189 protein-coding genes and 1 tRNA gene (2 of these 190 running past the window's edge) are annotated in these 230,686 nt (G+C 71.0%); 91 read left to right on the forward strand and 99 right to left on the reverse strand.

The genetic code is table 11. The features are described from left to right. Window positions 1-1,362 carry the 3' portion of a hypothetical protein gene (locus tag NR792_RS21230; protein ID WP_375754495.1) on the forward strand. Its footprint begins 1,284 nt before the window's first position, so 1,362 of the gene's 2,646 nt are visible here — the last part of the coding sequence; its start codon lies off the left edge, out of view; its stop codon occupies window positions 1,360-1,362. Window positions 1,363-1,375: 13 nt separating this feature from the next. Here the strand turns inward: NR792_RS21230 and NR792_RS21235 are convergent, their stop codons facing one another. After that, on the reverse strand, window positions 1,376-2,419 hold the full coding sequence (locus tag NR792_RS21235) for a hypothetical protein (RefSeq protein ID WP_375754496.1): 1,044 nt from the start codon (window positions 2,417-2,419) through the stop codon (window positions 1,376-1,378). 312 nt (window positions 2,420-2,731) lie between these two features. On the opposite strand from NR792_RS21235, the gene NR792_RS21240 reads away from it, so the two are divergent. Continuing rightward, on the forward strand, window positions 2,732-3,421 hold the full coding sequence (locus NR792_RS21240) for a TetR/AcrR family transcriptional regulator (protein WP_375754497.1): 690 nt from the start codon (window positions 2,732-2,734) through the stop codon (window positions 3,419-3,421). Between the two features lie 22 nt (window positions 3,422-3,443). On the opposite strand, the gene NR792_RS21245 is transcribed toward NR792_RS21240, so the two are convergent. After that, a complete protein-coding gene (locus NR792_RS21245) occupies window positions 3,444-3,992 on the reverse strand; it encodes a dihydrofolate reductase family protein (protein WP_375754498.1) in 549 nt (182 codons plus the stop codon). A gap of 96 nt (window positions 3,993-4,088) precedes the next feature. Between NR792_RS21245 and NR792_RS21250 the strand changes: the two genes are divergently transcribed. Both NR792_RS21250 and NR792_RS21255 read left to right on the forward strand, forming a co-directional pair. Next, a complete protein-coding gene (locus tag NR792_RS21250) occupies window positions 4,089-5,417 on the forward strand; it encodes a DUF418 domain-containing protein (RefSeq protein WP_375754499.1) in 1,329 nt (442 codons plus the stop codon). Between the two features lie 134 nt (window positions 5,418-5,551). Then, a complete protein-coding gene (locus tag NR792_RS21255; protein WP_375754501.1) occupies window positions 5,552-6,721 on the forward strand; it encodes a hypothetical protein in 1,170 nt (389 codons plus the stop codon). 174 nt (window positions 6,722-6,895) lie between these two features. Here the strand turns inward: NR792_RS21255 and NR792_RS21260 are convergent, their stop codons facing one another. Further along, window positions 6,896-8,305, reverse strand: a complete 1,410-nt coding sequence (locus NR792_RS21260; protein ID WP_375754502.1) for a sigma 54-interacting transcriptional regulator — start codon at window positions 8,303-8,305, stop codon at window positions 6,896-6,898. Between the two features lie 407 nt (window positions 8,306-8,712). On the opposite strand from NR792_RS21260, the gene NR792_RS21265 reads away from it, so the two are divergent. Beyond that, window positions 8,713-9,516, forward strand: coding sequence for a hypothetical protein (locus NR792_RS21265; protein WP_375754503.1), 804 nt, complete (start codon window positions 8,713-8,715; stop codon window positions 9,514-9,516). A gap of 147 nt (window positions 9,517-9,663) precedes the next feature. Further along, window positions 9,664-9,903 carry a hypothetical protein gene (locus tag NR792_RS21270; protein WP_375761658.1) on the forward strand — a complete coding sequence of 80 codons (240 nt, stop codon included), beginning with the start codon at window positions 9,664-9,666 and terminating at the stop codon, window positions 9,901-9,903. 181 nt (window positions 9,904-10,084) lie between these two features. On the opposite strand, the gene NR792_RS21275 is transcribed toward NR792_RS21270, so the two are convergent. The 4 genes from NR792_RS21275 to NR792_RS21290 form a co-directional block, all read right to left on the reverse strand. Beyond that, on the reverse strand, window positions 10,085-10,873 hold the full coding sequence (locus tag NR792_RS21275) for an amidohydrolase family protein (protein WP_375761659.1): 789 nt from the start codon (window positions 10,871-10,873) through the stop codon (window positions 10,085-10,087). Window positions 10,874-11,156: 283 nt separating this feature from the next. Further along, window positions 11,157-13,070: a hypothetical protein gene (locus NR792_RS21280; protein ID WP_375754505.1), complete on the reverse strand. Its 1,914-nt coding sequence runs from the start codon at window positions 13,068-13,070 to the stop codon at window positions 11,157-11,159. 13 nt (window positions 13,071-13,083) lie between these two features. Further along, window positions 13,084-14,433, reverse strand: coding sequence for a hypothetical protein (locus NR792_RS21285; RefSeq protein WP_375754506.1), 1,350 nt, complete (start codon window positions 14,431-14,433; stop codon window positions 13,084-13,086). A 4-nt stretch (window positions 14,434-14,437) separates the two neighbouring features. Further along, complete coding sequence (locus NR792_RS21290; protein ID WP_375754508.1) at window positions 14,438-15,157, reverse strand: hypothetical protein; 720 nt, start codon at window positions 15,155-15,157, stop codon at window positions 14,438-14,440. A gap of 402 nt (window positions 15,158-15,559) precedes the next feature. Between NR792_RS21290 and NR792_RS21295 the strand changes: the two genes are divergently transcribed. Continuing rightward, on the forward strand, window positions 15,560-16,234 hold the full coding sequence (locus NR792_RS21295) for a hypothetical protein (RefSeq protein WP_375754509.1): 675 nt from the start codon (window positions 15,560-15,562) through the stop codon (window positions 16,232-16,234). 128 nt (window positions 16,235-16,362) lie between these two features. On the opposite strand, the gene NR792_RS21300 is transcribed toward NR792_RS21295, so the two are convergent. Both NR792_RS21300 and NR792_RS21305 read right to left on the reverse strand, forming a co-directional pair. Beyond that, window positions 16,363-17,529: a hypothetical protein gene (locus NR792_RS21300; protein WP_375754510.1), complete on the reverse strand. Its 1,167-nt coding sequence runs from the start codon at window positions 17,527-17,529 to the stop codon at window positions 16,363-16,365. 169 nt (window positions 17,530-17,698) lie between these two features. Continuing rightward, window positions 17,699-18,496, reverse strand: a complete 798-nt coding sequence (locus NR792_RS21305) for a hypothetical protein (protein WP_375754511.1) — start codon at window positions 18,494-18,496, stop codon at window positions 17,699-17,701. A gap of 561 nt (window positions 18,497-19,057) precedes the next feature. Between NR792_RS21305 and NR792_RS21310 the strand changes: the two genes are divergently transcribed. From NR792_RS21310 to NR792_RS21320, 3 genes are all read left to right on the forward strand, one after another. Continuing rightward, window positions 19,058-20,014: a Circumsporozoite protein gene (locus tag NR792_RS21310; protein WP_375754512.1), complete on the forward strand. Its 957-nt coding sequence runs from the start codon at window positions 19,058-19,060 to the stop codon at window positions 20,012-20,014. A gap of 92 nt (window positions 20,015-20,106) precedes the next feature. Then, a complete protein-coding gene (locus NR792_RS21315; RefSeq protein WP_375754513.1) occupies window positions 20,107-21,240 on the forward strand; it encodes a tetratricopeptide repeat protein in 1,134 nt (377 codons plus the stop codon). Between the two features lie 132 nt (window positions 21,241-21,372). Then, the gene (locus NR792_RS21320; RefSeq protein ID WP_375754514.1) at window positions 21,373-21,561 is read left to right on the forward strand and encodes a hypothetical protein; all 189 of its coding nucleotides are present in this window, start codon (window positions 21,373-21,375) and stop codon (window positions 21,559-21,561) included. Between the two features lie 434 nt (window positions 21,562-21,995). Here NR792_RS21320 and NR792_RS21325 read toward each other — a convergent pair whose 3' ends face one another. After that, window positions 21,996-22,883: a LysR family transcriptional regulator gene (locus tag NR792_RS21325; protein ID WP_375754515.1), complete on the reverse strand. Its 888-nt coding sequence runs from the start codon at window positions 22,881-22,883 to the stop codon at window positions 21,996-21,998. Window positions 22,884-22,954: 71 nt separating this feature from the next. On the opposite strand from NR792_RS21325, the gene NR792_RS21330 reads away from it, so the two are divergent. Then, complete coding sequence (locus NR792_RS21330) at window positions 22,955-23,653, forward strand: DUF2306 domain-containing protein (RefSeq protein ID WP_375754516.1); 699 nt, start codon at window positions 22,955-22,957, stop codon at window positions 23,651-23,653. Between the two features lie 252 nt (window positions 23,654-23,905). Here NR792_RS21330 and NR792_RS21335 read toward each other — a convergent pair whose 3' ends face one another. Both NR792_RS21335 and NR792_RS21340 read right to left on the reverse strand, forming a co-directional pair. Continuing rightward, a complete protein-coding gene (locus NR792_RS21335) occupies window positions 23,906-24,661 on the reverse strand; it encodes a hypothetical protein (protein ID WP_375754517.1) in 756 nt (251 codons plus the stop codon). Between the two features lie 225 nt (window positions 24,662-24,886). Next, window positions 24,887-25,258, reverse strand: a complete 372-nt coding sequence (locus NR792_RS21340; RefSeq protein ID WP_375754518.1) for a hypothetical protein — start codon at window positions 25,256-25,258, stop codon at window positions 24,887-24,889. Between the two features lie 248 nt (window positions 25,259-25,506). Here NR792_RS21340 and NR792_RS21345 point away from each other — a divergent pair, with 248 nt between their 5' ends. From NR792_RS21345 to NR792_RS21365, 5 genes are all read left to right on the forward strand, one after another. After that, entirely contained in the window at window positions 25,507-27,837 is a 2,331-nt protein-coding gene (locus tag NR792_RS21345) for a hypothetical protein (protein WP_375754519.1), read from the forward strand. Window positions 27,838-27,976: 139 nt separating this feature from the next. Then, window positions 27,977-28,852, forward strand: a complete 876-nt coding sequence (locus tag NR792_RS21350; RefSeq protein WP_375754520.1) for a DUF5694 domain-containing protein — start codon at window positions 27,977-27,979, stop codon at window positions 28,850-28,852. A gap of 83 nt (window positions 28,853-28,935) precedes the next feature. After that, window positions 28,936-29,958, forward strand: a complete 1,023-nt coding sequence (locus tag NR792_RS21355) for a transposase (RefSeq protein ID WP_375754521.1) — start codon at window positions 28,936-28,938, stop codon at window positions 29,956-29,958. Window positions 29,959-30,061: 103 nt separating this feature from the next. Continuing rightward, entirely contained in the window at window positions 30,062-31,777 is a 1,716-nt protein-coding gene (locus NR792_RS21360; RefSeq protein ID WP_375754522.1) for a matrixin family metalloprotease, read from the forward strand. Window positions 31,778-31,895: 118 nt separating this feature from the next. Then, window positions 31,896-32,438 carry a peroxiredoxin family protein gene (locus NR792_RS21365; protein WP_375754523.1) on the forward strand — a complete coding sequence of 181 codons (543 nt, stop codon included), beginning with the start codon at window positions 31,896-31,898 and terminating at the stop codon, window positions 32,436-32,438. Between the two features lie 652 nt (window positions 32,439-33,090). On the opposite strand, the gene NR792_RS21370 is transcribed toward NR792_RS21365, so the two are convergent. Beyond that, window positions 33,091-33,167 (reverse strand) — tRNA-Pro (locus NR792_RS21370). A gap of 253 nt (window positions 33,168-33,420) precedes the next feature. On the opposite strand from NR792_RS21370, the gene NR792_RS21375 reads away from it, so the two are divergent. Next, window positions 33,421-33,819, forward strand: coding sequence for a two-component system response regulator (locus NR792_RS21375; RefSeq protein WP_120559001.1), 399 nt, complete (start codon window positions 33,421-33,423; stop codon window positions 33,817-33,819). 1 nt (window position 33,820) lies between these two features. Here the strand turns inward: NR792_RS21375 and rpe are convergent, their stop codons facing one another. After that, entirely contained in the window at window positions 33,821-34,477 is a 657-nt protein-coding gene (rpe, locus tag NR792_RS21380) for a ribulose-phosphate 3-epimerase (RefSeq protein ID WP_375754524.1), read from the reverse strand. Between the two features lie 173 nt (window positions 34,478-34,650). Between rpe and NR792_RS21385 the strand changes: the two genes are divergently transcribed. Further along, window positions 34,651-36,159: an HD domain-containing phosphohydrolase gene (locus tag NR792_RS21385; RefSeq protein WP_375754525.1), complete on the forward strand. Its 1,509-nt coding sequence runs from the start codon at window positions 34,651-34,653 to the stop codon at window positions 36,157-36,159. A 9-nt stretch (window positions 36,160-36,168) separates the two neighbouring features. Here NR792_RS21385 and pyk read toward each other — a convergent pair whose 3' ends face one another. From pyk to NR792_RS21405, 4 genes are all read right to left on the reverse strand, one after another. Then, a complete protein-coding gene (pyk, locus tag NR792_RS21390) occupies window positions 36,169-37,599 on the reverse strand; it encodes a pyruvate kinase (RefSeq protein ID WP_375754526.1) in 1,431 nt (476 codons plus the stop codon). Between the two features lie 99 nt (window positions 37,600-37,698). After that, complete coding sequence (locus NR792_RS21395; RefSeq protein WP_375761660.1) at window positions 37,699-38,514, reverse strand: hypothetical protein; 816 nt, start codon at window positions 38,512-38,514, stop codon at window positions 37,699-37,701. 152 nt (window positions 38,515-38,666) lie between these two features. Continuing rightward, window positions 38,667-40,124: an NFACT RNA binding domain-containing protein gene (locus tag NR792_RS21400; RefSeq protein WP_375754527.1), complete on the reverse strand. Its 1,458-nt coding sequence runs from the start codon at window positions 40,122-40,124 to the stop codon at window positions 38,667-38,669. 120 nt (window positions 40,125-40,244) lie between these two features. After that, the gene (locus NR792_RS21405; protein WP_120528607.1) at window positions 40,245-40,451 is read right to left on the reverse strand and encodes an excinuclease ABC subunit A; all 207 of its coding nucleotides are present in this window, start codon (window positions 40,449-40,451) and stop codon (window positions 40,245-40,247) included. A gap of 348 nt (window positions 40,452-40,799) precedes the next feature. Here NR792_RS21405 and NR792_RS21410 point away from each other — a divergent pair, with 348 nt between their 5' ends. Next, complete coding sequence (locus tag NR792_RS21410; protein ID WP_375754528.1) at window positions 40,800-42,128, forward strand: glycoside hydrolase family 1 protein; 1,329 nt, start codon at window positions 40,800-40,802, stop codon at window positions 42,126-42,128. Here the strand turns inward: NR792_RS21410 and dusB are convergent. Beyond that, window positions 42,107-43,120: a tRNA dihydrouridine synthase DusB gene (gene dusB / locus NR792_RS21415; protein WP_375754529.1), complete on the reverse strand. Its 1,014-nt coding sequence runs from the start codon at window positions 43,118-43,120 to the stop codon at window positions 42,107-42,109. The genes NR792_RS21410 and dusB overlap by 22 nt on opposite strands. Window positions 43,121-43,216: 96 nt before the next feature. Between dusB and NR792_RS21420 the strand changes: the two genes are divergently transcribed. From NR792_RS21420 to NR792_RS21430, 3 genes are all read left to right on the forward strand, one after another. Further along, window positions 43,217-44,644 carry a site-2 protease family protein gene (locus NR792_RS21420; RefSeq protein ID WP_375754530.1) on the forward strand — a complete coding sequence of 476 codons (1,428 nt, stop codon included), beginning with the start codon at window positions 43,217-43,219 and terminating at the stop codon, window positions 44,642-44,644. Window positions 44,645-44,830: 186 nt separating this feature from the next. Then, window positions 44,831-45,358: an RNA polymerase sigma factor gene (locus tag NR792_RS21425; RefSeq protein WP_375754531.1), complete on the forward strand. Its 528-nt coding sequence runs from the start codon at window positions 44,831-44,833 to the stop codon at window positions 45,356-45,358. Further along, complete coding sequence (locus NR792_RS21430) at window positions 45,355-46,137, forward strand: DUF1109 domain-containing protein (protein WP_375754532.1); 783 nt, start codon at window positions 45,355-45,357, stop codon at window positions 46,135-46,137. The genes NR792_RS21425 and NR792_RS21430 overlap by 4 nt, the downstream gene beginning before the upstream one ends. A 30-nt stretch (window positions 46,138-46,167) precedes the next feature. Here NR792_RS21430 and NR792_RS21435 read toward each other — a convergent pair whose 3' ends face one another. Beyond that, the gene (locus tag NR792_RS21435; protein ID WP_375754533.1) at window positions 46,168-46,608 is read right to left on the reverse strand and encodes a peroxiredoxin; all 441 of its coding nucleotides are present in this window, start codon (window positions 46,606-46,608) and stop codon (window positions 46,168-46,170) included. Window positions 46,609-46,784: 176 nt separating this feature from the next. Here NR792_RS21435 and NR792_RS21440 point away from each other — a divergent pair, with 176 nt between their 5' ends. Both NR792_RS21440 and NR792_RS21445 read left to right on the forward strand, forming a co-directional pair. Beyond that, window positions 46,785-48,896, forward strand: a complete 2,112-nt coding sequence (locus tag NR792_RS21440) for a chloride channel protein (protein ID WP_375754534.1) — start codon at window positions 46,785-46,787, stop codon at window positions 48,894-48,896. A 96-nt stretch (window positions 48,897-48,992) separates the two neighbouring features. After that, entirely contained in the window at window positions 48,993-52,556 is a 3,564-nt protein-coding gene (locus NR792_RS21445; protein ID WP_375754535.1) for a hypothetical protein, read from the forward strand. A gap of 123 nt (window positions 52,557-52,679) precedes the next feature. Here the strand turns inward: NR792_RS21445 and NR792_RS21450 are convergent, their stop codons facing one another. The 3 genes from NR792_RS21450 to NR792_RS21460 all read right to left on the reverse strand — a co-directional run bounded on the left by NR792_RS21450 (window position 52,680) and on the right by NR792_RS21460 (window position 55,860). Continuing rightward, window positions 52,680-53,741, reverse strand: a complete 1,062-nt coding sequence (locus tag NR792_RS21450) for a glycosyltransferase (protein WP_375754536.1) — start codon at window positions 53,739-53,741, stop codon at window positions 52,680-52,682. 225 nt (window positions 53,742-53,966) lie between these two features. Next, on the reverse strand, window positions 53,967-54,527 hold the full coding sequence (locus NR792_RS21455; RefSeq protein ID WP_375754537.1) for a peroxiredoxin: 561 nt from the start codon (window positions 54,525-54,527) through the stop codon (window positions 53,967-53,969). Between the two features lie 52 nt (window positions 54,528-54,579). Next, window positions 54,580-55,860 carry an amidohydrolase family protein gene (locus tag NR792_RS21460; protein ID WP_375761661.1) on the reverse strand — a complete coding sequence of 427 codons (1,281 nt, stop codon included), beginning with the start codon at window positions 55,858-55,860 and terminating at the stop codon, window positions 54,580-54,582. A 337-nt stretch (window positions 55,861-56,197) separates the two neighbouring features. Here NR792_RS21460 and NR792_RS21465 point away from each other — a divergent pair, with 337 nt between their 5' ends. The 3 genes from NR792_RS21465 to NR792_RS21475 are packed head-to-tail and all read left to right on the forward strand — an operon-like array spanning window position 56,198 to window position 60,219. Next, window positions 56,198-58,435, forward strand: a complete 2,238-nt coding sequence (locus NR792_RS21465; protein WP_375761662.1) for a protein kinase — start codon at window positions 56,198-56,200, stop codon at window positions 58,433-58,435. Between the two features lie 9 nt (window positions 58,436-58,444). After that, complete coding sequence (locus tag NR792_RS21470) at window positions 58,445-59,461, forward strand: alpha/beta hydrolase family esterase (RefSeq protein ID WP_375754538.1); 1,017 nt, start codon at window positions 58,445-58,447, stop codon at window positions 59,459-59,461. Next, a complete protein-coding gene (locus NR792_RS21475; protein WP_375754539.1) occupies window positions 59,428-60,219 on the forward strand; it encodes a carbohydrate deacetylase in 792 nt (263 codons plus the stop codon). The genes NR792_RS21470 and NR792_RS21475 overlap by 34 nt, the downstream gene beginning before the upstream one ends. On the opposite strand, the gene NR792_RS21480 is transcribed toward NR792_RS21475, so the two are convergent. Beyond that, entirely contained in the window at window positions 60,206-62,110 is a 1,905-nt protein-coding gene (locus NR792_RS21480) for an ATP-binding protein (RefSeq protein WP_375754540.1), read from the reverse strand. The two genes, NR792_RS21475 and NR792_RS21480, sit on opposite strands and share 14 nt — an antisense overlap. A gap of 205 nt (window positions 62,111-62,315) precedes the next feature. Here NR792_RS21480 and queF point away from each other — a divergent pair, with 205 nt between their 5' ends. Beyond that, window positions 62,316-62,681: a preQ(1) synthase gene (gene queF / locus NR792_RS21485; protein ID WP_120577584.1), complete on the forward strand. Its 366-nt coding sequence runs from the start codon at window positions 62,316-62,318 to the stop codon at window positions 62,679-62,681. 10 nt (window positions 62,682-62,691) lie between these two features. Here the strand turns inward: queF and NR792_RS21490 are convergent, their stop codons facing one another. Then, a complete protein-coding gene (locus NR792_RS21490; protein ID WP_375761663.1) occupies window positions 62,692-63,705 on the reverse strand; it encodes a serine/threonine-protein kinase in 1,014 nt (337 codons plus the stop codon). Window positions 63,706-63,938: 233 nt separating this feature from the next. Here NR792_RS21490 and NR792_RS21495 point away from each other — a divergent pair, with 233 nt between their 5' ends. The 5 genes from NR792_RS21495 to NR792_RS21515 all read left to right on the forward strand — a co-directional run bounded on the left by NR792_RS21495 (window position 63,939) and on the right by NR792_RS21515 (window position 69,333). Beyond that, entirely contained in the window at window positions 63,939-64,733 is a 795-nt protein-coding gene (locus tag NR792_RS21495) for a hypothetical protein (protein WP_375754541.1), read from the forward strand. After that, window positions 64,730-65,632 carry a DUF3396 domain-containing protein gene (locus NR792_RS21500; protein WP_375754543.1) on the forward strand — a complete coding sequence of 301 codons (903 nt, stop codon included), beginning with the start codon at window positions 64,730-64,732 and terminating at the stop codon, window positions 65,630-65,632. The genes NR792_RS21495 and NR792_RS21500 overlap by 4 nt, the downstream gene beginning before the upstream one ends. Before the next feature lie 87 nt (window positions 65,633-65,719). Beyond that, complete coding sequence (locus NR792_RS21505; protein WP_375754544.1) at window positions 65,720-66,304, forward strand: hypothetical protein; 585 nt, start codon at window positions 65,720-65,722, stop codon at window positions 66,302-66,304. 119 nt (window positions 66,305-66,423) lie between these two features. Next, on the forward strand, window positions 66,424-67,944 hold the full coding sequence (locus NR792_RS21510) for an HD domain-containing protein (RefSeq protein WP_375754545.1): 1,521 nt from the start codon (window positions 66,424-66,426) through the stop codon (window positions 67,942-67,944). 165 nt (window positions 67,945-68,109) lie between these two features. Beyond that, a complete protein-coding gene (locus NR792_RS21515) occupies window positions 68,110-69,333 on the forward strand; it encodes a zinc-dependent alcohol dehydrogenase (RefSeq protein WP_375754546.1) in 1,224 nt (407 codons plus the stop codon). A 6-nt stretch (window positions 69,334-69,339) separates the two neighbouring features. Here the strand turns inward: NR792_RS21515 and NR792_RS21520 are convergent, their stop codons facing one another. Beyond that, entirely contained in the window at window positions 69,340-70,362 is a 1,023-nt protein-coding gene (locus NR792_RS21520; protein WP_375754547.1) for an S-adenosylmethionine:tRNA ribosyltransferase-isomerase, read from the reverse strand. Then, complete coding sequence (locus tag NR792_RS21525) at window positions 70,359-71,081, reverse strand: SDR family NAD(P)-dependent oxidoreductase (protein WP_375754548.1); 723 nt, start codon at window positions 71,079-71,081, stop codon at window positions 70,359-70,361. Before NR792_RS21525 ends, NR792_RS21520 begins: the two co-directional genes overlap by 4 nt. An 86-nt stretch (window positions 71,082-71,167) precedes the next feature. On the opposite strand from NR792_RS21525, the gene NR792_RS21530 reads away from it, so the two are divergent. Then, a complete protein-coding gene (locus tag NR792_RS21530; RefSeq protein ID WP_120525222.1) occupies window positions 71,168-71,725 on the forward strand; it encodes a helix-turn-helix domain-containing protein in 558 nt (185 codons plus the stop codon). Window positions 71,726-71,729: 4 nt separating this feature from the next. Here the strand turns inward: NR792_RS21530 and NR792_RS21535 are convergent, their stop codons facing one another. Continuing rightward, window positions 71,730-72,194 carry an SMI1/KNR4 family protein gene (locus tag NR792_RS21535; RefSeq protein WP_375761664.1) on the reverse strand — a complete coding sequence of 155 codons (465 nt, stop codon included), beginning with the start codon at window positions 72,192-72,194 and terminating at the stop codon, window positions 71,730-71,732. Window positions 72,195-72,207: 13 nt separating this feature from the next. Next, window positions 72,208-72,414 carry a hypothetical protein gene (locus tag NR792_RS21540; protein WP_375754549.1) on the reverse strand — a complete coding sequence of 69 codons (207 nt, stop codon included), beginning with the start codon at window positions 72,412-72,414 and terminating at the stop codon, window positions 72,208-72,210. Between the two features lie 13 nt (window positions 72,415-72,427). Between NR792_RS21540 and NR792_RS21545 the strand changes: the two genes are divergently transcribed. After that, a complete protein-coding gene (locus NR792_RS21545; RefSeq protein ID WP_375754550.1) occupies window positions 72,428-72,790 on the forward strand; it encodes a DUF2019 domain-containing protein in 363 nt (120 codons plus the stop codon). A 310-nt stretch (window positions 72,791-73,100) separates the two neighbouring features. Beyond that, on the forward strand, window positions 73,101-74,273 hold the full coding sequence (locus NR792_RS21550) for a serine/threonine-protein kinase (protein ID WP_375754551.1): 1,173 nt from the start codon (window positions 73,101-73,103) through the stop codon (window positions 74,271-74,273). 5 nt (window positions 74,274-74,278) lie between these two features. Here the strand turns inward: NR792_RS21550 and NR792_RS21555 are convergent, their stop codons facing one another. Further along, a complete protein-coding gene (locus NR792_RS21555; RefSeq protein WP_375754552.1) occupies window positions 74,279-74,644 on the reverse strand; it encodes a helix-turn-helix domain-containing protein in 366 nt (121 codons plus the stop codon). 117 nt (window positions 74,645-74,761) lie between these two features. On the opposite strand from NR792_RS21555, the gene NR792_RS21560 reads away from it, so the two are divergent. The 4 genes from NR792_RS21560 (at window position 74,762) to NR792_RS21575 (ending at window position 79,512) form a co-directional block, all read left to right on the forward strand. Continuing rightward, the gene (locus NR792_RS21560) at window positions 74,762-76,570 is read left to right on the forward strand and encodes a protein kinase (protein WP_375754553.1); all 1,809 of its coding nucleotides are present in this window, start codon (window positions 74,762-74,764) and stop codon (window positions 76,568-76,570) included. Between the two features lie 26 nt (window positions 76,571-76,596). Further along, on the forward strand, window positions 76,597-77,508 hold the full coding sequence (locus NR792_RS21565; RefSeq protein WP_375761665.1) for a DUF2381 family protein: 912 nt from the start codon (window positions 76,597-76,599) through the stop codon (window positions 77,506-77,508). 100 nt (window positions 77,509-77,608) lie between these two features. After that, on the forward strand, window positions 77,609-79,159 hold the full coding sequence (locus NR792_RS21570) for a hypothetical protein (RefSeq protein ID WP_375754554.1): 1,551 nt from the start codon (window positions 77,609-77,611) through the stop codon (window positions 79,157-79,159). Further along, entirely contained in the window at window positions 79,153-79,512 is a 360-nt protein-coding gene (locus NR792_RS21575) for a DUF2019 domain-containing protein (RefSeq protein WP_375754555.1), read from the forward strand. Before NR792_RS21570 ends, NR792_RS21575 begins: the two co-directional genes overlap by 7 nt. 13 nt (window positions 79,513-79,525) lie before the next feature. Here the strand turns inward: NR792_RS21575 and NR792_RS21580 are convergent, their stop codons facing one another. Continuing rightward, on the reverse strand, window positions 79,526-80,272 hold the full coding sequence (locus NR792_RS21580) for a hypothetical protein (RefSeq protein WP_375754556.1): 747 nt from the start codon (window positions 80,270-80,272) through the stop codon (window positions 79,526-79,528). Between the two features lie 176 nt (window positions 80,273-80,448). Between NR792_RS21580 and NR792_RS21585 the strand changes: the two genes are divergently transcribed. Beyond that, window positions 80,449-81,969 carry a hypothetical protein gene (locus tag NR792_RS21585; protein ID WP_375754557.1) on the forward strand — a complete coding sequence of 507 codons (1,521 nt, stop codon included), beginning with the start codon at window positions 80,449-80,451 and terminating at the stop codon, window positions 81,967-81,969. A 78-nt stretch (window positions 81,970-82,047) separates the two neighbouring features. On the opposite strand, the gene NR792_RS21590 is transcribed toward NR792_RS21585, so the two are convergent. Next, window positions 82,048-82,752 carry a hypothetical protein gene (locus NR792_RS21590; protein ID WP_375754558.1) on the reverse strand — a complete coding sequence of 235 codons (705 nt, stop codon included), beginning with the start codon at window positions 82,750-82,752 and terminating at the stop codon, window positions 82,048-82,050. A gap of 255 nt (window positions 82,753-83,007) precedes the next feature. Here NR792_RS21590 and NR792_RS21595 point away from each other — a divergent pair, with 255 nt between their 5' ends. Further along, window positions 83,008-83,538, forward strand: a complete 531-nt coding sequence (locus NR792_RS21595; RefSeq protein WP_375754559.1) for a hypothetical protein — start codon at window positions 83,008-83,010, stop codon at window positions 83,536-83,538. Here NR792_RS21595 and NR792_RS21600 read toward each other — a convergent pair whose 3' ends face one another. After that, window positions 83,539-84,141 carry a 2OG-Fe(II) oxygenase gene (locus tag NR792_RS21600; protein WP_375754560.1) on the reverse strand — a complete coding sequence of 201 codons (603 nt, stop codon included), beginning with the start codon at window positions 84,139-84,141 and terminating at the stop codon, window positions 83,539-83,541. Window positions 84,142-84,237: 96 nt separating this feature from the next. Between NR792_RS21600 and NR792_RS21605 the strand changes: the two genes are divergently transcribed. Both NR792_RS21605 and NR792_RS21610 read left to right on the forward strand, forming a co-directional pair. Continuing rightward, window positions 84,238-84,855 (forward strand): DUF4230 domain-containing protein, encoded by a 618-nt coding sequence (locus NR792_RS21605; protein ID WP_375754561.1) that lies wholly within the window; start codon window positions 84,238-84,240, stop codon window positions 84,853-84,855. Beyond that, window positions 84,852-85,361, forward strand: a complete 510-nt coding sequence (locus NR792_RS21610) for an O-acetyl-ADP-ribose deacetylase (RefSeq protein ID WP_375754562.1) — start codon at window positions 84,852-84,854, stop codon at window positions 85,359-85,361. The genes NR792_RS21605 and NR792_RS21610 overlap by 4 nt, the downstream gene beginning before the upstream one ends. Here the strand turns inward: NR792_RS21610 and NR792_RS21615 are convergent, their stop codons facing one another. Together NR792_RS21615 and NR792_RS21620 are read right to left on the reverse strand one after the other, a co-directional pair. Then, on the reverse strand, window positions 85,362-86,618 hold the full coding sequence (locus tag NR792_RS21615) for a tetratricopeptide repeat protein (protein ID WP_375754563.1): 1,257 nt from the start codon (window positions 86,616-86,618) through the stop codon (window positions 85,362-85,364). A 537-nt stretch (window positions 86,619-87,155) separates the two neighbouring features. Continuing rightward, window positions 87,156-89,201 carry a response regulator gene (locus tag NR792_RS21620; RefSeq protein WP_375754564.1) on the reverse strand — a complete coding sequence of 682 codons (2,046 nt, stop codon included), beginning with the start codon at window positions 89,199-89,201 and terminating at the stop codon, window positions 87,156-87,158. Window positions 89,202-89,374: 173 nt separating this feature from the next. Between NR792_RS21620 and NR792_RS21625 the strand changes: the two genes are divergently transcribed. Next, entirely contained in the window at window positions 89,375-90,163 is a 789-nt protein-coding gene (locus tag NR792_RS21625; RefSeq protein WP_375754565.1) for a DUF2270 domain-containing protein, read from the forward strand. 173 nt (window positions 90,164-90,336) lie between these two features. Then, the gene (locus NR792_RS21630; RefSeq protein WP_375754566.1) at window positions 90,337-91,344 is read left to right on the forward strand and encodes an isocitrate/isopropylmalate dehydrogenase family protein; all 1,008 of its coding nucleotides are present in this window, start codon (window positions 90,337-90,339) and stop codon (window positions 91,342-91,344) included. Window positions 91,345-91,420: 76 nt separating this feature from the next. On the opposite strand, the gene NR792_RS21635 is transcribed toward NR792_RS21630, so the two are convergent. The 3 genes from NR792_RS21635 to NR792_RS21645 are packed head-to-tail and all read right to left on the reverse strand — an operon-like array spanning window position 91,421 to window position 93,551. Further along, window positions 91,421-91,798, reverse strand: a complete 378-nt coding sequence (locus NR792_RS21635; RefSeq protein WP_375754567.1) for a translation initiation factor — start codon at window positions 91,796-91,798, stop codon at window positions 91,421-91,423. A gap of 26 nt (window positions 91,799-91,824) precedes the next feature. Beyond that, window positions 91,825-93,228, reverse strand: coding sequence for a vitamin K epoxide reductase family protein (locus NR792_RS21640; RefSeq protein ID WP_375754568.1), 1,404 nt, complete (start codon window positions 93,226-93,228; stop codon window positions 91,825-91,827). Beyond that, window positions 93,225-93,551, reverse strand: coding sequence for a cupin domain-containing protein (locus NR792_RS21645; protein ID WP_014399741.1), 327 nt, complete (start codon window positions 93,549-93,551; stop codon window positions 93,225-93,227). Before NR792_RS21645 ends, NR792_RS21640 begins: the two co-directional genes overlap by 4 nt. A 38-nt stretch (window positions 93,552-93,589) precedes the next feature. Here NR792_RS21645 and NR792_RS21650 point away from each other — a divergent pair, with 38 nt between their 5' ends. Together NR792_RS21650 and NR792_RS21655 are read left to right on the forward strand one after the other, a co-directional pair. Beyond that, complete coding sequence (locus NR792_RS21650; RefSeq protein ID WP_375754569.1) at window positions 93,590-94,657, forward strand: YgfZ/GcvT domain-containing protein; 1,068 nt, start codon at window positions 93,590-93,592, stop codon at window positions 94,655-94,657. 116 nt (window positions 94,658-94,773) lie between these two features. Then, window positions 94,774-95,316: a hypothetical protein gene (locus NR792_RS21655; protein WP_375754570.1), complete on the forward strand. Its 543-nt coding sequence runs from the start codon at window positions 94,774-94,776 to the stop codon at window positions 95,314-95,316. 55 nt (window positions 95,317-95,371) lie between these two features. Here the strand turns inward: NR792_RS21655 and NR792_RS21660 are convergent, their stop codons facing one another. From NR792_RS21660 to NR792_RS21680, 5 genes are all read right to left on the reverse strand, one after another. Continuing rightward, entirely contained in the window at window positions 95,372-95,614 is a 243-nt protein-coding gene (locus NR792_RS21660) for a hypothetical protein (protein ID WP_375754571.1), read from the reverse strand. Then, window positions 95,611-95,904, reverse strand: a complete 294-nt coding sequence (locus NR792_RS21665; protein ID WP_375754572.1) for a hypothetical protein — start codon at window positions 95,902-95,904, stop codon at window positions 95,611-95,613. Before NR792_RS21665 ends, NR792_RS21660 begins: the two co-directional genes overlap by 4 nt. Window positions 95,905-96,005: 101 nt before the next feature. Continuing rightward, entirely contained in the window at window positions 96,006-97,169 is a 1,164-nt protein-coding gene (hppD, locus tag NR792_RS21670; protein ID WP_375754573.1) for a 4-hydroxyphenylpyruvate dioxygenase, read from the reverse strand. 37 nt (window positions 97,170-97,206) lie between these two features. After that, window positions 97,207-97,866, reverse strand: a complete 660-nt coding sequence (gene maiA, locus NR792_RS21675; protein WP_375754574.1) for a maleylacetoacetate isomerase — start codon at window positions 97,864-97,866, stop codon at window positions 97,207-97,209. After that, the gene (locus NR792_RS21680) at window positions 97,863-98,843 is read right to left on the reverse strand and encodes a fumarylacetoacetate hydrolase family protein (protein ID WP_375754575.1); all 981 of its coding nucleotides are present in this window, start codon (window positions 98,841-98,843) and stop codon (window positions 97,863-97,865) included. The genes maiA and NR792_RS21680 overlap by 4 nt, the downstream gene beginning before the upstream one ends. A gap of 484 nt (window positions 98,844-99,327) precedes the next feature. On the opposite strand from NR792_RS21680, the gene NR792_RS21685 reads away from it, so the two are divergent. Continuing rightward, window positions 99,328-104,289: an ATP-binding protein gene (locus NR792_RS21685; protein ID WP_375754576.1), complete on the forward strand. Its 4,962-nt coding sequence runs from the start codon at window positions 99,328-99,330 to the stop codon at window positions 104,287-104,289. An 18-nt stretch (window positions 104,290-104,307) separates the two neighbouring features. On the opposite strand, the gene NR792_RS21690 is transcribed toward NR792_RS21685, so the two are convergent. After that, on the reverse strand, window positions 104,308-105,339 hold the full coding sequence (locus tag NR792_RS21690; protein ID WP_375754577.1) for a class I SAM-dependent methyltransferase: 1,032 nt from the start codon (window positions 105,337-105,339) through the stop codon (window positions 104,308-104,310). Window positions 105,340-105,649: 310 nt separating this feature from the next. Between NR792_RS21690 and NR792_RS21695 the strand changes: the two genes are divergently transcribed. The 4 genes from NR792_RS21695 to serA all read left to right on the forward strand — a co-directional run bounded on the left by NR792_RS21695 (window position 105,650) and on the right by serA (window position 110,935). After that, complete coding sequence (locus tag NR792_RS21695) at window positions 105,650-106,027, forward strand: STAS/SEC14 domain-containing protein (protein ID WP_375754578.1); 378 nt, start codon at window positions 105,650-105,652, stop codon at window positions 106,025-106,027. A 124-nt stretch (window positions 106,028-106,151) separates the two neighbouring features. Further along, entirely contained in the window at window positions 106,152-107,810 is a 1,659-nt protein-coding gene (locus NR792_RS21700; RefSeq protein WP_375754579.1) for a trypsin-like peptidase domain-containing protein, read from the forward strand. Window positions 107,811-108,008: 198 nt separating this feature from the next. Continuing rightward, window positions 108,009-109,670 (forward strand): ATP-binding protein, encoded by a 1,662-nt coding sequence (locus tag NR792_RS21705; protein WP_375754580.1) that lies wholly within the window; start codon window positions 108,009-108,011, stop codon window positions 109,668-109,670. A gap of 11 nt (window positions 109,671-109,681) precedes the next feature. Further along, on the forward strand, window positions 109,682-110,935 hold the full coding sequence (gene serA / locus NR792_RS21710; RefSeq protein WP_375754581.1) for a phosphoglycerate dehydrogenase: 1,254 nt from the start codon (window positions 109,682-109,684) through the stop codon (window positions 110,933-110,935). A gap of 25 nt (window positions 110,936-110,960) precedes the next feature. Here serA and NR792_RS21715 read toward each other — a convergent pair whose 3' ends face one another. After that, window positions 110,961-112,364 (reverse strand): FAD-binding oxidoreductase, encoded by a 1,404-nt coding sequence (locus tag NR792_RS21715; RefSeq protein ID WP_375754582.1) that lies wholly within the window; start codon window positions 112,362-112,364, stop codon window positions 110,961-110,963. Window positions 112,365-112,578: 214 nt separating this feature from the next. Here NR792_RS21715 and NR792_RS21720 point away from each other — a divergent pair, with 214 nt between their 5' ends. Together NR792_RS21720 and NR792_RS21725 are read left to right on the forward strand one after the other, a co-directional pair. Next, complete coding sequence (locus NR792_RS21720; RefSeq protein ID WP_375754583.1) at window positions 112,579-112,938, forward strand: hypothetical protein; 360 nt, start codon at window positions 112,579-112,581, stop codon at window positions 112,936-112,938. A 33-nt stretch (window positions 112,939-112,971) separates the two neighbouring features. After that, entirely contained in the window at window positions 112,972-114,759 is a 1,788-nt protein-coding gene (locus NR792_RS21725) for a hypothetical protein (protein WP_375754584.1), read from the forward strand. A gap of 141 nt (window positions 114,760-114,900) precedes the next feature. On the opposite strand, the gene NR792_RS21730 is transcribed toward NR792_RS21725, so the two are convergent. The 7 genes from NR792_RS21730 to NR792_RS21760 form a co-directional block, all read right to left on the reverse strand. Continuing rightward, a complete protein-coding gene (locus NR792_RS21730) occupies window positions 114,901-115,311 on the reverse strand; it encodes an alpha/beta fold hydrolase (protein WP_375754585.1) in 411 nt (136 codons plus the stop codon). A gap of 203 nt (window positions 115,312-115,514) precedes the next feature. After that, complete coding sequence (locus NR792_RS21735) at window positions 115,515-116,270, reverse strand: siderophore-interacting protein (protein ID WP_375754586.1); 756 nt, start codon at window positions 116,268-116,270, stop codon at window positions 115,515-115,517. After that, window positions 116,267-116,854 carry a PadR family transcriptional regulator gene (locus NR792_RS21740; RefSeq protein WP_375754587.1) on the reverse strand — a complete coding sequence of 196 codons (588 nt, stop codon included), beginning with the start codon at window positions 116,852-116,854 and terminating at the stop codon, window positions 116,267-116,269. Before NR792_RS21740 ends, NR792_RS21735 begins: the two co-directional genes overlap by 4 nt. A 165-nt stretch (window positions 116,855-117,019) precedes the next feature. Continuing rightward, the gene (locus NR792_RS21745) at window positions 117,020-119,824 is read right to left on the reverse strand and encodes a hypothetical protein (protein WP_375754588.1); all 2,805 of its coding nucleotides are present in this window, start codon (window positions 119,822-119,824) and stop codon (window positions 117,020-117,022) included. A gap of 160 nt (window positions 119,825-119,984) precedes the next feature. After that, window positions 119,985-121,286 (reverse strand): hypothetical protein, encoded by a 1,302-nt coding sequence (locus NR792_RS21750; protein WP_375754589.1) that lies wholly within the window; start codon window positions 121,284-121,286, stop codon window positions 119,985-119,987. Between the two features lie 77 nt (window positions 121,287-121,363). Then, window positions 121,364-122,083, reverse strand: coding sequence for a hypothetical protein (locus NR792_RS21755; RefSeq protein ID WP_375754590.1), 720 nt, complete (start codon window positions 122,081-122,083; stop codon window positions 121,364-121,366). Window positions 122,084-122,085: 2 nt separating this feature from the next. Next, entirely contained in the window at window positions 122,086-122,763 is a 678-nt protein-coding gene (locus NR792_RS21760) for a carboxypeptidase-like regulatory domain-containing protein (protein ID WP_375754591.1), read from the reverse strand. Window positions 122,764-123,087: 324 nt separating this feature from the next. Here NR792_RS21760 and NR792_RS21765 point away from each other — a divergent pair, with 324 nt between their 5' ends. The 3 genes from NR792_RS21765 (at window position 123,088) to NR792_RS21775 (ending at window position 125,181) form a co-directional block, all read left to right on the forward strand. Then, window positions 123,088-123,690, forward strand: a complete 603-nt coding sequence (locus tag NR792_RS21765; protein WP_375754592.1) for a hypothetical protein — start codon at window positions 123,088-123,090, stop codon at window positions 123,688-123,690. Between the two features lie 18 nt (window positions 123,691-123,708). Next, on the forward strand, window positions 123,709-124,260 hold the full coding sequence (locus tag NR792_RS21770) for a hypothetical protein (RefSeq protein ID WP_375754593.1): 552 nt from the start codon (window positions 123,709-123,711) through the stop codon (window positions 124,258-124,260). A gap of 114 nt (window positions 124,261-124,374) precedes the next feature. Next, window positions 124,375-125,181: a lytic transglycosylase domain-containing protein gene (locus NR792_RS21775; RefSeq protein ID WP_375754594.1), complete on the forward strand. Its 807-nt coding sequence runs from the start codon at window positions 124,375-124,377 to the stop codon at window positions 125,179-125,181. A 337-nt stretch (window positions 125,182-125,518) separates the two neighbouring features. Here the strand turns inward: NR792_RS21775 and NR792_RS21780 are convergent, their stop codons facing one another. From NR792_RS21780 to NR792_RS21790, 3 genes are all read right to left on the reverse strand, one after another. Next, window positions 125,519-126,028, reverse strand: a complete 510-nt coding sequence (locus NR792_RS21780; RefSeq protein ID WP_375754595.1) for a DUF4334 domain-containing protein — start codon at window positions 126,026-126,028, stop codon at window positions 125,519-125,521. Beyond that, on the reverse strand, window positions 126,025-127,143 hold the full coding sequence (locus tag NR792_RS21785) for an NAD(P)-dependent alcohol dehydrogenase (RefSeq protein ID WP_375754596.1): 1,119 nt from the start codon (window positions 127,141-127,143) through the stop codon (window positions 126,025-126,027). The genes NR792_RS21780 and NR792_RS21785 overlap by 4 nt, the downstream gene beginning before the upstream one ends. Before the next feature lie 95 nt (window positions 127,144-127,238). Continuing rightward, a complete protein-coding gene (locus NR792_RS21790) occupies window positions 127,239-128,009 on the reverse strand; it encodes a glucosamine-6-phosphate deaminase (protein ID WP_375754597.1) in 771 nt (256 codons plus the stop codon). Between the two features lie 218 nt (window positions 128,010-128,227). On the opposite strand from NR792_RS21790, the gene NR792_RS21795 reads away from it, so the two are divergent. The 3 genes from NR792_RS21795 to NR792_RS21805 all read left to right on the forward strand — a co-directional run bounded on the left by NR792_RS21795 (window position 128,228) and on the right by NR792_RS21805 (window position 131,627). Beyond that, window positions 128,228-129,265 carry a 6-phosphofructokinase gene (locus tag NR792_RS21795; protein WP_375754598.1) on the forward strand — a complete coding sequence of 346 codons (1,038 nt, stop codon included), beginning with the start codon at window positions 128,228-128,230 and terminating at the stop codon, window positions 129,263-129,265. Between the two features lie 104 nt (window positions 129,266-129,369). After that, the gene (locus NR792_RS21800) at window positions 129,370-131,004 is read left to right on the forward strand and encodes a long-chain fatty acid--CoA ligase (RefSeq protein WP_375754599.1); all 1,635 of its coding nucleotides are present in this window, start codon (window positions 129,370-129,372) and stop codon (window positions 131,002-131,004) included. 86 nt (window positions 131,005-131,090) lie between these two features. After that, window positions 131,091-131,627, forward strand: coding sequence for an FHA domain-containing protein (locus NR792_RS21805; protein WP_375754600.1), 537 nt, complete (start codon window positions 131,091-131,093; stop codon window positions 131,625-131,627). On the opposite strand, the gene NR792_RS21810 is transcribed toward NR792_RS21805, so the two are convergent. Both NR792_RS21810 and NR792_RS21815 read right to left on the reverse strand, forming a co-directional pair. Next, a complete protein-coding gene (locus NR792_RS21810) occupies window positions 131,628-132,347 on the reverse strand; it encodes a double-CXXCG motif protein (protein WP_375754601.1) in 720 nt (239 codons plus the stop codon). A 3-nt stretch (window positions 132,348-132,350) separates the two neighbouring features. Continuing rightward, the gene (locus tag NR792_RS21815; protein WP_375754602.1) at window positions 132,351-133,043 is read right to left on the reverse strand and encodes a TIGR02269 family lipoprotein; all 693 of its coding nucleotides are present in this window, start codon (window positions 133,041-133,043) and stop codon (window positions 132,351-132,353) included. Between the two features lie 126 nt (window positions 133,044-133,169). On the opposite strand from NR792_RS21815, the gene NR792_RS21820 reads away from it, so the two are divergent. Further along, entirely contained in the window at window positions 133,170-134,342 is a 1,173-nt protein-coding gene (locus NR792_RS21820) for a metallophosphoesterase (RefSeq protein WP_375754603.1), read from the forward strand. A gap of 88 nt (window positions 134,343-134,430) precedes the next feature. Then, the gene (locus NR792_RS21825; protein ID WP_375754604.1) at window positions 134,431-135,348 is read left to right on the forward strand and encodes a hypothetical protein; all 918 of its coding nucleotides are present in this window, start codon (window positions 134,431-134,433) and stop codon (window positions 135,346-135,348) included. Here the strand turns inward: NR792_RS21825 and NR792_RS21830 are convergent. From NR792_RS21830 to NR792_RS21890, 13 genes are all read right to left on the reverse strand, one after another. Then, window positions 135,330-138,560, reverse strand: a complete 3,231-nt coding sequence (locus tag NR792_RS21830; RefSeq protein ID WP_375754605.1) for a tetratricopeptide repeat protein — start codon at window positions 138,558-138,560, stop codon at window positions 135,330-135,332. The genes NR792_RS21825 and NR792_RS21830 overlap by 19 nt on opposite strands. Window positions 138,561-138,665: 105 nt before the next feature. Beyond that, window positions 138,666-139,310 carry a class II aldolase/adducin family protein gene (locus tag NR792_RS21835; RefSeq protein ID WP_375754606.1) on the reverse strand — a complete coding sequence of 215 codons (645 nt, stop codon included), beginning with the start codon at window positions 139,308-139,310 and terminating at the stop codon, window positions 138,666-138,668. Then, complete coding sequence (mtnA, locus tag NR792_RS21840; RefSeq protein WP_375754607.1) at window positions 139,307-140,422, reverse strand: S-methyl-5-thioribose-1-phosphate isomerase; 1,116 nt, start codon at window positions 140,420-140,422, stop codon at window positions 139,307-139,309. The genes NR792_RS21835 and mtnA overlap by 4 nt, the downstream gene beginning before the upstream one ends. Window positions 140,423-140,447: 25 nt before the next feature. Next, a complete protein-coding gene (locus NR792_RS21845) occupies window positions 140,448-141,332 on the reverse strand; it encodes an S-methyl-5'-thioadenosine phosphorylase (protein WP_375754608.1) in 885 nt (294 codons plus the stop codon). A gap of 36 nt (window positions 141,333-141,368) precedes the next feature. Further along, the gene (mtnC, locus tag NR792_RS21850; RefSeq protein WP_375754609.1) at window positions 141,369-142,070 is read right to left on the reverse strand and encodes an acireductone synthase; all 702 of its coding nucleotides are present in this window, start codon (window positions 142,068-142,070) and stop codon (window positions 141,369-141,371) included. Next, a complete protein-coding gene (locus tag NR792_RS21855) occupies window positions 142,067-142,612 on the reverse strand; it encodes an acireductone dioxygenase (protein WP_375754610.1) in 546 nt (181 codons plus the stop codon). The genes mtnC and NR792_RS21855 overlap by 4 nt, the downstream gene beginning before the upstream one ends. Continuing rightward, window positions 142,609-143,238 carry a methylthioribulose 1-phosphate dehydratase gene (locus NR792_RS21860; RefSeq protein WP_375754611.1) on the reverse strand — a complete coding sequence of 210 codons (630 nt, stop codon included), beginning with the start codon at window positions 143,236-143,238 and terminating at the stop codon, window positions 142,609-142,611. Before NR792_RS21860 ends, NR792_RS21855 begins: the two co-directional genes overlap by 4 nt. A 124-nt stretch (window positions 143,239-143,362) precedes the next feature. After that, a complete protein-coding gene (locus NR792_RS21865) occupies window positions 143,363-144,175 on the reverse strand; it encodes an alpha/beta hydrolase (RefSeq protein WP_375754612.1) in 813 nt (270 codons plus the stop codon). A gap of 54 nt (window positions 144,176-144,229) precedes the next feature. Continuing rightward, window positions 144,230-145,465, reverse strand: coding sequence for a serine/threonine-protein kinase (locus tag NR792_RS21870; RefSeq protein ID WP_375754613.1), 1,236 nt, complete (start codon window positions 145,463-145,465; stop codon window positions 144,230-144,232). A 96-nt stretch (window positions 145,466-145,561) separates the two neighbouring features. Continuing rightward, complete coding sequence (gene ddpX, locus NR792_RS21875; protein WP_375754614.1) at window positions 145,562-146,188, reverse strand: D-alanyl-D-alanine dipeptidase; 627 nt, start codon at window positions 146,186-146,188, stop codon at window positions 145,562-145,564. Further along, window positions 146,188-146,883: a 7-cyano-7-deazaguanine synthase QueC gene (queC, locus tag NR792_RS21880; RefSeq protein WP_375754615.1), complete on the reverse strand. Its 696-nt coding sequence runs from the start codon at window positions 146,881-146,883 to the stop codon at window positions 146,188-146,190. Before queC ends, ddpX begins: the two co-directional genes overlap by 1 nt. Window positions 146,884-146,940: 57 nt before the next feature. Then, window positions 146,941-147,549: a hypothetical protein gene (locus NR792_RS21885; protein WP_375754616.1), complete on the reverse strand. Its 609-nt coding sequence runs from the start codon at window positions 147,547-147,549 to the stop codon at window positions 146,941-146,943. A 13-nt stretch (window positions 147,550-147,562) separates the two neighbouring features. Further along, entirely contained in the window at window positions 147,563-157,102 is a 9,540-nt protein-coding gene (locus NR792_RS21890) for a flagellar hook-length control protein FliK (RefSeq protein WP_375761666.1), read from the reverse strand. Between the two features lie 156 nt (window positions 157,103-157,258). On the opposite strand from NR792_RS21890, the gene NR792_RS21895 reads away from it, so the two are divergent. Both NR792_RS21895 and bla read left to right on the forward strand, forming a co-directional pair. Next, the gene (locus NR792_RS21895; RefSeq protein WP_375754617.1) at window positions 157,259-159,712 is read left to right on the forward strand and encodes a protein kinase; all 2,454 of its coding nucleotides are present in this window, start codon (window positions 157,259-157,261) and stop codon (window positions 159,710-159,712) included. Between the two features lie 185 nt (window positions 159,713-159,897). Then, window positions 159,898-160,656, forward strand: a complete 759-nt coding sequence (bla, locus tag NR792_RS21900) for a subclass B1 metallo-beta-lactamase (protein ID WP_375754619.1) — start codon at window positions 159,898-159,900, stop codon at window positions 160,654-160,656. A 13-nt stretch (window positions 160,657-160,669) separates the two neighbouring features. On the opposite strand, the gene NR792_RS21905 is transcribed toward bla, so the two are convergent. The 3 genes from NR792_RS21905 to NR792_RS21915 all read right to left on the reverse strand — a co-directional run bounded on the left by NR792_RS21905 (window position 160,670) and on the right by NR792_RS21915 (window position 167,844). Beyond that, the gene (locus tag NR792_RS21905; RefSeq protein WP_375754620.1) at window positions 160,670-161,089 is read right to left on the reverse strand and encodes a hypothetical protein; all 420 of its coding nucleotides are present in this window, start codon (window positions 161,087-161,089) and stop codon (window positions 160,670-160,672) included. A 77-nt stretch (window positions 161,090-161,166) separates the two neighbouring features. After that, window positions 161,167-162,090 (reverse strand): CHAP domain-containing protein, encoded by a 924-nt coding sequence (locus tag NR792_RS21910; RefSeq protein WP_375754621.1) that lies wholly within the window; start codon window positions 162,088-162,090, stop codon window positions 161,167-161,169. Window positions 162,091-162,123: 33 nt separating this feature from the next. Next, window positions 162,124-167,844, reverse strand: coding sequence for a hypothetical protein (locus NR792_RS21915; protein WP_375754622.1), 5,721 nt, complete (start codon window positions 167,842-167,844; stop codon window positions 162,124-162,126). A 166-nt stretch (window positions 167,845-168,010) separates the two neighbouring features. Between NR792_RS21915 and NR792_RS21920 the strand changes: the two genes are divergently transcribed. After that, complete coding sequence (locus NR792_RS21920) at window positions 168,011-168,511, forward strand: GNAT family N-acetyltransferase (RefSeq protein WP_375754623.1); 501 nt, start codon at window positions 168,011-168,013, stop codon at window positions 168,509-168,511. A 3-nt stretch (window positions 168,512-168,514) separates the two neighbouring features. Here NR792_RS21920 and NR792_RS21925 read toward each other — a convergent pair whose 3' ends face one another. After that, window positions 168,515-168,802: a hypothetical protein gene (locus NR792_RS21925; protein ID WP_375754624.1), complete on the reverse strand. Its 288-nt coding sequence runs from the start codon at window positions 168,800-168,802 to the stop codon at window positions 168,515-168,517. Between the two features lie 1,052 nt (window positions 168,803-169,854). Here NR792_RS21925 and nth point away from each other — a divergent pair. Then, window positions 169,855-170,625 (forward strand): endonuclease III domain-containing protein, encoded by a 771-nt coding sequence (gene nth, locus NR792_RS21930; protein ID WP_375754625.1) that lies wholly within the window; start codon window positions 169,855-169,857, stop codon window positions 170,623-170,625. 3 nt (window positions 170,626-170,628) lie between these two features. Here nth and NR792_RS21935 read toward each other — a convergent pair whose 3' ends face one another. Continuing rightward, window positions 170,629-171,897, reverse strand: coding sequence for a phosphatidylserine/phosphatidylglycerophosphate/cardiolipin synthase family protein (locus NR792_RS21935; RefSeq protein WP_375754626.1), 1,269 nt, complete (start codon window positions 171,895-171,897; stop codon window positions 170,629-170,631). 151 nt (window positions 171,898-172,048) lie between these two features. On the opposite strand from NR792_RS21935, the gene NR792_RS21940 reads away from it, so the two are divergent. The 5 genes from NR792_RS21940 to NR792_RS21960 all read left to right on the forward strand — a co-directional run bounded on the left by NR792_RS21940 (window position 172,049) and on the right by NR792_RS21960 (window position 179,354). Next, the gene (locus tag NR792_RS21940; RefSeq protein ID WP_375754627.1) at window positions 172,049-174,463 is read left to right on the forward strand and encodes an acyl-CoA dehydrogenase; all 2,415 of its coding nucleotides are present in this window, start codon (window positions 172,049-172,051) and stop codon (window positions 174,461-174,463) included. Continuing rightward, the gene (locus NR792_RS21945) at window positions 174,460-174,978 is read left to right on the forward strand and encodes an ester cyclase (protein WP_375754628.1); all 519 of its coding nucleotides are present in this window, start codon (window positions 174,460-174,462) and stop codon (window positions 174,976-174,978) included. Before NR792_RS21940 ends, NR792_RS21945 begins: the two co-directional genes overlap by 4 nt. 136 nt (window positions 174,979-175,114) lie before the next feature. Next, window positions 175,115-176,707, forward strand: a complete 1,593-nt coding sequence (locus NR792_RS21950) for an MBL fold metallo-hydrolase (protein WP_375754629.1) — start codon at window positions 175,115-175,117, stop codon at window positions 176,705-176,707. Further along, entirely contained in the window at window positions 176,700-177,146 is a 447-nt protein-coding gene (locus tag NR792_RS21955; RefSeq protein ID WP_375754630.1) for a DUF3293 domain-containing protein, read from the forward strand. The genes NR792_RS21950 and NR792_RS21955 overlap by 8 nt, the downstream gene beginning before the upstream one ends. A 303-nt stretch (window positions 177,147-177,449) precedes the next feature. Next, on the forward strand, window positions 177,450-179,354 hold the full coding sequence (locus NR792_RS21960; RefSeq protein WP_375754631.1) for a bifunctional metallophosphatase/5'-nucleotidase: 1,905 nt from the start codon (window positions 177,450-177,452) through the stop codon (window positions 179,352-179,354). Between the two features lie 3 nt (window positions 179,355-179,357). Here NR792_RS21960 and NR792_RS21965 read toward each other — a convergent pair whose 3' ends face one another. The 3 genes from NR792_RS21965 to fumC all read right to left on the reverse strand — a co-directional run bounded on the left by NR792_RS21965 (window position 179,358) and on the right by fumC (window position 181,983). Beyond that, entirely contained in the window at window positions 179,358-179,765 is a 408-nt protein-coding gene (locus tag NR792_RS21965) for a hypothetical protein (RefSeq protein ID WP_375754633.1), read from the reverse strand. A 127-nt stretch (window positions 179,766-179,892) separates the two neighbouring features. Beyond that, the gene (gene clpP / locus NR792_RS21970) at window positions 179,893-180,492 is read right to left on the reverse strand and encodes an ATP-dependent Clp endopeptidase proteolytic subunit ClpP (RefSeq protein WP_223744146.1); all 600 of its coding nucleotides are present in this window, start codon (window positions 180,490-180,492) and stop codon (window positions 179,893-179,895) included. A gap of 93 nt (window positions 180,493-180,585) precedes the next feature. Beyond that, window positions 180,586-181,983, reverse strand: coding sequence for a class II fumarate hydratase (gene fumC, locus NR792_RS21975; protein ID WP_375754634.1), 1,398 nt, complete (start codon window positions 181,981-181,983; stop codon window positions 180,586-180,588). Window positions 181,984-182,148: 165 nt separating this feature from the next. Here fumC and NR792_RS21980 point away from each other — a divergent pair, with 165 nt between their 5' ends. After that, on the forward strand, window positions 182,149-182,628 hold the full coding sequence (locus NR792_RS21980; RefSeq protein ID WP_375754635.1) for an MOSC domain-containing protein: 480 nt from the start codon (window positions 182,149-182,151) through the stop codon (window positions 182,626-182,628). On the opposite strand, the gene NR792_RS21985 is transcribed toward NR792_RS21980, so the two are convergent. Further along, complete coding sequence (locus NR792_RS21985) at window positions 182,629-183,207, reverse strand: Uma2 family endonuclease (RefSeq protein WP_375754637.1); 579 nt, start codon at window positions 183,205-183,207, stop codon at window positions 182,629-182,631. It abuts the gene before it with no gap. Between the two features lie 241 nt (window positions 183,208-183,448). Here NR792_RS21985 and NR792_RS21990 point away from each other — a divergent pair, with 241 nt between their 5' ends. Next, window positions 183,449-183,985 (forward strand): PDC sensor domain-containing protein, encoded by a 537-nt coding sequence (locus NR792_RS21990; protein WP_375761667.1) that lies wholly within the window; start codon window positions 183,449-183,451, stop codon window positions 183,983-183,985. A gap of 31 nt (window positions 183,986-184,016) precedes the next feature. Continuing rightward, a complete protein-coding gene (locus NR792_RS21995) occupies window positions 184,017-185,921 on the forward strand; it encodes a methyl-accepting chemotaxis protein (protein ID WP_375754639.1) in 1,905 nt (634 codons plus the stop codon). Between the two features lie 37 nt (window positions 185,922-185,958). Here the strand turns inward: NR792_RS21995 and NR792_RS22000 are convergent, their stop codons facing one another. Further along, window positions 185,959-186,318, reverse strand: a complete 360-nt coding sequence (locus tag NR792_RS22000) for a PspC domain-containing protein (RefSeq protein ID WP_375754640.1) — start codon at window positions 186,316-186,318, stop codon at window positions 185,959-185,961. 273 nt (window positions 186,319-186,591) lie between these two features. On the opposite strand from NR792_RS22000, the gene aceB reads away from it, so the two are divergent. From aceB to NR792_RS22015, 3 genes are all read left to right on the forward strand, one after another. Further along, window positions 186,592-188,214 carry a malate synthase A gene (aceB, locus tag NR792_RS22005; RefSeq protein ID WP_375754641.1) on the forward strand — a complete coding sequence of 541 codons (1,623 nt, stop codon included), beginning with the start codon at window positions 186,592-186,594 and terminating at the stop codon, window positions 188,212-188,214. A gap of 65 nt (window positions 188,215-188,279) precedes the next feature. Further along, window positions 188,280-189,566, forward strand: coding sequence for an isocitrate lyase (gene aceA, locus NR792_RS22010; protein ID WP_375754642.1), 1,287 nt, complete (start codon window positions 188,280-188,282; stop codon window positions 189,564-189,566). A 213-nt stretch (window positions 189,567-189,779) separates the two neighbouring features. Next, a complete protein-coding gene (locus NR792_RS22015; RefSeq protein WP_375754643.1) occupies window positions 189,780-190,187 on the forward strand; it encodes a hypothetical protein in 408 nt (135 codons plus the stop codon). 61 nt (window positions 190,188-190,248) lie between these two features. Here the strand turns inward: NR792_RS22015 and NR792_RS22020 are convergent, their stop codons facing one another. The 8 genes from NR792_RS22020 to NR792_RS22055 all read right to left on the reverse strand — a co-directional run bounded on the left by NR792_RS22020 (window position 190,249) and on the right by NR792_RS22055 (window position 196,914). Beyond that, window positions 190,249-190,494: a hypothetical protein gene (locus tag NR792_RS22020; protein ID WP_375754644.1), complete on the reverse strand. Its 246-nt coding sequence runs from the start codon at window positions 190,492-190,494 to the stop codon at window positions 190,249-190,251. 81 nt (window positions 190,495-190,575) lie between these two features. Next, on the reverse strand, window positions 190,576-190,917 hold the full coding sequence (locus NR792_RS22025; protein WP_375754645.1) for a hypothetical protein: 342 nt from the start codon (window positions 190,915-190,917) through the stop codon (window positions 190,576-190,578). Window positions 190,918-190,939: 22 nt separating this feature from the next. Then, complete coding sequence (locus NR792_RS22030; RefSeq protein WP_375754646.1) at window positions 190,940-192,226, reverse strand: TIGR04013 family B12-binding domain/radical SAM domain-containing protein; 1,287 nt, start codon at window positions 192,224-192,226, stop codon at window positions 190,940-190,942. Window positions 192,227-192,254: 28 nt separating this feature from the next. Continuing rightward, window positions 192,255-193,178: a type VI immunity family protein gene (locus tag NR792_RS22035; RefSeq protein WP_375754647.1), complete on the reverse strand. Its 924-nt coding sequence runs from the start codon at window positions 193,176-193,178 to the stop codon at window positions 192,255-192,257. Next, window positions 193,178-193,885, reverse strand: a complete 708-nt coding sequence (locus NR792_RS22040; protein WP_375754648.1) for a hypothetical protein — start codon at window positions 193,883-193,885, stop codon at window positions 193,178-193,180. Before NR792_RS22040 ends, NR792_RS22035 begins: the two co-directional genes overlap by 1 nt. Before the next feature lie 194 nt (window positions 193,886-194,079). Continuing rightward, entirely contained in the window at window positions 194,080-194,994 is a 915-nt protein-coding gene (locus NR792_RS22045; protein ID WP_375754649.1) for a type VI immunity family protein, read from the reverse strand. After that, window positions 194,991-195,623, reverse strand: a complete 633-nt coding sequence (locus NR792_RS22050) for a hypothetical protein (protein WP_375754650.1) — start codon at window positions 195,621-195,623, stop codon at window positions 194,991-194,993. Before NR792_RS22050 ends, NR792_RS22045 begins: the two co-directional genes overlap by 4 nt. Before the next feature lie 268 nt (window positions 195,624-195,891). Further along, entirely contained in the window at window positions 195,892-196,914 is a 1,023-nt protein-coding gene (locus tag NR792_RS22055; RefSeq protein ID WP_375754651.1) for a polysaccharide lyase, read from the reverse strand. 334 nt (window positions 196,915-197,248) lie between these two features. Here NR792_RS22055 and NR792_RS22060 point away from each other — a divergent pair, with 334 nt between their 5' ends. Then, window positions 197,249-198,274, forward strand: coding sequence for an arginine N-succinyltransferase (locus NR792_RS22060; protein ID WP_375754652.1), 1,026 nt, complete (start codon window positions 197,249-197,251; stop codon window positions 198,272-198,274). Here NR792_RS22060 and NR792_RS22065 read toward each other — a convergent pair. Beyond that, window positions 198,258-199,301, reverse strand: coding sequence for a transglutaminase domain-containing protein (locus NR792_RS22065; RefSeq protein WP_375754653.1), 1,044 nt, complete (start codon window positions 199,299-199,301; stop codon window positions 198,258-198,260). The genes NR792_RS22060 and NR792_RS22065 overlap by 17 nt on opposite strands. 66 nt (window positions 199,302-199,367) lie before the next feature. Between NR792_RS22065 and NR792_RS22070 the strand changes: the two genes are divergently transcribed. Beyond that, a complete protein-coding gene (locus NR792_RS22070) occupies window positions 199,368-202,517 on the forward strand; it encodes an ABC transporter substrate-binding protein (protein ID WP_375754654.1) in 3,150 nt (1,049 codons plus the stop codon). Window positions 202,518-202,736: 219 nt separating this feature from the next. Here the strand turns inward: NR792_RS22070 and NR792_RS22075 are convergent, their stop codons facing one another. The 7 genes from NR792_RS22075 to NR792_RS22105 form a co-directional block, all read right to left on the reverse strand. Beyond that, on the reverse strand, window positions 202,737-205,031 hold the full coding sequence (locus tag NR792_RS22075) for a hypothetical protein (RefSeq protein WP_375754655.1): 2,295 nt from the start codon (window positions 205,029-205,031) through the stop codon (window positions 202,737-202,739). Window positions 205,032-205,123: 92 nt separating this feature from the next. Further along, complete coding sequence (locus NR792_RS22080) at window positions 205,124-205,747, reverse strand: DedA family protein (RefSeq protein ID WP_375754656.1); 624 nt, start codon at window positions 205,745-205,747, stop codon at window positions 205,124-205,126. A gap of 145 nt (window positions 205,748-205,892) precedes the next feature. Continuing rightward, window positions 205,893-206,654, reverse strand: coding sequence for an SDR family oxidoreductase (locus NR792_RS22085; protein ID WP_375754657.1), 762 nt, complete (start codon window positions 206,652-206,654; stop codon window positions 205,893-205,895). Between the two features lie 176 nt (window positions 206,655-206,830). After that, window positions 206,831-207,901 carry a radical SAM protein gene (locus NR792_RS22090; protein ID WP_375754658.1) on the reverse strand — a complete coding sequence of 357 codons (1,071 nt, stop codon included), beginning with the start codon at window positions 207,899-207,901 and terminating at the stop codon, window positions 206,831-206,833. Next, window positions 207,898-208,137, reverse strand: a complete 240-nt coding sequence (locus NR792_RS22095) for an anti-sigma factor (protein ID WP_014399836.1) — start codon at window positions 208,135-208,137, stop codon at window positions 207,898-207,900. The genes NR792_RS22090 and NR792_RS22095 overlap by 4 nt, the downstream gene beginning before the upstream one ends. A 65-nt stretch (window positions 208,138-208,202) precedes the next feature. Further along, window positions 208,203-208,832 (reverse strand): RNA polymerase sigma factor, encoded by a 630-nt coding sequence (locus NR792_RS22100; RefSeq protein ID WP_120524966.1) that lies wholly within the window; start codon window positions 208,830-208,832, stop codon window positions 208,203-208,205. Window positions 208,833-208,867: 35 nt separating this feature from the next. Further along, on the reverse strand, window positions 208,868-209,452 hold the full coding sequence (locus NR792_RS22105) for a DNA-3-methyladenine glycosylase (RefSeq protein WP_375754659.1): 585 nt from the start codon (window positions 209,450-209,452) through the stop codon (window positions 208,868-208,870). A gap of 108 nt (window positions 209,453-209,560) precedes the next feature. On the opposite strand from NR792_RS22105, the gene NR792_RS22110 reads away from it, so the two are divergent. Then, window positions 209,561-210,184, forward strand: coding sequence for a hypothetical protein (locus NR792_RS22110; RefSeq protein WP_375754660.1), 624 nt, complete (start codon window positions 209,561-209,563; stop codon window positions 210,182-210,184). 202 nt (window positions 210,185-210,386) lie between these two features. Then, a complete protein-coding gene (locus tag NR792_RS22115) occupies window positions 210,387-211,940 on the forward strand; it encodes a 4-alpha-glucanotransferase (protein WP_375754661.1) in 1,554 nt (517 codons plus the stop codon). Between the two features lie 77 nt (window positions 211,941-212,017). On the opposite strand, the gene NR792_RS22120 is transcribed toward NR792_RS22115, so the two are convergent. Beyond that, the gene (locus tag NR792_RS22120; RefSeq protein WP_375754662.1) at window positions 212,018-212,329 is read right to left on the reverse strand and encodes a hypothetical protein; all 312 of its coding nucleotides are present in this window, start codon (window positions 212,327-212,329) and stop codon (window positions 212,018-212,020) included. A gap of 166 nt (window positions 212,330-212,495) precedes the next feature. On the opposite strand from NR792_RS22120, the gene NR792_RS22125 reads away from it, so the two are divergent. Both NR792_RS22125 and NR792_RS22130 read left to right on the forward strand, forming a co-directional pair. Further along, entirely contained in the window at window positions 212,496-214,673 is a 2,178-nt protein-coding gene (locus tag NR792_RS22125) for an outer membrane protein assembly factor (protein WP_375754663.1), read from the forward strand. Beyond that, complete coding sequence (locus NR792_RS22130) at window positions 214,670-219,415, forward strand: translocation/assembly module TamB domain-containing protein (protein WP_375754664.1); 4,746 nt, start codon at window positions 214,670-214,672, stop codon at window positions 219,413-219,415. The genes NR792_RS22125 and NR792_RS22130 overlap by 4 nt, the downstream gene beginning before the upstream one ends. Window positions 219,416-219,458: 43 nt before the next feature. Here the strand turns inward: NR792_RS22130 and NR792_RS22135 are convergent, their stop codons facing one another. After that, the gene (locus NR792_RS22135; RefSeq protein WP_375754665.1) at window positions 219,459-220,508 is read right to left on the reverse strand and encodes a hypothetical protein; all 1,050 of its coding nucleotides are present in this window, start codon (window positions 220,506-220,508) and stop codon (window positions 219,459-219,461) included. 134 nt (window positions 220,509-220,642) lie between these two features. On the opposite strand from NR792_RS22135, the gene NR792_RS22140 reads away from it, so the two are divergent. Beyond that, window positions 220,643-221,953, forward strand: a complete 1,311-nt coding sequence (locus NR792_RS22140; protein ID WP_375754666.1) for a hypothetical protein — start codon at window positions 220,643-220,645, stop codon at window positions 221,951-221,953. Window positions 221,954-222,022: 69 nt separating this feature from the next. On the opposite strand, the gene NR792_RS22145 is transcribed toward NR792_RS22140, so the two are convergent. Further along, on the reverse strand, window positions 222,023-222,823 hold the full coding sequence (locus NR792_RS22145; protein WP_375754667.1) for a DNA alkylation repair protein: 801 nt from the start codon (window positions 222,821-222,823) through the stop codon (window positions 222,023-222,025). A 113-nt stretch (window positions 222,824-222,936) separates the two neighbouring features. On the opposite strand from NR792_RS22145, the gene NR792_RS22150 reads away from it, so the two are divergent. The 6 genes from NR792_RS22150 to NR792_RS22175 form a co-directional block, all read left to right on the forward strand. Then, the gene (locus NR792_RS22150; protein WP_375754668.1) at window positions 222,937-224,121 is read left to right on the forward strand and encodes a hypothetical protein; all 1,185 of its coding nucleotides are present in this window, start codon (window positions 222,937-222,939) and stop codon (window positions 224,119-224,121) included. Window positions 224,122-224,259: 138 nt separating this feature from the next. Continuing rightward, complete coding sequence (locus tag NR792_RS22155; protein WP_375754669.1) at window positions 224,260-225,345, forward strand: hypothetical protein; 1,086 nt, start codon at window positions 224,260-224,262, stop codon at window positions 225,343-225,345. A gap of 34 nt (window positions 225,346-225,379) precedes the next feature. After that, the gene (locus tag NR792_RS22160; protein WP_375754670.1) at window positions 225,380-226,684 is read left to right on the forward strand and encodes a hypothetical protein; all 1,305 of its coding nucleotides are present in this window, start codon (window positions 225,380-225,382) and stop codon (window positions 226,682-226,684) included. Between the two features lie 21 nt (window positions 226,685-226,705). Continuing rightward, window positions 226,706-228,724 carry a hypothetical protein gene (locus NR792_RS22165; RefSeq protein ID WP_375754671.1) on the forward strand — a complete coding sequence of 673 codons (2,019 nt, stop codon included), beginning with the start codon at window positions 226,706-226,708 and terminating at the stop codon, window positions 228,722-228,724. A 59-nt stretch (window positions 228,725-228,783) separates the two neighbouring features. Continuing rightward, a complete protein-coding gene (locus NR792_RS22170; RefSeq protein ID WP_375754672.1) occupies window positions 228,784-229,881 on the forward strand; it encodes a hypothetical protein in 1,098 nt (365 codons plus the stop codon). A gap of 16 nt (window positions 229,882-229,897) precedes the next feature. Next, window positions 229,898-230,686 carry the 5' portion of a DUF4438 domain-containing protein gene (locus NR792_RS22175; protein WP_375754673.1) on the forward strand. The gene runs 192 nt beyond the window's last position, so the window shows 789 of its 981 coding nt (coding positions 1-789); the start codon lies at window positions 229,898-229,900; its stop codon lies beyond the right edge, outside the window.

A 230,686-nucleotide genomic window follows, 5' to 3' on the forward strand; every position in this document is an offset into this window, starting at 1 on the left:
GGGACCGAGGGGAAGGATGAGGAGACCCTGCGCGAGTTCGACCTGTTCCACGAGCTGCGCCGCCAGCCCGGAGGACTCCGAGCGCTCCGCGACCATGGCCCGGTGGAGGGCTTCGGCGGAGGTCCGCTCGTCCGGGAGCTGCCGACGCACTTGCGGCCGGCCGTCCTCCTCCTCGGGGCGTTCATGGTCAGCCTGATGCTGAGCCCCTGCCTCCTGCTGGGGAGCGACCGCTTCCATGACGATACCGCCTTCAAGGAGGCACAGAAGGACAGCAGTGGCCGCGCCCTCAATGCGTACGCCCTCGGTAACGGGCGCCACGCCGCCGAGGCGCGTCGGCTCGGCATGCAGCGCAGCCTCCAGGACTGCGAGACGCAGGACACCGAGCAGTGCTGGAAGTACGTCCTGTCGCTGCGTCCCGTGGAGCCCGGGATGGAAGAGGTCCGGGCGCGCATGCGCAGCGCCGCGTTCAAGGCCACCCCCCGCACCGTCGCCGGGTGGGAGGCCTTCCTCAAGCGCTACCCGGACTCGGCGGAGGCCCTGGAGGTGCGAGCGCGGCTGCTCCCCGAGGCGCAGCTCCGGGAGCTGCCCACCCACTCCGTCGTCGCGCTGCGCCGCTTCCGCAATGGGAACCCACCCCCCGGGGCGGACGCGCAAGCCCAGGCCCAGCTCCAGGAGTTGTTCGCCGCTGCCCGGGCCGGGTATCTGAACGAGGCTTCCCCCCAGAATCCCCAGGCAGTCCTCTTCATGAGCAGGCTGCTCACGCACCTGGAGTCCTCCGAGTCCTCCGTGGTGCCCGTCAGCTTCCGGCGCCAGCTCGCGCCCTCACTCAAGAGCGCCGACAGTCTGCTCTGGCAGGCGGCCCAGGACACGAGCGTCACTCCGGTCTCGGGTCACTTTGGCGCATCGAGCATCGAGTGGCTCGAAGGCCATACCGTCAAGGCGCTGGGAAATGCCTTCCGTCGGGTCCTCCCCGACGGCCTGCTCACGCTGGTGCACGGGGACCCGCTGCCCGCGCAGGCGAAGGACACCGGCGAGGCGCGCCCGAGGATCGACATCGACTACACGGTCAGCTGGACCGGGATGACCTACAAGCACGAGCACAGCGGGCGTCAGTTCGCGCGCATCCAGTTCGACTTCGCGGTGACCCTGCGCATGCCAGGGGAACAGCCCGTGCGCGTCAACCTTCAGGTCAAGCCGCCCAAGGACGTCCCGGTCCACGACCCGGACCGCGTCCCCAGCAGCTCAGCCGTCTACAACGTCATGGCCCAGCGCGCCTTCGAGGCGCTGCGCGAAAAGCTTGGCACGGCCTTCTTCCGTGCTGACAGCAAGACCTTCCAGGCCCTCGCGCAGCAGGCTCCCTGACGCAGGATTCACTTCAAGGGGACGCCTGGGGGTTCGTGAATCCGATGAGTTGATGTCCCGCGACGACGCGGACGGTGTTGTCCGGCGGCGTCGGGTTCTTCGTGAGCGCGGCGCCATTGCGCATGAACGCGGTGCGAATGCGCGTCATGGGGCTCGAGGCGTGGGCCTGGGCCAGCAGGGCAGACGCCTCCGCGGGGATGTCCACGAAGCCGAGTGCCCCCGGCGCGATGCACGTGAGGACGACCTGCTTCGCCTTCGCCGGAGGCAGCGCGAAGGGGACAAGGCCCGCCGTGGGCCCGTCCGTCGTCTGGAGCTGGATGATGGTGAACTCCGCCGAGCCGCACTCGCCCCCCTCTCCCGCGCATCCCAACCGGAAGGCGCGGCCGTCCAGGGGAACCTGGCCGAGCAGCCCCACCGTGGCCGTGTCGGCCGTGAAGGCGCTCCCGAGGGTGGCCACCGTCGTCTCCGGGAAATGGAAGGGCGAGCCGTCCCTGGGAGCGATGCGGACCCGGACCTGGTCGGAGTCCCGGAGCGGATCCCCAGGGGCTTCATCCTCGGGAGTTCCCGGCACCGGCCCCGCGCCAGCAAGCACCTGGTAGGTGCCCACGGTGGGCGCCGGATCCGCGCCCGGCGCCTTCGCCACCCGCACCTCCGTGGCCCCCGTCACGGAGACGATGGGGAAGCTTCCGCTCCCCGCCAGCGCGCCCCGGAGGCTCAGGTAGCGCCCCACGTCGTCCGGAACGAACGCCGCGCCCTGGATGGAGACCCGCGCGGTGTTGGGCGGTGCCCCCGCCCCCGCGACCGCGTGCTCCAGCACGAGTTCCCCCTCCCCCGCCGCGGTCGGACAGACGTATCCCGCGCCGTCCTGGAAGACACACGCCGGCCCCAGGCTCGCGCTCGTCCCATTGATGGTCAGCGTGCCCACGTCTCCGGCGGGCCGTGGCGGCGGGTCGGACGCCATGTCGTAGACCCAGACCTTGCAGCCCGTGATCTGCCCCGGCTCCTCGTCATAGTCGGGAGCCCGCGTCGCGGTGCTCATGTCCACGAGCACGGACACCCCGTGTCCAAGGTGCGGCGCCCCCAGGAGCCTGCGGTCCTGGATGGAAATCGTGCCTGCGTGGGTGGAGGCCACCGTCCCCGAATCGGGAGGCCCGCCGGGGTCCTCCATGGGACACCCACACAACGCCAGAAGGACCACGAGCCCGGGGATTCTTGATGCCGACATGGGAGCTCCTTGCCTGCGCTTTGAAGTAATCAGTGATTACATCCAACGGATAGAGCCGCGCCCGGGTCCGCGCAACAAAATAAGCACTGATTACATTGAGCCCGCGTTGCGGTGTGGGATGGGGCCCCCTATGCTCGCCGCACCATGTCCGAGCGCCGACGGCCCATCGCCAAGAAGTCCCCGTCCGCGTACCACCACGGTCACCTGCGCGAGGCGCTGATGGCCGCCGCGCTCCGGCTCATTGGAAGTGGAGAGGACGTCAACCTGCGCGAGGCGGCACGGCTCGTGGGCGTGTCACCTGGCGCTCCGTTCCGGCACTTCCGCGACAAGGCCGCGTTGCTGTCCGCCGTGGCCGAGGAGACGATGCGGCGCTTCCGCCGCGAGGTCGGCGGCGCGCTCGACGCGGCGCCAGCCACTCCGGCCGCGCGGATCCACGCGATGGCGATGGCGTATCTGCGGTTCGCGCTGGGAGAGTCCGCATACTTCCGGGCGTTTACGCGCGCGGGGGAGATTGGCTTCTTCGACAGCGACTTCTTCAAGAAGGAGAACCAGGAGACGCTGGACCTGCTCGACAAGTTGATTCTGGAAGGACAGCAGCGCGGCGAAGTCGCGTCAGGTGACCTGCGCATCGTGCACCTGGCGTCACGGGCCTTCGTCTATGGCCTGGGCCGCATGTACGTGGAGGGGCACTTCTCACGCATGGGGCTCGGCGAGGAGGACCCGCTCTCGGTGGCGCAACAGGCGCTCTCGGTCTTCGAGCAGGGGCTCTTGCGCGCCAGCCCCTCCCGCCCAAGAGGACCGTCCTCCCGCGCCTCCAAGGACACGCCTCCTTGACGCCCGTGGATGGGATTCGGGGCTACCTCTTCGGCACGTACCGCATCGCCACCGCCCCCGAGCCCAACTCCAACCGGTCCACCAGCTTCAAGTCGACAACCTTCGACAGCCCCGCGAACAACGTCGGTCCATGGCCCACGATCCTGGGGTGCACCACGAACTCGTACTCATCAATCAATCCCAGCTCCGCCAACGCCAGGGGGAGCTTCACGCCTCCCACGAACAGTCCCTTGCCCGGCTCCTGCTTGAGCTGCTGAACGGCCTTCCCCAGGTCCCCGCGCAGGAACTCCGCGTTCCAATCGACCTGCTTCAGCGTGGTCGACACGACGTACTTCCTTGCCGCGTCAATCGTCCGGGCGAAGAGGTCCATCTCCTCAGGCTTCACCCCCGTTCGATCCGACGGACGAAACGCTGCCTCCATCATCTCGTAGGTCACCCGCCCGAAGAGGAGGGCATCGGCCCGCTCGAGGTTCTCTTGCGCGTGACGATGCAACTCTTCGTCCGCGAAGCTCTCACGATGATCGCAGCACCCGTCCAATGTGACGTTGATGGAATACCGAAGAGGTCGCATGCCCCCAGGATACCGTCGACGGGGTGACTGACAACGAGGGGAACTCCGCGCGGAATATGGGCAGGCACGTTCATGTTGCCCACACTTTCTCCAAACATGACCCCAGCCCCTTCCGTGGTCTCGCCCTCCAGCGTCGAGGCCCGTCCCGTGGACTCCAGCGAGCGACTGGCGCTCCTCGACGCGCTGCGTGGTTTCGCCCTGTGCGGCGTGTTCATCTCCAACGTGATGGTGTGGTTCAGCGGGAGGGTGTTCCTGCCCCGAGAGCAGGTCCTCGCGGCGATGAACGACGCGTCGCTCGCCGACACCGTCGCCTGGCACGTGTACACGACGCTGGTGGCAGGAAAGTTCATCACCCTCTTCTCGTTCCTCTTCGGCCTCGGCTTCGCGGTGCAGATGGGCCGCGCCGAGGCGCGAGGGACCTCCATCACACCGCTCTATGTCCGGCGGCTGGGGGTGATGCTGGTGATGGGGCTCTCCCACCTGTTCCTCATCTGGTACGGCGACGTCCTGAGCTCGTACGCGGTGCTGGGGTTCGGCCTGCTCCTGTTCCGGGGGCGCTCGGACCGGACGCTGCTCATCAGCGCCTTGCTGTTGGCCCTGGGGTGGTCCGTCATCAGCGTGGCCATCCTCAAGCTCCCGCAGTTGATGGCGGACACACCGGAGGCTGGCGCGGCCATCGTCAAGGCGGCCAACGAGAAATCCGCGGCCATCCGGGCGGAGACGCTGGCGGCCTTCACCCAGGGAAGCTTGTTGGACGCGACAAAGGCGACCGGCTCCTTCTTCTTCCGCGACTACTTCCCGATGCTGCTGGCCATCCTGCTCCCTGTGTTTGGCCGGTTCCTGCTGGGCCTACTGGCGGGGCGCCGCCGCCTCTTCCACGACGCGCCCCAGCACCTGCGGCTGTTCCGCCGCATCCTCGGGTGGGGGCTCGTGGCCGGAGTGATTGGCAGTGGCAGCGGCCTGGTGCTTCAGCAGCTCATGCTGAAGAAGGTCTTCACCCCGGAGACGCTGCCGGGCTGGGTGCCCTTCGCCATGGCGCCGCTGCGGAACCTGGGCGAGCTGGGCTTCGCGGCCGTCTACGTGTCCGGCATCACCCTGCTCTTCCAGCGAGCCCTCTGGCAGCGGGCGTTGGGGCTACTCGCGCCGGTGGGGCGCATGGCGCTGACGAACTACCTGTCACAGTCGATCATCAGCTCGCTGTTCTTCTACGGGTACGGCCTGGGCTTCATCACGAAGCTGAGCCCCGCGGCGTGCGTGGCGTACTGCCTGGCCGTCTTCTGCGTCCAGGTGGTGTGGAGCCACCTGTGGCTGTCGAAGTTCCGCTTCGGCCCCGCGGAGTGGGTGTGGCGCTCGCTGACGTATGGAAAGGCCCAGCCGATGCGCCGTGACGACGCCGCTGGACAGCGCACGACGGCGCCGGCGTAGCGCTTCGACGAGGAGGGAATGCGCCCATTCCGCCTATGCTTGGGCGCGTGAACACCTCAAGACTGAAGCCGTGCGCATTCCTGGCGGTCTCCCTCTGGCTGGCCTGTACGGGCCAGCTCGGCCAGGACGTTTCCGTGGAAGGCCCTCCCGATTCGGGCGTGCGCCCCCTGGATGACGCCGGGACACAGCCAGACGCCGGGCCCGGTGACGCGGGCGTCCCGGATGCGGGCAGTCCCGATGCGGGCAGTCCCGATGCGGGCAGTCCCGATGCAGGAAGCCCGGACGCGGGGCTGCCCCCCATCACGAGCGCCCGGGTCTTCTTCTCCGGACACAGCCTGCTCGACAACCCCATGCCCGACCATTTCGACGACATCGCCACGAGTCGAGGCAAGGACTTCAACTGGAACCAGCAGAACGTGATTGGTTCACCCCTCCGGGTGCGGACCTGGGGCAACAACGGATGGGAGGGCTACCGCTCGGGCAAGAACCGCTCGGGTGACAGCATGAACGTGGTCCAGGAGCTGTTGTCACCCCGGACGCTGGGCCCGGGAGAGAAATACGACACCCTCCTCATCACCGAGCGGCATGACCTGCTGGGCACCATCGAGTGGGAGAACACCATCGGCTACCTGCGGCACTTCCATGACCGCTTGATCGCCGGGAACCCACAAGCCGTCACATACTTTTATCATACGTGGCTGGACCTCAACAAATCCGACCCGTCGCAGTGGATTGCCTATGAGAAGAACGCCCGGGCCGCCTGGGAATGTGTGTCTTCCAAGGTGAACCTCACGTTGCAGGCCGATGGACGGCCGGACCGCGTGGTGGCGCTCCCGGGGAGCACGGCGCTGGTCCACCTGGTGGAGCGCGTCATCGCGAACGAGGTGCCTGGCCTCAGCGGTTCGACGTCGCAGAAGCTCAACGTGCTCTTCAGCGACAACGTCCACCTGACGTCCCTGGGCGCCTACTACATGGCCGCGGTCCACCATGCCGCCGTGTTCCGGGAGTCGCCCGAAGGGGCCCGGGTGCCTTCGGGCGAGAACGCGGCGACCGTCCAGGCCCTCCAGCGCATCGCGTGGGACTTCGTGAGCGCCTATTACGCGCAGCCGGGCGCGGGCGAGCGGACGATGGAGGACTGCCGCACGCGAATCCCTCGGGACGTCTGCCCGGGCTTCTGGGCGATTCTCGGGAGCCCCCAGAACGTCGAGGGCTGCCAGCGCTTCTTCGGCAACGCGGCCCCGGGCTCGGGCGGAAACCCCTTCGTCTGGCCTGATCCGAACTGGCAGCCGCTACCCCCTCCGTAGCCACGGCGTGTGGCTCGTCGCGGAGACGAGCCCCGCCTCCGGAGGAACCGAGCGCGGTGCTTGAGGTTGCATCCAGGATGCTGGGGACGCGGGAGCACCGAGGTTGTCGCGCTGGAACGGAGCCGCTCGCTCAGAGTTCCACGTCGTAGGCGGCGGCCATCCGTTTGACGTCGACTACCCGAACGTGAGCGAGTCGCCGGGCATCAGCGAGGGGGAGTCAGCCGTCTGGTTTCCCCACTGGGCCTTGCGAAGCTGGAGCGCCCGGTCGGTGACGCCAAGCCGCCGGGCGGCGCGCTGGAGGCTGCCCTGCTCCTCCGCGAGGGTCAGCCGGATGGCCGTGTCCGAGGCGATGCGGCTGATGTCCTTGAGCCCCACGCCGCCCCTGAGCGCGCGGCGGATGGACTGGGTGAAGGACGTGTCCTGCCACCACGTCGCCGACTCATTGCCCACGGGCCGCTCGTCGGGCGGGATGTCTCCCACGGTGATGGGACCATCCCCCACGTGGCTCTTGCAAATTCGGCTGACGAGTTGGCGCAGGTCGCGCACGTTTCCCGGATAGTCGCGCGTGAGCAGGTACTCGCGCACGGGCTCTTCCAGTTCCAGGGGAGGCCTGCCCGGGCGCATCGTCTGGAGGAAGTGGTGTACCAGGGGCAGGAGATCCTCCATCCGCTTGCTCAAAGGGGGCAGGTGGCAGATCCAACTGGAGATCCGGTGGAAGAAGTCGCGCCGGAAGCCCCCCTGCTCGACCTCCTTGGCCAGGTCCCGGTTGGTGGCGCAGATCAGCCGGAACCGGGTGTGCTGCCAGGAATTACCGCCCACGCGCTTGTAGGTTTGCTCCTGCACCACGCGCAGGAGCTGCGCCTGAAGCTTCAGTGGCAGTTCGCCCACCTCGTCGAGGAACAGCGTCCCGCCGTCGGCCAGCGCGAATGCTCCGTCTCGCGAGTTGGCGGCGCCGGTGAAGGCTCCCCGCTCGTGGCCGAAGAACTCACTACCGGACAGCTCGGGGACCACCGTCGTGCAGTCGAGCGTCACCAGTTCCCGCTTGTCCGGGCGGGGATCCAGCGCGTGGATGAGGCGGGCCACCTCCTCCTTGCCGGTCCCGCTCTCGCCTAGCAGCAGGACCGAGGAGTCGGTGAAGGCGGCGGCTTCGACGATCTGCCGCAACAACCCGAGCCAGGCGGCGGAACGGCCCACGAGCCGCTCCTGCACCAGGGGCGAGGCGATGAGCCGATCCACTTCGAGCCAGCGCTCCAGCCGCGCGGCGATCTCCGCCGCCGGACTCGCGCAGCGGTCCCAGGCCAGGACATCGGAGAGGCCCGCATCGAGCAGCATCCAGCACGCGTCGTTGCCGAGCACCGCGCTGGAGGTGGCCACGCCCAGGACGCGCGCCTCCGGGCACTGTCGCAATTCGTTCGCGGCCTCCAGGGTCGCCGGGGCTACTTCATCGAAGACGAGCAACCCCGGGCCGGAGACCTCTCCCATCCTGACGGGCTTCACCTTCACACCCGCGGACTGCAAGGCCTGCTCCATGACGGGGAAGGTGCTACCGGAGCGCTCCACCAGCCGGATCCAGGCCTCGAACATGTGAAAGCACCTGCATGGTGTTGGGTGAGGCGCAATCTATCGGCAGGGCCGCAATGAATTGCAAGGGAGCACCCGCATGACCTTCCCACCATCAACAAGCCATCACCCCCAGGCCGCACTCATTTGCATCAATATGCAAGACGAGGAATACGAAATTATCAAGATATGGAGCAGACGGATGCGTCCGGGGCGCGGGACGCCCTCGGGCATCTGAACAATTCCTTCCAGCGGACATACGAAGCCGGCTTCGCCCACACAGAAGTGGACTTCGGCATCCCGGCTCGGGCGATGAACCGCCAGGCCCCTGTCCCGGCCGAAACACCCGAGCCGAAGCCCATCGACTGCTGGCACTAGGCCTGCAGAACCGGCCAGCCGGCGACAGACCACCGCAAGAGAGGAGCATTCGGATGCACGACACGAAGCGCGCGTACCCGGTGTTGGAGGGGGAGTTCGACGGACTGGCGGCGGAGAGGCTGGAGGTGGGTCCCCTGCGGTGGCCCTGGCTCTTGTACGGTTCTCCCGTCGAGGCCCGGTACGAGATTGAGCACAGCATGCCGTCGAGAACGGGGCCCGTCCGCCGCAGGGACCGAAAGAGAGCGCGCGCGGCACCATACACCAAACCCATCAAACCCAAGCAACAGAAAAAACAACCGAAGCGACACGAGCAAGAACAGGCAAATAATATAAAGCCAAACACACAATTAACAGAACGCTACATCCTCAGAGCCAGCACGAGACAAAAAGGAACAGCAACAAACAACCCCGCACGACAGCACGCAAAGACAGGGCAGGCGCCAGTAAAATTCACAGAAGAAATGACATACACAAACAAAAACGGCATAACAAAAACCGTCAGATTCATAGGCTACAACCCCATACCACAGAAGGGCGACATGCAAGCTGGCCACATCAAAGGAAAGCAGCACGGCGGCTCCGGAACGGATTTGTCCAACATCTTTCCTCAGAACCCGATCGCCAACATGCACCCCTATCCTGGCAGGGCGTTCACGGACATCCATTCGCATAGGCACAATTCAAAAAAGTGGATAACAAAAGAGGAGAACTGGAAGCGGAAACACCCAAGGGCGGTGGAGCCAAGAAAATGGCATAATGTTCCGATGTCTTGGCGAGAATGGGAGGATAAGAAGCGAAGAAAAATGAACCAATATCCTTCCCAGGATATCCCCGTCGTTTGGACGGGCATCTACTGATTCACGCCCCGGAAGAGTCCGTCGTGTCTGCCAGGTTGAAGGAGCATGAGAGGCTTGGCGCTGCGTGAGGAGCAACGGAGCAAGCAGGAGGAATGCTTCCTCACGATGGAGAACCAATGTCTGTGTGAGAGGTGAGCGGCGGTGTTGATGACGTCCCGAGGGCGAGTTCAGCAGCAAATTGCCGAAGCCCTGGGGACGACGCCACGCAACATCCGGCGATTCCTCACCCGCTATCTGGCGAGCGGCTTGAAAGGGTTGAGGATTCAGTGGGCACCGGGCTGCATGCCATTGAATCCCGAGGGGCTGGCACCCACGACGTTGGGCTGGGTCCAGCAGGGGCCCTTCGTGCGGATGCTTCACGCCAGCAGCAGGAGCAGCAGCAGTTGAACGAAATGAACGCCAGGCGCAAGCAGGTGACATCGCCCTCTTGAGTCAGGGCGAAACGAGATGACCGATTTACAATAGACGCAGGAAGGTCGCTGGCTTCGCGGCACGCGCTCTTTCGTCAACGTGCGTTCAGGATCTCCCAGCCCTCTGTCAGGTTGCTCAACGTTGCGGCACGGGTACCTCAAGGCAGCGTTTCACCGATTAATCCTGCCCTCACGAGCCGAGCCGCCCGAGACAGCCCAGCCCGGGGACGGCCCAGCAACCGCAACAGGTTGCCGCCCAATACCAGCTGTTCCGCTGGCGCGGGGAGCTGGAGTTCCCGCACCTTGGCCAGCTCCACCCCCGGGTGCAGCCAGGGTCCGTCACTGCCGAAGAGCAGTTTCTCGGGGCCCGCGCGCCGAACCGCCTCCACCAATAGATCGAAGCGGCGCACGCCCGAGGTGTCCGCATGGACATTGGGGTGTCGCACCAGCATGTCCAGCAGCGCCCGCTGTGCCGCCCAGTCATCCGAGAAGCTGCCCAGGTGCGGGATGATGAAGGGCACGCCGGGGTACTCGGTGGCCAGCAACTCGATGGGAGCGACCTGGCCCATCACGTCGTAGAGGATGGGTAGACGGAAGGCCCGAGCCGCCTCGCACACCTCGCGGGTGATGCGGGCGTCGCGGCGGTGCACCTTGAGGCCACGGAGGCCGAGCTCAACGGCCTCCGCCACCATCGCGAGGACCCGACCCCGGTCCCGTGCCGGGTGGACGAAGGCGAAGCCGTAGAAGCGCTCCGGATGGCGCGCGACGATGCGCGCCACCTCGCGGTTGGCCTCCGCGTAGTCGGAGTGGAAGGCCGGGAGGAGCACCGTCCGGTCGATGCCGGCCCGCAGCGCGCGGCGCCGGTAGAGGCCCAGCGGCGCCGCCGTGTCCCAAGGGCCCGTGAAACCATCCCCCTGGCCGGCGTGGCAATGACAGTCGATGACCATCACTCGTCATCCGGCTCGAGCGGCGGCACGTAGGCCGGCGCAATGACATACGGCCAGGATCTGAGATAGCGCAGCCACGGCCACCGGTGACGGGGCCCGCGCACGCGACCGGCCCCGAGCATCCACGGGTACCCCCGGCGGCGCAGGGCCCGGTACCGGAACCCGCCCACCCTCCGCCCCCCGCGGAGCTCGCCCTCCCCTTCCGTCTCCAACTCCTCGGACAACTCGTACCAAGGCCTCATGTCCTGGCCCTCCTTTCCGGGCACCACATCCCCCTGCCGTGTCAGCCGCGCGGATCCGGCTCACGGCGCCGCTGCTGCTGCAGCCGCTGGCGCAGGTGCACCGAGGGAGGCAGGTTGCGCTCCGCCAGCCGCTGCTGGTCCGTGGTGATGCCCGTCAGGTCCACCCCCGTCACCGCCCGGTACGCGTGGATGTAGCCCTGGATCTCCGGCCGCCAGTACCTGGCCCAGTTCGCCGCCCGATGCGGGTCATTCACCAGGCTCCAGTCCCCGAAGCGGATGGACAGCAGGAGCTGCTCACCGAAGACGGCCAGGTCGTGGAAGTGCACCGAGCTCACGTCCGTCCAGCCGTAGAACGTCTTCAACGCGTCCACCCGGTCCATCCACGGCTCGGGGTACGGCACCATCACCCGGCCGCCGAGGAACTCACGCATCTCCGGCCGCCCGAGAATCCACTGCTGCATCAGCATCTCCTGGCGGGCGGTGGACGGCAGGTCGCCGAACTGGTTGTGCGCGCCCTGGGCCAGCAGGTAGTGCGTCTGCTTGATGGAGTTGAGCACCGCGAAGCCATCCGCCACCACGGTGGTGTCATCATCCTGGCGGAAGAACTGCGCGCACTGGTTCAGCAGGTTGTTGAAGGACTCGAGGAACTTCGAGCGCCGCTCCACCCCGCGCGTCCGCGCCACCGCCTTGCCGTGCAGGCTGAAGCCATACTGGTGCTCGTACTCGAGCGACCTGCGGGCCACCGACAGCTGGTGCTGCTCGTCCTGCACGTACCCCCACAGCACGTTGTTCAGCGAGCGCAGCGGATCCAGCTCCAGGTTCTCCAGCGGATCATGCTCCCGGGGAGAGGAGAGGTTCTGGAAGCGCCGGCTGACGTGATTCATGCCCTGGACGAGCATTCCCTCTTCGTGCCAGTAGCTCCAGATGAACTCGAGGAAGCACGGGTACGCGAGCTTCTCCCGGATGATGCTCACGAAGCGGTCCGTGTTGCCGTCCCTCAGCTGCTTGTCGACGGCGGGCGACAGCGGCACGTCCGGCAGCTTGCGCCGGATGATGGCCAGGTAGGGAAGGACGAGCACGTCGTCACCCGGCTTGCTGTCCTCCGACAGCCGGGTGCGGTAGGCATTCCAGCGGTCGAGGAGCGCCTGGGGCATGGGCCCGGTCACGGGGTAGCCGAGGCGGCCCGCCTCCTCCTCCAGGTCGACGTCCTTCACGAACTTCTCGAAGTCGCGCAGCCCCTCGCAGTTGACCATCACGAAGGACTCGGTGGCCACCTTGAGCAGCAGGTACGCATCCACGCTGGGGTACGGCAGCCGCAGGTGCGAGGTCCGCGGGGACGGGCCTCCCGGCTCGGGCACGGCGGAGAAGTCCGAGCCTTCCGTGCGGAAGAGCACGCGGTCGACGAACTCCACGTAGCGGGAGTACGAGAGGCTGTTGGTGCCCTGGCGGATGAGGAGCCAGAGAATCTGGTCTCGCGTGGGGGGGTGGTTCGTGCGCTGCAACGTCACCGGCACCGAGCCAGGCACGCCCCGAGGCGCGGGCGGGGGCACATGCAGGAGCGGCCCCGGGCTCGAGCCGCCGTTCAGCGTCTCCAGCGTCTCGCGCACCACCTGTCTCACCGTGGTGCCGTGCATCCCGGGCGGATCCGCGGCCTCCGGCGTCCAGGCGGTGACCAGCACCTCGGTCTCACCGGTGCGCTCGTGCAGCAACTCCCCCCGCGCCCCGAACTCCTGGAGCGTGACGAACACCTTGTAGGTGCTCGGCAGCAGCCCCCCGGTGTGCCACTGCGCGGTGCCTGACTCGCTCTCCTGGGGCCGCACGACGCCCGCCGCCACCCTCCAGCGGTACGTGCACCGGCGGACCGTGGTGTCGAGCACCTCGGGAGACGCGGTCAGGTTGATGATGCCACCCGCGGTGATTGCCGCGGGCGAAGCATGGATATTGACGCCAGCCATCGTTCATCCTCCGTCAATTGAGAAGCGTGGACCTCTGGGGAAGCAGGGGCGGGCGCGCGGAAAGCACCGCGGGGGCCCGGGTTCGCGCGACCGAGGCGCAGATCTCCGAGGCGTCGACGGTGCTGCGCAGGGCCCAGTATTTGAGCAGGCTGGCCAGCGCCTCGCCCTCCTCCTCCGGAGTGAGGGTGCCGTCGGCCCTGGCCTGGCCAAGCACCGCGAACACCAGCGACGGGCGTGCCGACTGGAGCCGCGCGCGCCGCGTCCGGAACTCGGGGTAGAGCGCCGTCAGCCGCGCGGGCTGACGGGAGCGGATGTCGAGCGCCTCCGGGAGCGTCCGGCCCCGCAGAGCGGCGGGCCGGTGGCTCACCAGCAATTCCACCAGGGCGGGGATCGTCTCGCGCAGCACCGCCAGCTCCGCGCGGACCCCGGCATTCAGGCCGTCCAGGGGATAGAACTCCTCCCACAGCCCGGAGACCCGGGCCCACTGCCCATGTGGGAAGAGCGCCTGGCCCATGGCGCTGCTCAACAGCACGCGGATCCACGGCATGGGGTGGGGGTCGTGCTCGTTCCTCCGGAAGACGAACGCTCGCGGCAGGCTGACCACCGCCATCAGTCCCTGCGTGGAGGTGATGCCCACGCGGGCCACGGACCAGAAGTCCGCGACGATTTCGGAGATCCACCGCTCCCAGGAGTGCCACGCGCGCTCCTCGCTGACGCCGCGGCGCACCTCCCGGATGGCCCGGCGCAACGAAGGCACCAGGTCGAGCAGCGCCGCGCCCTGGTGCCCCACTTCGTGAAAGAGCGAGGAGGCGATGCCACTGCCAATCATCCGCTCGCGGGGCACGCGGATGATGGCCACGGGATTCTCACCCCCTCCCGGCAGCCGCGTGCGCGCACGCCGGATGGCCGCACCAGGCCCCCGGGCCAGATAACAGACGACCGGTGGAGCCTGGAGGTAGCCCGGCAGCGCGAGCGCGTCCTGGGAGACCACGTCCAGGCCGGCCAGCCAGACGCCATTGTCCGTCTCGCTGCGCTGGCAAAGGGCCTCGCTGAAGATGTCGAACTGGCCCAGGACCACGTTGAAGCGCAGACGCAGCAGGACGAAGCGCTTCTGCACCTCGGCCGGCGAGGCGCGCTGGCCCTGGGGGCCCTCCAGCCACTCCAGGAAGCGTTGAACGTGGGTGCGCAGCTCCCGGCGGCGTGAGACGAGGTAGCGCTCGATCGCCGACTGAGCCTCCACCGAGAGCGCCGCCGCGGGGACCATCGTCTCCTGCAGCGCGAAGGACTTGATGCGGTCGAGGCGGGTGAGGAGCGCCCGGGTCTCCTGGGAGATCATCCACGCGGCGAAGGAGCCGGGAGTCATCGCGTCAGGCCCCCAGGAGGATGATGCGGCTGCCCTTACGGACCCAGCGACCGCTGGTGGCGGCCCCCATGAGGGGCGCGGGCGACAGGCGCGTACCGGCCAGTCCCGGGGCAAACCGCTCCACGGCCTGGGCCACCGCGCCCTGGCTCACCTCGTCCTCGCGCTGCTCGTGCGGCGTGGAGAGCGCCGTCTGGGCCGCGTCGGCGGCGAGTTGGACGACCTGGCGGGCCATCTCGAGTTCCTGGTCCTCGTGGCTCAGCCCCTCCAGCTCCAGGCCGAACACCTCGCTCGAGACCGCGCCGGCTTCCTCCTCCGGCGGCGGGCGCCCCGGCCCCAGCCGCGTGAGGCGCTCCGAGCCGAACCGCGAGCGGCGCCCGCCCCCCGACTGCGGATAGGCCATGAAGGGTGGCATCTGGCGCAGCACGCGCTTGAGGTGGAGCCCCAGGCGACGGCCCATGGGCCCTCGCACCCGCGTCCCCATCGAGTGGGCCACCCGCTGGATGAGGCCGCCGAGGAACTGCTCAAGCTCGGCCTCGTTCCCGACCTCCAGCAGCTCCGAGGCCAGCTCGTCGAGCTGGGCCTCCGCCTCCGCCTCCAGCTCCATCCCGGACTCGCCCTCCGCCTCCAGCTCGCCTCCTTCGGCTTCTCCATCCGCCTCGGCGTCGAACTCATAGGAGAACGTCTCGCCCTCCAGCTCCGGGGTGGTGCGATCGAGATCGTGCACGTGCCTGCTCCTGGTTTGTCCGGCCACTGGCGGCCGCGTCCATGGGCCAGTGCAGGGCAGGTGCCAGGATGCGCGCGGCAGCGCTTCCGAGTGGAGGATGGCTTCAAGGGAGCGCGGCACGGAATGGCCCGGGCGAAGCCGGCTTCGGCGCGGGGCCTCCTGCCCGGGCGCGCCATGGCGGGTCCGTCCGAGGGGTGTCGAAGCCCGCTTCGGAGAAGGTGAAGCCCTCTTCGCCGGGTGCCGCATGCGCGGCTGTCGCCTGCGTGACGCCGGACCTCCAAGGGCGCTCTGCGTGATGGAGAGTCGCGGCCGAGGCCGGCGTGTTCGCCCTGCTGGTACACGCGCTGCAAGTGGCCGCGCTCCAACGGCCGCCAGGAAAGCGGCCCCACACAGGAGCGAGCCATGCAGGAGTCGAACATCGGAGAGGTGGCGGAAGCGGAGCTGGCACCGGAGCTGGAGCTGGCCAGTGAGCTGCTGGAGGTCCAGAACGATCAGGAGCTGGACCACTTCCTCCCGTTCCTCCTCCCAGCGCTCGCGTCCCTGGGGAGGGTGGCCATCGGCGCGGTGGGACGCGGGCTGGTGCGCAGGGCCGCCTCAAGCCTGGTGCGCCAGGGGGCCCAGGACTCCCGGCGCGGCAGGCGAGGGACCCGCGAGCTGGAAATGGAGATGGAGGGCGAGGATGCCGAGTTGGAGGCGATGCTGCCTGCCGTGTTCCAGGCGGTGCGGGGCGGCACGGGGGACCGGGTGCTCGATGCCACGTCGCGTTTCGTGCGGCTGGCGAGGGTGTCAGCGGCGCGTGTCGCGTCCATCCTCGCGGAGCGGCAGCGGCGGGGCCAGTCCGTGCCGCTCGAGGAGCTCCGGCAGCTTCTGGAGAGGACGCTGCTGTCCACGGCCCGCCAGCAGCGCTTCGGGCGCGTCCCGGGCGTCAGCGGGCGCGTGCCGGGAGCCATCCACCGGGCAGTGCTCCCATCCGCGGGGAGACCCGTCGTACCGGCGCCGCGGCCACGAGTGCCGCAGCCGGGCGCTGGAACGGCTCGCTGGGTGCGCCAGGGCAACAACCTGGTGATCTATCTCTGAGCAGTCCTCCGGCCACGGAGGCTCGCCTCAATCGGGATGCCTCCTGCCTCGCGGCGGGCACGGTCCTCATCCGGGTCCCACTTCGCACGCGGCAGCAGGTGCTGGAAGGCATGGGGGACGCAGCCGGCCTACAGCCCTACCTGGAACAGGAGGATGAGCCGCGAGAAGGAGTCCGAGCCCTCTCGCAGCGCCGGATAGTGGTCCCAGCTGAGCGCGGCCCCCAGCGGACCGAAGTGCAGGTCCGCGAGGAGCCGCAAGCCAGGCCTGACATCAGGGAGCACCTGCACCGGGATCCCCAGGCCGCCCCCGAAGCTCGGGATGATGACGACCTGGGGCGTCGCGTACTGCGTGAGGGGCGTGAGGACGACCTGCTCGCGAAAGTCCGTCTCCACCGAGAGCGAATGCAGGAAGGACTCGGGCGCGGCGAGCTGGTAGCCGAGCCGGGCCATGAAGCGCGAGTCGTCCCCGAGCCGCGCGCCCAGGCCCAGCTGTACACCGCCTGAAGTCCACCAGGGCTTGGGCTTCGTCAGCGTGACGTTGAGCCACTCGGGCGCGCTCGCCGCCGTGAGGGTCCGCTCCGCCACCACATGCTCGCCTTCGTGCCGAAGCCGCCAGCCCGTGGCCACCGGCAGCGAGCGCGCGGATGCATCCGGGCTGCTGCCCACCTCCCACGAGGAAGGGGCACGCACCGTGACGTGCAGCGTGGGGTTGCCCGCCCAGGTCCGGATGGGCCCCAGCAGATAGTCGATGTCCCAGTGCGTGGCCCGCGGCGGTCCGGGGGACAGCAATGCGTGACGCGCCTGGACCGCGGGCCACACGTACCCCGAGGGCAGGAAACGCTGCTCGAGCTGCATCAGGCCCCGCACCACCAGGTCCCCTTCCCGCCCGGGCGGAAGCGTGAGGGTGAAGCCGAAGCGCTCCACCGGGGACTGCGCAAGACTCCCGGATTCTGTCGCAGGGCCCATCGAGGCCACCTGCGCGTCTTTCACCGGCAGAGGCTCCTCGTCGAAGCGCACGCTGACCTCGCGCGTACGGGCACCCAGGAAGGCGGCATCGATGACCTCCGCCTCGGAGGTCCCATTGCGCAGCCGGTAGCGCGCCTCGAAGCGGCAGACCGCCTCCTGCTCCGCCTCCGTGCAATCGAAGTCCAGCTCCTCGCCGAGCACCTCCGTGCGCGTGAGCGCGGTCCCCGATGACAGGGTGAGAGTCGCCGGCGTCCGCGTGGAGGCGGCCACGTTGGCGGCGGCGGGAAATGCGGCGAGGAGACACAGGATGGACGCAAGGCGGACCGCCATGTCCGCCATTGTCGCTCAAGTCGAAGGTTCGGCAGCTGCGTGGAGCAGCCACTCGGATTCCTGCGCCAGTCAGAAGGCTGGAGCAGTTCGAATCCAGCCACGGCCACCATCGCGTCCGGTTCGCCCTGCGAGGTGACCTTCTCCTATTCGGTCCGGCGCGGAGAGGACCTCACGCGCTTCCGTCCAGCATCCGCAGGAGGGCGTCGCGCTCCACGACGAGCTTCTTCGAGTTGATGGCCTTGCGGATGATGCGCGCGGCCTCCGGACGAACCTCTGCGTCGGTCAACCTGGGGAGCCAGTGCGCACGGAGTTCCTCCAGCTGATGCCGCTGGGCAAGCTCCGTGGTCGCCAGCCACCGTTCAAGCTCGAGGATGACGCCCAACCGGGGAGGCGGGAGCTGCCCGGTATCAATGTCTCCGGGCTTCGGTGTGTAGCGGCGTGCGACCCAGTCTTCCGGGAGCGGGCCCCGCCTCTCCGCGAGGTTGCGCAGGCCCTGCTGGACGCCGACGAGAAAGTCCTCGTACCTCGGGGCGGAAGGCATGCCGTGGGCCTCCAGCCACTCGCGCACGGTCGCCTGCCCATGCATCTCGTCGTCAACGACGTCTGCCAGCTCGGCCTTTCCCCACACATCGAAGTGATGGTTGTGGTTCAGGGCCGCACTCTCGACGTAGGCGTCGCCGAAGACATAGGTGCCATGTGGCTCGTCCTGGCCGAACAACTGCCGGACGCGAAGCTCCCCGAGGACGATGAGGTAGCCCGCCGTATAGAGCGTCTGCGCCATGAGGTTGCCGCGGACGAAGACAAGCCCTCCTGGATTCTCCAGCCACCCATCGACGTACAGGTCGCCGTCAATGAACGTCGATCCCTTGTTGTTCGTGAGGCTGAGCGAGGGAACGCGGCCACCCGTGAAGAGCCCGGCGCCACCCTTGTTGAAGCCAGACGCAAGGACCTGGGGGTCGACGTCCATGCCCAGGCGGACACCGCGACGCTTGAAGGCCGTGTACGGACGCAGGTAGGCGGCGGCTTCTTCTGGGGACAACCAGCGCTGCAAGGGGAGCATCGTGTCGGGGCCCCTGGGGGACTGCGAGCAAGGCGCGCAGGGTTCGCGAGCCTACGTCGGGAGCGTGGGCGGAAGGACACGCCGCCACTGGGGATCCTGTAACCGGCCTTCGCCCCGCTGCGTATCCCTCCTTGCGACATCTGGAAGGGGCCGGAGGCACTCTCAACAGCCGAGAGCCGCCCGCCTCACACAACATTCCACCCATGAGGTTTGTCCCTTCAGGACGACGCCCGGGCGGAGCCACGTGCCGCGCTTCCCTCTGGATTTCGAGGCACCTCCCCCTCATTGGGACGCCCATCCGTGAACATTTCTCCCGGAATGCTCCAGCCCATCCCACTCCACCGGAATCCGGCCAGGAATTTCTTACAAAGCGATGGGGGCACGGAAACTTCCGGACGGGATTGGGGAGAATGGGAAAAAACGGTCGCCATTCCGGGCGCCGTTCCCATCGAACTCCGGAGTCCGCCCATGACCGCGCCCATCGGTTACCGCCCGCTTCCGCCGCCCCCGCCGCCCCCGAAGCCGAAGCCCGTGGCGCCGCCCCCGGCGAAGCCGACGACGCAGCAGCAGCAGCCCGGGACGCAGCCGAACGTCTCCACCCAGACGCAGGGCAACGTGCAGTCGCCGTCGCGCAACGTGCTGAGCGGTCAGTCCAGCTTCGAGGCGGGCGGCTCGCGCGCCGAGGTCAACGGCACCGGCCCCGGCGGAATCAACACCAACGCCTACGTCCAGGGCCCGACGTTCAGCGCGGACGCGTCCGTGGACGCGGACATCGGCCTGTCCGGCATCGACGTGAACGTGCAGGTGGACGTGTCCGCCAACCTGGTGGAAGCGGGCGCCAGCGCCACCAAGACGGTGGACTTCGAGATCGCCGGCGAGGAGTACTCCGTCGAGTTGGACCTGGCGGCGCTGGGCAAGATTGGCGCCGAGGGCTCCATCGACCTGGACCTGCACGTCGGCACCGACGGCAACGTGTCCCTCAACGCCGCCGCCTCCGGCTTCGCGGGCGCGCAGGCCAGCCTCACCGGCGGCATCGAGCTGAAGCACGAGGGTGACTCCCTGGCCTCCGCCAGCATCACCGCCAGCGCCAGCGCCGGCGTGAGCGGCGACGCCCACGCGGACATCGGCCTGGATGGCGGCAACCTGGAGTTCGACGTCGGCGTGGAGGCCACGGCCGGCCTGGGCCTGGGCGTCGAGGTGGAGGGCTCCGTCAACCCCGGCAACATCCTCAAGGCGGTCGGCGAGACGGCCGCCGCGGCCGGTGGCGAGGTGCTGGAGAACATCGCCGAAGGCGCCATCAACGCGGGCGGCGCGGTGGCGGACGCGGCCGGCGACGTGTTCAACGGCGCGGTGGATGTCCTGGGCGACGTGGCCGGCGGCATCGGCAACGCGGCCGAGGGTGCGTGGAACAGCGTCTTCGGGTGACACACCCGAGGTGACTGCCGGGCTCCTCGAGGGCTCGGCTATCCTCCCGCCCCATGGCCGTCTCCAAACAGGCAACCTCCGCGGCGCGTTTGATGAAGCAGGGCCTCCTCAAGGACGCCGCCATCGAATTCGAGCGCGCCCTCAAGCAGGACCCGAAGGACGCGGCCGCCCTGCTCGGGCTCGCGCGCCTGCGCCTCGCGCAGCATGACGCACCCGCCGCGCGCGAGGTGCTCCAGCGGCTCGTGGCCCAGCACCCCACCCACCCCGAGGCGCTGAGCCACCTGGCCCGGCTCGACGCGGAAGCGGGCGACGCGAGACAGCTCGCGGTGCTGGAGGCGCTCGCGGCCCAACCCAAGGCGGGCTTCTTCGAGGTCGTCAACCACGGCCGCGCGCTGCTGGCGCACCACCAGTACCCCGCCGCCATCGCCGCGCTGGAGAAGGCGCTCGCCCTGCAGCCGGGCAACGCCCAGACGCTGACGTACCTGGGCATGGCGCTCCAGGGTGACAAGCAGCTGGACCGCGCCCTCAAGCGCTATCTGGACGCGGCGGAGGCCAGCCGTACCGAGCACCTGCCGCTGCTCCTGGCCGCGCGGGTGCAGGTGCTCAAGGACCAGGTGGGCGCCGCGCTCCAGACGCTCCAGAAGGCCATCCTGCGAAGTCCTCGCGAAACGGCCCTCATCCGGGAGTTCGCCACCCTGTGCTTCGTGGCGGGCGCGCCCGAGCCGGCCATCAAGGCCGCCATCGACATCCGCCTCCAGCAGCCGGACAACGCGGACGCCATCTATCTGCACGGGCTGGCGTCCTTCGTGGCCGGAAAGGACGCGGACGCGGACCGCATCCTGCGCGAGGCCCTGGCCAAGGTGCCGGACAACGTCATGGTGCACATCGCCCTGGCCAAGGTGCGCCGGCGGATGGGCGATGACACGGAGGCCCAGAAGCTGCTGGAGGCCGCCCACACCAGCGACCCGACCGACGTGGGCGCGGCCAATGACCTGGCCGTGCTGCTGCTGTCGAAGCCCGGGGGCGCGGCCAACGCCCGCGCGGTGCTGGCCCCCGCGCTCAAGGCGCACCCGGACGACGCGGGGCTGCACCTCAACCAGGCCCTGGCCCTGGCGGACACCGACAAGGCCCAGGCCCGCACGCACGCGCAGAAGGCCCAGGCCAGCACCGACAAGCACGTCCGCGAGCAGGCGGACCGGCTCGCCGCCGCGCTGGCCGGCAAGTAGTTCGTTCCCCTCGCGCGGGCCGCGGCCCTCTCAAACCGGCGTCAGCAAACGCCTTCGTGGGCCGCGCAGTAGCTGAGGCAAATGGCAGCCGAGCCAGGGGAGCGGCATTCGCTGCCGTCACAGCAATAGACGGTGACCCAGGAGGCCTTCTTCGAGTCCTCGCTGGATGAGGCGCACTGGGTTTCGCACGTGGCAGCGGAACCGGAGCATGTGGTGCCGTCGGCGCACGACATGTACACCTCTCCGTCGGACGTGCCGCCACAGCCAGCCAGCATCCCTGCTGCCATCAGTCCCGCGATGATTGCCCTGCGCATGGAGTGATGTCTCCTGGATAGGGTACTGCGCGGGGAATGGTAGGCGAGAGCGCTCCACTCGGAAAAAATTTACAGGGCAGACATCTTTCTTTGGCTCAGACGTGAACTGCCTCTGACTCCGAGCCATTTGGAATCTTTGACAGTCATGACAAAGGACAGGCGGAGCGGGCACCTCCAATGGCAGCAGGTCCCAAGGGCGCGCTATTCTCGCAAGGCTTCACAACCCCGGAGAGCACATGCGCGGCATTCTTGGAGTGCTGATTGGTTGCCGAGTGCGATGTCCTTGAACTGTTGATCTGCTCCGGAAGGGGCAAGAAGCAAGCCTGCGTCTGGCCCACCACTGGGGTGCAGGTCTGGTGCACCTGTGACGGCGCGAGCTGGGTGTGTCCCCTCGAGTGAGCCCGGCTTGTCGCGGCTGTGTCCTGAGGAGCGCGCCGTCACTCACCTCCCGAGCTCGGTCGCGAGCAGGTCGAACACGAGTCGGATCCGCTTGCTGGTGTTCAGCTCGCGGTGGGTCGTCAGCCAGATGGGAAGGAACAACGGTGCGAGGCTGGGGAGGGCCCGCCGGACCCGCGGCTCGGCGTCTCCCACGCGCTCGGGAGCGACGCCCACGCCGAGGCCCTGCTTGACCATCTCCCAGTGCACGAGGTGGTTCCCCGTCAGCACCGGGAAGTTCCGTTGCGTCAGGCTCAAGCCCAGCCCGTTCAGCCCGTTGAGCATGACGTCCGTCCCGCCAAGCCCGATGAAGTCAGCGCGGCTCAGTGCCTTCGGCGTACGTGGGTTGCCGATGCGCGCAAGGTAGCGGGTCGCGGCATACAGCCGCATCGGGTCGTCCCGGACCTTGGTGGCGATGAGGTCGGGCTGGGTGGGGCGGAAGTTCCGAATGGCGATATCCGCCTCCCGCCGGCGCAGATCGACCGCGGTGTTGGTTGCGACGAGCTCGATTTCGATGCCTGGCGCCTCGCGCCGAAGTTGCTCCACGAGGGGCGGCAGCAGGAAGGCCGAGTAGATCTCGTTGGCCGAGATGCGGACCAGCCCGGTGACGCTCTGCGACTGTCCGCCGGCCGCGAGCGAGATACGCCCTGCGGCGTCGCCCATGGCTCGAACGTGGTCGAGCAGCTCTCGCCCGCTCGGCGTCAGCGCGAGGCTCCGCCCCACGCGCTCGAACAGCACCACGCCCAGCTCCTCCTCGAGCGCGCTCACCTGACGCCCGAGCGTCGGCTGCGCCATGCCGAGCGCACGCGCCGCCGCCGTGAGCGAGCCCTCTTCCGCGGTGACCAGAAAGGCCCGCGCCCGATTCCAATCGAAATTGACCGCCCGCCAATCCATGCATTTTCGCATATCAAGTGAAGGAACCCAGTCAATTCCGTTGGTGGTCGCGGAGGGCTATTTGTTCGACCATGACCTCCACCTCCAAGGCCGAGCGGCTCGTGCCCGCTGCGCTGGTCGCGCTCTCGCTCGTGCCCATCCTGGCCGGCGCCGCCCGTCTGGCCGAGCTGGCGGGCGGCGCCGAGCTCACGCCACGCAACGCGCGGTTCTTCGCATCGCCCCTACCGGTGGTGCTGCACCTCCTCAGCGCCAGCGTGTATTGCGTCCTGGGTGCCTTCCAATTCGCCCCGGACTTTCGCCGCCGGCGGCCCGGCTGGCACCGCGTCGCCGGGCGGCTCCTGGTCGCGTGCGGCCTCGTGGCAGGGCTCTCGGGCCTGTGGATGACGCTGTTCTATCCCCGCGCCGAAGGCGACGGCGCGCTCCTCGACGGCCTGCGGCTCCTGTTCGGCTCGGCGATGGTCCTGTCCCTCGTCCTGGGGATGGCCACGATCCTGCGGCGGGACGTGGGCGGCCACCGGGTCTGGATGATTCGAGGCTACGCCATCGGTCTGGGCGCGGGCACGCAGGTGCTGGTCTCCGTGCCCTGGTTCCTCATCGTCGGCGCGCCGAGCGAGCTCGCCAGAGCGCTGCTGTTGGGCGCCGGTTGGGTCATCAACGTCGCCGTGGCCGAGCGGGTCATTCGTCGACAGACCGCCTCGCCCGTTCGCGCCGCCGAGCTGCGCGAGGTACGCGCCAGCGTCGGAAACGCCTCACGCCCGACACAGGGATAGGCGTGTACCAGCGCCCTCAAGCGGAGCCGGGGCTGGAGGAGGAGAGCCCGGCCCAGGTTGGGACGGTGGAGTCGACGATGGAGCGCACACCTCGGGACGTTCGACCTGTTCGAGGTCTACGTGAAGAGCCTCTTCCGCCGGGAGGGCGCTCACCCTCAAGCGTTGGTGGGAGTTCGTTGCCTGGCGTCGACAATCGCTCCCTTCCCCTGTCAAGCGAGCGGGGCCGGTGCGCGGCCCCGTCGCGACGGGACGTCAGTCCTTGGTCCAGCGGAACGTCACGCGGTCGCCGCCGCTGAGCCGGTCCGCGAGGTTGTAGAGCCTGTACATCTCGGTGTGGACCGCGAAGATTCCCTTCGCCTTGCTGAAGACGAAGTACGAGCCAGGGTCGGTCACGATGCTCGTCCACTGCGAGTTGGTGTTGCAGTTGGCCGTCGAAGCCGAGGGCCAGTTGCACCAGGAGTTGCCGTTCTCGTTCCACACCTTCCAGTGGTCGCCGCCGCCGACGAGGCCCACCTGCTTCCACCACGTCACGGCCGAGCCGGACTCCAGCCGGAACTCCACCACATCCGGCGACGCGGCGTTGTGCTCGACGATGACGTTGATGAGGTCGCCGTCCGGCAGGTAGATGGGCTGGATGTCGGTGAGCCACACCTTGTCACAGGTGATGCACGAGTTGAAGGTGTCGTTCGGGCCGGTGCACGAGCTGTTCGAGTACTCCAGCTGGTAGTCGTTGTTGCTCGCGCAGAAGGCACACGAATGCGCGTATCTGGCGCTGATGCACGTGAGGGAGGTGGTGGTGTGGGCTCGGGTGAAGTCCTCCCAGGTGATGACCGTCGCGGCCATGGCGGAGACGGTGCGGCCCTCGTCCTCCTGCTGGGGCGCGGGCTGCTGGGGCTGGGTCGTCTCGGGGGCGGGAGTGGGGGCGGGCTGCTCTTGGGGGCCGCAGCCGGCGCCTCCCACGAGGGTGAGTCCGAGCACCGTCGACACGAGCCATTTCTGCATCTGCATGGTGAATGTACTTTCGTTGAGGAACGCCTGAGGACAGGCGCTTCGCGCGGCCGCGCCAGCGAAGAGGGGTCGAGTTGGGGAACGGCGGCCACCGGGCCTGGCCCGCGGCGACCCTTCATACGTAGGACCCTCGAAATGCTGGTTGTGCGGCCCCCTCCCGAAAGCAGCCCCGATGCGCCGTGCGGGAAGGCTTCTCCCCGCACGCCAACACGCATCCGTCCGCCGTCAGTTGCCGCGGTAGGTGGTGTTGAGGATTCCGATGCCCGCGCCTTCCACGTACAGGCTGACGGGCGTGCCCTGGGTGGCGGCCTGGGTGGCGCGCTCGAACAGGCCCAGGCGCTCGGCCTCGCTGTACTCGTAGCCGGCGGACGAGGCACCCGAGCCCAGGTAGTAGTAGTTCCCGACGAAGCTCCCAGTGCAGTTCGCCCCGGTGTTCACCTGCACGACCACGTAGCCCTGACCGTAGATGACGTTGGGTTGCCGGGTGTACGTCGCCGCGCAGACGTAACCATTCACGGTGATGGGGGCCGCCAGGGCCGTGCTGGCGAATCCGACCGACATCATCACCGCCGAAACAACGATGGACGCTCGCTTCATTGTGTTGTCCCCTCATGCCGTTGGCTGAGGCCTCCGCGCCCAGGATGAGCGTGGGGCTCCGGAAAGCGTTTCTGCATTTCCGCTCGAAGCAACGTGCTGGACGGCATCTTCCCCTCACCTCTTTTTCGCGTTCGAGATGGGCACGAGCACCGCGGCCAGGTCGCCCATCACATCTCAAAAAAGATTGGGTAATCCCGTGTAACCGTCACGGCGGGGCCGTCGTACCTCCTAGCAAAGGAACACGGACCATGATCGACGGGCTTCTCAGGCGACTCCTTCCCCCTCCTCCGCCACCCCCTCCCCCGAAGAAGGAGACCCCGGCGCCGCAGCCAGCCAAGACGCCGGCCGGGTTCACCGGGCAGAGCACGTTCGAGGCGCAGGTCCGGGCTCCCGTGGTGCTCACCCCTCCCGCCACTCCCAGGCCATTGGCACCGGCGGCCACCTCCGTCGCGGCCCGGCCGGAGGGGACGGCGACGCCAGCCCCGACCCCTACCGCCACCGGCGGCGCGTCCACCGTGCGCGAGGCATCGCGTGCAATCGAGGCGGCCTATACGTCAGGAGGGGCCAAGGCCGCCGCCGCCGAGCTCCGCTCCCAGACCGAGGCCCTGCCCCACCCGGCCCAGGTCGACAAGCTGATCGCCGCGGCGCAGCCCACCATCGACCGCATCTCCACGGACCTCGCCAACGGCGTGAAGAACGACAGCGTCGACCACGACACGAACCGGGATGTGCTCCGCGACCTCGACGCGACGGTCAGCCGCGCCGGCCAGGCCGGGCGGGACGCGGTGGCCACCTCGGTCGCGAAGAAGCTCTCCGAGGCGGTGCCCCAGGGCTCGGCACAGCTGGGGCGGTTCGATGACGCGCTGGTCGAGCTGGCCAAGGACGGTGTGGGAGGGAAGCTCTCCTCCGCGGTGTCGGAGAAGCTGATCAACGACCTCGGCCGCGTCGAGGCGGGCCATGCGGTGCGCGACACGTCGGTGGATGCCATCAAAGAGGTCCGCGCCGACTACGAAGCCAAGGCGGAAGAGCTGACCCAGGTGGAGACGCGGCTCAACAAGGAGCTCGCCCAGCTGGGGCCCGCGCTGACGCCGGAGGAGATCGAGGCGTACAAGGAAGCCTTCTGGGAGCGGGAGGACAACGCGGACATCCGCGACGCCGCGCGCGCCGCGGGAGACACGCTCTCGGAGACGCTCACCGCCAGCACCGCAGAACTCGAGGCGCTCGCGGCGCAGGGAGACCCGGGCGCGACGAAGGCGCTCTTCGATGGCTACAAGGCCCTGGCCGAAACGCCGAACCACGCGGATGAGGCCCTCCAGTTCGCCGGGCGCATCAACCAGGACGCCGGGCTCGCCAAGGCGCTGAGCAAGGAGTACGGCGGCGACTTCGAGCAGAAGCTGTCCGATGAAATCCTCGCGCCGGCGGTGCCGAACGCGCAGGCGGAAGCCATCGCCGAGGCAGGCGAGGGCGGCTTCGACGTGGCGATGAAGGAGTTCAGCTCCCTGGTCAAGGGGCTGAAGACGGGCCACGCGCTCGTGAACATCCCCGGCGACGTCCAGCAGATGCTGACGGACATCCGGGACATCCGCGCCGGCACCTTCACGCAGGACCAGGTGCAGGAGATGGTGGACGCCTGGGGCAACGAGTCGCCGCTGGGCAGGTCGCTGGCGGGCGCCACCCTTGGCCTCGGCCTCTATGACCTGCCCTCCCAGCTCGCGGACGGCGAGTACCTGGAGGCCATCAAGAACACCCTCACCTCGTCCGCCGACGGAATCGAGCTGACCTCCGGCGTCCTCAACACCCTGGGCAAGACGGGTGCAGCCACCGACGTGGCGAAGTTCGGCGCGAAGTTCGTCCCGCTGCTCGGGCTGGGCGCTGACGCCATCCAGGCGTACCAGGACGTCCAGGCGCTGCGGGACGGCGTCTCCGCGGGCGACGTGTTCAACCTCGCCGGCTCGGTGGTGTCGCTGGCGGGCGACATCGCCGGCTTCGTCCCGGTGGCGGGGACCGCGGTCGACGTGGTGGCCACGGTCGCGGGAGAGGCGCTCCGCACGGTGGGCAGCCTCCTGAACGGCGACCTGGGCCCCGATCTCGAGGACTTCTCCGTGGACGAGGCGACCGACATCCTCCAGGACACGCTCGGCCTCTCGGAAGCGGAGGTGCAGTTGCTCCTGGGGGGCACGAACAGCGGCTACGGGAAACGGATGCAGGCGCTGGGCCTGGATCCACTGCAGGTCCGCGAGGTGCTCACCCAGACGGAGCCGCCGCTGTTCGCCTTCTCCGACGGCCTCGGGAGCTATGAACCGATAGGCAACGCCCGGTTCCTCTTCGAGACGGTCGCCGCGTTTGGCCTGAGCGGGGACGCGGCGTTCGAGTTCATCCAGGAGCACGGCAACGCGCTGTCGGCGTTCGAGCAGGTCGACCAGTACGCCCTCCCGGAGTCGTCGCTGGGGGCCGCGACCTCCACTGGCGACTTCTCCGCCTTCCGCGAGGAGGCGCTGCGGCTGCTACCGGATGACATCGCCGAGGACCTGGAGCCCTACCTGGACGCGACGCCGAACACCGAATTCTTCGAGGCCTGAGGCTCGAAGGGGCGGCGCCGGATAAGGGCACGGACCCGAGGCGCAAGGGTCTTCACGCGCCTGGTGCCTCGGAGTGCAATCAAGCCGGGCGTGGCGCGTAGCGGGGACAGCCGTCATCCCCCCTACCCCAGAACCTCCCATGTCTCAGATTCCGAAGCGCCTGCTCTGGTTGTGCCTGCTGGGCCCGCTGCTCGCCTGTGCGTCCGCGCCGGTCCCGAAGCCCGAAGCCTCCGAGAAGAGCCCGCCTGACTTCTTCGGCGCGAAGGAGCCGAAGCCCCGGCTGATGATGCTGGGGACGTTCCACTTCAAGGACGCGGGGCTGGACGAGTACAAGCCCCAGCACCGGCTGGAGGTGCTCTCTCCGGAGCGGCAGCGCGAGGTCGAGGCCCTGGTGGAAGCGCTGGCGAAGTTCCAGCCGACGCGCATCGCCGTGGAGGTGAACGTCCCCCATCAGGACAAGCTGGATGCCCAGTACCAGGACTATGTGGCAGGCCGCGCCGAGTTGACGGCGAATGAGGTCGACCAGGTGGGCTTCCGGCTGGCGAAGAAGCTGGGGCACCCGAAGGTCTACGCCATCGACTCGGCCTCGCATCAGGTGCTCGACCAACTGTACTTCGCGGTGGATGAAAAGCAGGTCGCGGCGCTCGACCCGAAGTGGCAGGCGCGTTTCACCCAGCTCTACACGCATGACGACGCGCTGAAGACGCGTCAGTCGCTCATCGACCACCTGCGCTACGTGAACTCACCGGAGCGCATCCGCCAGGGGCACGGCGCGTACTCCATCGCCCACTTCAAGGTGGACGGAGAAGACGGCTACCTCGGAGTGGACCTGCGGACGGCCTGGTACAACCGCAACCTGCGCATCTTCCGCAACCTCCAGCGGCTCATGTCCGCACCCGAGGAGCGCGTCCTGCTCATCATCGGCGCGGGCCACCTGCCCATCCTCCAATTCGTCGCCGAGACCTCCCCCGAATACGAGTTCGTTGACGTGCGGGACTACCTACGCGCGCCCTGAGAGCCATTTGCTCTGTTGCGATCCTTGGTGGGCATGGCCAGGTGAAAAGGCATGCTCACCAAGTCCTGCAGAAGCCTGCTCGGGTGGCGCTGGCGGCGGCCGAGCAAGCACTCCCGCGCTATAGCTCCAAGTACAGTCGCCACGACTTCACCCTGCCTCAATTGACAGCGTGCCTGCTGGTTCAGCGCATCTACCGCTTGGACCTGCGAGGGGCGGAAGTGCTGCTCGTTGAGCATGAAGCCCTGCGTCAGGTGCTCGGTCTCAAGAGTGCTCCGGACCACACGACGCTCTGGCGAGCACAACGTCGGCTCCCACCGCCGCGGTTGGGGCGCCTGTTAGATGAAACCGTCCGCATGGCGGAGCGCACGGGCTTGATTCGTCCCCAGCGCAGTCCTGGCTCTACGCTGGCGCTGGACTCCACGAGTCTCGCGTCCGGATGGACCAGCCGGCACTCCTTCCGCTTCAAGACGCGCCCTTCCGCGTGCGCTCGCGGGGGCTGGCGGGGCTATCCCAAGTGGAGCATTGGGGTGGACACATGCAGTCACCTGCTTCTGGCCCAAGCGGCTGATGTGGGCCCGCGTCATGACACCTGCGAAGTGCAGCAACTGGTGCTCCAAGCCCAGCACCGCCACTCTTCGCGCATCCTCCTCGCCGATGCCGGATATGACTCCACCCGGACGCTTCGGCTCTGCCACACCCATCGGCTGCGTCCGATTATCCGAGTGAAGCCTCCGCCCAACTGCCCTCACCCTTCACGAGTGCAGGACCCTGAGCGGAGGCACTTGCTGCTGCACCTTCCCAAGCGCCTGTATGGCCAGCGATGGCAGGCCGAGAGCTTTTCCTCCAGCCACAAGCGGCGCTTCGGTGACGTGCTCGCAGGGCGCACCTGGCGGCGACGCGCCCGCGAAACACTTCTGCACGGGGTGCTGCACAACTGTGCACTCCTCAAGGCCGCCCGAGGATCGCAACAGAGCAAGCTGGGGTCACCGCACTCATCCGCGCAGCTCCGTCCCAAGGGAAGGGGCCGTGTCTTAGCCATAACAGACACATACCCTTTGGTAGCATACCCCAAGGAACGGAAAACAATCCCTCCCAGACCATGTTAATCGTGCGCTCGCGCATGTCTTTCTTGGCATTTCCCGACCTTGCGCCACCCATGGGGCGGAGACCATGTCCATACGCTCATTCACGTTCCCGGCTCAGGTTGGCATGCGCCGAGGCGCAACCGGAGCACCCGTCGTGGAGCTTCAGCAGTTCCTGCAGCGGTTCGGCTATCTGGAGCACTCTGGCACAGGCGCGACACGAGCCATGGCGACGAAGTCGCGCAAGCATGCATTACCGGCTGCCCAGGAGGGGGTTTTCGACGATGCGACGGTGACGGCGCTCACGCGGTACCAAGTGTTCCACCACCTCCCTGTCACAGGAATGCTCGACGTTGCGACCAGCGCGCACATGAGTCTGCCTCGCTGTGGGTTCAGGGACTCTCCTACCGGCATGGCGGCTTTCACGGCCCAGGGAAACCGGTGGACGACCACCCGGCTGACCTACCGATTCGAGAACTTCTCGCCGGACCTCTCCCAGGCAGAGATTCGGGCCGCCATCTCCGCCGCTCTCAACCTCTGGAGTCAGGTGACCCCCCTGACGTTCGTCGAGGTCACCGGCACGACCGCGGATATCCGCATCCGATTCGTCGCAGGTGACCATGGAGATGGCTCTCCTTTCGACGGTGTTGGGCATGTGCTCGCGCATGCCTTCTACCCGCCGCCCAACGGAGGGGACATTGCAGGGGATGCGCATTTCGACGAGGCGGAGACCTGGAGCGTGAACATCCCCGCGACAGGGTTTGACCTGATGTCGGTGGCTGCCCATGAATTCGGGCACTCCCTGGGGCTGGACCACAGCAGCATCGCGGGGGCCCTGATGGAGGCGGTGTACACGGGTCCCCACCGCTTCCTGCACGCCGACGACATCGCCGGGATCCAGTCCATCTACGGCCGCAGGCGGGTCGAGCAAGGCAACCTGTTGCACTTAGCAGGAGTCACGACGGAGGGACGCCTGTGGCACACCATCCGTTATCTTGACGGCGCATGGAACAGCTTCGGTGATGTGGAAGCGCAGACCGGAGACCGCGGTTTCATCACCGACATGGATCTGCAGAGCATCGGCAATGAGGTACACGTGTGCGCGGTCAGCTCCGACGGCCACCTGTGGCACACCATTCGGCGAGCAGATGGCACCTGGTACCCCTTCGGGGATGTCGAGGCGCAGACCGGAGACCGCGGCTCCTTCCGCACCGTGAGCGCGACTTCGGTCGCCAGCGAGCTCCATGTGTGTGGCACCACGGCCGATGGCCGGCTGTGGCATACCCTTCGACGAGCGAATGGCTCCTGGTATCCCTTCGGCGACATCGAGGGGCAGAGCGGCGACCGCGGCAGTCTCACCGATGTCGACTGTGCGAATGTCGGAGGAGAGGTCCACGTCTGTGCCGTTAACAGCGATGGGCAACTGTGGCACAGCGTGCGGCGAACAAACGGCACCTGGACGCCCTTTGGGGACGTCGAGGGACAAGCCGGCGACAGGGGTGCCCTCCGCCGGGTGGCCTGCGCAGGCAGTGGCTCGGAGCTACACGTCTGCGCCGTGAACAGCAATGGCCAACTCTGGCACAGCATGCGGCGGGCGGACGGCACCTGGACGCCTTTCGGGGACGTCGAGGCCCAAACCGGCAACGCGGGTACGTTCGTCCAGGTGTCCGTGGGCGAAGCGGGCGGGGAACTCCATGTCTCCGGCACTACGACAGATGGACGACTGTGGCACGCCATCCGGCGGGGCAACGGCACCTGGACGCCCTTTGGAGACGTCGAAGGCCAAGCCGGCGACCGTGGCAGATTCGTGAACGTCAGCGTCGACGGCCTCTACATTCCCTAAGGGCTCGGCCCCCGGCCCCCTCGCCATCCTGAATCTGAACTCGAGGGGTGCTCCATTGACGACGCGCGGCGAGCCTCCTCCGGATTCCGGATAGGCTGGGGGCGGAGGACGCGACGTGGTGACGACGGGTGCACGGAAGCTGAAGGAGCGCTGGGAGCGGGCGCGGGAGCGCTGGTGGGTGCGCTGGGGCGTGGACCTGCTGCTCTTCGCGCTCCTCTTCGCGGGCGTGACGGCGTGGCAGACGCGCAAGCTCCCCGGCGCGGGGACGCCGGCACCGGACTTCACCCTGCGGACCCTCTCGGGCGAGACGGTGCGGCTCGAGGACCTCCGCGGCAAGTCCGTGGCCCTCACCTTCTGGGCGCCGTGGTGCACGGTCTGCAAGGCGGAGTCCTCCACCCTCTCCACCCTGCGCGACACCGTGGGCGAGCGTGCCCACGTGCTGACCGTGGCCGTTGCCTACGACACCGTGGCGGACGTCCAGCGCTTCGTGCGCGAGCGCGGCGCTGACTACCCGGTGCTGCTAGGTGACGACGCGCTCCAGGAGGCGTACCGCGTGGACAGCTTTCCCACGACGATCTTCCTCTCGCCCGAGGGGCGCGTCACCCACGCCGCCGTGGGCTACACCACGCGGCTCGGGTTCCTGTGGCGACTCTGGCTGTAGTTCCCTCAAGGGGGGGCGGAGCCGGGGCTGGAGGAGGAGAGCCCGGCCCAAGCTGCGACGGTGGAGCGCACGCCGCGATTGGATTGGGCGGGACTGCTGCGTAGGACGTTCGCGCTGGACGTCTTCTGCAATCTGCTCCTGAGACATGGGAAGATTTCCCACATCTCTTCAATGGCGCATCTCGATGAGGAAAATCTCCTCACCATGATGGGATAAGGCTCGAGGAGAAGGCTTCGTCCCCGTATCTGTCACGGTATGGGCAAGGCGTCATCAGTCCGGCGGGAAGGGGGTGAACGCCATGCTGAGCGCCGTGAGGAAGCAGCTGGCCTCGACACTCACCCGAAAGATGATGGCGGCCGTTGTCTTCGTGCTGGCTCAGCATCTTCGAGAGCGGGTAAGGCACGACTTCACATGTGGCGTCATCCACGTCTGTCGCTCGGAGTGGGAGAGATACGTCACGCCACCCAAGGGCGGGCGGGCAGGCAGGTGAACACCCCCGCCCAGTTGGTGGACGCCCTCCGTAAGCAGCGGCACCTCGAGTCGAGCGCGGCCTTTGGCGGGCCAATGACCACGACGCTAGAGGGGCAACGAACCCGAAAGCCCCAAATGAAAACGGGCTGGAGACCTTGAGATCTCCAGCCCGCTTCACTGATGGTCGGGGAGACAGGATTTGAACCTGCGACCCCTTGGTCCCGAACCAAGTGCTCTACCAGGCTGAGCCACTCCCCGATATCCGGTGCTGCGCCAGGAACTGCCCTCGGGCCCGGCGAAGCGTGGGCGGATCTATCCGAGCCGCTTCCTTGAGTCAACGGACTCTTTCGCCCCTCCCTTCCCTCCCCTCCCCCACCCCTCCCGCTCCCTCGACTGTTGTCCTACCTACCCTTCAGGACGGGACAATGTTCACCCTCTTCACAACATCCGGGCCTTCCTGTACTTCCAAGGTGTTGCACGTTGATCCGCCCCTGTCCCCCCACAGAGGACCATGACTGCTCCCACTGTCCTCATCTCGGATGATGAGCCCCTCGTCGTGTCCGCACTCGCCCGGGAGGCCAAGCGCTCCGGCCTCGTCTGCGTGTCCGACACCACCTCCGAACATGTGCTGGAGCTGGCCCGCAAGCACCGGCCCGCGGTCATCATCCTGGACATCAACCAGCACCAGGACGGCCGGGACCTGCTCGCGCAGCTGAAGAAGGACCCCGTCACCCGCGACTCCAAGGTCATCATGCTCAGCGGCGTGGAGGACCAGTTCACCCGCCACGTGTGCTTCGAGCTGGGCGCCGACGACTACGAAGTGAAGCCGTGCGACCCCACCTTCATGGCCCGCATCGCCCGCATGGCCGCCGCCGCCGTGCGGCCCCCCGCTTCGCCCGAAGCCGCCTGACTCACTCCGGCCGCAGCGAACGGATGGCCGCCGCGCGGTCCTTCGCGCCAAACACGTAGCTGCCCGCCACCAGCACCGTCGCCCCCGCGTCCACCACGCGCTTCGCCGTCTGCGCGTTGATGCCGCCGTCCACCTCGATGTCCACGTCCAGCCCGCGCGCGTCCAACATCGCGCGCAGCCGGCGGACCTTGTCCACCGTGGACTCGATGAACGACTGCCCCCCGAACCCCGGGTTCACGCTCATCAAGAGCACCATGTCCACCTCCCCCAGCACCTCCTCAATCGCCACCAGCGGCGTGCCCGGGTTCAACACCACCGCCGGCTTCGCCCCCGCGTGACGGATGGCTTGCAGCGTGCGGTGCAGGTGGGGGCTCGCCTCCTGGTGCACCGTCAGCACGTCCGCGCCCGCCTTCACGAACGCGTCCACGTACTTCTCCGGCTCCACGATCATCAGGTGCACGTCCAGCGGCTTCGTCGCCACCCGCTTGATGGCCTCCACGATGGGCGGCCCCAACGTGAGGTTGGGGACGAACCTGCCATCCATGACATCCACGTGAATCCAGTCGGCTCCCGCGGCCTCGATGGCGCGGACCTCCTCGCCCAGGCGGCTGAAATCACAGGAGAGCAGCGACGGGGAGATGCGGACGGGGCGGGTCATGGCCGCGCTTCATAACCGCTTCTCGTTGGCCACGGTACCTCTGCCCGACCGGAGAGAGACCTGGCGGACAGAGGTGAACCCACCAGGTGGGGGGGCTGGGCGGCCGAGACACCGTGCGTGCTACAACCGGGTGCGCCCGCGGCCATCCGCCGCATCCCACGGAGCCCGCCCCGGTGCTTCCCCAGTCCGTGCCCGCCTCCCCCAACCTGTCCCGCCGGCTCGCGAAGCTGACGTCCATCCTGGACGTCGCCAAGGCGATGAGCGCCGAGCGGGACCTCGACCTGCTGCTGCCCCTCATCCTCTATGAGGCCACCAAGGTCGTGGAGTCGGACCGCTGCTCGCTCTTCATCCTGGACCGCGAGCGCGAGGAGCTTTGGAGCAAGGTGGCCCAGGGCTCCAAGAACGAAATCCGCCTCCCCATGGGCAGCGGCATCGCCGGCCAGGTCGCCCACACCGGCGCCGTCATCAACATCCCCGACGCCTACGCCGACCCCCGCTTCAACAGCAGCTTCGACGTCTCCAGCGGCTACCGCACCCACACCATCCTCTGCGTCCCCATGCGCGACGCGAATGGAGACGTGACGGGCGTCATCCAGGCCCTCAACAAGCGCGGCGGGCGCGTGTTCGACGCGGAGGACGAGGAGCTGCTGCTCGCCCTGGGCGCCCAGGCCGCCGGCGCGATTGAAAACGCCCTCCTCCACGAGGAAATCAACCGCCTCTTCGAGGGCTTCGTCTCCGCGTCCGTCGTCGCCATCGAGGCGCGCGACCCCACCACCGCGGGCCACTCCGGCCGCGTGGCGGACCTCACCGTGTCACTGGCCCGGGCGCTGGAGCACCACACCACCGGCCCGTATGCCCAGACGCGCTTCACCGCCGTGGAGCTGCAGGAGCTGCGGTACGCGTCGCTGTTGCACGACTTCGGCAAGGTGGGCGTGCGCGAGAACGTGCTCGTCAAGGCGGAGAAGCTCTACCCGCATGAGCTGGAGACGCTGCGCGCGCGCTTCCAGTTGGCTCGCAAGGACCTGCAGCTGCAGAGCTCCCGGCGGCGGCTGTCCGCCGTGGAGGCTCGCGGCCTGGCCGCCCTGCCCTCCATCCACCAGGAGGAGGACGCGCGGCTCGCCCAGGAGCTGGCGCAGCTGGACGAGGTGATGGGGTTCCTGCTCACCTGCAACAAGCCGACGGTGCTCGCGCAGGGCAACTTCGAGCGGCTGCTGGAGTTGGGCAAGCTCAGCTACACCGACGCGCACGACCATGGGCAGCCGCTGCTCCTGCCCCATGAAATCCAATCCCTCTCCATCACCCGCGGCACGCTGTCTCCGGAGGAGCGCCGCGAAATCGAGAGCCACGTCGAGCACACGTACCGCTTCCTGTCGCAGATTCCGTGGACTCGCGCGCTGCGCCGCGTGCCTGAGATTGCGTACGCGCACCACGAGAAGCTGGATGGCACGGGCTACCCTCGCGCCGTCCCGGAGATTCCCGTGCAGTCCCGGATGATGTCCATTTGCGACATCTACGACGCGCTCACCGCGAGCGACCGGCCCTACAAGAAGGCCGTGCCGCACGCGCTCGCGTTGGACATCCTCAAGAAGGAGGCGGGGTCCGGACAGCTGGACAAGGACCTCTTCACCATCTTCGTCGAGGCGGAGATTCCCCGCCGGGCCCTCAAGAAGGGCCCGGCGTAGGGCACTGCATCAGGCGCTGATGGTGTGCAGCCGGAGGCTGTTGATCTTGCCCGGCTGACCCACGGGCGCGCCGAACACCACCACCACGCGGTCGCCCCTGCGCGCGAGGCCTCGCGACACCAGCTCCTCCTCCACGCGGCGGAGCATGGTCTCCGTCTCCTGGATGGGCTCCAGCACGCGCGGCACCACGCCCCAGAGCAGCGACAGGCGGCGGCGCACCTCCTGGTTCGGGCTGAACGCGACGATGGGCACCGTGGGCCGGTAGTGCGCGAGCAGCCGCGCCGTCACGCCCGACAGCGTGAAGGCCGCGATGAGCGACGCGCCGCTGGCCTTGGCCGCCTCGCACGCCACGCGCGCGATGACGTCCGGGAAGTGCAGCGGCAGCCCCAGCGGGGCCTCGATCACGCGCGGCTGGTGCTGCGCGCGGGAGGAGGACTCGGCGGCCAGGATGATGCGCTCCATCATCTGCACGGAGTCCACGGGGAACTTGCCGCTCGCCGTCTCACCCGAGAGCATCAGCGCGTCCGCGCCGTCGTAGACGGCGTTGGCCACGTCGCTGGCCTCCGCGCGCGTGGGACGCGGGTTGTCGATCATCGAGTTGAGCATCTGCGTGGCCACGATGACGGGCAGGCCGCGCAGGTTGGAGCGCCGGATGATGTCCTTCTGGACGGCCGGCACCTCTTCCGGGGGAATCTCCACGCCCAGGTCGCCGCGGGCCACCATCACGCCGTCCGTCTTGTCGAGGATGGCGTCCAGGCGCGCGATGGCCTCCGGCTTCTCCAGCTTGGAGATGATGGGCACCGTGCGGCCCACCTCCGCCATGGCCTGGCGCGCGGAGTCCAGGTCCGACGGCTGGCGCACGAAGGACAGCGCGATGTAGTCCACGCCCGCCTTGAGGCCGAAGATGAGGTCCTCGCGGTCCTTGGGCGTGAGCGCGTCCGCGCGCACCGCCACGCCGGGCAGGTTGATGCCCTTGTTGTTCTTCAGCGTGCCGCCGTGGACGACTTCCGTCTTGATGAGCTGCTTCTTGTCCGTCTCCACGACGCGCAGCTCCAGGAGGCCGTCGTCCAGGAGGATGCGGTCGCCCGGGTTCACGTCCGCCGCCAGGTGCGGGTACGTGGTGGACACGATTTCATCCGTGCCCTTCACCGTCTCGTCGGTGGTGATGTGGAAGGTGCCGCCGTGCTTCAGCTCCGTGCTGCCGGTGATGAAGCGGCCGGTGCGGATCTTCGGACCCTGCAGGTCGCCCAGGATGCCCACCGCCTTGCGCACCTTCAGCGAGGCCGCGCGCAGCATGTCGATGTTCGCCTGATGCTGCTCGTGGCTACCGTGGGAGAAGTTGAGCCGGGCCACGTCCATGCCGGCCTCCAGCAGCGCTTCCAACATCTCCGGGGTCTGACTGGCCGGGCCGAGGGTGCAGACAATCTTTGCTCGTCGCATATGAGGCCGAACATCCGGCCCCAGCGCGTTTCGGTCAAGGAGTCACCGAAGGTGACCGAGCAGGTAAACCAGTAAATGTCCAGGCTGCTCGGCGTGCGCTCAACCGCGCAACAGCGTGCCCAGGTTCTCGCGCTCCCAACGCAGCGCGGCGGCGTAGTGCGGGTACGTGCGCTCGCGCTCGCGGAAGGCGCGCGGGTGGTGCACGCGGCGCCCGGTGCGATTGCTGCTGGGGAACAGCTGGTGGAGCATCTCGTGGAAGACGATGAACTCCACGAAGAAGGCGGGCACGTCCGGCTTGTCCAGCGCGGGGTGGATGCGGATTTCGCGCGTCTGGTGGTCGTAGACACCCAGGCGGATGGACTTGCGGCGGCGGCGCGGGGGCATGCGGCCCCAGCCGATGCGGGCCTGGATGGCGTTCTGGAAGTAGGCCTCGTTGACGCCGTTGTAGAGCGCCCGCAGGTCGAAGCAGCGGCCGAGCGGATTCAGCTCCGCGTCGGACTCCCGCCGCAGCTGGCGGATGAGCGGCTGCTGGCCCCGGATGTATTCGTCCAGCAGGGCGCCCGCGGCGCGGTGTCCCCGGCCCGCGTAGTCCGCCACCGCGCGCACGATGCCCTCGGGCGCGTCCAGGAACATGTGGTGCAGCCGCAGCTGGAGCACCTGCGAGCCGCGGCGGAAGGACACCATGGTGGAGCGGTTGTCCGTCACGGCCAGGCGCACCGGCATGCCCAGGTTCGCGCTCAGGCGCCACGCGAGCGACTCCGCGCGCGTCCACAGCTCCTCGCGCGACGCGGTGAGGACGCGCGGGGCTTCCTCCGCGACGCGGTTGCGCGGAGGCAGGGGCGCCTGTCCCTCCGGCACGCGCTGCGCGGAAGAGGCGGCGCGTTCCGCGGACGAGCCACGCGGGAACAGGGACATCTGGCGGAAGGCTTCGGGCGTCACGCGGGGGGCATCGTACCCGGCACTTCCCGAACCTCAAGGCCAGGGGCTGGACGCCCGTCCGCCTGTCGACCTGGCCCACACGCCGAGCGTGACACCCCGGGTTGAATCCGTCCCAGTGGCCCTGTCCTTCAGGGCAGGCCCGGGTCGCCATGGCGCGACTTGAGCAGCCGCTCCAGCCGCTCCGGCTCCATGCGCACCACGAAGGTCTTCTCCCGGGCATACGTCACCTGCCCGGGGGCAGCGCCCTTCAGCTTGCGCACGAACTTCACCGGCAGGTAGCTCACCTCCCCCCGCGGCTCGCCCTTCGCCCCCGAGTGGTGCAGCGCGAGGTGCGCCGCGTCCAGCAGCACCTCCTGGGACACCTCCGCGTTCTTCTCCAGCGGCACCACCACGTGGCTGCCCGGCAGGCCCCGCGCGTGCAGCCACAGGTGCCAGGGACGGGCCACCTTGAAGGTGAGCTGGTCATTGTCCTCCGAGCCGCGCCCCACCCAGATGCGAGCGCCGCCGTGGCCCACGTACTCCTTGAAGGGGAGCCCCCCCTTCGGGCCCTCCTCGCCCTGGACCACCTGGAGCACTTCGGCCTGCGCCATCAGCGCGGCGTCATCCATGGCCTCAATCTGCGTGAGCGCCGTCTGCGCGTGGGCGACCTCCCGCGCGAGCTCCGCCTCGCGGTGGCGGGCCTGCTCCACGCCGCGCAGGAGGCGCCGGTACTGGTGGAAGTGCCAGTCCGCCTCCTCCTTCGGGGTGCGCTTCGGGTCCAGCTTCACCTGGACCTCCTCCACGCCCGCCTCCGTATAGGCGGTGAGCGTCACCTGCGCCGCGCCGCGCTTGAGCCGGTGCAGGTTCTGCGCGAGCAATTCGCCCACCTCGCGGTGCTTCTCCGCCTCCGGGCCGCGCTGGGCCTCCGCGCGCACCTTCTCCAGCGTGCGGGAGGAGCGCTTCAGCCGCGCCCGGTACGGCTGCGCGAGCCGGCGGCGGATGGCGTCCGCGCGGCTGGTGCGGTCCTTCTGCCCGAGCACCCGCTCGGCGGCCTGGAGCTTGGGGAGCGTGTCCTCTTCGCGCGGCTCCAGGCGCGAGGGCTGCGCGCGCCCCTTCGCCAGCGCCTCCGCGGACACGGGCTCCGGCGGCGACCACTGCGCCCCGGGATAGAGGTTGCGCCGCGGGCCGAAGCCCTCCCCGGAGAGCATCAGGACGCGGTGGTTGTCGCTGAGGAGGAGCAGGCCCCCGGGCGCGCCCACCTCCAACACCAGCCGGCGGCGCACGTCTTCGCGCTCGAACTCCAGGAGGATGGCGCGGCTCTCCTCCAGGTAGCGCGCGGCCTGGAGCTTGAAGCCGGTGAGCTCCTGGCGCAGCCAGCGCTGGAAGGGGGCGGGCTCGCCCGGCGTGGGGAAGCGGTCTTGCGCGACGGACAGGCGCGACAGCTCACCTTCGGCGCACAGGCAGAGGACGACCGATCTGCCGGGGACGCGCAGCTCCAGGTAGGCCAGACGGGGCAGCGGGCACCACGCCTTCTGGGCCACCGCGCCCACCAGCCGGGCCGCGGCCTCCGCCACGACCTCACCGAACTCCACCGGACGCAGCGACATGGGCCCTCCCGGACGCGGGACGCGAGGAGGCAACCCCTGGCCCGCAAAAGAAAAACGGCCCGGCGGGTTTCGCCGAGCCGTTCACCGGACGTCAACCGACGTCCGTCATGACGCTGTACTTCAGGCTTCCGGCGTCGCCGGGGCCGCAGCGGCCTTGCTGGCGCTCTTGCGGGTGGTCTTGCGCGCGGACTTCTTCGCGGCGGCCTTCTTGGCCGGGGCCTTCTTGGCCGCACCGCGCTTGGCGGCAGGGGCCTTGCGGGCGGCGGTCTTCTTCGACGCGGTCTTCTTCGACGCGGCCTTCTTCGCGGTCTTCTTCTTCGCGGCCATCGGAATCCTCCGTTCAGTGTTGAGGCCCGCGAGGACGCGAGCCCTGCACCCACTTTGGACTGAACGTGAGTGCTTGAAATGAATGGTACGGGCGACATGCCAGTGTGTCAACGCATGGTGATGTATTGCAGTGCGCGGCGAGGCCGATTTTTGGCCTCCGGGCGCTTCGAACCGTTCTTGGGCGGTCATTCCGGGGGTCTGGCGCGTCGCGTGCGGGGCCGAATTTCCGGCTCCGGACGCATTTCGAGGGTCCGCGCTACAGGTCTGGATGTCCGCTGCCGTGCATCTGGCGCGCGCGCATCGCGTCGCTTCCCGTCCTGAAGGCGGCGACCTACGGTGCCCGCCCGCATGAGCTCCACCGCGCTGACCTTCCCCGCGTCCTTCACCTTCGGCGTCGCCACGTCCGCGTACCAGGTGGAGGGCGGCATCGAGAACGACTGGGCCCACTGGGAGCGGCAGGGGAAGTTGAAGGAGCCCCACGTGAGATGCGGCCGCGCGGTGGACCACTGGAACCGCTACGCGGAGGACTACGCCCTGGCGAAGGCGGTGGGGGCCACGGCGTTCCGGCTGTCGCTGGAGTGGGCGCGCATCGAGCCCGAGCGCGGCCGCTTCGACGCCAGGGCGTTGGAGGGCTACCGCGAGCGGCTGCTCCAGCTGCGTGCGCATGGCTTGCGGCCGGTGGTGACGCTCCATCACTTCACCCACCCCACGTGGTTCCACGCGTCCACGCCCTGGCACCTTCCGGAGAGCCTGGAGGCCTTCCGCCAGTACGTGCGCCAATGCGCGCCCCTGTTGGAGGGGCTGGACGCGCTCGTCATCTCCTTCAACGAACCGATGGTCCTCTTGTTGGGCGGCTACCTCCAGGGCCTGATGCCGCCGGGCATCACGGACGGGGCGAAGACGATGGCCGCGCTCGGGAACATGGTCCGCGCGCACGTCATCGCGCGCGAGGAGCTGGGTCAGCGTCTGGGCCGGGTGGAGCTGGGCATCTCCCAGAACATGCTCGCGTTCGCGCCGGACCGCTGGTGGCATCCCCTGGACCGCTCGCTGGTGCGGCTGGCGGCCCCCGCCTACAACCACGCGTTCCACGAGGCGCTGTCGTCCGGCCACCTGCGCGTGTTCATGCCGGGCGTGGCCTCCACGGACGTGCGGATTGAAGGGGCGCGCGACTCGGTGGAGTTCGTGGGCGTCAACTACTACACGCGCGCGCACCTGCGCTTCATGCCGCGCCCGCCCTTCATCGACTTCAAATACCGCGACCCGGAAGGGCGCGGGCTCACCGACATCGGGTGGGAGAAGCGGCCCGAGGGCTTCCTCCAGCTGCTCCAGGAGGTGAAGCGCTACGGCAAGCCGGTGTGGGTGACGGAGAACGGCATCGACGACCGGCAGGGAGCGGTGCGGCCGGAATACCTCCACACGCACCTGCGCCAGGTGCTGGCCGCGCGCGAGGCCGGCGTGGACGTGCAGGGCTACCTCTATTGGAGCCTGCTGGACAACTTCGAGTGGCTGGAGGGTTGGGGCCCGCGCTTCGGCCTCTACCACGTGGACTTCGACACGCTGGAGCGCCGCCCCACCCCGGCCTGCGACTACTTCCGCACCGTGGCCACCGGGCGCGTGCTGGTGCCTCCGTCAGCTCCGGGCACGGGCAGCGCGGCTCAGCCCAGCGCCGCGCGGTAGTCCACCTCGGGTTCCTCCAGAGGGGCCGTGGGGTCGGTGTCCGCGCCCGCGAAGAAGCGGCGCACGCTGTCCTCCACCGCCTCCGGCGAGTCCAGCCCGTTCACCTCCGAGCGGAAGTGCGCCGCGCCCTTGAGGCCGTGGGCGTACCAGGCCAGGTGCCGGCGGAAGGAGCGCACCGCGCTCAAGGGCTCCCCGACGAACTCCGCGTGGGCCCGGGCGTGCTCCAGCACCAGCTCGCAGCGCTCCTCCGGCGTGGCGGGCGGGCCGCCCACGAGCTCGCGGAAGAGCCACGGGTTGCCCAGGGCGCCCCGGCCAATCATCACGAAGTCGCAGCCGGTGCTGTCGAGCATGCGGTGCGCGTCCGCCACCGTCTTCACGTCCCCGTTGCCGATGATGGGCAGCTGGGGGAAGTGGCGCTTCAGGTCCGCGATGTGGGCCCAGTTCGCCTGGCCGGAGTAGCCCTGCTCGCGCGTGCGGGGGTGGAGGGCGAGCCCCGCGCACCCCGCCTCCTGGAGGGCCTCCGCCACCTGGAGGTAGTTGAGCGTGCGCGCATCCCAGCCCGAGCGGATTTTGCAGGTGACGGGCAGGCCGGTGGCGTCCCGGATGGCGCGGACGATGGCCGCGGCGCGGGGCACGTCGCACAACAGGCCACTGCCGGCGCCGTTGCGCACCACCTTCTTCACCGGGCAGCCCATGTTGATGTCGATGAGCTGCGCGCCCGCGGCCTTGCCCACCTGCGCGGCCTGGGCCATGGCCTCCGGTTCGCCGCCGAAAATCTGGAGCGAGTAGGGCTTCTCCACCCGGGGGTCGTAGCGCAGGTACTTGAGGGTGCGCTGGTTCTGCCGCATCAGCCCCTGGGCGCTGACCAGCTCCGTGGGGCAGAGGGCGGCGCCCAGCCGGAAGGCGATGACGCGGAAGGGGCGCTCGCTCACGCCGGCCATGGGCGCGAGGATGTAGGGGTTGGGGAGCGTGTAGGGACCCAGCTTCAGCATGCGAAAAAGACACCCTATACCCGGCGGGGAACAGAAGCGCGCGGGCCATGAGAACGGCCCTGCGCGAGTGGGGACCAACGGTTAAGGTCCCCCTCCATGTTCCGTTTTCGGCTCGGGAGCGTCCCCGTCCACGTCCACATGAGTCACCTGCTGTTCTCCGCGGTGCTCGCCTACAACTCCCTGCCGGTGCCGGGGAGGCACTCGGGGGCCGGGTGGCTGGGGGACCAGCTGGCCGACCCCTCGTCGCCCGGGCACATGGGCGCGGTGGCGACCTATGTGCTGTCGTGGATGTTCATCGTGTTCGTGTCCGTGCTCGTCCATGAGCTGGGGCACGCGGTGGCCTTCCGCTTCTTCGGCTACCAGCCGAGCGTGGACCTGGTCTTCATGGGCGGCGTCACCCGGCCCAACACGGACGCCCCCCTGCCCTGGCACAAGGACGTGGTGAGCAGCTTCGCGGGCCCGCTGGCGGGGCTGACGCTGGGCGTCCTGTGCTGGGCGGTGCTGCTGCAGGTGAAGGGCCGCTCGGAGGTGGCGGACTTCTTCCTGGGCAACTTCTTCTTCGCCAACATGGTGTGGGCGGTGCTGAACCTGCTGCCGGTGCCTCCCTTGGATGGCGGGCACATCAGCACGGCGCTGGCGACGCGGATGTTCGGGCGGCGGGGCTTCATCGTGTCGCACGTGCTGGCGCTGGGCCTGTGCGTGGGCGTGGTGCTGCTCAGCATCAAGAGCGGGGCCCTGTTCATGGGCGTCCTCTTCGCCATGTTCGGCTTCCAGGCGTTCCGCGTGCTGACGGACGTGATGCGCGCGCGCAACGAGGCGAAGGAGGAGGAAGGCCCCAAGGCCCAGGCCCTGCGCGAGGCGCAGCAGGCCCTGCGCGAGGACCGGCTGGACGACGCGTGGCGGCTGGGCAACCAGCTCCTGGAGACGGAAGGCATCTCCCCGGGACTCATCAGCCGCGCCCATTACCTGTTGGGCTGGGTGGCGCTGAAGCAGGGCCACGGGCGGCCCGCGCTGGACCACTTCTCCCAGGTGCAGGGCCAGCCGGTGGAGATGCACGCGGTGGCGGCGGCCTTCTCCCTGGTGGGGGATGACGCGCGGGCGGTGGGCTACTGGAAGCAGGCGTGGGGCGAGTCGCAGGACCGCACCGTGATGCACGAGTACGCGGGCGCGCTCATCCGCCTGGGCCAGGTGAACGAGGCGCTGCGGCTGCCCGGCGTGGACCCGGCGGCCGCGTTCCGGTGCGCGGAGCGGGCGCTGTTCATCCGGGGCGCCTATTCGGAGGCGGCGGCGGTGAGCGAGGCGGCGCTTCGCCACGTGCCGGACCCGGGCATCGCGTACGACGCGGCGTGTGCGTTCGCTCGCGCGGGCAATGTGGCCGAGGCGGTGCGGCTGCTCCAGCGGGCGGAGGCCCTGGGCTTCCGGGACGCGGCGTATGCCGCCTCCGACGAGGACCTGTCGCACCTGCACGGCCACCCCGCCTTCGAGGAGTGGCTGGCGCGGCTGCGGCCGGCTGCCTCGCCCTGAGCCGAGTGGCCACGCGGGAGGGCGACTTTCTCCCGCGAAGGGGCCGAGGGGCTTAGAGTCCCCGCCCGTCCCGTGAGCCCCTCGTCCCCTCCCGTGAAACCTTCCGCCGCGCCCGTGCGTACCGGGGACATGCCGGCATCCCCAGGGGCTCCCGGAGGAGCTTCCGGCGCCACGGACGAGGTGTTGATGGAGCGGTTCTGCCAGGGAGACGCGCAGGCGTTCGACGCGCTCTTCCAGCGCTATGCGCGCCCCGTCCAGGGCTACCTGGCGCGGCTGACCGGCAGCGCCGCCACCGCCGAGGACCTGGCCCAGCTCACCTTCCTGTCCCTGGTGCGCGCGCGCGGCCGCTATCAAGCGGGCGCCCGCGTCCGTCCCTGGCTGTACGCCATCGCCACCAACGCCGCGCGGGACCATGCGCGCCGTCACCGCCGTCCGGAGGACCTCACGCCGGAGGGCGAGCTGCCCCTCACCGCCGTGGCGGACACCCCGGAGCCGCGCGACGCGGGCCTGGAGCGCGCGGTGCAACACGCCCTGGCGCAGCTTCCGGAAGGCCAGCGGCTGCCCATCCTCATGCACCGCTTCGAGGGCATGGGCTTCGCCGAGATCGCCGAGGCCCTGGGCCTCACCGAGAGCGCGGTGAAGGTCCGCGCCCACCGGGGCTACGCGCGCCTGCGCGAGCTGCTCGCCCCCCTTCAGCAGGAGACCTCGCGATGACGCCCGAGTGCGAACGCGTCCTGGACTGCCTGGACGGCCCGTTGCCTCCGGAGCTGGCGTCGCACGCGGCCGGGTGTGAGGACTGCCGCGCGCTCCTGGACGGCTTCCAGGTCCTGGCGCCCCCCGCCGCCCGTCCGCCCCCCGTCCCCATCAATGAGGCGAAGCTCGAGCAGACGCGGCGCCAGTCCCTCACGGAGCTGGCCGCGCAGCCGCTGCCCACGCCGTGGTGGAAGGAGGTGGCGGTGCTGCTCGCCACCTATCTGGGCGTGGGGGTGGTGGGCCTGCTCGTGGTGGGCCGGAACGGGCTGCTGCTCAACTCCGCGTCGCCGCTGACGGTGGCGCTCGTGGCGCTGCTCATCGTCGTGGGCGTGGGCGGTGGAGCGATGGTGGCCCTGGCGCCGAGGCAGCGCACCTGGCCCTTCACGCTCGTGGCCGGAGGCGCGCTCCTGCTGGCGCTGGCGCAGCTGACCGGGCGCTCCGGCGTCCAGGTGCGGCCCTTCCTCGCCGGCACCCTGGGGTGCCTGGGCGCGGAGGTGGCGCTGTCGGTGGTGCCGCTGGCCCTGGCGCTCGTCCTGCTGTGCCGCTCCGCCTTCCAGCCCGTGCGCGCGCTGGCGGCGGGTCTGTCCGCCGCCGGGGTGAGCCTGCTGGTCCTGCACGTGCACTGCCCGGACGGCTCCGCGGGGCACCTGCTGCTGGGCCACGTGCTGCCGTGGTTCGCGTTGGCGGGCGTGGCGGTGCTCATCCGCTCGCGCCTGCCGTCCCGCTCGTACGCACCCTGAAGGCTCTGGAGCCGGCCGGGCGCTGGAGCCCTACTGGAGGCGCGACAGCGCTTCCTGGGGGAAGGCGCGCGCGTCCACCTTGGCGTGCCACTCCTTGATGCGGCCGTCCGGCCCGATGACGACGCCCACCCGGCGCGCGTTGGCGGCCGAGGCGTCATCCGCGGCCCCGTAGGCCAGCCCCACCTGGCGGTCCACGTCGCACAGCAGCGGGAAGTTGAAGCCGAACTTCTGGGAGAACGCCTGGTTCTCCGCCGGCGTGTCGAAGCTGATGCCCAGGATGACGGTGCCCTTCGCCTCGTACTGGGTCTTGTGGTCGCGGAAGGAGCAGCCCTCGGCGGTGCATCCGGGGGTGTCCGCCTTCGGGTAGAACCAGAGCACCACGTTCTTGCCCCGGTAGTCCGACAGCCGGTGCGTCTTCCCCGTCGAGTCCTGCACGGTGAACTCCGGCGCCACGTCTCCCTGCTTGAGCATGTGCGATGCCTCCTTCATGGGGTGGAAACGGGGGCGTCGTAGCACGCCCGGGGGGCGGGGAGCCGGGCACCGCTCGGGCGATGTGTGGAGTGGAGTGCAGGCGGACGGTGCCGGGGTGTGGGCAGCCTCAATTGGCTTGAAACCCACCGGCCGCCTCCGTTTAGTAGGTGCACCAAATGAACACCTCCGACGAACCTCCGCCTGCTCAGTCGCAGCGGACGGCCGCGCTCATGCTCTGGGCGCGCCAGAACCTTTCACGCCTCATCTACTTCCTGCTGGGCGCGTCCAACCGCATCCGGCTGCCGACTCCCTCGGTGCTGCCCATCGCGGGCGCGGTGGTGGGGCTCTACAGCGGCCTGGCCGCGGGCATCTTCTCCAACCTCATTGGCGTGATGAGCGGCATCACGTTCAGCGCCGCGGAGCTGGCGGCGGCCCTGAAGCCGCAGCGGCTGCGCACGTTGATGGAGGCGCTCTCCTCCGCGCGCTGGCACCTGGAGTACGCGCTCGTGGGCGTGCCGCTGGCGCTGGGCGCGCTCCTGCTGGCGCGGGTGATTGAGCCCGGCGGCCCTCGCGATGAGGTGAAGCGCCGCCTGCGCCTGCTCGCGCTGCTGACGCTGGGCGCGCTGTCGCTCTACTACCCGCTCGTGGGCCTGGCGGCCGTGAACGCCGTGTTCGGCCACGCGCACAACCTGCCCGCGGCGCTGCCGCACCTGCCCTGGTGGCTCATCCTGATCGCACCCACGGTGGGCGGGCTCGCCGTGGGGCGGCTCTTGCGCGACCGGCCGGAGACGCACGGCCATGGTCTTCCGGAGGTGGTGCGCGCGGTGAAGAGCGGCGCCAACGTGGTGCCGGCGGACCGCGGGTTGCTCAAGCTCATCGCGTCCGCCATCACCATTGGCAGCGGCGGCTCCGCGGGCCGCGAGGGCCCCATCGTCTATGGCGGCGCGGCGTTCGCGTCCAGCGTAGGGCGCGTGCTGGGCTTCAGCCGCAAGGAGCTGTCCATCCTGCTGGCGTGCGGCGCGGGCGCGGGCATCTCCGCGTCCTTCAACGCCCCCATCGCGGGCGCGGTGTTCGCCATGGAGATCATCCTGCGCGAGTTCGAGCTGCGGGTGTTCTCCCCCATCATCCTGGCGAGCGTGGCGGGCACGCTGGTGAGCCGGGGCGTGCTGGATGAGGCGCCGCTGCTCAACCGGGTCAACTACGAGCTGGTCAGCGGCTCGGAGGTGTTCGCCTACGCGGGGCTGGGCATCGGGTGCGGGCTGCTGGCGTTCGCGTTCGTGAAGCTGCTGCACGGCGTGGAGCACTTCTTCCACGGCGGCATGGGCGGGAAGCTGTCTCCGTGGCTGGGGAGGAAGCCCCTGCCGGTGCGCGCCGCGCTGGGTGGCCTCTGCACGGGCGTGCTCGTGTTCCTGAGCCCCACGGTGTGGGGCAGCGGGAACGACTACATCAACCTGGCGGCGGCCGGACAGCTGCCGTTCCTCTTCCTGGTGACGGCGTGCGTGCTGAAGCTCGTGGCCACGTCGCTCACCATCGGCTCGGGCGGCTCCGGCGGCACGTTCTTCCCGGCGGCGCTGATTGGCGCGATGGCAGGCGGCGCGTTCGGCACGCTGGTGCACTACTTCTTCCCGCATGCCACCGGGCCCAGCGGCGCGTACGCCATCGTGGGCATGGGCGGCGCGGTGGCGGCGCTCACGCGCGGCCCGCTCACCGGCATGATGATGCTGTACGAGCTGAGCGGCAGCCACGAAATCATCCTGCCGCTGATGGTGACGTGCACCATCGCGTCCGCGGTGTGTCACTTCCTCACGGAGCGCACGGCGCCCAAGGTGCAGAGCGACGAGGACCTGCTCGTGGCCACGCACGTGCGGGCCCTGATGACGGAGGTGCCGGCGGTGCCCGCGGGCACGCCGCTGCGCGCGCTGACGGACCAGCTGCTCACGTCCGAGGCGGGCACGCTGCCGGTGCTGGACACGCAGGGCAACCTCTACGGCACGGTGCAGGTGGAGCAGCTGCGCGAGGTGTGGCGGGACGAGTCCATGTACCCGCTGCTCGTGGCCAGCGACCTGGCGCGCAAGCTGCCGGCGTTGGCGCCGGACTCGGACCTGGCGCACGCGCTCCACGTGATGGACCACGAGGACGTGGACGCGCTGCCGGTGGCGCCCGTGCTGGGGCTGTCCCCGTGCGGACTCCTCACCCGCGCCGCCGTCCGGCGCTTCCTCTTCGCGCAGCACACCCGCGCGCACGCCACGGGCAACTATCCCGTCACGCCCTCCGAGGCGACGCACTGAGCGGTCGCCGAGGAGGTGTCCGGCCCGGGCGGCAGGGGGGCCGCGCGAAGGGCTGGGTCTGTCAGGAAACCCGGGGAGCAGGCATCCTTGGGCGCCATGTCCGAACCCGCCCTGTCCGCCCTGCGCGCCGAGCTGTCCTCCACCTTCCATGATGCCCGGGTGCGTCACATGGTGGCCCTGGGACGCAAGGCCCGGACGGACCCGGAGGCGCAGGCGCTGCTGGACGCGCTGGCCCGGGGGGACGCCTTCGAGAGGCGGCTGGCCCTGGCGGCCCAGTTCACCCGGCGCGACGGCGCGGCGGTGCTGAAGGCCACGGCGGACGAGTCCTTCCGCGTGCGGGCGCTGGCGTTCGAGCTGGTGTCCGTGGCCTGTGACGACGCCCAGGCGCTGGAGGCGCTGCGCATGGCGCACGGGATGCGCCGCGAGCAGGCCGTCATCCACCAGCTGCGCAAGCGCAAGCGGCACGCCGTCATCGACGCGTTCGTGGACGGGCTGGCGGAGCGCGGCGAGCACGCCACCTTCGCGGACACGGTGCCGCTGGCCTCTGAAGCAGTCCTGCGCCGGCACCTGGCGCGGGCGCTGGAGCGGCCCAGCTTCCGGTTCTGGGCGCGGCTGGCCCGGCACGCGCCGGTGGTGCTGGGCGAGGTGCTCCTGGAGCAGTTGCGCGCGGTGACGGGAGAGCCCGACCCCGTCACGCGGCAGAACATGGGGTGGGGCCTGACGTGGCTGGCGGAGCTGGCGCCCGACGTCGCGGAGACGCTGCTGGCGCTGCTGCTGGAGCGGGGCATCCCGCCGGACGAGCACGCCGTGCGGACCCTGGTGCGGCAGCGTCCCCTGCGCATGGTGGCGCTCCTGCGCCAGCATCCCCCGGCGTTCCTCCCCCACCTGCTGTTCGCGAAGGCCGTGGCGTCGCTGGACGCCGAGTCCCTGACCTGGGTCGTCCAGCGGGATCCGACGCTGCTGGGCCGCGCGGAGGACGTGCTGAAGGCGCTGCCGGAGGCGCTGCACCCGACGCTCACCGAGGCCTGGGCCGCGTCCGTGGAGCGCGCGCCCGCGTGGGGCACGCCGCTCCTCGCCCGCATCGTGGACCCGGCCGTGCGCGAGGGTGTCTACGCGCGGTGGACCGTGGGGGCGCGCAACCGCGACGGCGTCATCCCGCTGGAGTCCCTGCGGCACCTGCCGGTGGGCCTGCGGGAGCGTGAGGCGCGCCGTCACCTGAACGAGGTGGTGGCGCTGGGCACCCGCGCCGAAGCGCGAATCGCCTATGCGCGCTTCCTTCCCTGGGATGAGGCGCTGGGCTCGCTCCGGGGTGCGCTGGGGCATCCGGAGGCGGCCATGCGCGGCGAGGCACTGGGCGCCCTGCTGGCGCTGCCCGGCCTGCGCCCGGACGAGCCCGCGTGGGTGGCCCCCGCGCTGGCGGTGGTGCTGGCCCGGAAGAACGAACAGGACCCGGTGCGCGGGGTGATGCTGCAGGCGCTGGCCACGTGGCCCCGGCGGATGTGGCGCGCCGAGCACACCGAGGCCCTGGGCCGGATGCTGCGCGACGCGCTGGACGCCGCCGACCTGTCGATGGGCACGGCGCAGACGGCGGAGCGGCTGCTGGTGCGGGCCTTCGGCGCGGACCCGGCGTGGGGCGCGCAGTGGCTGGGCACCTTCCTCAAGGAGCGCGGGCGCATCCAGGACGCGGGGCTGGGCCACCGGTTGACGGACGACGAGGTGCGCCGGGCCGCGCCGTACCTGCTGAAGCTGGCGAAGGCCTGGGCGGAGCGCGAGCGCGGCGGTCCCCTGCTCCAGCTCGCGGCGAGCCTGGGCAAGCGCGCGGCGCTGGTGCCCGACCTGTCGGACTGGCTCGTCTCCGTGCGCGACGCCACACCTGACAACCGGCTGGCGCTGGCGCTGACCGCGTGGCTGGCGAAGGAGGGCCGGCCGCGCTTCGAGGCGACGCTCGCGGGCACCCTGCGGCGCTGGAGGGACCGCGGCTGGGACGACGAGGTGGTGGCGCTGGCGGTGGCCGAGAAGCGCGGGCTGCCCCTGCACCGGGAGCTGGTGGAGGAGCTCGAGCGCGTGGCGCTGCGGCTGGGCAAGCCGTCCGGGAACGCGCTGTGGGTGCTGCGCTACCGCGCGGTGAAGGACTTCGACCGGATGCTGCCCGCGCTGCTCAAGCGGGACGAGAGCGCCATCGCCATCCCGGTGGTGCGCGAGTACCTGCACCGGCGGCGGCAGGACCTGCTGGGGCCGTACCTCCACGCGCCGGTCATCACCGGTCAGTTCGCCACGGGGGCGACGCACTGGATCCTGCCGTTCGACTCGGGGTTCTTCCGGTGGAACGTGGAGCAGAACCGGGCGTACTCGCGCGCGCTCGCGCGGCTGTGCGAGGACCAGGAGCGGGACACGCCCACGCTGCTCGCGGCGGTGACGCGGATGGCGGTGCTCGACTGGGCGCCGATGGACGCGCTCCTCGCGCTGGCGGACGACAAGCGGCCCGCGGTGCAGGAGCGGGCCCTGCGGGTGATGGCACGGTGCGACCAGGGCCAGGGCGTGCCCACGCTGTTGGGGGCCCTGGAGGATTCGCGCGCGCGCATCGCCATCTACGGGCTGCGCCGCGCGTTCAACGGCATGCCCGTCACGCGGGTGCTGTCGCTGCTGGCGGAGGTGCCGCTTACCAGGGTCACGGTGGCCAAGGAGGTGGTGCGCCTCCTGGGCGAGCTGCGCTCGGACGCGGGCTACGCGCGGCTGCTGGAGCTGGACGCGCTGCCCCTGCACCGCGACGTGCGCATCGCGCTCCTGCGCGCGCTGTGGGACCACCTGGACCGCGAGCCCACGTGGGCGGTGTTCGAGCGCGCCGTCGCTGGCGAGGACGCCATCATGGCGTCGCGCGTGGGGGACATCCCGGCGGACCGGCTGACGGAGGCGCTGGATGCGCGGCTGTCCGCGCTGCTCGCGAAGGTGCTGGCGCGGCCGGAGCCGGATGCGCGCATCGACCTGCTGCGGCGCGCGGCGTGGCTGCAGGTGAAGGACCGGGAGCGGGTGTTCCTCTCCGCCTGCGGTGCTCGGCTGGCCTCGCCCTATGACGACGAGGTGCGCGCGGCGATGGGGGCGCTGGTGTACCGGGCCGACGAGCGCGACGTGGCCCTGATGGAGCGGATGCTGGAGGCGGTGGCACCGGACCGGCGCGCGCTGAGCGTGGCGATGGATGCACTGCTCCAGCCCCGGGAGCGGATGCGGCCCGTGCCTCTGCAGGCCGTATATGGACTGGTGACGGGGGGGCTGCTCACGAAGGACCCGTGCCTGGCGACGCTGCGCGTGCGCTGCGCGGCAGTGGCCCTGGATCCTCCGGCCTTCGCGCTCCACCTGGACGCGATGGGACAGGAGGGGTGGCTCCACGCGGACGCGCTGATGGCGGCCCAGGTGGCCGTGTCGAACCTGCCGGTGGACATGATGGAGGTGGTGGGCGGGCGCCTGGCGTGGAGCCCCAGCCCGGAGGCGCGGCGCGTGGCCCTGCACTGCCTGGTGCGCGACGCGGCGGACGGACGTGGCTGGACGGAGGAGCGGCTGGCGATGCTCGCCGAGTTCCAGCGAGACGCCTCACCGCTGGTAGCTGGGACCGCGCAGTTCGTGTTCCCGCCCCGGGAGATGGTGAAGGCGCCGCAAGGGACCTGAGTCCCCGGACATGGCGGTTGGCCAAACCTGTCCGACTGTCGGACAGGTTCGTGCGGGGCGCCGCCAGGGCTCAGGCATGGCCTGGATGTGACGCATCGCAGTGAGGCCGGGGGTCCCCTCCGTTCAGCGAGCGCACCGGGGCATCCGTGATGCACCCCGCTCCGCCTCGTTCGCGTATTGCTCCAGCTGCGCGGCGCGGTGGGCCACGGTGTGTTCGGCCAGGACCCTTGCCCGGGCTCGCATGCCCAGCTGGCGCCGGTCCGCTTCCGGCATCCCGAGCAGGTAGCGCAGCACGTCCCGCTCCGTGCGGGCGACCATCACCTCCTCGCCCAGCGCGAAGACGTCCTCCAGGCCTGGCCAGGGGTCGCAGATCAACGCCGCGCCACAAGCGGCGGCTTCGAACAAGCTCGCGCCCGGCGTGTGCTCCGCCTGGGAGAGCGCCAGCGTGAAGCGCTGCGCACCAAGGAAGCCTGCATGCTCGCGGGGCGACGGCGCGGGATGCCTCGCCACGTTGGCGGGCCAGGCGTCATCCACCGCGGACAACATCCCCGCGAGGACGAAGCGCCCCTCGGGCCAGCCTCGCGCGGCGCCGAGCAGCCATTGCTTCAAGAGCCCCCGCCGCTCCGCAGGCAATGGCCCCAGGTGGCCCAGGTCCCAGCGCGTCCTGCCGCTTCCGGGCGCGAAGTGCTCCGCGTCCACACCCGGGAGGAACACGCGCGCACGGGCCACGCCCCACTCGCGCTCCAGCTGACGCGGCACCGGGCCTCCGCTGGAACAGAGATGGAGCCGGTAGCCCGCTAACAGCTCCGGCGTCATGCCGCCGGGGTCCTCACGCAGGGCATGCCGTGCCAGCGTCCGGGGCGTGTCCCGGTCCCAGAAGACGGTGAGCCCGCCCGCCGTGTTCGTGGCCCAGTGGCTCACGTCCGCGACCCGCGGCACGTCCGCGTCCACCAGCACCAGGTCCGCGCGGCGCACCCTCGAATGGAAGCGCGCGTGGAGGTCCGCGAGGTCTTGATACGTCGCGACCGTGGGTGACGCTTCGGACCGCGTGCCTGGAGCCATGCGCTCCAGCAGGAGGACCGCGTGTCCGCGCCGCCGGAGCGCCTTGGCGAGCTGCCTCGGAGCCGTGCCCGCTTGCGCCTCGGTGCCAGGCCGGCACACCGGGCCCAGGAAGACCATGTCCATCCACTCGGGCCTCCTCACGCCCCCAGCCCGGCGGAGGGAGGAGCTCCCGCGCGCGGCAAGCCCCAGGGCTATCGCGCCCCGCATCAGGCGGACAAGCAGCCGTGCGCCGGGCCGCGTGAACTCCTCAACGGCATGGCCGGCGTCCAGCCCGCGCGTGCCACGAGGACGTCCGCGAGTGGACCGTGCCCCTGCCCTGGAAGCCAGGGGCCCATGGCGGTGTCGCGGCTACTTCGTCGCGGGCTCGGCCTTGATGGGAGGCGTGTTCCCCGCCGGGGCCGCCGCGGGCTTCGCGGCGCCATCCTTGCGCAAGGGACACGCGGCGATGGCACCTGAGACGTTGATGGCGTCCTTGCCCTCGTCCACCTTGAGCACCTTGCGGTCCTCGCCCACGACGAACGTGTAGCGCTTGGACACCGTCAACACCGGCATCTTCACGTCGTACGCGCCCACGACCTTGCCGTCCGGATCCGGGATGAACGCGAAGGGCGCCTTCAGCTCCGACTTGAAGCGCGTCAGCGTCTCCGCGTCGTCCGTGGAGAAGGCCAGCACCTGGCCCTGCACCTGCTCGATGTCCTTGTAGCGGTCGCGGTACGCGGTCAGCTCCTTCGTGCAGCCGCTGGTGAACGCCTTGGGGAAGAAGGCCACGATGACGGGCCCCTTCTTCACCATCTCCGACAGCGTGTAGGTCGTCCCCGCGGTGTCCTTCACCGTGAAGTCCGGGGCGGTTTCACCCACCTGGGGAATCGCTGCGCTGAGCCATCCGACGACGAGCAGGGAGTTGAGCATGCCCGGGACTTAACGGGCCCCGGACACCGCGACAAGCTCTACGCCCCGGGCTCTACGACGAGGCCATCCGCGCCCACACCGCGGCGGCGGCCTCGCGCGACTGCTCGGCCACCACCGTGGGGTTCACCGACAGCGGCCTGCGCGCCCAGACGCGCCACACGCCGTCCACCATCACCGCCTCCACGTGGCGGCTGCCCATCCCGTGCACCACGTGCCACGCCAGCGTCTCCGCCGTCAGCGGCGTGGGTGACAGGTAGTCCAGCACCAGCAGGTCCGCGAGCGCGCCCTCGCGCATGGGGCCGATGGCCGCCTCGAACACCTGCGACGCCAGCCGGTGGCCGTTGGCCAGGTAGCGCAGCACGTCGATGGGCTGCCCTGCCTCGCGCGAGCGCAGGTACGCCGCCTGCGCCTCCGCGAACAGGTCCGGCGACGTGCCGTCCGTGCCCAGCGACGCGCGCGCCCCGAACTTCAGCGCGGGCGCGTAGCCCACCTCCAGGCCCTGGTTGGAGCGCGGCGTGTGCAACAGCCACGTCCCCGTGGCCAGCACCTGCGCCAGGTCCGCCCACGCCAGGTGGCCCACGTGCGCCGCCATGGCGCGGGGCGACAGCAGGTTGCTCGTGAGCAGCCGCGTCACCGGCGGGTTGCCGTGGCGCTCGGTGGACAGCCGCTCGTCCAGCGGATCCTCGGCGAGTGGGAAGTGCAGCCCGGTGCCGGTGGTGTTGAGCGCCTCGCCCAGGCCCTGGAGCGCGTCGTCGCCGAGCGTGAAGCAGGGGCCCGCGCCCACCTGCCCGCGGAAGCGGCCCCGAGCCTTGCGCGCGAAGCTGACCGTCTCCTCCAGGCCCTCCTCGCGGCCCACCGCGCCCATGCGGTCCGTCACCGCGTAGGACAGCACGCCGCGCACCCCCACCTCATGGAGGCCGCGCGCCGCGCGCAGCAGCGAGCCCGTCACCGCCTTGGGCGAGGCGTGCAGGTCGAACAGGGTGGTGGTGCCGCACTGGATGGACTCCAGGCCGCCGGCCGTGGCGGCCACCTGCACCGCGTCCAGGTCCAGCGCGTTCTCGAAGGGCCAGCGCACCTGCTCCAGCAGGGCCTGGTAGGACGTCGGCGCCGGGTGGACCAGACCGCGCGACAGCACGCTCGCGAGCCGGTGGTGGGCGTTGACGAGCCCCGGGAAGACGAGCTTGCCGGACAGCGCGACCACCTCGTCGTCGGGGCCGGGCGCCAGGTCCTCGCCCCGGGCCACGATGCGCTCACCCTCGATGCGCAGGTCCACCCGCTCCACGGACGCGGGCTCCAGCTCGACGACGAAACCACCCTTGAGGACGGTGCCCAACATCTCTCCTTGCATCCGCGACGGGTCGCGAGGTTCGTGAAGGCGGCCCCCTCCCCTTAGGGGTCACGCTTGAGGCGGGGGAGGTTAGCACTCCCGCCCCGTCCTCCGTCATCGGGTCCACACATCCCTGCACCCACACCCGTCGTCCCGCTCCCCCCAATACGGTGGGCATGCCCGGAGCGTCCGGAGGGAAGGATGGGGACAGGCAGGCAGGCGGACCGTCAGGACGTTGGGCGCCGGGGGCTCGGGCCCGTAGACTGCCGCCACCTTGGTGTCGGAATCCGGCGTTTCGTGGGCAGGCCGCTACCGCTTGAGCGCGCGCATCGCGACGGGCGGCATGGCGGAGGTGTATCTGGCGCGCGCCATCACCCCGGATGGGCAGCGCGGCCCGGCCGTGGCGGTGAAGCGGCTGATGCCGCACCTGGTCGCGGACCGGCGCATCGTGCAGATGTTCCTCAATGAGGCGCGCATCACCGCGCAGGTGCGTCATCCGCACGTGGTGTCCATCCTGGAGCTGGGCATGGAGGGCGGAGAGCCCTTCATCGCCATGGAGCTCCTGGAGGGGCGCTCGTTCGCGGAGGTGCGGCAGGAGGCCGCCGAGCGCGGCCAGCGCGTCCCCCTGGGCATCACCCTGCGCGTGCTGGTGGACGCGTGCCGGGGGCTGGACGCCGCGCACCGCGCCGTGGACGAGGCGGGGCGGCCGCTGAGAATCGTCCACCGCGACTTCACGCCGGACAACATCCACGTCGGCGCGAACGGCGCGGTGAAGGTCATCGACTTCGGCATCGCGAAGGCGGACGCGCTGGGGTCCGGGACGGAGCCCGGGACGCTGAAGGGGAAGTTCTTCTACATGTCGCCGGAGATGATCGCCGGCCGCAGCGTGGACCACCGCGCGGACCTGTTCGCCGCGGGGGTGATGCTCTACGAGCAGCTGTGTGGCCGGCGGCCCTTCACCGGCATGTCCACCGAAGAGGTGCTCACGCGCATCTCGGAGGGACGGCCGAAGCCGCCCACCGCGTTCGACCCGTCGGTGCCGCAGGCGCTGGAGGCGGTGTGCCTCATGGCGCTGGCGAAGGATCCGGAGGCGCGCTTCGACAGCCTGCAGACGTTCATCGCCGCCATCGAGATGCTGGGCGGGCCCGCGGAGGTCGCCTCGCCGGCGCAGGTGGCCGCGTACCTGGACACGTTGTTCCCACCGGACAGCGACCCGAAGCGGCTGGCGCTGCGCAGCGCGAGGCTCGCGGATCCCTCCAATTCGGGCGCGGAGGGCGCGCAGGCCGTGGACGTGCTGCCGCCGTTCGGGGTGCAGGGCATTCCGTCCTGGCCCGTGCCGCCTCCGGCGGGCGCTGCTCCGGCGGCCTCCCGCCCCCTTCCGCCCGTGGGCCTGCAAACCGTGTCGCTGCGCGCCCGGCCCGCGACGGCTGGAGGCCCGGCCCCGGGTGGCGCGAACGGGCCCGTGGCATCCGGAGGCTCCAACGACGTGCCCGCGGGTGGCGAGACCTGGCCCGCGCCGCCGGAACTCCCTGCCGCGCCCCCGGGTGATGCCCACGGCGGAGCCCCCACCGGCCCTCAGGCCAAGGCTTCCCGTGGCGCCGTGGACGGCGGAGCCCCGGCGGGCGCCCAGGGCAAGGCGCCCCGGTCGCGCCGGGCCCTGGCCATCGTCGTGGGCGTGCTCGCGCTGGGGGGAGTGGGCGCGGGGGCCACGTGGTACCTGCGGCGCCCGGACGCGCCGCCTCCCGCGAGGATCGCCGCCGCCGAGGCCGCCACGACCGCGGAGGCGAAGGTGTCCGCGCTGGAGGGGCTGCACCAGGATGTCCGCGCCACGGCCGCGGAGCTGGCTCGCGCGGGCACGCTGCTGTTGAAGGCGGGCGCCCACTCGCAGGCCCTGACCCTGGCGGAAGCCTACACCTCGCGCTTCCCGAAGGAGGCGGAGGCGCACCTGCTCGCCGCGCGCGCCGCCACCGAGCTGCGCATGGGCAAGCGCGCGGAACGCGCCATCGACGAGGCCACCGCCCTCGCCCCCAAGGACGTCCGCGTGCCGCTGGCCCTGGCCGAGCTGCGCGCCCGCCAGGGCGACGTGCCGGGCGCGCTGACCGCCCTCGCGAAGGCGTACGCGCAGGCGCCCGGCTCCGCCCAGGTGGCCCCCCGCTACGGACAGCTCCTGTCGCAAGGAGGCCGGCTGGACGAGGCCGCCACCGTGCTGTCCGCCTGGACGCGCCAGCACGACGACGCCGAGTCCCTGGCGGAGCTGGGCTTCGTGCGCTTCCGCCAGGAGAAGCTGGACGACGCCGTCGCCCTGCTCAAGCGCGCACAGAGGAAGGCCCCCTCGCTCGCGGTGGCCCACTCCTACCTGGGGGCCGTCCTCTTCCGGCAAGGCGACCTTCGCGGCGCCGAGCGCGAGTACCGCGAGGCCGAGCGTCTGGCCCCGGATGACCCTCGCGCCCTCACCGCGCGTTGCCAACTCCACGTCCACGAGGGCGACGAAGCCGGGGTGGCCGAGGTGAAACGTACGCTGGCGGAAAGGTTCCCGGACCGGGCGCAGGCGCTCGCGGCGGAGTGCGGCACGGGGAACTAGCTTCCCCCCATGCGCCTTCGCTTCCTCGCCCTCGCCGCGTCCAGCCTGCTGCTGACCGCCACCGCGTGCGGCTCCACGGACGACATCGACACCCCGACCGACGCCGGGACGGTGCTCCCGGACCCGCCCTCCGGTGACGTGGCTCCCGCGGACCGCACGGCCTGCTCCGGCCTGACGGTCACGCCTGGCACCTACGACTGGACCGTCGAGCACGACGGACGCACCCGCGCCTTCCGCGTCCACGTCCCCACCGGCTACGACGCCACGAAGCCCACGCCCGTCGTCCTCAGCTTCCACGGCTTCGGCTCCAGCGAGCAGGAGCACGAGCAGCTGACCGGCTTCTCCACGCTGGCCGACGCGGAGGGCTTCATCGCGGTGTACCCGCGCGGCCTCAACTTCCCGGAGGTCTACGGCCGGGGCGAACCGGACACGCGCGGCTGGAACGGCGAGGCCTGCTGTGGCCCGGCGCAAATCGGGGGCGTGGACGACGTGGGCTTCGTGGACGCGCTGCTCGCGGACCTGGACACCCGCGTGTGCACGGACCCGCGCCGCGTCTTCGCCAACGGTTTCTCCAACGGCGGCTTCTTCTCCTACCGGCTGGCCTGTGAGCGCGCCCAGCGCATCGCCGCCATCGCGCCCGTGTCGGGCATGCTGGGCGTGACGGACTGCCGCCCGTCCCGGCCCATCCCCGTGCTCCACTTCCACGGCAGCGCCGACGAGACCATCCTCTACGACGGCGGAGACAACGTCCTCGGCGGCAAGCCCTACCCTTCCGCCGCGGAGTCCGTGCGCCGCTTCGCCGAGCGCAACGGCTGCACCGGCCCGCAGCAACAGACGTATCAGCAGGGCAACAGCACCTGCGTGGCGTATACGGGCTGCCAGCCGGAGAGCGCCACCGCGAGCCTGTGCACCGTCACCGGCGGCAAGCACGCGTGGCCCGGCCAGACGCTCTACAATGACGGCACGCCGGACCTGGATGCGTCCCTGCAGATGTGGCGCTTCTTCCAGGCGAGGCCCCGCCCCTGAAGGAGGCCGTCACCCTGGCCCGCGCCCTCATCATCAACGCCGATGACCTGGGCTACGACCCGGGCATCACCCGGGGCATCCTCCAGGCCCTGCGCGAGGGTGTCGTCTCCTCCGCCACGCTCCTGGTGAACGCGCCGAACTCCGAGCAGGCCGCGCGGCAGGCCCGGGGACTCGCCATCGGGTTGCACCTGAACCTGGACCGGGGCGCCCCCATGGACCCCGGCTTCCCTCGCGAGTGGCGCACCGTGGACGGAGGCCTCGCCGGAGCTCGCGTGGCGGAGCTTCCCGCGGACGTGGTGGAGGCGGAGGCGCTCGCGCAGCTGGAGCGGCTGGAGCGGCTGCTGGGCCAGGCCGCCACGCACCTGGACGTGCACAAGCACCTGCACCGGCACCCCCAGGTGCTGGAAGGGCTGTCACGCGTCGCGAGGCGCGCGGGCCTCCCGGTGCGGTCCATCGACGCGGCCATGCGCGGGGCGCTGCGGGCCCGGGGCGTGGCCACGAATGACGCCTTCGTGGGCGAGTCCGGCGAAACGGCGTACTGGACCCCGGAGCGCTTCTCCGCGGCCCTGGCGGCGCTGCCGGGCGAAGGCGTCACGGAGTGGATGTGCCACCCGGGCCACCTGCCCCAGGTCGTCACCACCCGCTACGCCGCTCAGCGCGAGGCGGAGCTGGCCACCTTCCTGGAGGCCCGCTCGCGCGCGGCATTGGAACAGGCGGGAATCCGCCCCACGGACTACCGCGTCCTCACGCGGGCGTGACGAGCGGAAGCTCCGACTCCACCGGCGTCAGCGTCCGGCGCTTCTCGCGCGTGAGCACGGTGCGCACGCCCGCGAGCAGCTCGTCCGGGCGGTAGTGCCGGGGACACAGCGCGGCGCTCTCCTGCGCCCACCACGGCCGCTCGTCCCCCGCCAGCAGGATGGGCACCGGCCTCGCGCGAGGCAGCGTGGCGAAGGTCTCCAGGAAGGTGCCCACCGCGGACTGCGTGGCGCTCGTGGACAGGACGATGAGGTCCACCGGCAGGTGCGTCGCCTTGCGCAGGGCCTCCGCGCCGCTCTGCACGGTGAACACCTCGAAGCCCTCGGCGCGCAGGGTGCGCTCCGCCGTGGCCTCCTGGTGCACGTCCTCGTCCAGCACCAGCACGCGCCGGGGCAGCCTGCGCACCTCGTGCGCGGGCATGCGCGGCAGGTCCAGCGAGAACGTGGAGCCCTCGCCCTCGCGGCTGCGCAGCGCCAGCGCGCCGCCGTGCATCTTCACGATGGAGTGGCTGATGAACAGCCCCAGCCCCAGCCCGCCGAAGTTGCGGTGCGACACGTTGCGCGCCCGGTAGAAGCGCTGGAACACCAGCGCCTGGTCCGCGCCCGGAATCCCGATGCCGTGGTCCTGCACCTGGATGCGCGCCGACTCCGCCGTGCGCCCCACCTTCACGGAGATGGGCGCCCCCGCCGGGCTGTACTTGTGCGCGTTCTCCAGCAGGTTCACCAGCACCTGCTCCAGGCGGTCCCGGTCTCCCAGCACCCAGACGCCGTCGTGCGGCACGTCCACCGTGAAGGGGCGCTCGAAGGCATGGCGGAAGTGGTCCACCACCTCCGCCACCAGCTGCCCCACCTCCAGCGGCGCCGAGTCCAGCGCCAGCCGCCCCAGCTCCAGGCGGCTTGCGTCCAGCAGGTCCTCCACCAGCCCCGCCAGCCGGTCCACCTGCCGCTTGGACTTGAGCACGCTCGCGAGCGACACCGGCTGCCCGGAGGCGATGCGGCGCTCCATGGAGTACAGGCCCAGCTTCAGCGGCGTGAGCGGCGTCTTCAGCTCGTGCGACGCGATGGACATGAACTCCTCGCGCACGCGCAGGGCCGCCTGGGCCTCGCGCAGCAGGCGCGCGTTCTCCACCGCCACCGCCAGCTGGCTGGCCGCCGCGCTCCACATCTCCAGCTCGCGCACGGAGAACGAAGCGCCCTGTTCCTTGTAGATGAGCAGCAGGCCCACCGTCCGGCGCGGCGCGCACAGCGGCACCGCCGCGAACACGGAGCCCACCGCGTCCCCGTAGCCTCGCTGGATGCCCAGCTGCGGCTGGCGCAGGGCCAGGGCCTGCCGGTAGGGGTCCTCCGACGGGTCGAACACGTCCTGGGGCGCGTCCAGGCCCTCCAGGTCCGACACCGCCATGCGCTTGAGCGTCGCGTCGTCCTCCTCGTAGAGGAACACCTCCGCGCGGCGCACCTGGGCGCACCGCACCAGCGACACCACGGCGGCCGAGCAGACGCGGTCCACCTCCAGCGACTCACCCACCGCGCGGGCAATCTCCCGCACGGCCTGTGAAAACGCGCCCTCGTCGTCCACACCGGACGGCTCCACCACCAGCCACGCCCCGGCCGAGCCGTTCGTGTGGGTGGGCTTCACCTGCACACGCACCTGCCGGAGCGCGCGGGTGATGACGTGGCCGGAGTGCACCCGGCCATCGCGGATGGCGCGCGCCAGGGCCTCCAGGCTGCGGCCGGGCTCCAGGGCGTCCAGCAGGGTGCCGCCCGGAGCGAGCGTCACGCCCGTCTTGGCCGCGAAGCCCTCGTCGCACCACTGGACGCGCAGGTCGGGCCCCACGCGCAGGAGCGCTTGGGGCAGGCACGAGAGGACATCCTCGACGTCGTTGGGTGGCAGCATGGAAGGGGCGGGACGCGCTTGGCTTCAGGGGTCGCCGGAGGGAGATAGGAATCCCCGAGCATGATCGCCAACCACCCCCCGACGTTCTCCTGTCCTGGAGGGTCCTGGCACGTTGGCCCCCGAACAGAGCCCTGGGCCAGGCAGCCGGGGAGGCGACGTTGGGGAGGGCGGTGACACGCGCCGAACGTGTGCTAGACGACAGCGCATGTCCTCCAAGCCGTCCAAGGAAATCCAGACCTTCCCCAACCCCGCCGCCGATCGCGACTATGAAATCGCCTTCGACGTGCCGGAGTTCACCTGCCTGTGCCCGCTGACGGGCCAGCCGGACTTCGCGCGCTTCACCATCAAGTACGTGCCGGATCAGCTGTGCGTGGAGCTCAAGAGCCTGAAGCTCTACATGTGGTCCTACCGCAACGAGGGCGCCTTCCACGAGAAGGTGACCAACACCATCGCGGACGACATCATCAAGGCCATCCAGCCGCGCAAGCTCACGGTGGTGGGCGACTTCTTCGTGCGCGGCGGCATCGGGACCATCGTCACCGTCACGCACGACAAGAAGCAGCAGGCCTGAGGCCCTTCCCTCAGCGGGTGAGCTGCTCCAGGAGCGGCGCCCACTGGGACTGGGACAGGTAGAGGCCGGTGCCGGCCGCGGCGGTGCCCGCGGCGAGCGCGGCCAGCACCCACTTGAGCTTGCTCGGCGCGCGCACGGGCTTCTTCGAGGCGAAGACGTCCAGCACGCCCAGCTCCTGCTGGGTGAGGTGGGCCAGGGCCTCGGTCTCGGTGAGCTTCTCGCGGTAGCGCAGGAAGGCCACGAGCAGCGCGGGGTGGGACACGCGCACCTCGTGGGCGAGGAACAGGTCCAGCTCGCGGCGCATGGCCGCGGCATCCGGGAAGCGGGCCTCCGGCTTCACCGACAGCGCGCGCTTCACGATGCGCGCGAGCGGTGGCGGCACGTTCGGCGCGGCCTTCTGGAGGGGGATGAACTTGCCGTCGCGGATGCGGGCGAAGACCTCGCCGGCCGTCTTGCCCACGAAGGGGCGCGTGCCGGAGAGGGCCTCGTAGAGGAGCACGCCCAGGGAGAAGATGTCGGTGCGCGCGTCGATGGGCGCGCCGGTCACCTGCTCCGGGGACATGTACGACGGCGTGCCCACGGCCATGCCCTGCTGGGTGAGGGCCTCCAGGCTGACGTCCTTGGCGATGCCGAAGTCCATGAGCTTCACCTCACCGGACTTGGTGAGCATGACGTTCGCGGGCTTCAGGTCGCGGTGGATGATGCGGCGGAAGTGGGCGTGGTCGAGCGCGCTGGCGATGCGCGCGCCGATGACGGCGGCGACGTCCGGGGGGAGCGGGCCGTCCTTGATGAGGCCGTGGAGGGTGGGGCCGTCCACGTACTCCATGACCATGAAGAGGCTGTCGTTCTTCTCCACCAGGTCATAGAGGGTGACGATGTTCTGGTGGCGGAAGGCGGCGAGCGCCAGGGCCTCGCGGCGGAAGCGGGACAGGGCCTCCTGGTCGCGCTGGCCTTCGGGGAGCAGCTCCTTGATGGCGACCTCGCGCTGAAGCAGCTCGTGCAGGCCGCGGTACACCAGTGCCATGCCGCCCCGGCCCAGCTCGCCGAGCACGCGGCAGGCGCCAATCTTGCGGTGACGAAGTCTCTCGGATTTCTCGGCGGCGGCGGTCACGGGGCCGCAGGGTACCGATTCACGTCTCATGCGTCGATGGGCCCTCCTTCACGGGGTGGGTTCGCACAGGTGTGATGGAAAGGCGCGGTGTCGCTGTCTCACGCCAGGGTGCCTACCTGCCGAGCGTGGACTGGCAGGATGGGGACATGGGCCTGGGACGCTGGACGGATTGGCTGTGGGTGTTCGTGGCGGTGGGGCTGGGCGGCTGCGCCGGCCCGCGGCAGGGCACGTATGCGCAGCGGAGCTTCGATTCGGTGTCGAACACCTGCCGGACCCAGCCGGCGCTGTGCACCGGGGCGGAGTCGGTGCTCCCGGGAGTCCGCGCGGCGGAGGTGGCGGTGGTGGTCGCCGGGGCCCGGGCGATGCTGGACGAGGACGCGAAGCGGGCGGTGGAGTCCGTGCTGAAGGAGTGCGCGGAACAGGCGCGGTCAGCGGTGCTGCTTCGCGAGCACGAGGGGCGAAGCCCCACGCCTATGCAATGCAAGGAGCAGGTGCGCAACGCGCAGGGTGAGTCCGTCAGCCGCGCCATCTGGCTGGGGAACCAGATGCATGCCGTGGCGCTGGAGTGTGTCGAGCGGAAGTTTGACTCGATGATGCCGGGCCGCTTCAGCATTGAGCCGACCTACCGGTTCGACCGGCGTACAGGCACCAGCACACTCCTCGGTAAAGAAGAGGTCCAGTTGCTCAAGCAGCCCCGTTTCCGGCATGAACTGAAGGGCACGCTGACGCCAGATTTCGTCATCCACACGGGTGATCCGCTACAAGTCAGTGTCGTCTACGACTTCAAGTTCCCCTGTACGAACGTCTCGGAGCCACCTGAATGGCGCTCAGGAGGTTCTTCATTGAGCGGGCCGACCCAGAAAGAAAGCTATATGCAGGCATTCCGCCTGGGCACCAGGCAGGTCCTCCGCGTCGTCCCCAGACTTGGAATCTTCGAATGACGCAATCAATCCCACACATTCGCCTCCATGTGAACGGCGACTTCGACGAGAAGCTCCTCGTCGTGCGAGACGGACTCCAGCTCTGTCTCTTCCTGCCGCATGCACATGAAACATTGAAGCCCCACATCCAGCGGGCTCTCGACATCTACCTCCATGCCATTGGAAGGGAGTCCCTGAGTTTCTATGTGGACCCCGACGGTCAGTGGCAGTCTCTCGACGCGGCGGGATGGGATTTCATCCAACAGGAACTCCATGAGGAGTTCGGCAGTCGGGTCCACATGGTGGGGTCTTCCGCCCCAGGTGAATCCACGACGCGTCATCGATTCCGGTTCCAGTACGTGGGACGCCTCGAAGACTCCTACTGGCCGGACTCCGTCAGCGCCCTGCTGATGACCTTCCCGACGAAGTTCCTGGAAGCACAGGGTCCCGAGCGCTTTCGAGCGCTGGCGCTTGAGATTGCGGGTTCACTGCCCTTCGGTTCAGGTCATGCAGGCCTGTCATTCAACGGATTGCCCCAGGCTTCTGTCGTCCGTGACGAGATGAAGGCACTGAGCTTCCGTTATCCGGCCATGGACGTGATCAGCCTGGACGATGTGGCCCGGGAGCTGGGCACCCGCGTGCGCGCCCCGGCATGGATGAACTTCCTGGGTCCTCCCATGCTCAATGAACTGGGCGGCATCGACTCCCTGCGCTCCAGGCTGCACTCGCCGGACACCACCGTGCAGGCTTTGGGACCGGACCGGGCTGTCGTCACACTGGGCCCCTTTCCTGAAGCTGGTGACACCGAGCAAGGACAGACATTGCCCGCCTACCGGGAGCTCGCGCGCGTGCTTGAGCCTTGGCTGTACCAGGCGTCATCTCCCGAGCAACGCCGCTGGCAGCGCCGCTTCCTCGACTGAGCGCTCCGCCTCCCGTTCCCCTCCGCCCTGCACCGCCTCGCGGGCGTTCCCATGCTTCTCCCATCCAACGTGCCTGGGGAGGACGCCATGACGGAACAGGACGCATACATCCAGAAGATGGAGGCCGAGCAGCGCGAGGCGACCGCTCGCTTCCGCGAAATCGAAGCCCAGGCGGAGCTCGCCGACAACGAGGAGACACTCGACGTCCTCACTGGCGTCCGCGGGTTCAACGACGACGTCAACCGCGAGCTCCAGGCGCTCCGCCGCGCCGACCAGCGCGACTGGGAGCGCCTCAAGGGCGGCGCGGAGAATGCCCGCCGCCGCTTCCATGAACACCTCGACCGCGCCGGCACCCGGTGGGAAGAACTCCGCGCCGCCTACCGCCGTCAACGCGAAGCCGAAGTGCGCGAGCTGAGCGCCCAGGTGGACCGCTGGGAGGCCGCCCGCAGGCGCGCCACCGCCGAGGACTCGCTCCTCACCCGCGAGGAGCTCGACTTCATCAAACGCGGCCTGAAGAACGCCGGCGACCTGCTGAACAACCTGCGCCACGCCCACGGGCACGCCTGGAAGACGGTCCGCGAGCAGTACGAGGCCAACTGGCGCGAACTGATGGAACGCTCCCGCCGCATCCGCGCCGACAGCGACGTCGCCGCCGGAAGCACGGCCCCCTGATGCCCCATCTTCTCCGGCGCCATACGGCTGTCACACGGCTACGCTAGGAACCGCCCCCACCCGGAGGGGCACGGCCCGGAAGGACCGTGCCCCTCCCAGGCGTTTCCGTCCGCGAGCCCATGGCCCTTCCTGCCCGCCCGACCCAGCCTCCCGTCCTCGCCGCCATTGATGTGGGCACCAACGCCGTGCGCCTGGAGCTGGCCCGCCCGGACGCCGAGGGCTCGCTCGAAACCCTCCACCAGGAGCGGGACCCCATCCGCCCCGGCGAGGGCGTCTTCACCACCGGCGAGATGCCCCAGGAGACGGCCGACCGCCTCCTGTCCACCCTGCGCCGCTACGCCGCCCTCTGCCGCCGCCACAAGGCCCAGGTGCGCGCCGTCGCCACCAGCGCCCTGCGCGAGGCCCGAAACCGCCAGGACATCGTGCGCCGCGTGCACGAGGAGGCCGGCCTGGAGCTGGAGGTCGTCAGCGGCAAGGAGGAGGCCCGCCTCATCTGCCTGGGCGTGCTGCACCGAAAGCCCGCCAACACCCGCTCGCTCCTCGTGGACATCGGCGGCGGCAGCACCGAGGTCGCCATCGCCACCGGCGAGAAGCCCGACGAGCTCTGGAGCCTCGCGCTGGGCTCCGTGCGCCTCACGGAGGTGTTCGACACCGCGCGCGCCGTGACGCCCAAGCAGCTGCGGCTGATGCGCGGCTTCGTGGACGAGGTCCTCCACAAGACCCTCCCGGAGAAGCTCCCCGCCCTGCCCCGCGTGGCGCTGGGCTCGTCCGGCACCATTGGCGCCGTGGTGGGCTTCGCGTCCGCGGAGAACGGAGGCAACGCCACCGTGCGCCAGCTCACCCAGACCGTGGAGACCCTGGCGAAGATGCCGCCGGAGCGCCGCCGCAAGCGCTTCGACCCGCGCCGCGCGGACATCATCGTCTCCGGCGCCGTCATCCTGGAGGGCGTCGCGCGCCACCTGGGCGTGGAGTCCGTCAGCGTCGTCAACCGCGGCCTGCGCGACGGCCTGCTGGTGGACCTGCTCTACCGCCAGGACGAGTCGCGCGAGGACCACAGCCTCGCGGACGCGGCCCTCGTCATGGGCCAGCGCTTCCGCTTCGACGAGAAGCACGCCCGTCAGGTGGCCCGCCTGTCCCTGGCCCTCTTCGACAGCCTGGCCGCGCTGCACCAGCTGCCCCTGTCCGTGCGCCCGCACCTGGAGGTCGCCGCGCTCCTGCACGACATCGGCACGGCGGTCAGCTACGAGCGCCACCACCGCCACACGTACTACCTCATCCACAACGCGGACATCCCGGGCCTGGCGGACCGCGAGCGCGAAATCATCGCGCGCGTCGCCCGCTACCACCGGCGCTCGCAGCCGGAGCTGTCCCACTCCGGCATGGCCGGGCTCACCCCGTCCGAGGCGCGCCGCGTGCGCAAGCTGGCCACGCTCCTGCGCCTGGCGAACGCGCTGGACCACAGCCACCACCAGCCCATCCGCGACTTCAAGGTGACGGATGGCCGCGAGGCGGTGACGCTGCACCTGCACGCCCGCCAGCCCCTCGACCTGGAGCTGTGGAACGCCGAGCGCGAAGTGGCCCAGTTCCGCAAGGTCTTCGGCAAGCGGCTCGCGTTCCAGGTCCACTCGACCGGCCGCTAGGGCCACTGCCTCCCCGCCCGCCCTCCGACGGAGGGAGCGCGGCGCCAGTCCTGCCCGGCTCCATCGCCGTGGCCAGAGTCCAGACGAACGGGTCCCGTGTGCCTTCAGCAAGGCGCCGTGGGCCTTCACGTCTTTCAAGGCCCTGGCGGGGGCAAGGAGCGGAACATGAAGGCAGTCGTTTTCCACGGCATTGGGGACATCCGGCTGGACGACGTCGCGGAGCCGAAGCTGAAGGAGCCCACGGACGCCATCATCAAGCTGACCGCCAGCGCCATCTGCGGCACGGACCTGCACATGATCCGCGGCACCATGCCCGGCATGAAGCCCGGCACCATCCTCGGCCACGAGGGCGTGGGCGTCATCGAGCAGCTGGGCAAGGACGTGCGCAACTTCAACGTGGGTGACCGCGTGGTCATCTGCTCCACCATCGGGTGCGGCAACTGCTCATACTGCCGCGCGGGCTATTACGCCCAATGCAACGACGCGAACCCCAACGGCCCCGACGCGGGCACCGCCTTCTTCGGCGGCCCGGAGATGACGGGCCCCTTCGACGGCATGCAGGCGGAGAAGGCGCGCATCCCGTTCGCGGCCGTCACCATGGTGAAGGTGCCCGACGGCGTCACCGACGACCAGGCCATCCTCGTCTCCGACATCTTCCCCACGGGCTACTTCGGCGCGGAGATGGCGGAAATCAAGCCGGGTGACACCGTGGCGGTGTTCGGCTGCGGGCCGGTGGGCCTGTTCGCCATCGTGAGCGCGAAGCTGCTGGGCGCGGGCCGCATCTTCGCCATCGACAGCCACGAGGACCGGCTGGCGCTCGCGAAGGCCCAGGGCGCGGAGGTCATCAACTTCGAGGAGGAGGACCCGGTGGAGACGCTCAAGCGCTTCACCGGCGGCATCGGCGTGGACCGCGCCATCGACGCGGTGGGCGTGGACGCGCAGCACGCGCACCACGGCCCGGCCGCCAAGAAGGCCAAGGCGGAGAAGCCCGAGTTCAAGCGCGAGGTGGAGCAGGTCGCTCCCAAGCAGAAGCCGGACGGCGCCAACTGGGTGCCCGGCGACGCGCCGTCCCAGGCCGCGCAGTGGGCGGTGCAGGGGCTGGCCAAGGCCGGCACGCTGTCCATCATCGGCGTGTATCCGCAGACGATGAACGCGTTCCCCATTGGCGAGGCGATGAACAAGAACCTCACCCTGCGCATGGGCAACTGCAACCACCGCAAGTACATCCCCAAGCTGCTGGAGCTGGTGCGCTCCGGCACCGTGGACCCCACGGCCATCCTGAGCCACGTGAAGTCCATGGCCTCCGCCATCGACGCGTACCGCAACTTCGACCTGCGCAAGCCGGGCTGGGTGAAGGTGGAGCTGGAGCCGGGCGTCACCCTCCAGTGACGTGCGTCATGAATCCAGGATGAGGCACGTGTCGCCGAACTCGTGCCCCAGGTAGCCCGCGCCCTCCGCGTGCGCCGAGGCCCGCTGCAACAGCGGCAGCGGCGCGAAGGCCTGGAGCAGCGCATGGTGGCTGCTCCCCGGGTCGTGCACGCCGGTGAGCAGCCCGTGCACCACCCGGGGCACGTAGCCGGGCCCGAGCAGCAGGTCCGTCACGGCCTCGCCCGGCACCAATGCCCCGTGTTGCGTCGCGCGGCCTTCCAGCGCGCGCACCACGGTGGTGCCCACCGCCACCACGCGTCCGCCCTTCGCGCGCGTCTCCTCCACCAGCGCCACGGTGCGCTCGGGGATGTCCGAGCGCTCGGGCCGGGGCAGTACGGCATCCAGCGCCGCGTCCCCCGTGGAGGAGAGGCCCGCCGCGTGCGTGAGGGACGCCCAGCGCACGCCGCGCGCCTTCATCTGAAGGAGCACGGACGCGGTGAGGGGCAGGCCCGCGGAGGGCATCTCCGCGGCCCACGGACGTGCGGCGTAGAGCGTCTGCACGTGCCACAGCGCCAGCGGTCCCGCCGTGTACGCGTACTGCACCGGACGGCCCGCCGTGTAGAGGGCCTGCCAGAGCGCCGCGCCCCTCAGGTCGAAGGCCACGCGCAGGAGCCGCGGTGAGGGCGGCAGCACCTCCACCACCCGCGCGGTGAGCCCGCCGGCTTCCAGACGCGCGCCCACGGGAAGCTCGGGCGGTGGGGGCCGGTCCTCGGTGCGCCGGCGCCAGTCGCCCGCGCCGAAGAGGACGGCCGTCCAGGTGTCGTCCGGTTCGTGGGAGAGCAGGCGCAGCTCGATGGGCGCGCCCGCGCCGGTGCGGCCCGTGAGCGAGCCAGGCAGCGTGGCCGCGTCGTTCATCACCAGCAGGTCGCCTTCGCGCAGGAGCTGGGGCAGCTCCGAGGCGACGGTGTCGGTGAAGCGCTCGCGGCGGGGCTCGACGTGCAGGAGCCTCGCGGTGTCGGGGCGTTCCCGGGGCCAGCGGGCGGCGTTCATGCGGCCTCCCATCTCGCGGCCTCGAAGCGCTGACCGGAGGCGGTGTCGCGGGCCTCCACGAGCGCGAGGATGCGCGCGGCCACGTCCTCCGGCTTCGCCAGCGTCGCGGGGTCGGCGTCCGGGAGCGCTTCGGCGTGCATGCGCGTGTCCATGTCACCGGGGTCCACGGTGAGCAGGCGCACGCCGCTGCCCTCGAACTCCGCGGCCCAGATGCGCGTCAGGTGTTCGAGCGCCGCCTTCGACACGCTGTAGGCGCCCCAGCGGGGATAGGCGGACACGGCGGCGTCGGAGGTGACGTTGAGGATGAGGCCGCGGCCCCGGACCACCATGCTGCCCGCCACGGCCTTCGTCAGCCGGAAGGGCCCGAGCAGGTTGACCTCCAGCACCTGCGACACGTCCTCGCACGCCGTGTCCAGCAGGAGCGGGAGCGGCGTGGGGCCCAGGGTGCTCGCGTTGTTGATCAGCACGTCCAGCGGGCCCACCAGCGCGGTGGCCGCGCCCACCAGCGGGTAGATGGCCTGCTTGTCCCCCACGTCGAAGGCGAGCGCGTGCACCGCCAGCCCCCGGGCCTTCAAGGGCGCCACCGCCGCGTCCAGAGCCTTCGCGTCGCGCGCGACGCCCACCACCCGGGCGCCCTTCAGGGCGAAGGCCTCCATCAGGGCCCGGCCCAGCCCCCGGCTCGCACCCGTCACCAGCACTGCCTGGTCATGCATGTCCATGGCTTGCTCCTCCTTGGGAAGAAGGGATAGCCGAGGGGCTCTGACGGGATGGAAGGAACGCCAATGCGTTGGCAGAATGCCAGCGCATGAGCGAAGAGGACCTTCCGGGCAGGCTGGCGCGCAACCTGCGGACCCTGCGGGAGACGCGAGGGGCCACGCAGGTGCAGCTGGCGAAGCTGGCGGGCGTGCCCCGGGCCACCTGGGCGCATCTGGAGTCCGGCGCGGCGAACCCGACGCTGTCGGTGTTGCACCGGGTGGCGGGGGCGCTGCAGGTGTCCCTGGAGGAGCTGCTGGCCCGGCCCAAGGCGAGCGCCCGGCACTACCGGCGAGACAGCCTGCCCGTGCGCCAGCGAGGCGCGGCGTTCTTGCGAAAGCTGCTGCCGGATCCGCTGCCGGGCATGGAGTTCGACCGGCTGGAGCTGCCAGCCAGGGCGCGCATCACCGGAGTGCCCCACACGCCGGGCACGCGCGAGTACCTGGCCTGTGAGTCCGGAACCCTGGCACTGGTGGCCAGTGGAGAGCGCTTCGTCCTCGAAGCCGGAGACGTCGTCGTCTTCCGGGGCGACCAGAAGCACTCATACGAGAACCCCGGCGCGCGCACGGCGGTGGGCTACTCCGTCGTGCTGCTCGCGCCGTCGCTCTGAAGCCCTACTCCCCGGTCTTGAGCCAGAACCAGCGCCGCTCGGAGCGGAGAGCCCCGGAAAGGAACTCGGAGAACGAGGCCGCGATCCGGGTGCTGTAGTACGGGTCCGGGAATCCCTCGCGGTAGCCGTCGATGATGGGATACCGGCCGCCGTGCTGCTGGCCCACGTCCACGAGGATGTAATTGCTGTCCTGGAGTGCGCACGTCGCGTACCACGACGCGGGCCCGGACTTGTCGCTGTCGTCCTGGAGCATGACCACCCGCGCGCGCCGGATCATCGCCAGCGGGAGGAAATGGAAGTCCGGGTCGATGCGGTCGAACAGCTTCGCGCCATCGCAGTGCAGATAGAACGCACGCAGGTCCGGATCCAGCGCCCATCCCATCCGGGCCTCGAACGCTGCAATGTGAGCGGGCGTCGCCGGAGGATTGGGGAAATGGCGCCGTGACACCTCTTCCAGCAGCTCGGTCATCGTCGGCATATGACTACTCTCCGTAGGGGTAGCTCGCCCCTGCGGTCGTCCATGGGGGTTGGCCCGCGTAGCACTGGTTGTAGAGCCCCAACAGCGTCTCGTGAATGTCCTTGGGGTAGGGAATGATGTTGTCCCAATCGGTGGGATTGCCTCCATGCTTGAGGTCGCGGAGGTGGTGCGCCTGGTAGGGCGACCCATCCGCCTCGCGGGGCCACTCCATGAAGCATGAATCGATGAAGCAGGCGTCCATTCATGAACTGGTGGCAGCCTTCGCGAAGGCCGCGGAGCTGCACGGACAGGCGTCCATTGAAGGCGCTCACCGAGCGGCCAACGCGCAATACGACAAGCTCAACGCAGCAGGGCGGGAGCTGCGCACCCGGGGAGAGGATGGACGTTCGGCCCTCACGGGACTGCTGCAAGACAGCAACCCTCGAGTGCGCCTCTGGGCTGCATCCCATGCCCTGGAGTTCGCCCCCGTGCTCGCGGAAGCGGAACGGGAGCGGTTGTCCCAGGGCCCCGCAGGCGTGGTGAGGCTCGACGCCGAGATGACGCTCAGTGAGTGGAGGTCAGGGAACCTGAAGTTCACGGAGAGCTGAGCGAAGCCACCTGCTCCGCCCCACCGCCCTGCCAGGTCAGCATCCCCCTCACGCCCACGTCTCGCTCGCCGCCCGCGCGGAGCCTCCAGGGGACCGCCACGCCGAACTCCACGGACTGTCGCTGCCTGCGGCTTCATGCGGCACGAACCTGTCCGACTGTCGGACTGGTCTGGCGGAAAGCACGCCCGGCGGGCCCGGGCCTCTCTCTCGGACTTCACCTTTAAAGTCCAAGTGATGTGGACTTTTCAGGTCCACCATGCCCAGACTCCCGGGCGGCGCCGTCGCGCCGAACCCTGGCCCCCGAGGAGTCATGTCCACGTCCACCCCTGCCGGCGGGCCGGTGCGCCCCGGACCTGCAGCGCGCCTCGGTGCCTTCCTGGCCACGCCCGGCCAGCCCCGGCCGCTCTTCACCATCGACGGCGTTCGCTACGAGGCCATTCGCGAGCTGGTGCGGATGCAGACAGGGGAGCTGCTGATGCTCGCCCGCCGCTTCCCGGAGCGCCGGGACACCCTGCCCGGGCTCTGCTTCGTGCGGCGGCTGGCCAATCCCTCCACCACGCTGCGCCGCACGCGCCTGGGAGAGGAGATCCAGCTGGCCTTCCGCCTCCATCACCCCGCCATCGCCCAGGTGTTCCACCGCAAGGTGCACCGGGACGCGCTGCACGTGGTCATGGAGTACGTGGACGGCCCCTCGCTGGAGACGCTGGTGAGCGCGAGCGTGGCGCGCGGCCAGCCGGTCTCCGAGGCCTTCGCCCTCTACGTGGGGGCGGAGCTCGCCGAGGCGCTGCACCATGCGCACACGCTGAAGGACGAGACGGGCAAGCCCCTGGGAATCATCCACCGCGACGTCAACCCCCGGCACGTCTACGTGGGAGCGCACGGCGAGGTGAAGCTCGTGAACTTCGGCGCGGCCTACTCGGTGGTGATTGGACGCGAGGAGTCGCCCGCGAACCTCGTCCGGGGGGACGTCGCCTATGCCTCACCCGAATACCTGGAGCGGCTGCCGCTGACGCCGCGTTCCGACGTCTTCAGCCTGGGCGTGCTGCTGGTGGAGCTCTTCACCGGCAAGCATCCCTTCGACGTGCAGGACGTGCCCCGGCCACCCTTCGGCCTGAACCCGCTGCGGGTGGAGACCCTTCCCTCGCTGCCGCTGACGCAGATGCGGGTGCTGCTGGCCAACTTCGGCCCCGCCGAGGTCGAGGCGGCGGTGGAGCGGCTCTCGCCGGACGTGAAGCGACTGCTGCACGCGGCCCTGCGCTCCAAACCCGAGGAGCGGATCGCCACGGCGGCGGAGCTGCGTGACGTCCTTCGCGCGGCGCTCGTCAGGCGGCACCCAGGCTACGGACGCCAGGAGGTCGCCAACGAAGCCGCACGGCTGCTGGCGGACGGCAGCGTGCTCCGGGACGTGGTGGAGTTTGGCGAGGGCGGCCTCTTCCCGGAGGGCTTGGAGGAACACGAACTGGTGGGCCTGGGGAAGAAGTAGCGCCTTCAGCGCGCCAGCACGGAGGCGACGTGCAGAAGGGCGTCCAGCTTCTCCGCGTCCAGCTTGCGCGCCAGGTGCAGCAGGCGCCGCAGGTCCGGCGCGTCGCTGTCTTCCTGGGGCGCGGGCTTCCGGCCCTTCTTGCGTACGTCCCCCTCCGGCGTCAGGCCCAGCATCGCTTCGGGGGAGACACGCAGCTCCTGGCAGAGGCGGTAGAGGGACGGGACGCTGGGCAACATCTTGCCGCGCTCCAGGCGGCTGTAGACGGGGTGCACCAGTCCAATGCGCTCGGCGACTTCGGCCTGCGTCAGTCCCAGATGCTCGCGGGCGGCGCGCGCCGCCATGCCAATGGTGATGCCGAGTTCTTCATTCATGGAGGGCGCGCAGCGTATCCGAGACGTCCGCCCCGGGCCCTCGCCCCCGGAGCGCGTGCGGCCCTCGCGGGGAAAAGACCGCATGCACGTACCACGGGAGCCTGAAGTGAGGACGCCTTGAAACCACCTCCCGCCATCCTGGTGCCCGGGGCCGAGGTGCTGGGCTACACGGTGGAGCGCCAGCTGGGACAAGGCGGCTTCGGCACGGTGTACCTCGCGCGCAACGCGGGCCAGCCCTTCGCGCTGAAGCTGTTGCACCTGCCGCGCGTCGGGGAGCGGGTGGAGCGCGAGGTCTCCATCCTCCTGAAGCTGCGTCACCCCCACGTCGTGGGCCTCCAGGGCTACGGGCTGTGGCCGCCGGGCGAGCCGCGCTTCGCGGTCATCGTCATGGAGTACGTGGACGGACGCCGGCTGGACGCCTGGGCCGACGAGGAGAACCCGTCCGCGCGGCAGGTGGCGCGAGCCGTGCTGGACGTGGCGCGGGCGCTCAGCGCGGCGCACGCGGCGGGGGTGCTGCACCGGGACGTGAAGGAGGCCAACGTCATGGTGCGTGGCTCGGACGGCCTGGCCAAGCTGGTGGACTTCGGGATTGGCGACTACTCGGGCGCGCGAGGGCTGACGGAGGACATCCTTCCGCCGGGCACGCCGGAGTACCGCGCCCCCGAAGCGTGGCGGTACTTCCGGCAGCACGCGCGAACCCCGGGGGCCCGCTACGTGGCGAGCGCGCCGGATGACCTGTGGGCGTTGGGCGTCGTCCTCTACTGGCTGCTCACGGGACGCAAGCCCTTCGATGGCGAGGACGACGCGGCGTTCATCGAGGCCGTGCTCACCCAGACGCCCACGCCACCGTGCGAGGAGAACGAGCGCGTGCCACGGGCGCTGAGCGGCGTGTGCATGGGGCTCCTGGAGAAGGCGCCCGAAGCGCGCACGCCGGATGCGCTCGCCGTCATCGCCGCGCTGGAGGAGGCGCTGCGGAGCGCGGACGCGGCGTGGGACGTGCCGCTGTGCGACGCGTTCGGCGAGGACACCGCGACGACGGAGAGCCAGCAGGACAGCTTCGAGAAGTGGCTGAACCGGCCGAGGCACCGGCCCCGGCGGGGAGCGCGCGCGGAGCCGGAGGGGCCCCCGGGGCCTGCCAGAGCCCCGACACCGGTGAGGGCGAGACCGCGAGCCTTCCGAGCATGGACCGCGATGGCCATGGTCCTGGCAATGGTCGCGGCAGGAGCCGTGCGGATGCGTGGGACTTCGCCTTTTCCCGAGGCAGTCACGCTTCGTCAGGAAGTAGCGCCCACTGACAAGTCGCCTCAATCTGACCGGGCTGCGGCTCCCAGCGGGCCAGAGGCCACCGCCGCGGCCGTCGCCCTTCAAGCGACGCACCAGGAGGTCCCAGCCACCGTGACGACGCAGACGCCAGAGACTCCCTCCCTTCCGCTCCCCTCGAAGCCCGCGAGGAAAGTCCGGAGCGTCATGACCCGCGCGGCGGGCACGGCGGCCTGCACGGCCTTGATGGGCTGCCCCGGCCCGCAGGTGCGTCCTCCACCACCGCCCGAGCCCTGCCCTATTGGAGCGGTGAAGGCCATGCAGGAACGGGGCATCGAAATGGGGGAGCAATACATCGCGGCCTTCGACTTCTCGCGGCCGCGCATCATGTCGGTGTCCGAAGGCCCCGCCCAATTTGTCCTGGCCGAAAGGGTGGGAAGCCTGCACAGCGGGACGGCACTGTCAGGCCGGCTCATCGTGAGGGATCGCGTCTATGGGCGCCTGACTTGGGCGGTAACCAAGCCAGGCGACAGCTTTCCCGTGTGTCTGGAGGTCTTCACAGAGGGGGGAGGCCGGGGCATGGAGAGGGAGCCTGGAGACGACTCACCGTCGAGCGCCCGGGTCTTCACCACGGTGCGAGTGAAGGCGGTGGAGGAGTTCGAGTAGCAGGCTTGCCTGGGAGACGCCGCCAAGTGCCCTCTACATCCACGGTTGTCCTCCTGGCGCTCCTGTTCGCGAGCGCGGCAGCATTCGCACAATCCGAGAGCCCGGCCTCCGTGCCGGGCGCCCGGCGCATCGAGCTGCCCCCAGACGGGAGTCCATCCAGCGCGGAAGTCGCGGTCAGCGCAGGTCTCTCCACGGGGCTCTATTTCGACTCGGACCTGATGCGTGACGGCATCGAACTGGAAGGACGGGAGCGATTCTCGCTGGTGGACATCGGTCAGGCCACCCTCCGCCTGGTTCCGTCTTCACGTGTGACCCCTGGCGAGCACTTCCGGCTCGTCGTGCGCTTCAGGGATGGCGCGGCCCCCGTCAGTGCTTCCTTTCTCCTCCGGGTGCATCCCGCGAAGGCGGACCCCCTCGTTGAAGTCTTTCGCGGGAAGCGGACGATCGAGACCTATCAACAAGAGGCCCGGGAGCTCCGTGCGGAGCTGGAGCGCTGCCGGGATGAGAACTCACGGTTGGTGGCCGAGCATGAAGCCCCAGCCGGGCTGGCGGGGCTCCTCTCCACCGGAGCCCTGGATGAGAACGGTGTGTCGGGGAGCGTCGTGACCAAGGACATCCTTCCCTCTTCTGGAAATGCCCTGGAGGCGACCTCCGTCACCACATACCGCGCCAAGAAGGCGGTTGCCGTCGTGGTCAATCTGGTGACGAAGGCGGGTGCGCGGCCCTGGAGCCCGAAGGGGGCGACACTTCGAGGCAAGAGCGGAGCGGAGTTGAAGGTGCTTCGCATCTGGCAGCAGCCATCCAGTCCCTTGGATGCGGCCCGAAGCATCGTGGTCGAGGCCGAGGCCCCGAAGGCCAGTGTCCAGGGGCCGTTCTCCTTGAAGCTCTGGGAGGACGGACCGCGCACCGTCACACTGGGCAACGTGACGTTCCCCTGAGACCGCTGCGCGGTGGCATCCGACTGCCGATGCCATGTCGGACCGAAGTGGAAGCATTCGGGGTGTCCACCCTCCCAGGTGGGCGCCCCGGAGGTGGACGATGCGCGTGAGTGTCGTGGCGCTGTTCGCGGCCTTGCTGATGGTGGGCTGCGCGGGCGTGGAGACTTCTTCCGCCAGAGGGGGTTCACGAACCCTCCGGCAGCGCGCCGCCCATGGGTCAGACGCGTCCGGCGAGGGACGCCGGAGCGCCAACACCGAAGACGGCACCCCCGACGAGGAGGCGGACACTCAACGACTTCACCGGCGTCAATCCGTCCGCATTCCGGTGGGGACGGTCATCCTCACTCCCTCCGGGAAGGTCTCGCGGCAAGCCCTGGAGATGGGCCTGCTGGACGTGGACGCCTTCGAGAAGTTGCTGGTGCGTGCCGGCCTGGAGGACGTGGACGAGCTGCCCCTGCGCCGCAATCCCTTCACTCCGGATGACGCGGTGGAGGTGCTGGGCCGGTTGATGGAGAAGCCGGTGACGCTCGGCACCTTCCCACCCCGCATGGCTGCGGGCTTCCTGCTGCGGGAGGTATTGGAACGCGGCGAGGTTTCCCGCGAGGAGCTGGCACGGCGGGTGGCGCGCTTCGCTCGCGAGCAGGTAGCAGTGCTGCGACCGGACGGCTACCTCGCATGGGCACTCACCGGGCTCACCCAGCAGAAGGTCGCGCCCATCCACTGGAAGGACGGAGCCTTCCGAGCAGGCAACTTCGAACTGGGACGCTTCTACAGTGGCAAGGGCGGCGTCTTCCGCCACGTCGATGCGCAGCTCCAGGCATCGGACCGGCGCCCCCTGGCCGAGGTGTACGACGACGCGGACGTCCTCGGCCGCTCGCTGGACGGTGCCGAGGATGCCTTCGTGGAGCTGTACCACGTGCTGGGGCAACTCCTCTCCCGCCCCGCTGACAGCATCGCGGGACTGCGCAACCTCCCGGCGGGCGTCGTGGCCCTCATTGCGTCGTCGCCCGAGTACTGGGAGCGCTTCCAGTACATGACGGCCGGCGAGCAGATCCGCGAGACGGCCCGGCTGACGACAGGGGTGCTCGTCACCTGGGGCTCGGCCTCGGCCACGACACGGACGCTGAAGGGGCTGGTGTCGGGTGTCGACGCCACGGTGCCCGTCCTGTCGCTGTCAGCACAGGGAGCATTGGTGCTGGAGCGAGTCTCCATACCCGTGGGGCGCACAGCGGCGGTGTTGAGCAGTGGTCCCGGTGCAGCCATCATCCTCCAACGCGTTGATGACTCAGGGTCGGGTGACGGAAACGGTGGAGGTTCGCCGCCGAACGGGCCCAGGGGCTATTCGTCCTTCAAGTCGTTCAAGCGGGCCCTGGGGCCGGCGGGGAATGGGAAGGAGTGGCACCACATCGTGGAGCAGACAGATGGGAACGTGGCGCGCTTCGGGCCGCAGGCCCTCCACAACACGGAGAACGTCATCCCGCTCGACAAGGCACTTCATAACTCGGTGAGTGCGTTCTATTCGTCGCACCAGTATCGGATCACAGGCTCGACATCGCTGACTGTGCGGCAGTGGCTGAGCACCCAATCATTCGAAGCCCAATCCGCATTCGGGCTGCGCGCGATGGAGAACATTCGGAACGGACTATGGTGACGGAAGACCTTCAGAAACTCGTCGCGAAGTTCGCGCAGCATGCGGAGGCACAAACAGAGGCAATCATGCAAGGAGACTCGAAAGCCGCGAACAAGCACGCGAAGGAATCGATTGCAGCGTTCAAACGGCTGAAGACCCACGGAGATGTGGGACGGGACGCACTCGCAACCCTCTTCACCCATCCGCGGATGGATGTTCGAACGGCAGCGGCGGCATTGCTGTTGCGGTACCGCACTGCTGAAGCCAAGGCGGTGTTGGAGGAGGCTGCGAAGGGAAAGGGGCTCATCCCCTTCGAGGCCCAGGAGGCACTGAAACGCTGGGAAGAAGGAACCTGGACCCTGGACCCTGCTTGAGCGACCCCATCCGCTAAGCCCCACCGCCCTGCCAGGTCAGCATCCCCATCACGCCCACGTCGCGCTCGCCGCCCGCGTGAAGCCTCCACGGCACCGCCACGCCGAACTCCAGGGACTTCAGCGGGCGCGCCAGCAGGCCCGGGGCCAGGAGCAGGGTGGAGGTGCCGTCCTCGTCCCGCCAGCCGGCCTCCACCATGGGCCGCAGTGGCCCCAGGGCCAGCACCGCTCCGGCCGCGAAGTCCGGATGGAGCTCGCTTCCCAGCCCGCGCACCCCGGGCAACTCCTCCGCCTTGAGCTGGAGGTTGAAGCCCACCGGCCCCACGTCCTGATACGCCAGCAGGTACGGCTCGAAGCCCGGACGGAAGCGGCCGTCCCGGACGTCTCGCGTGGCCTCCAGGTCCATGCCCAGGCTCAGCGTGAAGCCGCGCTGTCTGTCATTGACCAGCGCCAGCCCGATGCCCGCCTCCGCCGTGTCCAGCCCTCGCGGGCCCTCCAGCGTCGTCAGCGCCACCTTCGCCTCCAGCTGCATCCGGTCGCTGCGGCCGTACTCACCACGCACCGGCAACTCGAAGCGCGTCTCGTCCTGCTGCCGCGTCCACTCCAGCCCCGTGCCCAGCTCCACCTGGCCGCGCTGCTGCGGGGGCGCGCCATCCCCCAGGAAGAACTCCTGCACGCGCCCTTGCACCCCTTCCTCCGCGACCGCGGGCACCGCGAAGAGGCCCACGACTCCCACCGTGACGAGCCGCCGTACGTTCGCCATGCCAGCAGGGTGGACACGGGCCTGATGCTCCGGGGCCTCCCCGCCGTGGCACCCACCGCTCGGCTGCCCGCCTGCTCCTGACGGGACAAAGCCACAGGCGCTCCGGGTGGAGGCTTGCGTCACCGTGCGTGAGGGTGGCAAAGCCCAGGGCCTCCTCTTCACGAGCGACAGCGACCATGACCTCCCGACTGAAGCCCGCCCTTCCCTTCGCGCGACACGCCGTGGCCCTGCTGGCCCTGGGCCTCACCGCCTGTGGCGGCAAGGAGGTGCGCCCTGACGAGAACCCCGTCACGGACCCGTGCGCGGAGAGCACCACCGCCGACCCGGCCAGCGGCACCTGCGCTCCGCTGCGCCTGCAGTGCGCGAAGGACCTGGGCGGCTTCAAGACGGACCGCTACGTCTGGCGCGACCGTGACTGCCACGTGCGCTCCGTGTCGCTCGTGCGCAACGACGCCGCGGACCCCGCTGGCTGGAACGGCGGCTACATCCGCCGCTACACCTACGAGGTCGCGGGCGCCGAGCGCGTCTGCGACGGCCAGAACCCGCAGGTGCCCGGCTGGGGCATGGTGACCAGCCACCTGAAGGAAGGCCCGACGTGGGGCGCGTGGACGCAGGACGTGCGCGGCACCGGCCGCTTCGTCTTCAAGGGCGCGCACCACGCACTGCATGAGCTGAAGTGGCCGCTGTCGCTGGACGGCCACGTGGTGCAGGTGACCGTGCAGTACCTCTTCGCCACCGGCCGGGACCACCCGCTGTATGCCATCACCCACGACGCGTCCGGCTTCCCCGCGAACCAGATTGAAGCCGACGTGCGCTCGCCCTACGGCGACCTGGGCTTCGACGGCAGCGCCAACGCGGACATCGCCGGCCTGGGCTGGGGCGACCGCTACCGCTTCGTCACGCTGTCCTCCCCGGTGACGATGAACACCGGCTGGGACTACCGCGAGCCCAACGTCGTCCCCTACACGCGCATGTGGACCGCCGCGCCGGACGCGGAGATGGGCGCGGTGCAGACCCAGACGTGGGAGCAGAAGCCCGCCGGTGGCTACTGGCTGTATCCCGAGTGGGGCACCCGCCACGCGGATGGCCCCATGCCCGTGGACTACAACTGGGCCTACCAGCTCAACCAGTACGAGCTGCCCTCCGTCCGCAACTCGCACCGGCTCGCGTGGGGTAGCAACTTCGGCGCGGTGGGCCTGTCGCAGTACCCGCGCCTGGGCGACGACGGCGTGATGCTCTCCGGCCATCCCTACCAGAGCTACTCCGTCTTCATGGTGCTGGGCACGCACGCGGCGAACCCCGTGCTGTCGCTCGTGTCGGAGGTGGAGGCCTGGCAGGGCGTGAAGCTCACCGCCTCCGAGGGCACCGTGCGCACGCGCGGCCCCGGCGGCGTGGGCCGCACGGACACCGTCACCTACGACGTGGCCGGCTACAACCCCGTCTACGCCACGTGGGAAGCGGACGCCGCCTCCAACCGCGTGACGCTGACGTTCGACACCGCGGGCCGCACGCTCGCGCACCCGATGCTGGTGGTGCACGGCTACACGGCCACTACCGCTCCGGCGAGCGTCACCCTGGACGGCAAGGCCCTCACCGCGGACACGGACTACTTCGCGTCCGTGGACCCGGCGGGCAAGGCGCTCTGGCTCACGCTCCAGCGCGACCTGAAGGGCGCTTCCACCCTGAAGGTGCAGTAGCCGCACGCGCGGAAGGACCGGCCCCTGGCACCCTCGCGAGTGCCCGGGGCCGTCCCTTCGCGCTTCACGCGGGGGGCGTCAGTCCGCGTCGCCGCTGCCGCCGTAGCCCTGCGGGGCCTGCGAGCGCAGCCGCTGCCACTCGGCGCGGGCGTCCTGCTCCACGCGCTTCTGCTCGTCCACCTGGCGCCGGGCGTCCTCCACCCCGCGCTTGGCCTCCGCGACGGCGGCCATGTAGTTCGCCTCGGACATCTCCTTGGCGCGCACGTCGCCGCTCCTCTCCAGCGCCTTGTACTGGGCCAGGTTGAGCTCCGCGTCCGCCACCTTCAGCTCCGCGTCGCGCAGGTCCTTCTCCGCCTTGGCGGTGTCCGTCTTGCGCTCGTGCCAGGCCACCTCGGCGTCGGCGGCGGCGCGGCCGGCCTGGGCGCCGTCGAGCCTGGCCTTGGCCTGCGCGATGGGGCTCTGCTGGCCGGTGGCCTCGGCGGCCTTCACCGCGGCCTGCTCCGCCTCCAGGCGGCTCTCCGCGGCGTCGCCGTTGCGGCGGGCCACTTCCGCGGCGCGCTCGGCGTCGCGCACGGCCACCTCGGCGCGCGTCACGTTGTCGGCGGCCTTCGTGCGGGCCAGCTGCGCGTCACGCACCTCGCCCAGCTGATCCTCGGGGACGCGCGCCATCATCTTGTCGTCCACGCGCGCGGCCTTCGCACCGCCGCAGCCCGCGAGGAACGTCATGGACGCCCCCAACGCCAGACCCACCACCCAGTGACGCTTCGTCCTGTTCTGGAACATGCTCTCGATCCCCCGTACGAAGATGACTGGGGAAGAACGTAGACACGACCCCGCCGGGCGACAGGTGTCACGGACGCCGCCGTTCCCCCTGGAATCCGCCGGGTTTCGGGCTGGCCGTGGAGCAGGCAGGCTCCGGCCCATTTCCGCCGCGCGCCGTTGCCCTCCGGCACTTTCGTCACGGAGGCATGTCCCAACCCACACGGGGTGCGTGTCTCAAGGTCGCGCGGACGACGCGCCACCAGGGAGAGGGACCACATGAAGCGAAGCCGATGGGGAATCGTGCTGGGGACGAGCTGCGCGCTGATGATCGCGGCCTGCGGTGCCGGGACGGACGAGCCCGAGTACGTCGAAGGCACCGAGTCCGTGAAGATGAGCATCTCCCTCGCGGGAGACGCGTGCGGCGTCACGGCGGCCGCGGCGACGGTGACCGCGCAGGACCTGCCGTCCACGCCTCCCCAGCCCCTGTACGTGGGCAATGGCTACATTGAGGGCTATCTGAGCAACATCCCCGTCGGGCCCCGGCGCATCGTGGACGTGCGGGCCTACAACAGCGCGGGGCGGGAGGTGTACGCCGGCAGCACGGCCGTGGACGTGTACCAGGGCTCCGTGGCGTACGCGCAGCTCCTGCTGAAGCGCAATCCGCAGAACTGCCCGGGCACCGGAACGGGCGACATCTACATCATCGGCACGCTGGAGGGCACCGGCCCGTCGCAGGACGCGGGCACGGCCTACGACGCGGGTCCCGGTCCGTCCTACGACGGGGGCGGCGCTTACGACGCGGGCTAGCTACGTGCCCCGGCTGTAGAACCACGCGGTGAGGGCCAGGCGGGAGGCGTGGGAGGGCAGCACCTCGTGCTCCAGCCGCTCGCTCAGGAACACCACCAGGCGGTCCAGCACCGGCGCGACCTCCACTGGAGCGCCGGCGTCTTCAGGGAAGAGGCGCAGGAGGCCGCCGTCCTCCGGCTTCCAGCCCGCGTTCGCGTACCAGATGGCGGTGAGCCGGCGGTTGGACTGGCCCGGGAACGCGTCGCGGTGGCGGGCGTAGTGCGCGCCGCCGCCAGGGTAGCAGGCGAGCTGTACGTCGAAGCGCCCCAGCCCCAGGTACGCCCCCGAGGACACGGCCTCTCCCAGCGCCTGGAAGCGATGCCACAGGGCTTCGAGCTCGGGGGCCGCACCGGGCAGCACCCATTCGATGTGGTCGCCGCGCACGGAGGTGTCGAGCGAGTGGTCCGCGCCGCGGCGGATGCCCGCGGGCTTCAGCGTCCCGGCCTCCACGCGCGCGAGCGCCGCGGCCCGCACCGCCCGGGCCTGGGCCTCGCCGAGGAAGCCATCCCGCACGAAGTACGCGCGCGAGCCCAGGGCCTCCACCTCCGCGTCCGTCAGCTCCACCGTGCGACTCCCCTTCGCGGGCGCTTGTCCGGAAGCCCGCGTCCGACACGCTGCCCCAGGACGCCCCTGTTCCGGAAGCGGGTAGACTTCCCACCCATGGCGAAGAACGTCTCGCGAGCCCTGTCCCTCGTCGCCGCGGTCGCGCTCGGCGCGCTGGGGGCCTGGGTGCTCCTGCGTCCCGCGGCCTCCCGGCTGCCGGACACGGCGGTGGTGGTGGAGCAGATGCGGGAGGTGGCCCGGCTGGAGACGCTGGACGTGTCCCTCTACAAGAAGGTCACGTTCACGCCGGAGCCGCAGGCCACGGACGCGCTGTGGAAGGACGTGCTGCTCTGGGCCAGCTACACGCTCCAGAACCCGCACGGCCGCGCCATCGTGTTCGCGGACGCGCACCTGGGGTTCGACTTCCAGCGCTTCGACGCAAGCCACCTGCACGCCGTGGGCACGCGCGTGGACGTGCTGCTGCCGCCCATGCAGGTCACGGTGGCGCTGCGGCCCGGCGAGACGGAGATCATCGACTCCAACCTGGACAGCGCGCAGACGGCGCAGCTGTTGGAGAAGGCGCGTCTGGCGTTTGAAAAAGAGGTGCGGCAGGACCGGCGCCTCCAGGAGAAGGCGCGGCAGTCCGCGGAACGCTCGCTGCGGGGACTGTTGCTCACGTTGGGCTTCCGCGAGGTGCGGTTCGTGGAGACCTTGCCGGTGGGGAGCGCGGGATGACGGAGCGTCTGGAGTTGATTCAGGGAGACATCACGCACGTCACGGCGGACGCCATCGTGAACGCGGCCAACTCCTCGCTGACCGGCGGTGGCGGCGTGGATGGCGCCATCCACCGCGCGGCGGGGCGGGAGCTGCTCACGGAGTGCCTCACGCTGGGCCGCTGTCCCACGGGGCAGGCGCGCATCACACGGGGCTACCGGCTGCCCGCGGCCCACGTCATCCACGCGGTGGGCCCGGTGTGGCAGGGCGGGCGCAACGGCGAGGACGCGCTGCTGGCCTCGTGCTACCGGAATGCGTTCGCGCTGATGGAGAAGCACGGGCTGCGCACGGTGGCGTTTCCCTCCATCTCCACGGGCATCTACGGCTTCCCCATCGAGCGGGCGGCGCCCATCGCGCTGCGGGAGATCCGCGAGGCCCTGGCGCGGCGGCCAGAGCTGGAGCGGGTCACGGTGGTCCTCTTCAGTGAACGGGACCTGAAGGTGTATCAGCAGGCGCTGAGCACGTAGTCACACGCTCCGCAGCGCGTCCCCATCCAGCAGGAACGCTCCGGGGACTCCATCCGGCGCGTGCCCCAGCGCGACGAGCCTCCGCACCGAATCGCCGTCCGAGTCGCGGCACAGGAGCGCCACCTCGCGCCGGCCCAGGCTCACGCGCAGCGGGCCTCCGCCCGTGGCGGCATCGAGCCTGCGGCGCTGCGACTTCGTGAGCAGCCGCGCGCCGTCATGGCCGTCGCCGCCCGTCACCGCCCAGATGCCGGAGAACGCCTCCGCCAGCCGCACCTCGCCCTGGTCGATGACGACGGGACGCACGTCGGCGGGACGCAGCTCCAGGTTGTGCCACGCCGCCGAGTCCACCGCGTCGAGCGTGAGCCCGGCGTCCTTCAGCGCGGAGGCGGGCAGGTAGCGCATGAACTCCGCGTCCTCCAGCACGTAGAAGACCTCCAGCCCCGCCGGCCCCGGCCGGAACAGCGCGCCCTGGGTCCCCGCCACGAAGCCCGAGGGCCGCAGCACCGGCCGCAGCGCATCCAGCGTCACCCCCGTGGGCCCCACGCCGGAGGACAGCCCGCCCAGCCGTGAGGCCAGCGCCTCCACGTGCGCGGTGAGTCCCTGGGCTCCGGGCGCCTCACGGTAGGCGGCATACAGCGAACCCACGTCCACGCGGCCCACGCCCCCCGAGGCCAGCTTCACCAGCAGGTCGCGGCCCTGGCGCCGGAAGGCCACGCCCGCGCGTCCGAGCGCGGCGGTGAGCGCGGCGGTGAACTCCGGGCGCAGCACCTGCTCCTCGGGCACGGGAGGCGGAGGCAGGTCGGCGGCCTCCAGCTCCGCGCGCAGCAGCTTCGCCTCCGCGTCGAAGGGGTCTCGCTCCACGGCCTCGGCCACGTAGGCACGGGCGCGCGCGCCCTCCCCTTGCCGCAGCGCGAGCACGGCCAGCACCTTGAGGGCCTCCGGGTCGCCGGGGCTCAGGACCAGCGCCTCCCGCAGCTCGGCCTCCGCTTCACGGTGCCGCTCCAGCCCCAGCAGCGCTCGCGCGAGGCCCAGGCGCACCTGGAGGTCCTTGGGGAAGTCACGCCGCAGGGCCTGCATCAACGGCAGGGCCTCCCGCTCCGCATCCGCGTTGACCAGGGCATGCGCCACGGTGAGGCGCAGCGTGGGCCCGGGAGTGCGCGCGGCCTCGGCGCGCAGCGAGTCCAGCTCCGCGCCGCTGAGCACTTCACCCGCCTCCACCTTGCGGCGCAGGCGCTCCAGTTCCGCCGGGGAAATCACGCGAGGACTCTAATGGTCCATGCCGGGAGCGCCCAGAGCCGTTCATCCACGGCGTCCTCGCGTCGACGGGAAGGCCCTCGCAGTCGCCGCGAGGGGCCGCCACGACGTTTGCCTCATGAGCCACGCGGTACGCACCCGCGAGGCCTCTTCCTTCACCGGGCACCCGGCAAGAGCGCCAGGGCTTCCGGGACCTGGACTCCGTCCTCAGTGCTGAGAAGGTGAGAACCCTGCTGGGACTGCCCGCCGGCGGCCCACCTCACGAACCTGTCCGACAGTCGGACCAGTTTGAAGAGCCGGGGCCCGGACGGCGCCCGCTCCAGTCCGGCCGTGGAAACCTGTCCGACTGTCGGACCAGTTTGGAGAGCCGCACTCCGGGGGCGCCGTGACCGCTGAGCCGTGGAAACCTGTCCGACTGTCGGACCAGTTTGGAGAGCCGGGGTCCGGACGGCTCCCGCTCCAGCCCGGCCGTGGAAACCTGTCCGACTGTCGGACAGGTTGAGGGCGCTCCGGGCGGGAGGCCGCGAATGTCCCCGCCCGTCAGTGCGTCGCGTCGTGCGGGCCGGATTCCTCGGAAACCTCCTCTTCTCCCCGGGTCTGGGAGAGGAAGTCGTCCAGGGCTCCCACGTCGATGGGCTTTCGGAAGACGGCGTCCACCTGCGCGAGGCTCGCGCGGTTCTGGCCCCGCACGTCCATGCCGGTGACGATGGCCAGCAGCGCCTGGGGCGTGCGCTGCCGCAGCTCTCGCGCCAGCTCCCAGCCCGTCATCTCCGGCATCACCGCGTCCAGCAGCGCGGCGTCATACGGGTGCTTCTCCCAGATGCGCAGGGCCACCTCCGGGCTGTGCGCTACCTGCACATCATAGCCCTCCTCGCCCAGCACCTCGGCCATCATCCGCGCGTTGTCCAGGTCGTCGTCCACCACCAGCACGCGGCGCGCGCGCGTCGGCAGGCGCGGCACGCCTCCCGGCGTCTGCGGTATCAGCTGCGCGGAGGGCGGCGGCGCTCCGGTGGAGACGTCGCTGTAGCGCGGCAGCCTCACGATGAAGCTCGCGCCCGAACCGTCGCGCCGGTTCTCCACCGTCAGCTCACCACCCCAGCGCTGCACCTGCGTGCGCGCCACCGCCAGGAACAGCGAGAACTGCGGCGCACCGGGGTCGCGGCGCAGCGGGTCGAACAGGCCCGCCAGTTCGTCCTGCGCGTAGGGCCGCCCGCCGTCCTCCAGGCGCATCTCCAACCAGGCCTCCCCGGCCGGACGCGTGCGGACCACCAGCGTGCCGCCCCCTTCCATCCGGTCCCGCGCGGACAGGAGCAGGTTCACGATGAGCTCGCGGAAGAAGCCCGCATCCGCCTTCACGCCCCACGGGACGCCCAGGTCCAGCTCCGTGTGCACCGGATGCTCGCGCTGCTCCAGCTCGCCCCGGGCCAGCTCCAGGGCCTCGCGCACCGTCTGGTCCACCGGCACGTTGCCCAGGCGCTCCTCGGTGCGCTGCACGCTGAACTCCTGCAGCCGCGCCACCAGCTCGCCAATCTGGCGCACCGTCTTGTCCAGCGCCTCCACGTGCTCCGGCTTGTATTCGCGCTGCAACAGCGTGATGCGCAGCCGCAGCACGTTGAGGAAGTTGTTGAGCGCGTGCGCGGCGCCGCTCGCCAGCTGTCCCAGCGCCTGCTGCCGGGTGCGCCGCAAGAGCTGCCCCTGGAGCCTGCGCACCTCGCCGTGCGCGTTCTCCAGGGCCTTGGTCTTCACGGCCGCCTCCGTGCGGTCGCTGAAGGTCTGGATGACGCCCGCCAGGACGTGGTCCTCCTCCCACACCGGCGTGGCGCTCATCTCCAGCGTGGCGTCCCCACCTCCAGGGCGCTCCACCTGCATCATCACGCCGCGCACCGGCCCCTTCTCGCGCAGCGCGCGCAGGAAGGGCATGTCGTGCACCTTGAAGGGCTCGCCGGTGGGATGCCGCGCGTTGACCTGGCTGAGCACCGGCCCCAGCGTGCCCGCGGCGCGCGCGCCCACCACCGCGCGCATGGGCACGCCCATCAGGCGGCTCACCGGCGGTGACGCGAAGGACACCATGCCGTCCGTCTCCGCCAGGAGGATGCCCACCTCCACGTGGTTGAGCACCGACTCCATCACCGCCGCCTCGCGGAAGCGGACCTCCTCCGTCTTGAGCACGCGCGCATAGGAGGCCTGCGCGGACGCGTCCGCCTCCCACACCAGCTCCGACACCAGCTCCGCCACGTCCGCGTCGATGACGCCCCCGTTGCGGCGCGCGTAGACGTAGAGAAGCACCTCCTGGAGCGACTTGAACTCGCGCGTCAGGTCTTCGGGTTCGAAGTTCTGGTCGTACCGGAAGGCCCCGTGCGAGCGCACCACCTCCGGCCACAGCCGCACCGCGTCCTCGCCCCGGCTCTCGAGCAGGCGGGCAAGCTCATCCAGCAGGTGGCGCAGCGGCGCGCGCAGGTCGCGGCCGGGGACCTCCACTTCGTACGTCTCCGCCCGCAGGCGCTTGGACCACAGGCGCGTGATGCGCTCGCCCTCGTCCGAGAGCAGGCCCGACAGTGCGGTGATGGCGGTATCGGAAGAAGGCACGGTCAAGGGCGCACGATGCGCACGCCCCAGGCGTCCAGCCACCCGTCCCCCGTGCCCGCGCGGTGCGCCAATGTCCGGCGTCCCACAAGCCTTCCGCGCGGAAGGTGACGAGGGCCCGCCTGCCCGGCTGCCCTGGCCAAAGGGGGCGACCGTCTCCACCTTTTCCGGCACGGATGAGCGTCAAGGAGCACAGGCAGAACGACCTGGAGCAGCCCGTGGTCTCGCAGCAGGCCATGGCGCAGCTCTTCCGGGGTGAGCTGAGCCGCTCGGACACGTGGCGCACGCGCCTGGACACCACGACGAACTGGGCGCTCACCACGACGGCGGCGGTCATCTCCTTCGGCTTCGCGACGCCGGAGAGCTCGCACGTGACGTTCCTGGTGGGCATCTGGATGGTGGTGTCCTTCCTGCTCATCGAGGCGCGGCGCTACCGCTACTACGACCTGTGGAACCGCCGGGTGCGCCTGCTGGAGGACGGCTGGTGGGCGCCCATGCTCAGGCGCGAGCCGGTGGATCCGGACGCGCTGCGCGAGCTGGCGGTGGAGATGTCCCGGCCGCAGATCCAGCTGTCGCTGGTGTCCGCCATCGCGACGCGGCTCAACCGCGCGTACGGGCCCATCCTCATCGTCCTGATGGTGACCTGGTTCTTCAAGGTCTACAGCCACCCTCGGCCGCCGCGCGACTTCGGGGACTTCGTGGAGCGGGCGCACGTGGCCTGGATTCCCGGCCCGGTGGTGATGGGCTCGCTCCTGCTCCTCACCGTGGCGGCGGCATACCTCTTCACCGCGTCCTTCTTCATCCGGGCGCCGCTGGGAGAGCTGCGCACCCGGCCCCGGGGACGCCGGGCCGCCCTCTGGGAGTCCTTCTACCGGCCCTACGCCATCCAGCGCCGCAAGCGCACGCGCCCCACGACGGGCGTCCGCTCCGCCCCGCCGCGCCCACCAGTGCCGTTCGACCCCTGACACACCCGCACCGCCCGTCTCCGGGCCCACCTCCGAGCATGCCTCCGAGCATGCCTGGGCGACGGCGAGGCGGCCGGACGGCGCACCCGGGCTGATGGGGGCCATGCCCAGGGGTGAATTCCAGCAGCTTTCGCCCTTCCGGCCCCCCCGGATTTGTGGTGTGAACCGCCCCCATGGCGAACACGCGCACTGTGACGGTCATCAACGGCGACGGCATCGGTCCCGAAGTCTCTGCGGCCACCATCCGCGTCCTGGAAGCCCTCAAGGTCCCCCTGGAGTTCGAGTTCAAGGACGCGGGCACGGAGGTCGTGGCCAGGTTCGGCACCAACCTGCCCCACGAGACGGTGGAGGCGGTGCTGCGCAGCGGCGTGGCGCTCAAGGGCCCCACCGGCACCGTCGTGGGCGGCGGCCTGCCTTCCGCGAACGTGGGCCTGCGCAAGCGGCTGGACCTGTACTCGTCCCTGCGCCCGGTGAAGAGCGTCCCCAACGTCAAGACGCGCTACGAGAACGTGGACCTCGTGGTGGTGCGTGAGAACACCGAGGACCTCTACGCGGGCCTGGAGCACATCGTGGTGCCGGGCGTCGTGGAGGCCATCAAGGTCATCACGGAGAAGGCCTCCACCCGTATCGCCCGCTTCGCCTTCGAGTACGCGAAGAAGAACGGCCGCAAGAAGGTGTCCGCCATCCACAAGGCGAACATCATGAAGCTGTCGGACGGCCTCTTCCTGGACTGCTGCCGCAAGGTGAGCCGCGAGTTCCCGGAGGTCGCCTACGACGAGGTCATCGTCGACAACCTCTGCATGCAGCTGGTGAAGGACCCGACCCGCTTCGACGTGATGGTGCTGGAGAACCTCTACGGCGACATCGTCAGCGACCTGTGCGCGGGCCTGGTGGGCGGCCTGGGCATGGTGCCGGGCGCCAACATCGGCGAGCGCACCGCCGTCTTCGAGGCCGTGCACGGCACCGCCCCGGACATCGCGGGCAAGGGCATCGCGAACCCCACCGCGCTGATGATGTCCGCGGTGATGATGCTGGAGTGGCTGGACCTGCGGGAGGCGTCGCAGCGCATGGCCAACGCCATCCAGAAGGTCTACGGCGGCGAGGCGAAGGTGCGCACCGGCGACCTGGGCGGCAGCGCCACCACGCGCGAGTTCACCGACGCCATCATCGCCGCGCTGTAGTCCTCGACGCGCGGCGCGTCACCGCTTCAAAAGCCAGAGGGGGCGGGAGGATTTCCTCCGGCCCCCTTCGTGCTTTTCAGCCGACGATGACCTTGCGGACGCCCCGCGCTTCCAGGAGCGCGGGAAGCCGTTCGCGCTGGTCGCCCTGCAACACCAGCGCGTCCTCCTCCACCACGCCGCCGCAGCCCAGGCCGCCCTTGAGCGCCTTGAGCCAGGTGTCGAGCTGGGCCGCGGGCAGCCCCAGCTGCTCCACCACCGTCACCTCCTTGCCGCCCCGGCCCTTGCGCTCCATGCGCACCACGGCGCGCGCGGGCCCCTTCGGCTCCGGCTTCTCCCGGGCCGCGGGCGGGGGCGGCCCCGCGGGCAGCGCTTCCCGCTGCGCGGACAGGGCGGCGAAGGGGTTGTTGAAGGGCCCCGGCGGCGGGGCCTCGTCCTTCTTGTCGCGCTTGCCCATGGCGTCGCTTCCGCTCCGTGGCCCCCTTACGGGTGGGCGTGGCCCTCGTGGCCGGGGGCGCCGGTGCCGCGCGCGCGCGGAGGCGGCAGGGCGCTGAAGGCGGGGGCGTCGGGGTTGCCGCTCGCCAGCACCAGCGCGTAGATGAGCGGCGCGGACGGGGGCACCTCACGGCCGTTCACCAGCACCAGCGGCGTGCCCTGGATGTTGTAGCGCATGGCGTACTCGACGTCCTGGCGCAGCTTCCCGATGGTCTCCGGCGCCGTCATGCACGCCTCCAGCTGCGGGCGCGCCACGGAGCCGGAGCTGGCGATCTCCATCACCTTGTCGGTGTCCAGGAAGGCCTGCGCCGCGAAGAGCTTCTCGCGCAGCGCCCAGAAGTCCTTCGCGCCCTCCAGGCACACCGTGGCCCGGGCCGCGGCGCAGCGCACGCTGAGCGCGTCCGGCCCGCGGTTGGGGATGGCCGGGTTGCACTGGCCGTCCAGCGGGAACTGCCGCGCCTCCACGGACAGCATGCCCTTGGGGGCGTGCTGCTTGATGAGGGCCAGCTCCTCCACCAGCGACTTGCAGTGGGGGCACTTGCTGTCGGTCCACTCCAGCACCTTCACCGGCGCGTCCGGCGGGCCGAAGAGGGTGCGCGGCGGATAGGCCGCGAGCTTCGGCTGCGCCGCCCGGTACACGGACAGCGAGTCCGACAGGAACTGGCGCTGATCCGACGGCAGGCTGGCGATGAACGCGTCCAGCGTGGCCGGCGGCGGGGGCGCGGGCGGCGTGGCGCTGGAGGTGTCCTGCGGCTGGGACTGGTTCGCGGCCACCGGCGGCAGGAAGGCGCCGGGCTTCTGCGCGTGCGGCGTGGCCCGGCCGGGCATCAGCATGGCCACGAAGGCGACGGCCGCGAGGCCCACGGTCCACTTGAGCGTGTCGCCCCACTCGCCCGCCTGGGGCAGGAAGGGGCCGGGCAGCCCGCGCCACGCCACGCCCGCGAACGCGAGCACCAGCACGTAGGTGCCCAGGCACGTGGGGCACACCACGCCCACCCGGGCGCTGACGGTGGCGAAGACGGCGACGGACACGACGCCCGCGAGCGCCAGGAGGCGCAGGCCGCTGGCGGCCGGACGCACCGTGCGTCCCGCCTTGGCCCACGCGAGGTACAGCGCGGCGAGGCCCACGGCGGTGAGCCCCCACACGAGCCCGAGGCCCGCGATGGGGATGCCCAGCGTGTCGTGCACCGCGCTGGCGAAGTCCGAGTTCCAGACGGTCTCGCAGTTGACGTGCTCGTTGATGCCGCAGCTGGTGGCGCCACCGGCGCGCAGCGTGAGCAGCTCCATCCACTGATAGATGGCGAGCCCACTGGTGAGGAGGCCCAGCACCAGCAGCGCGAGTGCGCCACGGGTGGGGACGGGGGCGGCCGGGGTCGGGGCCTTCTTGCTCATGCGTGCTCCGGAGGGGGGGTCATCAGGACGAGGAGGCGGGCGTTGTCCGGGCCGTCGTTGACGACGCCGTGTTCGGTGCCCGCGGGGGCGAAGAGGGTGGAACCGGGGCCATGCGCCGCTTCCTCGTCGCCGATGCGGAAGCGGCAGCTTCCCTCCAGCACGAGGTACACCTTGTCGGACGTGGCATGCCGGTGGGGCTTCTGCGCCTGGCCCGGGGCCAGGCAGTAGACGTCGAGGAAGAAGCGACCCGACTGGAAGACGGTGTGCTTCTGGAGCTTCTCTAAAGAGAAGCCCTGGAAGGCCGAAAGCTGCTTCACATCCATCGTGGCATCCGCTCCTGCGCCTCTATATAGCGACGGACATGGAACCGCTGACGCTGCATTTTGTTCACGAGCGGGTGGGTGCCCGCTTCATTCCGGTAGGCGGCCGTGAAGTCGTGGCCGGGTATGGAGACGTGGGCGCGGAGTATGGCGCGGCACGCGACGGCGTTGCACTGCACGATGCGTCCTACCGCGAAATCCTCCGGATAACGGGGGAGGATCGCGCCTCCTTCCTCCACGGCATGGTGACCCAGGAGGTGAAGAACCTCCCGGTCGGCTCGGCCGCCTACGCCGCCTTCATCACGGTGAAGGGCGCCATGGTGGGAGATGCACGCATCCTCAAGCGGGAGGACGACCTCCTGCTGGACCTGGAGCCCGGCCTGGGCGCCAAGGTGCGGGAGTTCCTGGACAAGTACCTCATCTCCGAGGACGCGGAGCTGCACGACGGCACCCCGGACGGGGGCTGGCTGAAGCTGCTCGGTCCCCGGACGGCCCAGGTGTTGGCGGCCGTCCTGGGCACCCCCGTGGAGCTGCCGGCCCCCCTCTCCAGCCGCAAGGCGTCCATCGCCGGGCAGGACGTGTGGCTGTTGGGGACGGCGCTGCCGGGCGGGCTGTCCGGCGTGGACGTGCTGGTGCCCCGCGCGGGGCTGGAGGCGGTGTGGGCGGCGCTCGTCGGGGCGGACGGGGTGACGCCGGTGGGGTTCGACGCGCTGGAGCTGGTGCGGGTGGAGGCCGGGGTGCCGCGCTACGGGCAGGACATGGTGGACACCACCATCCCGCTGGAGGCGAACCTCACGAACGCCATCTCCTACAACAAGGGGTGCTACATCGGGCAGGAGGTCATCGCCCGGGCCACCTTCCGCGGGCACATGAACCGCAAGCTGGCGGGGCTGCTCCTGGGTGAGCAGGACGTGGCGCCCGGCACGGAGCTACGCCGCGGGGAGAAGAAGGTGGGCTGGGTGACCAGCGTGGTGACGTCCCCGGTAAAGGGCCAGCGGGTGGCGCTGGGCTACGTGCACCGCGACTCACTGGAGCCGGGCACGGAGCTGACGCTGGGGGACGGCGCGGGCACCGTCACGGTGGCCGCCCTGCCCTTCACGGCCTCCTGACGCGCCCCGGCGTTCAATTCCTTTCAAAAGCGGGCCGCCGCGTCTGCCCTTGAGGGCATGGACAGCGCAAGGATGGGATTGCCGTACTTCACGGCAATCACCCCAAGGGACATCCCATGCGTCTGTCATTCATCGCGGCGTTGCTGTCGGTGGGCCTTTTCGCGGGCTGTGGCGGAGTGGAGCAGGAGGCGCAGGAAGCGGAAGTGACGGCCATGGCCCCGCCGCCGTGTGAGCGCGCCTGCATGACCATTTACAATTACTGTATGCGGAACGCGACGACGCCCGAGCAGCAGGCGTGGTGCGTGGAGGACCAGGACTCCTGTTTCCAGGGCTGCGAGTTGGGAGCGGCGCCCGTGCAGGCCATGCGTCCGCCGCCGTGCGAGTACGCCTGCGACCTGGCCTACAACGCCTGCATGCGCAACGCCTCGACGCAGGAGCAGAAGGACGCCTGCGTTGCCCAGCGCGATGACTGCTACACCGGGTGTCCGGCGCCGGAGGGCGCGACGGATTCGCGGTACTCCGCGCAGTACGTCCACTGCAGCGTCTATGAAGGCCAGCCCTGCACGTCGCCGTCCTCCCCCTTCTGCTACAACCACTATCCGGATGAGCCGGGGCGCTGCTTCTGCCTGAGCGGGACCACGACCTACACCTGCGGCTGAGCCGCTGACTCCAGGTCCCTCTTGATGAGGGCCCTGGAGCTCGTTCCCGATCGAGTCACCGGCGCTCCGGGGAACGATTTCCCCTCAGCTCACGCAGCATCGCGCGCGGCCCTTCCTTGAACAGCGTCAACGCCATCGCCAGGACGAAGAGCAGCAGCATCAGGAGGAGGGGCCCCAGCACGACGCCGCCCAGCAGGCCCGCCACCGCCCAGCCGATTCCCGCCCCGAAACCCCACACCGCGCCCGTCACGCCTCCAATGGCGGCGCCCACGAGCATGATGGGTTCAATGAGCGTCATGGAGGATTGGCGTCGCAGTACACGTACTTCGTTCCCGTGGAGCAGCCCGCGTAGGCGCACTGCGGATCCTTCTTCGCCGCCTGGTCCTTTTCAATGAGGGCCTGGAGGTCGTCGCCGTTCGCGCAGGACAGACACTCCACCCGCGGCTCCACCCCGCCGCAGCAGCCGCAACCACAGGCCACGTAGGTGGCGTCGCAGTCCAGCGGCGCCTTCACCTGCGCCTCGTCGTCGGCGGCCTGGCAGCCCCACCCCAGCGCGCCCGCCAGCAGCAGCCCCATGAGCCTTCGCATGGGGAAAACATAGGCCATTCCCCTGACGAAGAAACCCCACCGCCCGCCCCCGGAAAGGGCGCGAGGGGTGGGGCTTTCATTCCGCGAACGCGTGGGGAAACCTAGACGCGCCCTTCCGCCTTCTGCGCGCGCTCGATGCTCTCGAACAGGGCGCGGAAGTTGCCGCCGCCGAAGCCCTGGTCGCCCTTGCGCTGGATGATTTCGTAGAAGAACGGGCCCGCGTCCGCCTGCTTGTAGAGGCTCGCCGCGTCCTTCATGAAGATCTGGAGCATGTAGCTGCGCTCCTTGTCACCGTCGATGAGCACCTCCAGGTCGCGCAGGACGTTGATGTCCTCGTCGATCTTCTTGATGCCCATGCGCTGGATGCGCTCCGGCAGCGCGTCGTAGTACGAGCCCGGCGTGGGCATGAACTGGATGCCCGCGTTCTGCCGCATGTCCTTCACGGACGTGAGGATGTCCTTCACCGTGATGGCCAGGTGCTGCACGCCGTCACCGCGGTGGTCCTCGTTGAAGATGTTGATCTGGCTGGCCTTGAAGAACGGGAACTTGGGCTCGTTGTTCGCGAACTTCACGCCGCTCTTCGGGTCCCACATCACTTCCGACTTCAGGCCGCTGCCGTGGTCGCGCTTCTGCTGCGACGCCACGTCCTCGGTGTGGAACTCGATGTGCCAGAACTTCTCGAAGCCCATCACGTGCTCCATCCACAGGAGCATGGGCTTCATCGTCTGGAAGTTGGACGTGACGTGGTCCAGCTTGTCGAAGCCGTACTTGTTCTGGCCGCCCTTGGGCTGCGCGTGCACCCGGAAGCCCGGGTAGATGGACTTGTAGTTGTCCCGCTGCAGGAAGCGGAACGTGGTGTCACCGAACGGCGTGGTGATGGAGAAGAACGACAGCTTGCCGCCCGCGTCGTCCGTGAAGCGCTGGATGTCCGTGATGAACGTGGCGCCGCGCTGGTCCAGCAGCTTGAACGCCTTCTCCACGTCCTCCACTTCGAAGTTCAGCGTGCCCACGCCGTCCGGGTGCTTGCGCAGGTAGCGCCACGCCCGGCCGCCCTCGCCCACGGGCTGGCTCACCACCAGGGCAATCTCACCCGCCTGGAACAGCGCGGACTTCTGCTTGCCGTGCGCCTCCAGCTCCGGGCCGGACACCGCCACCTCCGCGAAGTCCAACCCCTTCGTGTAGAACTGGCGGCTGCGCTCCAGGTCATGCACGTACCAGTGGATGCTCTCCAGGGCCTTGATGCCCAGCGATTCCTGCTTGGCCATGTCGCTGACTCCTCGTGATGAAGAAGATGGTTCGTGATTACGCCGGCTGCGCGTCGGGCTGCCGGTCCGGCTGCGCCGCCTGGAAGGCGGGAAGTTCGTTGCACGCCGCTTCAATCCGCAGCAGCGTGGGATAGGGCTTCAGGTCTACACCGAACCGGCGGGCCCCGTAGAGCTGGGGAACGAGCAGGACGTCCGCGAACGACACTGCGTCTCCCACACAGTAACGGCCCGCCGTCTCCTGCACCGCCGCCTCCAGCGACGTCAGCCCGTGCACGTTCCAGTGCGCCGCCCAGGCCTTCTCGTCCGCCTTCAGCTCGTTCTTGATGCGCAGCGTCACCGACGTGTTCTGCAGGGGCTGCATGCCGGAGTTCACCATCTCCGCCAGCATGCGCGCCTTGGCGCGGAGGTACGCGTCCGTGGGCAGGAGGGCGGGCGAGGGCACGCGCTCCTCCAGGTACTCCAGGATGGCCATGGACTCGGACAGCTTGCGCGCCTGCCCGTCCGCTTCCGTCCACTCCAGGGTGGGCAGGCGGGCCATGGGGTTCTTCGCCCGGTAGGTGGCCGTGAACTGCTGGCCGCCGTCCTGGAGCAGGTGCACCGCCAGGTACTCGAAGGGGAGCCCCTTCCAGTTCAGCGCGATGCGCGCGCGCCAGGACGCGGAGGAACGCCAGTAGCTGGAGAGCCGCAGGTTCCTCATGGCGCCTTCACCACCGTCTGGGAGATGCGGCCGAAGAGGCTGTGGCCCTCGCCATCCAGCATCTCAATCTCGATGGTGTCGCCGGGCTTCATGAAGGGCGTCTTCGGCTTGCCCTCGTCGATGGTCTCGATCATCCGGCGCTCGGCGAGGCAGGAGATGCCGCGCGTGCGGTCCTCGTTGGACACCGTGCCGCTGCCCAGGATGGTGCCCGCGGTGAAGGCGCGCGTGCGCGTCAGGTGCTGGATGAGGTCGCGGAAGGAGAAGTGCATCTCCGGGCCCGCGTCCGCGTCACCCACCAGCTGGCCGTTGAGCGTGCTGCGCATGCGCAGGTGCACCCGGCCGTCCTTCCACGCCGCGCCCAGCTCGTCCGGCGTCAGCGCGAAGGGGCCGAACGCGGTGGCGGGCTTGCTCTGGAAGAAGCCGAAGCCCTTGGCCAGCTCCTCCGGGATGAGGTTCCGCAGGGACACGTCGTTGGCGATCATCACCAGCTTGATGTGCCTGTCCGCGTCCTCCGCCTTCGTGCCCATGGGCGTGTCACCCAGCACGACGCAGACCTCGCTCTCGAAGTCCAGGCCCCACGCCTCGTCGCGCAGGGGGATGTCCTGCGTGGGCCCGAGGAAGTCGCCGGAGCCGCCCTGGTACACCAGCGGATCCGTGCGCAGCGTGGCGGGCGGTTCGGCGTTGCGCGCCTTGCGCACCAGCATCACGTGGTTGATGTACGCGCTGCCGTCCACCCACTCGTAGGCGCGCGGCAGGGGCGCGTGCAGCGCCTTCACGTCCAGCGGGCGGCTCTGCACCGCGCCGGCTTCCAGCTGCTGCGCCAGCGCGCGCAGCTGCGGCTCCTTCTGGTCCCAGTCATCCAGGGCCGCTTGCAGCGTGAGGGCCACGTTGGTGGCCAGCGCGTAGGCGGAGTTGTCCCGCTTGACGACGATGAGCCGTCCGTCGCGGGTTCCGTCCCTGAGCGTCGCGAGCTTCAATTCCGCGCTCCCTCGGCGGCCTGCGGGGAAGGAAGGGGGAGGCCGCCTGACCCGACGGGCTTTTCCGCCGGGCCACCAGGGGAGTCAAGCACACCGGTTGAACGCGGCGCGGCATCCTTCCTCCCTCCAGCAACGCTGCTGGCCGCACGCATTCGCGTGGCTGTCGGATGACGGACGACGCGCGGCCCTTCCCCCGCCTCCTGGTGGAAACCCACGAGCCTGGCGGAAAGCGGTCCGTGCGCGGGGCAGGGAGCGGGGAGCGGGGCGCTGGCGGGCTGCCTGCCCCACGAACGGCCAGGGAGTACCGGGGGACGGGGGCGGGAAGCGGGAGCGTGCCGACTGTTCAAATCCCGAGCAGCGTACGGAGGGCGTGGGTTGCTCCCCCCTGGCAGGGACCCGGGCGGCAACCCAGCTTGTGGAAGAGGGACGTCCGGCCGACCGCGCCGCCGGGGCGACGCGGTGGAGGGGCTCGCGAGGGTACTGAATGGCGCAAGGCTTCCAACAGGCCGGCGACACCCCTGGGGAGCCACACCCGGGCCAGCGGCTGGGCAACCGCTACGAGCTGCGCCAGCGGGTGAAGGCCGGCCGGGGCATCTCCACCTGGCAGGGGTTGGACCTGCTCACGCACGAGCGCGTGCTCGTGAAGGTCACTCCCCTGTCCGCCTTCGTCCCCACGGCCCGCCACCGGCTGGAGCACGAGGCGGAGGTGCTGGGGCGGCTGCACAACCCCGCGCTCGTGCCCGTGCGCGACCTGGGCACCTTCGACGACCTGCTCTACCTGGTCACGCCGTGGGTGGACGGCGAGACGCTGGAGGCGCGCCTGCAGCGCGGCCCCCTGTCCCTTCCGGAGGCCATCGTCCTGGGCCAGCGCCTGCTGAAGGCGCTCGCGGAGGCGCACCGCGAGGGCGTCCTCCACCGCGACGTGAAGCCCTCCAACATCCTGGTGCGCGACCACCCGATGTCGGCCGCGTGGCTCACCGACTTCGGCCTGTCGCGCAGCGAGCGGTTGGATCCGTCCCTGCGCGACTTGCCCGTGGGCACCGCGCGCTACCTGTCGCCGGAGCAGGCGGGGCTGCTCAACCGGCCGGTGGAGGCGCCGTCGGACCTGTACGCGGTGGGCCTGGTGCTCTTCGAGGCGCTGTCCGGCCGCCCCGCGCTGGAGGGCGCGACGGTGGGCGAGGTGCTGCGCCTGCACCTCACCGCGCACCCGCGCCTGCGGCCCGTGGGCGTGGAGGTGCCGCTGGCGATGGAGGAGCTCATCTCCCGCCTGAGCCAGACGGACCCGCGCGACCGCTACCAGTCCGCGGACGCCGCGCTCGCGGACTTGAACGCGCTGGAGGCCGCGCTGTCGCGGGGGGAGGCGGAGCCCGCGCTCGTCACCGGCGCGCACGACCACCGCCAGAGCCTCACCGAGCCGTCCTTCGTGGGCCGCCGCGAGGAGCTGATGACGCTGGAGCGCGAGCTCGAGCACGCGCGGGAGGACGGCTCGCGCGCCGTGGTGGTGGAGGGCGAGTCCGGCGGCGGCAAGAGCCGGCTCCTGGAGGAGTTCTCCGCCCGCGCGGTGGGCCAGCGCGCGTGGGTGCTGCATGGCCAGGCGCAGGACCAGGCCGCGCAGCGCCCCTTCCAGCTCTTCGCGGGCGTGGCGGAGGGCATCGCCGCCGCGGCGCGCGCGGAGCCCGCGCTGGGTGCGCTCCTGCGCGAAAGGCTCGCGGGCCAGGAGGCCGGCCTGTGCACGGTGCTGCCCACGCTCACGGAGGTGCTCGTCCCGGACGCGCGGGCGCCGCAGTCCCAGGGCCTGGGGCCGGAGTCCCTGAGCGAGAGCCGCAGCGTGTGGAGCCTCACCGCGCTCCTGGGCGCGCTGGGCACGCCGGACGCGCCCGCGGTGGTGGTGCTGGAGGATTGCCAGTGGGCGGACACGCTCACGCTGCGCGCGCTGGAGGCGTGGTGCCAGGGCCGCCGCGCGGGGGACGGGCGGCTGCTGCTCATCGTCTCCTTCCGCAGCGAGGACATCCACGCGGGCCACGTGCTGCGGCGGCTGACGCCGGGCGCGCACCTGAAGCTGTCCGCCTTCGGCGCGGCGGAGGTGGCGCTGCTGGCGGAGTCCATGGCCGGCGTGCTGCCGCCGGAGGCCGTGGAGCTGGTGACGCGGCTGGCGGAGGGCAACCCGTTCATGGCCTCCGCCGTGCTGCACGGGCTGGTGGAGGACGGCGTCCTCGTGCCCGGTCCGGACGGCTGGCGGGTGCAGCCGGAGGCGATGGCGCACGCGCGCTCGTCGCGCCAGGCGGCCACCTTCCTGGTGCGGCGCCTGCGCCTCTTGCCGCCGGAGTCCCTGCACGTGCTCAGCGTGGGCGCGGTGCTGGGCAAGGCCTTCGACGCGAAGGCGGTGGCGGCCCTGTCCGGCACGCCGCTGGAGGCCGTCAACACCGCGCTGGAGCCGCCGCGCCGCCGGCACATGCTGTGGACGGAGGGCACGCGCTCCACCTTCGTGCACGACAAGCTGCGCGAGGTGCTGCTGGACCTGCTCTCTCCGGAGGAGCGCCGGGAGCTGCACCGGCTGGCCGCGCGGGCCGCGCAGCAGGCCGTGCCCAACGACCCCTTCGAGCTGGCCTACCACTTCGACGCGGCGGGGGAGAGCGCGCAGGCCCTGCCCTACGCGCTGGTGGCCGCGGAGCAGGCACGCCAGCGCTTCTCGCTGGACACCGCGGAGGTGAACTACCGCATCGCCGAGCGCGGCGCGGAAGGGGCGGACGCGCACACCCGCTACCGCATCGCGTCCGGGCTGGGCACCGCGCTGATGATGCGCGGCCGCTACGACGAGGCGCAGCGGCAGCTGGAGGCCGCGCAGACGCTGGCGCACGACCGGCTGGAGCAGGGCCGCACGCTGGGGCACCTGGGCGAGCTCGCCTTCAAGCGCGGCCAGACGGTGCAGGCCAACGCCTACCTGGAGCAGGGCCTGAAGCTGCTGGGCCGCTGGGTGCCGCCCGGCACGCTGGCCACCGGCGCGAGCGCCGCGTGGGAAATCCTCACGCAGGCCGCGCACACCGTGGCGCCGCGGCTGTGGCTGGCCCGCAAGTCCCTGGCGCAGGGGGAGGAGGACCTGCTCGCGGTCAACCTCTACAGCCGGCTCGCGTACGGCTACTGGTACCAGCGGGGCCGCGCCGCGGTGCTGTGGGCGCACCTGCGCGACATGAACCTGGCGGAGCGCTACCCGCCCACGCCGGAGCTGGCGCAGGCGTACTCCGCGCACTCGCCCGCGCTCACCACCCTGCCCTGGTTCCAGCGCGCGTATGCCTACGCGGAGAAGTCCCTGGCCCTGCGCCAGCAGCTGGGCGACGTGTGGGGCCAGGGCCAGTCGCTGCACTTCTACGGCCTGGCGCTCTACGCCTCGTCGCGCTTCAAGGAGTGCATCGAGAAGTGCCGCGAGGCGGTGCGCCTGCTGGAGCGCACCGGCGACCCGTGGGAGGTGAACAACGCCACCTTCCAGATCGCCATGTCGCTCTACCGCCTGGGCCGCCTGAAGGAGGCCGCGGCGGTGAGCCAGAAGCTGCACGCGGCGGCGCTCGCGCTGGGGGACCGGTACTCGCTGCGCCTGGGCCTGGAGGCGTGGGCCAAGTCCACCGGCGGCCGCATCCCCGCGGCGCTGCTGGAGACGGAGCTGGCGGCGCCCACCGCCACCGACCCGCAGTCCTTCGCGGGCGTGCTCCAGGCGGAAGGCCTGCGCCTCTTGCGCGAGAACGAACCGGCGCGCGCCGCGGAGGTGCTGGAGCGCGCCGAGCGCGTGGTGGAGGACGCGCACCTGCGCCAGGAGTACGTGGCCCCCATCACCCCGTGGCTCGCCACCGCGCGCAGGCGCCTGGCGCAGCAGGCCAGCCCCTTGAACCCGAAGCAGCGCGACCAGCTCCTGAAGGAGGCTGACGGCGTGGCGAAGCGCGCCCACGACGTCGCGCGCACCTACCGCAACAACCTGCCGCATGCGCTGCGCGAGCGCGGCCTGATGTGCGCGCTGCGCGGCCGTCCCGCGCGGGCCCGCAAGCACCTGGACGAAGCCCTGCGCGTGGCCGAAGCGCTGGGGATGCGCCAGGAGCGCGCCCTGACGCTCCAGGCCCGGGGCGAGGTGGGCCGGGTGCAGGGCTGGCCCGGCGCCGCGCGCGACCTGGAGACGGCGGCGCGCGAGCTGGAGGCCATGGAGGACGGCCTGCACAAGGAGGCGGAGCACCGCTCGGCCGGCGTGGAGACGCTGTCGCTGGTGGACCGCTTCCCGCGCGTGCTGGAGGTGGGGCGCAGGCTGGCCTCCGCCCTTTCGCGTGACGCGGTCTTCGAGACGGCCCGCCAGTCCATGCAGGAGCTCTTGCGCGCGGAGCGCTGCGCCGTGGTGGACCCCCGCGCGGTGGTGTCGGAAGAGGACGCGAAGAACCAGGGCCTCAGCCGCACCGCGCTCGCGCGGGCGCTGGAGACGGGCCGCATCACCGTGCTGGGCCAGGGGCTGCCCGGCGGCATCAGCGAGAGCATGGAGCTGCTCGGCGTGCGCTCGCTCCTGTGCGCGCCGCTCCAGGTGCGCGGCAAGACGGTGGCGTGCGTGGTGGCCAGCCACCGCAAGGTGGGCGCGCTGTTCGGCGAGGACGAGGAGCGCCTGGCGTCCTTCGTGACGGTGCTCGCGGGCGCGGCGCTGGAGAACGCGGAGAACTTCGAGCGCGTCGCCGCCCTCTCCGAGGAGCAGGGCCGCCTCTACCGGGAGGAGCAGGAGGCCGTGCGCCGCCGCGACGACTTCCTGTCCATCGCCGCGCACGAATTGAAGACGCCGCTCACGTCGCTGCAGCTGCACATCCAGGGGCTCCAGGCGAAGGCGAAGGGCGCGCCCATGCCGCCGGAGAAGCTGACCGCGAAGCTGGAGTCGGCCTACTCGCAGACGCAGCGGCTGGGGAAGCTGGTCAACGACCTGTTGGACATCTCCCGCATCGCGCAGGGGCAGCTGCACATCAAGCGCGAGGACGTGGACCTGGTGTCCCTGGTGCGCGGCCAGCTGGAGCGCAGCCGCGAGGCCCTGGTGCGCGCCGAGTGCGAGGTGCGCTTCCACGCGAGCGAGCCGCGCCTCGTGGGCCACTGGGACGCGCTCCGGCTGGAGCAGGTGGTGGGCAACCTCCTGACCAACGCCATGAAGTACGGCGCGGGCAAGCCCGTGGAGGTCACCCTGGACGGGGACGCGACGCGCGTGCGGCTGGAGGTGCGCGACCACGGCATCGGCATCGCGGAAGAGGACCGGGCGCGCATCTTCGAGCGCTTCGAGCGCGCGGTGTCCGTGCGCCACTACGGCGGCTTCGGGCTGGGCCTGTGGATCGTCCGCGAAATCGTGCAGGCGCTGGGCGGCAACATCGACGTCACCAGCGCCCCGGAGCAGGGCTCCACCTTCACGGTGACCCTGCCCCGCTCCGGCTCACCCGTGCACTGAAAAGGGGGCGGGCCGCGCCTACTGGCGCGTCGCCTCCAGGTAGATGACGTTGTCCTGCGAGTCGCGGAACAGCCGCACGTTGGCCACCTGCTCCAGCGGCGTCTCCGACAGGAGGCCGCGCATGCCGTCCTCGTCCCGGTAGGTGAGCCACCAGTCCATGAAGGCCTCCATGTAGCCCGTCTCCGGCGGGTGCACCGCGAAGTTGGCCACCAGCAGGCGTCCGCCCGGGCGCAGCATGCGGAAGAGGAGCGCGGTGAGGCGGGCCGCCACGGAGTCCGACAGGTAGTCGTACAGCCCGGCGGAGTACGCGAAGTCCAGGTCCTTGAACACCGCCTTGCCCGCGAGCAGCGAGCGGACCGAGCCGCACACCGGCTGCACGATGCCGCCCGGGTGCAGGCGGGAGATTTCGGCCAGGCTCACCGGGTCCTGGTCGAACGCGATGAGCGCCTCGAGCCTCCGCTGCGCCACCGCGCGCGACGACTCCGCCTCCCGCAGGTGCCCACATGCCACGGACAGCACGCGCCCGTCGGGCCGCCGCTCGGCCGTCTCGTCCATCATCCGCGCGAGCAGCTCCCGGCGCTCGCGCACGCTCCGCGCGGAGGGCTGTCCGTGCATGTACCGGTAGATTTCCCGGCCCGCGTGCAGCTCGTCCGCCGCGTGGTCCATGTAGAGGTAGTCGATGAGGGCCGCGTCGCCCGCGTAGCCGCGCGGCCGTTCGAAGGCGTGCCGGGTGAAGGGGCACTGGTGCAGGAAGGGGCGCATCGGGTGCTTGCGCGCCAGCTCCAGGCAGAAGCGCTTCCACACCTCCGGGCTCCACTGCCGCCGCCGCTCGATGAGGCCCCCGTGCAGGTCCGTCATGCCCTGGTGCAGCGTCTCGTCCGGGCCCTGCATCATCCGGGAGTGCAGCGCGTCCAGCCACTCCCGGGCTTCCACGAACGCTTCCTCGGAGGTGGGCGCTTCCTCCCTGGGGGCGTTCACCAGGATGAGGTGGTTGGTTTCAGGCGCGACCGGCAGAGCCGCGCCGTGGACCGAAAAGAGGGGCTGGCGCATAGGCATCATCCTGACAACCTGGGAGCGGAGGGCATCCACTTCCCGAGCCTCCGCCCTTCGCCGGGCCCTGCTCCAGCCAGCCAGCCGGGGCCCCGCGCACCGCCCGTCCCGCACCCGCCGCGCGCGCCGTGACGCCCTGGGGCTGGAGGGCCTGGACAGGCTGGGTTCTACCCGCAAGGTCTGACATCCCCCTGCGGCGTGGAGCGGCGTGGAGCGGCGTGGGGCGGCGGAATGCGGGGGCGCGGTATCCGGCGACAGACACTGCGGTTAGGATGGCGCGCCCCGCCAGGAAGAGAGCCGCAAGCCGCGCATGAAGATTGAAATCGCCCACCTGCCCCACGACATCATCGAGATCATCTATCCCTCGGAAGTGACGCCGAAGGACGTGACCGAGTACGTCGAGCAACTGAAGAAGGACATCACCGCCCGTGGGGGCGCGGAGTGGTCCGCGCTGGTGGACCAGTCCAGGCTGCGGGTGATGCCCGCCTCCGTGGTGGGGGAGATGGCGCGGCTGAACGCCTACGCCCAGCAGCGCGGCATGAAGCGCTCCGCGCGCGTGGTGAGCGACCCCGGCAGCGGCCTGCAGGCCTGGCGCATGACCAAGAACGCCGGCCTCACCATCCCGGCGAAGACCTTCGAGTCGCGCGCCGAGGCGCTCAGCTGGCTCGAAGCGCCTGACGCGGACTGAAGCAGACCCCCGACATCCCCCCGGCCCGGCCCTTCCCTGCGACCGCCGGGGTCCGCCTACGTCTTACAGTGACACCCCCTTTCTTCGCTGTGTCTGTCGCAGTACCCGTCAGGAGTCGCCCCGCATGTCCGTGTCCGCCCCCGCCTTCCGAGCGAAGCTGCTCGGCACCCTGTTCTGTACCCTCACCGCCCTGGCCTGTGGACCGGCCCCGGAGTCGGGCGCGCCCGAGCAGCAGCCCGCGCTGACCGAGTCCAGCGCGCCGGTCGTCTACGGCACCGACAACCGCCTGGACGTCTACGCGGCCCCGGAGGGGGTCCTGAAGCAGCGGGCGCAGCAGTCCACCGTGGCGCTGCTGCACCGCAACCTCATCGACGTGTCGAACCCGAACAACGTCAAGGTGGACCCGACGACGCTGGGCGAGTTCGAGGAGTTGTGCACCGACCAGCGCTTCTACAACGACCCGGTGCCGGCCTTCTGCTCCGGCACGCTCATCGACGATGACCTGGTGCTGACCGCGGGCCACTGCGTGGGGCCCGCGGCGGAGGACGCCGTCGAGTGCGAGGACGTGCGCTTCGTCTTCAACTTCTACAAGACGGGGGAGAACACGCTGCAGACCCTCACCAGCCAGGACGTCTTCTCCTGCAAGAGCATCGTCGCGCGGCACCTGAGCGATGACACGGAGGACACCTACGTGGACTTCGCCATCATCAAGCTGGACCGCTCCGCCGCGCCGCGCTTCACCCCCGCGCCGGTGCGCGCGGGCAAGGCCCCCGTGACGGTGGGCCAGAAGCTGGCCGTCATCGGCAGCGGCAGCGGCCTCCCGTTCAAGATCGACTCGGGCGGCGCCGTGCGTGAGAACAACGCCGACTACATGGACTACTTCATCGCCAACACGGACACCTTCGAGGGCAACTCCGGCTCCAGCGTGTACGAGACGACCAACAACACCGTCGCGGGCATCCTGGTGTTCGGCGACACGGACTACGTGCCGCGCCCGGGCGCGAGCTGCAACGAGGTCAAGGTGTGCTCGGAGACCGGCTGCGGGGGCGAGGGCGTCATCTACGTGCACCACGCCATCGAGGAGCTGTGCCTGCGCACCACCAGCCAGCGGCTGTGCAACACCACGCCCCCCCCGGCGACGAAGTACGACTTCAACGCGACCAACACCTCCAGCGCCACGCGCAACACCGTCAACGGCACGGTGACGCTCGCGGCCGGCCAGAAGCTCACCGTGGGCACCTGCGGCGTCACCAGCGCCGCCGTCACGGGTGACTCGTTCCTGCGCCTGCGCGGCCCGTCCGGCTCGGAGGTCGCCTCCAACGACGACGCGTGCGGCGGCGCGGGTTCGAAACTCACCTTCACCGCCACCGTCGCGGGCGCCTATGAGATCCGCGCGGGCTGCTACCAGAACAGCAGCTGCGGCGGCACGGTGTCCTGGGAAGTCACCCAGGGCAGCGCGGCCACCCAGGGCTCCTTCACCTTCGACGTCAGCAACACCGCCAACGCCACCACGGGCACGGCGAACAGCGACGTGACGGTCCAGGCCGGCCAGACGCTGTCCTTCGGCAGCTGCGGCGTGGCGGGCGCGTCCGGCACGGGTGACACGGTGGTGCGCCTGTTCAACGCCGCCGGCCAGCAGGTGACGTTCAACGACGACGCGTGCGGCTCGCTGTCCCGCGCGGCCTACACCGCGCCCACGGGCGCGGGCGGCACGTACCAGATCCGCGTGGGCTGCTTCGGCGGCAGCGCGTGCAGCGGCACGGTGGCCTGGACCATCCAGTAGCCCCGAAGCCCCGCTGCTTCCCCGCTGTCCTGCCGGGCCCGTCCCTCCCCACCGCATCCGTGGGGCGTGGCGGGCCCGGTGTCTTCTGGCGTCCCGCCGCCCCGCCAGGGAGGCAGGCGGGGGCGCGGGCCATGAGCAGGCAGGGAACAGGCGCAGCCTTAACTTGAAGGTCGTCTTCCGAGTCCTTCGAGGCCGCGCGTGCAGACCCCAGATGCCCGACAACAGGAGCTCTGGCGCCGGGCGGGCCGGCTGTCGTCGGCCCTGGCGGGACTGACGCTCATGCTGGGCGCGGGGGTGCTGCTGGGCTGGGCGGTGGGGAGCCTGACGCTGACGCGGCTCGTTCCCGGCCTGCCCCAGATGGTCCCCCTGACGGCCGGGGGGCTGATGCTCACCGCGTGCGCGGAGCTGGCGCTGGGCGGACGCACGGCCGCGTCGCGCCGGCTTGGCGGGGTGCTGGCCCTGGGGGGCGTGCTGCTGAGCGTCCTGATGCTGAGCAGGTACTTCGGGGAGCCGTCGCGCTGGGGGGCCCCGCTCGAGGAGCTGGGCGGGCGCACGTCGCCCCAGTCCGCGTCGATGCTGCTGATGCTCGGCCTGGCCCTGGCGCTCCGGGACGCGGAGGGACGGTGGGCGCGGTGGCTGTTCCAGGCGCTGGCACTGGGGACCCTGTTCCTGTCCTTCAGCGTGCTGGTGGCCTACTCGTTCCAGGAGCCGCGGTTCTACTGGTTCGCGGGCAGGGGCATCGGCATCGCGCTGCACACCGACGTGGCCCTGCTACTCTTGTCCCTGGGGGCCCTGCTGCTGCGCCCCGAGCGGGGCGCGGTGGGGGCGTTCCTGCACGCGGGCGCGGGCGGCATCATGGCCCGGCGGCTCCTGCCGGCGCTGCTCGTGCCCGTGGTGGGCGGCGTGGTGGCGCACCAGACGCTGCGCCACACGCGGATGGATCCGCGCATGGTGTGGTCACTGCTGGAGGTGGCGCAGGCGGCGGTGTTGACGTGGGTCGTCTGGCGCGCGGCCACGCGCCTCAACGCCCTGCACGCCGAGCAGCTGCGGGCCGAGGAGCGCACCCGCGAGGACGCGCGGGCCCAGCGGAGGCTGGCGGAGGAGAACGCACGGCTCTACGCGGAGGCCGGGGAGGCCGCCCGCGCGCGCGAGGACGTGCTGGCCGTCGTGTCGCACGACCTCAAGAACCCGCTGTCCACGGTGCGGCTGGGGACGGGCGTGCTGGCGCGGCGGCTGGACGCCCTGCCGGAAGGGGCGGCGCTCCAGCGGCAGGTGGCCGCCATCGACCGGGCGGCGGCGCACATGCAGGACCTCATCACCCGGCTCCTGGACGCCGCGCGGCTGGACGCGGGCCAGCCCCTGGTGATGGACCGCCACCCGGAGCCCGTGGAGCCGCTCACCGTGGACGCGCTGTCGCTGGTGGAGCCCCAGGCCCAGGGCAAGGGCGTCCAGCTGCGACACCAGCTCGTCCCGGGGCTGAGCGCCTCCTGCGACCGCCCGCGCATCCTCCAGGTCCTGGCCAACCTGCTGGGCAACGCCGTCAAGTTCACCCCGCCCGGAGGCACCGTGACCGTGACCGCCACGCCTGACGCGGGCGCCGTGCGCGTGAGCGTGCGGGACACCGGCCCGGGCATCCCCAAGGCCCACCAGGCCCGGCTCTTCCAGCGCCACTGGCAGGCACGCGACACCGCCCACCAGGGCAGTGGCCTGGGGCTCTACATCGCCTGCGGAATCATTACCGCCCACGGGGGCCGCCTATGGGTGGACAGCGACGAAGGGGCCGGAACGACGTTCACCTTCACCTTGCCGGCATCCCCTCCCGCCCACCCCAGGCTTGACACCATGGAGGACGAGGTCTAACGCAAGGCGCCATGAGCACACCCCGCTTCCCGCCGTCGCCCCGCCGCCCCGTGAGCACCGAGGGCCCGCTGCGAGTCATGTTGCTGGAGAACATCCACGCCTCGGCGCAGGAGATGCTGAAGGCGGAGGGCTTCGAGGTGGAGCGGCTGTCCGCCGCGCTCAAGCCGGAGGAGCTGGCGGAGCGGCTCAAGGGCGTGCACCTCCTGGGCATCCGCAGCAAGACGACGGTGCCGGAGGAGGCGCTGAAGTACGCGGACGACCTGCTGGCGATTGGGGCCTTCTGCATCGGCACCAACCAGATTGATCTGCTCGCCTCCAGCGTGCACGGCGTGCCGGTGTTCAACGCGCCGTTCAGCAACACGCGCAGCGTGGCGGAGATGGTGCTGGCGGAGGTGGTGGTGCTGACGCGCCAGCTCTTCGACCGCAGCCGCGAGGTGCACGCGGGGCAGTGGCGCAAGGTGGCCACGGGCAGCCACGAGGTGCGCGGCAAGACGCTGGGCATCATCGGCTATGGGCACATCGGCTCGCAGCTGGGCGTGCTGGCGGAGTCCCTGGGCATGCGCGTCCTCTACTACGACGTGATGACGAAGCTGCCCCTGGGCAACTCGCGGTCGGTGCCCACGCTGAACGCGCTCTTGGCGGAGTCTGACTTCGTGACGCTGCACGTGCCGGCGCTGGCCTCCACGCACCTGATGATGGGCGCCGAGCAGCTGGCGGCGATGAAGCCGGGCGCGTGCCTCATCAACGCCAGCCGCGGCACGGTGGTGGACATCCCGGCGCTGGCGCGCGCGCTGCGCTCCAAGCACCTGGGCGGCGCGGCGGTGGACGTGTACCCGGAGGAGCCGGAGGGCAACTCGGACGGCTTCGTGACGGAGCTGCAGGGGCTGCCCAACGTGGTGCTCACGCCGCACATCGGCGGCTCCACGGAGGAGGCGCAGGCGTCCATCGGCAAGGAGGTGGCCACGTCGCTGCTCAAGTTCGTGAAGGGCGGCGCGACGACGGGCGCGGTGAACTTCCCCAACGTGGAGGCGCCCATCAACCCGGGCACCCACCGCATCATCAACGTGCACCGCAACACGCCGGGCGTGCTCCGCGACATCAACCGCATCGTGTCCGACCTCAACGCCAACATCCACGCGCAGGTGCTGAGCACGGACGCCAACGTGGGCTACCTGGTGATGGACCTGGACCAGGACGTGTCCCGCCAGGTGTGCGAGGCCATCGCCGGGCTGGAGACGGACATCAAGACGCGCATCGTGTCCTGAGGCCGCGGGGCGCCGGACCGCGCCCTCAGGCGTCCAATATCTTCCCCGGATTCAGGATGCCCGCGGGGTCCAGGGCGCGCTTGAGGGTGCGCAGCAATTCCAGCTCCCCGGGCGCGCGCGTGTAGTCCAGGTAGTCCTTCTTGAGCAGGCCGATGCCGTGCTCGGCGGAGATGCTGCCGCCGTGCTTGCGCACGAGGTCGAACATGGCGTGGTCGGACTGCTTGGCGTGGGCGAAGAAGTCCGCCTTCTCCACCGCGTCCGGCTTCATCACGTTGACGTGCAGGTTGCCGTCGCCAATGTGGCCGAAGAGGCAGATCTCCCAGCCCGGGTAGCGGCTGGCGAAGACGGCATCCAGCTCCGCGCAGAACGCCTCCAGGTTCGCCACCGGCAGGGAGATGTCGTTCTTGTGCAGCACGCCCGTGGCGGAGAGGCTCTCGCTGATGGACTCGCGCAGCGACCACAGCTCCTGCGCCTGCGCGGCGCCCTGCGCCTGGGTGCCGTCGGTGACGAGCCCGCGCTCGAAGAGCGAGCCGAGCCACGCCTCCACCGCCGCCGGGTCGCCGCCCTCGGACTCCAGCAGGACGTAGCAGCCGCTGGGCGCCTCGAAGGGCGAGCGCAGCTTGCGGTGGCGCTGCACGCGGGACAGGCACTTGTCGGTGAAGAACTCGTAGGCGGACAGCACGAGCGGCGCCTGGCGCGCGTCGCGGAACAGCCGCAGCACGGCGGCCACGTCCGGCACCGCGAAGAGGAAGACGTCCTGCTTGCCCGGCAGCCGTGTCAGCTTGAGCGTGGCCTCCGTGATGATGCCCAGCGTGCCCTCGCTGCCGATGAAGAGCTGGCGCAGGTCCGCGCCGGTGTTGTTCTTCTCCAGCGCGCCGTTGAGCTCCAGCACCTGCCCCTGCGCCGTCACCACCTGCAGGCCCAGCACCCACTGCCGGGTGAGGCCGTAGCGGATGACCTTCACGCCGCCCGCGTTGGTGGCGATGTTGCCGCCCACCGTGCTGCTGCCCTTGGAGGCGAAGTCCACCGGCCAGGTGAGCCCGTGCGGCGCGCAGTGCTGGTGCACGGCCTCCGTCACCGCGCCTGCCTGCACGCGCACCGTGTTGCCCAGCAGGTCCACGGACTCCATGCGGGTCATCCGCTGGAGCGACAGCACCACCTCGCCGTGCATGGCCACCGCCCCGCCCGCCAGGCCCGTGCGTCCGCCGGAGGGCACCACCGCGACGCGGTGCTGGTGGCAGAGCGCGACGAAGCGGGCCACCTCGTCCGTGGTGCGAGGGAACGCCACCGCACCCGGCGCGGGGGCGTACACGCGCGTCCAGTCGCGGCCGTACTCCTGGAGCTCCGCGGGCTCCCGGGTCAGGAAGTCGGCGGGGAAGGACTCGGCGATGGCGCGGAGGAAGTCGGCGGGCAGCGCGGCGGTGGACATGACTCCAAGGCGTATTGCACCCCCTGGGGCATGACAAGCCCGGCGGCGCCCCGGCGCAGGGCTCCTGACGCAAGCCGGGCCGGGCCGGGGAGGGAGCGGACGGCCGCCGGTGCCAGGCGCCCCGCAGGGGAAACCAGCCAAGGAATCCGGCTGCCTCCGTATAGGGCTGGACACCGCGCCCCCGTCGCGGCCCTGACCCTCCAAGGAACACGCCATGTCGCCGCTCCGCGCACTCGCCCTGCTGGCCACCCTGTCCCTCGCTCCGAGCACCGCCGGGGCCCAGACCCAGCCGGAGCAGCCCGTCTGGGGCGTGACCTATGTCTTCACGTCGGTGGATGCCTACACCGTGGGCCACGCCTCGCTCGACATCACCGGGACCCTCGAGGGTGAGAGCACGCCGCGCACCTTCAGCTTCTGGGCCGGGGGCAGCTCCACGGACGGCTACTCCATCGAGGCGTCGCGGTGTGACCGGCTGGCGCTGCTCGCCATGACCCGGCCCGGGCGCTACCTGTTCTCGTGGGCCTACGGCCTCCCGTACTCCAACGCTCCGCAGTGCACGCTGACCCGCAAGTAGTCCCCGGCCGCCTCCATGGACACGCGGGTGCGAATGATGCGGACGTGGGCGTGGCTCGCCCTGGGGCTCCAGCTCGGCTGCGGTGGCGGCGGCGTGGGTCCCCGGGACCTGGACCGCGACGGCCATCCGGCGGAGCTGGACTGCGATGACGCGAACCCCACCGTGTGGCGGTCCGTCAGGGGCTACGAGGACACGGACCGGGACGGCTTCGGAGAGGGGAGCGAGTCCACCCTCTGCGTGGGCAACGCGACGAAGGGGTGGACCCCGGTGGGAGGCGACTGCGCCCCCCTGGACGCCACCCGCTGGCGCTCCGTGCCGGGCCTGTACCGGGACATGGACGGAGACGGGGCCACGGGCGCGGGGCCGGTGACGGGCTGCGTGGGGGACACGCTCGCGGGCTACCAGGAGCAGCCGGCGGCACCGGACTGCGATGACGGCGACGCGGCGGTGTCGGCCCTGTCGGAAGCGTGGGCGGACACGGACCTGGACGGGGTGGGGTCGGGAATGGCCGTCGCGTGGTGCCCCAGCCGCGGGCGCCCGCCTCCCAAGGGATACGTGCTCACCTCGGGTGACTGCGCGCCGGGGGACACCCGCTTCTGGCGGCAGCTGCCCTTCACGCGCCGGGACGCGGACGGGGACGGCTTCGCCGTGGAGCAGGAAGGCACGGTGTGCTCGGGCGCGAACCTGCCTGCGGGCTACGGCACCGAGCCCTCCGTGGCCGACTGCGACGACCGCAACGCGAAGCGCACGGTCCTGGTCGAGCGCTGGTTGGATCCGGACGGGGATGGCTACGGCGACGGAGCGCCAGTGCTCCGCTGCGTGGGCCCGGGGGAGTCCCTGCCGGGAGAGACGCGCCAGGGCGGGGACTGCGCGCCGGGCGATGGCACCCGCTGGCAGCACCTGTACTACGCCTCGAGGGACGGCGACGGCGACGGCCGCCTGGCCCCGGCCGTGGGCCAGGTGTGCAGCGGCTTCTGGCTGCCCCAGGGCTACTCCCAGGTGGTGCGGGACGAAGACTGCGACGACGGGAACGTGGCGCTGTTCCGCGCCTGGAGTGTCCACGCGGACGCGGATGGGGACGGCGTGGGCGCTGGCACGGCGGCCTCCATCTGTGGCGCGGCGACCGTGCCCACGGGCTACTCCACGCAAGCCACGGACTGCGAGCCGCAGGACGCCTCCCTCTGGCGGATGCTGGGCTTCACCTACCGCGACGCGGACGGCGACCTGTACACGGTGGCCCAGGCCGGCCAGCTGTGCGCGGGCATCGCCCTGCCCGCGGGCTACGCCACCCAGCGGCTGTCGGGCGAGGACTGCGACGACACGAACACCGCCGCTTTCCGGAACGTGACGGCCTGGGAGGACACGGACGGGGACGGCGTGGGCGCGGGGGTGTCGACGGTCCTCTGCACCAACCATCAGGTCCCCAGCCCCTGGTCCACCAGCGGCACGGACTGCGACGCGCAGGACGCGACGCGCTGGCAGACCCTGTCCGCCGCCCACGCGGACCACGACGGCGACGGCTTCACCGCGCCCATCCCCGCCCAGACCTTCTGCACGGGGAAGACGTTGCCCGCGCCCTACTTCTCCAAGGCCGTGGGCAACGACTGCGACGACGCGGACACCGGCCGCTACCGGTGGACCTACCTCTACCGCGACCAGGACGCCGACGGTGTCGGAGCCACGCCCCGGCAGATGACGTGCCTGGGCCCGGAGGTGCTCGCCGGGTGGTCACTGTATGGGGACGACGCGGATGACGGGGACGCCGCCGTCCAGACGGACGAGGCCGCGGAGGAGGAGGTCAGCCTCATCCTGGACCTGTGAGCCCCCAGGCCGTCGGACAGGTTGGGGCCCCCCGAGGCTGGGGGCGGCCTCGCCACCCGGACCGCACGAACCTGTCCGACTGTCGGACAGGTTTGGACCGAGTGGGTCTGGAGGTGCCCCGCCTGGAGGGGGTCCGGGCGCCTAACCCTGGATGAACGCCAGCAGGTCCTTGTTGATGACGTCCTTGTTCACCGAGCACATGCCGTGGCTGAAGCCCGGGTAGACCTGGAGCTTCGCGTCCTTCACGAGCGTGGCCGTGATGCGCGCCGCGCCGTCGATGGGGACGATCTGGTCGTCATCGCCGTGCATCACCAGCGTGGGCACGTCGAAGCGGGCCAGGTCCGCGCGGAAGTCCGTTTCGGAGAAGGCCTTGATGCAGTCGTACTCGGCCTTCAGGCCCCCCACCACGCCCTGGAGGCGGAAGCTCTCACGCAGCCCCTCCGACACCTGCGCGCCGGGCCGGTTGAAGCCGTAGAACGCCAGGCTCAGCTCCCTGAAGAAGCTGGAGCGGTCCGCGCGCACTCCGGCGCGGATGTCGTCGAAGACCTTCATGGGCAGACCGTCGGGGTGCCAGTCCGTCTTGACCTGGGGCCTCAGTCCTTGAAGTAGAGCTGGGTGCCGTCCCGCGTGGTGAGGAAGCTGCCTGAAATCCGTCCCGTGGGCGGGAGCCCGTCTGGGTTTCATTCGTCATGGCGCGACGGTGCGCATCGCCCCCAGGGCCGGTGATTGCCCCTGAGGGCCGGGCAGCGGCGTCCTCAATGACGAGGACCTTCGTGTCCGGCGTCCCCGCCGCGGTGCCAGTAGGACGCGGCCTTGATCCACTCCACCGGGTGCTTCCGCTCCTCGGCGAAGTGGTTTCGCAGCTCGCGGACCCACTCGGCCTCACCGGCGATCCACACGAAGCCATCCCCCGCCGGAGGCGTGAACCCCTCGAGCGCGCGGCGCAGCAGCCCGCCGTCGCCCGGCCCCGGCTCCCCGCGCACGATCCAGGTCGGCTGCCAGGACGCCTTCGTGACGAAGGTCTGCTGCTCGGCCTCGTTCGCCACGACGGCCACGGTCGTCACGGGCACGCCCGGACGCAGCGACTCCACCCGGCGGCCGAGCGCCGGCAGCGCGCTCTCGTCACCAACCAGGAGGTACCAGTCGAAGTCATCAGGCACGAGCTGCGAGCCCTTCGGTCCGCCAATCTCCAGCGAGGAGCCGACCTGTGCCCCGGCGGCCCATTCCGTCGCGGGGCCGGAGCCGTGCAGCGCGAAGTCGATGGTCAGCGTCTGGCCCCGATTGTCGAAGGCGCGCGGCGTGAAGTCACGCATCACCTGTTCCCCCGCCCGAGGGAAGAACAGCTTGATGTGGTCATCCGGCGACGGGCTGTTGAAGTCCGCCAGGTCGGGCGACGCGAAGTGGATGCGCCGCATGCGGGGCGTCACGGACTCCACGCCGCTGACCACCAGCCTGCGCCGCCGCAGCTCGTGGCGCACGCGGACAATCTGATGCAGGTCCTGGGTGCTCATGAGCGGAGCCTCTCGATCTTCTGCGCGGCCTCATCAATCAACGCCGCCACGTCGAGCACGACCTTCGTGTCCACACCCGGCGACAGCGTGTCGAACAGCACGCTCTTCAGGTTCTGCATCGCGCGCCGCACCGGAGCCGCGTCCGTGCGCTCGCGAAGCGCTCCGGCCTCGCCAAGCCGCCGCAGCAGCCCCTCCACCGTCTTCGCATTCTCCGCGAGCAGTGCCTTGCCCTGCGCCGTGATGGCGAAGAGCTTGCGCTGCGTGTCCGTCGTGTCCGGCTCGCCCACCAACTCCATGTCCTTGAGCAGGGTGAGCGTGGGGTAGATGACCCCGGGGCTGGGGGCGTACACGCCGCGACTCAAACCCTCGATGGCCCGGATGAGGTCGTACCCGTGCCGGGGCTCCTCGTTGATGAGGTGCAGCAGCACGAGGCGCAGCTCGCCGCCCTCGAACATCCGGTGGCGCCCGCCGCCGGGCCCCCCGTGCCGTCCCCGGCCCTCTCCCCGCTCGTGATGCCAGGGCTCCGGGTCGCCCCGGCCTCTTCCGTGTCCGCCGCGCATGTCGTGTCCCTTCAGGGAGTTCAAGATACCTTCCAGATGGATCTGAGATATATCTCAGCATTATCGAAATCAAGCTGACTTGAGCCCGGAGCCTGTCCGCCTGCTTCGTAACCTCCTGAAACGACAAGCGGCCCGGGCAGGGGTGCCCGGGCCGCCAGGAGTCTTCAGCCGCTGACCGCGGAGCCGCCGCTACGGGTGGCTGGCCGGGTTCGCGGGGTTGGTGCCCGCGGCCCGCTCATCCCCGTCGAGGAAGCCGTCCAGGTCGCGGTCGATGCCCACGCGCTGGCCGGAGCCCAGGGGCGCGCAGGTGTACGTCAGCACGCCCTGGTTCGTGGCGACGCCCGAGCGCAGCGACGCGGACGGCACCAGCGGCAGCGCCGCGCGGTCCGCCTTGAACTGCCCGCTGCCCAGGTAGCGGAAGCCCATCTCGTACGTGCCCGCGCGGCCCTTGGCCACGAGGTCGCACTCGCCCGCGTCCGCGCGCGCCATCAGCAGGTCGATGCGCGAGCCCACCACCGCCGCGTTGGTCGCGGTGAGCGTCACCTGCTGTCCGACGATGGGCGCCAGGTTGGTCTCGAAGGCGAACATGTATTCCTCCATGTCCTTCTTCGCCTGGAAGCCCGCGGGCGTGTCCGGGATGCCCACCTGGTTGAAGACGGGGTGGAAGTCGAAGCCGCTGTTGAAGAGGAACAGCGTGGGGATGGCGCCGTCGCTGTTGAAGCCCGTGCCGCGCACCTGGTCCCCCAGGAACGGATCCACCGGCGTGGTGCCGAAGGGGAAGCCGGCGCCGAACATGCCGACCTTCTGGTACATGTTGCGCAGGTGCGGGACCTTGGGGAACAGCGGCTCCGCGTCGAAGGAGCTGCGGCCGTCCGTGCCGAAGAAGCCCTTGAAGGGGCCTTCCCCCGGGTTCGCGTTCACGTCCACGCGGTGGCAGGACTCGCACGAGCCCTGGAAGAAGCTCGTGGTGTTGGTGAAGAAGTCCTTGCCCGCCTGCTGCGAGGCCGTGAGCGAGTTGTCCAGCTTGCGGATGGGGTTGGGCGGGTAGACGACCTGGAGGATGAAGTCGGAGAACTTCTGCATCTCCACTTCCGTCAGCTGCGAGCTGCGGCCCAGCAGGTCCTTGAACGCGGGGTTGAACTGCTTGAAGGCCGCGACCTCGTCGAAGGTGCCGCTGTTGGGCTGCACGCTGGGCGCGCTGTCGCCGCCGGTGCGGTCCCCGCGCCAGTGCATGGGGCCCTGGTTGGCCATGCCGCGCAGGCTCTGCGTGGACAGGGGGCCCTTCATCGGGTGGAAGGACGTGTCCTGGCCGAAGGTGGGGTCCGTGCCGAACTCCGGCAGCACCGGCACGACGGGGTTGTAGCTCGTCTTCACGTCGCCATCCGGGTTGCCCAGGTCCCAGGTGGTGCTGTCGAAGTCACCGAAGATGTGGCAGCTGCCGCAGGACGAGTCGCCGTGGCTGGAGCTGTTGCGCGCGTCGTAGAGGAACGGGCGGCCCTGCACCACGCTCGGGGGCTCCGGGTTGAACATGGGCAGGTGCGCCACCTCCGTCTTCGTGGCGGTGTCCACCACGGAGACGGCGTTGTCGAAGCGGGTGAGCACGTACAGGCGCCCCCGGGCCTCGTCCAGCACCAGGCCGGTGGGGCCGCCGCCCGTCAGCGGAATCTGGTTCGCGGTGGACGGCGTGAAGGTGCCCGCCTCCAGCTGCGAGGTCGCGTACACGCCCAGCTTCGACGAACCGAACGCGGCGACGTAGAGCGTGGCGCCGTTGGACGTCACCGCCATGCCCGTGGGCTGCGCGAGGCTCTTCTCGCTCTCCGCGTTGGGCGTGGGCGCGCAGCAGGCCGCGTAGTTGATGTGCGTGTTGAGGTGGCGGGGCGTGACGGTGGGCGCGCTGGAGTTGCCCAGCACGGTGATGCGGCTCTCGTGCAGGTGGCCGCGCAAGGTGTTGCCCGTCATCGTGCCGGGGCCCTCGAAGCGCAGGTCGTTGCGCGCTTCGGTGTTGCTCACGTAGACCTTCCCGCTCACCGGGTTGACGGCCATGTTGAACAGGATGGTGCCCACGCCCGCGTAGGTGCCCGCGGCGCCCGCCACCTGCACGGGCGGGTTGGCGGTGGCGGAGATGGTGAACACGTCCTTGTCCGGCAGGGTGAAGCGGAGGGAGTCGGTCCACGGCCGGTTGAGGATGTCCAGCCAGTCCTGGCCGTTGTACTTCACGATGACGGAGACCTCCGGAGCGGCGATGCCCTGGTGGTTGACGTTGGGGCCGGGGACGCCGCCCACGGACTCACCGCCGTTGGGCACCAGGCTCTCGTGGACCACGGAGGTGCGGTTGCCGGAGTGGAACGCCGCCGCGTAGACGCGGCTGCCGTCCGGCGTGGCCGCGAGCGCGCGAGGCGTGTCGCCAAAGAGGCTCAGGCGCGTGAGCGGCGTGCCGCCCAGCGTCGTCCCCAGGTTCTCCGAGTCGAACACCCACACGTCCGCGCGGCCGATGCCCGGCGTGGTGAGCTGCGGGTCGAACCCGGTGTTCTGCCCGCGGTGCGCGGCGGTGATGAACGCGCGCTTCTTGCCGGTGCCGGCGAAGACGATGTCGCGGGGCTCGTCACCCACGAGCAGCGTCCGCGTCACGCTGCCGCCCTGCCCGGTCGCGTCCACCTTCACGATGCTGACGCTGTCGGACAGGTGGTTGACCACCCAGACCTCGTCGTTGGTGCGCGCGGCGACGGCCACGGGCTCCAGGCCCACGGGCACGGAGCCCTTGTGGGTGAGGCCGCTGGCGGCGACCTGGAAGATCTCCAGCCGGTTGTCCGGCGTGTTGACGGCGTAGAGCCACTGGCCGTTGGGCGACAGGGCCAGGGGGCGGACCTGGCCACTCTCAAAGACGGTGAAGTGCTGCGCGTGCGACGGGCGGCTGTAGGCAAGGCCCAACAGCAGCATCGCCGCGGACGCGGTGCGCTTGAAGACACGGCGCACCACCGGGTGTCTGGCTTTCATGATGTCTCTCGGGGAAGGGGCTGGGAACCCCGGCTGCACTGTAGATGTGGCGTCCGACATGGGGGAAACGGGTGGACCCGGACCCGGTGGAGTCGCTGCGCGGCGCAAGGACCCCTTCCCAGTACGCAGTGAGGGGCGTTCCCTGGTCGGAGGACCGGCGCTACCGGGGCCAGTCCCGCAGGAGCCGCTCGGCGGCATCCTGCTGGTCCCACTGCACGCGGCCGGTCAGCGTCAGGCCGCCGTGCTCGATGACAATCCTCCGCCACACGGGGGCGCCCGGGACGTAGCGCGCGTCCGCGCGGGCCCAGGCCGCGCCGCCGGTGGCCTCCACCATGCGCATCACGCAGGCGTCGAACTCCGCCTCCGGCAGCCAGCGCAGCGCGTCCAGCACCTGGTCGGACTCGAAGTCGCGCAGCGGCGAGGGTCGGCCGGTGACGGCCCTCAAGGCCTGGGGGCCCTTTCCCTCCGGGATGAAGGAGAGGCCCTGGGGCCCCAGCGCGCAGTACCCCTGGCGCCTGCCGAGCTTCGCGGGAAACACCGCCACGCTGTCCAGGCGCACGCCCGCCCGGGCCGCGCCGCGCAGCGGGGGCTGCCGGTGCAGCTCCACGACCAGCGCGACCGCCGTGGCCCCGCGCACCGAGCGCGCGTGGAGCCGCCGGTCGCCTTCAATATGGAGGTCCACGTTCTGCTCCAGCCGGAGGCCGGCGGGGGCGATGGTGCCCAGCCGCACCTCCTGCGGCTCACCGAACGTGGGGGCCCAGATGAGCCGCTCGCTGGTGAGCCGGAGCCGGCCCGAGCGCAGGAGCTGGGCCCACCCGATGGCCATGAGCCCCATGACCACGGAGCCCATCACCCACAACTCCATCCGCCTGGGAGCGACGAGGAACAGCAGGAAGCCCAGCGCGACCACGCCCCCCATCGCGAGCGACAGCCGCGGCGGCAGCTCCTGTCCGCGGGGCCTGGGCACGAGGCTCGGGCCCGACTGCCGCCAGGTGTCGTCCTCGAAGACGAGCACCTCGCCCGGGTTCAGCGCCCAGCTCACGGGCTGGCGCACCAGCGCATCCAGCCGCGTCAGTGCTTCTTCCAGGGACACGTCTCCGGGTGCCACCGTCAGCACGTCCAACCTGCGCCGGGCCAGCCGCGTCAGCCGCTCCCGCCGCGCCGACAGCTCCCGGGCTTCCTTCAACACGGGCGTGGCGTCCGGCCAGGCCTCCAGCTCCGCGCGGCGGTGGACGCGCTCCAGCGCCTCCTCCACGGCCCGCGCCTCGGCCACGAGCGAGGGCACCAGCTCCGGACGCCGCACCAGCGCGCGCCGCCATCGCCGGCCGGACAGCACCTTCTCCAGCTCCGCGTGCGGCCGCCGCGCCGCCGCGAGCACCTCCGCGCGGCCCTCCAGCTGACGCTCGGCATCGGCCACGGTGAGGCCTGGAGGGCTGGCGCTGGGACGTGACCGCTGGGACATCGCGCCGGCCAGCATAGTCCCTCGCGGCACGGCCGTTGGGATGCGTGCCCCGGACCGTGTCCGTCCGTGCCCCGCCGCTACTCGACTGTCGGCTCCAGCTCCAGGCGCTCACACTGGCGCAGCATCTCCTCCGCGTCGGCGGGTTCGCCGGGCGAGGGAGGCGCCGCCTCGGACCAGGGCACGGACGGCGGGGCCTGCGCTCCCAGCGACTCCTTCAGCAGCGCGAGCAGCTCCCTGGCGGGGTCCCTGGGAAACGAGGTCACCGCCTGCAACGGCCGCGCGGCGAGCGGAGGCTCCGGCGTCTCCAGCGCGGCGGCCTGGAGCAGCAGCACGGGCGAAGGCGCCACCACCGCCACGGGCTCCGCGGGCAACAGGTCATCCGGGTCGAACCCGAAGGGCACCCGGGGCGTCGCTCTCAAGGGCACGTCCTCGCGCTCCACGTCCGGCGCGTTCCCCTCCTCCTTCGGGATGCACCGCAGCGTGTTCAGGCGCGGGGTGTGCGCTTTCGCGTGCGTCACCCTGGACGCCAACTCCCAGGGCGCCGGAGGCAGCGGGTCCACCCGGGGAGGCCACAGCGGCACGGGCGGCGGCAGCACCGCCGCCGGCTCGCGCAGGGGCAGCGAGCGCACCCGCGCGCCTCCCAGCCCCGCCGCCGCCTTCGCCAGCGCGGCGGCGTGCTCCGCCAGCACCCGCTCCGCCCAGGCCTTCAACCACCGCGCCACCACCAGCACCCACGCGAGGTGCCGCCGCGCGCGGGGCAGCGTCTCCCCGGCCCCGGCTGGCGGTCCCGCGTGCATCGTCACTCCTCCTTCACCGGCATCCGGATGATCAACGGCGCCGTCCCCGTGGCGAGCACCTCCGACTCCACCGCCAGCATCTCCCCCTCCGCGCGCACCTCCAGCCGGCCCAGCGACTCCACCGGCGGCAGGCGGGGGAAGTGGAACTGCCCCTGCGCGTCCGTGCGCGTGCTCAGCTGCAGCTCGGGCAGCGCCACCCACGCGCCGCGGATGGGCACGTCACCGGGCCCCACCACCCGACCCAGCAGGGGGGCCGGCGCGGACGCCCCGTCCACCAAAGACAGACATCGCACCTCCGCCAGGGGCTTCTCCTTGCGCACCTGCACCCGCAGGCGGAAGGCGGGGCGCGGCACCGAGCGGAGGCCCGCCCACAGCGCCGCCGGCACCGGGCTCAGGTCCACCTCCAGCTCCTTGTCGCTCATGGCCGCGAAGACCAGGTCGCCCAGGAGCCGGTGCGCGCGCTCGGGCGTCTCCGCGCCCACCGTCACCAGATAGCAGACGGTGAACTGCAGGGCGCCCCGCTTCCCCGCCCGGGTCAGGGGCGCGGGCCCCAGCTCCAGGAGGTAAAGACAGACACCCCGGTCCAGGGACTCGCGGTCGGGCACGCCCAGATAGACAGGCGCTTCCGTGGCAATGCGTCCCACCCACGCCTTCATGCGCAGATCGACTTCGTCGATCATCCTTGGCCCCCCGGTTCCCGGCCCTGAAGCCACGCCACCGTGTCCTTTCATCATACGCTCGCATCGCGCCGGATGTCTGGACATCACCCAGGGGATTGAACAGGACGTCGGTGATTTGACAGGCATTGCACGCATTTCCGGATCTCTTCGGACGACTCAGCGTGTCGGGAACCGGGCAGTCCACCCACCGCGGGTCGTGGCATCCCGGAAAGCCCGTACGGGATTCGCGCGTCCCGCTTCATTTCCCGGGCGCCTTCCGCGAAGAATGGCCGCTGGGCCGGCATTCACCGTGGAACTTTCGTCATGACGATGGACTCCCCTTCCTTGAGACGACGACATCCCTCCCTTCTCTCCTCGGGCATCGCCCTGGGGTGCCTGGCGGTGTTGGGTACCGCCACGCCCGCGCTGGCGCAGGACGACGACACGCCACGCAGGGTGGGCCTGCTGCTGGACGCGGGCGCCCCGCACGGCATCGGCCTGTCCGCGGTGGTGCGCCCCACGAACTGGCTGCGGCTGCACGCGGGCCCCACCACCAACACGCTCAGCATCGGCGTGCGCGGCGGGTTGAGCATCCTGCCGATGGACACCTTCATCGCGCCATCCCTCAACGTGGAGGCCGGGCACTACTTCGGCTCGGAGTACAGCGAGGTGCTGGACTGGCTGGGCCGTGAGCCGAGCGCCACGTCGGAGGCCATCCGCGACGTCACGTACAACTACGTGACGGGCAGCGTGGGCCTGGAGGTGGGCACGAAGAGCCGCTTCAACTTCTTCCTCAACGTGGGCCTCAGCTACGTGGCGCTCACCGTGCCGGACCCCACGCCCCTCATCCAGGACGCGGCCGACGACGACAGCGTCACGTCCGGCCCGCTGCACCTGCGCGCCACCATCCCGTCGGTGAAGCTGGGCTTCATCGTCTACTTCTTCTGAGCCAGGAGACCGCCAACCATGCGAACGCCATCCTTCCGCACCCTCCTGCTCGCCAGCGCCGTCACCCTGCTGGGCACGGGCTGTGATTCGCTCTTCACCATCGAGGTGGAGGCCGAGCGCATCTGCAAGACCCAGAACGACCTGTCCTTCCCCGCCGCCCCACCCATCAGCGGCTCCGTGGAGCAGTCCTTCGAGATTCCGCTGGGCGACTTCGCCAACGCGCTGCCCGAGGACGCCGACGTGGAGACGGAGCTGCGGCTGAAGCTCTTCGACGCCACCGCCAGCACGGACATCAGCGGCATTGAGCGCGCGAGCCTCTCCGTGCGCAAGCCGGGCTCCGCGGAGTACGTGCTCCTGGGCGAGTTCCAGCGCTCGGGCACCGGCGGCTCCACCAACAAGCTCCAGCTCACCAGCAGCGGTGCGGTGGACGTGCTGGACCTGGCCAAGCAGGAGCAGATGGAGTTCCGCTTCCAGGCCACGGGGTCGCCCCCCACGCAGTCGTGGACCGCGGACGTCGAGGTCTGCGTCGGCGCCAAGGCCAGCGCCAACTACTTCGGCCTGCTGTTCTAGGCGTGCGTGAGCCCCTGCCCCGGCCGAGCGCCGGGGCGGGTGGCGGGTCCGGCGGTGTCCACTGGCGCGGGCCGGAAGTTGGACGGGGACGCCCGGGGCCCTTAAGTGGGGAGGGTGGGACGCAAGCGGGCCGTGGGCGGCATCGAGATTCCGGGATGGGCGTGGCTGGTGCCGTGCGCGCTGGTGCCCGTGGTGCTGCTCAACGTGGGCGTCGCCTGGCTGGGCGAGACGCAGGTGTCGCCGCTGTCCTTCTCCTTCCTCCAGACGAAGGCGCGCGCCCTGGGGGCCTACGTGGCGCACCGGCCCGCGTGCGTGCTGGATGAGCACCCGCCGCTGGAGCCGCTCATCGCGGACGCGGAGCGCCGCCATAGGATTCCGCCGGGGCTCTTGAGGGCGCTCATCCAGGTGGAGTCGGAGACGCGGGTGCACCGCATCTCGCCCGCGGGGGCCATGGGGCCCGGTCAGCTGATGCCGGACACGGCGGCGCTGATGCGGGTGGAGGACCCCTTCGACCCGGAACCGTCCGTCAACGCGAGCGGGCGCTACCTGGCCGAACAGCTTCGCCGGTTCCGCGACGTGCGGCTCGCGGTGGCCGCGTACAACGCGGGCCCGGGGTCGGTGAACGGGCACGTGCCGCGCAACGGGGAGACGGAGTTCTACGTGGCCAAGGTGCTCGCGGCCTATGAGCACACCCGGCCGAAGGCGCCCGTGATTGCGAAGCGCCCGGCCGCCTCCGAGTCCCCGGCCAAGGCCGTCACCGTGAAGGCTCCCGCCGCGCAGGCCGCAGCGAGGAAGTCCCGTCCGCCCGGCGCCGCCGCGAAGCCGCCCGCCGCACCGAAGGTGCCTACCCCCGCGAGGCCCGCATCCCGCCCGGCCACGGCCAGCAAGCCTCCCGCGCGGGTCGCGTCCGCGACGCACTGATGCTGCTCCTGTCGGGCCCGGACGCGTCGAGCACTCCAGGGCACCTGGGCCCCCAGGCCTCTATGCGGGACGCCTTCCGCCCGGCGCGGCTCCAAACCTGTCCGACTGTCGGACAAGTTTCCACGGCTCGGGCGGAACGGGAGCCCCCAGGTCGCGGGGGGCCAAGCCTGTCCGGTTGTCGGACAGGTTTCCATTGCTCGGAGAGAGCGGCGGCCCCCAGGCGCGGTCGCCCAAACCTGTCCGACTGTCGGACAGGTTTGCGCGGTGCGCCGCTGCCGGGGCGTCCCTGCTGGGTTCTCACCCTCTCAGCCATCAGGACTGACTTCGTGTCCGAGGCTCAGCGGGCCTCCGGGTCGCGGCGCAGCACGAAGAAGTAGGGCTGCGCCATCCCCCGGGCGTCCATCGCGCCCAGCACCGTGTCCGCGTCCACCTTCCGGAACACGTCGAGGATGGGCCGGTCGTCGTAGACCATCGTCGCGCTGAGCCGTCCCCGGTACTCCGTCATGCGCAGCCGCGCCTTGAACTGCCCGGTCTCCACCGCGGCCCGATGCGGGCCCACGGGACCGCGAAGGTCCGGCGACGGCCACTTGCGCGGATCCACCGGGAACACCGCCTTGCGGTCCTCCGTGTGGAACAGCAGCGGGTGCACGCTCTCCGCGTCGACGAACTGCTTGCCGTACCAGCCCGTCGCGTCGAGCAGTCCGTCCATCGGGTGGCCCGTCTGGAGCTCGTGCCCCCGCCACGTGCCGCGCAGGAACCCCAGCTCCACCGTGGGCAGGCTGTCGAACAGCGCGAGCGCCTTCTCCACGGGGATGCGCCCGGCCTTCACCGCCTCGTCGAACGTCATGTCGTCCCGCCTCCCGGCATCCGCAGCACCGGCTTGATGGCCGTGCGCGTCTCCATGTCGTGAACCGCGTCGTTGATGGCCTCGAAGTCGTAGGGGCGGCGCAGCTTCTCCAGCGGGAAGCGTCCCTGCGCGTGCAGCGCGACCAGCTTCGGGATGAAGGCCTTCGGGTCGGCGTTGCCTTCGAGGATGCCCACCAGCCTCCGCCCCATGAGCAGCGCGGTCATGGAGAGCGCCACCTCCGCGTCCCGGCCCGGCAGCCCGAGCAACCCGCAGGTGCCCAGCGGGCGTGTCACCTCGAACGCCTGCCGCAACACCTGGGGTGACCCGACACACTCCAGCGCGAAGTCCACCCCGCCCCGGGTGCGCTTCAGGAGCGTCTTCGTCAGCCCGGGCTCATCCGCCAGGAACGTGTCCGTGGCGCCCAGCTCGCGCGCCAGCTCCAGCCGCTCCGCGCTGAGGTCCACCGCGATGACGGTCGCCGCGCCCGCGACCCGCGCCGCCATGATGGCCGCGAGCCCCACGGCGCCCGCCCCGAAGACGGCGAGCTGCTGTCCCGCCTGGAGCCGGAACGCCTCCAGCACCGCCCCCGCCCCCGTCTGGAACCCGCACCCCAGCGGCGCCACCAGGTCGAGAGGCGCCGAGCCGTCCACCTTCACCGCGTTGTGCTGATGCGCCAGCACGTGCGTGGCGAACGACGACTGATGGAAGAAGCTGGAGCGGACCGGAGCGCCGCGCCACCGCATGGGGAACGAGCCGTCCGGCCGCGAGCCGGAGAAGTTCCCCGCGTACCCATGCTCGCAATACGCGGGGTGTCCGCCCGCGCACGTGGAGCAGGCGCGGCAGGAGAAGTAGCTGAGCACCACCGCGTCGCCGGGCACGAAGCCCGTCACGCCCTCCCCCACCGCCTCCACCACGCCCGCGCCCTCGTGCCCCAGCACCGCGGGCAGCGGGAAGCGGCCCGCGCCCGCCCGGTACGCAAGGTCGGTGTGGCAGATGCCGCTCGCCGCCACCCGCACCCGCAGCTCGCCCGCCCGAGGCGCGTCGAGCTCGACCTCGTCGATGACGAAGGGACCACTCACCGCCTGCAGCAGCGCGGCACGCACCGGAAGACCCATGGCGTCCATCTTATTGGCATTCCGCCAATAAAGTCACATGGACCGGGCGTCCGGGGTTGTGCCGGCTTGAACACGGAGGGACCGGTGGTCCCGGGTCAGGCGCCGTCGCGGGGCCGGTCCGCTTCCAGCCTGCGTCCGTGCAGGCCGCTGGCGGCGCCGGTGTCCAGCCACAGCTCCACGTCCCGGTGGAGCTGGAGGAACGACGCGGGCCACCGGGGCGTGAGCGGCCCGTGCACCATCGCCGTCACCGCCGCGGCCTTGTTCACGCCGAAGGCCAGCACCACCACCTTGCGCGCCTGGAGCACCGCCGCCATGCCCAGCGTCAGCGCCGCCATGGGCACCTTGGACGGATCATCCCCGAAGGCCATCACGTGCGACAGGCGCGTCTCCCGCGACAGCCGCGCGCGGTGGCTCGTCGCCGTCAGCACCTCGCCGGGTTCGTTGAACGCGATGTGCCCGTTGGGTCCCACGCCCAGCAGCAGCAGGTCCAGCCCCCCGGCCGCCGCGAGCGCCGCGTCATAGCGCGCGCATTCCGCCTCCGCGTCCGGCGCGCACCCGTCGAGGAAGTGGATCCGCTCCGTTGACAGATTCACATGCCGGAACAGGTGCCGGTCCATGTACGCGCGGAAGCTGCCCGCGTCCTCCGGCGGCAGCCCCAGGAACTCGTCCACGTTGAACGTCGTGGCCCGCGACAGGTCCAGCGCCCCCCGGGCCGCCAGCTCCACCAGGTTCCGGTACACGTTGAGCGGTGAGCGCCCCGTGACGAGCCCCAGCACCAGCTCCGGCGTGTGCCGCACCGCCTCGGCGATGCGCGCCGCGCAGGTGCTGGCCGCCTCCTGCTCCGTCTGGAACACCCGTAGGTCCATGGACCGGCCAGCATACGCCGGCCTCCCCGCCCCGGTCGCTGGCCCCCCAGCCGCATCGTGCGTGGCGCCGCGCGGCAAGGGCTCACGCTTCCGGGAATTACATGTGAACCCGGGCGGCGATTAACAGGCCAGGTCCCCCGCACGCCCGGGGACCGGGGAGGGCGCTCCGTGCAATCCGTCCTCACGCGCGGAGGCCGGGTCGCGCTAGAACCTGTCACATGAAAGTCGCCGTGCTCACCGGCGGGGGTGATTGCCCCGGCCTCAATGCGGTCATCCGAGCCATCGTCCGCCGTGCCAGCGAGCACGGCTTCGAGATGATGGGCCTGCGGGATGGATGGAAGGGCCTGCTGGACGACAACCACTTCCGCCTCACGCGGGAGACCACCTCCGGCATCCTCCACCGGGGTGGCACCATCCTGGGGACCTCGCGCGTCAACCCGTTCAAGGTGGAGAACGGCCTGGAGCGCGTGAAGCGCGCCATCGAACGCAATGGCATCCACGCGGTCATCGCCATCGGCGGTGAAGGCACCCTGTCCGCCGCCACGCGCATGTCCCAGGAAGGCCTGCGCATCGTCGGCGTGCCGAAGACCATCGACAACGACCTCAACGGCACCGACTTCACGTTCGGCTTCGACACCGCGGTCCACATCGCGACGGAGGCCGTGGACCGGCTGCACTCCACCGCCGAGTCGCACAAGCGCGTCATCGTCTGCGAGGTGATGGGCCGGCACGTCGGCTGGATTGCCACCTACGCGGGCATCGCGGGCGGCGCGGACGTCATCCTCGTCCCGGAGATTCCCGCGGACCTGGAGGCCGTCGCCCAGCACCTGGTGCGCCGCAACGCGGGCGGACGCACCTTCTCCATCGTCGTGGTGGCGGAGGGCACGCGCATCAAGCTGTCCGCGGACCAGAACGAACAGCTGGTCACCACGGGCGCGCTGGACGAAGCGGGCCGGCCGCGCCTGGGCGGCGTGGGCAACATCGTCGCCGCGGAGATTGAGCGGCGCACCGGCTTCGAGACGCGCGTCTCCGTGCTGGGCCACATCCAGCGCGGCGGCGCTCCCACGGCACACGACCGCGTGCTCGCCACCCGGTTCGGCGTGCATGCGTGCGACATGGTCGCTCGCGGCGAGTTCGGCAAGATGGCCGCCCTGCGCGGCAACGAAATCGTCAGCGAGCACCTGGCGGAGGCCACCCGCGAGCTCAAGCGCGTCCCCGAGGAGTTCTTCAAGGTCGCGCAGGTTTTCTTCGGCTGACATTGACGTGATGCGCCATGCCTGCTCCCACTGGGAGTGGCAGGCATGGCGCCGCGCATCCGGTAGCATCCGGCCCTCCCCCCTCTCCCGAAGGGATGGTGTCGATGCTCACCGGTCGCATGATGGACTTCCCGCTCACCCTGACGCACTTCCTGGAGCGGGCGCGCTCCTATTACGCCGCGCAGGAAATCGTCAGCCGCAAGCCGGACAAGTCCCTGCACCGCTACACGTACGCGGACTTCCACCGGCGTGTCTGCCAATTGGCGAACGCGCTCACGCGGCTGGGGGTGAAGCCCGGGGACCGCGTGGCGTCCCTGAGCTGGAACCACCACCAGCACCTGGAAGTGTATTTCGGCGTGCCGGCGATGGGCGCGGTGATGCACACGCTCAACCTGCGGCTGCACCCCAACGACCTGGGCTACATCGCGCGCCACGCCGAGGACACGGTCGTGGTGGTGGACCGCTCGCTCCTGCCGCTGGTGGAGAAGTTCGAGAAGGCCGCCGGCAACATCAAGCACGTCATCGTCATCCCGGACGACGGCCCGGTGCCGGAAGGGCGGCTGGACTACGAGAAGCTGCTCGCGGCGGAGTCGCCCACGTTCGAGTTCCCCCGCCTGGATGAGAACAGCGCGGCGATGCTCTGCTACACGTCCGGCACGACGGGCAACCCGAAGGGCGTGCTCTTCAGCCACCGCTCCATCGTGCTGCACACGCTGGTGTGCTGCCTGCCGGAGGTGCTGGGGCTGAAGGAGTCCGACACGGTGCTGGCGGTGGTGCCCATGTTCCACGCGGCGGCGTGGGGCCTGCCGTTCGACGCGCTGCTCACGGGGGCGAAGCAGGTGCTGCCCGGGCCGCACCTGGACCCGCAGTCGCTCTTGGAGCTGATGCAGAACGAGAAGGTCACGGTGGCGGGCGGCGTGCCCACCATCTGGCTGGGCATCCTGGCGCAGCTGGACCGCGAGCCGGGCAAGTGGGACCTGAGCGCCATGCGGCACATGGTGATTGGCGGCTCCGCGGCGCCGCCGGCGCTGATTGATGGGTTCCGCAAGCGCCACGGGCAGAACGTGCTGCACGCGTGGGGCATGACGGAGATGAACCCGGTGGGCACGCTCGCGCGGCTCAAGGGGGACCTGCGCACGGCGTCCCCGGAGACGCAGCTGGAGGCGTACGCGTCGCAGGGCTACTCGGTGCCGTTCGTGGAGACGCGCCACGTGAGCGACACGGGGGAGATTCTTCCCTGGGACGGCAAGGCCATGGGCGAGTTGGAGGTGCGCGGGCCCATGGTGGCGGCGTCGTACTACGGCGACGAGGGCAAGGACCGGTTCACGCAGGACGGGTGGTTCAAGACGGGCGACGTGGTGACCATCGACCCGGCGGGCTACCTGCACATCACCGACCGCAGCAAGGACGTCATCAAGTCCGGCGGCGAGTGGATCAGCTCCGTGGCGCTGGAGAACGCGCTGATGGCGCATCCCTCCGTGCTGGAGGCGGCGGTGTTCGCGGGGCGGCATCCCAAGTGGGACGAGCGGCCGCTGGCGGCGGTGGTGTTCAAGCCGGGGCAGCAGGCGACGAAGGCGGAGCTGACGGCGCACCTGGAGAAGCAGTTCGCGAAGTGGTGGCTGCCGGATGACTTCCTCTTCGTGCCGCAGATTCCGCGCACGTCGACGGGGAAGTTCCTGAAGATGAAGCTGCGGGAGGACTACGGGGACCACCTGATGAAGGCGTCCGTGGCGTCCTGAAGTGGTTGGAAGGACCGCCGGGCACCCGACACTGGGAGTCCCGGCGGCTCGCACCGGGGCGGGGCCGAGGGTAGTGTGAGGGTGTGATGCCTTCCGTCCAACAGCTCCGCCCGTTCGCGTACGCGCCCGTGCAGGCGTTCCTGCAAGCCTCCGGGCCGGTGGTGCTCATCCAGCAGCCGCCGGAGCCGGTGTTCCAGCAGGTGGCGTTGCGGCTGGCGGAGGCGCGCACGGTGGGCATGGCGCACCGCTCGCGCCTGGTGGACCGGCTGCTGGTGATGCTCCAGGCGTTCGACTCGCTGGAGGTCCACTTCCTGGGGCCGGAGCGGGACGGGCAGGAGCTGCGGGTGGGGCGGACGGAGGGGTGCGCGCTGATGGTGCATGACCCGTCCGTGTCCAAGCAGCACGCGGTGCTGCGCTGGCACGCGGCGCAGGGGACGTGCTCGGTGCAGGACCTGAAGTCCATGAACGGCACCTGGCTGAACGCCGCGGAGCTGGGCGAGGGCGAGGTGCGGATGCTCACGGATGGGGACGCGCTGGCCTTCGGCGATGCGCAGTTCCTGTACCTGCGAGCGGAGACGCTGCACTCCCACCTGCGGCTCGCGAGCCCGGGCGGGGGGATGTGATCAGTCGGCGGCGGGAAGCTCGCGGTAGTGCACGTCGCTGGGCCCCAGGCGCTGCACTGTTTCGACGAAGCGCTCGCTGACGACGCGGGGGTTGGCCCCGTCGATACCGAAGACGTCGAGCCCCTCCGGAATGGAGGAGCGCAGCAGCCAGCGTTTCGGAGGCAGGGAGTACGACTCGGGTTTGCCGCAGAGGTCACACGCGGGCGTCTTCCATTCTCCGATGCAGTCGGGATGCAGCCGGGCCAGGGGACGGGCTTCCAATTCATGGAGCGCGGGCATCGTGCTCCGGCGGGACCGGAGTTCCATCCGGACCGCGATGATGCCCCGCAGCCCTTCGGTCTTGAGCAGATCCACCGCATCCTCGCGGAGGAGCACCCGCCATGCGGGCCAGCAGGTGATCGGACCGAACCTGCCTCTTGCCGTTCCGACCATGGGCCCGAACGAGCCCCCTGCTCTGACGGGAAGCTCGGGAGGAACAAAGGGGCGAATGAGCGTCACCAGCCGGTTGTATTCCGCGACGGACATGGGCCCCTTGGAATCAGCCAGCACCGGCTCGTCTACAGCGGAGAGGTCTACGGATGGGAAGGCATCCATCCATGCCCAGGGACCAAACCTGGGACAGTTAACGCCGGACAGGTGCCATCGGTACTCGGCCCGGTACTCACCGCTCCATTGCGGCTCCACACCGTCAGGCGGGCCACGAACCTCGAAATAGCGCATGGCTCAATCCTCGAAGGGCACGGGCATCAGGTCGACCTGCTGCCAATACGTCATCGGAAGACCGAAGAGTTCATATTTTCGAATCATCCATGCGGCGTGCTCGAAATGATCCGGAATGTCAGCCTCGGCCCCTTGAAGTTCGATGAAGGTATTCCAATCTCGATTCCAGGGTCCGCCCAACGCGCCACGATGGATGCGTGCATGAACTTCCGCATCGATCATCAAGACGTACTTGTGGATCTCAATACCCTTGTCCTCGAAGTGCTTCTTGAACGCCTGCGGGAAGATGTGGTGCCGCTCCTTCGGCCGCTTCGCCCACTCCTGTAGCGCCTTCTCGCGACGAAGCTCGCTGGGCAGCTTCTCCCGCCGGTGCCAGCGGAACACCATGACCGGCACCGCGTCGCGTGGCAGCCCCTGCGCGCTCCCCCACGTCCGCTGCGGCCCACTGCCGGGCGCCACGAACACCGGCGCCACTGGCGCGGCGGCTCGCGTCCGCACGATGCGGTTCGGTGACAGGTCCTCGCACCGGAACAGCGCGCAGACGTCGTCCTCGCAGACCTGAGTGAGGCACTGGTCCTCGTCGCGGTCCTCGCACTCCCTCGACGCCTGTATGGGCCCGGGTGCGGATGCACACCCCAGCAGCATCACCAGCCACAGCCACCCGACGCGGACACCGGCCCCGGAGATTCTTCTCATTTCCCTGTTATTCCATGTTCAGTCCCAGGGAGCCCGGGAGGCGAGCAGCCCGGTCACGGAGGACAGCGCGGTGTCAGGGGGTCCGTTATCCTCCGGGCTCCTCACGACACCGAGAGCGCGCACACCATGGGAAGGCTGCTGGTCCTGCTGTTCGTCTACCTGGGCGCGTACCTCGTGCTGCGCAGGCTCCTGCCCGCTGTCACCCGGGGCTGGCGCCATGCCGTGCTGCTGGGGCTCATGGTCTTCGCGTTCGCGGCTTGGACCGTGCCCGCGGTCACCGGCTACGGCCTGCACCACACGCCTCCGCTGCTCGTGCCGGTGAAGCTGTTCGCCGTCGTGTGGAGCATCGCCGCGCTGCTGGTGATGCTCATGGGCCTGCCGTTCCTCATCCTCAAGCTGCGCGCGGAACGCCGGAAGCAGGCCGCGCCCCCGGGCGTGGACCTGGAGCGCCGCAACCTCCTGGTGAAGGCCGGTCAGGCCATGCCCGTCTTCGCCATGGGCGCCAGCGCCGTGGGCGTCGTGGGCGGCAGCCTGGGCTTCACCGTGCGCGAGGTGGAGGTGAAGCTGCGCGGCCTCCCCGCCGCGCTCGACGGCTTCCGCATCGGGCAGATCACCGACGTCCACGTGGGCCCCTTCATCTCCGCCGAGTACCTGCGCGGTGCCGTGGAGGTGATGAACACCGCCGGCGTGGACCTCCAGGTGATGACCGGGGACCTCATCGACGACGTGAATCAAATCGACGAGACGATGGCCGCCCTCGCCTCCAACACGGCCCGCCACGGCATGCTCGCCGTGCTCGGCAACCACGAGCACTGGCGCGGGCTCGACGAAGTCCTGGGCGGCTACGCGCAGCTGGCCCAGCGCGGCGCTCCGGTCCGGCTGCTCGTGGACGAAGCCCATGTGCTGGAGCACGGCGGGCAGCGCGTGCGCGTGGTGGGCGTGGACTTCCCCATGTCCGGCCGCAGCCGCACCGTGCGCGACCAGCGCTGGCAGCACTCCGCGGACACGGCGTTCACGGAGGGCCACCCGGACGACGTGGTCCTCTGCCTCTCCCATCACCCGGACTTCTTCCCCTACGCCGCCGAGCGCGGCGCGCGCCTCACGCTCGCGGGCCACACCCACGGCGGACAGGTGGCCTTCCTGGGGGTCCCGCTGTTCGGCTTCGCCTTCAAGCACATGCTGGGCCGCTATCGCTTCCGCGACAGCCACCTCTATGTCTCCGGCGGCACGGGGCACTGGCTCCCCTTCCGCCTCGGCGTCCCGCCCGAGGTGACGCTCCTCACGCTGCGCAGCGCCTGAGTCCTCCGTGGGTGAACCGGGGCCTACGTAAGTCCCGGTGTAACCGGATGCGGACGCATTTCGTACAGGGGGGCAAGGAGAGTCCCTCATGCTCACGAAGCTTCTGTCCCGCCCCCTGCCGCCGCCCCCCGCGCCCAAGCCGGTCCTCACCTCCAGTCCCGCCAGGCCGCCGGCCCCCACCCTCCAGAACACGGCGGTGCGCGCGTTCCAGGGGACCAGCGGCTTCGAGCCGGCCCGGCTCGCGAAGCCCTTCTTCCCCCCGCTTCCGCCCCTGCCGCCCCAGCCGCCCGGCGACCTCGGGAAGCTCATCAATCCCCGCCATGCCGCGGTGGAAGAGGCCCTGGCGAAGGGCGGCACGGTGCCCTTCACCAACACGGACGGGAAGACGGAGCAGGTCTCCATCACGCCCGTGCCGGTGCCCTTCGGCAACCACGACATCTATGCCGTCCGCGTCGGTGACGACACCTTCACCGTGTCCATCGAGCGGGGCGGCGACGTGGACGCGGCGGACGTCCTCACGCAGGTCATTGATTCCTACAGCGAGACGCCGGAGGACCTGCGCGGCTCGCTCGAGCGCGTCGTCATCAAGAAGGACCCGGATCCGGATGATGCCGCCGCGCGCGCGGGTGACGGCACCATCACCTTCTATGACGGCGAGGCCAACGTGACGGCCGACATCTTCCACCACGAGATCGGCCACCTCATCGGCCGGCAGGTGGAGGACGCGAACGACACCTGGGTGTCCGGCCACTTCGAGAGGCTCTGGGGCGAGCCGCCCCCCATCCCGGACGGCTGGGCGGAGGCCGCGGCCGCGGACGGCAACCACCTCAACGACTACACGGAGGACAGCTTCAACGACTCCGGCGTCTACACGGAGGACTTCGCGGAGGCCTGGTCCGAGTACATGCGCGCGCTCGATGGCGGCCCCGAGGCCCTGGCCGAGTTCGAGCGGATGTATCCCGAGCGCTCCGAGATCCTCGAGGACATCTACCCGCCGCCGGCCTGAGCCATGGGCCCCGCGTCCAGCAATCGCAGCGGCGTGTCCCGCCCCATGGCGATGAAGGGCGCCCAGTAGTGCGGATGGGGCTGCGCGCGCCGCAGCTCCCGCATCGCCTCACGCAGCGCCGTGGCCAGGCCCTCGCCCCCGAGCAGGTGGCGGTAGTAGGTCTCCATCAACGTGCGCGTCGTCGCGTCGTCCACCTTCCAGAGGCTCATCACCACCGTCTCCGCGCCCGCGACGAGGAAGGCCCGGCGCAGGCCGTAGACGCCCTGGCCCCGCCGGACCGCGCCCCGGCCGGTGTCACAGGCGGACAGCACCACCAGCTGCGTGCCCCACAAATCCAACCCCGCCAGCTCCAGCGCCGTCACCAGCGCGCTGTCGGAAGAAGCGGCACCGGGAGCGCTCGTCTTCGCCGTCTCGCCCGCGAGCAGCAGGCCGGAGCGCAGCAGCGGATCCGGCGGGCGCGAGGCCCGCGGATCCTCGCCCAGCGCGCCGAAGGTCGCGACGGCCCGTGAGGTGTTCTCCGGCGCGGTGGCATCCTCCAGGAAGAAGCCGTGGGTGGCCAGGTGGAGGATGCCGGGCGTGCGCAGGTGCAGCAGCCGCTCCTTCGTCGCCTTCGCCCCCAGGAACAGCTGCGCCTGCGGGAACAGGCGCTGGATGGCCTCCGCCTCCTCGCGCGAGCCCGGCAGCGGGACGGGAGCCCAGTCCCGCGCCACCAGGTCCTCGCGCGATGACGGAGAGCGCTCGGCCACCACGGAGGCGCCACCCGTGAGAGCCCGGGGCCCCGTGTTGAACGCCGGATCCGCCAGCACCACCACGGAGGACGCGGGCCGGGGCTGCTCGGGACGCGGCAGCAGGTCCTTGCCGGAGGTGACGTAGGTGAAGTCGTAGCTGTCCACCAGGTACTGCTGGCCGTCGTGCAGCGCCGCGAAGGGCACCAGGGCCAGCTCGCCATCCGGGGAGAGGAAGAGGCGGCGGGCCTTGCCCAAGAGCGGAAGCAGCGGCTGGAAGGCGAGCTGGTAGAGCGCGTGGGAGGACTCCTCGAAGGCGGCGTCCCGGCGCGCCAGCGCGTCCCGCAGGCGGGAGGCCGCCGCTTCGATGGGGCCGGCGGGGCCCAGGTCGAGCGCGCGGATGCTCGCGTCGGGCATCAGCACCAGGGCCAGACAGCGCAGCTGGGACGTGCCCGTTCCCTGCACGAGGGGACGGTCCTCGTAGGTGATGAACTCCACGAGGGCGCCGTCCTTCGGCAGGGTCTCGGCGACGCGGTCGACGATGTCCTCGGGAGACGGCAGCGCGGCCAGCGCGCGCAGCGGCGCGGAACGGCTGGCGAGCGTCGCCTCCAGCGTGTCGCCCTGGACGGTCAGCGCCGTGAGCTGCCGCTGGTAGGCGGACGGCGTGAGCGCGCCAAGTCCGTGGAGCGAGAGACGGGCCAGCTGGGTGCGCAGCTTGCGCAGCCGCTCGAAGGTGCCGCGCTCCTCCGGGCCCAGGCTCCGGTAGACGGCGCGGGAGATGTCGGCGGTCTCCTCGACGGAGCGGCCCTTGAGCAGCAGCGCCGCGCTCAGCGCCAGGCGCCGGACGTCGGCGGAGTCCGGGTGCGCTCGCACGAGCGCGTAGAGCTGCTCCTCGTCCGCGCGCAGGTGCTGGAGGAAGCTGGCCAGCCGCGCCTCGGAGAACTCCAGGGCCTCGCGGCGCAGGCGCTGCTCGGAGACGGCGAAGGCGCGCGTGAACAGCGGCACGGCGTCCTCCAGGCGGTGCTGCGCCAGGCGCAGGAGGGCCAGGTTGTTGAGCGAGGCCGCGAGGTCCGGGTGGTTCTTGCCCAGCACGGTCTCACGGATGGCCAGCGCGCGCGCGTAGAGCGGCTCCGCCTGGCTGAACATCCCCTGGTCCCGGTAGAGATTGGCCAGGTTGTTGAGCGAGCCGGCGACGTCCGGGTGGTTCTTGCCGAGCACCTCCTCCCAGATGGCCAGCGCCCGCGCGTAGAGCGGCTCCGCCTGGGTGAGCTTCCCCTGCTTCCGGTAGAGCGTGGCCAGGTTGTTGAGCGACGCGGCGACGTGCGGGTGGTTCCTGCCCAGCGCCGCCTCCCAGAGGCCGAGCGCGCGCGCATAGAGCGGCTCCGCCCGGCCATGCTTCCCCTGCGCCTGATAGAGCGTGGCCAGGTTGTTGAGCGCGGCGGCCAGGTCCGAAGCGCTGCTGTCGGAAGCCGCCTCCCGGATGGCGAGCGCGCGCGCGTAGAGCGGCTCGGCCCGGTCATACAGCCCCTGGTCCTGATAGAGATTGGCCAGGTTGTTGAGCGAGTCCGCCACCAGGGGATGCTTCTTGCCCAGCGCCGACTCCCGGATGGCGAGCGCGCGCAGGCCCAGCGGCTCCGCGCGGCTGTAGAGGCCCTGGTCCTGGTAGAGCGTGGCCAGCGTGTCGAGCGAGTCCGCGACCAGGGGAGCCGTCTTGCCCAGCGCAGACTCGCGCAGGGAGAGCGCCCGCACGTACAGCGGCTCCGCCCGGTGGTAGAGGCCCTGCTCCCGGTAGAGCAGCGCCAGGTTGTTGAGCGAGTCCGCGACGGTGAGGTGCTGCTTGCCGAGCACCGTCTCGCGCAGGTCCAGCGCGCGCGAGTAGAGCGGCTCCGCCCGGCTGTACTGGCCCTGCTGCTGGTAGAGGTTGGCCAGGTTGTTGAGGGACTCGGCGTAGGCGGACTGGTTCTCGCTGAGGGTCGCTTCCTGGCTGGCCAGGGCGCCCATGCGCTTGCGCTTGTCCATGCTGAACAGGTTGTTCGTCCGCCGGGACATGGCGTGCCCATGGTCGTAGAAGCCCCCGGCCTGGCGGTCGGTCTCCATCATCGGAGAGGCGGCGAAGCCGAGCAGCCTGGCCGCGGTGACGGCCTTCGCGGCGTCGTCGTTCACCACCGCTTCGCGGATGGCCAGCGCGCGCTCGTGGAGGGTGCCCGCCTGGGCGAAGTCCCCCTGCAGCCGGTACAGCTCCCCCAGCAGGTTCAGGGCGTAGGCGACGTCCGGATGCGAGTTCCCGAGCGCGGTCTCCCGCAGCGCCAGGGCCCGCGCCCCGGGCGCCATGGCCTCGGCATACCGGCCCTCCTCGTAGAGCGTCGCGGCCTGGTCATAGGCCTGGAGCGCGTCCGTCAGCCGCGCATCCAGGGGCTCCCGCCCCGCCGGCATGAGCGAGGCACACCCCAGTGCCATCACCACCATGCACCCGAGAACCCACCGCATGCCGACTCCTCCTGGAGACCGGGGGTGACCCACCCGGGCCTCCCCTTCCCGACTTAGAGGCAGGGACCCGGAGAATCATGCAGGAACGTGTGCGCGAAGCACTTCCTACTGGCCATACCCGCGGAATTGCTGGAACACGCGCTCCATCTCGGCGTCGTCCAGCAGGACGGGCTCGCCCACCTGGAGCGCCCGCCAGTACATGGCCGCCAGCGTCTCCACCTCCACCGCCAGCTTCCAGGCGCCAGCCAGGTCCGCGCCCACCGCCACCAGCCCGTGGTTGGCCAGCAGGCACGCCTTTCTGCCCTCCAGGGCCACCATCATGTTGCGCGCCAGCTCCGGGGTGCCGAACGTCGCGTACTCCGCGCACCGCACGTCCGTGCCGCCCGCCGCGGACACCATGTAGTGGAACGCGGGGATGCCCCGGCGCAGGCACGCCAGCGTGGTGCTGAACATGCTGTGCGAGTGCAGCACCGCGCCCACCTCCGGCCGGGCCTGGAGGAGGTCGCGGTGCAGCTGCCACTCGGTGGACGGCCTGCGGGGGCCCTCGTGCGAGCCGTCGAAGCGCATGAGGACCAGGTCCTCCGGCGTCATCGCCTCGTAGTTCATCCCGGACGGCGTGAGGAGGAAGCCGCCCTCCACCCGCTGGCTCAGGTTGCCGGACGTGCCCTGGTTCAGCCCGGAGGTGTTCATCCGCCGCGCGGTGGCCACCATCGCCTCGCGCAGCGCCGCGTGGCCCCCCGCTCCGCTCACTTCGCCGCGCTCCGCTGGACGCGCCGCTCCGGGAAGAGCGACAGCATTCCTTCTTCCGTCGCCGGACACACGCCGCGCTCCGTGACGAGCGCCGTCACCAGCCGCGCGGGCGTCACGTCGAACGCGTAGTTCGCGGCGGGGCTGCCCGGAGGCGTGATCCGCACCGTGGCGATGTCCCCCGACGGCAGCCGGCCCGTCACGTCGCTGAGCTCCGTGCCTTCGCGCTGCTCGATGGGGATCTCCTTCACGCCGTCGTGGAGGGTCCAGTCGATGGTGGGCGACGGCAGCGCCACGTAGAACGGCACGCCGTTGTCCTTCGCGGCCAGCGCCTTGAGGTACGTGCCAATCTTGTTCGCCACGTCCCCGCGCGCCGTCGTGCGGTCCGTGCCGACGATGCACAGGTCCACCTCCCCGTGCTGCATCAGGTGGCCGCCCACGTTGTCCGCGATGACCGTGTGCGGAACGCCGTGCTGGCCCAGCTCCCACGCCGTCAGCACCGCGCCCTGGTTGCGCGGGCGCGTCTCATCCACCCAGACGTGCAGGGGCAGGCCCGCGTCGTGCGCCAGGTACATGGGCGCCAGCGCCGTGCCCCAGTCCACCGTCGCCAGCCAGCCGGCGTTGCAGTGCGTGAGCACGTTCAGCCGGCCCTTGCGGCCCTTCTTGTCCCACGCCTCCTGGAACAGCTTGAGCGCGTGCTCGCCGATGGCGCGGTTGATGGCCACGTCCTCGTCGCACAGCGCCGCCGCCTGCCGGTACGCCGCGGCGACGCGCTCGGAAGGCTTCAGCGGCGCGAGCACCTGGCGCATCCCGTCCAGCGCCCAGTGCAGGTTCACCGCCGTGGGCCGCGTGGCGCGCAGCATGGTCAGCGCCTTCTCCAGCGCGCCGTCGGACGCGTCCTGCCGCATGGCCAGACACACGCCATACGCGGCCGTGGCGCCGATGAGCGGCGCGCCGCGCACGAGCATGCTGCGGATGGCGTGGCCGGCCTCATCCGCCGTGGACAGCGTCACCTTCACGAACGCGTGCGGCAGGCGCGTCTGGTCGATGACGCCGACGCTCCAGCCGTCGGACTCGACCCAGATGGAGCGCATCGGAACGCCTTGGACTTTCATCGCCGTGTCTTCCTTGTTCCCGCGTTCAGCGCTTGAGGACGCGGCCCGCCACCGCGGAGAGCTTCTCCACCATGGCCGGGTCACGCGCGTCGGGCGACGTCATGATGGCGTGCTCCAGCGCCGTCTGGCAGCCGGCGTGGCACGGGGCCGTGTGCTGGCTCACGAGCGGCGCGATGTTCTTCACCAGCCCGCGCGCCTTGCCCGCGTTGCCCAGCAGCACCGCGACCACCTGGTCCACCGTCACCGCGTCGTGGTCCGGATGCCAGCAGTCGTAGTCCGTGACCATCGACACGCTCGCGTAGCAGATCTCCGCTTCCCGGGCGAGCTTGGCCTCCGGCATGTTGGTCATGCCAATCACGTCGCAGCCCCACTGCCGGTACAGCTTGCTCTCCGCGAGCGTGGAGAACTGCGGGCCCTCCATCACCAAGTACGTGCCGCCGCGGACCACCTTGATGTCCAGGCCCTCGCACGCGGACATCACCGCGTCGCCCAGGCGCGAGCACACGGGCTTCGCCATGGACACGTGCGCCACCAGGCCCTGGGAGAAGAAGCTCTTCACGCGCGCGAACGTGCGGTCCACGAACTGATCCACCACCACGAAGGTGCCGGGCGGCAGGTCTTCCCGCAGGCTGCCCACCGCGGAGACGGAGAGGATGTCCGTGACGCCACTGCGCTTGAGCGCGTCGATGTTCGCGCGGAAGTTCAGCTCCGACGGGGGAAGCTTGTGCCCACGCCCGTGGCGCGGCAGGAACACCACCGGCTGGTCGCCGATGCGGCCGAAGCAGAACTCGTCCGACGTCTCACCGAAGGGCGACGACACCCGGCGCCACGAGACGTCCGTCAGGCCGTCAATCTGGTACAGGCCGCTGCCGCCGATGATGCCCAGCACGGGCTTGTTGGAACTCGACATGGATGGGGAGACTCCGCTCCGGGATGAAGAATCAGTTCAGGACACGCGCGCGAACGGATCGAGCGACGTGAAGTCGTGGAACACCGGGTGCCCGTGGCCCGGCGGCAGGGCCACCTCGCCCCGGTCCAGGGCCGCGGTGCGCAGGCCCGCCTGCTTCGCCGCGTCCAGTTCCGCCGTGTTGTCGGAGAGGAACAGGATGTCCCCGGGCGCAAGCTCCAGCGCCTGGGCAATCTTCGTGTACGACGCGGCCTCCACCTTGGGGCCGGTGGTGGTGTCGAAGTAGCCGGAGAACACCGGCGTCAGGTCCCCCTCCACGCTGTAGCCGAAGATCAGCTTCTGCGCGGCGATGCTGCCGGAGGAATAGACATACAGACGCAGGCCCTTCGCGTGCCACTCGCGCAGCGCCCGGGCCGCGTCCGTGTGGACGTGGCCCTTGAGCTCCCCGCGCGCGTAGCCGTCCGCCCAGATGAGCCCCTGGAGCGTCTTGAGCGGCGTGGCCTTGCGGTCCTCGTCCAGCCAGCGCTGGAGCAGCGCGACGGTGCCCACGTCGCCCAACGCCGGCTCACCCGCGAGCGTGCGGGCGTCGGACAGGCACTGGCGCACGGCGGCCTCCTGCCCGTGCGTCGCGACGTACTCCGCCAGGTGCTTGCGGGCGAAGGGGAAGAGGACGTCCTTCACGAAGGCGATGGAGCTGGTGGTGCCCTCGATGTCCGTGACGATGGCCTTGGGGGCACTCACGGCGCGTACTTCGGGAAGCGCTCGGCGATGGTCTCGCCGGTGAAGTGGCCCACCCAGCCGTCCGGGCGGATGAAGAAGCGGATGGCGGCGAAGCGGGGCGCGGCGCCCATGTCGAACCAGTGCTTCATGCCCTCCGGCACGCTGATGAGGTCACCGCGCGTGCACTCCACCTGGAAGACCTTGTCGCCGGCGTGCAGGTAGAAGCAGCCGCTGCCCTCCACCATGATGCGCGACTCGTCCTCCGTGTGGGCGTGCTCGGAGAGGAACTTCGCGCGGGCGGCCTCCACGTTGGGGGCGTCCGGCTTGATGCGCGCCACGTCCACGGTGTTGTAGCCGTGGGCCTTCATCTCCGCGTCCACGATGTGCTTGTAGGCCGCGAGGACCTCTTCCTGGCCCGCGCCGTCCGGCAGGTCCACCGAGGCGTTCACGCGCTCGAAGCGCACGCCCGCGGGCTTCAGCTCGCGACGGATGTCCTCGGGCTCGGTGAAGACGCCCAGCGGCGCCTCCGGCTGGTGGTCGTTGTAGACAATCAGCTTGCTCATCGCCGCACCTTCATCTTCTCGAGTTCGTACGTCAGCAGGTGTTCCAGCGCCACCACGTGGCGGCGCGCCTCGGCCATGCTCCGGCCCCAGGTGTACAGCCCGTGGCCGGCAATGAGATACGCGACCAGGTCCGTGCGCTTCGCCAGCATCGCGGTCACCTTGTCCGCGAGCCGGGGGATGTCCTGGTCGTTGGGGAAGATGGGGATGGACACCGCCGCCTCGTGCGTGCGCGTGTCGCCCAGGGCCTTGAGCAACTCGAAGTCCTGGAGCACCAGCTCGCCTTCCGGCAGCCGCAGGTTCGACAGGAGCGCGGCCACCACGGAGTGCGTGTGCAGCACGGCCTGCGCCTCCGGCCGGTCTCTGTAGAGCTGCAGGTGCAGGGGCGTCTCCGCGGACGAGCCCCTGGGCGGCGGCGCGTGGATGTCCGCGACCAGGATGTCCGCATCCACCAGCTCGCCCTTGTCCACGCCGGAGCGCGTGACGGCGGCGGTGCGGGCATCCAGCCTGCGGGAGAAGTTGCCGCTGGTGGCGGGCACGAAGTTGCGCACGCTGAGGAAGCGGCCCACTTCGACGATTTCACGGGCCGCTTCGGACAGGGTCGCGGCAGGGGCCGGGTCGATGCTCATCCATCCCTCGGGGGCGCTTGAGGACGCGATGAAACATCGCGTTGATGACACCGAGCATAATCCGGGGGTCGCCGGTAGGCGCAAGGGAACGCGACGCAGGACGTCATGCGTCCTGCCGGGCCGCTCAGGTTCCGTCGAGCGCGAACGTGGCCAGCCGCGCGAACTCCTCCTGGCCGTCCCGCTCCAGCACGTCGTTGTGGTGGGCGCCCGGAACGGTCACCACCCGGGCCTTCGGGAAGCGCTGGCCCAGCGTGCGGCCCATGTCCACGGGGACCACTTCGTCCTCTTCGCCGTGGATGATGAGGACGGGGATGGGGATGTGCGGGGCCTTGTCGAACGACAGGTAGCGGTCGCGCATCAGCAGCGAGGCGGGCAGGAAGGGCAGCATGCGCTGGCCCATGGCGACCATGGACGTGTACGGGGACACCAGCACCATGCGTGCGCCGTACCCGCGCCGCGCCATCTCCACCGCGACGCCGGTGCCCAGGCTGCGCCCGCTGAGCACGAGGTCCTCCGGCTTCACGCCCTGCTCGCGCAGGAACTGGAGCGCGGCCTCCGCGGACGCGTACAGGCCCGCCTCCGTCGGGCTGCCCGGCGACGCGCCGTAGCCCGGGTACTCCACCGCGAGGAAGCCCAGCCCCGCGTCCCCCAGCGCCTGGCCAAAGCCCCGCTGCCCCAGGAGCTGCTCGCCGTTGCCGTGGAAGTGCACCACCGTGGGCGCTCCCGGCGGCGCGGGCAGGTAGAAGCGGTCCACGTTGAGACCGCTGGCCAGCGGCACCACGCCGAAGCCGGGCTGGTCGCGCAGCATCCCCGGCTCAGCGTGGGGCGCGGGGTAGATGAGCGAGCGCTGCGCGGCGAAGGCGACCGCGCACAGCGCGAAGTACAGCATGCCGGTGACGAGGACGAAGGCCATGAGGAGGCGGCGGAGGCGTTGCACGCTGGCACTCCATCACACCGCGCGCTCCCGGGGCGACAAACCGCGACGCGGTACTCAGTGCAGCATCGCGCCGAAGAGCGACAGGCCCAGGTTCACCGCCGAAGCAATCACCAGGCCCGCGCCCACCACGCCCGCCGCCATGAGGCCCATGGGGTTGCGGTCCGCGAGGCGCAGCCCCTTGTGCAGGGTCCGCTTCAGCATGGTGCGCTGGCAGTGCACGTGGATGCGGCCCTCCAGCGCGGCCTGCAGCTGCGTCACCATGTCGTCCACCGACTCGAAGCGCTCCTGGGGGTCCTTGCTCATCCCCTTCTTCACGAACCACATCAGCTCCGCGGGCACCGGGCCCTGCGCGCTGTTGGCATGCATGGACCCCATCTCCAGCGTGCGCGTCTGCACCGCCTTCATGATGTCCGGCACCGCCTGGAGGCCGTCCAGGTAGTGCGTCAGCGACAAGAGCTCGTGGAAGAGCACCGACAGGCTGTAGACGTCGCTGCGCGCGTCCATCGTGTCGTGCTCGCCGCGCGCCTGCTCCGGGGACATGTAGAGCGGCGTGCCCACCACGGAGCCCAGCTCCGTCTGGAGCGGCCGGGCCGAGTGGAGGTCCGTCGGCGCGCCCTCCGCGATGGCCCGGGCGGCGGACGCACCCACGCGGCGCGCGAGGCCCCAGTCCAGCACCGTCACCTCGCCGAAGGGGCCCACCATGATGTTCGCGGGCTTCAGGTCGCGGTGGATGAAGCCCTTGCCGTGCGCGTACGCCACCGCGTGCAGCACGCCCAGGAAGATCTGCACCCGCACCTGGAACGGATAGCGCACCAGCGCGTCCAGCTCCGACTTGCGCAGCCGGGCGATGATGGACTCCAGCGTCTCGCCCTTCAGGTGCTTCATCAGGAAGTAGTACCGGCCCTGCTCATCCACGCCCACGTCGTGCACGGGCGCGATGTTCGGGTGGTCCAGCATGCCCACCGTGCGGATCTCCTCCACGAAGCGCAGCACGCGGTCCAGGTCCGCGCCCGGGGGCAGCCGCTTGAGCGCGACCTCCCGCTCGATGTCGTGGTCGCGGATCAGCACCACCTCGCCCATGCCGCCCTGCCCCAGCGGGCGCACTTCTTCAAAGCGCTCGCGCTGCAGCGGAATCACGCTGGGCTGCTGCCCCTTCCACTCCACGCGCGGCAGCACCGTGTTGCGGCGCTGGCTCGTGGAGGCACCGGGCACGAGCGTGGGCGCCAGCTGCGCCCCGGAGGACGGAGTGATGAGCGTGTTTTCCAGGCCGACCGAGAGCGTTTGACTCATGGGCGCCAGGAATAGCAGGCACTCCGTGCGCGCGCACACCTACGCGCAGTCGTGACCCAACCGCGCGAAACCACTGGGCTGGCGAGCAGCCAGGCATCACCCCGCCGGGGTGAAGGGCACGTCCAGCACCGGCAATTTCGTAGCGCCGGGCAGGTCGTAATGCCACCACTCCATCTTGTTGCGCTGGAAGCCGGCGCCCTCCATGGCCTTGCGCAGCACCTCCCGGTGTTCGCGCGAGGCGGGCGTGCCGCCGCGGTAGCCGTGGTGCGCCGCGGGGGTGAAGTCGTCGAAGGCGGTGGGCATCTCCACCTCCGCCCCGTCCGTCGTCACCAGGGTCAGGTCCACCGCCCCACCCCGGTTGTGGTTGGAGCCCTTGCGCGGGTCCGCCACGTAGCCGGGCTTCGGCAGAATCTTCCACATCTCGTACTGCACCGCGCGCGGCCGGTAGCAGTCGTACACCTTCAGCCGGTAGCCCTGGGGGCGCAGCGCGTCCGCGGCCTGCTTCAGGCGCTTCGCCGAGTCCGGCAACAACAGACACCGCGCGCCGTCCGGGTACACCTGCCGCTTGAGGAAGTTGTCCTTCGTCGCGTAGCGCAGGTCCAGCACCAGGTCCGGGATGACGGTGGTCGCGTCCACCAGCTCCGCCCCGGGCTTGGGCGTGGCGGCCTTCGGTGCGCTTCCGAGCAGCGCCAGGGTCAGCGTGAGGCCCGTCGCGGAGAGCATCAGCGCACCTCGTCCGTGTACACCGTGGGGTCCGGCACGCCGGCTTCCTGGAAGCCCTTCGCGCGCAGCAGGCAACTGTCGCAGCGGCCACACGCGCGGCCCTGTGCGTCCGGGTCGTAGCAGGAGTGCGTCATCCCGTAGTCCACGCCCAGCTTCACGCCTGCCTGGATGATCTGCGCCTTGGTGAGGCCGGACAGCGGCGCGTGCACCTTGAAGGTCGCGCCCTCCACGCCCGCCTTGGTGGCCAGCTGGGCCATGGCCTCGAAGGAGCGGATGAACTCCGGGCGGCAGTCGGGGTAGCCGCTGTAGTCCACCGCGTTGACGCCGATGTAGAGGTCCGTGGCGCCCACCACTTCGGCCAGGCCCAGCGCCAGCGAGAGGAACAGCGCGTTGCGCGCGGGCACGTAGGTGACGGGGACGTCGTGGGACATGTCGTCCTCCGAGCGGTCCTTGGGCACCGGGATGTCGTCCGTGAGGGCCGAGCCGCCCACCTGCCGCAGGTCCACCGTCACCACGCGCACGTCGCGCACGCCCATGGTGGCGGCGACCTTCTTGGCGCGCTCCAGCTCCACCGCGTGGCGCTGTCCGTAGGCGATGGAGAGGCACACCGGCTCGAAGCCGTCCGCCTTCGCCATCGCCAGGCACGTCGTCGAGTCCAGGCCGCCGGACAGCAGCACCACCGCACGCTTCGCCATTCCATCCTCCACTTCGGGGCGGCGCACACTACACGACGGGGACAGGCCCGGGGTGCTTCAGTCGATGCGGTCGCCGCTCACCGTGTACACGGTGGTGCAGGTGGACGGGTTGCATTTGCAGGCCGTCCCCTTGCCCGGCAGGAAGACGTCCGTGAGCGAGCCGCACGCGAGCGACACGTCGTAGCCGTTCTCCGTGGGGGCCGGGATGTCGCCCTCGGGGACGCTGCCGTCCAGGCGCTTGCAGTCGCGCGCCACGTTGCGCGCCTGGCTGTCGCTCAGGAGCATGACGTTGAGCGCTTCTTCAATCTCGGAGTCCTCGCAGCCGGTGCCGCACGAGTCGCGGCGCGCGGTGGCGCGGTGGGTGGAGGACACGCTCTGGCCGGTGTAGCCCGCGTCGCGCGAGAAGCCCTGCACGGTGAAGAAGCCCGTGCCCGCGTCGGTGTCGCGGGAGAAGGTGCCCTCGAAGGTGAAGGTGCCCGCGTCGTCCAGCTGCGCGAAGTCCCGCGAGCCCGCGTCGCACGTGGTGCGCGCCGCGTCCAGCTTCGCCTGGAAGCGGAACGTCCCCATCACCTGGTTGCCCGGGTACACGGGGTCGGAGAAACAGCCCACCGCCACGGCCAGGGCCGCCGCGGGGAAGAGCGCCAGTGCCAGTCGCTTCAGGTGCATGAGGCGCTCCAGGTTAGACGTCCAGCGAGGCCAGGGCCAATTGACGGAAGGCCTCGCTGCGGGCCAGCACCGCGCCCACATCCACGCCCGCCGGGTCACCGCCGCGCACGTCCGAGTCCAGCCGCGCCAGCACGCGCCCCGCCGCCAGCGACGCGGGCATCGCGCGCCAGGCCGCCACCGCCGCGTCCTCCCACACCAGCACCGCGCCGGGCCGGGTGAGCTCCACACCGTCGGCGCCCAGCGCCAGCGCCAGCGCGCAAAGCCAGCCCAGTTCCACCGCGCCGAAGCAGCCGAGCGCGCCCGCGCCCAGCACCAGCGCGTCCGGCGACGTGAGGTACGCCTCCACGCCGCCGCGCGGGTCCACGGACACGCGCACGCCTTCCGCGCCCAGCGCTTCGAGCACCGGCTTCAGCGCGACGTGCAGCCGCGCGAGGCTCGCTTCCGTCACCGGCACCAGGCCCTCCGGCTCCGGGTGCTGGAAGTCCTGCGCGGGGCGCGCCAGTCGCGACACGGGCGCGCGAGGCGCCGGGGCATCGCTGCCGACGAGCGCGGCGCCGATGCCGTCCGTGCGCTCCGCCTCCGGACGGCCCAGGGCGCGCAGCGCTTCCGCGTACAGCGTCCAGCCGTCCACGTCCGGCCACTTCTCCCGCAGCAGCGCGGGCCAGAAGCGCACCGCGAGCACCGCGCCGTCCGGGGACGGAGAGAAGCGCTCGGTCACCCACCGCGTCAGCACGGGCGTGAGCTGCTGCGCGTCCGCGAGCCGCTCCGCCAGTCGCACAGCCGGGCCCACGAGCTGCGCGTCCAGGTAGCCGCGCAGGATGACTTCCAGCTCCGCGGGGTCTTGCGTGAGGCGCTCGCGCAGCCGCAGCGCTTCGCCCACGAGGCCGCGCGCGTCGGCGAGCTTCACGCGGCGGGCCAGCCGCTCGTCCGTGTCCGGAAGCTGCTCCAGCTGCGTGGCCGCTTCGGCCCAGCGCTGCTGGGCTTCGTACGCGTCCGCCAGGCGCTCGCGGTACGGCGTCCACGCGTCGGCGCCCGCGAGCTTCGCGAGGGTGTCCGCCAGCGAGAGGAACACCGTGGACTCGCGCGCCTCGTCCACCAGCGCGAGCAGCGACTGCACGGCGGCGAGGTTGTCCGCGTCGTCGGTGAGGGCGGCCTCGAAGGCCTCGCGCGCTTCGGCGGGCTGGGCCAGCGGGCCCTGGAGCAGCTCACCGCGCTCCAGGTGCAGCAGCGCGCGCGCCTTGGCGTCCTTGGTGTCCTCCGCGATGAGCGCCAGCGTGCGCTCCGCGGACTCCAGGTTGCCCAGCTGGCGCTCCAGCGCGTAGCGCTCGCGCAGCAGCTCCTCGCGGCGCGCGGGCCAGCCGTCCGCGGCGAAGGCCAGGGACTCCAGCCGCGCGGGCTCCGGCAGCGCGCGCACGCGGACGAGCACCGCCTCCGCCAGCGCTTCCGGCTCCAGGCCCAGCTCCGGCAGGAGGAGCATCAGGCGCGCGCCGAGGCCGGGCTCCCCACCCACCTCCTCCAGGGCGCGCAGGCGCGCGAGCACCGGGGCCGGACGGGCGCGCAGGACTTCGTCGCGCAGCGCCACGGCGAAGGCGGTGTCGCGCTCGTAGGACAGGGCCGCCAGCTCCAGCAGGCCTTCCCACTCCGCGTCCTCGCGCAGGCCGTCCGCCAGCGCGGAGGCGTGGGCGGGATCCGCGTCCGGCATCGCGACCAGGGCCCAGAGGGCCACGCGCGTCCGGGGCACGTCGCCCGCCTGCGCGGCCATGGCCAGCGCGTCGGTGTACTCGCCGGCGGCCATGGCGGGCGCGAAGCCCACGTCCAGGGCGCGCGCGAAGGCGCCCAGGCGGGCGAAGCGCTCGGCCAGCTCCGACGCGGACAGCATGTCCGGTGCGTCGGTGGCGATGCGCTCGATGACCTCCAGCGCCTCGCCCATCTCGCCCGCCTTCTCCCAGAGGCCGGCGGCCTCCAGCAGCAGCGGGGGACGCTCTTCCGGCGCGGCGAGCCGGGCTGCCTGCAACAGCGCGCGGGCCGCGCGGGGCGCGTCTCCGGAGGCGCGGTGCAGGTGCGCGACAAGCAGCGCGGCGCGCAGGTCCGGCTCCGTGGCGACGGCGGCCTTCGCGGCCTTCAGCGCCTCGTCCAGCAGGCCCGCCTTCTCGAAGGCGCGCGCGGCGGCCACCAGCAGCGACACGCGCTGCTCACCCGACGCGAGCTCCGCGCGGGCCACGCGCACTTCCGCGCGGCGCGCGTGCGCCTCACCGAGCAGCGGCTCCAGGGCCTCCAGCGCGTCGGCGTAGCCGGCGCCGGAAGCGCCCCGCGACACCACGGCCTCCAGCGCGTCGCGCGCGGCGTCCTCACGGCCCGCGTCCTTCGCCAGCGCCGCGAACTCCAGCCGGAGCACCGCGGACTCGTCCGCGTCCTCCGTGAGGGGAATCAACCGCTCCAGCGCGGCGAGCAGCCCAGCGGACTCCTTGCGCGCGCGCAGGCCGTCCACCAGCGCGCGCAGGGCGGCCGGATTCTCCGGATCCGCTTCCGCCGCGCGGCGCGTGAGGGCCCAGGCCGTGTCCGCGTCCGACAGCGACTCGTTCGCCACGGACGCGGCGGCGAGCAGCAGCTCCGCGGCGCGCGAGCCTCCCGCGGCCTCCGCGCCCACTTCGTAGATGCCCAGCAGGTCGCCGTGGCGGCCCAGGGCGCGCAGGCCCTCCACCGCACGGTCAATGACGCTCGCGTCCGCCGGGCGCAGCCGCGCCAGGGGCACCAGCGCGTCGATGGCCTCGCGCGGGTCGTCGAAGAGGTCCGCCGCGCGGCGCAGCAGCACCTCTTCCGTCGCCGCGTCCTGGGCCCTGCGCGCCAGCTGCAACGACGCGCGGTACAGCCCGGGGCCGTTGCCCGTGCGCGAGTGCACCTCCGCGAGCAGCGACAGCGCCTCACCGCCGCGCGCGCCCTCCGGCTCCAGCGACACGACGGCTTCGAAGGCATCCGCCGCGTCGTGGAACGCACCCGACGCGAGCGACGCATGGCCCAGGCGCAGCCACGTGCGCACGCGCACCGGCACCGGCAGCGAGTCGCCGCCCAGCGCCAGCACCCGGCGGTCATACGGCTGCGCGGCGGCGGGGCCTCCCCCCTGCGCGGCCAGCTCGGCGCGGGCGCAGAGCGCATCCACGTCGCCCCCCGCGCGGCCCAGGTAGTCGTCGAAGGCCTCCGCGGCCTTGAGCGCTTCGCCCGCGTCCAGCAGGCGCTGGGCCCGCTCACGCAACAGGGGCAGCGCGTCCGAGGGGGCCACGGCCTCCGCGCGCTGGCCCAGCAGGTCCGCCAGCCGGCGCACGTCACCGGCGGCGCGCTCGCGCACGTGCTGGAAGGCCTCCGCGTTGGAGGGGTCCAGCTCGAACGCGCGGTCCTCGCAGAGGATGGCGCGCTCGCGGGCCCCCTCTTCGCGGAAGGCGCTCGCGGCGGCGAGGTAGCTCGCGGCGGCCTCGGCGGGCGTCTGGCGCTCGGCGCGGCGGAGCATCAGCTCGGCCAGGGCCTGACGCTCGCCGCTCTCCTCCAGGAAGGCGCGGTGGCGCGTGAAGACGGGCTCCCGGAACGGATCCGCCTCCAGGAGGATGGCGTCGAACTCGGCGGCGTCGGCGGGGCGGCGCACCTGGTGCAGCAGCTCCGCCGCCTGCGCGGTCAGGTCCAGGTCGTCCGGCTTCGCGGCGCGCGCGGCGATGAGCGCGGCGGCGGCGGCCTCCGGCTTGTTCGCGCGGTCGCGGTAGAGGACCGCGGCCTGGAGGAGCAGCGCCGCGTGACGGTCGGCGTCGATCTCCGCCTCCGCGCACTCCTCGTACCAGGCGGCCAGCTCCGCGAGCCGGCCGTCGCGCTCCAGCAGCTCCGCGAGCAGGCCTTCGGCCTCCGTGAGCCACCGGTCCTGGCGCAGGGCCTGCCGAAGGAAGCCCTCCGCCTTCGCCGGGTCCGCGAGCTCGCCCAGGTGCAGGCGGGCCAGCCGCAGCAGCACCGCCGCGCCCTCGCGCGTGCCCGTCATCCGGGGCAGCCCGCGTTCCCACCAGCGCGCCTCGGCGGCCGCGTCGTCGCGGCGCTCGGCCAGGGCCGCGCCCATGCGCGCGGTGTCCAGCTCCGCGGCGAACCCGAAGGCGCGCTCCAGCGAGGCTTCGGCCGCGTTCAGGTCCAGCTTCACGTCGCGCAGCAGCTCCGCGCGGCGGCGTTCGCACGCGGCGGCCTCCGCGTTGCGCTCCCCGGCGGCGAGCAGGTCGCGCGCGTTGGCGAGCGAGCGCAGCGCTTCGTCCGTGCGGCCCAGCGACTCGGCGAGCCGGGCCTCTTCGTCATGGGCCGCGAGCGCGGCGTCCACGTCCCCGGCCTGGAGGCTGAGCGCGGCCACCGGCTGGAGCTCCGCCAGCAGCTCCGACGTGCGGCCCGTCTCGCGGTAGAGCGCGACGAGCCGGCGGCGCAGGGGCAAGGGCTCCTTCGCCATCGTCGCCGCATGCGACAGCAACGACGCGGCGATGCCCGCGTCCGCCAGCGCCTCGCGTGCGCGCTCCGCCAGCGACACCAGCCGCGCGACGGTGTCCTCGGACGGCGCCAGCACGCGCGCGTGGGCAACGCGCACCTCGAAGGCACCGCGCGGATCCTCGCGCTCCAGCAGCGCGGCAAGGCGTTCCACGGCGCGCTCGCACAGGGGACGCTCCGCGAGCAGGTGCCGGTACGCGGCCACCGCGCGCTTCACGTCGCCAGCCTGCTCCGCCAGGTCGCCCAGGCGCAGGCTCATGGCCTCCGCTGCCTCCGGAGCCGAGCGGAAGTCCGCCGCCTGGACCAGGGCCTCCTGCAACGGCAGCGCTTCGCGCACCGCGCCGCGCAGGTAGAGCAGGTCCGCCAGCGTGGCCAGGTCCTCGCCCTTCGCCGGCACCCGCGCATGCGCGCGACGCGCCAGGGCCAGCGCCCGGTCCAGCTCCTGGGCCTGCCGCGCGTAGGTGGCGCCCTCGCGCAGCAGCGCCGCGGCCTCGGCGGCGTCGGCGTCCTCCGCCGCGGCCTCCAGCAGGCCCGCGGCCTCCAGCAGCTCGCCGCGACCGGCCACCAGCGACACCAGCCGGCGGCGCACCGCCGCGTCGGCCGGGGTCAGCCGCAGCGCCTGTCGCAGCGCGGCCTCGGCGGGCGCACCCTGCCCCAGCCGGTCGAGGTAGAGGCTCGCGAGCTCCGAGTACAGCGACGCGGCGACGGCGGCCGGAGCATGGGGCGCCTCTGCGGCGAGCAGCTCCGCGAGCCGGGCCCAGTCCTCCAGGTCGCGCAGCACGCGCTGCAACGCGAGCGTGGCCTCTTCGTGACGCGGCGCCAGGACCAGCGCGGCTTCCAGGTCGCGCGCGGCGGCCTCGCGGTCACCCAGGTCTTCGAGCAGCGTGGCGCGCAGCAGCAGCGCCTCCACGCGGCGGGCGATGGGCCCCTGGCGCGCGGCCTCGACCAGCGCCGCGGCTTCGTCGGCGGGCTTGCCTTCGCGACGGGCCAGCTCGGCGAGCGCGAAGAAGGCGTCGCACCGCGCGTCGGCGGGCGGCTCCAGCGCGATGGCGGCACGCAGCGCGTCCCCGGCGGAGGCGCGCTCGTCCTTCTCCAGCAGCACGGTGGCCAGGGCCAGCAGCCGCTCGCGAGCGCGAGCGCCCAGGGTGGCATCCGCGGCCACGGCGCGGCGCCACGCATCCAGCTCCGCGGGCGCGTCCGACGCCTCGCGCGCCAGCTCCGCCAGCATCAGCAGCAGCGGCGCGGGGCGGCGCGACAGCTTCGCGGCCTGGGCGCAGTCATCCCGCGCGGGACCCGTGCGGCCCGCGCTCCGGTGCAGGGCGGCACGGCGCGCGAGCAGCTCGGCGCGAGCCTCACCCGACGCGGCGGACACCAGCGTGCCCAGCAGCTCCAGCCGCTCGGCCTCTTCTTCCGGCGTGCCGGTGCCGGGCGGGGGCAAGAGCTCCAGCAGCGCCTGCGCCGCCCACGCGTCCTGCGACTCCTCCGCCAGCAGGCTGCGCAGCGAATCCGCCGCGGCGCTCGCACGGCCCAGGGAGAGGCACAGCTCGGCCAGCTCGCGGCGGGCCTGACGGCGGGCGTCTCCGGAGAGGCGCGGCCACAGCTCCACCAGCAGGTCCGCCAGGGCCTCGCGGGCGCCGGCCTTGCGGTGCAGCGCGGCCAGCTCCAGCCGCGCGTCCAGGTCCTCCGGCGTGCGCGCGCAGAACTCCGCGAGCAGGCGCCGGGCCGCGTCCGTGCGGTTCGCGCGCACGGCGGCGGTGGCGGCCTTGCGCGTGAGGGCCACGCGCTCCGCTTCGCGCGGGGCGTCCACGTCCGCGGGCGGCAGCGCCAGCACCGCCTCGAAGTCCTCCAGCGCGGCGCGGGCATCCGTGGTCAGCCGCAGCTCGCCCCGGCGGATCCGCGCGGGCGCGAACGTCGCGTCGCGCTCCAGCGCCTCGGCGAGGAAGGCCTCCTCACGGCTCGTGCCCGCGGCCAGCAGCGACGCGCGGAAGAGCAGCTTCGCGCCCGCCCGGGCATCCGGCACCAGCGTGGCCCGTCGCGCGTACAGCCGCGCCGCCTCCAGCTTCTCGCCGCGCTCCAGCTCCAGCTCCGCCAGCGCCTCCAGCACCTCCGCGGCGAGCGGTCCCTCGGGGCTCGCCTCCAGCGCGGAGGCCAGGCGCATCAGCGCGGCGGCCTTCTCCCCGCGCTCCAGCAGGGCACGCGCGCTCTGGAGGAACAGCGGCGCCGCTTCCTCCGACCGGTCCGCGCCCGCCAGCGCCTGCGCGCGCGTGGCCCACAGCTCCGCCAGCGCCTGCGTCTCGCCGGCCTCCGTGTAGAGGGCCTCCAGCCGCGTGGCGAGCACGTCGTCCAGCCGCCGCAGCGGGAACGCCTGCGCGTACGCGGCGATGGCGCCCTCGCGGTCACCCAGGAGCTCGCACGCCCGGCCCAGCCGCGCGCGCACGTCCGCCAGCTTCTCCGGCGCCGCGGTGCGCGGCAGCGTGGCCAGCAGCGACTCCAGCGCGCGCCGGGCATGCTCGGGCCGCTCGCAGCGCAGGCTCAGGTCCGCCAGGTCCAGCAGCACCGCCGCGTCCGGCGCGAGCCGCGCGGCCTTCTCCAGCGCCACCAGCGCGTCGCCCACGCGACCCAGCCGCGCCTCCAGCACGCCGGCCAGCTCACGCAGCGCCGCCGCCGCCAGCCGCTTGTCGCCCTGCGCTTCCGCCACGCGCGCGCGGTCCTCCAGCGCCGTGGCGAGCCCCGCCAGGTCGGCGCGCTTGCGCTGCAACGCGCACAGCTCGCCCAGCGCAGGCAGGTCATCCGGCTCCGCGCGCAGCACCTCCTGCAGCGCGTGCACGGCGAGGTCCAGATCGAACGCCAGGTCGCGCGCGGCCACCGCGAGCCGGCGGTACTTCTGCGCCCGCTCCTTCGGCTCCACCGTCAGCCGCGCCAGCGCCGCGAGGCACCGGGTGAGCTGCGCGCCGTCGCGGCGGGCCTCGGCCAGCGCGAGCAGCGACTCCAGCGCGGGCCGGTGGTCGCCGTCCGCCTCCAGCGCGAGCGTCAGCAGCTTGTCGGCCTTGTCCGCCTGCTGGAGCTTGCCCCGGTACAGCTCGCCGGCCTCGGCCCACAGCGCGGCGCGGGCCTTCGGCTCCTCCTTGAGGGCGGCGGCCTTCTCCAGCGCCTCGGCCAGCTCCTGCGAGCGGCCGGTGACGCGGAAGTACGGGATCAGTTCGTCCAGCGCCACCGCGTCGCGCGGATCCAACGCGAGCGCCGCTTCCAGGTGCTCGCGCGCCCGCGCCGGGTCGCCCAGCTTCGTGCGCGACAGCCGCGCCAGCGCGTGGTGGCTCTCGTGCGCGGCGTGGCGCACGCTCTCCGAACGCGGAGCAGGACCCGCCAGCTCCAGCGCCTGCTGGTAGCCGCTCAGGGCCTCCTGCAACCGGCCCAGCCCTTCGGCCACGCGCGCGGAGGCGAACAGCGGCTCCGGCTCACCGGGCAGCAGCGACACCGCCTCGCGGTAGCGCAAGAGCGCGTTCTCCGGCTGCTTCAGGCCGTCTTCCCACACCCGGCCCGCGAGCAGGTCCGCCTGTCCCACGCGGTCCAGCTCATGGCGTGCCATGGACACTTCACGCAGCCGGTCCAGCGCCTTCAACGCGCGCAGGTGCTCGCCGCCGCGGTGGCACAGCTCACCGAGCAGGAGCAGCGCGTCCGGTTGATCCGGCGACAGGCGCAGCGCGGCCTCGCAGTGCAGCCGGGCCCCCGCGATGTCGTCCTCCGTCTGCGCGCACAGCCGCGCCAGGTGCACGTGCGCGTCCGCGGCCTCCAACGGATCGCGAGCCAGGGCCGCGAGCCGCCGGTACGCCCGCACCGCGCCCGCCCGGTCGCGCGCCTGGTCCGACGCGCGCGCCAGCGCCTTCAACGACGGCAGGTGGTCCGGCTTGAGCCCCAGCAGCTCGTGCAGCGCCTTCACCGCCACCTGGGGCGCGGTGTCGCGCGAGGAGCGCGCGGCGGCCTCTGCGGCGAAGAACGCGGCGGCCTCCTCCGACGTGCGGCGGGCCAGCGCGCACAGCGCCAGGTAGCGCTCCGCCGCGCGGGCACCCTCGCCCCGGCGCTCGCGCACCACGGCCTCGCCCCACAGCGCCGCGGGGCTGCGGTCCCGGCGGCGCGACAGCGTGGCCGCCACGTCCAGGGCCAGGTCATGCGCCTGCGGATCCGCGACGAGCAACGCCAAGAGCCGCTCCGCCGCGAACGGGTGCGCGTCCTGCGCGTCTCCGGCCTGGAGGTACGCCTGCCGCGCCTCCGCGAGCCGGCCCTGCGCGACCAGCGCTTCCGCGTCCGCGAAGGCCCGCGCGCCCTCCAGCGCCAGCATCAGCTCCTCGTCCGGCGCGGCGGGCGGCGGCAGCCCACCGGCGGCGAAGCGCAGCCGCAGGCCCGTGCTGGAGACCTCCGCCGCGGACAGGCGCGCGGTGTCCAGCGTGGGCACCTTGTAGCCCCGGCTCAGCGCGGCCAGCTCGCACAGCGCCGGCAGCACGCGGGTGGAGAAGCCGGTGGCGCCGCGCACCTCCACGTCCGGCAAGAGGCCCAGCGCGCCCACGGCCTCGGACAAGAGGCCCGGCAGCTGCACCGACGGCGTGGCGGAGAAGCCATACAGCCGCACGTCGTAGACGTAGACGGCCAGCCGGTCCCCGTCCGCGTCGAAGGCGATCTTGAACGTGAACGGCGTGCGCTCCGGCGCGGGCAGCCGGCCCTGGCCCTCCAGGTAGCCGGGGCGGAAGTGCAGCCGCAGCTCCTCCACGCCCGCGAGCCGCCCGGCCAGCTCCGCCACCTTGCGCGTGACGAGGTCCGCGTCGACCGTCAGCTCCAGGAAGCCGAAGAGCAGCTTCTTGCGCTGGTACCGGGTGGCGCCCGCGCTGACGTTGAACGGGAAGCTGACGTCCGGAATCTGGAGCGCGAAGTCGGCGATGCGCAGCCCGGGCTGGACCTCCAAGGCCGGAAAGCCCACGAACGCACGCCGATCCAACAGGCGAAGCTCGGGGGCGGCGCCGGAAGCGGGCGCGACGGGCTTGGGGGACTCGCTATCGGTGGCCATCGGTGAGGCTGGGGAGGCTACCATGCCCCCTAAGTCCTGGAATTTTTGGGCAAACCCCCGCCTGGGAGGCAGGCGGCGGGGCACGATGTACCCAGGTGAATCCTCCCTGGAGGAACGTCATGCGCCCAGGCCGGAAGCCGTGCAAGATGCCGCGCCGTGCTGGCCCCCGACGCACTGGTTCTCGACGGTCGTTTCCGGGTCCTCGGGCCCCTGGGCTCCGGGGGCATGGGTGAGGTGTACCTGGGCGAACAGGTCTCCCTGGGCCGCAAGGTCGCCATCAAGGTCCTCCACCACGACCTGCACGCCCAGGCCGGCATGGCCGAGCGCTTCAAGCGCGAGGCCCGCCTCCTGTCCGCCGTGGAGCACCCGGCGGTGGTGCGCATCGTGGACTTCGGCGAGTCCGGCGACGCCGCGTGCCTCGTCATGGAGTTCGTGGAGGGGCAGAGCCTCTACGACGCGCTCCAGGGCGGTCCGCTCCTCGCGCCCCGGGCGCTGGCGCTGCTCCAGCAGCTGGCGGAAGGCCTGGCGGCCATCCACGACAAGGGCATCATCCACCGCGACCTGAAGCCGGAGAACGTCCTCATCTCCCCGTCGGTGCGCGGCGAGCAGGCGCGGCTCTTGGATTTCGGCATCGCGCGGCTGGTGGAGCCGGACGCGAACAGCGCGCTCAGCCAGGTGGGCGTGGTGCTGGGCACGCCGGAGTACCTGTCCCCGGAGCAGGCCGTGGGCGCGAAGGTGGACACGCGCAGCGACCTGTACTCCTTCGGCGTGCTGGCCTACCGCGTGCTGTCCGGGCGGCTGCCGTTCGACGGGCCTTCGCCGCGCCACTTCCTGTCGCAGCACGCCTCGGCCGCGCCGCTGCCCCTGGATCGCGCGGCTCCGCAGCTGTCGCGCTACGTGGGGCTGCTGTCGCTGGTGATGCGGCTCTTGGACAAGGACCCGGCGAAGCGGCCGCAGACGGCGAAGGAACTCGCGGACGCGCTGGGCCTGGCGCACGCGGCGCTGATGGCCTTCACCCCCAGCCAGGGCACGCCCATCGTCCACGCGACGCCCGCCGCTGGAACGGCGCCGGCCTTCCCTGGCTCGGGCACGGCGGCGTTCGGCGTGAATCCCGCGCCCGCGGGCCCGGGCTCCGGCACGGCGGCGTTCGGCGTGGCCCCGGCCGCCCCTTCGGTGACAGCGCCTCCGGTGCAGGCGCCGCAGCGCACGGGCACGGCGGCGTTCGGCACGGCGGCCCGGGTGACGGGCGGCGGGATGCCCGCGGTGACGGGCGGCGCGGCGGTGACGAAGGCGCAGAACGTGACGGTGATGCTCACCGACATCCAGGGCTTCACCGACCGCATGAGCCGGCAGACGCACGAGGAGAACGCGCGGATGCTGGACACGCACGACCGGCTGCTGATGCCGCTGGTGCGCGAGCACGACGGGCGCCTGGTGCAGAAGCGCGGCGACGCGCTGCTCGCGGTCTTCCGCGCCCCCTCCTCCTCCATCCGCTGCGGCATGGCGATGCAGCAGGCGCTCTGGCGCTACAACCAGACGGTGCCGATGGAGCACCAGCTCCACATCCGCGTGTGCCTGCACGCGGGCGAGGTGCTGGTGACGAACGACGCGGTGCTCGGCGAGCCGATGGAGGTGGTGAAGGCGGTGGAGCACGTGGCCGCCGCGGACGAGGTGACCTTCACCGAGGCCGTGAACATGGTGCGCAACCGCGCCGAGGCCCCCGCCGAGCCCTGCGGCACCATCCCCCTGCCCGGCCGCGATGAGAAGGTGCAGCTGTACCGGGTGACGCGCTCGGCGGAGGGCTCACCGTTCGGCGCGGCGCTGGGCCACCGGGAGCCCGGGACGCGGCAGTCGCCGCTGGACGGCCTGCGCACGAAGGCGCTCGAGGGCATGGCCTTCGGCATGGCCTTCCTGCGTCAGCGCCCCCGCGTGCTGGCCGGCGCCGCGGGAGCGCTGGTGCTGCTGGGAGTGGGCGTCGCCTGGACGGTGCACGCGAGTGATCCGCTGGTGCAGGCGCGGGCATTGTTGAAGGACGGCCAGCCCGCCGAAGCGCTCCAGCGGTTGAACGAGCAGGACGTGCCGAAGGGCGCGGAGACGACGCGGCTGCGCGCGGCGGTGAAGCACGCGCTGAACGCGCACAACGAGGAGCACGGCCTCATCCTGGGCCTGGACGAGGAGGGCCGGGCCGCGCCGGAGCTGGGGCTGCTGGACGGGCTGGCGGAGGACTTCGGGAACAACGAGAAGGACCTCTCCGCGCGCAGGGCCCTGGAGGCGCTGCCCGCCGCCACGGTGCGCTCCCACTTCGAGTCCCTGGCCCGGGCAGAGCCCTCGACGAAGCAGTGGGGCGCGCTGCGCTACCTGGACTCGAAGGACCACGCGGGCCTGGACCGGCTGGAGCTCTACTCCGCGTCGTTGGAGTCCAGCGACTGCGGCGTGCGTACGAAGGCGGCCTCGCAGCTGGCGTCCCTGGGCGACCCCGCCGCCCTGCCCGCCCTCACGCGTGCGCTGGAGCAAGCCCCCCGGGAGAAGGCGTCCGGCGGAGGCAAGGCCTGCAGCACGCAGGGGCTCATCCGGGCCATCGAAGACCTGAAGAAGAAGTCCTCGCCCTGAGCCCCCCGGCCCTCGACGAGGTCCAAACCTGTCCGACAGTCGGACAGGTTCGGGCGGTACGCCGCTGACCTGGCGTGGCTCCGGGAACACGCGTGTGTCCCGAGAGCCTCGGGGCCGCACGGGTTCCCGGGCGGAAGCGCGGCGGAGCCGCTGTGCATCCATCTTGCACTCGCGGCGGGCTTCCCATGCACTCCCTCCCCATGACACCGCTCCGCGCCTCGGCGCTCCTGCTCCTCCTCACGGCCTGTGCCTCCACGCCCTCCGGGCCTCCGCCGTCCCAGGAGGAATTCGTGCTCACGCCAGACGTGCGCGTGCGGCGCCTCGCCCCGGGCGTGTGGATGCACGTCACGGAAGCGGGCGGGGACTGGGCAGGCATCACCGCGAACGGGCTGCTCGTGGAGGACGGTGACGCGTCCATCCTCGTCGACACCGGCTGGAAGCCGGAGCACGCCCGGGCGCTGCTCACCTGGGCGAAGGACACGCTCCACCACCCGGTGCGCGCCGCGGTGGTGACGCACTTCCACGTCGACCGGACCGGCGGCATCCCCACGCTCGACGCCCAGGGCATCCCCGTTCACGGACGGGAAGACACCGCGCGCCGCGCCTCGGCGAAGGGCAATCCCGTGCCCTCGGAGCGGCTGACGGATGCGCAGGACTTCGGACCGCTGTCGGTGTTCTTCCCCGGCGCGGGCCACTCGCCCGACAACCTCGTCGTCATGCACCCGGCCACGGGCATCCTCTATGGCGGCTGCTTCATCAAGGACGCCACCGCGAAGACGCTGGGCAACCTGGAGGACGCGGATGTCGCCGCGTGGCCCTCGAGTCTCCAGCGCCAGCGCGAGCACTTCCCCAACGCCCGCGTCATCGTGCCCGGCCACGAGCAGCCCGGTGGGACGGAGCTGCTGGAGCACACCGAGGCCCTGCTGAAGAAGGCCTCGCCCTGAGAAACCTGGCGGCTCAGTCGTCCCGGCGCGCGTGGCCCTTCTTCTTGCCACGCCCCGGGCCGTCCCAGTCGTCGTCCCTGTCGTGGCCGTGGCCGTGGCCGCCCTTGTCCTTCACCTTGTCGTTCACCTTGATGAGGTTGCGCGAGTACGCGTCGTAGTCCAGGTGCAGGTGGCCCTTCTCGCCCCGGCCATCCACGCGGAACTTCACCTTCCACACGTCGTTGCCGGTGAGGTGCGCCTCCTGCAGATCGCAGCGGTAGCCGCGAGCGCGGCACTGGTCGAACCCGCGCCGCACGGCCTCGTCGTAGCCCATCGCCACCGGACGGGACGGGGGCGGCCTCGGAGGCGGACGCGAAGGACGCGAGGGGCGCGTCTCCGCCACGAGGCAGCCGGACGACAGCAACAGGCATCCCAGGAGCAGGGGCAATCTCATGCGCGGGATGACGCCACACCCGCGCCGGGATTCAAACGCGCTCGCGGTGCGAGCAAGCCCTCGGGACTGCCGTGAGACTACAAACCTCCAGGTGAAGCGAACGCGACGAACAGCTCGCCCGCGAGGTACGCGCGCGTCCCCTTGCTCGCCGGTCGGATGAAATCGTTGAGCAGCGCACCCGAGTTGAGCTTGTGCACCGTGGGGAACGCCAGGTTCATGCGGCTGCGCGCCACGCCCTTGCCGCCCCGGTGGATGAACGTCACGGTGCCGTCCGGCGCCACGGCCTCCACGACCGCGATGTGCGTCATGCCGTCGTTGCGCTTGCCGTCGCGGTTGCGGTCGTACGTCTCCTTGAAGAACGCCAGGTCGCCCGGACGCGGGTTCAGCCGGCGCACCGCGCCCGCCGCCTGCGCGCGACGGAAGATGCCCGTCACCGCGTTCTCTCCCGCGAGGAAGCCGTGCGCCACCAGGTCGATGCCGGCTTGGAGATATGCCAGCCGCACCAGCCCCGAGCAGTCATTGGGCACCGAGCGGTCCAACCGCCGCGCGCCCACCAGCTGCGCCGCGCGCGCCACGATGCCGCGCGCCTGCTTCGACGGCGGCGGCAGCAGTTCCTCCCAGAAGCCGCCCGGCCCCTGCGTGGGTCCGGTGAAGAGCGCCGCGGCCTCCAGCGCCGCCGCGATGACGCCCGCCTCCTCCGGCACCGGGTGCGCGTCCGCCTCCAGCAGCGCCGCCAGCCCCTCGCTGCCCTCGGGCGTCACGAAGGCCAGCGGCGGAGGCGCTTCGGCCTTCACGCCCAGTGCTCCCTCCGCGCCCACCGCCGCGACCCTGGGTGGTTCAACGGACGACCGCGTGGCGGACGGGACCGGGAGCTCCACCGCCATGCGAGGCGCGGCGTCCGGGACGTGCGCACAACCCACCAGACAGCCCAGCGACATCAGGGTGACGAGCGACGAACGACGCAGCAGCAACAAGTCCTCCGGGGGTGAACGCGGACGCATTCAACCCCGGAATCGTTGTACGTCAAACAGCGATCATCCCTCCCAGGTCGCGAGCAGGTCGCGCACCCGCGCGTACTTCTGGAGCAGGGCTGCGCGGTGGGCGCTGAGCACCACCATGAATCCCACCACCAGCAGGCCCAGGAGCGACAGGAACGCGGCGCCCACGCGGTGGTCGCGCATGCCGAAGCGCACCAGGTTGGCGGCCACCGCCGTCACCAGGAACGCGGAGCCCAGGTACACGTAGGAGCGGATCCGCAGCGCGATGCCCGCGCCCACGCCCACGAGGCAGAGGAAGACGCACAGGAGCATCGCCTCGCCGTCGTTGAAGAGCAGCGGCTTCCACGCGCCCGCCACGTAGATGCCCGTCACCGCCAGGGCGCGCAGCTGCGCGTAGGCGTCCTGCGACAGCCCCTTGCGGAAGACGCGCAGGAGCAGGAGCAGGGAGAGACCCGCGGGGATGGCGTAGTACTGCGGCTCGCCGGAGCCGGTGCCCAGCCACACGAGGTACAGCGCCGTGTTGAAGGCCGCGACGGACATCAGCGACGCAGGCCCCTTCTGCTTCGTGAACGCCGCGAGCGCCGCGAAGTGCGCCGCGTAGCCCACGAGCAGCGCCATCGCCACGAACGGCTGGCTCCACGGCACCGTCAAGAGGCCCGCCAGCGGGAAGAGCCACGCGCCCGCCACGGACGGACGGCGGAAGGCCTTGAGGCCCGCGCCCTCGCGCCGCACGAAGAGGTACAGGCCGGTGAAGGCCGCGCCGCCCATGATGGACACCAGGCTGTCCGCGGCGTCGGGGCTCGCGCCCAGGCCGATGAAGCGCACGCAGAAGTAGCCCGCCGCCACCACCGCCTGCGCGAGCCACGCGGCGGCTTCGTCCTCCTCGCGCGCCGCGTGGCGCACCAGGGCGAACAGCAGGAACACGAGCCCGCCGCACGCCACCCACGCCTCGCGCGACGCGCCGCCCGGCAGGTGCACCGCCAGGACCGCGAACAGCACTTCGATGAGCGCGATGACGGAGAACGCGCGCCCCATCCGCCCGCGGACCGCCGGGCCCGCCACGGACAGCACCAGCGTGGCCAGCAGCGCCGTCGCCGCGCCGAAGTACGGGAGGATGAACTCCGCGCCCCGGCCGGTGGAGTACACCGCGCCGAGATGCAGGATGAAGGCGTGCACGGCGAAGAGGGACGCCAGCCACCCCACCCACTCGCGGTCCCGGCGGCGCATCACCACCACCCACGCCGTGGCCCACGCGAAGAGCACGCACAGCGGCATGCCCGGGTGCTTCAGCGAGCGCAGGCCCGCCAGCGACACCAGCGCCAGCACCGCGCCGCCGTGGTGCAGGGCCGCGCCCACCGCCACGCCGCGCCTGTCCAGCCAGAAGCCCACGCCCGCGAGCACCAGGCCCGTGCCCGCCACCATCGCGGGCGCCCACAGCGGCGGCACGGCGGCGACCAGCACCAGGCCCAGGAGCGCCGTGGCGGCGTTCATCATCAGGCGCTCGCGCGTCACCATCAGCGTCAGCGACGCGGCGCCCGCGACCAGCGCCACGGACAGGGGCAGCTCGCCCGGGCCCGCATCCATCAGCCGCAGGCCCACGAGCAGCGCCACGGTGCCCGCGCCACCGGCCCACAGCGGCTCGCTCCAGGTGCCCTCGATGCCGGGCGTCAGGCGCGCGGTGGCGTTCGTCAGCGCGCGCTGCACGGCGCCGGACTGACACAGCGCGGACAGCAGCGCGGAGGCCAGGCCCACGAGCGCGACGAGCACGGCCCCCTCCGGACGCCACTCGCCCACCGAGAGCGTCCCCGTCTGCCCCAGCGGCGCGAGCGCGAACGCCGCCACCGCCGCCGTGAGCAGCCAGCGCTGCGACAGCAGGAACGCGGACATCCCCAGCACCGCGCCGAAGACCGCCAGCGCGCCGGGGGACGGCAGCACCAGCGTGGACACCGCCGCGATGGCCAGCGCCGAGCCCGTGGCCGAAGCGCGCAGCACCGCGTCGCGCGGGCCGCGGAAGAAGGTGGCCAGGGCCTGGGGCGCGTGGTGCTCCGCCAGCGCCAGGGCCAGCAGCAGGCCGGTGGCCCAGGGCCGCGCGTCCGGGATGAACAGCAGCAGCAGGGACGCGGCGATGACGCGGACGGACGGCAGCGGGCCCGTCATGGGCACCAGCGCGATGGCGCAGAAGAGGGCCGTGCGCTGGCCCAGGTCCACCTCCGGGACCAGCAGCATCCCCGCGCCCAGGCACGCGAGCGCCACCTGCATCCACTTGGACAGCTCGTGGCGCGGGCCTTCTTCACTGGAGCGCAGGAGCAACGAGGCCACGGAGGGAACGTGCTCCACGACGCGCACCACGAGCAACGGGAACAGCGGCAACAGCGCGGTCCACATGAACGGCATGGGCCAGGCCGCCACGGTCATCACGCCGTAGGGCACCATCAGCGCCGCGACGAAGGGCTGGCGCAGCGAACGTGTCCACAACAGCGGCAGCAGCGCCGGGCCGATGAGCGCGAGCGGCAGGGCGCCGCGCGCCAGCGACAGCGCGTGTCCGTGCCAGGCCATCGAGGCGTCCACCATCACCGCCATCGCGCCGAGCGTGGCGACGATGCGGAAGGACTCGCCGCCCGTGGCGATGCGGCGCACGGCGGGCACGTCGTCCAGGAGGGCCAGGACGCTGAGGAACGCGGCGAGCCCCACCAGTGCCAGGGGTCCCGCCGTGTGCAGCGCGACGGTGGCCTCGATGGTGGCCAGCAGCAGGCCCAGCGTCACGGGCAGCGTGCGGGCGGTGAAGAGCGCCGCCAGCGCCGCGCCCAGCAGGAACAGGGACTGGTCGCTGTAGGGGGCAAGCGCCACCGGCACCAGCGGCAGGATGAGCGCGAGGATGCCCGCGGTGGTGGTGCTCGCGCTCTTGCCCTTGCGCGCGGCGACGAGGGAGCCCACGAGCGAGCCGATGACGAGCAGCCCCAGCGACAGCCCCGGCGACAGGCCCCACACGGAATAGACGTGCGCCACGTCCGGCAGGAGCGCGAAGCCCACGAGCACGACCGCGAACGGCCGCACGCCGGGGAAGCTGCGGGAGGTCACCGCCACCGTCGCGGCGGCGGTGAGGAGCACGGGGCCCATGAAGACCATGCCAACCCCGCCCCACACCACGGCGAGCCCCGCGTACAACAGGGCCGGCACGCCCAGCCGCTTGAGCAGGCCGCCGCGCTCGCCCAGCAGCGCCAGCACCAGCGAGCCGCCCACCATCGCCGCGACCATCGCCTGCGTGGAGTGGGCAAAGGCGAGCTTCGGCAGGATGGCGCCCGCGAGGAACGCGCCGTAGGCCAGGAAGCGCTCGTCGCGCAGCCGGAGCGCGGCCACCAGCACGCCCGCGCTGCCCAGCGTCATGCCCACGACGGGCGCGGCGATGGGCTGGGTGACCAGCGCGATGCAGAACGCGGACGTCGCGAGGACGCCGACCACGGCGGAGACGAAGCGCCGCGTGCGCTCCTCCGTGAGCCGCCAGACCAGCCCCGCGAGGCCCAGGGCCAGCACGCCGGCCACGATGGCCGCGGGGCCCGCGCCGTAGACGCGCAGGGCGCTGAACGGCAGCAGGCCGAAGAGCACCGAGCCCACGGCGGTCAGCGGGAAGCGCTTGAACAGCAGGCCCGCGCTCAGGGACATCACCGCCAGGGCCAGCGTGGCGGAGAAGGAGGGGCGCGCGTCAGGCCCCAGGTGGGAGTAGAGCACGAACGCCGGCGCGGCCCAGGTGGTGCAGCGCAGCAGCACGTCCGCGAGCCCCAGGGCACGCGCGTCACCGGTGCGCTCGCCGCGCTTCTGGGAGAAGTACGCGAGCACCAGGCCCGCGAGCACGAACGGAACGGCCGTCAGCGCGCCGTACTGGAGGGGCAGCGGCGCCGCGGGCGGGTAGCCCATGCGCGTCTTGATGGCATTGAGGAGGAGCGTGAGTGCGTGCGGGATGAGCTGCGCGCTGGACGCATAGCTGAAGTAGGCGCCCACGTACGCCGGGTAGAGCCACGGCAGCCGGTTCACGGGGCCGCGCGACAGCGACACGAGCGTGCCGGTGAAGATGGCGGCGGTGAAGAAGAAGGAGGGCCGGGTGCCGGTGATGGCGCCCGCGAGGCAGGCCACCTGGAGCGCGACGGTGAGGACCGCGAGCGGATCCGCGGCGCGCTTCGCGTCGAGCGTGCGGAAGCGCAGGCAGGTGGCGAGCAGGAACGCGACGAAGGGCGCGTAGGTGCCAGGAGGGACGGAGGTCCCCGTGGCGCCCAGCGCCAGGTGCAAGCGGATGGCGAACAGCGCGGTGAGGTACAGGGGCGCTGCGAGCGCGAACGCGAGCGCATCGCCCTTGCGCGGGGTGGTGAGGGCCTTGCTCGACAGCAGGAAGAAGAGGATGCACGGCAGGGCGTTGAGCCACACGGCCGGGGCGCCCACGCGCGCGGCCACGGGCGCCAGGCCCATGATGAGCGTGGCGCCGACGAGGCCCAGCTGGATGAACGGCCGCGAGGGCGCGTCGAAGGACTCGGCGGGCTTGCGGGCAAGCCATGCGGCGACGCCGGACCAGGCGAAGAGGAGCGGCACGAGCAGCATGGGGCGCACGCCGTCGAGCTGGAGGGCGTCACCGAAGCCCAGGGGCCCCAGCGCGACGCCACCGAGCGGGGCCACGGCGGAGCCGATGAGGCCGAGGATGTGGCCGGGCTTGCGCAGCGATTCGCGGCGGGCGAGGTAGCCGCCCCAGACGGAGAAGCCGACGGAGTAGCCCACGGTCATGAGGAAGACGGTGAGCGAGCGGGTGACGGACGTCATCCCGGCCCAGGACTCGAAGACGAAGTAGAGCGTGCCGGAGAGGATGAGGAACGCGCCGATGAACCACGCGATGCTCTCGTAGAGGAACGGCCGCCACACGCGGCTCCACGTCGACGTTTCCTCGACGAGGCGGGCCGTGCGGCTCTTCGGAGCGGGAGGCTCCATGAACGCTTCGCCCGGGTTCGGAGGCAGCTGACGGGCCGCGCGCTGTTCGTTCACGCTCCGCGCGCGGGACTCAGCGGAAGCACGCGCCGCGTTCGAAGCGTGAGCGACGCGGGGGAGCCCAGGAGTCGGAGGCGCGATGCCCAGGGCCGCGGCGAGGTCGAGCGTGGTGAAGCGGACGACGGAGGGCCCCGTCGCGGCGGAGGCGGCGTGGGCGTTCGAAGCGGCAGCAGCGTCGGTGGCGACAGCGGCGTGGGCGTCCGGAGCGGCAACGGGGTCAGAGACAGCAGCGTGAGCGTTCGCGGCGACAGCGGTGTCAGAAGCAGCGAACTCGCTCGCGACAGAGGCCTCGAAGACAGCCGCGTGAGCAGCGGAAGCGGAGGCATCGGCGACGACGTTCGCGGCCACCTGCGCGACCGGGGCCTCATCGGAAACCGCATCCACGGTGGGGAGCGCCACGGGGCCAGGCGCGACGGCGCCCTCCCCCATCGTCTGAGGCGCCACAGCCTCGTTGCGAGCCTCGACGGGCGCGGACGTCGGCGCGTCGCTGGGCGTCTCCGTGAGGACGGAGAGGAGGATGCGAGCCTGCCGCTCGTAGCGCTCGGTGAGGCGGCGGCCGACGTGGGGCGGCACGTCGTGGACGTCCCAGCGTCGCACCTCGTCCAGGAGGAAGTGGACGTGCGCGAGCTCGGCCTCGATGACGGACCGGGCTCGGGCGGCGAGACGATTGCCACAGACAACGCACTGGCGCGCGCTTCCCAGGCGTTCTTGTCGGCAGGCAGGACAGTACATGGAGCTTCCCCCTCTACAACGACCGTGCCACGCAGAATGCCCTGGAAGGGCACGGGATGGATACCCACCGGGGTGCGTCGGGCGCGTGGCGGTTGTGCAGGGCGCTGCACAGGTGCACACCCGGCGCCGCTGGCCGGCGGGCGTGAGTCATGGGACCGTGCAGGTCATGAGCACGGAACTGACGTTGAGGCCCATCGAGGCCCGGGACGACGCGGCGGTGGCCGCGGTCATCCGCGCGGTGATGCCGGAGTTCGGAGCGGACGGCCCGGGGTTCGCGATCCACGACCCGGAGGTGGACGCGATGAGCGCCGCGTACAGCCGTCCCCGGCACGTGTATTTCGTCGTGGAGCATGGGGGCCAGGTGGTGGGAGGCGCGGGCATCGCGCCGCTGGACGGAGGCGCACCGGACGTCTGCGAGCTGCGCAAGATGTACTTCCTGCCCACGGCCCGGGGCCACGGCATGGGCGAGCGCTTGTTGAGACACTGTCTGGAGTTCGCGCGGAGCGCCGGCTTCCGGCAGTGCTACCTCGAAACGCTGGGAGGCATGGAGCAGGCCCAGAAGCTCTACCGCAAGGTCGGCTTCGAACCGCTCTGCGCCCCCATGGGCCGCACCGGCCACTTCGGCTGCGACCGCTGGTACGCGATGAACCTCACCCAGGCGTCCTGAGCGCTACGGCATGACCGCGCGTCGCCCGAGGACCTTGCCCTCGGGTGACACCGCGTACAGCTCGAACCAATCGAACTCCAGTTGGCTGCCCACAGGCCATCCACATCGGTCGAGCCGTCGATCGACCCGGACGAAGTAGACGCCCCCCTCCAGGCCCACCACCACGTCCAGCGAGCGGGCGGACGACTCACAAGCCCCCGCGTCCTGCTTGGGAAAGCGGGAGAGGACCCGCTGGAGCGCGGCATGGGCCGCCAGGACCGCGGGACCGTCCAGCGTCGTGAGCGGGCGCAAGTCCGTGGGCCACGAAATGCCTGCATCCGAAGCCCCGGCCACGACTCCTCCATCCGGCCGTGCAGGAGCCCCGGCATCGGGCCGAGAAGGCGTGCTTCCGCCATCCGCCACGAGCGACACCAGCAACAGGACGTGATGAGGCTTCAGCAAGTGGCACCTCGCCAGCAGAGACACTGCGCCCGCATCATCGTGGGTAGCACTTCGGAGGAGAAAGGGTCGAACCGATATTGCTGGGAGGCGCGGGCTCGCAACGGGCCTCAAGCTGCCAGCTTCGCTCCGGCTCGCTCCAGCGGAAGACCTCTCCTTCGAAGTTCCACTTCAGGAAGCGAGGCGCATCTGCATGCCCGGTCGCCAACCAGGCCCACGCGGGAATGGGCCGCCCACGGGAGTCCCGAGCAGGTTTCCCACTCGGAGACACGGCGTACTGGATCATCGTCCAGCGCGCTTCGCCAAGTCTGACCGCGGGGAACACACGCAGGTCCGCGCTGCTCATGTCCGTTCCGCACGGATGGTTGTGAGCGAAGCCGAAGATGGGCAGGTCGCTTCCGAAGTCCTGGTCCGCGACACCGCCCATCGGGGGCTGACAGCCTCCTCGCTCCCCCATCAGTTTCCGAACGGGCCAGGAGACACGCCAGTCCTTCGGCGTCCGGTACACGGCAAGGCAATACTCGGTTGCATCGGGTCGAGGCTGGCCCGTGTTCGCGTCACATGCATCCGTGGCCCCTGGAAGCGCCATCAAAGTCTTGAGCGCGGGGAGCACCAGGTCATCGGGAACAGCGCCCATGTCCGCATAGACCACGGGAACATCCGGATGCGTCCAGGGCCCAGGCGCGACAATCAGCCTCGGGTTGTTCTCCAGCTGAGGCAGTTCACTGCTCAGGAAGTAAATCCTGGGGCTCGCGCAGGCGAGCACCAGCCCAAGGAGGCCCCACAGGATTGAAGAGGGACGTTGCCGCATCACCCCACCAGCCTGGCCGCCCGCCCACCGGCCCGGCAAGTGCCCCCGGCCAGTCACGTCCTCCGGACCCAACTTCACAGGTCAGGAGGCCCGCATGGCACTCAAGAAGCAACCCCGGTCCACGACGACGACAGCGCCACGGCGTGCGCCGCGCTCACAGAGCGCTCGCACCGCGCACGCCGCGCCTCCGACCTCAGGCACGGAGAAGCTCCCGTTCGACATCGAGGAGGTCCTCCGCCGCGTGCGCCACGAAGTCCGCTCCTTCGCGGACGCGGCCATGTTCGAGCTCGCCGCGAAGGGCCATGGCTCCCTCTTCGAACAGCTCATCGCGTGCATCCTCTCCATCCGCACGCTCGATGAGGTCAGCCTCCCCGCCGCGCTCCGCCTCCTCGGCCGCGCGCACACGCCCGAGGCCCTCGCGCGCCTCACCCCGGAGGAGATCGACGCCCTCATCCGCCCTGTCACCTTCCACGAGGGCAAGGCCCACCAGGTCCACGCCATCGCCGTGCGCACGCGCGACGAATTCAACGGCCAGCTCCCCGCGGACCCGGACGTGCTCCAGTCCTTCAAGGGCGTGGGCCCCAAGTGCGCGCACCTGGCGCTCGGCATCGCCTGCGGCCATGAGGTCATCAGCGTGGACATCCACGTCCACCGCGTCACCAACCGCTGGGGCTACGTGAAGGCCTCCACGCCAGAGCGCACGCTCGCCGCGCTCGAGGCCGTGCTCCCCCGCCCCTACTGGGTGGAGCTCAACCGGCTCCTCGTCCCCTTCGGCAAGCACGTGTGCACCGGCTCCCGCCCGAAGTGCTCCACCTGCCCCGTCCTCCCGTACTGCCGGCAGGAGGGCGTCACCTCCCACCGCTGAACGCTACCGGTCGTGGCCCGCCCACTGCGTGGCCCGCCGCGCGAACCTCCGCCACGGGTTCGTCCGGCCGCCGTTCTGCAGGGAGATCTCCTTGGAATGCCGCACGTCCTTCTCCCAGCATCGCTCCAGCTTCGAAGCAATCTCCCGGTCCTCGAACACCAGCGACCCTTCGCTCAACTTGTTGAGCGACAGCGAATCCAGGTTCGTGGAGCCCACGACGCACAACCAGTCATCCACCAGCATCGTCTTGGAATGCAGCATCGCCGGCTGGTACTCCCAGATGCGCACCCCCGCCGCCAGGAGCCGCTCGTACGTGGACCGCTGCGACGCGCGCACCACCGGCACGTCGTGCTCCGGCCCCGGGCCCATCACCCGCACGTCCACGCCCTGCCGGACCTTCACCTCCAGCTGCTCCAGGATGTCGTTGGGCGGCGTGAAGTACGCGTTGGCGATCCACAGCCGCTTCGTCGCCGCGGCCACCACCAGGCGCACCATCCGCTCCGCCTCGGTGATGCCCAGGCGCCCGGCGCTGTCGATGAACGCCGCGCACCCGCCCCCGTCCGCCTCCAGCTCCGGGAAGCACTCGCGCGGCAGGAACCCTCCGCCCGACTCAATCCAGTGCTTGGAGAACGTCACCTGGATGCGCCGCACCTCCGGCCCCTCCACGCGGATGTGCGTGTCGCGCCAGTTGTCCGGCTTCAGCCCCTCCCCCTCCCACACCTTCCAGATGCCGAAGCCGCCCGTGTACGCGATGCGCCCGTCCACCACGACGATCTTCTGGTGCGACCGGCTCAGCAGCCGCCCCAGCACCTTGCCCGCGAGCAGCCGGTAGTAGTGCACCTCCACGCCCGCGTCCGTCAGCCGCTTCTCAATCTGCTGGTCGAAGTCCTTGTCCCCGGTGGTCTCCTCGCTGCCCACCGGGTCCACCACCACGCGGCACTGCACGCCCGAGCGCGAGCGCTCCATCAGCGCCTCCACGAACCGGTCCGACAGCTCGCACGGCCGCCAGATGTAGACGAGCATGTGCACGCTGTGCTTCGCCGCGCGGATGTCCTCCAGCATCCGGTCGAAGACCTCGCTGTTCTCCAGGAGGTGCATCCGGTGCCCCAGCGTCAGCGCCACGCCCGTGGCCTGGTAGAGCGCGAACGAGAAGCCCTCGGGCCCGGGGGGCAGCTCGAACGGGCCCTGCATCTCGTGCTTGCGCGTCTCGTCGCCACCGTCGAACCCATGCGCCCCCGGCTGGGGCAGCAACTCGTCCGTAAGCTCGCTCATGGTCCCGGGAACGTAAGGACGCCCGCTCGCCCCCGGGAGTCACCGCCCGGCCCCCGCTCCGCCCGGTGAACAGGTCCCCATTCCGTCATTGCCGGAGCGTTCCAGCGTGGCGACACTGCCGTCTTTCCGTTCCCTCGTCTGGAGAGACTGCATGCTCGACGCCCCATCTCGCCCCTCCGCCCGGGAGCTGTTGTCCCTGCCCAGCCTCGCGCCGCTGGTCCCCATGCTGTACGTCGCCTGGACGGACGGCGAGCTGACGGGCGACGAGCTGCGGGCCCTGGGCGCCGCGGCCCGCGCCCAGCCCTGGCTGGACCTCAAGTCCAGCTCCATCCTGGCCCTCTGGGTGGATCCGCTGCGTCCGCCCCCGCCCCGCGAGCTGGCCGTCGTGCGCGAACACATCCGCGCCACCGCGGAGAAGCTGGCCAGCAGCCAGCAGCAGAACCTGGCGGAGCTGGGCGTGCAGCTGGCCCAGGCGCTCACGGGTGAGTCGCCCCTGAGCATCCCCGCGGCGGAGCTGGGCAAGGCCCTGGCCTCCATCGAGGCCACCCTGGGCGTGGACGGCAAGGAGGCGGTGCGCTCGCTGGTGCCCAAGGCGTCGCGCATCCCGCGCGCGGAGCCCCGCTCGCACACGGCCTCCTTCGACCCCGTGGCGATGACGGCCGTGCTGGAGCGCACCTACTCGGACGTGCGCCAGCGGGTGCGCGGTTGGCTGGAGGACGCGGACTTCCGCTACAAGGAAGGGCTCGGCACCACCGCCTACCGCGACCAGGTCTTCGACTGGCTCAAGCACCTGGCCAACGACGGCCTGGGGCAGCTCGCCTTCCCCAAGGGGCGCGAGGGCGGCGGGGACCTGGGCGCGTTCATCGCCGCGTTCGAGACGATGGCCTTCTTCGACCTGAGCCTCGTCATCAAGGCGGGGGTGCACTTCGGCCTGTTCGGCTCCAGCATCCTGTTCCTGGGCACGAAGCGGCACCACCAGCAGTACCTGCCCGGGGTCGCCTCGCTGGAATTGCCCGGCTGCTTCGCGATGAGCGAGCTGGGCCACGGCTCCAACGTGCGCGACTGCGAGACGGTGGCCCGCTACGACGCGGCCACGGGCGAGTTCGTCATCCACACGCCGTCGGAGACCGCGCGCAAGGAGTGGATCGGCAACGCCGCCCGCCACGCGCGCATGGCCACCGTGTTCGCGCAGCTGGAGGTGGACGGGGAGCGGCTGGGCGTGCACGCGCTGCTCGTCCCGCTGCGCGATTCTCACGGCAAGGTGCTGCCGGGCATCCGCATCGAGGACTGCGGCGAGAAGATGGGCCTCAACGGCGTGGACAACGGCCGGCTGTGGTTCGACCACGTGCGCGTGCCGCGCGACAACCTGCTCGACCGCTACGGCCAGGTGACGGAGTCCGGCGAGTACACGTCCTCCATCACCGGCGACTCCAAGCGCTTCTTCACCATGCTGGGCGCGCTGGTGGCGGGGCGCGTGAGCGTGGCGTGCGCGTCGCTCTCCGCGACCAAGAGCGCGCTGACCATCGCCGTGCGCTACGGCGACCTGCGCCGCCAGTTCGGCCCCCAGGGCGCGCCCGAGGTGCGCCTGCTGGACCACCAGTCGCACCAGCTGCGGCTGCTGCCGCTCGTGGCCAAGGCGTACGCGGTGGACTTCGCGCTGGAGTACCTGGTGGACCGCTACGTCCACCGCACGGAGGACGACGCGCGCGAGGTGGAGGCGCTGGCCGCGGGCCTCAAGGCCTACGCGTCGTGGAACGCCACCGCCACCATCCAGGAGTGCCGCGAGGCGTGCGGCGGCCAGGGCTACCTCACCGCCAACCGGCTGTCCTCGCTCAAGGCGGACACGGACGTGTTCACCACCTTCGAGGGCGACAACACCGTGCTCATGCAGCTGGTCGCCAAGGGCCTGCTCACGGGCTACCGCCAGCGCTTCGAGGACGACCGCGTCTTCGCCGTCTTGCGCCTCATCGTGGATCAGGCCGCCACGGTGTTCACGGACAGGAACCCCATCGCGGGCCGGCGCACGGACACGGACCACCTGCGCGACAGCGACTTCCAGCTGCGCGCCCTGCGCTTCCGCGAGGAGGCCCTGCTCGCGTCGGTGTCCAAGCGCATCCGCAAGCGGCTCACCGCGGGCGTGGAGGCCTTCGAGGCCTTCAACCAGGTGCAGGCGCACCTGCTGGCCCTGGCGCACGCGAGCGTGGAGCGCATCGTGCTGGAGCAGTTCCTGCGCGGCGTGGCGGCGGTGAAGGACGAAGCGCTCAAGCCGGTGCTGGGGCGCATGGCGGACCTCTTCGGGCTGTCCTGCCTGGAGTCCGCCAGCGGCTGGTTCCTGGAGCACAGCTGGCTCACGGCCCCCAAGGCCCAGGCCATCCGCAAGGAGCGCGTGAAGCTGTGCGAGGAGCTGCGCTCGGACGCCGTGGGGCTGGTGGACGCGTTCGGGATTCCGGACACGTTGCTGGCGGCGCCCATCGGCCTGGGGCGGCTGGCGCCCGGCGGTGAACGGTTCGACGACAAGGCGGCTGACAGCGCCCGTGCGGGCCCGGCAGATTCCCGCGCGTCATGAGGACCCGTGTTGTGTCGTGGGTGGTGTTGGGGCTCGTGGGGATGACCGGTTGCGCGACGGTCTCCCCGGCGGAGCGGGCCCGGCAGGTGGGCGAGTCCAACAAGGAGCGCGCCCGCCTGTTCACCGAGGAGATCTACAACCAGAAGCGCCTGGAGCGCATCCCGGAGTACGTCGCCGCCGACTTCGTGGACCGCTCCGAGGGCGCGCCCCGGGAACTGCGCGGCCCGGAGGTGGTGCGAACCCAGGCGGAGCAGGGCTTCACCCTCTTCCCGGACCTGAAGTTCGAGCTGCTCCACGTGATGGCGGAGGACGACTGGGTGCTGGTGCGCTGGCGCGCGACGGGCACGGACACCCAGGGCCCGCCCACCATCGACGGCAAGTCCCGGCCGGTCACGTTCCACGGGGACTCGCTGTACCGGCTGCGCGACGGGCGGCTGGTGGAGTCCTGGGACCTCACCGACCGGCTGGCCCCGCTGCTCCAGCGCGGGTTCAAGATCGTCCCGCCAGACCCCTGAAGCGTCCTGACCCGGTGACCCGCTGAACGGCCACGGGTCGGGCCCGACGCCGCCGGAGTCAGGAAAAACCGGGCACCGTCGAAACGTCTCCCCATTGACACCCATGCACCGGAGCCATCAGGGTCCGGGAATGAGGATGAACGCGGGACCCATGCGGGCCGCGGACAAGGCCCGACAGAAGGCCTTCCGCACGGCCTTTCCCTCTTACGGCCAACGGCCGTCCTGGGGCGGCCGGTTGTTGCGCCTGTTGGGGTGGGGCCTGCTGCTGCTCGCCGCGTTCCTGGCGATTGTCGTCATCGACGGGTGGCGTGCGTTCGGCAGGGCACCGGAAGGGGCGCGGCTGGAGCGGCTGACGCGCTCGCCGCAGTGGCAGGACGGGGGGTTCGTGAACCCGCAGCCCATCCTCAACAACTGGGAGCGGACGCTGACGGACCTGTTCCACTCGAGCCCGGAGAGCACGCCCCGGATGCCGGTGGTGGTGGACCGCATCGACCCGAAGCGCTTCGCCACGCCGCCCGAGGACGGGCTGCGCGTCACCTGGCTGGGGCACTCGTCCACGCTGGTGGAGGTGGACGGGCACCGCGTGCTCACGGACCCCGTGTGGGGCGAGCGCACGTCGCCGCTGGAGTGGATTGGCCCGAAGCGCTGGTTCCCCGCGCCCATCGCGCTGGACGCGCTGCCGCCCATCGACGCGGTGGTGATTTCGCACGACCACTACGACCACCTGGACTTCGCCACCATCACGGCGATGAAGGACTGGAACACCACGTTCGTGGTGCCGCTGGGCGTGGGCGCGCACCTGGAATACTGGGGCGTGCCGGCCAGCCGCATCGTGGAACTGGACTGGTGGGAGCGCACGAAGGTGAAGGGGCTGGACATCGTGTGCACGCCCGCGCGGCATGCCTCGGGCCGCTTCCTCCAGCAGGACAAGACGCTGTGGGCGGGCTGGGCGCTGGTGGGGCCCCAGCACCGCGTCTACTACTCCGGCGACACGGGCCTGTTCCCCGCGATGGAGGAGATTGGCGCGAAGCTGGGGCCGTTTGATTTGACGATGATTGAAACGGGTCAGTACGGCGCGGGCTGGCCGGACTGGCACCTGGGGCCGGAGCAGGCGGTGCTCGCCCACCGGCTGGTGAAGGGCCGGCTGCTGCTGCCAGTGCACTGGGGGCTGGTGACGCTGGCGTACCACGGCTGGACGGAGCCCATCGAGCGCTCGCTGGTGGCCGCGAAGCACGACGGCGTGGGCATCACCGCGCCCCGGCCCGGGCAGGACTTCCTCGCGCTGGCGCCTCCGCCCGTGGAGCGCTGGTGGCCCGACCGCCCGTGGAAGACCGCGGAGGAGGCCCCCATCGTGGCCAGCCAGATTCCGCCGAAGCTCCGCGAAGGACACCCGGCGCTGCCGCTCCTTCCGGTCCCCACCACCGTGAGCCCGCAGGCCGCGAAGCCCACGACTCCGAATGCGCAGCCAGCACCGTCCCCCGTGGGTCCACAGCGAGCGAGCCCGACGGTCGCGGCTCCGCAAGCCACGCCGGGCACGGCAGCTCCCGTTCCGCAGGGTGCGGGAACGCAGCTCGCGACTCCGCAGGCCGAACCCCCTGTCGCGAGTCCTCCGGCGATGAACGCGGCGACGTCCGCTCCGCAGGGCGCGGCGACGCAGCCCGCGACCCCACCATCGGACGTGCCCGCTCCGTTGGGTGTGGGGGCGACGGTCGCGACTCCGCATGAGTGACGTGCGGAGGGCCGCGCTGCACGCGGCCTTCAGGGCCACGGCCTACGTCGTGCGCCCGCACCCGCTCGTCGGCAACCGCGAGCACGTGCTGCGCGTGGACGCCGCGCACCCGGCGCTCGACGCCGCGCTCACCGCGCACGGCTTCACCACCTGGGCCTTCATCACCGCGTGGAACCCCCGCGCGCAGCCGTGCCCGCCCGACACCAACGCGCGCCTTCAACAGCGCCTCATCGCGCTGCTCGAAGCCCAGGGCCATCCGAGCGTGTCCGCCGTGGGCGTGGCCGACGACCGGCGCTGGTTCGAGGAGAGCCTCTTCGTCCCCGGCCTGTCCCGCGATGAAGCCCTGCGCATGGGCCGGCTGTTCGACCAGGAGGCCGTGCTCTGGGGCACCGTGGGCGGCGCGGCGGAGCTGGTGCCGTGCTCAAGCCCTCCGACCTGAAGCCTGTCCCTGGTTGAGAAGGTGAGAAGGTGAGAATCCCGCGGAGGCCCCCGCCGGGGGCGGACCGCGCGAACCTGTCCGACAGTCGGACAGGTTTGGACCTCTCCGGGTGTCGGAGGGGGTCCGCATGGAGGCTTGGGGCTTGGAGCGCTTCCGCCCCTGACCCGATACTGGGTGTCGTCCAGGCCACATCCGCCCGGACGACACCCATTCGGAACCCGGCCCTCACACCCGCGCCACGCAACGCTGCCAGGGTTTCGCGCTTTGCCGCGTACACCGCTTCCCACCCCAGGAGCCGCCTCGATGCAGCCTTCCGTCCCCCGCGCGCGTGATGTCGCGCGTCCCAGCGTCTTCCTCCTCGCCGGTGCGTTCGTCACCGGCCTGCTGCTCGCCTTCCACGGCGGCTGCGGCAGCAACGAGTGCGTCAACGCCTTCGACTGCCAGGAGCAGAACCCCGCGCCGGAAGGCCAGGGCTGGACCTGCGTGGACCACGTCTGCCAGGCCGTCACCTTCCCGCCTCCGCCGGGCGGGGACACGGACGCGGGCACCGGCACGGAGGACGCGGGCACCGGCGGCACGGTCGCCGTGAAGATCATCGCCTTCAACGACTTCCACGGGCAGCTGGAGCCCGCGACCGGCACTGGCGGCCAGATTCACGAGCGCCTCCTGGCGGACGGCGGCGTGGACACGGCCAGCCGCGTGAACGCGGGCGGCGCGGTGTACTTCGCCCGCTACATCGCGGAGCTGCGCGCGAAGAACCCGAACTCCGTCGTGGTGTCCGCGGGTGACCTCATCGGCGCCACGCCGCTGCTCTCCGCGCTCTTCCACGACGAGCCCACCGTCGAGGCCATGAACCAAATCGGCCTGGACATCGCCGCCGTGGGCAACCACGAGTTCGACGAGGGCGGCTCGGAGCTCTTGCGCATGCAGAACGGCGGCTGCCACCCGAAGGACGGCTGCCAGGACGGCACCGGCTTCACCGGCGCGAAGTACAAGATCCTCGCGGCCAACGTGGCCACCGGCCCGGACCGCACCCTCTTCCCGCGCTACGACGTGCGCACCTTCGAAGGCGTGAAGGTCGCCTTCGTCGGCATGACGCTGGAAGGCACGACGAACCTCGTGACGCCCACGGGCATCGCCGGCCTCCAGTTCAAGGACGAGGTGGAGACCGTCAACGCGCTCGTCCCCGAGCTCAAGGCGCAGGGCGTGAACGCCGTCGTCGTCGTCGTGCACGAGGGCGGCACGCCGGGCGTCGACTCGCTCTACAACGAGTGCAAGGGCTTCACCGGCCCCATCGTGGACATCGCGAAGAACCTGGACCCCGCGGTGAGCGTCATCGTCAGCGGCCACACGCACCAAGCCTACAACTGCACGCTGAGCGGCAAGCTCGTCACCAGCGCCGCGTCGGTGGGCCGGCTCGTCACGGACATCGACCTGACGCTGGACGCGGCCTCCGGCCAGGTGGTGAAGGCCCAGGCCCAGAACGTCATCGTCACCCGCACCGTGACGCCCGACTCGGACATCAACGAGCTCATCACCCGCTACAGGGGCCTCACCACGCAGCTGGAAAACCGCGTCATCGGCTACATCTCCCAGACGCTCCTCCGCGGCAACATCCAGACGGACCCCAGCGGCCAGTCCACGATGGGCTTCGTCATCGCGGACGCGCAGCTGGAGGCCACCAAGGGCGCGAACGTGGGCGGCGCCCAGATTGCCTTCATGAACCCGGGCGGCGTGCGCACGGACCTGGTGCGCAACCCGGCGGACCCCAATGACAACGGCGCCGTCACCTACGGCGAGGCCTTCACCGTGCAGCCCTTCGGCAACACCCTGGTCACCGTGACGCTGACGGGCGCTCAGATCGAGCGCCTGCTGGAGCAGCAGTTCCAGCTCGCCAGCCCGCGCATCCTCCACCCGTCCGTGGGCTTCCAGTACGCGTTCAGCGCGTCCGCGCCCGCGGGCTCCAAGGTGGACCCCGCCAGCATCCAGCTCAACGGCGCGACGCTGGACCCGGCCGCCAACTACCGCGTCACCATCAACAGCTTCCTCGCCCCCGGCGGCGACGGCTTCACCGTCCTCACGGAGGGCACCAACCCGGTGGGCGGCGTCGTGGACTCGGACGCGCTGGAGGCGTACCTCAGCGCGAAGAGCTCGGAGGCCGCGCCGCTGCCGGCCCCGGCGCTCGACCGCGTCACGCGGCTGCCGTAGCCGTCACTGGGGACCCGAGCCCCCCGTCGCGGGGCTCGCTTCGCTGGGCAGGGAGGTGCGGGGGATGGGCGACTGGGCGGAGCTGATGTCCAGGCGCCGTGCCCCCGTCACCTGCTGCGCCAGCTCATCGAAGTCCAGCTCCAGGAACTTCCCGGAGCCCTCCTCCGGGAGCGCGAAGCGGATCCGCCAGTAGTTGGGGCGGATGCGCACCGCCTCGCCGCTCTGCGCCAGCACCAGGCCGTTCTGGCGGGCGTACTCCGCGCCCGCGTCGACGACGTTGCGTTCGCCCAGCTCCTCCTGGACCGCCTGGGAGCTGGGCGGCACGGGCGGGCGGCCCGTGGGGCCAGTGGCACAACCCACACCCGCCAGGAGGGCAGGCAGCAGAGCAGCGGCGAAGAGGCGGGGCAGCATGCCCGAACCTTGGGCACGCCTTCGTCAAGCTGCACCGTGGGGCGGCTTGCGAAACCGCCACCTGTCGCATGCCTGCCCGGAGGAACGGCGCGGGGCCTGCTCCTCCGGTCCCCGCTGGAATGCAAACCTACTTGGGCGTCGGCACGCCGGAGGCGCGCTCCACGACCTCGTCGATGAGGCCGTACTGCCGGGCCTCCTCGGCGCTCATGAAGTAGTCGCGCTCGGTGTCCTTCTCGATGCGCTCGATGGTGTGGCCCGTGTGCTTCACGAACAGGCCGTTGAGGTACGTGCGCAGACGCAGGATTTCCTTCGCCTGGATGTCGATGTCCGTCGCCTGACCCTGCGCGCCGCCCAGCGGCTGGTGGATCATGATGCGGCTGTTGGGCAGGGCGTAGCGCTTGCCCTTGGAGCCCGCCAGCAGCAGCAGCGCGCCCGCGGAGGCCGCCTGGCCCACGCAGATGGTGGACACGGGGCACTTGACGTACTGCATCGTGTCATACATCGCGAGCGCCGCCGTGACGGAGCCACCGGGCGAGTTGATGTAGAGGTTGATGCCCTTGTCCGGGTCCTCGGACTCCAGGAACAGCAGCTGGGCGACGATGAGGTTGGCCACATCGTCGTTGATGGGCGTGCCCAGGAGGATGATGCGGTCCTTGAGCAGACGGCTGTAGAGGTCGTACGCCCGCTCGCCGCGGTGCGTGGTCTCAATGACGAAGGGGACGTTCATGGCTCCCGTACCCTAATCGTCCCCCATCCCGCGCGCTCCCCCCTTCTTGCCGGAGCGTGCGCTGCCCCACGCTTGGGCGGGTCGCAGGAGGGCCTACAGGTTCCCGGTCATCTTCTCCGGGCGCACCCACTGGTCGAACTGCTCGGCGGTGACGAGCCCCAGCTCCACCGCCACCTCCTTCAGCGTCTTGCCCTGCTTGTGCGCCGTCTTGGCGATCTTCGCCGCGTTGTCGTAGCCGATGTGCGGGTTGAGCGCGGTGACGAGCATCAGGCTGCGCTGGAGGTTCTCCTGGAGGCGCGGGAGGTTGGGCTCGATGCCCACCGCGCAGTTCAGGCGGAAGCTGCGCATGCCGTCCGCGAGCAGGCGGCAGCTCTGCAGGAAGTTCTGGATGATGAGGGGCTTGAAGACGTTGAGCTCGAAGTTGCCGGACGCGCCGCCCAGGGAGATGGCCACGTCGTTGCCCATCACCTGGGCGGACAGCATGGTGAGCGCCTCGCTCTGCGTGGGGTTCACCTTGCCCGGCATGATGGAGCTGCCCGGCTCGTTCTCCGGGATGTTGATTTCCCCGATGCCCGAGCGCGGCCCGGACGACAGCCAGCGGATGTCGTTGGCCACCTTGAACAGCACCGCCGCCAGCCCCTTGAGCGCGCCGTGCGCCTGCACCAGCGCGTCGTTGGCGGCCAGCGCCTCGAACTTGTTGGGCGCGGTGACGAAGGCGTGGCCGGTGAGCTTCGCGATTTCGGCCGCCACGCGCTCGGCGTAGCCCGGGGGCGCGTTGAGGCCGGTGCCCACGGCGGTGCCGCCCAGCGCCAGCTCCAAGAGGTGCGGCAGGGAGGCCTCGATGTGGCCCCTGGCGCGGTCCAGCTGCGCCACGTAGCCGCTGAACTCCTGGCCCAGGGTGAGCGGCGTCGCGTCCTGCAGGTGCGTGCGGCCAATCTTCACGATGGACTGGAAGGCCTGGGACTTCTGCGCGAGCACGTCGCGCAGGGCCTGGAGCTCCGGCAGCACCTGCTTCACCACGACCTCCACGGCGGCCACGCTCATCGCGGTGGGGAACACGTCGTTGGAGCTCTGGCCCTTGTTGACGTCGTCGTTGGGGTGGACCTTGCGCCCCTCCCCGCGCTCACCGCCCAGCACTTCCGAGGCGCGGTTGGCCAGCACCTCGTTGCAGTTCATGTTCGTCTGGGTGCCGCTGCCCGTCTGCCACACCAGCAGGGGGAACTCCTCGTCGTGCTGGCCGGCGAGCACCTCATCCGCGGCCTTCACGATGGCCTGGGCCTTCTCCTGGGACAGCGAGCCGTTCTCCTGGTTCACGAGCGCGGCGGCCTTCTTCACCAGCACCAGCGCGTACACGAGCGCCAGGGGCATGCGCTCCGAGGAGATGGCGAAGTTCTGACGGCTGCGCTGCGTCTGCGCGCCCCAGAGCCGGTCGGCGGGGACTTCGATGGGACCAAAGGTGTCCTTCTCGATGCGAACGTTCTTCGTGCTCACGGTGGCGCCTTTCCCAGACAGGAACGATGTCCCGCGCGATTAACACCGCCGCCCCGTCCCGGCAGGACGGAGTGACGGGCGGATGCCGCATCCCCAACGCTCGGCGAGCGAGGAGGCGGACAGGACGCCCGCTCACCCGGGGCGTTGCGGCGTTAGTGTCACGCCGTGAGCACCCCTGGAATCATCAAGGCCCTCTTCCTGGCCCAGGAGCGGGGCGCGCCCATGCGCCGGGTCCCGGAGGCCCACGCCGTGGAGCAGCACGGCTTCGAGGGCGACCGTCATCAGCGGCGGGCAGTGGGCCACAAGCGCCAGCTGCTGCTGCTGGACGAAGCGCAGCGCGCGGCGCTGGACGTGCCCGAGGGCGCGCTCAAGGAGAACGTGCTGGTGGAGGGCCTGTCCCTGGACGCGCTGCCACCGGGCCAGCGGCTGGCGCTGGGGGACGCGGTGGTGGTGGAGCTGACGGAGCCCTGCGTCCCGTGCTGGAAGCTGGACGCCCTGCGCCCCGGCCTGCTGAAGGACAGCTGGGGCCGGAGGGGTCAGCTCGCGCGGGTGCTGAAAGCGGGCACCGTGCACGAAGGCGACACCGTGCGCCTGCTGGACGTGAACCCGGACGCACCGCGCATCATCCGGCCGAAGCTGCCCTGATCAGCGCTCCCAGAGCGCGCCCAGCTCCAACGGCACCGCATCGAAGGGCGCGGGGTGCACCGTGCCTCGCCCGAGATGAACGCCAGACAAGGTCCATTGCCCCTCCCGCAGCTGGTGGATCTCCAGTCCCTCCTCCAGCGGCTTGATGAACCACAGCCACTCCACGCCGGCCCGGGCATAGACACGCATCTTCGGTCCCCGGTCCCACCTCCGGGTGGAGGGGGACAGCACCTCGCAAATCCAATCTGGCGCCAGGGAGAAGACGGGCGTGTCTGGCATCCGCGGCATGCGCTCACGCCGCCATCCCGCCAGGTCCGGCACCAACGCGTCCCCCGTCCCCGGGAAACGCAGCTCCGGTTCATCCAGGATGAGCCACCCGCCCGGCCCGTCACGTCCCCGGTCGAAGGGGCCATCCAGCAAGGCGCCCAACCGCGACGCCGCCCGCGTGTGGCGGGACGCCGGTCTGGGGCTGACGACCAGCTCCCCTTCGATGATCTCCCCCACCTTCGTCGGCGGCACGTCCTCCAGGACGGCGTACGTCACCGACTTCCCCTTCCCACTCCCGTTGCCATCGCCCATGCGCGCCAGGATGCCCCCTACCCCTGACATCCTCAAGCCAGCGGCCCACCCGAAGTCCGGAACACGGGAGCAGGAAGCCAGGCCCGTGCAGTGCTGGCCGCCCTGGAGCCTGTGAAAACAGGCTTACTTTGAATAATTCAAATCACGCCTGCCTGCGTGACGGAGTGAACGGTTCCGTGACACACTTTTTCTCAACCGTTCCTCACGGCTCCTGGGGCGTCTGGTTATGTCCATGTTGTGGATGGGATTGGCGCTGACCGTTGGGGGCCAGCTCCCCCCCGATGGTGTCGCGCAGCTGCGGAAGGTGGACGGCGTGATGCCGCACCTGCGGCGGCTTGCCGAGGACCCGGAGGTGGTGCGGGCCATCCGCGACCAGAACGCGCGCCGCACGCCGCTCGCCACCATCCAGCAGCACGACGCGGAGTGGATGGCGACCCCCGCCCTCACGCCCTTCAAGCAGCGCGTGCTGGACGCCCCCTGCACGGGCGCGCTGCGCCGCCTGCGGGAGCGGCTGGGCCCGGCGATGGCGGAGGCCTTCACCATGGACGGCCAGGGCGCGCTCGTCTGCGCCAGCCGGCGCACGTCCGACTACTGGCAGGGGGACGAGGCCAAGTGGCGCCTCACCTATGCCGGGGGCCGGGGCGGACCGGCGCTGCGCGAAGCCCCCTTCTTCGACGAGTCCTCCCAGGCCTACGTCATCCAGGTGTCCCTCCCCGTCCGCGACGGCGCCCAGGTCATCGGCGCGCTGACCGTGGGCCTGTCCCTGCTCGACCTGTGACGCCCACCGCCTCTTCCCAGGGTCTTCGCGAATGCGCCTGCTGTCCGGTTTGAAGTTGCGGGGCCGCCTCACGCTGTGGGTCTGCCTGCTGCTCGTCGCGGCCCTCACCCCCGTCGTCGTGGTGGGCGTCCACGTCATCCGGCGCAACCTGGAGCAGCAGGTGCACGGCGTGCTCCAGGTGGAGGCCGAAGGCCTGCAAGACCTCATCGAGTCGTCCCTGCACGAGCGCGAAGCGAACGCGCGCGCGTGGACCGAGGACGCCATCGTGCGCGGCGCGCTCCTCTTCGACACCTACGCCAAGAGCGACGCGGTGCTCGCCTCGCTCAACGGCCGGCACGCCAGCTTCGCGGGCCTGGTGCTGTTCACCCCCGACGGGCGCGCCGTCTCCGTGAGCCGGCCGGAGCTGCGCCAGGCCTTCGCGGGCCGCGAGCAGGAGGTGCGCGCCGCGCCCTGGTTCCAGACGGCGCTGGAGGACCGGCTGGACCCCGCCGTCCTCACGGGCGCCCTCACGAGGAAGGACCCCTTCTTCGCCCGCCAGGTGATGCCCCTGGCCCTGCCCGTGCTCAGCCCCATCTCCGGCGCGCGGGTGGGCGTGCTGCTGGCCGCGTATGACTGGGACCAGCTGGAGGAGGTGGTCGCGGGCGCGCTCCAGCGCTCGCGGGACCGGGGCCAGAAGAGCTTCACCCTGGAAATCCTCGCGCCGGGCGGCGGCCGCCTCTTCAGCTCCCGGGCCGCGAACGCGCCGGCCCTCGTGGACCCCGTCCGGGCTGAAGCCCACGACGACAAGGCCCGCTTCGCCGCGGGCCGGGCCTGGCGCTTCGTGGCGGCGATGGACGCGCAAGAGGCCTTCCTGCCCCTGCGGCGCTTCCTGCAGCTCAGCCTCTTCGCGGTGATGGCCCTCCTGGGGCTGGCCGTCCTGGCCGCCTGGGCCCTGGCGCGCGGTGTGACACAGCCCATCACCACGCTGAGCGAGCTGGTGTCCCGCGTGGTGCGCGAGGGCGACCTCACCCAGCGCGTGGAGTCCCGCGGCGCCCGGGACGAGGTGGGCGAGCTGGCCTCCGCCTTCTCACGGATGATGGACCACCTGCGCGAGTCCACCACCAGCCTCCAGCAGGCCACCCGGGTGCTGGGCCAGACGGTGGGCGAGCTGACCCAGGCCACCGAGCAGCAGGAGCGCAACCTCACCCGCCAGGGCGCCGCCATCCAGGAGACGCAGGTCACCGCGAAGGAGATCCAACAGACCTCGCAGCTGGCCGCGGAGCGCTCGCAGGCGGTGCTCGCGCTGGTGGCGCGGGCGCGCGAGGCGGGCGGCGCCGGACAGACGGCGCTCGGCGCCAGCCTGGACGGCTTCGAGGAGCTGCGCGACCACGGGGCGCGCCTGGCGGAGGGCATCTCCTCCCTCCACGAGCGCACGCACCAGATTGGCGGCATCACCCAGACGGTGAAGGACCTGGCGGACCAGTCCAACATGCTCGCGCTCAACGCGGCCATCGAAGCGGTCCGCTCCGGCGAGCACGGCAAGGGCTTTGGCGTGGTGGCGCGGGAGATCCGCAGCCTCGCGGATCAATCCATCCAGGCCACCGGCCGGGTGCGCGAAATCCTGGACGCCATCCGCGGCGGCATCCGCGACACCGTGGCGCTCTCCGAGGAGGGCCAGCGCCGCTCCGAGGCGGGCCTGGCCCAGGTGCGCGAGAGCGGCCAGAGCCTGCGCGCGCTGACGGACATCATCCAGGACAACGCGTCCGCGGCCCAGCAGATCGCCGCCGCCGTCATCCAGCAGAACGCCGGCATCGCCCAAATCTTCACCGCCGTCACGGAGCTGTCCGGGATGATGGACGACACCCTCCAGGCCATGTACGGCACCCAGCGGATGACGCTCGCCCTGCGCGGCGTGGCCGAGCGCATGGAGTCCGTGGCCGGCGTCTGGCGCGTCTAGCCGGACGCGCCAGCCCCCAGGCCACGCCAGGAGCGGCCTAGACGCGCTTCTCCCAGCGGGGCGTGTCGTCGTCCACCGGCGCGTTCGCCACCTTGGACACCCAGTCCAGCGGCCCCTGCAGCGGGGCCCGGCCATGGGCCTTCGCCGGGAGGAACGCCCAGAGCAGCAGGTAGAGCCCCGCGCTCATCCCGCCGGACGCGAAGAACATCAGCACGAACGCCACCCGCACCAGCGCCGGATCCACGCCGAGCTCGCGGGCCAGCGCCGCGCAGACGCCCAGGAGCGCCCGCCCCTCGCCCCGGTGCATCGGCACCGTGCGCGTGCGGCAGTGCGAGCAGCGCGTCGCCTCCCCGGACAGCTCCCTCGAACAAGCCCTGCACCGTGTCGTGACGTCCATGAGGTGACCTCTCCATCAGATCCCCGCTTGGCACATGGGGGTCTCATTCCTACCTACGGACCCCACCGCCGGCGATTGCCCTCCCCCTCCAACACCGTGATTCCGGGGGTTTGTGTCCGGCTGCGTCAGTCGATTTACAGATTTAATCCGGATGATGTTGACAGCCTTACAGGCAAGCAGGTTCTGATTCACCAAGGCTTCCCATCCCTAGACGGTGGGAGCATCTTTCAGCCCGTTGAGCCGTTTTTACAACGCATCTCGTCAGGAGCCGACATGGACGCGCGCACCTCCCAGAACCCCCCGGCCTTCGGCCCCGGCGTGACCGTGGAGGGGGCCTGGCATCCGGACTACGCGGAGGTGCTGACGCAGGACGCCATGGCCTTCGTGGCCAAGCTGGTCCGCACCTTCGGTGAACGGCGGGAAGCCCTGCTGGAGCGGCGCAAGAAGGTGGCGCAGGCCTGGCGCAAGGGCGAGCGCCCGCACTTCCTGCCGGAGACGGCGGACGTGCGGAAGGGCGACTGGCGGGTGTCCCCGGTGCCCGCGGACCTGCAGGACCGGCGCGTGGAAATCACCGGTCCGGTGGACCGGAAGATGATCATCAACGCGCTCAACTCCGGCGCCAGCGTCTTCATGGCGGACTTCGAGGACGCCAACAGCCCCACCTGGGACAACGTGGTGCGCGGCCAGCTGAACCTGCGCGACGCCGTGCGGAAGACCATCTCCTTCACGGCGGAGAACGGGAAGCACTACGCGCTCAACGACAAGCACGCCGTGCTCTTCGTGCGCCCGCGCGGCTGGCACCTGCCGGAGCGCCACGTGCGCATCGACGGCAAGCCCATCTCCGGCGCGCTCTTCGACTTCGGCCTCTTCTTCTTCCACAACGCGCGCGAGCTGCTGAAGCGCGGCACGGGCCCCTACTTCTACCTGCCCAAGATGCAGAGCCACCTGGAGGCCCGGCTGTGGAACGACGTGTTCCACCTGGCCCAGAGCGAGCTGGACATCCCGCGCGGCACCATCAAGGCCACGGTCCTCATCGAGACGCTGCCCGCCGCGTTCGAGATGGACGAAATCCTCTACGAGCTGCGCGAGCACTCGGCCGGCCTCAACTGCGGCCGCTGGGACTACATCTTCAGCTTCATCAAGACGCTCCAGTCCGACGACTCCGTGGTGCTGCCCGACCGCGGGCAGGTCACCATGGACAAGGGCTTCCTCAACGCCTACTCGCAGCTGCTCATCCAGACCTGCCACCGCCGGGGCGCGCACGCCATGGGCGGCATGGCCGCCTTCATCCCCATCAAGGGGGACGCGGCCGCCAACGACGCGGTGATGGCCAAGGTCCGCGCGGACAAGCTGCGCGAGGCGAAGAACGGCCACGACGGCACCTGGGTGGCGCACCCCGGTCTGGTCCCCGTGGCGAAGGAGATCTTCGACGCGCAGATGCAGGGCCCCAACCAGGTGGCCAACAAGCGCGAGGACGTCCGCATCACGGAGGCGGACCTGCTCCAGGTGCCCTCCGGCACGCGCACGGAGGAGGGCCTGCGCCACAACATCCGCGTGGGCATCCAGTACACCGCCGCGTGGCTGGGCGGCCTGGGCTGCGTGCCCCTCTACAACCTGATGGAGGACGCGGCCACGGCGGAAATCTCCCGCGCCCAGGTGTGGCAGTGGATCCACCACGGCGCCACGCTGGAGGACGGCCGCGAGGTGACCCAGGAGCTGTTCCGCAAGCTGCTGGCGGAGGAGATGGCGCGGATGGGCCGCGAGGGCGCCGTCGAGCGCTACGGCCAGGCGCACATGGAGAAGTCCCGCGCCCTCTTCGAGCAGCTGTCCACCGCGCCCGCCTTCGAGGACTTCCTCACCCTGCCGGCCTACGAGGCCCTCGACCCGCAGTCCTGAACCTCTTCCACACGCGGTACCGACGTCTTCTTCCACCCTTCACCGTAAGCCCGAGGAGTCCTGGCATGTACGACGCGACGCCGACCACTTCCGATGCCTCCCCTCACGCGAAGCTCCATGCGCAGCGCTTCGAGGGAATCAAGCGCAACTACTCCGAGAAGGACGTGGAGAAGCTGCGCGGCTCCATCCGCGTGAGCTACACGCTGGCGGAGCTGGGCGCCCGCCGCCTCTGGGAGCTGCTCCACACGGAGGACTACATCAACGCGCTGGGCGCCCTCACCGGCAACCAGGCCGTGCAGATGGTGCGCGCGGGCCTCAAGGCCATCTACCTGTCCGGCTGGCAGGTCGCCGCGGACGCGAACAACGCCGGCCAGATGTACCCGGACCAGAGCCTCTACCCGGCGGACTCCGTCCCCAGCGTGGTGAAGAAGATCAACAACGCCCTGCGCCGCGCGGACCAGATCGACCACGCGGAGGGCCGCAAGGACCGCAACTGGTTCGCGCCCATCATCGCGGACGCGGAGGCCGGCTTCGGCGGTCCGCTCAACGCCTACGAGCTGATGAAGGGCATGATTGAAGCGGGCGCCGCGGGCGTGCACTTCGAGGACCAGCTGGCCAGCGAGAAGAAGTGCGGCCACATGGGCGGCAAGGTGCTGGTGCCCACCAGCCACTTCGTGCGCACGCTGACCGCGGCGCGCCTGGCGGCGGACGTGATGGGCGTGCCCACGCTGCTCGTGGCCCGTACGGACGCGGACAGCGCCAAGCTCCTCATGAGCGACGCGGACGAGTACGACCACGCCTTCATCGACAAGGCGGCGGGCCGCACGGGCGAGGGCTTCTACCGCATCAAGGGCGGCCTGGAGTGCGCCATCGCGCGCGGCCTGGCGTACGCGCCCTACGCGGACCTCGTGTGGTGCGAGACCAGCACCCCGGACCTGGCGCAGGCCAAGGCCTTCGCCGAGGGCATCCGCAAGCAGTTCCCCAACAAGATGCTCGCGTACAACTGCTCGCCGTCCTTCAACTGGAAGAAGAACCTGGACGACAGCACCATCGCGAAGTTCCAGCGGGAGCTGGGCGCCATGGGCTACAAGTTCCAGTTCGTCACCCTGGCGGGCTTCCACGCGCTGAACTTCTCCATGTACGAGCTGGCCCGTCAGTACAAGGACCGCGGCATGGCGGCCTACAGCGAGATGCAGCAGTCGGAGTTCGGCGCGGAGAAGCACGGCTACACCGCCACGCGCCACCAGCGCGAGGTGGGCACCGGCTACTTCGACCAGGTCGCCGAGGTCATCTCCGGCGGCAGCGCCAGCACCCTGGCCCTGCACGAGTCCACCGAGGCCCACCAGTTCTAGGCCGGGCGGATCATCCCCGAGCCTGAAAGGCCCTGAAGGCCGTGGCGTCCCAGGGGAAATTCCCCCAGGATTCCGCGGCCTTCGCCGTTCTCCCACCCCAAGAGGCAACTTCCGGGGCCCCCGGGCGATAATGGGGAGAACGAACTTGAAGCCCCACAGGCATGCCCACGGGCGTGCCTGGGTTGAACAGGGGCCTTTTTGACGGGAGCCGCCATGAACCGCATCACGTCCCTCTCCGGTCCGCGGGTGCAGCCGGCCACGACGAACACCGCCTCCTCCGTGTCGGGCAGCCGCTTCGGCTCGCTGATGTCGGGCGCGGCCGCGCAGCCCAAGGCGGGCGCGCAGCTGACGGGCGGCTCGGTGGTGTCGTCGGCGCTGGCGCAGATGGGGGCCACGCCGCACGGCGGGCTGCTGAACGCCTACACCGCGGGCGCCACCTCCACGCCGGTGAACGTCACGGGCCAGCAGCCCCAGCAGCAGGCCGCGGGCTCGCAGACGGGCGCGCAGCCCCAGAGCGAGGAGATGAAGGCCATCGAGGACCTGGCCATCATGTCGTCGGTGTCCATGTCCCAGTCCATCCTGCACATGGGCGGCATGAAGCTGACCCTGGACCGCGACTAGTTCTCGCGCCCCAGGGCCGTCCTTCACAGCACTGACTTCACGAGAAGCCCTGGGGGAGACCTCAGGGCTTCTTCTTGTCGCTGTCGGCGTTGTACTTGTCGCGGATGCCGTCGTGCCGGTTCCGCGTGTCGTTCCAGGGCTCATCCGCCTCGGTGCGCTGCCCGCCGTTCTGCCCGGCGACGTCGTTGAGCTCCTCGGCGCGGCCTTCCGAAGGCACCCGGTCGCCGTGCTCTTCCGGATCCTTCTGCTTGCTGGGGTCCAGCGGGATGCCGGCGCTCTTCTTGAGGTATTCGTCCTTGGGGTCCATGCCGTCATTCCTCCCTTGAGCCCTCAAGGTGGTGACGGAGTGCCGTTCCGGGAGCGGCCGGGCGGCCAGGGGGCCTCTTCCTCAGTTGAGGTACTTCGGCTTCGCGGGGGCCGCTGGGGCCGGTGCCTGGGCCTTCATCATCTCCAGCCCCTGGCGGGTGAGGACGAAGCGGACCACGCCGGAGCCGCGCTCGGTCTCAATCTCCGCCTCGAAGGCGGGCCCGGCGATGCCGCCCAGGGACACGTCCTTGCGCAGGTTGTTCACGCGGCCGGAGAGCAGATCGCCGGCCACCTCGCGTGAGCCCTCGCCGCGCGAGTACAGCTCGAAGGCGGCCTCGTGCAGCGTCATGGCCAGCGCCGGGGTGAGGGGCTGGGAGCTGAAGAGCACGGAGATGAGGAGCCAGTAGGGCGTCTGTTCAGCCATCGCTGGAGTGTAACGGGTGCGGCTAGCGGGCGCGCGGCTGTCTGCGGGCGGCGATGGCCTCCGCGAGCACGCCCTGCGCCCTCCAGTGGCCGTACAGGCGGCCCTGGGACGCGAGGAAGTCCAGCCGCTGCTGGGTGCGTGCGTCCAGGCGGCCAGGGGCCGCGTCGCGGTAGGGCGTGCCGGGCAGCGGCATGAAGGTGTGGCCGTGCACGCGGGCGCCCAGGTCGGACAGCCGCTGCATGAGGTCCAGGGTGGCGTCCACGTCCGAGGGCTCCTCGCCGGGCAGGCCCAGGATGAAGTCCACGTTGGGCACGAAGCCGCCCTCCACCGCGAGCCGCGCGGCGCGCACCACAGTCTCCACGTCGTGGCCGCGCCGGGTGGCCTGGAGGATGCGCTCGGAGCCGGACTGGCCGCCGATGATGAGGTTGTCGTTGGCCACGTAGCGCTTGAGCAGCGCCAGGGCCTCGGGCGTGACGTGCTCCGGGCGGACCTCCGAGGGGAAGGTGCCGTAGTAGATGCGCCCCTCCGGGGCCATGGCCTCCGTCACGGCGGCGAGCAGCTCCTCCACGGCGGCCAGGTTCACGGTCTCGTCGGGGGTGCCGTAGGACAGGGACGTGGGGGTGATGAAGCGCAGGTCGCGCCGGCCCGCGCGGCGCAGCTCGCGAGCCCAGCGGGCGATGTTGGCGACGGTGCGGTGCCGGAAGCGCGCCTTGGACATGAAGGGCGTCTGGCAGAAGCGGCAGGCGTAGATGCAGCCGCGGGTGATCTCGATGGCGCCGAACTTCACGTGCTTCGCGGCGAATGGAGGGAAGTCGTCCAGGCGCACGCCCTCGCCGTGGCCGTGCTGCACGAGCTTGCCGTCCTTGAGGTGCGCGGTGCCGTGCGTGGTGCGCGGGTCCTCGCCCTTGAGGACGCGGGCCAGCAGGGCGCGCAGGGTGTGTTCGCCCTCGCCCACGGCGACGAGGTCGAAGCCGGCCTGGAGGGTCTGGAGGGTTTCGGCGGTGGCGTGCACGCCGCCCGCGATGCAGAGGACGTCACGGCCTTCCAGCCGTTCGCGCACCCAGGTGAGTTCCACCACGGAGGGGCCGAAGCTGGCGGAGTAGAAGGACCACGCGGCGACGACGGTGTCGCCCGCGTCCGCGCGCTCGCGCAGGGTGGTCAGCAGGTCCTCGCGGTTGCGAGGGAAGTGCAGCGACACGTCCGCGAGCGCGGGGTCCGCCTCCACGGCGCCAGCGAGCACGGTGAAGGCGTACTTGCCGGGGTACTGGTAGCTCAGGACGAGCGAGACCTTGCGAGGCGTCTGCGGCATGGCTGCCGGGGATGATGCCACAGCACGGTCAGAGGAAGCGGCGCTCCCACTGGCGGACCTCGGCTTCAGTGAGGCCGCCCCATTCGCCCTTGTGCACGTAGAGCCACGGCTCCAGCACGCGGGCCAGCTCGCGGTACGCGGGCAGCGTGTCACCGGTTTCCAGGTCCCCGGCTTCGGGAACAGGGCCGAGAGAGACCACCGCGCGGTCCGGGGACAAGGCTTCGACCTGGGTGGACGGTGAGTGCAGCCGGGAGCGCAGGCCCGCCGCGCCGCCCAGTTCGTTGAGCACCGGCGGGCCCAGGAACGTGAGCCACGCGGGGGGACGGAGCTTCGTGCCCAGGTACAGGGCGAGTCTGTTCAGCCGGTGCACCAGATCGAAGCCCGGGTGACGCCGGATCACTTCTTGGAGGCGCGGCGTGTGCGCTTGGATCCAGGCATGGACTTCGAGCGACAGGCCCGCGTGCCCGGAATTCCATGGCAGTTCGCGTCCCAGGTCGATGGCCAACGCCCGGATCCACTCCGGCCCGCGCTCCTCCAGGAACTCGGTGGGCAGCCGGAACTCCAGGCAGCAGGTGTTCTCTGGGTACGTGTCGTGGAAGTTGGGCGCCGTGGTGCCACGTCCTTCGTACTTGAAGCAGATGCCGGTCGCGGAGTGATACAGCTCGTGCACCTCGGCTGCACCGAAGACAGGCTCAACTATCCGGGACCGAAGAACCGCCTCCCCCTCCGCATCGAGTCGTGGCCTGTCCCCCGTGTAGATATCCAGGTACGCGTCGAACTGGCGTGGCTCGATGGCCTTTCGATAGCGCTCGAAAGCACGCCAGACCGCCGAAGCGATCTCCTCGTGAGGAGCCCGCACATAGTAGGCAATGCTGAGGCCTTCTCGGATCAAGAGCACGGTTTCGCCCTCGATATCGAGGGTCTCACGGACTCTCGGGACTCGCGTGACCATCACCTGACTCCGTAGTTGGGAGACACCGTTTTCAGCATCAGGTCATTCCCCAGAAGATCCCGGTACACCTCATCCTGCCACCGACCCGCGTAAGGGCTCCCTGGCGGGTATGGTGACCAGGCTGCGGGGCTATCCACCGGGCATGGGAACTTGAAGTCGTAGACCCGCTGCACCTGGAGCGGGTTCCCCAAGGCGTGCAGCACCACATCCGGCGCGATGGTCCCTGTCAGCAGGAAGAACTGTCCTGCGGCCAGCCAGCGGGCCACCTCCTCCGGATCCAACCACCGCGTCCTGCCCGTCTTCGCGTCCCGCAGGTAGCGCGGCTCCAGGCTGAACCGTCCCGCCTCCGTGTCGCCCAGTTCCCGCTGCACACACTCCAGCGCCGCCGCGTGCTTGGCCGCTCCAAGCTGCATCCCCCGGGTGACTTCCCGGCCGTTCGCGTCCACCACCTTCTCCTCGCAGATGGCGCGCGTCGTCCGCTGCCCGGGTCCCAACATCCGCTCGTTCACCTCGAAGTTCGCCCGCTTCGCGCACTCCACCAGCACGTGCTCCACACGGGCCACCTCCGCCGCCTCCCACAGGCGCATCACCGCCGCGGCCTCGGCCGCACGGGCAGCGGCCCTGGACAACCACGGCAGGATGGCGTCCTGCCCCACCTGGGACGCGCACGCCGGGTTGCGCAGACACCCCGCCGTCGCGGAGTCCATTGCTATCTGGGAGTAGCTTCGAGGCCTTCGCACCTCCGGGCCCGCGCACGCGGTCCACAGCAGGCAGCACAGCCACCACATCCATCGGGGAGGAGTCACGCCGCGCCTCCTCGCATGGAAGCAGCACCGCATCAATCCCTGGCAACGCGGCCACAGCGGCTGTTACCAGCGGGGCGCGTCTGCCGGGTGCGAGGTCAGAGGAAGCGGCGCTCCCACTGGCGGACCTCGGCTTCAGTGAGGCCGCCCCATTCGCCCTTGTGCACGTAGAGCCACGGCTCCAGCACGCGGGCCAGCTCGCGGTACGCGGGCAGCGTGTCACCGGTTTCCAGGTCCCCGGCTTCGGGAACAGGGCCTAGAGAGACCACCGCGCGCTCCGGGGACAGGGCTTCGACCTGGGTTGAAGGCGAGTGCAGCCGGGAGCGCAGGACCTCCGCGCCGCCCAGTTCGTTCAGGACCGGTGGCCCCAGGAAATTGAGCCACGCTGGGGGACGAAGCTTTGTGCCCAGATACAGGGCCAGTCTGTCCAGTTGGTTCAGGTCGAAGCCGGGGTGACGCCGGGTCACTTCACGCAGGCGCGGCGTGAGGGTCCGGGTCCAGGAGCCCACTTCAAGTGAGAGTCCCACGTGTCCTGAGTTCCAGGGCAGCTCACGTCCCAGGTCGATGGCCAGCGAGCGGATCCATTCCGGCCCCTGCTCGTCCAGGAACTCGATGGGCAGCCGGAACTCCAAGGCACAGGTACGCTCCCGCTCCTCTTCCTCAAAGCCGGCCACTGCTTTGCTCTGCCCTCGGTAGTTGAAAGCAATTCCCGTCACGGAGTCGGGGCGCTCAATCAGCTCGACCAGTGCAGAGCTTTCCAGCAGCCGCTTCCGTATGACGGCGTCACCTTCGGAGTCCAAGGGCTGCCAGTCTCCCGAGGAGTCTACGTACCATCCAGGCTGGCGCGGGCTGACAGCCTGACGATACCGCTCCAGTGCTCGCCACACGGCCGAGGCCATCACCTCGTGGGGCTGCCGCATGTAGAACGCGATGCTGATCCCCTCTCGTACGAGGACTACCCACTGGTCCTCGATATCGATGCCTTCACGGATTTGGGGGACTGGCCGGCTCATGGCGTGACTCCAAAGTTGGGAGATACCAGCTGGGGTGTCCGCTCGCTCTTGAGCAACTCCTGATAGATCTGTCCCTGCTGTCTTGGAGCGAAAGGGTGCCCTTCAGGATAGGGCTCCCATCGGGGAAAGTTGCTCACCGGGCACGGGAATTTGAAGTCGTAGACGGCCTGCACATTCAACGGGTTTCCCAAGGCGTGCAGCACCACATCTGGTGCGATGCTCCCCGCGAGCAACTGGAACAGTCCGTCCCTGAGCCATTGCGCGACCTCCTGCGGATCCAACCACCGCATCCGCCCTGTCTTCGCGTCCCGCAGGTAGCGCGGCTCCAGGCTGAACCGGCCCGCATCCGTTACGCCCAGCTCCCGCTGCACGCACTCCAGCGCCGCCGCGTGCTTTGCCTCTCCCAATTGCATCGCCCGGGTGATTTCCCTGCCGTTCGAATCCACCACCTTCTCCCGGCACACCTCGGGTGAGGTCCGCTTGCCGGGCCCCAGCATCCGCTCGTTCACCTCGAAGTTCGCCCGCTTCGCGCACTCCACCAGCACGTGCTCCACGCGGGCCACCTCCGCCGCCTCCCACAGGCGCATCACCGCCGCGGCCTCGGCCGCACGGGCAGCGGCCCTGGACAACCACGGCAGGATGGCGTCCTGCCCTACCTGGGACGCGCACGCTGGGTTGCGCAGACACCCCGCCGTCGCGGAGTCCATTGCTATCTGGGAGTAGCTTCGAGGCCTGCGCACCTCCGGGCCCGCGCACGCGGTCCACAGCAGGAGGCAGCACAGCCACCACATCCATCGGGGAGGAGTCACGCCGCGCCTCCTCGCATGGAAGCACAGGCCCCTTCAACCCGCCTCCCGCCCCGGACGCACCGGAGCGGGAGGGTCCTTCACCCGCCGCTCAGCTCCGGCGGCGACGCGCCCGCGCCAGGCCCAGCAGCCCCAGCAGCGAGAACGCGGCCAGCGAACCACCGCCCGTGGAGCAGCCGCCGCGGAAGTCCGCGTCGCCTTCGTCCAGCGGAGACGGCTTCACGCTCGTGCCCGGGCCCGCATCCACCGGCGTGCCCGCGTCCACCACCGGGTCCACCGGAGTGCCCGCGTCCACCACCGGATCCACCGGCGTGCCCGCGTCCACCACGGGGTCCACCGGCGTGCCTGCGTCCACCGCCGTGCCCGCGTCGGCCGGCGTGCCCGCGTCCACCACGGGGTCCGGATCCGGCTGCACCACCGGGAACACGTCCTCACGGCTGGTCGCCTGGATCATCCCGTCGTGGTAGACGACGCCCACTGCGGAAATGCTGTCGTCCCGGTACAGGCCCAGCTTCAGGTAGTTGTTCTGGCCAGAGAACATCGTCATGGCCTTGGTCTTCTTCAGCACCTGGACGCCGTTGTGCCACAGCTCCACGTAGCCCACGGCCGGGTCCGGGGACCACTTCACGTGGAAGACGAACTCCTGCCATGTGCCGCGCTTGAGCGGCGTGGTCCACACCGTGCCGCTGTCGTTCAGCGACAGGCGGATGACCTCGCCCTTCACGAAGAACTCCACCGGCGGCGAGCCGCAGCACCCGTCGTGGTGCCACTGCGTGAAGAGCTGCCACGCGTCCACGCTGGGGAAGTCGTTCGGGAACATCACCTTCCAGCGGTACCAGTACTCCGACCCCACCTTCTCGTTGCTCAGGTACACCAGCTCATTGCGATTGCCGCTGGAGTTGATGGGGTCATCGCCCTGCTTCACCGTGGCCTTGAGAGCGTACTTGCCCTCCGAAACCGGGCTCGTCACCACCTGGAGCCGGTCCGAGCTCACCATCTGTTCCTTGCTGTACTGGGAACGGTTGCCCGTCTCGAAATCGCCCCGCCAGACGATTTCCGCCGCAGCGAGGCTCGGGAGCAGACAAACCACGAGCCAGAGGTGCAGTGCTTTCAATGAGGAATCCTTGGGGGAGGGGGAAGGCGTGATGCTTTGCTTTCAAACTTCGACAAAGATTGAGCAGCATCATTCCTTGTCTTCATTCCATCTCCAAACCATTCCCAGACGCCCGGCAAGTGGGCATGCGGCCAGACAAGCCCCTCTCTGATTTGAGTTGTGTTTCACGACGGGACCGGGCCGCCCGTACCCACCGAGCGGACGGTGGAGCGGTGTCCTGAACGCAACGCGTCATTGACAAGGGAGCATGCAGGAGGCTGACGGGACGGGGGCGTGGTGTAAGGTCACGGGCCCTTCCGGCGCTCCCTTCCCGGGGCGCTCATCAGCGTGCCCCATGCTCGTGTTGCGAGACGTCCAGAAAACCGACTTGCCCGGCCTGAAGCGTCTTGCCGCGGTGCTGAACACGGTCAACCTGCCGAACAACGAGGAGACGCTCGAGGCCATCATCGACAAGTCGGTGAAGAGCTTCGCCGGCAAGGTGAAGGACCCGTTCGAGCGCGAGTACCTCTTCGTGCTGGAGGACGTGCGCAACAACCTCATCATCGGCACGTCGATGATCATCGCCCAGCACGGCACGTACGACGCGCCGCACATCTACTATGAGGTGAGCGAGCGCGAGCACTACTCCGCCTCGCTGGAGCGGCACCTGCGGCACAAGGTGCTGTCCATCGCGTACAACTACGAGGGCCCCACGGAGATTGGCGGCCTGGTGGTGGACCCGCCCTACCGCGCGACGCCGGACAAGCCCGGCAAGCAGCTGTCCTTCGTGCGCTTCCTCTTCATCGCCATGCACCGGCGGCTGTTCCGGCCGCGCGTGCTGGCGGAGCTGCTCCCGCCGCTGCTCCCGGACGGGCGCAGCCTCTTGTGGGAGGCGTGCGGCAAGAAGTTCACCGGGCTCACCTATCTGGAGGCCGACCGGCTGAGCCGCCAGAACAAGGAGTTCATCAAGGAGCTGTTCCCCGCGTCGGACATCTACGCGTCGCTGTTCCCGGACCGCGTGCAGAAGGTGCTGGGAGAGGTGGGCCCGGCCACGCGCGGCGTGCAGCGGATGCTGGAGCGGGTGGGCTTCCGGTACGTGGAGCGCATCGACCCGTTCGACGGCGGCCCACACTTCGAGGCGGACACGGCGGACATCACCCTGGTGCGCCGCTACCGCACGGTGAAGCTGGCGGAGGAGGACTTCGAGCTGGAGGGCGACGACGTGCTGGTCGCCGCCGAGCGCGAGTCCGGCCGCAACCGCTTCCGCTCCGTGCGCTGCCAGGCCCGGCTGGACAACACCGTCATCTACCTGCCTGCTCGCGCCAAGGAGATATTGGAAGTGAAGCCGGGCGCGAAGCTGTCCATCATTCCGTTCGAGTAGCGCGCACCACGCGCCAGTCCCCGCGCAGGAGCGACAGCCAGCGCTCCCCGGCCTCCAGGCCGGGGCCCTCGGGTGGCACCAGCGCCAGCGCCAGGTGCGTGTCCGGGCGCACGGGGTCCAGGGACGTGGGGTCCAGGTCCAGCGTCCCGCCGCCTCGCAGCGCCACCCGCACCCAGGCGTGCGGCCGGGCCGCGCCGCCGTCCACCACCAGCAGCCCGTGCACCAGCCCCACCCGCTGTCCCCGGGAGCGCGCCAGGGACGCGAAGCGCAGCGCGTGGGCCAGGCAGCCTCCGGCCTCGCCCTCCCCTCCCGCGCGCCAGTCCGCCGCCGTGGGCCCCTTGTCCGGGAAGGCCGCGTGCACCTTCGCGGAGAGGGCCCGGGCCTCGGCGGACGTCCACTCCGTCATCTCCGGCAGCCGGGCCGGGACCGAGGCAGGCCGTGCCTGGCCGCCTGGTACGAGCCTCAGCGCGCCCTCGGGGCCGCCCTCCACGGGCACCCCTTCCGCGAAGAGCTCCGGCGGTGCTCGCAGCCGCTCCCCGGGGGCCGCCCGCGTGAAGCGGGAGTCGCCCACCTCCAGCGCCTGGAACTGGCCCTGGTCGTCGTAACGAGCGAGGAAGCGCGCGCCCAGCATCGTGCCCTCGGCGGTCGTGGGGCCTCGCTTCGTGACGCAGTGGGGGCCCTCCTGGCCGGACAGCTCCTCGCGGCCCTTCACGCAGCCCTCGGGTGGCGGCCCGCGCCACAGCCACAGCGCCTGGGGCACCGCGTCCGCGTCCTTCACGCGCCCCGCGGCGTCCACCCGCAGCGTCACCTCGCGCACGCGCTCGCCCGCGCGGCCGTCGCGCACGTGCAGGTGCCGGCTGGTGTACGTGAACCGCCCCGCGTCCAGGGTCAGCCCCACCGTCCCCACCGGCACGCCCCGCCACGCGAAGACGAACCGCGTCGAGCTTCCAGCCCTGGCGGCCTCGGCGCCCGTACTGGCGGGGATTACCGGGAGCGCCAGCACGGCGATGGCGAGCAGGGCCTTCATGTGTCGCGAAGCATGCGTCGAATTGAGGACCGGCGCGAGAAGGCGGGTTAGCGTTCCACCCCGTCCATGGGCGCCAAACGGTACCTTTTCTCGTTCGGGCTGGCGGCGGCCCTGGTCTCCGCATTCATCCTGGGCTTCGTGCTGTGGTGGGTGACGGGTAAGCCGGATGATACGGCCGGGTGGGCGGTGCTGCTCCTCGGGGTGCCGTTCCTCTGGCTCATCGGCAGCTACCTCGCGTGGTTCCGCTTCGCCGCGATGCGCCGGCGCGAGCGGCGCGACCTGATGTCCCGGCTGGCGGAGGGCGACCTCACCACGCCCATCCACACGGGCTTCGAGGGCCAGGAGGACCTGCGCCGCCTCATCCTGTCCCTGCGCCGCGCCCTGTCCCAGGTGCAGCGCGTGACGAGCAACCTGCACCGCACCGGCAACGGCGTGAGCGAGCAGGCCCGCATGCTGCTGGAGGCCGCGCGCCGGCAGGGCGGCGCCGTGGAGCGCACGCTCTCCGCCGTGGGCGGCAACGGCAGCAGCCTCCAGGTGGCCATCAAGCGCGTGCAGCACATCGAAACCTTCGCGCACGAGACGACGGGCGCCCTGCTGGAGATGACCGAGCGGCTGCACCAGGTGGTGGACGGCCTGGAGACCGTCAACGACTTCAGCCAGCGCACCAGCGGCCTCACCCAGGCGATGACGGAGCGTCTGACGCACATCGCCGCGTCGGGCGACGAGCTGGGCCGCTTCGCCTCCGAGGCGGAGGACTTCGTCGCGCTGGTGGAGGGCGGCATCTTCGCCGTGCGCCGCCGCGCCATGGAGACCAACAGCATGGCCGTCGCCGTCACCACCACCGCCCAGCGCGGCGAGGCGCTGGTGGGCGACAGCGTGCAGGGCATGTACCGGGTGGAGGAGACGGTGCGCAAGGCGGCCGAGCTGATGGAGATGCTCGGCACGCGCTCGCTGGAGATTGGCCGCATCGTGGACGTCATCCAGGAGATCGCCGACCAGACGAACCTCCTGGCCCTCAACGCCGCCATCATCGCCGCGCAGGCGGGCGAGCACGGCCGCCCCTTCGGCGTGGTGGCCAACGAAATCCGCAGCCTCGCCGAGCGCACCACGCGCTCCACGCGCGAGATTGGCACCATGGTGACGGGCATCCGCGACGCGGTGGAGACCGCCGTGGCGCTGGTGCAGGAGGGGCGCGAGCAGGCCACCGCGGGCGTGGCCCTGGGCGACCGCGCCTCGGAGGCCCTGAGTGAGATCCGCGCCATCACCCAGCGCACCTTCGCCGCCGTGGAGGCCACGGTGATGGAGACGCAGCAGCTGGAGGCGCAGGGCGCCACCGTCGTGGAGGCCAGCAAGCGCGTGGCCCAGCGCGTGGAGGACATCACGCGCATGGCCATCGAGCAGTCCGGCAACGCGCGGGACCTGGTGCGCCAGATTCAGGAGATGTCTCGCGTGGGCCAGAGCGCCGGCCAGAAGGCGGAGGCGCAGGCGCGCACCGGCCGCGACCTGTCCGAGGCGGTGATGCGGCTGAGCGCGGCCATCGAGGAGCTGCGCTCCGCGCACCAGGTGCTCACCCGGGGCGACGCGTCCATCCGGGAAGAGGTGGCCCAGGTGCGCGAGGACGCGCGCCGGGTCATCCGCATCGGTGACGAGCTGGACCGCACGGTGGACCAGCTGAGCCACGAGACGGTGAGCCTGGAGGCGGAGGTGTTCCGCTTCCAGCTGCCCCGCGCGCGGATGGGCGGCACGCTGCGGGTGGGGTTGCACCAGGCGGGCTCGCTGCGCGCGCGGCAGTCGGTGGATCCGCTGTTCAGCGTCGAGAACCAGATGACGGAGCTGACGGCGTGCCTCTTCTCCTGCCTCGTGCGGCTGGAGGACGGCGTGCTGGTGCCCGACCTGGCCGAGCGCTGGGACGCGGACCCTTCCGCGCGCCGCTACCGCTTCTACCTGCGCCGGGGCGTCACCTTCCACGACGGCACCCTGCTCTCCGCCCAGGACGTGAAGCGCCACCTGGAGCGGCTGATGGACCCGGCGCTGCGCTCGCCGGACCGCAGCCTGCTGGAGGACGTGGAGGGCGCGCGCGAGTACTCCAGCGGCCTGGCGCGCGAGGTGGCGGGCATCGAGGTCCTGGACGAGGGCACGCTGGAGATCCGCCTGCGCGAGCCCAAGGCGTTCTTCCTCCAGCTCATGGCGCTGACGGCCACGGCGGTGGGGAAGATGGACTCGGCGGGGAAGCTGGTGGGCACCGGGCCGTTCCGCGTCGTCGGCATGCAGCCGGACCGGATGGTGCTGGAGCGCAACGCCACCTACTGGCGTGGCGGGGTTCCGCTGCTGGACCGGCTGGAGTTCGTCATGACGGACACGCGGGCCCAGGCGGTGCGGCAGCTGCTGGACGGACAGGTGGACCTCGTGTCGTTCCTGCACGTGGAGCACACGGAGGCCAAGGGGCTGGAGGCGCACCAGGTGGTGACCAGCACCACGCCCTCCACGGCGTTCCTGGGCCTCAACCTCAACGAGGCGCCGTACAACGACGTGCGCGTGCGGCGGGCGCTGCGCGCGGGCATGGACATCCCGAGCGTGGTGGCGCAGTTCCATCCGGGTGCTCGCGTGGCGCGCACCTTCACTCCGCCGGAGCTGCTGGATGGGGCCCAGGAGCTGGGGCCCGCGCCGGTGCCGGACCTGACGCTGGCGGAGCGGCTCTTGCGCGAGGCAGGCGTGCGGCGGTTGCAGCTCACCCTGCACCACCCGGTGGGCCGCGACACGTCCGCGGAGGACGCGGTGCTCTTCCGGCCCATGATTCAGGCCGGGCTGCTGGAGCTGCGGCACGAGCAGATGAGCCCGGAGGAGTACCTGCCGCGCCTGCGCGAGGGGAAGGTCCCCGCGTTCCGCACGCTGTGGCTGGCGGATTTCCCGGACCCCGACGCGTTCCTGCACTTCCTGCTCAACTCCAGCGCGCAGACGGTGTACCCGCTGGGCTACCGCAACCCGGAGTTGGACCGGCTCACCGCCGAGGCGCGCGTGTCCATCGACCCGGAGCTGCGCTCGCAGCTCTACAAGCGCGCGGAGCTGCTGGCGCGCGAGGACTGTCCGCTCATCCCGCTGTACCACGACCGCACGCACGCGGCCGCCGCGGCGTCCGTGCAGAACCTGCGGCTGCATCAGACTCCGCCGCAGGTGCGCTTCGAGGACCTCTGGGTGGATCCGGCCGTGGGCGGCTGAGTCCGGCCAGACACGGTCGGAGCGGGCGTGGAAGGCCCGTCCCTGCTTCGTCCAGGAACGCCGGGGTTCGAGTCCCCACGGATGAGAAGGTGAGAGCCCACAGGGCTCCCCGGCAGCGGCGCCCCGCGCGAACCTGTCCGACTGTCGGACAGGTTGGGACCGCGTCGGGTGGGAGGGGGCCCGCAGGGAGGTCCGGGGCTTGGGCGGCGAGCCCCTGGCTCAGGGCACGGCCCTGCGCGTCCCGGCGGGGCTGGCGTTGCGCTGGGGCCAGCCCCGGGCTTCAGCGCGCATGCCGACGGGATAGGACTCCAGGCGCCAGACGCCATCGCGGCGCAGGGCCACGTGCAGCAGGTCCCCCGCGAACACCGCGCCCGCGACCTCCACCCGGCCCGGCAGGGAGCACTGATTGACCTTGTTGCCGAAGGCAATCCATTCGAGCCACGCCTGACGCTGGCCGTTCGGCAGCGCCGCGTCCGCGAGCACGCCCACGGTGCTCTGCTCCAGCAGCGCGGCTTCGTGGAAGGCGCCGGGAAGCAGCGGCGAGGGCAGCACGTCCACCTCCGAGAGGACGTGCCCATCGTCGGAGCTGAACGAGCGCAGCACGGTGCGCAGCTCCGTGTCGACGCAAGGGGTGCCGTCGGTACGGCCGCACGCGAGCGCGAGTGCATGACCGACCGTGCCGCTGGGAGACATCAGCACGGGCTCGGCCAGGGGTGTCAGCGTGCGCGAGCCCGCGTCCCAGTCCAGCGCGGTGAGCACGCCCCCATCCGTGTCCACGAAGGCCTGCGTGCCCACGAGCAACCGTCCCGACGCCAGCGCCAGGGACGGGGCACCACCTGGGACACCTGCACCGAGCGGCTCGAGGCTCAGTGATGCGATACCTCCGTCCCCGAGGGCGGCCGCCCCGGGTGCGAAGCCAGGCCCCGGGGGCGATGCACCGGGCCATGCCGCGTGCGCGTCGTCCTGACGCGTGGCCAGCACCGGGCCCGACACATCCGCGAAATACGGGCCCATCCGTGCCGTGAAGGCTCCGCCGTCCGTGCTCACTTCAGGTGGCGCCCAGCTCGTGAAGGCCAGCCGTCCATCCCATGGCGTGTAGAGGTACGCGCCGCGCGCGTCATCCACCGCGAGCCTTGCCGCTCCACCGCCGTCCTCCTCCGGCCCCATCGCCAGCGGCGCTCCCGCGTCCGCGCTCAGCAACATAAGCCTGGAGCGCAGCGGCTCCGTGCCCGCATCACCGCTCCACGTCACGTACGTCAGCACGTCCCCTTCCTTCGTGAGCGCCACCCTGCCCGCTCCCGTGCCGGGCACTCCCTCCGGTGTCCCTCCATCCAGCGCCGCATCGGAGAGCGCCAACGACGTGCGCCAGCGCAGCTCTCCCAGGCCTCGCGCCGCGTACGCCTCCAGGGCCTCCGGCGCGAGCACCACCACACCCGCGTCCGACGCCGCGAGCAACGTCCTCGCGCCCCCGTCCTCATAGGGCGACTCGTAGCGCAGCAGCCCGCTCTCCGTGTACGCAGCGAGCCAGCAGCCCGCGTCCTCGCCGCACACCGAGGCGTAGACCGTCCCGTCGTCCACCAGCAGCACCGGCCCCCCGTCCTCCGCGATGGGCACGCCGCCCAGCTCCGCGCTGAAGACGGACTCCAGGTCTCCCGCGTCCGGGCGCATGCACTCGCCCGCGCTGCACTTGCCTTCGTCCTGGCAGGGCGTGGCCGGCGCGCAGACGAAGCCGTCCGGCGGCGTCACGGTCCTGCACGAGCCGCTGAAGCAGACCTGCGCCGCCTTGCAGCTCACCGCGCCGCAGGGGCTGAAGTCCGCCACGTCCACCTCCTGGCAGCCCGCATTGCGGTCGCACACGCCCACCTTGCACGGGTTGCTCGGCGCCGGGCACGCCACGCTCTCCGTCACGCAGCCCTGCGTCGGAGAGCAGCTGTCCACCGTGCACGGGTTGTCGTCGTCACACGTGCGCGGCTGCCCCACGCAGACGCCCGCCTGACAGCGGCCGTTCTCCTGGCAGCGGCTGCCCGGGATGCACGACGCGCCGTCCGCCTGCGGTGATTCGATGCACTGGCCGGACTCCAGGTCGAAGCGCGAGTCGCGGCACTCGCCCGCCGGCACGCAGGCCAGCGGACGCACGCCCACGCCGGTGAGCTTCACCTTCGCGGTGGTGCGCCCCGCGGTGAGCACCAGCTCGCCCTGCACCGGCGTGTTGCCCGCGGAGAACAGGATGTCCACCGTGCCCGTGCCGCTGCCCGCGACGACAATCTGGGACACGACGACGAAGAAGGGCGCGTCCGTCACCGCCTCCACCGTCACGCCCGCGCGGCCGGTGGCCACCAGCGTCAGCGAGCGGCGCACCTGCGTGCCCTCCAGCACCCGGCCGAAGTCCACGACCTCTTCCTGCGGCCGGAAGCTGGCGCTCGCACCGCCCACATTGGGGTCGTCCCCACAGCGGCACCCTCCCACCAGGACGAGCAACACGAGCAGCCACCAGCGAGCACGGGCGCGGAACATGCCCCGACTCAACCGCGCCACCCCGGGCCCGCGCAACGTGCGCGCCGCTCCGGCACGCCGTCCCCGCACATTTTCCTGCCCGGACGGGCCCGCTACGGTTCCACGGCCGACTCACGCCGCCGCGTCAACGCCCGCACGCCAAAGCCCAGCGCCGCCACCACGAGCAGCCCGATGACCGCGTACTGGTAGCGCGACACCAGCAGCGTCAGCCGCTCCAGGTTGCCGCCCACCGCCATGCCCAGCGCCAGGATGAGCCCGCTGTGCGCCAGCGCGGACACCGCCCCCAGCACCAGCGCGTTGAAGCGAGGCACCCGCGCCGCCCCCGCCGCGATGAAGATGACGCCCCGGATGCCCGGCAGGAACCGGTTCACCAGCAAGAGCCACGGCCCCGCGTGCCGCATCCGCGTCTGCACCTGCACCAGGCGCGCGTGCGTGAGCCCGAAGAAGGAGCGGTTCGGATCCGCCTCGAAGCGCTTCGCCAGCCACTGGCCCACCGCGTAGTTGATGAACGCGCCCAGCACGCTGCCCGCCGTCACCACCGCGAGCACCAGCCACCAGGGCTTCTCCCCACGCACGGCGTAGATGCCGCCCATCAACACGATGGTGTCCCCGGGAAACGGCGGCACCACGTACTCCAGCATCGCCGCCACGCCGAGCACCAGGAACCCGAACGGCCCCAGCGTCCCGATCAGCTTGTCGACGTGCTCGATCCACATCCGCGCGGTGCCCTCCAGGCTTGGGAAGCGCCTCGCGCGAGACTTAAGTCGCCTTCCCGCCAGACGGAACCCGGGAACCGCACGTCCGCGCGGCGGTGAACACGCGCGGGCCGGGGCCAACCCCCAGCCCGCGGGTGCCGGGCGCTCAGACCAGCGACAGGCCTCCATCGACCGTGAAGACGCTCCCGGTGACGAAGGACGCCTCGCCGCTCGCGAGGAAGACCGCCGCGTTGGCGATCTCCTCCGGGTCCGCGACGCGCTGGAGCGCATGCAGCCGCGCGGCGGCGGAGCGCTGTTCATCGGACGCGTTCCAGTTCCGGAACATGGGCGTGTCCGCGCCGCCGGAGACGAGCACGTTCGCGCGGATGCCCTGCGGGGCGTACTCGGCCGCGACGGTGCGCGTGAGCCCGATGAGCCCCGTCTTCGCCGCCGCGTACCCGGACGTCCCGGGCATCGCCTTCGTGTACCCGACGAAGGTCCCGATGTTGATGACGCTGCCCCCGCCCGACCTCAACATCGCGCCCACCTGGTGCTTCGTCGACAGGAACGTACTCACCAGGTACCCGTCGATCCACTCCCGGAAGCAGGCCGTGTCCAGCGTGTGGGTCGGCCCGCCGCCGAACGAGCCCCCGGCCGCGTTGACGCCGACGTCGAGCCGCCCGAACGTCTCCAGCGTGAAGCGGACCAGGGCCTCGACGTCGCCCTCCCGCGTGACGTCCGCGGCGTGGGCCACCCCCTGCCCTCCCCGCTCCGCGGCCATGCGCACCGTCTCCTCGAGCGGTGCCATGCGCCTGCCGGCCGCCACCACCCGCGCGCCCTCCCGGGCCAACGCCAGCGCCGTCGCCCTTCCAATCCCTGAACCCGCCCCCGTCACCAGGGCGACCTTCCCTTCCAATCGATGCGTCATCCGACGGTTCTCCCGGACACTGGCCCGCTCATGAGGTCGCGCCCGCGCAGGCCTTCGCCGCGGCGCACGGTCCTCGTAGCGCCGCGAGGCCATGCCCCGCGCTCCGGTTCTTGCCGTCGAATCGAGAAGCCGCGAACGCCGCCGGGCACGAGGCCCAGGCCGGCGGATAAGACACGTCAGGCCTGACGGGGCGACACGGCCGGCGTCGGCAGCACGGTGCCGCCGTACTGGCTCGCCGCCAGCGTGCCGCATGCCGCGCCAATCTCCTTGCCGCCCGAATAGCGCCGCGCGATGGGCGCCTTCAGAATCTGGAGGTGGTCCCGGAACGCGCTCAGCTCCTCCGCCGTGGGCGGCAGGTACTTGCCCGTTGGATCCGTCACGTCGATGAGGTCCACCTTGATGGGGATGCCCTCGAACGCCGTCTTCAGCGCCTCCGCGTCCTCGCGCCCCAGGTTGAAGCCCTGGATGGCCACGTAGGCGATCATCGCCCGCTCGCGCCGCGCCTCGCTGTACTCGCGGATGGCTTGGATCAGCTCCGGCAGCGGGTGCGTCTTCTCGATGGGGAGCACCTTCGCGCGCTTCTCCGGGATGGCGCTCGTCACGCTGAACGCCAGCCGGAACGGATGCCCCTCGCGGGTGTAGCGGCGAATCGCCGGGACATGCCCCGCGGTGGAGAACGTGATGGCCGTGCCGGAGATGGAGAACCCCGCCGGGTGCGAGAGGATCTGCGCCGCGCGGACGGTCTCCTTGTAGTTGAGCAGCGGCTCGCCCATCCCCATGAAGACCACGCCGCCCACGCGCCGGTCCGCCTCCGCGCGCACCTGCATCACCTGGTCCAAAATCTCCCAGGTCTGGAGGTTGCGCTGGAAGCCCAGCTTGCCCGTCATGCAGAAGTCGCACGCCAGCGCGCAGCCCACCTGGCTGGACACGCAGACGACGTACTTCTCCTCGAAGATGGGGATGCGCACCGCCTCGATGCGGCCGCCCAGCGGCGACTCGAAGAGGTACTTCACGAAGCCGTCTTCCGCCTGGCGCCGCTCGACGATTTTCAGGGACGGCAGCTCCGCCTGGGCGCGGAGCAGGTCCGCGACCCGGCGCGGCACCTGGGGCGCCAGCGCGATGGCGTCCACCGTGGGACGGGCGTGGGCGAAGACGCCCGCGAACACCTTGCGGACCGCGGTCGCGGACGGCTGGGCCGGCGCGAGCGCCGCTTCCAATTCCGGCAGCGACAGTTGTTTCAGGTTCACGAGCAGGACTTGATCTTCGAGCGCAGGAACTCGGTCAGCTTCGCCGACACCTCCCGGGGCATCTTCAGCGCCATGGCGCGCTTGCACAGCCCGGGAGTGGCCCGATAGGTGCTGAGGAATTCCTCGCAGGGCTTGCAGCCCGACAGGTGCTCCTGCAGGTGCCGCGCCTCCTCCTCGGGCATCTCGCCCTCAAGGAACTCCAGCAGGAGGTTGATGGAATCTTTGCACGTATACATCCGAACCTCGGCTGGCTGCGGCTCCCCTCGTTCCAGTTCGAAGATGCCGAGGCGCCCTGGGGGTTTCACACCCCGCGATTGTCCCGGTTGTAGAACAGGTCGATGGCTTCTCGCAGCGCGAGCCGCGCCCGATGCAGGCGGCTCTTGATGGCGGGGATGGAGTCCCCCGTCACTTCTGCGATTTGTTCGTAGCTGAGGCCGTCCACGTCTTTCAAGAGGAAGACTTCCCGGTAGCCCTCCGGCAACCGGTCGGCCGCCTGCTGGATCGCCTGCCCCAGCTCCGCGTCCAGCGCCTTCTCCTCCGCGTCCCGGCTCCAGTCCGTGACGGGGTAGTCCGCCAGCGTACCCCGCTCCGTGAACTCCGGTGCCTGGAGCTCCGACTCCGCGGCCTGGGCCACCCGGCGGTGGCGCAGGCGCATGAGGGCATGGTTCGCCGCGATGCGGTGCACCCAGGACCCGAAGGCCGCCTCGCCCCGGAAGTCCTTGAGGTGCTGGTAGGCGGAAAGGAAGGTGTCCTGGGTGATTTCCGCCGCGTCCGCCTCTGAACGCGTCATCCGCAGCGCCAGGCCGTACACCCGGTCCTGGTGCAGGCCCACCAGGGCCTCGAAGGCGGACACGTCGCCGTCCTGGGCGCGCGCCAGGAGCCGCCGGTCTTCTTCCTGCCGGTCTTCTTCCTGGGAAGCCTCTTGGGACATGGCGTTTTCCACCCAACCAGCCAGAACGTTCCGCGTCAAGGACGACGGCGAGGCCGCCGGGACACGAAGCGGCTGACGTGTCCACTGTCCCGGTCCCACAGCCGGAAGGGTTCAGCGGCCCACGCCCCGGCGTACTCCACGCCGATGCGAGGCCCCCGCTCCACCCGCGCGTCCGGCACCGGCGCCCCTGGCAACAGGTGCAGCCCGTCCGAGTCCAGCTCGAGGTTGTTGTGGTTCAGGTTCAGCCCCAGCACCCGGCACAGCCGCCCGGGCCCGTCCGTCCGCTCGCCGGGCGGGATGCCTTCCACCGGCTCCACGCCCCGCACCAGCACCGCCGCCGCCACCCCGGGCGCGTCCGTCACCACGTTGAAGCAGTGGTGCATTCCATAGATGAGGTAGACGTACGAGCGCCCCGCCGGCCCGAACATCACCTCGGTGCGGGGCGTGCGCCCCTTGGACGAATGGCACGCCAGGTCGTGCTCGCCCAGGTAGGCCTCCACCTCCACGATGCGGCCCACGCGCCGGCCCTTCACCCCGTCCACCACCAGCAGGGTGCCCAGCAGGTCGCGCGCCACCTCCAGGGTGGGCCGCGCGTAGAAGGACAGGGGAAGGGGTTTCATGGGTGCGGAGCGTGACCGGACATGGAGCCGGGGCCGGGGCCACCCACGACGACAGGGAGGCTTGTCCGGGTGCGAAAGATGATGGCAGACGACCTCATGCACAACCCAATGAAGAGGCCTCCTCTCTTCCGCCGTGTCCCGTTCGCCCTGGCGCTGTCGCTCGCGGTCCTGGGAGGGACCGGGTGCGGGAGGGAGCCGACCGTCACCGGCCACATGCGGGTGCGGCATGGCGACGTCTGGGAAGAATTCCCCACGTCGGCTTCCAGCCTGGTCCGCCCCCATGCGGGCCGGGACTCCGAGTTCGACCTCGGCCCGGTCTTCAGCTTCTGCCATTCGGACAACCTGTCGGCGGAACGCCGGGAGGACTCCCGGGGCCTCTGCGTCTACGTGGACTTCGAGCTCTTCGCGAAGGGGAGCGGGCCCGCGGAGTACGCCATCGACGGAGCAGCCCATGTCCCGGGCCAGCGGTATCAGGGGACCGACGACGACGTCCACTTCGAGCCCGGCCCCGGACACTCGCCGGAGCTGAAGGCGGCCTGGACCCAGTCGTTCTGCTCGGACGGGGACGACGAGAAGACCGCCATCCAGCAGGTCTCCGGCCGGTTCGTGCTGGAGGAGAACTCGGAGGACCGGCTCCGGGGGCACCTGGAGCTGACGGTCCAGGGGCCGACGGCTGGCACCTGCCCGGGGGATGCCGCCGAGGTCACCTTGGACTTCGACCTCCAGGACTGAAGGCGCGGCGCCCCTGACGCCAGGGGGCCAGGCGTGCGGGAAGCGGTCGAGTTCCGTCTGGGGTGCGCTTCGTCAACCACTGAGCGCTCGCATCGTCCAAGGGTCCACCGCTGCGTCTTCCAAATGGCTGACAGGCAGGCGTGTGTGCACTGCGTCGCGACAGCAGTTCACACCGGCCCGGTGCTGGGGCAGATTGGGCCGCATGTCCACTCCTGGCCGGCTCTCCGGTCTCCTGCTTCCCCTGTTCTCCCTTCGCTCGCGGACGGACTTCGGCATTGGCGACTTCGGCGCCATGGACGGCCTGTTCTCCTGGATGAAGGCCGCGCGGCAGCGCCTGTTGATGGTGCTGCCCCTGCTTCCCACCGCGCCCGGTGACCCGAGCCCCTACGCCACCCGGTCCGCGTTCGGCCTGAACCCGCTCTTCATCGACCTCCACCAGGTGCCGGAGTTCCAGGCCACCGGCGGCGAGGGCGCGCTCAGCGACACGCAGAAGGGGCAGCTGGCGGAGGCCCGGGGCGCGCCGCGCGTGCGCTACGACCTGGTGTTCCCGCTGAAGGACGCCGCGTTCGCGCGCGCCTTCGACCACTTCGAGAAGCACGAGTGGACCGCGCGCACGCCGCGCGCCCAGGAGTTCCAGAAGTGGCGCGAGGCGCAGGGCGAGTGGCTGGAGAGCTACGCCCTCTTCACCGCCATCAGCGAGAAGGAGGGGCGCCGTCCCTGGTGGGAGTGGCCCGAAGGGCTGCGCACGCGCCAGCCGGAGGCGCTGCTCGCCATCCAGAAGGAAGGCCTGGAGCGCCGCGTGCGCTACCACGCCTGGCTGCAGTGGCTGGCGGAGGCGCAGTGGAACCAGGTCCGCGCGCAGGCCAAGGCGAAGGACGTGCTCTTGTGCGGGGACGAGCCCTTCATCATCGGGCAGGACAGCTCCGACTGCTGGGCCCACCCGGACATCCTGCGCCGCGACGCGCGCCTGGGCGTGCCGCCGGACGACTTCTCCGCCACGGGCCAGGACTGGGGCCTGCCCTACTTCGACTTCGCCGCGATGGAGAAGGACGACTACGCGTGGCTGAAGAAGCGCGCGGCCAAGGCGGCCAGCTACTACGACCTGCGCCGCGTGGACCACGCGGTGGGCTACTTCCGCCAGTGGATCCGCGACGAGAAGAACCCCACCGGCTACTTCGTCCCCGCGGACGAGGCCACCTGGCGCCGCCAGGGTGAGAAGCACTTCCGCCTCTTGTCGGAGGGCGCGGGCATCGTCGCCGAGGACCTGGGCGTGATTCCGCCGTTCGTGCGTCAAATCCTCGCGGACCTGAAGCTGCCCGGCTACCGCGTGCTGCGCTGGGAGCGCGACGACAACACCTACCGCGACCCGCACCAGTTCCCCGCCGTGTCGCTGGTCACCACCGGCACGCATGACACGGAGCCGCAGGCCGAGTGGTGGGAGCAGGCGCGCGAGGACGAGCGCCAGAACGCCGCGCGCGTGTGGCCGGAGTTCCAGGGCGTGGCGGTGACGCGCGAGTTCACCCCGGACATCCACCGCGCCACGCTGGCCGCGGCGCTCAACGCGGGCTCGGACCTGTGCGTGCTGCCGTGGCAGGACGTGCTGGGCACGCGCGACCGCATCAACCTGCCCGGCACCATGGGCGACGCCAACTGGGCCTACCGCATCGCGCAGAACACGGACGCGCTGCTCACGGAAGCCCAGACGAAGGACGCCGCGGAGCGCCTGGCGTGGCTCACCGCCTCGTCGCGCCGCTAGCCTGACTCATCCGCCCCGGGGCCGCGCTGGACACGGCCGCCCCGGGCGCTGACGCAGGGGACGCCTTGCCTGCCGCGTCAGTCGCCGTTGCCCTCGATGCACTTCACCTGGCCGGGGAAGCCGTCGAACACGGCGCAGCGGCGGCCCTCCTTCGCGCACTCCAGCCGGTCGCAGATGTTCTCCACGACGCACAGGGGCGGCGAGCGGCCGAACTCCAGGAACAGCTCCGCGCAGAAGCGGAACGGATCCGCGCACCCGATCGAGCCGCAGTAGGGCGTGTCGGAGAGGTTCTCGCCCTCCTTGAGCTGGACCACCTCGTCTTCGTTCACGCCGCAGCCGGTGGCGAGCACCAGCGTGGCCGACAGCAACATCGCGATTCGCCGGACCATAGGGACCCGAATCTGACGCACCCCGGGCCCGGTTGCACGCGCCACGGCGGTGCCCGGGGGGTGGAGGACACTGCCCCCGCCCCCGAGGTCGTGGAATGCGACACTCGCCCCACAAAGAAACATTGCGAAACGCGTCAGGGGCTGGCCTTCCGGTAAGAAACCTGGCGTGGCCGACGTCCGACTCCTCCGATTCCGCTTCGCCGTGCCCCTCGCGCTGGCCGTGCTGTTGACGGCGTGCGCCACCACCTCCAATCAGCCCACCGGGCCGAAGGTGAAGTCCCTGGACATCCAGGGGACGAAGCAGGTGGACGAGGGGGACATCAAGGACCGCATCCTCACGTCCTCCACCCCCTGGTACGCGTTCTGGCCCTTCGGCAAGGCGCACTACTTCGACACCAACGCGTGGCAGGCGGACCTGCGCCGCATCGAGCGCTTCTACCAGGCGGAGGGCTTCTACCAGGCGCAGGTGGAGTCCAACGAGGTCATCCCCGACGGCGACAAGGCCGTGCGCCTCAAGGTGGTGGTCAACGAGGGCGCGCCCACCATCATCGACCGCATTGAGCCGCACGGCCTGGAGTCGCTGAGCCAGGGCGAGGGCCAGCCGACGCAGCGGGAGCGCGAGCGCATCCTGGAAGAGCTGCCGATGAAGCCCGGGGACGTGTTCCGCGAGGACACGTGGACCACCACCAAGGAGCTGGTGCTCCAGCGGCTCAAGGACCTGGGGTACGCGGAGGCGGAGGTCGGCGGCGAGGTGCGCGTGGACGTGGCCACGCAGAAGGCCGTGGTGGACCTGCAGATTGCCCCGGGCCTGCGCTACCGCTTCGGCAACATCTTCATCGCCACGGACGCGAACCCGCAGGTGCCGCCCCGCCGCATCATCGAACAGGCGCAGGGCGCCGTGACCAAGGGCGCGTACTTCAGCGAGGCGGCGCTGGCGGAGGCCCAGGCGCGCGTCTTCCGCATGGGCGTCTTCGGCGCGGTGAAGGTGAACCGGGGCGCGCCGGACCGGCAGAACGCCACGGTGCCGGTGGTGGTGGACGTGCGCGAGTCGCCCTTCCACTCGCTCAGGCTGGGCGGCGGTATCGGCGTGGACGCCGCGCGGCAGGAAGGCCGCATCCTGGGCGAGTGGAGCAACCGCAACTTCCGCGGCGGCCTGCGCCGGCTCACGCTGCGCGGACGCCTGGGCTACGCCTTCATCCCCAACGTGCTGGCGAGCCTCCGCGACGACGAGGGCTCCGATGACGACCCCGTCTTCACCTTCACCACGGAGTTCGAGCAGCCGCGCTTCCTCTTCCGCGACGTGGCCCTGCAGGCCTCCGTCACCGCGGAGAAGGGGCTCCAGCAGGCCTATTCGTTCTACGGCGGATACCTCAAGACGGGCGTCATCTGGACGCCTCACCCGTCCTTCTCCGTCTTCCCCTCGTACAACCTGCAGCTCTACCGGCTGACGGGCCAGGTGAGCCTGGAAGAGGGCGTCCCGCCCATCACCCTCGGCTGCGAAAACACGACCGAGGACGGCAAATGCGACCAGGCGCTGAGCTTCCTGGAGGTGGCGTTCGCCTGGGACCGGCGCGATGACCGCACCGAGCCGCGCGACGGCTACTACGTGGGCTTCTCCATCCAGAAGGGCGGCGGTCCCTTCTTCGGGCAGTACCACTACGTCCGGCTGCTGCCGGACCTGCGCTACTACCACTCCCTTGGAGACAAGAAGGACCTGACGCTCGCGGTGAAGCTGCGCGCGGGCACGCTGAACCCGGCGGGCGGAGGCCAGAGCTCCATCGTCACCCGCTTCTTCTCCGGCGGTGCCACCGCGATGCGCGGCTTCAACGGCCAGCGGCTGTCGCCCATGACGCCGCTCGCCCCCACCTACAAGAAGGACGACGACGGCAACGTCCTGCTGGACGCGAACGGCAACCCCATCCTGGATTCCTGGGACACCGTGCCCGTGGGCGGCAACAGCCTCTTCGAGACCTCCGTGGAGCTGCGCTACATGCTCACGGACAGCCTGATGGTGGCCATCTTCTACGACTCCGGCCTCGTGGGCACGGAGGCGCTGTTTGGCAAGAACGCCCCCAAGCTGTTCGGTCCCGAGCACTACCACGCCCTGGGCGCCGGCCTGCGCTACCTCACGGTGGTGGGCCCCATCCGACTGGACATCGCGCGGCGCTTGAACATCGGGCGGGGATTGCCCGTCAGCGATCCCGGATACATCTATCCGTCCTCTGGTGGATGCCTGGGCTTCGGACGCAAGTTCGACAAGGCCTCGACGTCCGCTGATGCAGCGTTCGCGGGTGCCCCGGAAGGGCTCTGCGCGATCCATATCTCCATCGGAGAGGCGTTTTGAGCGACCCCACGACCCCCGCCCCCACCGCCCCGCCCCACCGGCGCAAGCGCTGGGGACGGCGGATCCTCTGGGGCCTGCTTGGTTTGCTCGGGCTCATCGTCCTCTTGGTGGTGGGCGCGCTCGTGTACGCCACCAGTCCGGCCGGCTCCGCCCGCCTCGCGCGCCTTGGCGTCGACCTGGCGAACAAGCAGCTCGCCGGCCGGCTGGAGCTGGGCGGCTTCGACCTGGACCTGAACGGCGCGGTCCTCACCGGCATCAAGCTCTACACGCCGGAGGGAGACCTGGCGGCGGAGGTGGCCCGCGTGGAGGCGCGGCTCCACCTGACGCCGCTGCTGGGGCAGAAGGTGGACCTGACGAAGGTGCGCATCGAGACGCCCCGCCTGTACCTGGTGCAGGACGAGCGCGGCCTCAACCTCATGCGCGCGCTGGAGCCCCGGGAGCCCAAGCCGGAGGAGCCGCCCACCCAGGGCAAGAGCGCCCTGCGCATCCACCTCAAGGACTTCGAGCTCAGCCACGGCTACGTGGACTTCCAGCAGGAGCTGCCGGACGGCGGCGAGCGCCAGGTGCGCCTGGAGGAGCTCGGCGCGAAGGGCGAGGGCCACTACGGGCTCGCCGACATGGACTTCGCCGCGGACCTGCAGGCCACGGGCGGCCTCACCCGTCCGCTCACGGGCCCGGTGCGCCTGGTGCTCAAGGGCCAGGGCAAGGACGTGGTGCGCCAGGTGGACGCGCAGCTGGCGCTGGCGGGCATCGAGGCGGATCTGGGCGCCAGGCAGTCCGGTGAGACGGCCGCCGCCGTGGAGCTGCGCCGCCTGCGGGTGCCGCCCGAGCCGGTGAAGGCCTTCGTGCCCGCGTACCCGCTGGTGGTGCCCATTGAGGCAAAGGGCACCGCGTCCATGGACGGCGACCTCGCGAAGGCCCGGCTGGGCGCGTCCGCGGGCAAGGCCACGCTGGACCTGACGGGCGACGTGAACCTCAAGACGTACCGCACCACGGAGACCACCGTGAAGGCGCGCGGGGTCAACCTGGCGGAGCTGATGGAGGGGGGCATCCCCACCAACATCGCCGCGGACCTCGTCGCGCACGGCGGCGGCGACAGCGTGGAGACGCTGGACGGCGACGTGGCCCTCACGGTGTCCCCTTCGGAGTACCGGGGCCAGTCGGTGGGCCCCATCGAGCTGAAGGCCAGCGCCAAGGACGGCCGCTACAACGTGGCCAACCTGCGCGTGATGATGCCGGGCGCGGCCTTCATCGCGTCGGGGGAAGGCACCGCGAAGGCGCTGGAGGCGCGCGGCAGCCTGTCCGCGGGCGACCTGAAGCTGCTGTCCCAGGCGCTCAACAAGCTGCTGCCCGGCGGCACCGTGCCGCCCATGTCCGGCAGCGGCTCGCTGGAGCTCCTGGTGCAGGGGCCGCCGCGCTCGCCGGGCGTGAAGGCGGACGGCAACTTCGTCGCGCTCAACTACGGCGACATCGCCATCACGGACCTGACGCTCAAGGCGAGCGTGCCGGACGTCACCCGCCCGCTCACCACCGACGCCACCGTGCTGGTGAGCCAGCTGAAGACCGCGGGCAAGACCTTCCGCGACCTGTCCCTGGCGCTCACCACCGACGAGAACCGCGAGCTGAAGGCGAGCGTGCGCGTGGACGGCGACGCGCAGCTCGCGCTGGGCGTGGAGGGCACGGTGGACGCGGACAACGAGGGGCTGGCCATGCGCGCCTTCTCGCTGTCCTGGCCGGAGGCCACCTGGACGCTCCAGCAGCCCACGCACCTGGGCTTCGGGGGCGGGCGCATCGCGCTGGAGCCGCCGCTGGCGCTCGCGTCGGGGCCGCAGACCTTGAAGATCGCCGCGGTGAAGGACGGCGAGCGCGTGGACGCGCGCATCGACCTGGGCGCGTTTGACTTGTCCAAGCTGCCTCGCATCGCGGTGCCGGAGGACCTGGGCCTGGGCGGCACGCTGTCCGGCCACGTCGCGGCGAAGGGGCGCATGGCGCGGCCGGACGCGGACGTGGACCTCACCCTGGCGGGCGGCAGGGCGCGCGGCTACGAGGGGCTGGGGCTCCAGCTGAAGGCGCGGTACGTGAAGGACCGCGCCACCGGCACGCTGGGCGCGGAGCTGAACGCGGCGCGCGTGTCCTCGGAGTTCGACGTGCCCGTGCAGGGCGTGCTGCGCCGCCGCAACGAGCCCCTGTCCCTGACGGTGAACCTGGAGAAGCTGGACGTCGCGGAGACGCTGAAGCTCGCGGCCCAGCCGCCCGGCCCCACGGGCCAGATTACCGGCAAGCTGGTGGTGAACGGCTCCGCGAAGGACCCGCGCCTGGACCTGAAGGTGGTGGGCGCGGACCTGCGCTATCCCGGCCGGCCGGAGGCCCTCTTCGCGCAGGCGCTGGGCTTCGAGCTGCACGCGAACTCCGACGCGAACGACGCCACGCTGGGCGCGCGGCTGGACGTGAAGGGGGTTGCCCCCCAGGCCTACGTCGCGCTGAAGACGCCCTTCACGCTGGGCGGCGTCATCGCGAAGCCGCCCACGCCCGCGCAGGCGCTGGAGGCGCCGCTGCACCTGGAGGCGCTGGTGGCGGAGCTGCCGCTGAAGCTGCTCCAGGGCGCCGAGGGCGTGGACAAGCCGGACGGCACGGTGACGCTGAAGGCGGACGTGAACGGCTCCGCGCTCGCGCCGCTGGGCCGCGTGGAGATGCAGGCCCAGGGCGTCACCGCCAACGGCCTGCCGCCCCTCAACGGCACCGCGCTGGCGCTGGCGGGCAACGAGGACGTGAAACTGACGCTGGACGTGCGGCGCCCCGACGGGCCGCTCGCCACGCTGGAGGCGCGCGTGCTGGCGCCGCTGGCCGCGCTCCAGGACCGCGAGGTCATTGCCCGCGTGCCCTTCCGCATGAAGGGGCGCGTGGGGCCCGTGCCCTTGAGTGAGCTGCCCGGCATGGCGGTGCGGCAGCCCGGGCAGGGCAACCGCGGGCCGCAGGGCGTGCTGTCCATGGAGCTGGTCGCGCGCGGCACGCCGGAGGCCCCGGAGCTGGAGCTGAACGCGGGCATGCAGGGCCTGGGCGTCGCGCAGACGGCGCTGGGGCAGGCGCGGCTGCACTACTCCTACTCGCAGGCGAAGTCCCTCTTCGACGCGATGCTCACCGCTCCCGGCGGCGGGTCGCTGCTCCTGGGCGGCACGATGGAGCTGGACCTGTCGCTGCCCGCGTTCCAGGCCGCGCAGGGGCCGGCGAAGAAGGTGGACCGGGCGCCGGTGGAGGTGTCGCTGCGCGCGCGCCGCTTCGACCCGACGTTCCTCTCCGGCATCTCCCCGTACGTGCGCTCGCTGGGCGGCCTCATGCAGGCGGACGCGAACCTGGGCGGCACCGTGGGCGCGCCCACCTTCAAGGGCGACCTGGCGTGGAAGAACGGCAAGCTGGGGCTGATGGGCTACGGCGAGTACAACGACATCCAGCTGGCGCTGAACGCGTCGGAGAAGCGCATCGAGCTCAAGCAGCTCACCGCGAGGTCCGGCAACGGCACGCTGGAGCTGACGGCCACCGCGAACCGCCAGGGCAAGAGCGGCGAGTTCGTCCTGGAGGGCAAGGGCCGCACCAAGAACCTGCCCATCGTGGTGGAGGACCAGCTGATGGCCCTGCTCTCGCTGAACCTGTCCATGAAGGGCAGCCTCAGCGAACGGCTGGTGAACATCAGCGACCTGTCCATCCCGGAGGCGCACGTCGAGCTGCCGGAGGCCAAGCGCAAGGACCTGCAGCCGCTGGAGCGCCCCGCGGACGTGGTGATGGTCCGCAACGGCGTGCCCGTGGACAAGCGCAAGAAGAAGGAGCAGGCGCCCACGCAGGTGGCCACGTCGCAGAAGGCGCAGAACCCGCGCAACGCCCCGGACTCGCCCGGCATGCCCGGCAACCCGGAGTCCACCGTGGGAGGCAGCGGCAACGCGGGCGGGCCCACGTCCCAGGCGGAGGCCGAGGCCCTGGCGGAGGACGGCGAGGAGGAGGAGGCGCCGCAGCGCCAGTTCTGGGTGAACATCAACGCGCCCCGCAACCTCTGGGTGCGCGGCACGGACCTCAACGTGCAGCTGGGCCTGTCCGAGGGCTTCCGCGTCGAGTACGCCAACGAGGCGCGCATGTTCGGCGAGGTGATGGTGCTGCTGGGCCGCGTGGACGTGCTGGGCCGCCGCTTCGACGTGCAGCGCGACAGCCAGGTGCGCTTCACCGGCCCGGTGATGATGCCGTACATCAACGTCACCGCCGAGCACCGCAACGACAACGCGAACGTCACCGTCTTCGTCACCGTGCGAGGCCAGGGCAAGGAGGTGACGCTGAAGACCACGAGCGAGCCGGCCCTGCCGGAGTCGGAAATCTATACGCTGCTCGCCACCGGCCGCCGCACGCTGGAGCGCGGCTCCGGCGCGTCCATGAACGCGGGCGCGCAGGCCGCCTCGGTGGTGGGCTCGTTCGTCGCCAACGAGGCGCGCAAGGCCATCGCCGCGAAGCTGCCCCTGGACGTGCTCTCCATCGAGGCGGGCGACAGCGGCATCGCCGGCACCAAGCTGGAGGTGGGCACGTACGTGACGGACAAGATCTACGTGGGCTACACCGGCCGCGTGGGCGCCAACCTCCAGAAGGGGGAGAACGCCAACGCCGTGCGCTTCCAGTACCTCTTCAGCCCGCGCTGGAGCCTGGAGGGCATGTACGGCGACGCGCGCTCCGGCGGCCTGGACCTCATCTGGTCCAAGGAATACTGACCGCCCGGACGCGGGTGTCCCATCCGGGCGGCGCAGGTGACGGCTACAGCGCGTACGACGCGTAGCAGGTGCCCACGGGCCCCACGCCCGTGGTGCCCGCGCCCGGCGCGTCCCGCCACACCCCTTCCGCTCCGCACTGCTGCCAGACGGTGCTGCTCGCCTGCACGCAGGTGCGCGTGGGCACGCCGCGGCCCAGGCGCGTGGAGACGCAGTACGGGAAGGACACGTTGCAGTTGGACGGCTTCGCGGTGGTGCCGCCAATGAACACGCCCTGCGAACACTGGCGCCACAGCGCGTCCGACGAGCTCTGCACGCACGAGCCTTCCGGCACCGTGGCGTCCACCGTGCCGGAGTAGCAGCCCTCCGCCGTGGTGAGCGTCCACGGGTAGGCCGTCTTGTAGCGGTTGTAGATGGACGCCATCAGCGACGAGCCGCCCACCGTGGTGCGGCCGCACTGGATGGCGTACGCGCCCACCCAGGGCGTGTACGTGTAGAGCGCCGCGGTGGCGTGGTTCGCCGGCTTCACCGAGCACGGGTCGGACGTGGACTTCGTCACTCCCGTCTTCCAGCCAGAGATGGTGGCGCGGCCCGCCTCCAGGTCGGTGAGGTAGCCGCGCATCTTCTTCGCGGCGCACTCCACCTGCTTGCCGAAGCCCACGTATTGCGCGTCACACCCGCTGGTGTCCGGACAGCCACAGCCCGTGGCCTTGCTCAGGTTCGTGGACGTGCCGCTCTGGATGAGGCTGGACTCGCCCTGGATGCGCGCCAGCATGTAGAGCGGGCTGATGTTGGACGCACGCGAGCGCTCCACGATGAGCGTCGCCGCCGTCTTGCCGTAGGCCGGGTCCGTGTAGCCCGCCAGGTACGAGCCCTGCTGCTGGAGGAACGCCTGCACCTGCGCCGGCGTGATGCCCGTGCCGCCCGTGACGTCCGAGTTTTCCAGCAGGCGGTGCATGTCGTACTTCGTCGTCGCCTCCTGGAGCACCTGCCCGGTCAGCTCGTCAATCACGGGCTCGGTGGGAGTTTCATCCAGGGGACCACAGCTGGCCGCCAGCAGCGCGGGTACCAACAGCACGCACAATCGGAGCTTCATCTCGCACACCTCGGGGGAAGGCCGGCCGGTCGCCGGTGGGGCGAGCGTGACTCAAGACTTCCTTGGAATGCGAGAACAACCTCTCGGGGACCGGAGGCATGCGGGGACGGGGCCGGAGTAGAGTTTTGGACATCATGCGGACCCCTGCCCTGTTTCGTCGGAAGTGTTGGCCGTTCCTCGCCGCGGGCCTGCTGGCCGTGGCGGGCTGTTCGGATTCGAGTGACCCGGGTGAGGAGCCCGGACCGGGCACGGATGGGCCCGGGGTGACGCCGGGTGACGGCTCGGAGTGCCTGGGCGCGCAGTTCCTCACCACGCTGGGGAAGAACACGCTGCTGGTGGGCGCGCAGATGGAGGACGCCACCGCGAAGGCGGCGCCCTTCGACGTGCGCTACCTCTACATCGCGGCGGGCCTCTTCGATTCGAAGGACGCGTGCCAGTCGTGCACGTCCGGGTGCACCTCCGGCGGCACGTCGTGCGTCAACGGCGCCTGCGCGTGGTGGGGCTGCTGGCAGTACGACCAGGACCCGCCCGGTGCCTACGTGCGTGACTTCATCAAGTCCGCGCAGGCGAACGGGCAGCTCCCCTTCATCACGTACTACGAGGCGTTCCAGGCCAGCGGCTACACGGAGGGCGAGGAGCAGCTGAAGGCGCTCAACGACGCCGCGTTCCTGGGGCGCTACCTCGCGGACTGGCGCTTCCTGCTCAAGCAGGTGGGCCAGGAGAAGGTGCTGCTCCAGATTGAACCGGACATGTGGGCCTACCTCCAATTCTTCCCCCAGGACGGCAAGGCGCAGTCCACGCCGGTGGCGGTGAAGGCGGCGAACCCCACGGACTGCGGCAGCCAGGAGAACAACGCGGCCGGCCTGGGCAAGTGCATGATCGCCATGGTGCGCAAGTACGCGCCCAACGCGAAGGTGGGCCTGCACGCGAGCGCGTGGGCGACGAAGACGGACGTGTCCGGCAACACGGACGCGTCCTTCGACGTGGCGGGCGAGGCGAACAAGGTGGCGGACTTCCTCTTGTCCGTGGGCGCGGGCTCCACGGACTTCGTCACGGTGGAGGCGTCCGACCGGGACGCGGGCTGGTACCAGGAGGTGAGGGGCAGCGCGGTCTGGTGGGATCCGGAGAACCGCAAGCTGCCGCACTTCCACCAGGCCTTCACCTGGGCGAAGGCCGTCTCCACGCGGCTCAACAAGCCGCACCTGTGGTGGCAGCTGCCGGTGGGCCACATGGGCCTGCCCAACACCGACAAGAAGTGGCGCGACAACCGCGTGGACTACTTCCTCACCCACCCGGGGGAAGTGGCCGCCGCGGGCGGCGTGGGCATGCTCTTCGGCGCGGGCAACTACGAGCAGACCACGCCGGAGACGGACGGCGGCAACCTGGTGAAGCGCGTGAAGGCGTACAAGGACGCGGGCGGCCAGGCCGCGTGCGTGAAGCCCTGAGTCGTTGAGGGGTGCCGCGCGCCCGGGCTGAGAGCCGGACGCGCGGGCCTTGCCGATCCCGCGAGGAGGTCAGGCGCGAGGCCGCGTGCGCGAGGGGGCAACGGCCTTCTTCGCGGCGGCCTTCTTCGCGGCGGGCTTCTTCGCGGCGGCGGGCTTCTGCTTCGGCGGTGACGCCGCGGAGCCCGCCTTCGCCGGAGCCCGGGCCTGCTTCCGGGCCTGGATCTTCTGGATGTATCGGGCGGCATCCGGCGTCTCGCAGGCCGTGTCGCCGTGATCCACCTCCACCTTGCCCAGCCGCTTCGCCGTCGCGAGCGCGGCGGTCTGGAGCGCGCCCCCGGTGGCGCCCAGCGCGATGAGCGCGCTGTTCATCGCCTCGCGGACGCGGTTCTTCGCGCCCGGCAGCTCCGCTTCGATGCGCTTCACCCACGGCAGCAGGTCCTCGTCCTCGAGCACCGCTGTCTTCGTGAGCAGCACGGCGAGGCTCTGCCAGCCCGCGCGCCCCACCCACTCGGACTTCGACTGCGTCCACGTCAGCGCCTTCGCCGCGTGCGGTGAGCGCTGCACCACGTTCGTCACGAAGACGTCCGTGAGCGTGTGCCAGTCCAGCCCCTTCGCCCAGGCGTCCAGCTCCTTCCAGGGCATCGCGGGCGCGTCCACCACCATCGTCGCCAGGAACCGCGCCTCCGCATGGCCCGACGCCCAGAGCGCCCGGGCAAGCCCGGTGTCCGTGCCGAGCCGCTTCTTCAACACCGTCAACGGACCGAAGTTCACACCGGACAGCGGCGGTGGCGCACCGTGCCGCAGATAGGTCTTCCGCGTCTGCTCCGTGCCCAGCCGCTCCAGCTCCCGCATCGTCTCTTCCAGGGTCATGGCGCGCGGGATTCTGCCATCACTAGCTCAAACGAGTGACTGCCACTCCCCGTGTGCCTCCTCCAACTTGGGCCCCGTGAAGGGTGGATGTCTCGCGATGCGAGGGGGAAGCGATGACCAGCGCTGAGTACATGTCCGATGTGGAGTCCCTCGACGCCATGGACGCGTGGGAGGGCGCGGATGCCCTCCAGGAGTTGGAGGACCTGGCGGACGCGTTCAGCGACGTGGAGGCCTTCGAGGCGGAAGGCTTCGAGGCGGACCCCTTCGAGGCGGAGGGCTTCGAGGACGACGGCTTCGCGGAGCTGTTCGCCGAGGCCGAGGCGGAGGACGCCTTCCTGGAGGAGGACGGCTTCGACGCGTTCGAGCAGGACCTGGCCAGCGGTCTGTACCTGCCGACCACCGCCCAACGCCTCGTGTCCGGCCCGGCCGCCGTGGCGCTCGCGCGGACGCTCAACCCCTTCGTCCTGGAGTCGATGGACGCGGACGACGCCGAGGCGTTCCTCCGCCGCGTCGCCCGGCGCGTGCGGACCGCCGCGCGCGGGGTCGCTCGGGGCGTGCGGCGGGTGGGACAGCTGGGGGCCGCGGCGCTGCGCCGCGCGGGGCCGCTGCTCGCTCGCGCGCTGCCGGTGGTCCAGCGCGTGGCGGGGCTCGCGGGGCCGTGGGGGCGGGTCGTCGCGGCGGGCATCGGCGCGGCGCGGGGGTTGATGCGGGGACAGGGGCTGCGCGGGGCGCTCGCGGGGGCGGTGGGCGGCCTGATTCCCGGCGTGGGCGGACGGATCGCGTCCTCCATCCTCCGTGGCGACGGCGCGGACGACGACGCGTCGCTGGACGCGCTGGCGGACATGGCGGACGCGCGGCAGGTGCCGGCCGCCGTGGCCCTGCCGCTGGGCGCGGGGCTCGCGGCGCGCGTGGTGACCCGGCAGGCGGTGCCCATGAGCAACACGCTCGGCGCCGCCGCCCAGGGCGTGCTGCGCTCGCGCACCCGCGGCGTGGAGCAGCAGCTGATCCGCGCCGCCCAGCGGGTGCCCGGCACCGCGGGCCGGCGGCTGCGGCTGATGCGCGCCATCGCCCGGCTGGCCGCGAGGAACCTGCGCCTGCGCGGCCCCAGCGGCGCCATCGGGGTCCTGCCCGCGGTGGTGCAGGGCGCGGGACAGCGGGTGCTCGCGCGAGCGGTGCGGTCGCCCGCGATGGGGGTCGTCCCGGCGCGCGTGGCCGCGCAGCGGGTGCAGGCACGGCGGCAGGTGATGCGCCGCATCCCCGTCTCCGCCGTCAGTGTCGCGGCCGTGCGCCGCGCCTAGCCCCATCCCGTCACGACGTCCCTGGCAGCAAGCGTTCGCCGTGCCTGGGCCTGCCCGCTCACGACGCCTCCGGCGGTGAGCGTCCGCCGCGCCCGGGTCCATCCACTCATGAAGTCTTCAGGACAAGGAGGAGTACCCATGCAACCGCAGCCTTTCGAAGAGGAGTTTTCGGGCCAGGGCGATGAGATGTCCGACCTGTTGGCAGAGGGCGAGGAGGGCTTCGAGGGCGAAGGCTTCGAGGCCGAGGGCATGGAGGAGGGCTTCGAGGAGAACCCCACCACCATGGAGGACCCCTTCGAGGGCGAGGGCTTCGAGGCCGAGGGGATGGAGGAGGGCTTCGAGGGCGAGGGCTTCGAGGAGAACCCCACCACCATGGAGGAGGGCTTCGAGGCCGAGGGCTTCGAGGAGACTCCCACCCCCATGGAGGAGGGCTTCGAGGGCGAAGGCTTCGAGCTGGACAGTCCCACCGCCCTGGATGACACCTTCGCCGACGCGATGGACGCCCAGGACGAGGAGGAGTTCCTCCGCCGCCTGAGGGCCGGCGCGCGCCGGCTGGCCACCGTGGCCGGGCCCACCTTCCAGCGCATCCGCCGCCGGGCCATGCCCATCGCCATGCGGCTCATCCGCCAGGCCGCGCCCCGCCTGGGCGGCATCGCGGGCCAGGAGATTGGCCGCACCCTCGGGGGGCTGCTCCGCGCGGACGCCATGGACGCCTTCGCGGACGCCGCCGGGGACTACGCCAGCGACGAGGACCTGGACGCCTTCAACCGCGTGCTGGGCGGGCTCGCGGCGCGGCACGTGGTCCGCAACACGATGTCTCCCGCGCGCCGCCGGCAGCAGCCCCAGCAGGCCCGGGCGCTGGGGCGGGCGGTGGGCCAGATGACGTCGCAGCTCGCCTCGCGCATCACCTCGCGCTACGGCGCGCGGGCGCTGCCGGCGGTGACGCGCGTGGTGCGTCAGGTCACGCGGCTGGTGCGCCAGCAGGGCGCGAGCCCCCAGGCGGTGCCGCGCATGCTCCGCCGCATCGGCGGGCGCGTCATCTCCAGCCCCCGCGTGGTGCGCCGCCTGGCCCGGCCGCTCGCCGGCGTGCGGCAGCTGCGGGCGCGCGCGGGCCTGCGCCGGCCCGGTGTCCGCGGCCGGGTGAACCCCATGATGGGAGGCCTCGGCATGCGCCGGATGCGGACCGTCACCCTGCGGGGGCCGGTGCGAATCGTCGTGAGGTGAGCCGGGTGGCGTGAACGGAAGGGGGAGGCGGGCAATGGCGGACGCGCTTCAGCAGTTCCTGCGGGCCAAGGTCCAGAGCATCACGTTCCGGGCGGGGCGGCTGTCGCGCCTCACGCCGCAGGACGTGGGCATCCGGCCGCGGGACGTCCCCTATGCCCCCTCCACCGCGCACTTCGCGGCGGCCAACGCCCGGCTGGGCGAAATCGACCGCGACGTGCGCCGCGCCCTGGACCGGCTGAACGGTCGGCTGCGCGACGCCCCGCCCCGTCCCCACGAGGTGCTGGAGCGCAACGCGCTGCTGGAGCGCGAGATCGACCGCGCCCGCCGCGCCTACGGCCTCTTCTTCGACGTCTTCAGCCAGCGCGGCACGCGGTTCGCGCCGGCCCTGGCGGCCTGCGACGCCATCGCGGTGGACTGCTTCCAGGCCGTGCGGCAGGCCGCGCCGGGGCTCCTGCACGGGCCCATGCTCAAGCCGCTCACCTACCTGGAGCACGGCTTCTCCCCGGCCACCTTCCGGCGCGGCGTGCTGCTCCGCCGGCTGCTCGGGGAGCGCAACCCCTTCCCGCTCATCCGCGTGCCCTATGAGCGCGTGGAGGCGCCGTGGGGCATGGGGGTCATCCTCCATGAAATCGGCCACAACCTGCAGGCGGACCTGGGCATCTGGCAGGAGACGGAGGCCGCGCTCCAGCGGCGGGTGCTGCACGTCACCGGCAACCCGTGGCTCACGCGCCTGTGGGGCCGCTGGCACAAGGAGATCTTCGCGGACCTCATGGCGTGCCTGCTCGGGGGCCCCGCGTCGGTGCACTCGATGAAGGACTTCCTCGCGTACCCGCCGTCGCGGGTGCTGACGTTCCATCCGCTCAGCGCCCACCCCACGCCGTTCCTGCGGGTGTTCATCCAGGCGGAGATGCTCCGGCGCATGGGCTTCCCGCGCCAGGCCCGGGACGCCTACGACAACTGGAACCGGCTGTACCGCGCGCAGCTGCCCTTCGCCCGCATCCCGAGGCTGCTGCTGTGCACGGCGCGGAGGCTCATCCCCCACGTGGTGGATGAGATTGCCTTCCAGCCCCGCCGGGGCCTGGCGCAGCGCGCGCTGGTGGACGTGGTGCCCTTCTGGCCGTCGGATCAGGAGCGCATCGAGCAGGCCGCGGAGTCCCTGGCGCGGGGGCACATCCCGCCGGGACTGCCCCCGCGCTACGTGGTGAGCGCCAGCCGCGAGGCGCTCGAACGGAGGCTGGCCCCGCCCGAGCGCATCTCTCGGACGGTGCTCAATCATCTGGTGAGGCTTGGCTCGCGGAACGCGCGGATGCCGGGCGTGGGCGTCACCCTGGCCGCATGACAGGACCTCAAGGGAGGGACGATGTACGAGAACATGAAGGGCAAGAGCCCCGCGACATCCATGGAGCTGGCCTCGAGCGCGAAGACGAAGTTCGACGAGTTCCTGCGCCGTCAACTGGGGGTGTCCGACGCGCGTGACCCCAAGGCGGTGGTGTACGCGCTGCGCAAGCTCTACCCGACCGCGGCCGCGCGCCTGGACGACGAGAGCCGGGGCCAGCCCATCCGCGTCCAGGTCACGCCCGAGCCGGCCCTGGGCCTGATGACCGGCACGATGGACTCGCCGGGCCAGCGCAGGTTCCGCCAGGAGCGCAAGGCGCTGGTGGACGACCTGGACATCGCGGCGAACCTGGCCGCCAACCGCGACTTCAAGGCGCCGGTGTGCGGCTGGCGCGACTCCATCGTCGCGGAGCTGGACGAGGGCGAGGCCGCGGCGAACCTGGCGGTGGACCCCGTGTCGCGCGACCGCGCCTTCTATTCCGTGCGCAAGCTGGGGGACAACGCGCGCGTGGCGCGCCTGGTGGCCATGCTCAACCCCACGGTGAGCCCGGAGTTCGGCCGGCTGGCGGCGACCATCGACGAGACGGCCATGCTCCTGCGCATCCTCGCGGGCGAGTCCCTCTTCCGCGCGGGCTTCGACAAGGGCGGCACGGTGTTCCAGGTCGCGCTCCAGGACCTGCGCCAGCGCCGCGAGGCGCTCATCAACTCCCTGGAGCAGCTCACCTCCACCTCCATCCAGGAAGGCTATGACGACTGGGGCGACGGCCAGGCGTCCTACGGCAAGCTGCTGGAGCAGCTGCGCGCCCGGGGGCAGTCGGACCTGCGCTCCATCGTCCGGCCGGATGCCATGTCCCGGCTCCTGGACGTGCTGCTGAACCACGCGCCCCGGCAGCAGTCGGAGGACATGCGGGGCATCGCGTCCGCGGTGCCCGTGGAGCTCATCCAGCTGCGGCGCCTGCGGGACGTGGCCGGCACCCTGCTGGACACCTCCACCACCGGCTTCTCCGGCTCCGGCAGCCGGGGCGTCGCGCTGAACGCGAAGGTCCAGGGAGCCTCCGCGCCCCTGGCCGCCTTCGTGGAGGCGCTCACGCTCTTCATCGACGCGTTCGACCGGCCCAACGCCGGGGCGAGGCTGCTCAACCTGGTGCTCCCCGCCCCGCTGACCTTCCGGGACCAGACGGGCAAGGAGCAGGAGCTGAACGACAAGTTCCGGGAGCGCAATGACGTCCAGGAGCTCATCGAGGACCTGCTGATGGACCCGTCCACGTCGGTCGAGTTCTGGAAGGAGCTGGCCCGGCTGGACCGCAAGCTCTACCACATCGACCGGATCATCGACCTGTTCCTCCTGGACTACGACGAGGCCCCGGTGCCGGGCGGCAACCGCGTGGACTTCCACGCGGAGATGCTGGAGCAGCTGGACCAGAACGTGGACGTCTTCAACGTGAACCCCGCGTTCCTGCGCGAGCAGTGCGGCCTGGAGGAGGACTCGCTGGAGCTGGCGAAGACCCTCACCCAGGACGCGCCGGGCCAGGCGGAGGAGATTGAAGACGACCGCAACCACAAGTACGGCTTCCCGGAGGGCGGGCACTGCAACACCGGCGAGCCCTTCACGGTGCCCCCGCCGATCCGCGTCTCGCTGGACCGCATCGAGAAGAACCTGGAGCCGGGCTTCAACCCCGGGACCCGGGCGAAGCCTCCGCGCGGCCCCGGACCCGAGGCCCCGCCGCCTCCGCCGCCCTCTTCGCCCTCGGGCGTGTCGGACTCCGCCATGCAGGCCACCGCCCCCAGCATGGACGACGTGGCCTCGCGCATCGAGGAGAGCCGCGCGCGCATCATGACGGACGTGAAGCAGCAGCTGGACGACCAGGCGCAGGAGCTGGGCCGGCAGCTGAAGCAGGCGTTCTCGGAGCAGCTCAAGGCCGTGGAGCACATCATCGCCGGCAAGGAGCGCCACGGCTCGGATGGCCCGCCCACGCCGGTGAACGGCTATCCCAAGGCGGGAGGCCACACGCGCCGCCACGTCCGCCACCCGCGCAAGTCCTGAGTGTGCGCGCGAAGGCCTGAAACCCTTTCCCTCAACGTCATTGACCCAGGTGGCATGCCATGAGCATCGGTACGGCAGAAGCCCTTCAGCGTCTCTTCTCGCAGTGGAAGCGGGAAGTCCTCGCCAACGTCACGTCGGATGAGCAGCGCACGGAGCTGCAGAAGCAGCTGGCGCTCCGGGAGGAGGAGCTGCTCGCCAGCGCCTCCAACGGCGCGACGGCGTCGCTCTTCTCGGACCTGATGGGGTTGGGCAAGGACGGAGCGCCCTCCTTCGACTCCATCAGCCGGCCGTTGCTCGTCCAGGACTTCGACGAGTCCGTCATCGAGACGCAGCTCCACGCGACCGCGGAGCTCTATTACATCTACCAGCATGAACGCATGAAGGTGTTCCAGGTGGCGGGCGCGCTCTTGCGCCTCTTCCACGACGGGCGCATGCGCATCCAGCGGGGTCCCGGCGCGCGGGCGCTGTACCTCATGGAGAAGCACCAGCCCCTGCGCTACAAGCCGCGCGACCGGCAGCTCGCGTACCGGCGCGCGTTCAACTACGGGAGCCTGGCGACGCCGCCGGGCGCGGTGATGTTCCGCAACTTCCACCGCGAGTTCGTCGCCTTCGTGTCCGCCATCGCGCAGTACTTCCGCGACCTGCTCATCGGTGAGGTCATCCGCGGCTCGCAGCACCTGAACGAGCGGCCCTTCGCGAGCCAGGCCACCATCCAGCGCTTGGGCACGGACATCCGCTGGCAGATCGACCGCGCCACCTACGGCAACATCCTGGCGCTCACGGTGGAGGTGGGCGAGTACCTCAAGACCATCCTCGACGCGCTGGAGACGCCGGACATCAAGAAGGCCTTCGACGCGAACACCAAGTGGGACGTCATCGAGGTGGTGTCGCAGCGCTACCTGGGCGGCACGGGGGATATCTCCCAGCGCTCGAAGATGGCGGACGCGGGGCGCCTGCTGCTCAACTTCATCGCGGACAACCCGTTCAAGACGCGCGACTTCAAGGACTTCCAGACGGAGGTCATGCCGCTGGGCCCGGTGGCCGAGGAGTGGATCGCCGCGTACCGGATGACGCCGGACGGCCGCGCGTTCCGGGGCGTGGCGCCCACCCTGCGCTCGACGCTGGGTGTCACCAGTCCCGCGCCCGCGCTGCGCTGAGGAAAGGAGGCACGGCATGGACCTCCCGCTGCATCCCCTGATGGAGGCGGGCATGGGGGCCGCCTCGGCGCCGCGCACCAATGAGTCGCGGCTGGTGGCCGCGGCGGTGGCGGGCCAGGTGTCCCATCCCGTCGTGCGCGTGTCGCCCTACCGCATTGGCCGGGACGGGGTGCTGCGGCTGCTGCCGGGCAGTGGCGGCATCGTGCTCAACCGGCGCGTGGGCGACCGCGCGGTGGGGCTGGCGGCGGACCACATGGAGGCGGGGGTGTCCATCCACAACCCCGGGCGCGACGACATCGGCGCGCGCGGGGGCTCCAACCGGGCGCTGATGTTCCAGGCGTGCGTGGGCAACCGCGCGCGCGTGACGAGCGGCCCTGTCACGGGCGCCGTGGGCACGGTGGTGGGCAAGCACGGCGGCATCAACCACGTCATCGTGGACTTCCCGCCCGCCGTGAAGCGCCGCATGCGCATCGGGGACCGCATCCAACTGGATGCGTACGGCCAGGGGCTGGAGCTGCCGGACTTCCCCCAGGTGCGCGCGCTGAACCTGTCGCCCCGGCTGCTGCGGCGCTGGGGCGTGCGGACGGAAGCGGGGCGGCTCATCATCCCCGTGACGCACACGGTGCCGGCGGAGCTGATGGGTTCGGGGTTCGGGCGCTCGGAGGGCGTGCTGGGGGACCTGGACATCCAGCTGTCGGATGCGCGGCTGGTGCGCAGGCACCGGCTGAACGCGCTGCGGCTGGGGGACCTGGTGGCGGTGTGTCCGCTGGACTATCGCTTCGGGCCCTCGCGGCGGCCGGGGGTC

It is taken from the genome of Corallococcus exercitus, from assembly GCF_042231735.1.
In the GTDB taxonomy this organism is placed as follows: Bacteria; Myxococcota; Myxococcia; order Myxococcales; family Myxococcaceae; genus Corallococcus; species Corallococcus exercitus_B.

Coding starts and splice junctions, on each gene's coding strand:
- NR792_RS21240 (WP_375754497.1), top strand. CDS start 2,732: ATGTCCGAGCGCCGACGGCCCATCGCCAAGAAGTCCCCGTCCGCGTAC.
- NR792_RS21245 (WP_375754498.1), bottom strand. CDS start 3,992: ATGCGACCTCTTCGGTATTCCATCAACGTCACATTGGACGGGTGCTGC.
- NR792_RS21250 (WP_375754499.1), top strand. CDS start 4,089: ATGACCCCAGCCCCTTCCGTGGTCTCGCCCTCCAGCGTCGAGGCCCGT.
- NR792_RS21260 (WP_375754502.1), bottom strand. CDS start 8,305: ATGTTCGAGGCCTGGATCCGGCTGGTGGAGCGCTCCGGTAGCACCTTC.
- NR792_RS21265 (WP_375754503.1), top strand. CDS start 8,713: ATGCACGACACGAAGCGCGCGTACCCGGTGTTGGAGGGGGAGTTCGAC.
- NR792_RS21270 (WP_375761658.1), top strand. CDS start 9,664: ATGACGTCCCGAGGGCGAGTTCAGCAGCAAATTGCCGAAGCCCTGGGG.
- NR792_RS21275 (WP_375761659.1), bottom strand. CDS start 10,873: ATGGTCATCGACTGTCATTGCCACGCCGGCCAGGGGGATGGTTTCACG.
- NR792_RS21280 (WP_375754505.1), bottom strand. CDS start 13,070: ATGGCTGGCGTCAATATCCATGCTTCGCCCGCGGCAATCACCGCGGGT.
- NR792_RS21285 (WP_375754506.1), bottom strand. CDS start 14,433: ATGACTCCCGGCTCCTTCGCCGCGTGGATGATCTCCCAGGAGACCCGG.
- NR792_RS21295 (WP_375754509.1), top strand. CDS start 15,560: ATGCAGGAGTCGAACATCGGAGAGGTGGCGGAAGCGGAGCTGGCACCG.
- NR792_RS21300 (WP_375754510.1), bottom strand. CDS start 17,529: ATGGCGGTCCGCCTTGCGTCCATCCTGTGTCTCCTCGCCGCATTTCCC.
- NR792_RS21305 (WP_375754511.1), bottom strand. CDS start 18,496: ATGGACGTCGACCCCCAGGTCCTTGCGTCTGGCTTCAACAAGGGTGGC.
- NR792_RS21310 (WP_375754512.1), top strand. CDS start 19,058: ATGACCGCGCCCATCGGTTACCGCCCGCTTCCGCCGCCCCCGCCGCCC.
- NR792_RS21315 (WP_375754513.1), top strand. CDS start 20,107: ATGAAGCAGGGCCTCCTCAAGGACGCCGCCATCGAATTCGAGCGCGCC.
- NR792_RS21325 (WP_375754515.1), bottom strand. CDS start 22,883: ATGGATTGGCGGGCGGTCAATTTCGATTGGAATCGGGCGCGGGCCTTT.
- NR792_RS21330 (WP_375754516.1), top strand. CDS start 22,955: ATGACCTCCACCTCCAAGGCCGAGCGGCTCGTGCCCGCTGCGCTGGTC.
- NR792_RS21335 (WP_375754517.1), bottom strand. CDS start 24,661: ATGCAGATGCAGAAATGGCTCGTGTCGACGGTGCTCGGACTCACCCTC.
- NR792_RS21340 (WP_375754518.1), bottom strand. CDS start 25,258: ATGAAGCGAGCGTCCATCGTTGTTTCGGCGGTGATGATGTCGGTCGGA.
- NR792_RS21345 (WP_375754519.1), top strand. CDS start 25,507: ATGATCGACGGGCTTCTCAGGCGACTCCTTCCCCCTCCTCCGCCACCC.
- NR792_RS21350 (WP_375754520.1), top strand. CDS start 27,977: ATGTCTCAGATTCCGAAGCGCCTGCTCTGGTTGTGCCTGCTGGGCCCG.
- NR792_RS21360 (WP_375754522.1), top strand. CDS start 30,062: ATGCGCCGAGGCGCAACCGGAGCACCCGTCGTGGAGCTTCAGCAGTTC.
- NR792_RS21375 (WP_120559001.1), top strand. CDS start 33,421: ATGACTGCTCCCACTGTCCTCATCTCGGATGATGAGCCCCTCGTCGTG.
- rpe (WP_375754524.1), bottom strand. CDS start 34,477: ATGACCCGCCCCGTCCGCATCTCCCCGTCGCTGCTCTCCTGTGATTTC.
- pyk (WP_375754526.1), bottom strand. CDS start 37,599: ATGCGACGAGCAAAGATTGTCTGCACCCTCGGCCCGGCCAGTCAGACC.
- NR792_RS21395 (WP_375761660.1), bottom strand. CDS start 38,514: ATGTCCCTGTTCCCGCGTGGCTCGTCCGCGGAACGCGCCGCCTCTTCC.
- NR792_RS21400 (WP_375754527.1), bottom strand. CDS start 40,124: ATGTCGCTGCGTCCGGTGGAGTTCGGTGAGGTCGTGGCGGAGGCCGCG.
- NR792_RS21405 (WP_120528607.1), bottom strand. CDS start 40,451: ATGGCCGCGAAGAAGAAGACCGCGAAGAAGGCCGCGTCGAAGAAGACC.
- NR792_RS21410 (WP_375754528.1), top strand. CDS start 40,800: ATGAGCTCCACCGCGCTGACCTTCCCCGCGTCCTTCACCTTCGGCGTC.
- dusB (WP_375754529.1), bottom strand. CDS start 43,120: ATGCTGAAGCTGGGTCCCTACACGCTCCCCAACCCCTACATCCTCGCG.
- NR792_RS21420 (WP_375754530.1), top strand. CDS start 43,217: ATGTTCCGTTTTCGGCTCGGGAGCGTCCCCGTCCACGTCCACATGAGT.
- NR792_RS21425 (WP_375754531.1), top strand. CDS start 44,831: ATGGAGCGGTTCTGCCAGGGAGACGCGCAGGCGTTCGACGCGCTCTTC.
- NR792_RS21430 (WP_375754532.1), top strand. CDS start 45,355: ATGACGCCCGAGTGCGAACGCGTCCTGGACTGCCTGGACGGCCCGTTG.
- NR792_RS21435 (WP_375754533.1), bottom strand. CDS start 46,608: ATGCTCAAGCAGGGAGACGTGGCGCCGGAGTTCACCGTGCAGGACTCG.
- NR792_RS21440 (WP_375754534.1), top strand. CDS start 46,785: ATGAACACCTCCGACGAACCTCCGCCTGCTCAGTCGCAGCGGACGGCC.
- NR792_RS21445 (WP_375754535.1), top strand. CDS start 48,993: ATGTCCGAACCCGCCCTGTCCGCCCTGCGCGCCGAGCTGTCCTCCACC.
- NR792_RS21450 (WP_375754536.1), bottom strand. CDS start 53,741: ATGGACATGGTCTTCCTGGGCCCGGTGTGCCGGCCTGGCACCGAGGCG.
- NR792_RS21455 (WP_375754537.1), bottom strand. CDS start 54,527: ATGCTCAACTCCCTGCTCGTCGTCGGATGGCTCAGCGCAGCGATTCCC.
- NR792_RS21465 (WP_375761662.1), top strand. CDS start 56,198: ATGGCGGAGGTGTATCTGGCGCGCGCCATCACCCCGGATGGGCAGCGC.
- NR792_RS21470 (WP_375754538.1), top strand. CDS start 58,445: ATGCGCCTTCGCTTCCTCGCCCTCGCCGCGTCCAGCCTGCTGCTGACC.
- NR792_RS21480 (WP_375754540.1), bottom strand. CDS start 62,110: ATGCTGCCACCCAACGACGTCGAGGATGTCCTCTCGTGCCTGCCCCAA.
- queF (WP_120577584.1), top strand. CDS start 62,316: ATGTCCTCCAAGCCGTCCAAGGAAATCCAGACCTTCCCCAACCCCGCC.
- NR792_RS21490 (WP_375761663.1), bottom strand. CDS start 63,705: ATGGCACTGGTGTACCGCGGCCTGCACGAGCTGCTTCAGCGCGAGGTC.
- NR792_RS21495 (WP_375754541.1), top strand. CDS start 63,939: ATGGGCCTGGGACGCTGGACGGATTGGCTGTGGGTGTTCGTGGCGGTG.
- NR792_RS21500 (WP_375754543.1), top strand. CDS start 64,730: ATGACGCAATCAATCCCACACATTCGCCTCCATGTGAACGGCGACTTC.
- NR792_RS21505 (WP_375754544.1), top strand. CDS start 65,720: ATGACGGAACAGGACGCATACATCCAGAAGATGGAGGCCGAGCAGCGC.
- NR792_RS21510 (WP_375754545.1), top strand. CDS start 66,424: ATGGCCCTTCCTGCCCGCCCGACCCAGCCTCCCGTCCTCGCCGCCATT.
- NR792_RS21515 (WP_375754546.1), top strand. CDS start 68,110: ATGAAGGCAGTCGTTTTCCACGGCATTGGGGACATCCGGCTGGACGAC.
- NR792_RS21520 (WP_375754547.1), bottom strand. CDS start 70,362: ATGAACGCCGCCCGCTGGCCCCGGGAACGCCCCGACACCGCGAGGCTC.
- NR792_RS21525 (WP_375754548.1), bottom strand. CDS start 71,081: ATGGACATGCATGACCAGGCAGTGCTGGTGACGGGTGCGAGCCGGGGG.
- NR792_RS21530 (WP_120525222.1), top strand. CDS start 71,168: ATGAGCGAAGAGGACCTTCCGGGCAGGCTGGCGCGCAACCTGCGGACC.
- NR792_RS21535 (WP_375761664.1), bottom strand. CDS start 72,194: ATGACCGAGCTGCTGGAAGAGGTGTCACGGCGCCATTTCCCCAATCCT.
- NR792_RS21540 (WP_375754549.1), bottom strand. CDS start 72,414: ATGGAGTGGCCCCGCGAGGCGGATGGGTCGCCCTACCAGGCGCACCAC.
- NR792_RS21545 (WP_375754550.1), top strand. CDS start 72,428: ATGAAGCAGGCGTCCATTCATGAACTGGTGGCAGCCTTCGCGAAGGCC.
- NR792_RS21550 (WP_375754551.1), top strand. CDS start 73,101: ATGTCCACGTCCACCCCTGCCGGCGGGCCGGTGCGCCCCGGACCTGCA.
- NR792_RS21555 (WP_375754552.1), bottom strand. CDS start 74,644: ATGAATGAAGAACTCGGCATCACCATTGGCATGGCGGCGCGCGCCGCC.
- NR792_RS21570 (WP_375754554.1), top strand. CDS start 77,609: ATGCGCGTGAGTGTCGTGGCGCTGTTCGCGGCCTTGCTGATGGTGGGC.
- NR792_RS21575 (WP_375754555.1), top strand. CDS start 79,153: ATGGTGACGGAAGACCTTCAGAAACTCGTCGCGAAGTTCGCGCAGCAT.
- NR792_RS21580 (WP_375754556.1), bottom strand. CDS start 80,272: ATGGCGAACGTACGGCGGCTCGTCACGGTGGGAGTCGTGGGCCTCTTC.
- NR792_RS21585 (WP_375754557.1), top strand. CDS start 80,449: ATGACCTCCCGACTGAAGCCCGCCCTTCCCTTCGCGCGACACGCCGTG.
- NR792_RS21590 (WP_375754558.1), bottom strand. CDS start 82,752: ATGTTCCAGAACAGGACGAAGCGTCACTGGGTGGTGGGTCTGGCGTTG.
- NR792_RS21595 (WP_375754559.1), top strand. CDS start 83,008: ATGAAGCGAAGCCGATGGGGAATCGTGCTGGGGACGAGCTGCGCGCTG.
- NR792_RS21605 (WP_375754561.1), top strand. CDS start 84,238: ATGGCGAAGAACGTCTCGCGAGCCCTGTCCCTCGTCGCCGCGGTCGCG.
- NR792_RS21610 (WP_375754562.1), top strand. CDS start 84,852: ATGACGGAGCGTCTGGAGTTGATTCAGGGAGACATCACGCACGTCACG.
- NR792_RS21625 (WP_375754565.1), top strand. CDS start 89,375: ATGAGCGTCAAGGAGCACAGGCAGAACGACCTGGAGCAGCCCGTGGTC.
- NR792_RS21630 (WP_375754566.1), top strand. CDS start 90,337: ATGGCGAACACGCGCACTGTGACGGTCATCAACGGCGACGGCATCGGT.
- NR792_RS21635 (WP_375754567.1), bottom strand. CDS start 91,798: ATGGGCAAGCGCGACAAGAAGGACGAGGCCCCGCCGCCGGGGCCCTTC.
- NR792_RS21640 (WP_375754568.1), bottom strand. CDS start 93,228: ATGAGCAAGAAGGCCCCGACCCCGGCCGCCCCCGTCCCCACCCGTGGC.
- NR792_RS21645 (WP_014399741.1), bottom strand. CDS start 93,551: ATGGATGTGAAGCAGCTTTCGGCCTTCCAGGGCTTCTCTTTAGAGAAG.
- NR792_RS21650 (WP_375754569.1), top strand. CDS start 93,590: ATGGAACCGCTGACGCTGCATTTTGTTCACGAGCGGGTGGGTGCCCGC.
- NR792_RS21655 (WP_375754570.1), top strand. CDS start 94,774: ATGCGTCTGTCATTCATCGCGGCGTTGCTGTCGGTGGGCCTTTTCGCG.
- NR792_RS21660 (WP_375754571.1), bottom strand. CDS start 95,614: ATGACGCTCATTGAACCCATCATGCTCGTGGGCGCCGCCATTGGAGGC.
- NR792_RS21665 (WP_375754572.1), bottom strand. CDS start 95,904: ATGCGAAGGCTCATGGGGCTGCTGCTGGCGGGCGCGCTGGGGTGGGGC.
- hppD (WP_375754573.1), bottom strand. CDS start 97,169: ATGGCCAAGCAGGAATCGCTGGGCATCAAGGCCCTGGAGAGCATCCAC.
- maiA (WP_375754574.1), bottom strand. CDS start 97,866: ATGAGGAACCTGCGGCTCTCCAGCTACTGGCGTTCCTCCGCGTCCTGG.
- NR792_RS21685 (WP_375754576.1), top strand. CDS start 99,328: ATGGCGCAAGGCTTCCAACAGGCCGGCGACACCCCTGGGGAGCCACAC.
- NR792_RS21690 (WP_375754577.1), bottom strand. CDS start 105,339: ATGCGCCAGCCCCTCTTTTCGGTCCACGGCGCGGCTCTGCCGGTCGCG.
- NR792_RS21695 (WP_375754578.1), top strand. CDS start 105,650: ATGAAGATTGAAATCGCCCACCTGCCCCACGACATCATCGAGATCATC.
- NR792_RS21700 (WP_375754579.1), top strand. CDS start 106,152: ATGTCCGTGTCCGCCCCCGCCTTCCGAGCGAAGCTGCTCGGCACCCTG.
- serA (WP_375754581.1), top strand. CDS start 109,682: ATGAGCACACCCCGCTTCCCGCCGTCGCCCCGCCGCCCCGTGAGCACC.
- NR792_RS21715 (WP_375754582.1), bottom strand. CDS start 112,364: ATGTCCACCGCCGCGCTGCCCGCCGACTTCCTCCGCGCCATCGCCGAG.
- NR792_RS21720 (WP_375754583.1), top strand. CDS start 112,579: ATGTCGCCGCTCCGCGCACTCGCCCTGCTGGCCACCCTGTCCCTCGCT.
- NR792_RS21725 (WP_375754584.1), top strand. CDS start 112,972: ATGATGCGGACGTGGGCGTGGCTCGCCCTGGGGCTCCAGCTCGGCTGC.
- NR792_RS21730 (WP_375754585.1), bottom strand. CDS start 115,311: ATGAAGGTCTTCGACGACATCCGCGCCGGAGTGCGCGCGGACCGCTCC.
- NR792_RS21735 (WP_375754586.1), bottom strand. CDS start 116,270: ATGAGCACCCAGGACCTGCATCAGATTGTCCGCGTGCGCCACGAGCTG.
- NR792_RS21745 (WP_375754588.1), bottom strand. CDS start 119,824: ATGAAAGCCAGACACCCGGTGGTGCGCCGTGTCTTCAAGCGCACCGCG.
- NR792_RS21750 (WP_375754589.1), bottom strand. CDS start 121,286: ATGTCCCAGCGGTCACGTCCCAGCGCCAGCCCTCCAGGCCTCACCGTG.
- NR792_RS21755 (WP_375754590.1), bottom strand. CDS start 122,083: ATGCACGCGGGACCGCCAGCCGGGGCCGGGGAGACGCTGCCCCGCGCG.
- NR792_RS21760 (WP_375754591.1), bottom strand. CDS start 122,763: ATGATCGACGAAGTCGATCTGCGCATGAAGGCGTGGGTGGGACGCATT.
- NR792_RS21770 (WP_375754593.1), top strand. CDS start 123,709: ATGCGAACGCCATCCTTCCGCACCCTCCTGCTCGCCAGCGCCGTCACC.
- NR792_RS21780 (WP_375754595.1), bottom strand. CDS start 126,028: ATGACGTTCGACGAGGCGGTGAAGGCCGGGCGCATCCCCGTGGAGAAG.
- NR792_RS21785 (WP_375754596.1), bottom strand. CDS start 127,143: ATGGGTCTTCCGGTGCGTGCCGCGCTGCTGCAGGCGGTGAGTGGTCCC.
- NR792_RS21790 (WP_375754597.1), bottom strand. CDS start 128,009: ATGGACCTACGGGTGTTCCAGACGGAGCAGGAGGCGGCCAGCACCTGC.
- NR792_RS21795 (WP_375754598.1), top strand. CDS start 128,228: ATGAAAGTCGCCGTGCTCACCGGCGGGGGTGATTGCCCCGGCCTCAAT.
- NR792_RS21800 (WP_375754599.1), top strand. CDS start 129,370: ATGCTCACCGGTCGCATGATGGACTTCCCGCTCACCCTGACGCACTTC.
- NR792_RS21805 (WP_375754600.1), top strand. CDS start 131,091: ATGCCTTCCGTCCAACAGCTCCGCCCGTTCGCGTACGCGCCCGTGCAG.
- NR792_RS21810 (WP_375754601.1), bottom strand. CDS start 132,347: ATGCGCTATTTCGAGGTTCGTGGCCCGCCTGACGGTGTGGAGCCGCAA.
- NR792_RS21815 (WP_375754602.1), bottom strand. CDS start 133,043: ATGAGAAGAATCTCCGGGGCCGGTGTCCGCGTCGGGTGGCTGTGGCTG.
- NR792_RS21820 (WP_375754603.1), top strand. CDS start 133,170: ATGGGAAGGCTGCTGGTCCTGCTGTTCGTCTACCTGGGCGCGTACCTC.
- NR792_RS21825 (WP_375754604.1), top strand. CDS start 134,431: ATGCTCACGAAGCTTCTGTCCCGCCCCCTGCCGCCGCCCCCCGCGCCC.
- NR792_RS21830 (WP_375754605.1), bottom strand. CDS start 138,560: ATGCGGTGGGTTCTCGGGTGCATGGTGGTGATGGCACTGGGGTGTGCC.
- mtnA (WP_375754607.1), bottom strand. CDS start 140,422: ATGAAAGTCCAAGGCGTTCCGATGCGCTCCATCTGGGTCGAGTCCGAC.
- NR792_RS21845 (WP_375754608.1), bottom strand. CDS start 141,332: ATGTCGAGTTCCAACAAGCCCGTGCTGGGCATCATCGGCGGCAGCGGC.
- NR792_RS21855 (WP_375754610.1), bottom strand. CDS start 142,612: ATGAGCAAGCTGATTGTCTACAACGACCACCAGCCGGAGGCGCCGCTG.
- NR792_RS21860 (WP_375754611.1), bottom strand. CDS start 143,238: ATGAGCATCGACCCGGCCCCTGCCGCGACCCTGTCCGAAGCGGCCCGT.
- NR792_RS21870 (WP_375754613.1), bottom strand. CDS start 145,465: ATGAGTCAAACGCTCTCGGTCGGCCTGGAAAACACGCTCATCACTCCG.
- ddpX (WP_375754614.1), bottom strand. CDS start 146,188: ATGCTCTCCGCGACGGGCCTCACGCTGACCCTGGCGCTGCTCGGAAGC.
- queC (WP_375754615.1), bottom strand. CDS start 146,883: ATGGCGAAGCGTGCGGTGGTGCTGCTGTCCGGCGGCCTGGACTCGACG.
- NR792_RS21885 (WP_375754616.1), bottom strand. CDS start 147,549: ATGCACCTGAAGCGACTGGCACTGGCGCTCTTCCCCGCGGCGGCCCTG.
- NR792_RS21890 (WP_375761666.1), bottom strand. CDS start 157,102: ATGGCCACCGATAGCGAGTCCCCCAAGCCCGTCGCGCCCGCTTCCGGC.
- bla (WP_375754619.1), top strand. CDS start 159,898: ATGCACTCCCTCCCCATGACACCGCTCCGCGCCTCGGCGCTCCTGCTC.
- NR792_RS21905 (WP_375754620.1), bottom strand. CDS start 161,089: ATGAGATTGCCCCTGCTCCTGGGATGCCTGTTGCTGTCGTCCGGCTGC.
- NR792_RS21910 (WP_375754621.1), bottom strand. CDS start 162,090: ATGCGTCCGCGTTCACCCCCGGAGGACTTGTTGCTGCTGCGTCGTTCG.
- NR792_RS21915 (WP_375754622.1), bottom strand. CDS start 167,844: ATGTACTGTCCTGCCTGCCGACAAGAACGCCTGGGAAGCGCGCGCCAG.
- NR792_RS21920 (WP_375754623.1), top strand. CDS start 168,011: ATGAGCACGGAACTGACGTTGAGGCCCATCGAGGCCCGGGACGACGCG.
- nth (WP_375754625.1), top strand. CDS start 169,855: ATGGCACTCAAGAAGCAACCCCGGTCCACGACGACGACAGCGCCACGG.
- NR792_RS21935 (WP_375754626.1), bottom strand. CDS start 171,897: ATGAGCGAGCTTACGGACGAGTTGCTGCCCCAGCCGGGGGCGCATGGG.
- NR792_RS21940 (WP_375754627.1), top strand. CDS start 172,049: ATGCTCGACGCCCCATCTCGCCCCTCCGCCCGGGAGCTGTTGTCCCTG.
- NR792_RS21945 (WP_375754628.1), top strand. CDS start 174,460: ATGAGGACCCGTGTTGTGTCGTGGGTGGTGTTGGGGCTCGTGGGGATG.
- NR792_RS21950 (WP_375754629.1), top strand. CDS start 175,115: ATGAACGCGGGACCCATGCGGGCCGCGGACAAGGCCCGACAGAAGGCC.
- NR792_RS21955 (WP_375754630.1), top strand. CDS start 176,700: ATGAGTGACGTGCGGAGGGCCGCGCTGCACGCGGCCTTCAGGGCCACG.
- NR792_RS21960 (WP_375754631.1), top strand. CDS start 177,450: ATGCAGCCTTCCGTCCCCCGCGCGCGTGATGTCGCGCGTCCCAGCGTC.
- NR792_RS21965 (WP_375754633.1), bottom strand. CDS start 179,765: ATGCTGCCCCGCCTCTTCGCCGCTGCTCTGCTGCCTGCCCTCCTGGCG.
- clpP (WP_223744146.1), bottom strand. CDS start 180,492: ATGAACGTCCCCTTCGTCATTGAGACCACGCACCGCGGCGAGCGGGCG.
- NR792_RS21985 (WP_375754637.1), bottom strand. CDS start 183,207: ATGGGCGATGGCAACGGGAGTGGGAAGGGGAAGTCGGTGACGTACGCC.
- NR792_RS21990 (WP_375761667.1), top strand. CDS start 183,449: ATGGGATTGGCGCTGACCGTTGGGGGCCAGCTCCCCCCCGATGGTGTC.
- NR792_RS21995 (WP_375754639.1), top strand. CDS start 184,017: ATGCGCCTGCTGTCCGGTTTGAAGTTGCGGGGCCGCCTCACGCTGTGG.
- NR792_RS22000 (WP_375754640.1), bottom strand. CDS start 186,318: ATGGACGTCACGACACGGTGCAGGGCTTGTTCGAGGGAGCTGTCCGGG.
- aceB (WP_375754641.1), top strand. CDS start 186,592: ATGGACGCGCGCACCTCCCAGAACCCCCCGGCCTTCGGCCCCGGCGTG.
- aceA (WP_375754642.1), top strand. CDS start 188,280: ATGTACGACGCGACGCCGACCACTTCCGATGCCTCCCCTCACGCGAAG.
- NR792_RS22015 (WP_375754643.1), top strand. CDS start 189,780: ATGAACCGCATCACGTCCCTCTCCGGTCCGCGGGTGCAGCCGGCCACG.
- NR792_RS22020 (WP_375754644.1), bottom strand. CDS start 190,494: ATGGACCCCAAGGACGAATACCTCAAGAAGAGCGCCGGCATCCCGCTG.
- NR792_RS22025 (WP_375754645.1), bottom strand. CDS start 190,917: ATGGCTGAACAGACGCCCTACTGGCTCCTCATCTCCGTGCTCTTCAGC.
- NR792_RS22030 (WP_375754646.1), bottom strand. CDS start 192,226: ATGCCGCAGACGCCTCGCAAGGTCTCGCTCGTCCTGAGCTACCAGTAC.
- NR792_RS22035 (WP_375754647.1), bottom strand. CDS start 193,178: ATGGTCACGCGAGTCCCGAGAGTCCGTGAGACCCTCGATATCGAGGGC.
- NR792_RS22040 (WP_375754648.1), bottom strand. CDS start 193,885: ATGGACTCCGCGACGGCGGGGTGTCTGCGCAACCCGGCGTGCGCGTCC.
- NR792_RS22045 (WP_375754649.1), bottom strand. CDS start 194,994: ATGAGCCGGCCAGTCCCCCAAATCCGTGAAGGCATCGATATCGAGGAC.
- NR792_RS22060 (WP_375754652.1), top strand. CDS start 197,249: ATGCTCGTGTTGCGAGACGTCCAGAAAACCGACTTGCCCGGCCTGAAG.
- NR792_RS22065 (WP_375754653.1), bottom strand. CDS start 199,301: ATGAAGGCCCTGCTCGCCATCGCCGTGCTGGCGCTCCCGGTAATCCCC.
- NR792_RS22070 (WP_375754654.1), top strand. CDS start 199,368: ATGGGCGCCAAACGGTACCTTTTCTCGTTCGGGCTGGCGGCGGCCCTG.
- NR792_RS22075 (WP_375754655.1), bottom strand. CDS start 205,031: ATGTTCCGCGCCCGTGCTCGCTGGTGGCTGCTCGTGTTGCTCGTCCTG.
- NR792_RS22080 (WP_375754656.1), bottom strand. CDS start 205,747: ATGTGGATCGAGCACGTCGACAAGCTGATCGGGACGCTGGGGCCGTTC.
- NR792_RS22085 (WP_375754657.1), bottom strand. CDS start 206,654: ATGACGCATCGATTGGAAGGGAAGGTCGCCCTGGTGACGGGGGCGGGT.
- NR792_RS22095 (WP_014399836.1), bottom strand. CDS start 208,137: ATGTATACGTGCAAAGATTCCATCAACCTCCTGCTGGAGTTCCTTGAG.
- NR792_RS22100 (WP_120524966.1), bottom strand. CDS start 208,832: ATGTCCCAAGAGGCTTCCCAGGAAGAAGACCGGCAGGAAGAAGACCGG.
- NR792_RS22105 (WP_375754659.1), bottom strand. CDS start 209,452: ATGAAACCCCTTCCCCTGTCCTTCTACGCGCGGCCCACCCTGGAGGTG.
- NR792_RS22110 (WP_375754660.1), top strand. CDS start 209,561: ATGAAGAGGCCTCCTCTCTTCCGCCGTGTCCCGTTCGCCCTGGCGCTG.
- NR792_RS22115 (WP_375754661.1), top strand. CDS start 210,387: ATGTCCACTCCTGGCCGGCTCTCCGGTCTCCTGCTTCCCCTGTTCTCC.
- NR792_RS22120 (WP_375754662.1), bottom strand. CDS start 212,329: ATGGTCCGGCGAATCGCGATGTTGCTGTCGGCCACGCTGGTGCTCGCC.
- NR792_RS22135 (WP_375754665.1), bottom strand. CDS start 220,508: ATGAAGCTCCGATTGTGCGTGCTGTTGGTACCCGCGCTGCTGGCGGCC.
- NR792_RS22140 (WP_375754666.1), top strand. CDS start 220,643: ATGCGGACCCCTGCCCTGTTTCGTCGGAAGTGTTGGCCGTTCCTCGCC.
- NR792_RS22145 (WP_375754667.1), bottom strand. CDS start 222,823: ATGACCCTGGAAGAGACGATGCGGGAGCTGGAGCGGCTGGGCACGGAG.
- NR792_RS22150 (WP_375754668.1), top strand. CDS start 222,937: ATGACCAGCGCTGAGTACATGTCCGATGTGGAGTCCCTCGACGCCATG.
- NR792_RS22155 (WP_375754669.1), top strand. CDS start 224,260: ATGCAACCGCAGCCTTTCGAAGAGGAGTTTTCGGGCCAGGGCGATGAG.
- NR792_RS22160 (WP_375754670.1), top strand. CDS start 225,380: ATGGCGGACGCGCTTCAGCAGTTCCTGCGGGCCAAGGTCCAGAGCATC.
- NR792_RS22165 (WP_375754671.1), top strand. CDS start 226,706: ATGTACGAGAACATGAAGGGCAAGAGCCCCGCGACATCCATGGAGCTG.
- NR792_RS22170 (WP_375754672.1), top strand. CDS start 228,784: ATGAGCATCGGTACGGCAGAAGCCCTTCAGCGTCTCTTCTCGCAGTGG.